The following is a 230,686-nucleotide window of genomic DNA, read 5'->3' as shown; positions in this document are numbered from 1 at the left end:
CGCCTAGTTGGTGATCAAACATGTAATTTAGAGCCGCTAGGCAAATTAGGTTTTCAAATAGAGGTACAAAAATGAGCCAAGAATTTAACGTTGCAATATTAGGTGCTACTGGTGCGGTTGGTGAAACTATTCTTGAAGTGTTACAAGAAAGAAAATTTCCAGTGGGCGAGATTTACCTATTAGCCAGTGAGCGTAGCGAAGGAAAAAGCTACCGAGTTAATGGCAAATCTATTCTAGTAGAAAACGTAGAGACTTTCGATTGGAGCCAAGTACATATTGCGCTTTTCTCTGCTGGCTCAGAACTTTCAGAAAAGTGGGCACCTATTGCCGCAGATGAAGGGGTTGTAGTGATAGATAATACTTCTCAGTTTAGATACGACTACGATATCCCACTTGTTGTTCCTGAGGTTAATCCGGAAGCTATCGCTGATTTTCGTAATCGCAATATTATTGCCAACCCAAATTGCTCAACCATTCAAATGTTAGTAGCACTTAAGCCTATTCATGATGAGGTAGGAATTGAACGTATTAATGTCTCTACTTATCAATCGGTATCTGGAGCAGGAAAGGCCGGCATTGATGAGTTGGCAGGGCAAACAGCAAAACTACTCAATGGTACGCCTGCTGAACCAGAAGCTTTTAATCATCAAATAGCGTTTAACTGTATTCCGCAAATCGATTCATTTATGGAAAATGGCTACACTAAAGAAGAGATGAAGATGGTGTGGGAAACGCAAAAAATCTTTAATGATGCTTCAATTATGGTTAATCCTACTTGTGTACGGGTACCCGTATTTTATGGGCACGCTGAAGCAATACATATAGAAACTAGAGTTCCTATTGATGCAGAACAGGTTGTGCAACTGCTAGAAAATGTTGATGGTATTAATGTCTTTAAAGGACAAGATTTTCCGACCCAAGTTGGTGATGCAGGCGGAAAAGATCAAGTGATGGTTGGCCGTATTCGAAATGATATTAGTCACCACAGTGGTATAAACCTTTGGGTAGTCGCGGATAATGTTCGCAAAGGTGCCGCAACAAATGCGGTACAAATAGCTGAGTTACTTATTCGAGATTATTTTTAATCTCGATTAATGGCTGAAAAACTTCAGTCATTGAAACAGAGCCTAACTGACCATTAAGGCTCTGTTTCAATAGTCATATTATCTGTCGAGAGCATCGTTTTTTACGAGTATTGATTTTTAGAGCATGAGTTTTTACAAACATTAGTATTTGTGAGTACTATGTTTACAAGTACTTATTGTGATGAACATTAATTGTTGGAAATATTCGTTGTCGTGAACGAAAGTGTCGAGAAAACCAGTTCTTTCTGTGGATTCCAAGACAAAAGTGGCAATTATAATGATATTTGCGTTTTTTTTAGCTTGAGTCCTATAGTTTTCTTGCTTATATCCGATATATTTAGAAGTACTTTCTTTTAAAGGTATAGAGTAGTGGTCTGTTAACGCTCTTTCTATACTAAAAATAAATTTTAACGCACAAAAGACGAGCCTTATATGCATCCAATTCTAAAGCGCCTTGTTACGCCTTTAGCGTTACTTCTGACTGTTTCTTCTCATTTTGTTGTTGCAGAATCTATTCGTATTGTTGGACCTAATGGTGAGGTGCAACCACCTACACCTTCCTCTTCGCAACCTGTGTCTAGTTCAAACCGGACCCAAGTTTTTTCGCCAGTGAGTAATTCTGACCTTTATGGGCCTACTGCCGAAAATGAAACGCTGTGGTCTATCGCGTCACGACTTAGACCGTCAAATCAATTGTCAGTGCAACAAACAGTATTGGCGATTTACAAACTAAATCCGCAAGCATTTGATCAGCAAAATATCCATGAACTGATTCCCGGGAGTGAATTAAAAGTGCCATCTGTTGAGCAAATTCGAGCAGAAAGCACTGATGAAGCGGTCAGGATCATGCAAGCTCATCAAAATGCACTTGCAAAAGTAGCTGAAACACCAAATCAAACAATACCAGCTGCCAAACCTACAGAAGCTGTACAAAAACCGATCGACGTTTCTCAATCAACGGCGGAAAACAATGGTACAGATAATCAACAAGCCAGTCTTAGTCAAGATGAAGATAATAAGCCAACGGCTATTACTGCTCCTGATACTAATGTTGATAAATTAAAACAAGATTTAACAGCATCGGAAAGCGAGCTGGCGGCGTTAGAAGAAAAGAATCATAGCTTGAGACTTATGCTCTCTAATGTTCAATCAGAAGTAGGAAGCCTTAAAGATGAATTGGGTGATGAAGAACGTATTCGTAATGAAGTAGAAAAACTGCTCGAAGAAGAACGGTTAAAAGCGCTGCAAGCTGCGCAGATAGAGCCAAGCCAATTAGATATGTTATTAGCCAATACTTGGTTTGTGGTATTGCTTGGATTAATTCCCGGTTTATTATTTGTATTAATCATCGTGTTAATTCTAACACGCAAAGGTGCTCCTGCTGAAGCGCAAGAAACAGCTGAACTACAAAGTCCAGAAGTCATCTCTTTAGTGGACGATGATGAAGATGTGCCAGAGATCAATTTAGATGAAGATATTGACGAAGATGTTGCAATAGATGACGACCTATTTGGTGAGTTATCTGATGATAATATCTTTGATGTTGAAGGTGAATCGGAAGTGTCGTCGGAAGACGATATATTTTCCAACCTAGATGACAGTGATCTAGATTTTAATCTCGATGATGGAGAAACTGACCCATTCGCAGATATTAGCGAAGATGGTGATTTCTCGGCTGAACTTGACGAACCAGAAATCGAGAGCATAGAACAAAGTGCCAATGGTATTAGTGTAGATGGCGATGAAAAAGCACTCAGTCTTGCTGAAATGGAACGTGCTCTAGACGATGAGACAGAAGAGTCTGATGATGAATTTGATAGTGAATTTGACTTGTCTGATGAAAGTGGGATGTCTCAAGATGATCTTGATGAGTTATTAGCTGGCGAGGTTAATGAGTCGGAAGAATTAGACAGTGGTGAGTTAGATCAGTCAGTACTGGATGACCTGTTCAACAGCGTTAAAGAAGAAAGTGTTGCAGCGATAGAAAATGACCCAAGTTTGGACGATTTTGATTTATCTGATGATGGCGATGATAGCTCAAGTGAGCAGTCTACTACAGAGGATATTGACGATCTTTTAGCGGAATTTCAATCTGCAAGTGTAGCCGATAGTGAAGAGATCGATACTGAGTCGGTTGATGATTTAATTGCACAGAATAGTACTGAATTGTTAGACGATTTAATCATTGAACATTCGGATGATGACAATGATGAACCAAAGCTTGCAGAAGATAGTACAGAGCTATTGGATGACTTTTTACAGTCGCAGCAATCAGAGCAAGCCGATACAGATGATGTACCAACGTTAGCTGAAAATAGTACAGAATTATTAGATGAACTCTTAGAGTCATCACCCGATTCAGACACGACTGATTCTATAGGAGAAGACAATACCGCGCTATTAGATGAATTTTTATCTGACGATGAGCAATCTGATGAGATTGAAATAGATGAAAATAGCACAGCATTGCTCGATGAATTGCTACAAGGTGAGGGGCAAGATGCTAGTGATGATTCTAACTCCGACGGAGTAAGTCTGGAGCAAGACTCTGATGTAGAGCTCAGCCCAGAAATTGATACTCTTTCTGATGTCGATGATAGTAGCTTGGAAGTGAATAGTAGTGTAGGCAGTGATGAGGTAGACAGCGCAACCGAAGCTCCTACTGCTTCTGAGCCTGACAGTACCACTGAACCTGATAGTACCACTGAACCTGACAGTGCCATTGAAACAGATAGTGCCGACGAACTGGATAATACCGACCAAACGGAGAGTATTGATCAATCCAATAGTTTCGATGAATCCGTTGATTTTGATGAATTAAATAGTTCAGCAGAAATAGACAGTCCTGACGAAATAGAAAATGTCGATCAAGCAGACAGCGCCGATGAAGTAGATAGTCTCGATGAAGAAAAAAGTAATAGCGAAACTGAAAATAACGAGAATGAGCAGTTAGCAGATGAAGTATCAATCCAAGATGATAATTTTGACTTCTCTCCTCATATTGATGGTTCTGAACACGCAGAAAAAATACAAGAAATAGAAGATGTTGATCGCTATCTTTCTGACGTAGAGGCGAGCGATATTAGCGACATTGAACCTGTCAACCAACAAGACAATAGTTCAACTGATGCTTCAGAACCTGTATTGCCAGAAGACGTTACCCCCGCTACCAATGAGTTTGGTACACCTCAAGACGCGGATTGGGAGTTGGAGTCAGACTTGCAATCAGATACTGACATTGCTACTGAATCCGCATTAGACCCTGTTGCCGAATCGTTATTTGATGATCTAGAGCCAATTGAATTAGATGATGATGAGCTGGGTGAATATGATGAAAGTAGCGCGCTGGCAGATAGTCTAGAGGAAGCAACGAGCGAAGGAACCGTTCAGTCAGAACTGGAGCTAGAACCGGATTTTGATACGCTAGAGCCAATTGAGTTAGATGATGATGAACTAGGCGAATACGATGAAAACAGCGCGTTAGCAGATAGCATAGAAGAATCTAATTTAGATGAATCGGCCAACCTTGCTGAACTGTTAAATGAGAACGATTCTGGAGTAAAAATAGCTGAACAACCTTTAGACGACAAGACTATAGATAGTGCAGGTCTAGATTTAGACGCGATGCTAGATGTAGGTGAAGATTGGAACGGCTTTGAGTTGTCACCGGAGCAACAAGCTGAAATAGCGGCGGAAGTACCAGAAGATGAGCGAGACATTTGGCAAACTCAACCAGAAGAACCTGTAGCAGATGAAGAGGATTGGAGTGATCAATCAGAAGCAATCGCTGATACCGTCGAGACTAAAAATCAATACATGAGTGTTGATGAATTGATGATACAGGCTGATAGCGCTGATGATAATGAAATTGATCCAGATGCAGAAGAACTTAAACTCGATGTTGGGTTGAACGAATTTCCAGATGTGATCGGTAATGTGCAGCAGTTTGATGTCGACACTAATGCGGAAGCTGCTGGCAAACTTGATTTAGCGAAAATCTATATTGAAATGAATGACAGCGAAGGAGCAACAAGGTTGCTTGAAGAAGCGCTTATTTATGGCGATGAAGAGATAAAACTGCAAGCCAAAGGGCTTTTGGACAAATTAAAATAAGGTAATTAATAAGCATGCGTATTGCTTTATGTGTTGAATACAACGGCACGAATTATTCTGGTTGGCAAAGACAAAAACATGTTAACAGTGTCCAGCAGGAACTAGAGAAGTCATTATCAATTGTTGCTGCTCATCCTATCGAGGTACAGTGCGCTGGGCGAACTGATGCAGGCGTACATGGGACTGGGCAAGTAGTACATTTTGATACCAATGCCGCCAGAAAAATGGCAGCGTGGACTATGGGCGCCAATGCCAATATGCCCAAAGACATTTCTGTTCGCTGGGCAAAGGAAGTCTCTGATGACTTCCATGCTCGCTTTAGTGCCACTGCTCGCCGTTATCGATATATCATTTATAATCATGCTTTGCGCCCTGGTATTTTTTCCTCTGGTGTTAGTCATTATCACGGAGAGCTGGATGCAGAGAAAATGCATCAAGCTGGCCAATATTTACTAGGTGAAAATGACTTTAGTTCTTTTAGGGCCGCCCATTGTCAATCCAGAAGCCCTTGGCGTAACATTATGCATGTCAATGTGTCTAGGCTGGGTGACTATGTGATTATTGATGTGAAAGCGAACGCTTTTGTTCACCATATGGTAAGAAATATTACTGGTAGCTTAATTGTGGTTGGCCGTGGTGAACAGCCACCAGAATGGATTGAGTGGCTATTAAAAGAAAAAAACCGTGCACTCGCAGGGGCAACAGCCAAAGCCGATGGCCTATATTTAGTCGATGTGGATTATCCTAAAGAGTATGGTTTACCAAGAGTGCCGATTGGACCACTTTTTTTACCTGATGGATTTATATAAAAAACACACTTACTTTAAAATAAGTGTATGTAGATAACGGTTAAAAAATTGGAACGATTTATTTATGCTGAGTTCTAATTTTTGTATATAGCGGTGTATTTTTGCTAACCTGTAAATTATGACGATTGGATTATAATTGTTGAACGATTGGAAAATACGATTGTTGGCTACAGAAATAGGGTTATAGAGTATAAAGAAAAAGGTTAATAGACTATAGAGAAATAGGTACAACCAGTTTTTTGTCTACAGAACTATAAATCTATGTTTTAATCTGTGCGCAATTGTATTGAATTCTAACTGCTTCGCCATTTGGCGAGGGAAATAAAATAAAAGGTCTTCCATGAGTTGGCTTGAAAAAATATTAACAAAAAGTAATATCGTAACTTCTCGCAAAGCATCTATCCCTGAAGGTGTATGGACTAAGTGTACCTCTTGCGAACAAGTCCTTTATCATGCGGAATTAGAACGCAATTTGGAAGTATGTCCTAAATGCGACCATCATATGCGTATGAAGGCTCGTCGTCGTTTAGAGACCTTCTTAGACGAAAGCAATCGCGTAGAGTTAGCGAACGATTTAGAACCACAAGATAAGTTAAAGTTTAAAGATTCTAAGCGATATAAAGATCGTCTTTCTGCTGCACAAAAAAACAGTGGTGAGAAAGATGCATTAGTCGTAATGCAAGGTGAAGTATTCGGTGTTCCGGTTGTTGCGTGTGCATTTGAATTTACCTTCATGGGCGGTTCAATGGGCTCTGTTGTTGGTGCTCGTTTCGTCAAAGCAGTCGAAGCTGCAATAGAAGCAAATTGTGGTCTTGTTTGTTTCTCTGCTAGTGGTGGCGCTAGAATGCAAGAGGCGTTAATGTCTCTAATGCAAATGGCCAAAACCAGCGCTGCATTAGAAAAACTATCTTGTAAGGGATTGCCATTTATTTCTGTAATGACCGATCCTACTATGGGCGGTGTTTCAGCCAGTTTAGCAATGTTAGGTGACGTTAATATTGGCGAACCAAGAGCCTTAATTGGTTTTGCTGGTCGTCGAGTAATCGAACAAACTGTTCGAGAAGATTTACCTGAAGGATTTCAGCGTAGCGAATTCCTGTTGGAGCATGGTGCGCTAGACATGATCGTTGATCGTAGAGAGATGCGACAACGTGTTGCTAGTCTTATTGCAAAAATGACTAATCATGGCTCACCACTAGTGGTTTCGGTTGATGAAGCACCAGAACAACCATCAGAAACGCAAGAATCTGAATATAAAGTACCAGTACCTGAAGAAAAAGAGTAAAGTACTCATCAACCTAGATGTTTTATCGTGATTGAAGTTAATGAGTCAAAGTAATATACCGCAAGCCACGTCGTCTTTACCGATGTGGCTTGATTATTTAGAAAATATTCATACTAGCGCAATCGACCTTGGATTAGAGCGCGTTCAGATCGTGGCTGATAAAGCCGATCTCATTAAACCTGCCCAAAAAATCATCACTGTTGCTGGAACGAATGGCAAAGGGTCGACGTGCGCTATTTTAGAAGCAATACTGTTAGATGCGGGTTATTCTGTTGGTGTTTATAACTCTCCCCACTTAATTCGTTACAATGAGCGAGTTAGAATCAACGGTAAAATACTTAGTGATAGTGAGCATAGCCAAGCATTCGCCTTTGTAGAGCAGCAGAGAGCCAATACCAGCTTAAGTTTTTTTGAGTTTGGTACATTAGCAGCATTGCAATTGTTTAAGCAACACAAGGTTGATGTGGTTGTACTGGAAGTAGGTTTAGGTGGCCGTTTAGATGCAACGAATGTGGTCGACCATGATGTCAGTGTTATTACCAGTCTTGCTATCGATCATGTGGATTGGCTAGGCGATGATATTAATGTTATTGCCCAAGAAAAAGCCGGCATATTCCGTTCAGGAAAGCCTGCAATTTGCGGCCAACCCGATGCCCCAAGCACAGTAGCGGCTTATGCTGATGAGATAGGCGCACAACTGCACCAAGTTGGCATACAATTTCATTTCAAAGAACATGCACAGAGTTGGGATTGGTTTAACGGTGCTTTTGATCTAACTGATTTGCCTAAGCCGAATCTGCCATTACCGAATGCCGCTACAGCCATTATGGCGTTGAGTGTTGCCAATTTAGACATTAGCGATGTAAATATTGTTAACGGTCTACAAAAGGCAAAACTTTCAGGGCGAATGCAAACGGTTAAAGTCTCCCAAACGCATCCACTCATTATTTTAGATGTTGCACATAATCCACATTCTGCCCAGTATTTAGTGAATCAACTGGAGCTAAAATATACAAATAAGAAAATTCATTGTGTTTTAGGTATGCTTCACGATAAAGATATAAAAAAGACAATAGAAGTTTTTATTCCGATTGTGAAGCAGTGGTATCCATGTTCTTTAGATGGACCACGTGCAGCGAACGCTAATGAACTTGTTGGTCATATACCAACGGTTAGTAACCAATATTCGTCTCCTACATTGGGTTATAAAGACGCGTTAATGAAAGCCGATAAAGATGACGTCATATTAGTTGTCGGCTCATTTCGAACCGTTGCGGAAGTATTAATCTATTTACAGTTACAAAGGAGCACCAATGGCAAGTAAATTTCAAAGCCGTTTGGTCGGAACGATTCTACTGGTGGCTATCGGTGTTATTGTTTTACCTGATGTTTTAGATGGTAAAAAACAGCATTATAAAGAAGAGTTAGCTCCTATTCCTATAAAACCAAATATTGAAACAGAAGTTGAATCGTTCGAGGTATTACAACCCGTAGCGGTGCAAACTGCTTTGCCTGATAGTCCGGTGAGCGTAGAACAAGAAACCAGCGCAGCAGATGATCAAGAGATTGCGGTGGTCGTTAACAATATTGAAAATAGTAACAACTACGAAGAGAGTGCTTGGATTATTCAATTAATGGCACTTAAAAATGCTGATAATGCCAAAACACTGGTAGAAGATTTGCAAAAACGGGGCTATCAAGCGCATATTAAGCAAGAAAAAGAGTTCACTCGTGTCATTATTGGCCCTGATATATCGAAGAGTAAGTTAGAAAAACAAATCAATGAACTTCAAAAAGTTACTGGCTCTAAAGGTCAATTGATGAAATTTAACCCTCTAAACCCATAAGAAAACGTTTGCGTCTCGTATTTTTCTGTTAAAATGCGCGCCAAACAAAAAGATGTAATATAAATGAATTGGATTGATTATTTTATTATAGGTGTGATTGGGCTTTCAGCCGTCATTAGCTTAATTAGAGGCTTTGTGAAAGAAGCACTGTCGTTAGTAATTTGGTTCGGTGCGTTTTTTATCGCAAGTCAGTATTACGAGAAGCTTGCTGTTTATTTTACCAAGATAGAAGATGACCTGTTTCGGCAAGGTGCGGCGATTGCTGCACTTTTTGTTGCAACGTTAGTGGTTGGAGCGATCGTCAACTTCGTTATTGCTCAGTTAGTACAAAAAACAGGGTTGTCTGGAACCGATAGAATTCTTGGTGTGGTGTTTGGTTCACTAAGAGGTGTCTTGATTGTTGCAGCAGTTTTGTTTTTTATGGATGCATTTAGTGCACTTCCAAATTCAGCGTGGTGGAAATCGTCGACTTTAATACCTGAGTTTAGCCGTATTATTGAGCCATTTTTCAGCCATTTAAAAGAAACATCGAGTTTTTTAACTGGCACGATTTAGTGCCATTTATAGAGAAAATTGAGGGTTAGCACATGTGTGGTATTGTTGGGATCGTGGGTACAACTCCTGTAAATCAGTCAATTTATGATGCATTGACTGTCTTACAGCATCGTGGCCAAGATGCAGCTGGTATTGTTACCATAGAAAGCAATCGTTTTCGTTTGCGTAAAGCAAACGGTTTAGTTAGAGATGTGTTTGAAGCTAAGCATATGCAACGCCTTCAGGGTAATGTTGGTATCGGTCATGTTCGATACCCAACGGCAGGGAGTTCTAGTGCGTCAGAAGCTCAACCGTTTTATGTAAACTCTCCATTTGGTATTACGTTAGCGCATAACGGCAATTTAACTAATGCAGCGGAAGTTCGCGAGAAGTTGTTTGAAAAAGACCGCCGTCATATCAATACGACCTCAGATTCTGAGGTGCTATTAAATGTGCTTGCACATGAAATCGACACAGTTAGAGGTAATGTTACTTCTGAAGATGTATTTCGTGCAGTGACCAATGTACACAGAACCATTAAAGGCGCTTATGCTGTCGCCGCTATGATTATTGGTCATGGTATGATTGCTTTTCGCGACCCACATGGTATCCGTCCATTATGTTTAGGTAAGAAAGAACTCGATGGCAAAACAGAATACATGGTTGCCTCCGAATCCGTTGCGCTTGACGCAATTGGATTCGATTTTGTAAGGGATGTTGCACCAGGCGAAGGCATTTATATTACCTTTGAAGGGCAATTGTTCACTCAACAATGTGCCGACAATCCTCAAGTTCATCCGTGTATCTTTGAGTATGTATACTTTGCACGTCCAGATTCGTTTATTGACAAAATTTCTGTTTATAGCGCACGTGTTGAAATGGGTAAAAAACTTGGTGAAAAAATTCAAAGAGAGTGGTCTGATCTTGAATTTGACGTCGTAATACCGATTCCAGAAACATCATGTGATATCGCCCTGCAAATCGCTCAAATAATGGATAAACCGTATCGTCAAGGCTTTGTTAAGAATCGATATGTTGGCCGTACTTTCATTATGCCAGGTCAAACTCAGCGTAGAAAGTCTGTTCGTCGTAAACTTAACGCGATTCGTTCTGAGTTTAAAGGTAAGAATGTATTATTAGTGGATGACTCAATTGTACGAGGAACCACATCAGAGCAGATTATAGAAATGGCAAGAGAAGCAGGTGCTAAGAATGTTTATATGGTTTCTGCAGCTCCTGAAATTCGTTTCCCTAATGTGTATGGCATTGATATGCCAAGTGCCAATGAGTTGATTGCTCATGGGCGTGATGCAGATGAAATAGCTAAACTAATTGGTGCTGATGCCCTGATCTTCCAAACTCTAGAAGATCTAGTTGCTGCAGTCGGCATGGGTAATGTTGATATTAAACAGTTCGAAACATCGGTTTTTAATGGTGAGTATGTGACTGGCGATATTGACCAACGTTATTTGGATTTTTTAGACACGCTAAGAAACGATGACAACAAGCTACAAAAAGATATCCAGCAAGATTTAGCAAGCTTAGAGCTCTACAATGAAGGCGTTTAACTTACTGGAGTTGTTAGTAAGTTAGTCCATATACCTTGCTTAATGTAAAAAAATAATCGCCCACATAATGCTAATGTGGGCGATTATTTTACAAGATACCAGATCAAAAATTGTCATGTTTATCGTGATAATGACTCACAAAATCAATAAGTAAGCGGACTTTTTCTGGTTGATGATCTTTGTGATTGTATAGCATATAAATATCCCGTGGGTTGGCACTCCACTCACTAAGAACGCGAACTAATGTACCTCTTTCAAAATATTCTTGTAGCATGATATCTGGCATCAAAGTGATTCCTAAACCTCTATCTGCCGCTCGCCTAACCACATTGAGTGCATTGGCTTGAAAGCGAGCTTTGTCGGTGTTGATAGCTGTTTCGCCATTTTTATTTGATAATTGCCATTTAACTAAAGGTTGCCCTTTCAATAATGAATGTTTCGCTAAATCGTTAGGGTGGTTCAATGGAGCCTGATTTTTTTGTAAATAGTTTGGGCTGGCAACGAGAATATCTTTTACTGAATCTATTTTCCGAGCAATTAAACTAGAGTCGCGTTGTGGACCAACACGAAAGATAACATCCCACTCGGTAGGATCAATTTGCTCAGAGGTATTACTCATCGCTAGATCGATATTGATTTCAGGAAATTTAGCCATGAAGTCGCTCAACATGGGCAAAATAACTCGCTTAGTGAGATTGGAAGGCGCAGATATGCGTAATTTCCCAGCGGCGCCTCGACAGTCATCGGTGATATCTTCGGTTGTTGCGGTCAATTGCTTAAGAAGAGGTGAGCATTCGTTATAAAAACGTTCACCAGCTTCTGTTAGAGATAGTTTTCTAGCGTGCCGATTTAACAACCTAAGGTTAAGAGCGTCTTCCAGAGCCTGAATACGGCGAGTAATTGTCGCGACAGGAATTAACGTTTTTCTGTACGTAGCAGTGTAGCTGCCGTTTTCGACAACAAGTCGGAATAGATTAAGATCATCAAATTTCATTAGTCGGACATGCCCCTATGTTCATACCAGTTTAATCTATACTGATATTTGTATTACATATTTGCTTTACGTCAATATGTGGGAGGTTTTTTAATAATTAGTCCTACAAAATGGCAGATGTTGTATAAACCAGGAATAGCAACTACCTTTTATTGGGGGGCAATAAACAATAATAAAACGATACCCTAATTAATTGAGCGAGGTTCATACGATGAATAGTCATGCTGATTGTACTCTTAAAAAGCAGCAGAGAGGCTTAAATAGTCGGACAATAATGTTAGTTGATGATGATCCAATATTTCGTCGCTTTACATCCGTACTATTAGAAAAACAAGGGTATTCAGTTATTGAAGCTGAGCATGGTTTGGATGGGTTGCAAAAGTTGCGAAAAAGCATCCCTGATTTAATAATCAGTGATATTTCTATGCCAATTCTTAATGGTATAGAATTTGCCGAGGAAGTGTGTTCGCAATATCCGAATGTCCCCATGATAGTTGTATCTGCATCGAATGAAATGTCGGATGTTGCACGAGTGCTTAGGTTTGGAATTAAAGACTTTTTAACGAAACCCATTTCGGTTCCTACTCACCTCTTGTCGGCAATATCAAGCATTCTCGACCAACCATGCACTCAAACTAGTAGGCGCAGAGATTTTTCTAGCCAGTGGTTTCGAATCGGTGAGCATGGAAATGTGCCCGAGGATAAAGAACTGTATTGGCATTTGGATTATTTGAAAGATAACCCAGAAGCAGCAAGACAACTTTTAACGGCTCTGTTACCTTGCCGAGATACCAACCAAGGTGGCTGGGTTTGTAGTTATAACTTACTGCAAGCTTCTGATAAAATGCCGCTAATCTTTGATTATACTTGGTTAATGAACGGTCAATTTGCTTTTTATTTAGTGGATTCAACCACGGCGAAAGATTCCAGCACGGGCGTTGCGTGCTCACTACTTATTCGAGCACTGTTTAATGATGGGTTAATAAGAAAGACGTTAAATAAACCGAGTCTTGTCGGTTTTGTTAATCATTTGCATCACGGACTCGAATGTTTAGATGGTAATGCAAGCGTAGCGGCATTGTTTGGGATTGTTGATACATCAGATAGGTCGGTCAGTATCGTTCCTGCTGGTTTAGAAGCCATTTGGACACAAGGTCACGATACAATACATATTGATGCTAACCATTTTTTGGGCAGTGAGAGCTTAGATGACATTTTGCCAACCAGTTTGAATATGACGTCATGTGCCAAACTTAACATTGCGAATATTGGTGTGAGCTATTTCAATTTAGACATTAAAAGAAAGTAAGCAAAATGACCGAACGTGAAGAATACGTCGATTTAACAAGTGAATAAGTCGATTTATTGCACACTATTATGCGTTTGAACGTTTGCTTGCTTTTCCTTTGTTGCTCATAGGCAAGAAAATCACTAACATAATGAGGAAGTGTGCCCATTCTTCGGAGTGGGCATTTGTTTTTCTGTATTGTCGGTGACCAGTATTGCGTTTTACACACTATTAATTGTCTGTATGAGTTAATTATAGATTGCAGTGATACGACATAAGTCAACCACAACAAAATTTGAATTATTATGACTACTGAAACGATTTCATTAATTAAAGCAAGTATCAAAACCATTGTTGACTATCCAAAGCCGGGTATTTTGTTCCGTGATGTAACTAGCCTTATGGAAGATGCCGATGCTTATCAAGCAACAATTCAATTGCTCGTAGAAAAATATAAAGATATGGGCTTCAACAAAATAGTGGGCACGGAAGCGCGTGGTTTTCTTTTTGGTGCGCCCTTAGCATTAGAGCTTGGTGTGGGATTTGTACCAGTAAGAAAGCCGGGCAAACTGCCTAGAGCGACTATTGCGCAGTCTTACGAGCTAGAATATGGTACCGATATATTAGAAATTCATACTGATGCGATTGTCGCAGGCGACAAGGTCTTAGTTGTTGATGATTTATTAGCAACAGGTGGTACGATTGAAGCGACAACCAAGTTAATTCGTAAGCTTGGAGGCACTGTTGATCATGCTGCATTTGTTATAAATCTACCAGAAATTGGCGGTGATAAACGTCTTGAAGAACTCGGTATTGATGTATACAGTATTTGCGAATTCGAAGGACATTAAGCTGTTCATTGATATTCTCCCAGTAAGCAGCCTTTTAGTTTTGACCTATACCACGTCAATTTACGTTGGAAATATTGAATGAGTTACTTAGCTTTAGCACGTAAATGGCGCCCTTCACAGTTTGATCAAGTGGTAGGGCAGTCTCATGTTTTAACGGCATTAGAAAATGCATTAGCTCAGAACAAACTTCATCACGCCTACTTATTTAGCGGTACTCGTGGTGTAGGAAAAACGTCAATTGGACGTTTGTTTGCTAAAGGGCTTAACTGCGAAATAGGGATTACTGCAAAACCTTGTGGGCAGTGCGGCACATGTAAAGAAATAGATGAAGGTCGGTTTGTCGATTTATTAGAAATAGACGCTGCTTCACGCACTAAAGTTGAAGATACACGAGAATTATTGGATAACGTCCAATACAAACCTGCTCGAGGCCGATTTAAAGTTTATTTAATCGATGAAGTTCATATGCTGTCACGGCATAGTTTCAATGCGCTTTTAAAAACACTAGAAGAACCGCCAGAATATGTAAAATTCTTACTCGCGACCACTGATCCACAAAAACTCCCTGTTACGATACTTTCGCGTTGTCTGCAGTTTCATCTAAAGCCTATTAATGCCGATACTATTCATGAGCAGTTGAATACTATTTTAAAAAAAGAGCAGGTAGCAACCGAGCATCGTGCGTTAGGTCTGATTTCTCATGCGGCTGATGGTAGTATGCGAGATGCGTTAAGTTTAGCCGACCAAGCTATAGCGTTAGGTAATGGAACGGTTTCAACCGAAACTGTTTCAGTCATGTTAGGCACAATGGATACCGATCAAGCCATTCAACTGTTAGAAGCGATGGCCAGTAAGCAAGTAGAAAACGCAATGGCTTTGGTTCAACGTTTGGCGGAAAATGGTATAGAGTGGGATGGTTTATTACAAGAATTGGCCAGTCAACTGCATCGTATCGCGATGTATCAAGCCTTACCTAGCACATTAGATCAGTCAAAACCTGATGCTGAAAAAATCAAATATATTGGCAAAAATTTAACGCCTCAAGATGTGCAGTTGTATTATCAAATTGCTTTAAAAGGTCGACAAGATCTCCCATATGCACCAACGGCTCGTATGGGATTAGAAATGACAGTGTTGCGGATGATGGCTTTTCATCCTACAAAAGAAAATGTTGCAACTGCTATTCAATTACCCACTAGTCAGCCAGAGTCTGCCGATTTATTAGCTAAACAGAGCCATGTAACGAAACCTAATCAACAAGCTAGCACAAACATGCCGTTAACCGAAAGGGTAAGTCCTGTTGCAAGTTCGCCCGTAACCGCGAGATCTTCAAGCTCATCCTCTCTCATCAGTTCAGCACAAACGAACAATAGGCACAAAGCTCAACTTAATGAGCAACCTCCAATGCCGTTGGAGCACGATTATCCTTCTGCACCAGATGAGTATGATGCGAATGATTATGTACCAGCAGAAATGCAACAAGTTGTTGAACCGAATGTTGCTGGGCAAGTAAGACCGCAAGGTTATGATAAGCGGCAAGCTAGTTCAGTACAGCAAGAAAGTGCGCCTAATCATTCATCGCCACAGACGAGTAAATCCCCGCTTGTTGGGTTGAGACATCAATTGCGTTCTAAAAGAGCAAGTACTTCTAGTACTAAATCTGCGACGGAGAATAATGGAAAAAAGCCTAAAGCGACGTCAAACACAAGTGCAATTGAGCGGGTAACTCAACAGCATGCAAAGAGCGCGACGTCGCCTGTGCCATCAAAAAAAGTAGAAAAAAACAATAATGCTGAAATGGTCACCACTCAAGGTGCCGATAATCACAGCGCTGTTGAGCAAGGTTTTGTTGAGAGTAATAACGAACCTTATCAATGGAAGTCGACCGCGCCACATAGTGCTACTGAAGAAAAAAGTGAGCTGACTCCCACACAAATAAAGCGAGCACTTGAGCACACAAAGACGCCGGAAATGATGGAGCAATTAGTGCGAGAGTCGGTTGCTAGAGACGAATGGTCCGCTTTAATTCAACAACTGGATGTGTCGAAATTGGTTGAACAATTGGCACTCAACTCTTTTTATGAAAAGCGCGGTTCTACGATTGTGTTACATGTCAGACCAAGTCATGCTCATCTTAATAAAGATCGTGCTCAAAGTGAGTTATTGCAAGCCTTAAATTCACTACTCGGAGAAGAGTGTAGCTTGACCGTAGAACAAAGTGATAAAGGGCAAACGCCACTTGAGATTCGAGAAGCGATTTACCAAGAAAAATTAACAGTTGCGCATCAAATATTGCAGCAAGATAAGAATGTTCAGTTCATACAAACGCGCTTTTCAGCAGAAATTGATTTAGACAGTGTCAGGCCTATTTAAAGGGTTGAAGATAATTTTTTCGACCCCATATTTAGTGTAATAAATTACTATTAATTAACTTAACCAGAGAGATTGAAAATGTTTGGTGGTAAAGGCGGAATGGGCAATTTAATGAAGCAAGCCCAGCAAATGCAAGATCGCATGCAAAAGCTTCAAGAAGAAATTGCTAACATGGAAATTACCGGTGAATCTGGTGCTGGCCTTGTTAAAGTGACTATTACTGGTTCTCATAGCGTTCGTCGTGTAGATATTGATGAAAGCTTAATGGAAGATGACAAAGAGATGTTAGAAGATTTGATCGCTGCTGCATTCAATGATGCTGCTCGTCGAGTTGAAGAAACGCAAAAAGAAAAAATGGGTTCAGTGACCGGTGGGATGCAATTGCCGCCGGGTATGAAAATGCCATTTTAAACTGAAGTAGCGAATTATGCGTACCAGTCACATGCTGGAACAATTAATGGAGGCCTTACGATGCTTACCTGGGGTTGGTCCCAAATCAGCACAGCGTATGGCCTTTCATTTATTACAGCGAGATAGAAAAGGCGGTTTGCAGCTTGCAGATGCGCTATCTAAAGCGATGACAGAAATTGGTCATTGTAACGAATGTCGCACGTTTACCGAACATGAAACGTGTCATATTTGTACTAACCCTAAACGACAAGAAAATGGTCAGCTTTGTGTGGTCGAAAGCCCTGCTGATATAGCTGCGGTGGAAGCGACTGGTCAATACTCAGGCCGTTACTTTGTACTCATGGGTCATTTATCGCCCTTAGATGGGATAGGTCCTAGTGATATTGGCTTGGATACGCTAGATTATCGCTTGCAGCAAGACAATATTAAGGAAGTGATTTTAGCAACTAACCCTACAGTAGAAGGCGAAGCGACGGCACATTACATTGCAGATATCTGTCATGTTCATGAGGTTAACGTAAGCCGTATTGCACATGGCGTGCCTGTTGGTGGAGAGCTGGAATTGGTCGATGGTACAACGTTATCTCATTCATTGCTTGGTCGACAAAAATTGTGATTTAGGAAATAGCAAGTAAGGTTACAGAATGTAGCCTTTTTGTTTATTTGGACTACAGTTAATTAATTCATTGCATAGTAGTTACAATATAAGATAGCTAATTACAGTTAGGTAAGACGTTCGAGTTCTTCGATATTTGACAAAGCTTGTTGTCGAGTGTCCCCACAAATTGACGAGCATGCTTTAAAATCATGGCATACTTTTGGTCGTTGATCCGAACCAAATAACTTGCACAAATTATCATCATCCAGTTGAATACAACGCACATTAGCGGGTTTTCCCGATTCCATGCCAGGAATTGATGATGAAATACTCGGTGCGATACAACATGCCCCACAACCTAATCGACATTGCATAGATTAATTATTCTCGAATCAATAAACAGGACAGGATACTAACAAAAGTCCTACAATCGTTCAGTAACTATTTTTATACTTTACCCACCTGGCGCTTGCACTTTAGTGGTTAGATAGGTATAAATCTCCCCCCATATTTAGATTAAGTAGGCGTCAATGACCATGCCATTTTGGAAAGAAAAAACCTTAGCAGAAATGACAGAAACTGAGTGGGAATCTCTTTGTGATGGTTGTGGTAAGTGTTGCCTGCATAAACTAATGGATGAAGATACAGAGGCTGTTTATTATACCAATGTGGCGTGTAGTTGGTTGAATAGCAAAACGTGCGGTTGTAAAGATTACCCTAATCGTTTTGAATCCGGTGAAGAATGCTTGAAACTGAGCCGAGATAAAATCTCCGAATTCCATTGGCTTCCAGAAACATGTTCGTACCGACTTCTTTCAGAAAACAAACCGTTACCAGAGTGGCATCCTTTGATCACTGGCTCTAAATCCGCCATGCACGCTGCAGGTGAAAGCGTTCGAGGTAAGGTTGTATATGAAATCGATGTGGTAAATTGGGAAGACCACATCCTAAATCATCCAAATCGAGACGCCATAGAAATCAGTCGTAATGAGCCGTGATTTTTATAGGTTAGTGCTTTAATGTTTGGCAAGATTGCCTTTTAATTAAAGTGCAGGGAACGATAATTTTGCTGGTCTCCATTACCTTCTTTTCTAATGAATTAATCAGCAACCGAGCGGATTCTTCGCCAATTTTATAAGGTGATTGCTTTATAACGGTGATTGGTACTTTAAAATGTTCGACCATAGGGATCTCATCAAAGCCGACCACACTCACTTCGTTAGGTATGGATATATTATTTTTGTCTAAGTCTTTCAGTAGATCCGTTGTTATGGCGAGATGTTGAGTAAAAAATGCGGTAGGCGCTGCTTGAGACTGCATAATCGCACTAGGGGAGTGAGCAAAGCCTTGTTCTCTACTCCAAAAGTGAATCAGTTTTTCATCAACTGGAATTCCGTACTGCTTTAACGCCGATACATAACCTTGATACCTTTCATTTCTTGAATGATATTGGTCGAATTTTTGCGTTAAAAAGCAGATTCTGTGATGGCCGAGTTGTATTAAATACTCGGTAGCTTTAAACGCGGCGTCTTTATAGTCAGAGAGAACGATGTTGGTTTCAAATTGATCATATTCAAGCTGAAATTGTACTAATGGAAACTTATTTTGTACGTACTGCTCGATAAGATGCATGTTTTTACCGGTAGAAGTAATGATAATACCATCGACACACAGTTGTTTTAACGTGGCTAGAGATTGCGCCTCTATTTCTGGATTGAAGTCCGTGTTGTATATCAATACGTTGTAACCATATTTTTTACAATAATCATCGATACCTCTTATAACCTTGCTGGTATTAAAACCAGTAATGTCTCGAACAATTACCCCAATACTTTTAGTTTTGTCGGTTTTTAAGCTGCGAGCGATAGGATTGGGAATGTAATTGAGCTCCTCAATTGCGGTTTTAATTCTCGCTTTGGTCTCTTTTGACATGTGACTAAATCGACCATTAAGATACTGAGATACGGTACTTTTAGATATACCGGCTTTAGTAGCCACATCAATGATTGTTACTTTTCTCATATAATTTTTACTTTGGATGGTATCTTAAGGTTCGAATACAACATCTTAACCGAAAGGTTTAGTCTGACTCAAGCGAAGCTCTTGCTTGTATTGAATTTCTTGGATGTGTTTTTAGGTAAATAAGCAGTCAGTCATTGCGTGAGGCACAATTAAACTGTCGATAGGTCGTTCGACAACAATTGCCACCCACTATTTGGTAGTCGTTATGGGCGACTAGTGGTTTACCGCCATCTGTTTGCTTCGGTTTATATTCCCTAATCAATAACGTTTAATGGTGTGTAGTTTAAAGCTATAGAATTTATGACAGTATTATAAAACGGCTAGAAGAACAGCACCAACAGATAAGGCACCTTTTACAAATTGCCCGGCAGAATAACTGCTATCTTCTTTTTCTTCACTTTCGCCCGGATGGTTGAGGCCCAATGCTCCGTGCGCAAAGGATTCCACACTGCTCGGCTTAGATTCCTCAGTTTGTTTTGATTCTTTATCTATTTGCTGAAGTGCTGAAAGTAGTGCCTTACCTTCATTGGATAACGTTACTTTGTTTTGCTCAGCTTTAACCTGAGTGAGCGGTTGCTTGGTATCTATTGACTGTAGTTCAGCAGCCATTGTTTTTGTTTGACTGACTGGTACAGTTGAAGCGTTGGCGTTCCCTACTGGCGTCATAATTGGCCTCAATATATTGGTTTAGTATTTATGTATCGACATTGACGGCAAATAGTTTAGAACTATTTGCCGCTTTATTGTTGATAACAAATTAAGCAATAAACAGACCAACTCTTAAGTAATAAGGTTCAGTGGGCAATAACATGAATTTTGTTAGCTATTTTTACGATAAATTCTAATCATAAAATCAGCTTCGCAAGTAAATAAATTATTATTAATCAGTTTGTTACGAGTTATTTCGGTCGCTTTCCAAGCGAATGGTGTCATTTGTAATAAGTCTAACGCGGAGTCGCTATCTAGCTTCATTGGGTAACTAAGTCTTTCTTCATATTCTAGTGAGAAATTTTCTACAGTTTCAATTTCTTCATCATGCAGTCGAACTTGATCGTAAATGAGTTCTCTTAGTTGGTACAGATGTCGTTTAGCGGGTGTAACCGTTACCAGTAAGCCATTATTTTTTATGCACCGATTGATTTCATCAGGGCTACATGGTGCGTAAATACGCAAAATGAGATCGAGAGAGTGGTTTAAGAACGGTAGGTGCTGACTAGATGCAACTGAAAAGTGGCAATGGCGGTATTTTTTTGCCGCATAACGTACAGCGACTTTTGAAATATCTAGTCCATATATTACAGATTGAACATTAGCCAATTTGAACTGTGTTGCCAGCTGATTGGTATAATACCCCTCTCCACAACCAATATCGAGTGCATGCCATGGTGGCTCAGTTTTGAGTTGGTCATGACACAGTGTGGTTACTCTATCTTTTAAGGGAGCGTAATGCTCTCCATCTAAGAAGCGTCTTCTGGCCTGCATCATTTCAGCATTGTCACCAGGATTTTTGGAGCGCTTTTTATTGGCTGGAATTAAATTGACATAACCTTCTTTGGCTATATCAAATTGGTGGTTGTTAACACAACGAAATGAGTGCGACTGTTGATTGAGAGGTTCTAAGCAGAGAGGGCATTGATAAAGCATGAGTCACTTAAATGATAAAAATAATGCCTAATTGTAACGTTATGTAGGATCTATTTCGAGTGCATAACGGATCTATCGACTGTATTTGATACGATGAAAATATGCGTATAAATGTGCAAAGAGTTCTGCTGACATACAGATTCGCTCTTTGCACTTGCTTAGTGTTTATATTTACAACACACTGATTTCAGTTGAGATCTGGTACGTTTCATTCGGCTGAAGTGTTTTACCTGTCTCTAGACTAGTTGCATGGTAGGTGGATTCTACGCATAGCATAGTTTTGTACCCATCTTCTGCCATATCACCCATGGCTTTTGCCCCATCTATCCAAGGGTTCCAAATAACCGCAGCATTGTCACCATTATTTTTGATCATAATTGTTCGATCATTTTGAGGATCGCTAATGTGAATGGTACTTTCAGGCTGCGTATAAACGCGGTCAACAGTATCGGTTAGTTGAAGCTCGGCTCCGCCCTGGCATACTTTACCGTTTTGTAAGCTGTCAGAATAAACTGGTCCCATTCCTGTCGTAATAGACTCACCTATATCAGCAATGTTGAAATAAGAATGTAATGCACCAGAAAACTGCCACGCTTTATTATCGGTGTTACTTACTTCTAAGGTCACTTTTAGTTGTTCGGTTATTTCAATATACAGGCGAGCTTGGAAAGTATATGGCCAAATAGCCAATGTTTGTTGGTTTTCTTCAAGAGTGAGACAGATAATGACGCCACTTTCAGTTTCTCTATGCTCTGCTAAGCTCCATTGACTAATTCTGGCAAAGCCATGTGCTGGTGCTGCAATACGACCAAACCAAGGCCAACATACTGGTATTCCGCCGCGAATAGCCGATTTAGTATCAAAACCTGTTTCTTCACTTAACCATAGGACATCTTTGTGACCGGATGGGGTAAATGAAACCACATGGCCACCGTGCAGAGAGATATCTGCTGTCGCTTTTGGGTGGGAAACTCTAAGAATTTTGATGCCATTTTTTTCTACAACGGTAATGTGATCCGACAAAGGACCGACAACAGGAAGATATTTTTCCATAACGAAAACTCCTAAAAATCAAAATCAAAATCAAAAACAAAAAAGGCGACACATTGGCCGCCTTTTTACGTTTACGCTTTCAAAGAAAGCCTTAAACTAATGCTTACTTAGAGATGTGAGCAATTAGGTCAAGAACTTTGTTTGAATAACCGATTTCGTTATCGTACCAAGATACAACTTTAACGAATTTATCAGTTAGGGCAACACCCGCTGCAGCATCAAATACTGAAGTTTGAGTTTCGCCGATGAAGTCTTGAGAAACAACTGCGTCTTCAGTGTAACCTAGAACACCTTTAAGCTCGCCTTCAGATGCTTCTTTCATTGCAGCACAGATAGCTTCGTAAGATGCAGCTGTTTTAAGGTTAACAGTAAGGTCAACAACAGAAACGTTTGCAGTTGGAACGCGGAAAGCCATGCCAGTTAGAAGACCGTTTAGTTCAGGAAGAACAACGCCTACTGCTTTAGCTGCACCAGTTGATGATGGGATGATGTTTTGAGAAGCACCACGGCCACCACGCCAGTCTTTAGCTGAAGGACCATCTACAGTTTTTTGAGTTGCTGTAGTAGCGTGAACAGTTGTCATTAGACCAGATTCGATACCGAATTTGTCGTTAAGAACTTTAGCTACAGGTGCTAGACAGTTAGTAGTACAAGAAGCATTAGAAACGATATCTTGACCAGCGTAAGTGCTGTCATTTACGCCCATAACAAACATTGGAGTCGCATCTTTAGAAGGGCCAGTAAGAACAACTTTCTTAGCGCCTGCTGTGATGTGCTTACGTGCAGTTTCGTCAGTTAGGAAAAGACCTGTTGCTTCAGCAACAACGTCAACATCGATTGCATCCCATTTTAGATCTTCTGGGTTACGCTCAGCAGTTACACGTACTGTTTTACCATTTACAATAAGGTTGCCATCTTTAACTTCAACTGTACCGTTGAAACGACCGTGAGTTGAATCGTATTTCAACATGTAAGCCATGTAATCTACGTCGATTAAGTCATTGATACCAACAACTTCGATGTCAGAACGTTCTACAGATGCACGAAATACAAAACGACCGATACGGCCAAAACCATTAATACCTACTTTGATAGTCATTATTAGTTGCTCCACAACTTTTTTGATGAATTATAAACTGGTAGTAAAATTACAGAATACCGTAATTATCTGCAACAGATAATCGTTCTTATCTTGTTTAAAGTCAAAAAAAAGCACCGCTTTTTCTTACTTAGTTTCACAAGTGGCGATATTTTGTCTAATTTGCCAGTTTTTGTTACTTACGAACTGTTGCCAAAGTGTTAAACACTGGCTACAGTTCAACGAACAAGTATTTGAGTATACAATTATGTGCTACAACGCAATAAATTAACAACTTATTGTTAAGAAATCGAATAATAATATGTAGCTTAAGACAGGAAATAAGTTAATAAATATGAGTAAAGAAGCCAATATTACAGACCAAGAGTGGCGTAAGTCATTGACTGATGAAGAGTTTCGTGTCTGTCGTCAGCAGGAGACTGAAGCCCCATTTTCTGGGAAATTATTACATAATCATCAATCTGGAGAATATTACTGTACTTGTTGCCATTCTCCATTGTTTCACTCTGATAATAAATACGACTCAGGATGTGGTTGGCCAAGTTTTGATTCGGCGATTAATGATTCTGCTGTTCGTTATTTAGAAGATACCAGTCATGGTATGAAAAGAATTGAAATTCGTTGTGCTAACTGCGATAGCCATTTAGGGCATGTGTTTCCAGATGGGCCCCCAACAACAGGTGACAGATATTGCGTTAATTCAGTGTCATTAACTTTCAGTAAATCAGATAAAAAGAGTGATTAATTAGAGCGTTGGTGTTTTTTTGTTTCATATCTGCGCTGTTTCATTACTATGTATTTGGGCGATAATTTATAACTATGTAATGTAGCTATTTAAATACATTAGCATGTAATGAGTGCCTCTCATCTGTAGTTACTTGCTTATTTTTGATATCAGAGAATCGTTGTAGCTATCGTTTTTTATTGCCTTAATAATTTGTTCTGCGGTTTTTTCAAATTGTGCTTTTTGTTGTTCGGAAAAATCGTATAGAACATTTAGTCGTGTCTCTGATGTGGTTGCTACCCCAAATTCTTTACTCACTAATACCCAGACATAAGCACGTTGTTTTTGTTGCAGTTTGTGGTTAACACTGGCTAATCCTTCTAAGATATCGATATTAAGCGTAGCTTCTTTGCTGAGTTCTAAGGCGTGGTTCAATAACACTAACGTTTTGTCTAGATCTCGACTAATGTAGTACGTGGCTAATGCATACTGCATTTCTGCGGTTTCAAGGGCTTTACTTCCCTCTAGACTTAAAAATTTTCGCATGGCACTGCCTTGACCTTGAGTCCATAGAAAGTACAGCGCTTCTGGTGAGTCGTGCGTTGATAATTCGTTTAGTAGTCGTTTTTCCTCGTCAATGGAATGTAATAAAGCTTTAAAGCGTTGCTCTTTTTTATTTCCAGCTTTACTGGGTTCAATCTGAGCCGCAAGTTCTAGGCATTGATGATAGTCGCTAACAAGATTAAATTCTTTAATGATATTGTTGTCGGTAGGGGATTCAAGGGTATCTTTGCGATGCCAAATGAGGTTGGTTCTGATGACTCGGCATTGTCCATCGTCTAAATTAAGCTGATCACAACGTAACGCAGGATTACTAGCACACAGTTCGTTGGTGTTCATGCGGTTGTCAAAACACCCTAGCAAAAGTAGATTAGACGATAGTAATATAATGATTATTTTTATATTCATATTTAATGCTTGTGATCAGATCCAACTATTTAGTGGGTCTAGATTGACTATTAAAAAACTCTAGCTAACTTGATGTCTAGCTCAAAGTCAAGAAAAGGAAATAAATGCTGTGAACAAAGAAGAGTTACTAAATGCTATTACACCTGAAGCATATCAAAGATTACAATATGCTGTCGAAACAGGCAAATGGCCGGAAGGACAAACTCTCACCAAAGCTCAGAGGGATTCCTGTATGCAGGCAGTGATGCTTTATCAGGCAAAATACAACACCGATCCTCAGCATATGTCGGTTGCGGCTGGTGGTGAAATTAAACTTAAATCGAAAACTGAGTTTAAAAAAGATTTTTCGACTGATGCAGAGGATATTATCCGTACCAAGCTAAATGATTAATTTACCTTTATGTACGGATTTAGTTTCCTGCTATGAAAACAACGCTGTTAACCACAAGCTTACAAACGGTTAACAGCAAACTACATCCAATAAACCTTGCGGCTAACCATTGTTGGCTATAAACCATTAACCGTTGCTGTGTTTAACTAAATGCTCATTTCGTCTCGAAGTACTTGTTGCATTTGTTGTTTTATTTGTTCATAACTTAATTTTTGACTTAATAAATAGTGTAACTTTGCCAATGCCGCTTCTGCGGTCATATCGTAGCCACTAATCACTCCTGATTCCGCTAATGCACAGCCTGTAGCGTAGCCACCCATATTCACTTTGCCTGCAAGGCATTGAGTTAAATTAACCACAATAACACCGCGATCTGATGCTTCTTTCAAGTGAGCAAGTAATTGTGGGTTTTGCGGTGCGTTGCCAACACCAAAAGTGAGTAAGATCATCGCATTTACTGGTTGTCGTAAGGTATTTCTGATGACTTCATGTGAAATTCCGGGATACATGGTGATCACGCCAATTGGCTGCGGTGTGATTTCATGCACTTTAAAATTACCACTGGGTTTTTTATCGACCACAATGCTGCGATTTACTTGGATATTTATTCCTGCTTCAAGTAAGGCAGGAAAGTTAGGGGATGTGAACGCATTAAATCCGTCAGCGTGTGACTTGGTACTTCGGTTACCACGCATTAGCTGGTTATTAAAGAACAACGTAACTTCATTGATCGGATAGTTTGCGGCGATATGAAGCGCATTTAACAAGTTCGCCTGCCCATCGGATCGCATCTCAGCAAGCGGAATTTGCGAACCGGTTACGATGACCGGTTTGGCTAGGTTTTCAAACATGAAAGACAGCGCCGACGCGGTGAACGCCATCGTATCTGTACCATGTAGAATAACGAATCCATCATACTTGTCGTAGTTGCGTTTTATATCGTCAGCGATGTATTGCCAGTCCTTTGGTGACATATCAGAAGAATCAATTAATGGATCGTATTCATGAATCGTATAACTTGGCATTTCTTCACGGTGAAACTCTGGCATAGCAGCCAGCTGTTTTTCCATAAAACCAGCGATAGGAATATAGCCATTATTTGACTTCTGCATGCCTATTGTGCCGCCAGTGTATGCGATATAGATATGTTTTTTCATTTTGTTGTTCTGATTTGTCGATATGAGTAGACGAGGATTATAGGCTTTCGCTAGTTAAATAAAAATAGGTGTACGAAGCACCTAGTTAAATTAGTCGATTTTTATGCCTATTTGTATTGGCCGCGTTAGCTAATACATTGAAAACTAATGCATCAAAAACTAAAGCGGCAAATAATTAAGCGCGTGCGCGTTATTACTCGACTTGACAGGTTAAACAGAGTGAATAATAACCTTTAGGATCATTAAAAGTACTGAGTAACGTACTATCGGCGAGTAGCTGATTGGTAACTGGTTGAAATGCTTTTGGAATGAAGCTAGAAATATTCAGTCCAAACGATGCATTAAGACCTTCTGATAATTGCTGTAAAAATTGTTCAGCGGGAGACAGAGGCTCTTCTACCCAATATAGGTTATATTCTTCGATCTCCGCCAGCTCTGCGGCGCTTGTGATGGCGTCATCAAAATCACCTAGCTGGTCAACCAATCCTGCATTTAATGCATCTAAACCAGTCCAAACTCGACCTTGCGCAACTCGATCAACTTGTTCTATTGGCATACCACGACTTTCAGCCACTAAACTAATAAAGCGTTGATATCCATTTTCAATACCTAGTTGGAAGGCTTCACTGGCTTGTTTAGGGATACCACGGGTAATTCCAATACCAGAGAAAGGCGTAGTACCTACACCATCACTGTAGATACCAAGGTTATTTAGCCCTTTCTCAAAAGTAGTAATCACGCTAAAAATACCAATTGACCCAGTTAAAGTAGTCGGCTGAGCGATGATTCTATCCGCGCCCATAGAAATCCAATAACCGCCAGATGCAGCTAAGCTCGACATTGATACCACAACCGGTTTACCTGCCGCTTGGATCGCTTCTACTTCATTACGAATAACCTCCGAAGCGAAAGCACTACCGCCAGGACTGTCCACGCGAAGTACAACCGCTTTTACGCTGTTATCGTTTCGTGCTTGTCGAAGTAAGCTAGAAATAGTGTCTCCACCTACCGTGCCTCTTGGTTGTACTCCATCCATAATGGCACCACTAGCAACAATAACCGCAATGTCGTTGTTGGTACTTTGGTAAGTTGGGATCACCGTATGTCGGTAATTGTAATAGTCGATAGCTTTATAACTGTCTTTCCCTTCTTGGCCAAAAATATCGGCCATTTCTTGACGCACTTGTTGTCGAGTAGCCAAACTATCAACAAGGCCAAGCTTTTGAGCAAGTTTAGCCAAATCACCATTGACGGCTTTTAAGTTGGTAAGAAATTCATCCATAGAAGGATTGATTGCGTTAACGTTAATTTGTCGATTACTTGCCACATCATCAACGTATCCTTGCCACAGTTGAGTTAACCATGCTGATGCTGATGCTTTGGCTTCATCGGACATATTATCTCTAATGAAAGGCTCAATGGCAGATTTATAGGTACCCACTCTAAATACATGCGTATTCACGTCTAGGTTTTCGAGTAATGTTTTGTAATACAGAGGAAAAGTGCCATAACCACGCAGCATTACCGCGCCATCGGGTGCCATGTATATTTTGTCTGCGTAACTGGCTAGATAATATTGGCTTTGATTGTAAAAGCTGCTGACGGCATAAACCGGCTTACCGGTCTCTTTGAAGGTATCAATCGCTTTTGCAATATAGCGAAGTTTGGTGAGATTCACCTCTGGCATATCTTTTAAACTAAGGATCAATCCGGATATTTGATCGTCTTCCGCGGCATAGCGAATAGTGTCAACAATATCAAACAGTACATTTTCTTTAGGCAGATCTTGTCCCAAAACCGATCCTGTTACTGAATCCATCGGGTTTATGTACTTTCTTTGCTCAACTATTGGACCGGAAAGATTAACAATTAACGCAGAAGCTTCATTGACTATTGGTGGTGCGGTAATCTCGGTTGATTGGTTATAGCCTAGATAAAGCAGCCCAATAACTACAAAGAAAAACAAATTAAAGATAGCGAGGCGGATAAAGTTGATTAACTTCCAGCTCCATTTAAATAGCGTGCCGATAATTTTAAACAGTTTTTTCATGTCTTCCTCACAAGTGCATTAAACACAAGCTTACAAAGATGTAAATTAGTTGGCTAATCCTACGTCATATTAAAAAGAAATACATCTTACATTGATCAATGTTGCACAAATGTAAACACTTGTTTGATTTTTGTTTTAAGAGTGAATACTCTGATTTCACCATAATAAAAAGCGGTCCAACCAGTCGTTATACTCAAGATGAGTAATAAAAAATGACCACCAAATGTTGGAACTGCCACAAAATACAAGTGAAGCAATTATGTATCCAAACTTATTACAGCCTCTTGATTTAGGTTTTACTCAACTGAAAAATCGCGTCCTGATGGGATCAATGCATACAGGTCTAGAAGAACATAAAGAAGGGTTAGGGCGTTTGGCTGCATTTTATGCAGAAAGAGCAAAAGGACAAGTTGGGTTGATTGTAACTGGTGGGTTTTCACCAAACCTGCGTGGGCGGTTACACCCATTTAGCGCGGAATTTAGCAAGCCTAAGCATGCCAGAGCGCACCAAGTTGTGACTAAAGCGGTGCATGATCATGGTGGTAAAATCGCATTGCAAATATTGCATGCGGGACGGTATGCAATGCATCCATTTTCGCAAAGTGCTTCAGCAATGAAGGCACCTATTTCAAAATTTGCACCAAGTGAAATGAATCAGCGACAAATAAAGAAAACCATTGATGCTTTTGCAAATAGTGCCCAACTCGCGCAATTAGCTGGTTATGATGGTGTTGAGGTTATGGGATCGGAAGGCTACTTGATTAACCAGTTTATTTGTAAGCGAACCAATATGCGTTATGACGATTGGGGAGGCACTTATAAAAAACGTATGCGGTTTCCGTTAGAAATTGTTAAAGCGATTCGTAAGGCAGTAGGGGAGGAGTTCATTATTATCTTTCGTCTGTCATTACTTGATTTAGTCGAAGAAGGCAGCACATTCGAAGATGTTATTTTGTTGGCTAAAGCATTAGAAAACGCAGGTGTTACTATTATTAATAGTGGTATAGGTTGGCATGAGGCTCGTATTCCAACGATTTCTACTCAAGTGCCTCGAGCGGGTTTTACTTGGGTAACGGAACAACTAAAACCACACCTTAAAGTACCCGTAGTAACGTGTAATAGAATAAACACACCAGAAGATGCTGAACGTGTTTTGTCTGCTGGTCATGCTGATATGGTATCGATGGCACGTCCGTTTTTAGCCGACCCACAGTTTGTGTTAAAAACCCAGAAAGATAAATCGAAATCTATTAATACATGCATTGGTTGCAATCAAGCTTGTTTAGATAACATATTTAAAGCCAAACGGGCCAGTTGTTTAGTCAACCCAAGAGCGTGTTATGAAACTGAATTGGTTATTTTGCCTGCAACTGAAGTGAAGAAAGTAGCGGTTATTGGTGCTGGTCCAGCGGGCTTATCCGCGGCCACTATTGCGGCTGAACGTGGACATCATGTTGATCTCTTTGAAAAATCAGATCGAATTGGAGGTCAATTTAGATTAGCGATGCAGATTCCTGGTAAGGAAGAATTCCGCGAAACCATTCGTTATTTTGCCAACCGTATTGATGAAACCGGTGTGAACCTTAAATTAGATACGGCGGCAAAATTTGAAGATTTATCGACTTATGATGTAGTAATTATGGCATCTGGTGTCGAACCCAGAATGCCTGACATTCCCGGAATAGAGAATCAAAATAAAGTGGTGGACTACCAAACCTTAATTCGAGAAAAAACACCGGTAGGCAATAAAGTGGCGGTTGTTGGCGCGGGTGGTATTGGTATCGATATTGCCACTATGCTGACTGAGCCAGAAGGGCATGATCTAAATGATTGGCTGCATAGTTGGGGTGTGGATACGGAATTGAGCCACCCAGGAGGATTGTACCCTCATCCAGAATTAATAAGTGAGCGTAAAGTATGGTTGATGCAGCGCCGAAATAGCCGAGTTGGAAAAGGGCCGGGGAAAACAACGGGCTGGATCCACAGAAGAACATTAGAAAAAAGGGGGGTGGCTTTGCTTGGAGGTGTTCGTTATCTAAATATTGATGACGATGGACTCATGATAGAACAGCAAGCAAAGACAACTCAACAAGCCAAGTTTGATCAACAAGGACCGCTAGAGCAACGACTTGATGCAGATAAAATTATTATTTGTGCCGGCCAAGAATCGGTCCGTCCGTTTGAGGAAAAATGGCCACAATTACAAGGAAAACTGTATGTTATTGGGGGCGCGGATAAAGCGGGTGAACTTGATGCAGTTAGAGCGATACGACAAGGGCTAGAGGTTGCTATGAAACTGTAAACCTGATTATTGTATTAAAACGCTCATAATTGTTGTTATTGATAATCATTCGCGCCTGTTGTATGGTTAATTTCTATCTATATATTGCTAATAAATAAGCTTGAAGAGGCCCACATGGATGCATTGGAGTTGTTATTAAATCGTCGTTCTATTGCTAAATTATCTTCACCCGCACCTGAAGGTGCGGCATTAGAGAATATAATAAAGGCAGGATTACGAGCTCCTGATCATGGTGGATTAACACCATGGCGTTTTGTTATTGCTGAAGGGAATGGATTAAAAAAATTAGCCAATATACTGGTTAATGCGGCTCAGATTGAAAAGAGTGATCCGGCGGTAGTGGAAAAGCTAACCAACGCACCTTTTCGTGCACCAATGGTGATTACTGTCATCGCTAATGTTAAAGAACACCAAAAAGTTCCCGCATTTGAGCAGCACTTATCCGCAGGTTGTGCAGTGCAAGCAATGCAGTTAGCCGCTGTGGCGCAAGGGTTTCAAGGGTTTTGGCGCTCAGGGCCGTGGATGTTTCATCCAGAAGTTCATAAAGCGTTTGGTCTAAGCGGTGATGATAAAATCGTTGGTTTCTTATATTTGGGTACACCAGGATGTACGCCAATGAGTGCTCCTAAACGTGATTTAAGCCAATATGTTGAGTATCTATAAACACAGAGCTCGCTACGGTTAAAATCAATAGTTTTGTATTGAAGCAATTTAAAAACGATCACTAGAAACTGTATAAATTTACAGTATTTCTTGCAATGTAAGGGCTAGATTGGATAATCTAGCCCTTATTTTTTATATAAACGGATAACAACATATGGCGCGACTTTTTATTGCGGAGAAACCGAGTTTGGGACGAGCAATTGCAACCGCCCTGCCTAATCCACAAAAAAAAGAGCTCGGTTATATTCGTTGTGGCAATGGCGATATTGTTACATGGTGCATTGGCCATCTACTTGAACAAGTTGAACCGGATGTTTACGACCCAAAATATAAAAAATGGAACCTAGACGATTTACCTATTGTCCCACAGCAGTGGCAGTTAAGACCACGAAAAGCCGCTAGTAAGCAGTTAACCGTTATTCGTAAGTTACTTAAAGAGTGTGACCAAATTATCCATGCCGGTGATCCTGATAGAGAGGGACAGTTGTTGGTGGATGAAGTTATCGATTACTTAAAAGTCACGGCTAAGCGAAAAGCGACAGTGCAACGTTTACTGATCAGTGATTTAAACCTTCCTGCAGTAAAAAGAGCGTTAAGCCAAATGCGCACCAACAAAGAGTTTATTCCTTTGTCAGTTTCTGCTTTAGCTCGATCGAGGGCAGACTGGTTGTATGGGATGAATATGTCGCGTGCTTACACTTTATTAGGACAGAAAGCAGGTTATCAAGGCGTGTTATCTGTTGGGCGAGTACAGACCCCAGTACTTGGTTTGGTGGTACGTCGAGATGAAGAGATCGAAAATTTTGTTGCTAAAGACTATTTCACCTTACATGCGTTAATTCCTTATCAAGATGGTTTATCGTCCATTGATATTCGTGCTCGTTGGAAGCCAAGCGAGGCTTGTCAACCATGGCAAGATGATGAAGGGCGAGTATTAAATCGTAAGTTAGTAGAAAATGTCGCTAATCGAATCAAAAATCAGCCGGCGATCGTCGCTGAATCAGAGCAAAAGCAAACCAAACAATCCGCCCCGTTGCCTTATTCATTATCAGCGTTACAAATTGATGCGTCTAAGCGATACGGCTTAAGTGCACAAGATGTGTTGGATATCTGCCAGTCATTATATGAAAAGCATAAATTAATTACTTATCCGCGGTCTGATAATCGATACTTACCCAACGAACACTATGCGCAAGCAGGCTCAGTGATTGCGGCTATAGAAACTAACGCTCAAGATCTGAGTAAAGCCGTTAATGATGCGAACTTATCTATTCGCTCTAAAGCTTGGAATGATAAAAAGGTCGAGGCTCATCACGCAATAATCCCGACGCCGAAGAAAGTTCCTAGCCATGCTTTATCTGCAAATGAAGTGAAAATCTATCAACAAATCGCAAGACAATATTTAATGCAGTTTTATCCGTCAGCGGTTTATGCTGAAGCAAAGTTAGTTTTTGATATTGCGGGAGGTTGCTTTATTGCCAAAGGACGAAAATTGATTGAGCCAGGGTGGAAGGCATTAATGGGAAAAGACAATAGTGATGAAACCGCTTTTGATATGGTGCCTCCTTTAGCGAAAAATAGTCAGCTTGTTTGTCGAGAAGGTGAAGTAAAAGATCGCAAAACTGAACCACCTAAACACTTCACAGAAGCGACTTTATTACAGGCTATGACCGGAATAGGCCGTTTTGTTGAAGATAAACAACTTAAAAAAATACTCAAAGAAACCGATGGTCTTGGAACAGAGGCAACGAGGGCAGGTATTCTCGATACTCTATTTAAACGCAAATTACTTACACGACAAGGGAAATCGATTTTAAGTAGTCAAGCAGGGAAGGGCCTGATTCATGCTCTACCAAATGAATCGACTTTCCCTGATATGACAGCACATTGGGAACATCAGTTACAAGGAATGGTAGAGCGAAATCAAGCTTACCAACCTTTTATGTCTGGTTTACAGCAAAAATTATCAGTTTTAATGCAAGGTGTTAAAACTAATCCAGTTCCCGATGCACTTAAAAATTTACCACAGGTAGAACGAGCTAGAACTAGGCGTAAAAGTAAGTTCACTCGTAAAAAGCGTTAATTACCAAGGTAAACGTGTTCCGTCATAATTAATAAACTCGCCAGAGTTTTCTGCCTGCAATGAATCGATGACCTTTATCATCCCTTGGGTGGACTGTTCAGTTGAAATGCTAGCATTAGGTCCGCCCATTTCGGTACGAACCCAACCAGGGTGGAGTGCCACCGTAATAATTCCTTCTGAAGAAAGGTCATTGCTTAAGCTTTTAACCACTGAATTTAATGCGGCTTTAGATGAGCGATAGATGTATCCTCCTCCTGATGTATTCTCGGTCATACTTCCGACTTTGGATGAAATACAAATGATCTTTTTATGCTCTGCTTGTTGCAGTCGTGGGTAAAGCGCTTCCACTAATTTAAGTGGTGCGATGGAATTAATTTCAAATACTTTTCGCCATTCCTCTACATTTGTGTTGCCAAATTCTGTTCCTTTTGGCCCATAATATCCGGCATTATTGACCAGAACATCGATAGGAGGAAAACGCTCTGCTAGTACATTGAGATGTTGATAGTCAGTAACATCAAGTTGATGGCAATGAAGAGATTGCTTTTCCTCCATGAGTGCAAGTAACTCTTGCGCATTGTTGCCATCGCGAAAAGTGGTATGAACCTGCCAACCAAGTTGTAAATAATTTTTCGTTAGTGCTAAACCAATACCTCGGTTTGCGCCAGTAATCAGAATAGTTGCCATTAGATAACTCCAAACTGTGCGGTAAAAAAATCACACTACAACGTGATTTTGTGCGTTGAAAATAGGATTCATAACAGAAAATATGGAGGCAAACTTTTTAAATTCAACGATAGCATAAACGAACATGATTAAATGCTATCATCTGACGTTCAGTCTATCTGTTGCTATTGGCTTAAGTAACTAATTAGTTTAATCCGCTGTAGTACGGATTTAGAGCCAAAAGATAATGTCTCGCTACAAAGATTTTTTAACAACAAAGACTACCTTTAAAAAGTTATATCGTGTTTAACAAACGATATAGCTTTTGATAACAGAGAGTTGCCTATGAATGATGATCAAATTTGCCCGTTTTGTAAAAAAGGCAATAATTGTATGGTGAGTGACCCAAGTGCATGTTGGTGTAACGTAACAATGATACCTGTACAATTGCAGCAATTAGTTCCATTAGAGTTACAACGGAAGTCCTGCATATGTGCAAATTGTGTCGCGTCTTATATTGAGGACCCCGTGACTTTCGAGCAACAATATTTGAATAACCAATAGATAGCAAAAATCCCACTGCATGCAGTGGGATTTTTAAAATGTGGCGGAGAGATAGAGATTCGAACTCTAGGACGGTCGCCCGTCGCCTGATTTCAAGTCAGGTGCTTTCGGCCACTCAGCCATCTCTCCGTGTGGTACGAATAATATAGAGGTTAGTTTTGCTTGTAAACCCCTGATAATGTTGTTTGATGTATTTTTATCCAACCGAGTGTCAATTTTATTAACTTCTCGCGTTTGTCAGCGTCAACTTAATCAAATTAGCGCAAATATTGTTCAAATCAATATCAATGTTAATTAAAAATCGTTATAGAAACGTTTTAATTCTGACAAACCAAGCATCAATATAGATAATTTGGTCTTAGAATCTTTGTCCCGCTGGTAATTATTATCATAAACTTTATAGTTACCATATTGATCGACCACTGTCGTATAGTCATCGGTAATAAGAGCAATGTTGCGTCGATTGCCCGCTAATATCCATTTTCGCGATGATTTATTTAGCAGACTTTGACCACTGCTGTAATCTTGAGGGTTGGAGGACACACCAAATAGATCTTGCAACAGAGTAACAGATAGGTCGAAATGACTAGTTTTGTAGGTGAATCTTTGAGGGGGCTTAGTTGGCCAATGAATGACTAAAGGCACATTAAGTTGATAGCGACTGTAATTACTATCGGCTCCCCAACTGTTGGTTTTTGTCTCGTTAAACTCTATACCGTGATTTGAGGTGATAATTACAATGGTATTGTCCGATAACTGTTGTTGTTCAAGCGTCTCAAATACACTCGCTAATAAATGATCGGTTTTTTTCGCTGCTAGAGAATACGCGGCTTGCAGTTTTTGTTCTGGACTACCTTCAGAGGTATTGTGGTCATACTCTTCATAGTTACTTAGAGTGGACAACTCAACATAACTAAACCAAGGTGTCTTCGCTTGTTTTTGCAACCAAGCAGACCAATTTAAGAGCGTTATTGCGTCGCTACTGTTGTCTACATAATCATTGTCTGCATTCCCAGTGTTCTCATCACCATTGTCCGCATGATCATTGCTTGCGTACTGGATCTGTTGGCCTGTAGATTTAAAGATAAATTCTCTAGAACGCTCACTACCTTCTCTGGTGTTATCGTCAACTGCTTTGTCGTGGCTAAATAAACCAAACGAGTATTTACGTTTGGTCATTTCATCCAATAGTACCGGTGGTAATTGTTGAGAAATAATACTTTTTTGATAGTTAGTTGGTATGCCATAAAATAATCCAAAAATACTACCAGCATCATTATTTGAGCTGTAGTGATCGGCAAACATTAAATTATTACTAGCATATTCACTTAGTTGTGGCATAAGTTCGGGCGTAACAAAGTCGCCTCGTAAACTTTCTACCATGATCATAACTACATTATAATTTTTGGCTTTACTATCATACGTTAATGGTTCTACAGGATAGCGGATTAATTCCGTTAACTTCTCGTTTTCTTCTAAGCGTTTATTATATTCTTCAGTATCGATTAGCCCATGTTTTTGCATAAACGTTCGTGCTGTCATCGGATACGACAATGGAAAATTAGCTTTTTGCGCTGTAATAGGTTTATAAAAAGTAATATCCGCCCAAATATAAACCAGATGACTTGATACAAAACAGACAAAAAATAAGGTCGTGATAGAGCGACCAATTCGTTTATGTTTGAGTTTTCTATGTTTACGCCAAATCCATTCAGACTGAGCAAGTTGCAGTAAAAATATAATAGGCAGAACAATAAACAGTTGTTGTAGCTCCGTCGCAATATTACTTTGGTCTTTTTCTAATAATAGTTCCCATACCGCAGGATTGAGATGTAAATGGACTTGCTGGTATGCTTGAGTATCAAGCAATAACAAGGTCAAACCAACAGTAGCAAAACAGACGGCAATAAATCGAAATAGTTTTCTTGATGGAATAATGAAAGATAGTGGAAATAAGATCAGTAGGTACAGAGCGAAAATTAAAAAACTGAAATGACCTACCCAAGAGCCAACTAAATAAAGTTGGCCAAATAGAGTGTCAGGCCAAGGAGACTGGCTTATATAACGCGTACCTATCAACATAGAAGCAATTATGTTGAAAAAAGCAAACCAGTGGCCCCAACTAACTAATTGGGATACTCGTTCGCCATATGTTTTTCCACTATCTACCATGTATTTTTCGTTCTTATTGTATTAATGAATTGTTTTAATGAGCTTTGCCTTCTTCCACAGAGGAAAGCAGCGCTTGCGCAAATTTTTCTGCTATGGCCTTACGTTGAGACGCAGGGACATTAGTATTTAAAACATTAGTTGCAATATTACCTGCAAGCATAAGTGAAAGCTCTGAGCTTGCGTTATGTTTGTCTAAAACTGCCGCGATTTCGGTAAGAATAATTTCTATTTGGTCATCGCTGTATTTTGATGTGATCGGCATAGTAACTCTAATAATGATAGTAAAAGCGGCTTATGATAACCTACTCTTCATCACAACTGAAATCGAAACAATAATTTATTCACTATGAGCCTAAATATATCAAATGTCATCCTGCATCAGCTTGCAAAAAACGATCAGGATGAGTTGACGGTCAAATACCGCACCGAATCGCTTGAAAACAATACCTTTACTCAAGATCTGGTTTCAGAACTTCATCGTGTTTTTAATGCAAAAGCAGGAAAAGGCTTTGGCACTTTTCAATCAGACAGCAATTTTAAGCACTGGTTGCAACAATTACGTCAAGGAAACGAAAATTTTTACGATTTTTCTCAAAATTGCGCTGAACGACTCAAAGGGGAGCTAATAAAGTACCCTTTTGCCGATGAAGGCATTTTGGTTTTGGCGGAGTATCAATCGCTGGCGACGGAGTATTTGTTTGTTGCTTTGTTGCCATCCAACCAGAGTTTGAAGGTAACGGAAGGGCTTAATATTGATGCTACCGATTATCTCGATATTAACAAAATGGATATTGCAGCCAGAATCGATTTATCGACTTTTGAAACTAATTCTGAGTCAAATCGGTATTTATCGTATATCAAAGGAAGAGTTGGACGAAAAGTCGCAGATTTTTTCTTAGATTTTCTGCAAGCAGAAGTTGGGCTAGATGTAAAACAACAGAATTTAGTCTTGATGCAGGCGGTGGATGATTATTGTACTGATGTACAGTTGGATAAGGAAGAAACCACCAACTATAAAAAACAAGTCTTTGATTATTGCAGTGATCAAATTAAAGCCAATGAAGAGCTAGAAGTAAAAGAGCTCTCAGGTGAATTGCCTGTCAGTACAGATGGAACCAGTTTTCTTGATTACACCCAAGATCGAGGCTATCAGTTGGAAGAAACTTTCCCAGCGGATCGCACTACAGTAAGAAAGCTAACCAAATATGTTGGTGCTGGTGGCGGGCTCTCTATTAACTTTGATAGTCTACTTTTAGGCGAACGCGTGTTTTATGATCCAGAAACGGATACGTTGACTATTAAAGGCATTCCGCCAAACCTCAAAGACCAACTAACGCGTAAAAACAACACATAAAAAATGAACAACAATAGGTAGTTAACTTGAACATCGTTCTGGTCAATGTGAGTCGCATGAACTTGGGACAATTTCAGCCAATTTGGCTATAGAAATGAAGCATCGAGTAAGGTATTTTCATATTGATAGAAAAAAAACTTGTTTTTTTATGTGCAAATAATTAATGATGACGAATAACTAACGAATTAACACGGAGTGTAGAATAATGATGAGAGTAGGTTTAGTTGGCTGGCGTGGTATGGTCGGCTCTGTATTAATGCAGCGTATGGTAGAAGAGAAAGATTTCGATCATATTGAACCTGTGTTTTATAGTACATCTCAAATTGGTATACCGGCTCCAAATTTAGGAAAAGAAGCGGGTTTACTGCAAGATGCGTTCGATATAGACAGCTTAAAACAGCTCGACGCAATTATTACATGCCAAGGTGGCGGCTACACAGAAAAAGTTTTTCCAGCTTTACGTCAAGCCGGTTGGAAAGGTTATTGGATAGACGCTGCATCAACACTTCGAATGAAAGATGATGCCATTATTGCATTAGACCCTGTTAACCTTAAACAAATTCAACAAGGTATTGCTAAAGGAACCAATACTTTTGTTGGTGGTAACTGTACCGTTAGTTTGATGTTAATGGGTTTAGGTGGCTTGTATGAAAAAGGCATGATCGAGTGGATGAGTGCCATGACTTACCAAGCTGCATCAGGTGCTGGTGCGAAAAATATGCGTGAACTGATCTCACAAATGGGTGTTATCAACGATTCAGTGTCTTCTGAGTTAGCTAACCCATCCAGTTCGATTTTAGATATCGATCGCAAAGTTGCAGAGACCATTCGCTGTTCTTCTTTCCCAACCGATCAATTTGGTGTGCCTTTAGCTGGCTCATTAATTCCATGGATTGATGTTAAACGTGATAACGGCCAAAGCAAAGAAGAGTGGAAAGCCACTGTTGAGACCAATAAAATTTTAGGCTTGCAAGACAGTCCAGTCCCAATTGATGGTACTTGTGTACGAATTGGTGCTATGCGTTGTCATTCACAAGCATTGACCATTAAGTTGAAACAAGATGTACCAATGGATGAGATAGAAGACATTATCGCATCGCATAATGATTGGGTAAAAGTGATTCCAAATGAGCGTGATATTACTGCAGAGCAATTAAGCCCAGCACAAGTAACAGGTACATTATCTGTTCCTGTTGGTCGCCTGCGCAAAATGACGATGGGTAACGATTTCTTAAACGCATTTACCGTTGGTGATCAGCTATTATGGGGTGCTGCAGAACCACTTCGTAGAACGTTACGTATTATTCTAGAATCAAAGTAATTTGTAGAATAATCATCGTTAGCAAAATTATATTTATCCTGATAATAAAGGGTTAAATTTAGAAAAAACGCACACTAATTATAGTGTGCGTTTTTTTTATAGCCTCAGTGAAAGGAAAATTGTTTATTACTTTATTGCTCTACATGTACTCGGTTATCCGGATCGGCCAATTCACTGCCACAATGCTTACAGAACATGGCATCAGAATCATGGCCGTTCTTCATACAATTAGGGCACTTAACTAAGGTTTTGTGCGAATTCATTTCCTGATGTAACTCTGCGGTAATAATGCCAGTAGGTACCGCTAAAATAGAGTAGCCTAGCAGCATAGTGATAGCGGCAATCGCCTTACCTAACTCAGTTTGAGGAACTAAATCGCCATAACCTACGGTTGTGATGGTTACGATTGCCCAATAGATGCTTTGAGGCATACTGGTAAAGCCATGTTCGGGACCTTCAATGACAAACAACAACGCGCCAAAGATGGTAACTAAAACAGCAACTGCGCTGAAAAAAATGAATATTTTTCTGCGTGACATAAGCAGTGACTTGAGCAGTATATTCGAATCTTGTAAGTATCTTACTAACTTTAGTATTCGAAAAATTCGCAACACTCGAATTAATCGAATGACACTCAAAAATGAAGCGGATGGAAAAAGGATGGCTAAGTAAGTTGGTAAAATGGCAAGAAAATCAATGATTCCGTAAAAGCTTTTTGCGTAAGCTACTGGCTTGGGTGAACACCAAAGTCGCACTAAATACTCTAATGTAAATAGACAGGTTAAGCCATACTCCAGTAAATTAAAGGTACCTGCCCATTCTTTGCTTATTGCCGCCACTGAATCAAGCAACAGCACTAATAAGGAGAGTAAGATCGCGATAATCAAGCAGATATCAAAAATTTTCCCCGCCAAGGTGTGCGTACCAAAAATGACTACATAAGTTTTGTGCTTCAGTGTTTCTGCTTTCGAATGATGATGTTCCACTATGACTTCCAATAATCGTCTTTATATCTTAATACTACAATACCAGACAAGATAATGTACGCCTAAGCTTAGTCTCTTGACTCTATGCTAGCCTGATAAGAGGTTATTCGTCATTTTGAAAGTAAAACACATAAATTTATTACTAATCAATTTCATTACCAATAATTAAAAGCCAGGTGATGCAAAGACTGTCATATGAATGAGAATTATTGTAGACAAAAGCACGTTTTAGTAAAAAAAAGGCGCAGATGGTGGTGATGTAAATCACAGCTTATATACTATTTTAGTAGCACGTATTTGATGTACTTCTGTTCGAATGTTGTACAAAAAGTGAAAGGTTCTAATAATCTGTGGTTTTTTGTCATAATTAATCAATTTATTTCGCTATAATTAGGAATTTAAATTGCATTTATTTTTATTTAAAAACAATAGCTTAGGGTTTTTACTGAAATTTAATAACCATAAATAGGTAATTAAATTCTCAGAACTGATCTGAGTCAATTTCTTTCGAGGCTCGAAATATTATAATCAACCCCGAAAGCTATTTACTAAGTTTGTAGAGTCTTTTCTTTTGAGTACTTAGTGTTGTGCTACAAAATGTGTGTTTATCCCAGTGAGAAAAGCACATTGAATTGAATGCACTATCGAATTGAAAGCGCTTCAATAGTCTTAATAAAGAGTTTTTTAATATTTTTTATTTTATGGAGATTTATTATGCCTGTAACCAATTTAGCCGAACTAGATGCTTTAGTTGCACGAGTGAAAGCTGCACAAGAAGAGTTTGCTACTTTTTCTCAAGAACAAGTAGACAAAATTTTTCGTGCGGCTTCTCTTGCTGCTAACCAAGCACGTATACCTCTTGCTCAGCAAGCGGTTGCGGAGTCTGGCATGGGTATTATTGAAGACAAAGTAATTAAAAACCACTTTGCTTCTGAGTTTATTTATAACAAATACAAAGATGAAAAAACTTGTGGCATCTTAGATGAAGATGACAGCATGGGCACAATGACTATCGCAGAACCTGTAGGAATTATCTGTGGTATTGTTCCAACAACCAACCCCACATCAACGGCTATCTTCAAATCTTTAATCTCATTGAAGACTCGTAACGGTATTATCTTCTCGCCACATCCACGTGCGAAAAATTCGACTAATGACGCGGCTAAAGTTGTTTTAGATGCGGCAATTGAAGCTGGCGCACCAAAAGATATTATTGGTTGGATTGATCAACCTTCGGTTGAGCTTTCTAATGCACTTATGAAACATGATGGTATTGCGCTTATCCTTGCGACTGGTGGTCCAGGTATGGTTAAAGCCGCGTATTCTTCAGGTAAACCAGCTATTGGTGTTGGCGCTGGTAACGTTCCTGTTGTTATTGATGATACAGCCGATGTTAAGCGTGCCGTTGCTTCAATCCTGATGTCTAAGACGTTTGATAACGGTGTAGTTTGTGCTTCTGAGCAAGCTGTGATTGTTATGGACGAAGTTTATGACGAAGTTAAATCACGTTTTGCTACTCACAAAGGTCATGTATTAAGCAAAGCTGATGCAGATAAAGTGCGTAAAGTTCTGTTAATTGATGGCGGGCTAAACGCTAAAATCGTAGGGCAACCGGCTACTGCAATCGCCGAAATGGCAGGTGTTAAAGTGCCAGCAGATACTAAAATTCTTGTTGGTGAAGGTTTGGGTGAAGTGTCTTATGATGATGAATTTGCTCATGAGAAATTATCTCCAACACTGGGTATGTTCCGTGCGTCTTCATTTGAAAATGCAGTAGAACAAGCAGTGACTATGGTAGAAATCGGTGGTATCGGTCATACATCGGGTCTTTACACTAACCAAGATGTAAACGCAGATCGTATTCGTTATTTTGGTGACAAGTTAAAAACAGCTCGTATTCTTGTTAACATTCCAACGACTCACGGTGGTATTGGTGACCTGTATAACTTTAACGTAGCACCTTCTCTAACGCTAGGTTGTGGTTCATGGGGTGGTAACTCTATATCTGAAAACGTAGGACCTAAACACTTAATCAACAAGAAAACTGTTGCTAAGAGAGCTGAAAACATGTTGTGGCATAAATTACCTAAATCAATCTATTTCCGCCGTGGTAGTCTTCCAATCGCTCTTGGTGACTTAGAAGGTAAGAAACGCGCATTTTTAGTTACTGACCGCTTCTTATTTAACAATGGCTATGCAGATGAAATTGTTAGCCTGTTAAAAGCGCAAGGTATGGAAGTACAAACTTTCTTCGACGTAGAAGCGGATCCAACGCTATCTGTTGTTGAAAAAGGTGCAGCTCAAATGCAAAGCTATCAACCAGATGTTATTTTGGCGCTTGGTGGTGGTTCTCCAATGGATGCGGCTAAGATCATGTGGGTAATGTATGAGCACCCAGAAACGCATTTCGAAGAACTAGCAATGCGCTTTATGGATATTCGTAAACGTATTTACAAGTTCCCTAAAATGGGTCAAAAAGCCGAACTTGTTTGTATCACTACCACTTCAGGTACTGGTTCAGAAGTGACACCATTTGCTGTTGTTACCGACGACAAAACAGGTGCTAAGTATCCACTAGCCGATTATGAGTTAACTCCTCAAATGGCGATTGTTGATGCCAACCTAGTAATGAATATGCCTAAGTCTCTAACTGCATTTGGTGGTTACGATGCCGTGACTCACGCATTAGAAGCGTATGTTTCTGTTCTTGCAAACGAATATTCTGATGGCCAAGCTCTTCAAGCGCTTAAAATGCTTAAAGAATATCTACCATCAAGCTATGCGAATGGAGCAAATGATCCAATCGCTCGTGAAAAAGTACACAATGCAGCAACTATTGCTGGTGTAGCGTTTGCTAACGCATTCTTAGGTGTTTGTCACTCAATGGCACATAAAATAGGTAACGCGTTCCACTTACCTCACGGTCTTGCTAATGCACTGCTTATCTCGAACACCGTTCGTTATAATGCAAATGATAACCCTACTAAGCAAACTGCTTTCTCACAATACGACCGTCCACAAGCTCGTCGTCGTTATGCTGAAGTTGCAGATCACTTGGGTCTTTCTCAAGCTGGCGACCGTACCGCTCAGAAAATCGAGCGTTTACTTACTTGGTTAGAAGAGTTGAAAGTTGCGTTGGATATCCCTCTATCTATCAAAGAAGCAGGGGTTGCTGAAGCAGATTTTGTCGCACAACTTGACGCGATTTCTGTTGATGCATTCGATGACCAATGTACTGGTGCAAACCCTCGTTACCCATTAATTTCTGAGCTTAAAGATGTGTTATTGGCTTCTTTCCACGGTAAACCTTATGTTGAAGGTGAAACCTTTGAAGGTACTACTGTTATCAAGAAAAAAGACGACCAAAAACCAGCTGCTAAAACAGAAAAGAAAAAGTAAGTTTGTTGATTGCAAAAAGTGATGAGTAAGAGTTTTCGCTAGCACGTAATTCTTTCTCTTCTAAGGCAGAAAACCCTTTGATATATCAAAGGGTTTTTTTTATATACGTGATAATCAATAATCGGTTTCAATTACATTTCAGCAGCCATCACGCGGCCATTAAAGTATTCATTACACACAATATATTCTGTACTTCGTATTAATTCATCCTGAATTATCGCCCAGTGTTCGCCGTTATTATGTTCCACAGTATGGGCTACACCGGGAATAACGCCTCCCACACGAATGTTAAAAGGCGCTAATTCTTTTGCCCAGCTTTTGGTAAACCCAGAAACCATAGAACTTGCGCTCTCAAATCCCAATTCATTATTTTCAAATGGAAAGGTGATCATGTTAATAATTAATTTTTTCTTTGACGAGTCACGCATATGCTCAGCACAGGCTTGACCAAAACTAAAGATAGGTGCCGCTAGCAGGCAAAGTTGGCTAGAAAAGTCGTTAGCTGTATCTTCACTGGTTAACATCGGAAGCGGGGTACTTGGCCAATAGTTTATTAATATGTCAATGCTGATATTGCGGTTATTGACTAAATCAGAGAAGAGTGAACGAATGGTTTGATCACTGTAATCAGCAATAGGGTAAGCAAGAACGTTATCATTAGTGATTGTTTTGAGCGGAATGGGGTCGGTATCTATAGCAATAACGTGTGCGCCTAAACGACTAAAATGAGAGATTAAAGTTTTGCCTAATTTAGTGCCGGCAGACGTTATTAATATAACAGAACCTTTTATATCCATTTTATCCTCTAATTATTGCCTCGTTACGATAAGTGCTACGTAATCAATAGTGGGTAATAAATAGCAATTAAATTGTGAAAAACATCATGAAATGCATAATTGTGCCTGACTAAATGTTTAAGCTTAGGTTTACCTCACATTGTTAAGTCATTATGAAGGGTTAAGTCATTAAGAACGATTGAGTCGTGAAGAATGGTTTGGTTAACAAGTACAGTTGGGTCAATAACAAAGGTGAATTAAGAAAAAAAGGGTGAACAAAACGATTCTATTAAGTAAAAGTCTCAGTAGGTGTAAGTAAAAATACAGTATGGTGTAGCCGTTAAGCCGACGTATGGATTTGACTTTCTCTTCGATTGACCACCAAGTGCTGATATAAGTCATTAGTTGCTATCGCTGCCTTTTTTGAGGCAACAAGCGAGTGTTGAGCGTGAATAGAAAGGTTATTGTACACCTCTTCTCCAAGATCGCAGGTATGTTCCGTCATGTACGCGAGTGCGTCGGGGTTAAGTTCATGTTGCAGTTTTGCACTAGTAATGCCACCTTGGTGAAAATTGTTGGCAATATGTGCGCTTTTTGCGTAGCTATCTTGGTTTGATCGTAACAACTGTTTTACTGGTATCTGGAATTGGTTGTGTAGTTCTTGTTCTGAAATAGTTTGAGTTGATAATTGATCGAGTGGAGTATTATCACGAACATCATCCGAAAACATAGCAACTAACAGAGCAAAATCGGCGCGTCTTTTTTCGCTTACCGCTTTACAAATAGTTTCACCCATTTGTAGTTGGTTAATCGAACCAAATGAGAATGTCTCAGAATTATCTATTGCGTTTAATTGCATGTTTGCTCCTTGCTCGTTGCTTTTTTATCGGCAATTGAGCGAGAAGCTTTAGGGTTTATTTATCAATGATTAACTTATTATGCACTGGTCTTTTTCAACTGAGAAAGCATAAATATGGCAGCGGAGCAAACGACAACAGAAGGGCCTGCCGGCGTATCATAAAACCAAGAGAGACTGATTCCGAGTAATACAGAAGCACAGCCAATAATGGATGAAAGCATGATCATTCTTTCTGGTGAATGGGAGAATTTCCTAGCGGTGGCGGAAGGAATAATAAGCAATGAGGTGATGATTAGTGCACCGACAAACTTCATCCCGACAGCAATCACAGTTCCAACCAACAACATTAAAATTAATCTCATTAAATCAATATTAACCCCCTCAACAGCGGCCAGTTCCTCACTTATTGTTGTTGATAACAGTGGCTGCCAGAAGTAATAAAGGATGATAGAAATAATCACAACACCAATATAGATGAAGTAAATATCCGAAACAGAAACAGACAATAAATCCCCAAAAAGGTAACTCATTAAATCTATTCTGACATCGTCTAAAAAGCTGACCGCAACAAGACCTAAAGAGAGCGAACTATGGGCGAGAATACCGAGTAAGGTATCGGTACCCACCAATTGTTTTTTTTGCAAACTCACTAATATGATGGCGATAGCTAAGCAGCAAACGATAAGCGCTAAGTAGATATTGATATTGAGTATGATGCCTAATGCTAATCCCAATAACGAAGCATGTGCCAATGTGTCGCCAAAATAAGCCATTCGTCGCCAAACAACAAATGAGCCTAATGGTCCTGCAATAAGAGCAATGCCTAGTCCGGCAAATATAGCGGGTAATAAGAACTCAAGCATGATTATGCTTTACCTCTTGTTGTTCAGAGCAACAATCTTGCTGACTGGTTGGATAACCAGACAAATCGTGTTTATCTTGATGGGAGTGATGATAAACCGCTAACGAATGTTTTGCTTGTTGGCCGAAAAGCTCGACATAAGAAGGGTGAGTACTAATAGACTCGGGTTCTCCTGAACAACAAATATGATGATTAATACAAACTACTTTATCTGTTTTTGCCATGACTAAATGCAGATCATGCGAAATCATTAAGACAGCACAACCAAATCGATGACGTATGGTTTCAACCAAGTTATATAATTCTATTTGACCTTGCACATCTACGCCTTGTGCTGGCTCGTCTAACACTAGCAATTCTGGACGACGCAATAAGGCTCTTGCAAGCAGGACACGTTGGTTCTCACCACCAGATAAACGATGCATATCATTGGTGGCTAAGTGTGTCGCTCCAACCAGTTGCAACGCTTCGGTACGTTGTTGTTGGTTGTATTTACCGGCCAGTTTTAAGAAACGATCAACGTGTAATGGTAGTGTTTCATTTAGTTTTAGTTTTTGTGGGACATATCCAACCGTCAACTTTTTTTTCTTTTTAATTTCACCTTTATCCGGCGTGACTAGGTTCAAAATCGTTTTAATTAACGTCGACTTTCCTGCGCCATTAGGGCCAATTATGGTGGTTATTTCGTTGGAATAAATATCTAGACTGATATTCTTTAAGACGTCGCGGTTATCGAATCGAACACAAATGTCTTTCATGCTCACAAGCAAGGACATGAACAAATCTCATTTACAAGTTAAGTTGTTATAATATAACATCCACTGTGAAATTAAAACCAACTTTATGTGAAGTGAAAATGAAAAGCCTTAGTAAAATTGGCTTGTGTGTAGTGGCATTGCTGTCTCTACCCACTCAAGCCATGACGATCTTAACCAGTATCAAGCCATTACAGTTGATTGTAACGGAAATTACCGACAGTGTTTCAACGCCAGAGTTATTATTAAGTTCTACTGCCTCGCCACACGATTATGCCTTAAAACCGTCGGATTTAAGCAAAATTAAAAATGCCGATTTAGTGGTTTGGTTTGGACCAGATTTGGAACCTTTTTTAACCAAAGTGATTGGTGAATCAGAAAAAGCATTGTGGTTATCCAAAAGCGATATAACGCTACGTTCGTATAGTAAAGCGGGCCATGATGGTCATAATCATGGTAATTTTGATCCACACATTTGGCTTGGACCAATTCAAGCGGAGCAAACGGCTAAGGCTATTGCAGCCAAACTAATAAAGTTGGATAAAGAGAATGCCGCTGTCTATCAAGCCAACTTAGAACGCTTTGTTAGTAATTTAAGTCAAACAGAACAGCAGATTAAAACATTGCTCTCTCCTCACCTAACTAATGGCTACTACGTATTTCATGATGCATATGAATATTTTGAATCGTACTTCGACCTCAATAATCTTGGTCATTTTACCCTGTCACCTGATAGAAAACCTGGTGCTAAGACCTTAATTCAAATTCGTAGTGCGCTAAGAAAAGGCGAAGTTAAATGTGTTTTTTCTGAACCACAATTTGAACCCGCTATCATCGAAACGGTAACCAGAGGGAGTGACGTTTATATTGGTGTTTTAGATCCGCTTGCGACAGATGTTGAACTAAAGAAGGGCGGCTATTTTCAGTTTCTTACTCATTTAGCAAACGATTATGTTGAATGCCTTTCTTATGGTAATGAATAATCGTCACCATTGTGCAGAAGCGTTGGTTCTTGTGAGCTCGATGTAACCATAATACATGCGGTACATCGGCAGTAGACATGAGAGCAATTGGTTTAAATTTGTTATTCGTAATCAGACTCGGTTATCAACAACAAGCCAATAAAAAGCGCTGTACTCACAGCGCTTTCATATAACTTTTTACTTAACAGATTAGAACGTTAGCAAGTGACAACTTACATGCGTTCTAGAGTGTTTATTCCTAATAAAGATAAACCCTGTTTGATGGTTTTCGCCGTTAACGATGCAAGTTTTAAGCGACTTTGCTTAATCGCTTCATTCTCGGTCACTAGAATTGGACAAGCTTCATAGAAACTAGAAAACTGACCCGCTAGCTCGAATAAGTAACTACACATAATATGCGGTTGGCCTTCACGAGCAACCGACTGAACCGCTTCTTCAAATTGAAGCAACTTGGTGATGAGCGCTTTTTCTTTGTCTTCAGAAACAATAATGTCACCAGCAATGTTATCCATTGAAATGTCTGCTTTGGCAAAAATAGACGCAACACGAGTATAAGCATATTGCATATACGGTGCGGTGTTGCCTTCAAATGCAAGCATGTTATCCCAATCGAAAATATAATCGGTAGTACGGTGTTTAGAAAGGTCAGCATATTTTACTGCAGCCATGGCGACAGTAGAGGCGATGCTTTCTTTCTCTGCGTCACCTAATTCTGGATTTTTACTTTCAATCAGTTTTTGGGCACGAACTTGTGCTTCATCTAACAGATCAGCTAAACGAACGGTACCACCTGCGCGAGTTTTAAACGGACGACCATCTTTACCTAGCATCATGCCGAACGCATGGTGTTCCAGTGTGACATTTTCTGGGACGTAGCCTGCTTTACGAACGATGGTCCAAGCTTGCATCAGGTGTTGATGTTGACGCGAATCAATAAAATACAGAACACGATCGGCGTTAAGTGTTTCATAGCGATATTTAGCACATGCTATATCAGTCGTCGTGTATAAGAAGCCACCGTCTCGTTTTTGGATTATGACGCCCATTGCTTCGCCATCTTTGTTTTTATATTCATCCAAGAACACAACTTGAGCACCGTCATCTTCAACGGCTAAACCTTGTTGTTTTAGATCAGTCACAATAGCCGGTAGCATGTCGTTGTACATGCTTTCACCCATCACATCTTCACGGGTAAGTGATACGTTTAAACGGTCATAGTTGCGTTGATTTTGTAACATGGTGATATCAACTAACTTTTTCCACATTTCTGCGCAATATTGATCGCCACTTTGCAGCTTTACCACATAACCACGAGCGCGTTTAGCAAAGTCTTCGTCTTCATCGTACAGTTTTTTCGATTCGCGATAGAAACCTTCTAAATCAGACAGCTCCATCGACACTTCACCTGTCTCTTGCTGAATTCTTTCTAGGTTAGCGATGAGCATACCGAATTGTGTACCCCAATCACCAATGTGATTGGCGCGAATAACTTTGTGACCTAAAAATTCTAAGGTGCGAACAACCGCGTCGCCGATGATGGTTGAACGTAAATGTCCAACATGCATCTCTTTTGCTACGTTTGGTGCTGAGTAGTCTGCCACGATAGTTTGTTGTGGTTGGGTTGCTACGCCCAATCTTAGATCGGCTAATGCGGCTTCTGCTTGGCTTGCTAGGAACTGTTCGCTCAAAAATATATTTATAAAACCCGGGCCAGCAATTTCAGTTTTACTGGCGATGCCATCTAGCTCTAGAACATCAATCACTTTTTGAGCAAATTCTCGCGGATTCATCCCTAGTTTCTTAGCTACGCCCATTACGCCGTTGGCTTGATAGTCGCCAAACTGAGGTTTTGCCGATTGGCGTACTGCTGCTGGGCTGCCTTGAGGTGCGCCAGCGGCGGTAAGAGCCTGAGATACTTTGTCGTTAATAAGTGCTTGGATATTCACACGAGCTTCCTTCAATTCTTAGAATTGTGCAGTAATACGGTTTTATTGTTGATTTGGGTAAATGGCAAACGTATTACATAAATGTTTATAAAATGGCGGTAATAATACCAACTTAATACAGAGGCTAACAGAGCAACAAAAACAAATATTAATACTTTTTTGTCGGTTATTGATAATATCAGCGCCAATTGGTTGAAATGAGTGTATATAAAATGGATAACAGCTTAACTGAATTAGGGTTAACTCCCGAACAAATGCTTGCAGAGGTCGCACCATTTGTTGATAAAATACACGTGTTAGCTGGCGAAATAGGGCTAGACTTAGTTGATTTACAAGCTGACCATATAGCGCTGCGGATTAATCAACATTCATTAGCCGAACAGGCTCATCAAGCTTGGCTTGACTATGGTGAGGTGATTTCTAGCGCGCAGATTAATGGACGACCGATCATTGTTTATCAGTTGACATCGCCTATCGTGATTGGTTGTTGGCAGATCGAATGCTTAGAATTACCTTATCCTGCTGCTGGCAAAGTGTACCCACAACAAGGTTGGGAGCATATAGAATTTGTGATTCCGTCTAACGCGACAACCGCAGAAGATTTTTTACAAGAGCTCATGAATAAGTTCCCGCTTATGAATAAGCGTTGGCATGCTTTAGAACAGCAGGGGGTAAAAACTAAGCTTTCTAGCCCTAAAGGTGAAGGGGAACGACTAGCCAATCCTACGGTAGCGTTTAAAAAATCGGGAGTGTGTATAAAATTGCATCCACACTCACTGAAAAATGTGGTTTTATCTGAATCCGAATAAGATATTTTAATGATAAATCTAGACGCGAACCAGTGACGTGTTCGCGCTAGATATTTAGATTCGCTTATCCTTCCAAACCTTGGCTTGCTTGTTTATTTTGGATTAATTCGATCATGTATCCGTCAGGGTCTTTAACAAAAGCAATTTGAGTTGTGCCACCTTTTACCGGACCGGGTTCACGTGTCACGTTACCGCCTACCGCTTTAATAGCATCACAGGTAACGTAGATATCATCTACGCCAATTGCGATATGACCAAATGCATTGCCTAAGTCATATTCTGTCGTGCCCCAGTTGTAGGTTAGCTCAATCACTGCACCAGTAGATTCATCGCCATATCCAACAAAGGCAAGCGTATATTTATATTCGCTATTTTCATTTCTTCTAAGCAGTTTCATGCCCATTACATTGGTATAAAACTCTATCGAGCGGTCTAGATCACCAACTCGTAACATCGTGTGTAATACGCGACCATTTGACATTGTTCTTCTCCATTATTTTTTTAGACTATTTTGTTTATCTAGTTTGCTTGCTTATTTATATTACGATTCTACTTTTGCAGAATATTCGCATAAGTCTTCAATTATACAGCTGCCACAACGTGGTTTACGAGCAACACAAGTATAACGACCATGCAATATTAGCCAGTGGTGTACATCCAGTTTAAATTCTTTTGGAACCACTTTTAACAGTTTTTTTTCAACGTCATCTACGGTTTTACCCATAGCAAATTTAGAGCGGTTAGACACACGATAAATATGAGTGTCTACCGCAATAGTTGGCCAGCCAAAAGCGGTATTCAAGACTACATTGGCGGTTTTTCTACCGACACCGGGCAGAGCCTCTAATGCTTCACGATTTTCTGGAACTTCACCGTCATGTTGTTCGAGTAACATCCGACAAGTTTTAATAACATTCTCGGCTTTAGAATTAAATAACCCTATTGTTTTTATATACTGTTTTACACCATCGACACCTAGTTCTAATATCGCCTGGGGAGTATTGGCGACAGGGTACAGTTTGTCAGTGGCCTTATTCACACTCACGTCCGTCGCTTGTGCTGATAGTAGTACCGCGATGAGTAGTTCAAAAGGTGAGTTCCAGTGTAATTCTGTTTCTGGATGCGGGTTGTTTTCGCGCAATCGTTTAAGGATCTCAATTCGCTTGGTATTATTCATTGGTTACCTAAAGATACTTTCAATGTTGTACTCAATCAGTTTGTTACTCTGACTCTTTCAATTACTGGTTTTTCAGTTTTTGGTTTGCGCGCCGCAATTTGTGAATCGATAATATTCTTAAATGCAATGATAAAACCAACACCAATAAATGCGCCAGGAGGCAGTAAAGCCAGTAGGAAGTTACTGTCTACCTGAAATAGCTCTATACGCATTGAAGCTGCCCAGCTACCCAGTAATAAATCTGCGCCATCAAATAAGGTACCATTACCCAATACTTCGCGAAGCGACCCTAGGATGACAAGAACAGATGCCATGCCAAACCCCATTGATAAACCATCTATTATGGCAGGAATTGGTTTGTTTTTAGCTGCATAAGCTTCGGCTCTACCAATAATAATGCAGTTGGTCACGATAAGTGGAATAAAAATACCTAATGATAAGTACAAACCATAAGCGTAGGCATTCATTAATAATTGTACACACGTCACCAATGCAGCAATGATCATTACAAAGACAGGTAAACGGATTTCTTTCGGTACATAATCCCTGACTAATGAAACCGTCAAATTGGAACTGACGAGGACAAGAGTGGTTGCTATGCCTAAGCCTAGCGCATTGGTCACGGTAGAAGAGACAGCTAGTAATGGACATAGCCCTAGTAATTGAACTAGAACCGGGTTATTCGCCCATAACCCATTTTGAACCAATGTTTTGGTATTACTCATGATTCTCTCCACAGTCTATTGGTTGGGAGTATAGCGCGTCTTTATTGTTGTTATAAAAAATTACGCTATTTTTTACCGCTTTGACTACTGCGCGTGGTGTTATCGTTGCGCCAGTGAATTGATCAAATTGACCGCCATCTTTTTTTACTTTCCAGCTGTCGAGATTTTCTCCTGTCACTTTCTGTCCGGTAAAACTGTCTATCCAATTGGTAATACGGGTATCAATTTTGTCACCCAATCCGGGGGTTTCGTTGTGATTAAGTACGCGTGTTCCAGTCACGGTTCCCGCATAGTCGATGCCAACAATAATTTTGATTTTTCCACTGTATCCATCTGGTGCGATAGCTTCAAGAGCAATGGCACTTGGCTTACCTTGTAGGGTTGCGACGTAAGCAGGAAGTGGATCAGTACTGCCTAGTTGATCGGATTGATTGACAATACATGCGGAGAACAACTCATTATCATGCAATTGTACGGGAATGACTTGATTTAAAATTGAGCGCAATTGTTCTTGTTCTTGTTTCAATATTGTATCTTGAGTGAAATAGTGGGTGAGTGCGACTAACCCGGTACAGGCGCAAGCAAAAACCGCTAATGTTGCCCCGTTATTTCTTATCGCGGTTAACATATGTTGTCCTTAATGCCCATAGGTTCTTGGTTTAGTGTAATAATCAATTAGAGGGACGGTCATGTTGGCAATCAAAACCGCAAAGGCAACCCCATCAGGAAAACCACCCCAAGTTCTTATTGCATAAACTAGCAGCCCAATAAGGCAACCGAACACTAAGCGTCCCTTTACTGTTGTTGAAGCCGTAACCGGATCGGTTGCGATAAAGAATGCACCGAGCATAGTTGCGCCAGAAAAAAGATTCAGCAAAGGGCTGCCAAAATCAGCTGGCGAAAACACATAACAAAGGCTACTGATAGTAATAAGACCGATTAAAAAGCCAGCAGGAATGTACCACTGTATCACTCGTAACTTTATCAGTAACAGGCCACCGCACAGATAAGCAAAATTAACCCATTCCCATCCAACACCTGCAATAATTGAAAAAGGTGCATGAGACATGAATTCTTGGCTCGGTATATTCAGTGTGACCGATGTCTTAAATGCATCTAATGGTGTTGCCATCGTAATGCCGTCAACTCCCATTCTTATTTGTTGTAACGAAAATCCGTCATCATCAAAGCCAGTAAAAATAAGTTTCCAAGCATCGTATAAGCCAATATCTGCTTGGCTGATCGAGTGCGGTGCTATCCAACTGGTCATTTGTAAAGGAAAAGAGATCAGAAGAACGACGTATGCAACCATCGCTGGATTAAATAAGTTTTGCCCTAGACCACCGTACAACTGTTTCGCCACTACAATAGCGAAGAATAAGCCGATAACCATCATCCACCATGGTGAAAGTGGTGGAATTGCTACGGCTAATAACCAAGCTGAGACGATAGCACTGTAATCTCGCAATGCGCTTAATGGAGAGCGTTTTCGAAACAGCATCACAAGGCTTTCCATTGCAACCGCTGCTACTATGGCGAGTAACATCTGAATGAGCGTTCCCCAACCAAAAAAGACGCTTTGCATGACCAGACCTGGAATTGCCGCAATGGCAACCCACTTCATCAAATCTTTAGTGCTCTTTCGATTGTGAGCATGAGGGGAGCTGGCAATAAAAAAGGCCACTACTCTTTCTCCTTAATGTTAGTGCTGTTTGCTGCTGCGGCTTTTTTTGCTTTGGCGCGCGCAATGGCAGCAGCGACAGCGGCTTTCTTTTTATCTTGTGCTGAATCGGTACTTTGTTGTTGGTCAGATACCGCGTTAGAAGACTCGGTTGATGACTCGGTTGAGCTATTGGCGTCGGTATCGGCATCAGCTTGTTTTGCTTGAGCCAATTTTTTTGCTTTGGCGCGCGCAATGGCAGCAGCGACAGCGGCTTTCTTTTTATCTTGCACTGAATCGGTACTTTGTTGTTGGTCAGATACCGCGTTAGAAGATTCGGTTGATGACTCGGTTGGGCTATCGGCGTCGGTATCGGTATCAGCTTGTTTTGCTTGAGCTAATTTTTTTGCTTTGGCGCGCGCAATGGCAGCAGCGACAGCGGCTTTCTTTTTATCTTGTACTGAATCGGTACTTTGTTGTTGGTCAGATACCGCGTTAGAAGATTCGGTTGATGACTCGGTTGGGCTATCGGCATCGGTATCGGTATCAGCTTGTTTTGCTTGAGCTGATTTTTTTGCTTTGGCGCGCGCAATGGCAGCAGCGACAGCGGCTTTCTTTTTATCTTGCGCTGAATCGGTGCTTTGCGCGGTATTATCTAAGGATTCTTTTTCGCTATCGGCAGAACTTTGGTTAGCTTTCTTCGCTTTACGTTCTCTTGCTAGGCGTTTACGTTCTTCGCGTAGCTTCATCATTTCTGAATTGTCTGGGGTGGCTTGGCTTGTTTGACTGGCGGCTGCTTGCCTCGCTTTGGCTTTGGCAATCGCGGCAGCGACGGCAGGCTTCACCGCAGGAGCGTCAGTTGATGAAGTTTTCTGCGCTTTAACTCTGGTGATAGCAGCCGCTACCGCATCATTAGAGTTATTATCAGGTTTTGCCATCTCTTTGCGTCGGTTTTCAGCAGCTTGTTTAAAGCGGTTTTCTCGTTCCGCTTTGTCTCTTTCTAAGCGGGCCTTACGCTCTTCAAAACGTAATTTTGCCCGTTCGGCTGCTTCGGCTTCTTCTGTGTTAATACGTATTTCTGCTTTAGCTTGACGATAGTAATGGACAAGTGGGATCTCACTTGGGCAGACATACGCACAAGCTCCGCACTCAATGCAGTCGGCTAAATGAAGCTCTTCGCATTTATCGAAATTTTTATCTTTTGCGTACCAAAATAGCTGTTGTGGTAATAAAGAGGCAGGGCAAACTTCGGCGCATTGGCCACAACGAATACAGGCAATTTCATTTTGTTTATGGGCAATTTCTTTCTTAGTCGGAGCCAGTAAGCAGTTAGTGGTTTTAGTTATAGGCACATCTGTAGAGGGTAAGGTGAAACCCATCATTGGGCCACCCATTATAATTCTAGGTAGTTTTTTGTCTGGTTGACAATGAAATTCATTTAATAGTGCTTGTACCGGTGTACCTAGTCTCGCGTTGACATTTTGCGGTTGCTTAAATGCATTTCCGGTTAGAGTAACGATTCTTTCGATTAGAGGTTTACCATCAATAACGGCTTTTTTGATGGCATGCACGGTACCGATATTTTGAACTAATATTCCAATATCAGCAGGAATACCTTTCTGTGGCACCTCTTTATTCGTCAATATCTTAATTAACTGCTTTTCGCCTCCAGAAGGGTACTTGGTTGGGATAGCTCGAATTAGGAGATCAACGTTGAGCGCCGCCACTTCTAACGCCTTGATCGCTTCAGGTTTATTATCTTCTACGGCAATGATGATAAGTTCAGGGTTTAGCATGTGCTTGAGCACATCAATACCTTGAACTATTTCGTCTGCGTGTTCTCGCATCAACATATCATCGGCAGTAATATAAGGTTCGCATTCCGCTGCGTTGATGATAAGGATTTCTGTTTTGGCAATACCTGATTGTATCTTACGCCCAGTTGGAAAACCGGCGCCACCAAGCCCTGAAATACCAGCTTGACGAATGGTGTTTATTAATTTTTCTGGCGAGAGATTTTGAAAATCAGGATGTGGATTTAGCGATATCCATGCATCTTCATTGTCTGGTTTTAAAACAATGCAGGTTTCAGTTAGGCCTGATGGATGAGCGGTTTGTCTTGGTTCTATCGCAATAATTTTGCCCGATGTTGGCGCATGGACAGGTAGCATAAAACTCGCGGTAAATTTAGTCAGCGGTTGGCCTTTTAATACTTTGTCGCCAACCTTGACCAATAGGTCGCCAGGTCGCCCAATATGCTGTTTAACCGGTAGGACCAATTCTTCCGGTAAGCTAGCATTGACTATATCGGTTTGCGTTGATTGTATTTTATTCTCAGGTGGATGAATTCCTCCGGGAAAACTCCAGAGTGCACCATGGCGAATTTGTTCAACTAGCGATACCATCTTTTTCCTTTAACCTATTGATTTCGATTTTTCTGTAACATCAACGACTGGTATGGAGTCGAGTTTCCATTTCCAGGTAGCAGTAGTGGTTTCGATTGGAATCATTTCAATACAATCGGTTGGGCATGGTGCAACACATAAATCACAACCTGTACATTCACTTTTAATCACAGTATGCAGTGCTTTGGTTCCACCTACTATGGCGTCAACTGGGCATGCTTGAATGCACTTAGTGCATCCAATACACATATCTTCATGAATAAAGGCGACCTTTTTGATTGGTTCTGCGCCGTCCTGAGGTTCAAGATCAGGTTCTACCCCCATAAGCTCGGCTATTTTTTCTATAGCGGCTTGTCCTCCAGGAGTACATTTATTAATACTGTCTCCATTGGCGACAGCTTCTGCATAAGGACGACAACCAGGATAGCCACACTGCCCACATTGCGTTTGTGGTAATACAGCATCAATTTGTTCGACAATTGGATCCGCTTCTACTTTAAAGCGAATAGATGCAAAACCGAGAAATGCACCAAAGATTCCAGCAAGTACAGCAATAGCAACTATAGCGATAAGGATGGAAGTCATTACAATTTCACCAAACCAGTAAAGCCCATAAACGCCAACGACATTAATCCAGCGGTGATCATAGCGATAGATGCCCCTCTAAATGGACTAGGAACATCTGCTGCCGCGATTCTTTCTCGCATAGAGGCGAAAAGAATTAAAACAAGAGAAAAACCGACCGCTGCGCCGAACCCATAAATAATGGATTCTATGAAATTGTGGTTCTCGTTGATGTTAAGCAATGCTACACCGAGCACCGCGCAGTTTGTTGTTATTAGAGGCAAAAATATTCCTAGCAACCGATAAAGGGTAGGACTAGTTTTATGCACTAACATTTCGGTAAATTGTACCACAAACGCGATGACCAATATAAAGCTCATCGTTCTCAAGTATTCTATTCCCAATGGTGAAAGTATATAAGTTTCAACCAAATAGGCGCAGACAGAGGCGAGTGTTAAAACAAACGTCGTGGCTAGGCCCATGCCAATCGCTGTTTCCAGCTTCTTGGACACACCCATAAATGGGCACAAACCCAGAAATTTAACCAGCACAAAGTTGTTCACTAGCACAGTGCCGACTAGTAGTAGTAAGTAGTCAGTCATGATGATACGTATTAGGAGATCGTGAATTTTATATTATCTCGTTTTGAGTCACTAATAACAACCGAGAATCTTAAGGGTTTTTAATCAAATGCGTGATTTTTTGTCTTGTAGTGTTTTTTTTACCAATTACGGTGACTGCTAATGCAAAAAAAGCCACATTAGCTAAGCTAAGTGGCTTTTTTTGTCTAATTTGGCTCCCCCTGCAAGACTTGAACTTGCGACATACGGATTAACAGTCCGCCGTTCTACCAACTGAACTAAGGGGGAATAGTTTGAGCACCGAATATTAGCGATGCCAATGAAAACTGTCAACCACAGAATTAAAATCTTTATCAAAAAAAAACAATGATTTTTCTTGATTTTTCTATAAGCCTTATCAATAAAAGGCTAGGCTTACTTATCCACTAAATTTGTGGATAAGTCTGTTAATTAAAATGGGATAAAAAAATAGCAGTAAGATTGAGTTGGCTAAAATAATACTAAATTTCCCCATAACTTTTTGAAATATAAGTTTTTTTATCAAATATTATTTGATTTTTTATTTTTAGCAGAAGTTATTAATAGGTCGTTAAAGCAGCGAATTGATACTAAATTGGGGACAACAAGTGGATGAAATAAATGAAAGGTAATGAGTTAATTCGTGAAAGGGGAGCGATATTATCAAAAATAATTGCTTTGATCTACTGCCAAGAGAGTATTTATTCTATTTTTTATAAGATTGTTTACCAATAACCTATTTAGCTAACTAATAGAACAAAATCCTAGCTTGGGGTACCTAAATTTAGCTAATTAGCCATCGCGTTGTTACCTTAAAATCGTTATCTTAGCGAAAAGAGAGATCGAACACATCATGAGTGCTACGATTATCAGCGTCATTTAAGCAAAATATAAGAACCTAGAATATGAGCAAACAATATAACCTTGTCTCCGATTATCAGCCGGCAGGAGATCAGCCAACTGCAATACAGAAATTACTGGATGGATTAGATAATGGCTTAGCCCACCAAACCTTACTTGGTGTAACAGGTTCAGGAAAAACTTTTACTTTAGCAAATGTTATTGCTCAGTCTAAGCGTCCGACTATTCTGCTTGCTCCTAATAAGACACTTGCCGCGCAACTCTATGGTGAGATGAAAGCTTTTTTCCCTAATAATGCGGTTGAATATTTTGTTTCCTATTATGATTATTATCAGCCTGAAGCTTATGTCCCAACTACCGATACTTTTATCGAAAAAGATTCATCGGTTAACAAGCATATTGAACAGATGCGGCTTTCGGCAACCAAAGCACTATTAGAGCGAAAAGACGCCATTATTGTTTCATCAGTATCGGCTATCTATGGCTTAGGAGATCCTGATTCCTATCTGAAAATGATGTTGCATGTGACCAGAGGTGACCATATTGGCCAAAGAGACATTATTCGCCGGCTTGCTGAACTTCAATATACTCGAAATGATGTTACGTTTGAGCGTGGTCAGTTTAGAGTCCGTGGTGAAGTGATTGATGTATTTCCTGCTGAATCGGATCAAGAAGCGGTTCGTATTGAAATGTTTGATGATGAAATAGAGTGCTTAAGCATTTTTGATCCACTAACCGGTGCGGTTAGCCAGAAAGACTTACCTCGCTTTACTATTTATCCCAAAACCCACTATGTTACTCCGAGAGAAAAGATTCTTGAGGCTATAGAACAAATAAAAGTGGAATTAAAGCAACGTACCGCTTATTTATTAGAAAATAATAAATTGCTTGAAGAACAACGAATTTCCCAAAGAACACAGTTTGATTTGGAAATGATGAATGAGCTTGGTTTTTGTTCTGGTATAGAAAATTATTCACGGTATTTAAGTGGTCGTGCAGAGGGTGAGCCACCTCCGACATTATTTGATTACCTACCGAAAGACGGCTTGCTTGTCATTGATGAATCTCACGTTACCGTTCCTCAGATAGGCGCAATGTTTAAAGGCGATCGCTCGCGAAAAGAAACCTTAGTTGAATTTGGCTTTCGTTTGCCTTCTGCGCTAGACAACAGACCCTTGAAATTTGATGAGTTTGAAGCATTGGCCCCGCAAACGATTTTTGTTTCAGCTACACCTGGAAATTATGAATTAGAGAAATCGGCTGACGATATCGCCGATCAAGTCGTTCGTCCCACCGGTTTATTAGATCCAAATATTGAAGTGCGGCCTGTTGCTACTCAAGTCGATGATTTATTGTCTGAAATTCGAATAAGAAGTAACAAAGATGAGCGTGTTCTTGTCACCACTTTGACGAAAAGAATGGCTGAGGATTTAACTGAGTACCTTAGCGAGCATGATGTGAAGGTGCGTTACTTACATTCTGATATTGATACGGTAGAACGTGTAGAAATAATTCGTGATTTACGCTTAGGTGAATTTGACGTTTTAGTTGGAATCAACTTATTGCGAGAAGGCCTTGATATGCCGGAAGTGTCTTTGGTTGCTATTTTAGACGCTGATAAAGAAGGCTTTTTACGATCAGAACGTTCATTAATTCAAACAATTGGTCGAGCGGCGAGGAATTTAGAGGGTAAGGCTATTCTATATGGCGACCGAATTACTAAATCTATGCAAAAAGCGATAGATGAAACAGAAAGAAGAAGAGGTAAACAGCAACAATATAATGCTGAGAATAATATCGTGCCTCAGGCGCTGAAGAAAAATATCAAAGATATTATGGAAATTGGTGATATCGCTAAAACCCGCAATCAAAGGGCATCAAAACAAGTCCCATTATCTAAAGTTGCCGAACCGTCTAAGAATTATCAAGTTCTCACTCCTCAGCAATTGGAGAAAGAAATAATTAAATTAGAAACAGAAATGTTCCAGCATGCACAAAATTTGGAATTTGAGCTTGCGGCGGAAAAGAGAGATCAAATCGAGTCACTAAGAAAGCAATTTATCGCTAATAGCTGATTTACTTTTTATTTAGTGGAGTCGTTAGTTTTACAAATTAACGTGAGCCCATTGGTTGTTTATGGTTGGCTCATAGAGATGAAAATTAGATAAAAAAATAGCCAACTGGAATCACTCCGGTTGGCTTCACTTTGTGGAAACTTTATCCACTAACAACGTCAGTTGGCTAGGGACCCAATAGGGTCTCTTTTTATTTAGCAGTAATCATGCCAACTTAAAAATCCTTTCATATCGTAATTTAGTATTGATGAAGTAAATATATTTTTTATTTTAAATTGCATTTTGCATATCAGAATGCAATTATTTCTTATATTGCAACATGATTGACAGCTGACTATGAAGTCGATTGATGTGAAAATGCCAGTTCAGCCAAAATAATTTAGAATATAACGTATCAGCCAAAGGCGACTTCATGAATAAATTAGATCTGACTCCCAAGACAAAATACATATTGATGGTTGAAGATACAGCTTCAGTTGCAGCTTTATATAAGTCTTTTCTAACGCCACTAGGAGTAGAAGTAAAGATAGTCGGCACGGGAAAAGAAGCTCTAGAAATGTTAACCGAGCGCATACCAGACTTAATCTTATTAGACCTAAGGTTACCCGATATGACAGGAATGGATGTGCTTCATACTGTCAGTCATTTATATCCGGCAGTACCTATCATTTTTATGACGGCACATGGCTCGATTGATATCGCGGTTGATGCGATGCGACATGGTGCACAGGACTTTCTTATCAAGCCTTGTGAGGCCGATAGGTTAAGAGTGACAGTAAACAATGCTATTCGCAAAGCCGAAAAAACGAAGAGTATCGGTAATGAAGAAATGGCAAGTGTGCGCAGTCGAAACAACTACCAAGGGTTTATCGGCAGCAGCCAGATGATGCTTTCTGTTTATAAAACCATAGATTCAGCCGCGACCAGTAAAGCCAGTATTTTTATTACTGGCGAAAGTGGCACAGGAAAGGAAGTCTGTGCAGAGGCGATACATGCTGCAAGTAAGCGAAGAGATAAGCCATTTATAGCAATCAACTGTGCTGCAATTCCTAAAGATTTGATTGAAAGTGAACTATTTGGTCATGTGAAGGGCGCATTTACTGGGGCTGCAACTGAGCGCCAAGGCGCGGCTGAAATGGCTAACGGTGGCACTTTATTTTTAGATGAATTGTGTGAAATGGATCTAGACCTGCAAACCAAGCTTCTGCGTTTCATCCAAACCGGTACGTTTCAAAAAGTTGGATCTTCTAAAATGAAAAGCGTTGATGTACGTTTTGTTTGCGCAACTAACCGTGACCCATGGAAAGAAGTTCAACAAGGCCGTTTTAGAGAAGACCTGTATTATCGCTTGTACGTTATACCATTGCATCTGCCACCGCTTAGAGATCGAGGTGAAGATGTTGTTGAGATCGCTTATTCATTATTGGGCTATATTTCGCTAGAGGAAGAAAAGTCATTTATGCGTTTTTCACCTGATGTGATTGCAAGATTTATTTCTTACGAATGGCCGGGAAATGTTCGTCAGTTACAAAATGTGATTAGAAATGCAGTGGTTCTCAACCATGGAAAAGAAATTGAATTAAGTATGTTACCACCGCCACTTAACCAAGTGAGCACAGAAATTGCTTACGACAAAGCAAACGAACAAAATTCAGTAGATAGTTTAGACTTAACAGTTAACTCTGACCAATCATTGTCAGACGTTAAATTAATCTCTCCAGATGAAGTCGTACCGCTTTGGTTGGCAGAAAAGCAAGTCATTGAACAGGCGATTAAAGCGTTTAATGGCAATATACCCAAAGCCTCGAATGCATTAGAAGTAAGTCCATCTACTATTTATAGAAAACGCCAAACGTGGAAATGACGTTGGATGTTGATTTCTAGAGTTGAATAAGTCATAGCTAGGAGAACAAAAACAGTGATTACATATCTGAATTCAGAAAAAATAAATAATTTATGTAATGAAATTGGCCATGACTACTTGCCGACCTTACTCGATATTTTTTTAAGTGAGTTACGTGAATATCAGCTTGTTATTAATAGTGGTGAGGATTTACAGCGAAATTTAAGCGATATTAGCCACGCATTAAAAAGCAGCGCAGCCAGTTTTGGCGCGGATGATTTATGTGATGTAGCAAAACAGATTGATGCAATATCAAAAACTGGCCAGCCAGTATCAACCGAGTACTACCAAAATTTGATATTGACTAGTTTACAAGCAACCATCACTGCGTACGAAGGGCTGTTAAGTTAGTAAAATTTAACTCTCTAACATGCGACTGATGTTGCTTACTGAGGTTCTAAATCGTCAGAATTATTGAAGCTGTAACAATATTGCTTCCGTTAGCTTGTCTCTATCATGCCGCCACTCTCTATTTGGTGATGCTAGATCAGCGGTGACGCATTGCCAATTTTTTTCTAATTCAGGGTGAGGTTGTTCTCCTAACACGATGTCGATTTTACGCCCTCGACATGCCCGTTGACACCACTGTAATTTTTGTTCTAGTGTCATTTTCCCCGCAGGCCCCATTTCTGCTGACAAATTTTCAATAAAAATCACCTTAGCTTGTTTGTTTTTGAAAATAGCCTGACCGATTTCTGGAAGAAGAAGTGGTGGCATTATACTTGTTAAGAAACTTCCAGGCCCAAGAATGATACAATCCGCAGTATCAATAGCGAGTAACGCTTCTTGAGTCGCAGGTACTTCTGGTTCCAAATCGAGACGCTGTAATTCAGTTTGCATTTCGTCAACGTTAGTTTCGCCTACTACCCATTGACCACTTAATGATAGAGCTCTCAAGTCAGATGGGTGTTCAGACATCGGGACAATATTGACATCCACTTTCAACATGTTCCTAATTAAACGTATTGCCTCTAAAGGTCGAACCGACAAGTTATCTAACGCTACTAACATTAAATTACCTAAATTGTGTCCGTTGAGTTCTCCAGCACCTTTAAATCGATATTCAAACATCATTGATTCAACAGATGGGTCGGTAATTAACTGATTGATACAATTTCTGGTATCTCCCCATGCGATGCCACCTTGACAAGATCGCACACGCCCTGTCGATCCGCCATTGTCAGTGGTTGTAACGATTCCTGTTGCATTATCACCAAAGTCTTTAAGCGCAGCGAGCATTCGGCCTAAACCATGTCCACCACCAATTGCGACCACTTTTTTGTTTTTATATACATTCATCAAATATTATTCTTATATTAATTGCTAGACACTTATTTTTTATAGCCAAACTTACTAATAATCGCACATTACCGTTACATAAATTGTGTACCTATGTCGATATTTTACTAACTACACCTTAAGTAGTATATCTTGAATAAAGTGTGCTTAGTGACAAAAAAAATGTGATTATCGGTAGAATTATAAATGGGAATTAAGTATTTTAATGGACAGCAGTTAATCAAACGTAATGATTAGCAGCCATAACTCCGAGCCTTTATTGCTAAGTTTAGTTTTTAATTCGTTTGAGATGTTTTGTTGAACAATTAACTTTTAATAAGCGATCAAGGCCAGTGGCATATTGCCACAAGGGTTCACTTAGAAATGAGTCAGCCTCCCGTGTTTGGAAAGGTGTTCCGTGGCGATACAATTCGAAGATAAATTTAAGCGCAAGTTTTATTACTTGCGCCTTTCTGTTACAGATGTCTGTAACTTCAAATGTACCTATTGTTTGCCTGATGGTTATAAACCATCTGGGCTAAAAAACTCGTCTTTTTTATCTATAGCTGAAATAAAACGAATCGTTAGTGCATTTGCCAATAGTGGTACTTCTAAAGTGCGTATTACTGGCGGAGAGCCAAGTCTACGTCGTGATTTTAATGAAATTATTCAAGTGGTTGCTGATACTCCAGGAATAGAGAAGGTTGCAACCACAACCAATGGTTATCGAATGGAATCACAAGTTGAAAACTGGCAAAAGGCGGGTTTAACGCATATCAATGTTAGTTTAGATAGTCTTGATCCAAGAATGTTCTACCAGATAACCGGTGAAAATAAATTTTCGAAAGTGATATCCGGTATTGATAGGGCGTTTGAAGTGGGATATCAACAAGTCAAAGTCAATGTTGTCTTGATGAAAGACCTTAATAGCGGTGAATTGCCAGCCTTTCTTAATTGGATCAAAGATAGACCGATTCAACTACGTTTTATTGAACTTATGCAAACGGGTGAGATGGATTCATTCTTTAGCAAGTACCACAAGTCAGGCGTGAGTATACAAAATAAACTAATAGCAGAAGGCTGGGTCAGTAAGGTAAGAGAAGCAAATGACGGTCCTGCTAAGGTGTTTATTCATCCTGATTATCAGGGCGAAATTGGCTTAATTATGCCTTACGAAAAACATTTCTGCGAAAGCTGTAATCGATTAAGAGTGTCTGCCTTGGGTAAATTACACCTTTGTCTTTTTGGTGATCAAGGTGTTGAGCTTAGAGACCTGTTACAACAAGATGAGCAAGCTGACGCGTTAATGGAGCGTATTCAAACGCAACTTCAAAGTAAATCCGTAAGCCACTTCTTACAAGATGGCAACACGGGAATGACACCACACCTCGCTTCAATTGGCGGATAAAAATCGAACATAGGTGAAAAAATGGGACACGCAGTTAGTGAATTTAAACCTGCAAATATCGCCGTTTTAACGGTTTCTGATACTCGAACTGAAGACAATGATACCTCTGGCCAATATTATGCCGATCAACTTAAAGATGCAGGCCATAATCTTGCGGAGAAAAAAATAGTTATTGATGATAAATATAAAATTCGTGCCATTGTTTCTCAATGGATCGCGGATGAAAATGTACAGGTGGTACTTATTACCGGCGGTACAGGTTTTACTTCAAGAGATAACACCCCGGAAGCATTATTGCCTCTTTTTGACAAGCAAGTTGAAGGTTTTGGTGAGTTATTTCGTTATGTGTCTTATCAAGAGATAGGGACCTCCACCATTCAATCTAGAGCGGTAGCCGGATTTGCTAACCATACTGTGATATTTGCAACGCCTGGTTCGACAGGAGCGTGTAAAACAGCCTGGACTAAAATTATTAAACAACAGCTAGATGCAAGTCATCGTCCCTGTAACTTCATGCCTCATTTAGCGGTTTAAATTCTATTCGGTTAAGGACCGTCAAATACTATGCAAAAATTTACACATATTAGTGCTTCTGGTGAAGCTAACATGGTAGACGTGTCGGCGAAAGCCGAGACAGTACGCGAAGCAAGAGCGGAAGCTTTTATTCATATGGCGCCTGAAACTTTGCAATTAATTGTGTCTGGCCGTCATCACAAAGGTGATGTGTTTGCCACCGCTCGTATTGCTGGTATTCAAGCGGCAAAGAAGACATGGGACTTGATACCGCTTTGTCATCCATTGCTTTTGTCTAAAGTAGAAGTTCACTTGCATGCTGTTGAGGAAGATAATCTGGTTCGAGTTGAATCACTGTGTAAATTAGCGGGTAAGACAGGCGTGGAAATGGAAGCATTGACTGCCGCATCCGTCGCAGCGTTAACGATTTACGATATGTGCAAAGCAGTGCAAAAAGATATGGTAATAGGTCAAATTCGTTTACTAGAAAAAACCGGTGGTAAATCGGGTCATTTCAAAGTAGAACAATGACCTCGCAGTAGAACGATTACGTCAAGGTGAAATAATGATAAAAGTGCTATTTTTTGCTCAAATTAGAGAAATTGTTGCTGTTGATGAACTGCAAATCGAAGCCAAATACTCAACTGCAGAACAGCTTAGAGCGGATTTATGTAAAAAAGGCGACAAATGGGCACTTGCATTGGATGCAGGAAAGCTATTGGTCGCGATTAACCAGACGATTTGTGCTTTAGACAGCGAAATAAAAGAGGGTGATGAAGTCGCTTTCTTCCCGCCAGTGACTGGGGGTTAATATGAACTACTCTGTTTCAGTGATTACCGAAGATTTTTCTGTTGCTGATGAATATGCTCAATTAGCTGAAGGCACATCGGCAGGAGCCGTTGCCATGTTTTCCGGAAAAGTCAGAGACATGAATCTTGGTAATAGTGTGATAGGGCTTACGCTTGAACATTACCCAGGAATGACAGAAAAATCACTCAATGATATTTGTGATCAAGCATTTCAGCGCTGGCCATTATTAAACATTCGCGTAATACACCGATTTGGCGAATTGGATATTGGTGATCAAATTGTTTTTGTTGGCGTAACGAGTGCGCATAGAGAAGCCGCGTTTAATGCGTGTGAATTCATTATGGATTTTTTAAAAACAAAAGCGCCTTTTTGGAAAAAAGAGCGGACCAGTGAAAAAAATCGTTGGATAGAAGCAAAAGAATCCGATCAAAATGCTGCATCTCGATGGGAGAAATAACCTCGTCTGTCTGTTTTTATACCAATCTGTTTATTTTATACACTTTTTTTAAATCCTCGCTAATCCCATTATTTTCTATAAAAAAACCAAATCGACTAATCGCTTGGTTTTTTTACGTTTTTACTCTAAACGTGTAAAATTTAATTTACATTATAAAAAATAAAATAATTATGATGACTAAAATATAAACAGCAGATTAATAATGTGTTTTCTTTATTAAATATCTTGTGATATTTGAATAAATACGCAGAAAGTAAATCCGTTTTCACCTATAACTTTATGTTAAATAATTTATTGATTGCTAGTGTCCCATTATTTTTGAATATTTATAGCTATTATTCCGCATAAATAGTAAGTGTTTGATAGTTAGTGATGTAAGTACGTTTTTGAAGCAACTTATCAGAAAAATTGATGTAATCGAGAAAATAAAGCGTTAGTTCTCACGTTTTATGGATAATAATTTTTATTATTGCTACCTTATTCCGCAATCTTTTTTAGGGCTTTGGGATTTTTACAGTAACTAGTTGACCCAAATTGCCGATCGTTCGAGTCCCCTAATTAAGACGTCATGGATGCAAAATAAAATTATTTGGAGTTAATTGCATGTTTAAAAATAAAATTACACAAGCCCTTTTACTGGGTGCTAGCTTAACTGTTGCCGCGACTTCTTTTTCATCGCTTGCAGCTAACGTTCCTGAAGGAACTAAACTTGCTAAGAGCCAAGAGCTAGTTCGTGGTAACGGCACTGAAGTGGCGTCGATTGACCCACATAAAACAGAAGGTGTGCCAGAATCTCACGTTATTCGTGATCTTCTAGAAGGTCTTGTGAACCAAGATGCAGATGGCAATACAATTCCTGGTGTTGCTGAATCATGGGAAACTGAAGACAACAAAACGTTTATTTTCCATTTACGTAACAATGCAAAATGGTCTAATGGCGATCCAGTAACAGCGGAAGATTTTGTCTATAGCTTTAAGCGTGCTGTTGATCCAGCGACTGCGTCTCCATACTCTTGGTATTTAGAAATGACCAATATGGTGAATGCAGCAGAAATTATTGCTGGCGAAGCTGATAAAGAAACACTTGGTGTAAAAGCGATTGACCCGTATACGTTGGAAGTAAAACTAACAACTGCTGTACCTTATTTTGTAATGATGATGGGCCACACTACGGTGAAACCTGTCCATAAAGCGACAGTAGAAAAATTTGGTGACCAGTGGACCAAACCAGAAAACTTTGTTGGTAACGGTGCGTTCGTTATGAGCAAGTGGGTTGTGAACGAACGTATTGAAATGGTTCCGAACGAAAATTACTGGGACAATGCTCATACAGTGTTAACCAAAGTCACGTATCTTCCTATCGAAAACCAAGTTGCGGAAATGAACCGTTTTCTTTCTGGTGAGATTAACGTTACCAATGAATTACCAAACGAGCACTTTAAGCGTTTACAGAAAGATCACCCAGAATCAGTGTCTATTCAAGGTAACTTGTGTTCGTATTATTATGGCTTTAACAACGTAAAAGCGCCGTTTGACGATGTTCGTGTTCGTAAAGCATTATCCTATGCTATTGATCGTGACGTTATTACTAAGTTCTTACTCGGCCAAGGTCAAAAACCTGCTTATTTCCTAACGCCTGAAATTATTGCTGGCTTTAACCCTGAGCTTCCAGCTTACGGTAAAATGACTCAAGCAGAACGTAACGAAGAAGCAAAACGTCTTCTTGCTGAGGCGGGTTTCACAGATAACAATCCACTTGAGTTTACGCTTCTGTATAACACGTCTGAAAACCATAAGAAAATTGCAGCAGCAATTCAATCTATGTGGAAAAAATCTTTAGGTGTTAAAGTTGAATTAGAAAACCAAGAGTGGAAAACGTACTTAGATACGCGTCGTCAAGGTGACTTTGATGTAACTCGTGCAGGTTGGTGTGGCGATTACAATGAAGCATCAACGTTCCTTTCTTTGATGCAAAGTAACAACAGCTCTAACGATCCTAAGTACAATAGCGCAGCTTATGATGAAACAATGCAAAAAGCACTGCTTTCAACAAATGATAGTGAGCGCAATGCATTGTACGCTGAAGCGGAAGTGTTACTGGCAAAAGACATGCCTATCGCACCTATCTATCAATATGTGAAGGCACGTTTAGTTAGCCCGAATGTTGGTGGTTTCCCAGTAAATAATGCTGAAGATAAAATTTACTCGAAAGATCTTTATATCAAAGAGTAAGCCCTCTATATAAAAATAATAATTATTGGACACTGCATGTGAAGCCACATGCAGCGTCTTTTTGTTTACTACTATAAATATTGTCACAGACTAAAAAGAGTGAGTTTATGTTTAAATTCATCGCAAAAAGAGTGTTTGAAGCAATTCCAACCTTATTGGTATTGATTACAATCTCTTTTTTTCTCATGCGCTTTGCTCCCGGTAACCCGTTCTCTACAGAACGTCCATTACCGCCGGAAGTAATGGCAAATATTAATGCTAAGTACGGCTTAGATAAGCCTGTATTTGAACAATACACCACGTATTTGACCAACGTATTACAAGGTGATTTTGGACCGTCATTCAAGTATAAAGACTTTACAGTTAATGAACTGGTAGCCGGTGCATTACCTGTATCAGCTAAAGTTGGTTTTGCTGCCTTTCTTTTCACTCTAGTTATGGGTGTGAGCGTAGGTACCATTGCTGCACTGCGGCAAAATACTTGGGTAGATTATATGATCATGTCCACGGCCATGATTGGGGTTGTCATGCCGTCCTTTGTGTTAGCTCCCGCACTTATTTATTTGTTTTCAATAAATTTAGGTTGGTTTCCTGCGGGTGGGTGGCTAGATGGGTCATTCCAATATATGTTTTTGCCAGTCATAGGTATGTCACTGCTCTATGTAGCCACATTTGCCCGTATTACTCGAGGCAGTATGATTGAGACATTAAATAGTAACTTTATCCGTACCGCTCGTGCAAAAGGCTTGAGCTATCGATACATCGTTATTAAGCATGCCTTAAAGCCAGCTATGTTACCGGTTGTTTCTTATATGGGACCTGCTTTTGTTGGTATTATTACCGGTTCGGTTGTTATTGAAACCATTTTTGGTTTGCCAGGTATCGGTAAGCTATTTGTCAATGCTGCATTTAACCGAGATTATTCGCTAGTAATGGGAGTCACTATTTTAATCGGCTTCTTATTTATCTTATTCAACACTGTTGTTGATATTTTGCTTGCGGCTATTGATCCGAAGATTCGTTATTAATTAGGTACGGATATTATGTTAACGAAAAAAGAAAACCTTGATGCGATCGAAAAGTTCTCTGAAAATTTAGAAATTGAAGGTCGCAGTTTATGGAAAGACGCACGGATTCGCTTTATGCGCAATAGAGCAGCCATGGTGAGTCTCGCTATTCTAACCGTAATGATTTTAGCGGTAATATTTTTACCTATGATCGCTGAGTTTACTTATGACGATACCGATTGGTATGCGTTGCATCAGCCACCTTCCGCTGCTCATCTTTTTGGCACGGATAGTTTGGGTCGTGACCTTTATGTTCGAACTCTAATTGGTGGTCGAATATCGCTAATGGTTGGAGTGCTTGGAGCGTTTGTAGCTGTACTTATTGGTACATTATATGGGGCGACATCTGGTTATATCGGGGGCAGAACTGACCGCGTTATGATGCGTATTCTTGAAATATTGTACGCCGTTCCATTTATGTTTTTGGTGATTGTATTGGTAACGTTCTTTGGTCGCAATATCGTACTTATATTTGTTGCCATTGGTGCGATTGCTTGGCTTGATATGGCGCGAATTGTACGTGGTCAGACACTAAGTTTGCGTAGTAAAGAGTTTATTGAAGCAGCGCACGTTAGTGGGGTGAGTAATTGGAAAATTATCACCCGTCATATTGTTCCTAATGTTCTTGGTATTGTTGCTGTTTATTCAACACTATTAATCCCAAGCATGATTTTAACCGAATCATTTCTATCTTTCTTAGGTCTTGGTGTTCAAGAGCCAATGACAAGTTGGGGCGCATTGTTGCAAGAAGGTTCCCAAACCATGGAAGTGGCGATTTGGCAGTTAGTATTCCCAGCCTGCTTTATGGTTGTGACTCTTTTCTGCTTTAACTATGTTGGCGACGGTCTTCGTGACGCGTTGGATCCTAAAGACAGATAAGCATAGCGCTTAAAAATATACTGGAAAGAAAAATGAGTTTATTAGATGTCAAAGACCTGCGTGTCGAATTTACCACTCAAGATGGTATTGTTACCGCAGTTAATGATTTAAATTTCACTTTAGAACAAGGTGAGACCTTAGGTATTGTGGGTGAATCTGGTTCAGGTAAATCTCAAACTGTGTTTGCCATTATGGGTTTACTGGCGAAAAACGGCATTATCAAAGGTAAAGCGGAATTTGAAGGAAAAGATATTCTTAATCTGCCAGAAGTCGAACTGAATAAAGTTCGTGCTGAACAGATCGCAATGATCTTCCAAGATCCCATGACTTCACTAAACCCGTATATGAAAGTTAGCGACCAGCTAATGGAAGTATTAATGCTGCATAAAGGCATGGGCAAGGCAGAAGCATTCGAAGAATCGGTTCGTATGTTAGAAGCGGTTAAAATTCCTGAAGCGCGTAAACGTATTACCATGTATCCACATGAGTTTTCTGGAGGTATGCGTCAGCGCGTAATGATAGCGATGGCACTGCTGTGTCGTCCTAAGCTACTCATTGCCGATGAACCAACTACCGCATTAGATGTTACAGTTCAGGCGCAAATCATGGACCTGCTTAATGAACTCAAAAAAGAGTTCAACACCGCTATTATTATGATTACGCATGATTTGGGTGTTGTGGCTGGTTCATGTGACAAAGTGTTAGTGATGTATGCTGGTCGAACTATGGAATATGGTTCAGTTGATGAAATATTTTACAAACCAAGTCATCCATACACCGAAGGATTACTGAGAGCGATTCCCCGTTTAGATACAGAAGGCGAGGTGTTACCGACTATTCCTGGCAATCCGCCAAACTTACTTCGACTACCTCCTGGCTGCCCGTATCAAGAGCGTTGCCACCGTGTAACCGAGCGTTGTATGACCGAAGCACCTAAATTGCTGCCATTTGGTCATGATCGTCAACGTGCCTGTTTTTCTGAATGGGAGACTTGGGAAAAATGAGTAACCAAACGAATACAGAGAAAAAATTACTGCTAGATGTCAATAATCTAAAAGTTCATTTCAGCATTGCTTCTAAATCAGCGTGGCCATGGTCTAAACCGTCAAATCTAAAAGCGGTAGATGGTGTTAATGTTCGCCTATATGAAGGTGAAACGTTGGGCGTGGTGGGTGAATCGGGTTGTGGTAAATCGACATTCGCACGTGCAATTATCGGCCTTGTTGAAGCAACCGATGGTGAGGTATTGTGGCTAGGTCAAGACTTGACCAAAATGCAAGATGTTCAACGTCGTGAAACACGTAAAGATATTCAAATGATTTTCCAAGATCCGTTGGCATCATTGAATCCACGTATGAATATTGGCGATATCATTGCTGAGCCCTTGCAAACTTTCTATCCTAAACTGACTAAACAAGAAGTAAAACTTCGCGTGAAAGAAATGATGGATAAAGTGGGGCTGTTACCAAACTTAGTCAACCGGTATCCACATGAGTTTTCTGGCGGTCAGTGTCAGCGTATAGGTATCGCACGTGCGCTTATTCTTAAGCCTAAGATGATTATCTGTGATGAGCCTGTATCGGCTTTGGATGTTTCCATCCAAGCGCAAGTTGTTAACTTATTAAAAGAGCTACAACAAGAATTAGGGTTAAGTCTAGTCTTTATTGCTCACGATTTGTCGGTAGTAAAACACATTTCTGATCGTGTCTTGGTGATGTATTTAGGTAATGCAGTTGAGCTTGCTGAAGGAAAAGAGTTATTTGCTGCGCCAAAACACCCTTATACTAAAGCGTTAATGTCAGCGGTGCCTATCCCTGATCCAAAGTTAGAACGTGAGAAAGTCATTCAAATGCTTGAAGGTGATCTTCCATCACCTATTAGTCCGCCATCTGGTTGTGTTTTTCGCACACGTTGCCCAATAGCAACGGACGAATGCGCCAAACAAAAACCACAGCTTAAAGGGACAGACCAGCATGCTGTGTCGTGTATCCATGTAAGCTAAGTTGCGAATATAATATCGGTGATTTAGTCAGTTACAAACTCAAACGCAGCGTTTCATCGCTGCGTTTTTTTATGTGTGGAGATAAATGTTTTAAGGACAGGCACCACTTTCAGTCGTTTTTTATCGGGACAGGCACCGATTCAGGATGCTATTTTTTGTGGCAGGCTCCCGTTTAAAGTACTTTTCTTGTAGAAGTGTTATAGGGACAGTCGCCTAAATAGTAGAGTAAAAAAAAGACCAACTCCGAAGAATTGGTCTTTTAATATATGGTGGAGGGGGACGGATTCGAACCATCGAAGGCGGAGCCGGCAGATTTACAGTCTGCTCCCTTTGGCCACTCGGGAACCCCTCCAGGGTGTTTTAGATTTTTTAAAATCTACGGTTACTCCCAAATGTAACCTTAAAGCTAGTTGACCTTCATAGGTCAATTACAAAATCCGTCGTTTAGCGAAATTTGTAGTATAAATATGGTGGAGGGGGACGGATTCGAACCATCGAAGGCGGAGCCGGCAGATTTACAGTCTGCTCCCTTTGGCCACTCGGGAACCCCTCCAGGGTGTTTTAGATTTTTTACAATCTACGGTTACTCCCAAATGTAACCTTAAAATTAGTTGACCGTAAACAGGTCAATTACAAAATTCGCCGCTTAGCGAAATTTATAATATAAATATGGTGGAGGGGGACGGATTCGAACCATCGAAGGCGGAGCCGGCAGATTTACAGTCTGCTCCCTTTGGCCACTCGGGAACCCCTCCAGGGTATTTTAGGTACTAAATAATCTCTTTTAGTGCCTTGGTTAGTCCCAATACTAACCGTTTGGTATTAAAAGCAAAGTAAAATAAGATTTCTCTATTTTGGCCTTAATACCGCCTCTAACCGAGGAGCTGCATAATAGCAAACTCGTTAAAGCTGTAAAGTATTTTATTAGATTTTTAGTTCGATTGATGCCTTTTTCAACAAAGATGCTAGAAAATCGACATTCTGTGCTTTTTTGTAGCGTATATATGGTTGTGTTTTAAGTGAGTTGTTTTACTTCAAGCACATATAATACGGGTTTCTTTGTTAACATTTACATTACTTTACGTTGCTATGATAAATTACTTGCTAGAATCAAACTTTACGACGTCTATGAGTTATGTACATGAAAAATATCAAACTAGTGGCCTTTATTGTTTCATTTATTGTCTCGACCACGACTGCCAGTTATGCGGCAGGGCCTGAACGCTCTTCTAAACCTAAGAGTATATTAGTGGTTACCGAACAAGTTGCGACTCATCAAATCGCGCAAACGTTAACGTTAGTTGGTAAGTTAGAAGCAGAAGAATCGGTAGTTATCTCCTCAGAGGTTTCTGGGAAAATCGATGCGATTAATGTCAAAGCTAACCAAAAAGTAAGACAAGGTGATCTGCTTGTTCAGTTGAATGAGGATAAAGCTAAAGCGGCCATTTCAGAGGCCAGTGCTTATTTGCGAGATGAAAAAAGAAAACTCACCGAATATCAACGACTAGCCAAAAAAGGCGCGATTACTCAAACCGAAATAGACGCTCAAAAAGCGAGTGTAGATATCGCCAACGCTCGTTTAGATGCCGTTTACGCACAATTGAAAGATTTACATATTTCAGCTCCTTTCGCAGGCACTATCGGCTTTATCGATTTCAGCCGCGGAAAAATGGTTAACTCAGGTACCGAATTGCTTACGTTGGATAACTTATCCAGTATGCGCTTAGATCTTCAGGTTCCAGAACGTTTTCTTTCCATGTTATCTAACGGGATGATTGTTGATGCAACTAGTAGTGCATGGCAAGGCGTAACTTTTGAAGGTGAAGTTACCGGCATTGATACCCGCATTAACAGTGAAACGTTGAATCTTCGTGTTCGTATTAAATTTGACAATGCAAATAATCAATTGAAACCTGGCATGCTTATGTCAGCGACAATTGAGTTCCCAGCAATTGATGCACCAATTATCCCAGTTCAAGCGCTGCAATATTCAGGTACCAAGCGTTACGTTTACGTTGTCGACTCGGAAAATAAAGCCAAGAAAACCGAAGTTGTTCTTGGTGCTCGTATTGAAAATGAAGTGGTTATCACTAAAGGCTTACAGATAGGTGAACGTATCGTTGTTCAAGGTATCGTTAACATGCGAGATGGTTCTTTAGTTGAAGAACAAGCAACTAGAGCGGCCAAAGGCAGCATAGACAAAAGTAATAAAGAAAAAGACAGCACGGAAGAAGATAAAACAGCAAAGGAAGCTAAATAATGTGGTTATCTGATGTTTCGGTTAAAAGACCTGTAGCAGCGGTGGTACTTAGCTTGCTACTGGTGGTGTTTGGTATTGTATCGTTTGACCGGCTGGCAGTAAGAGAAATGCCAGACGTTGAAAATCCGGTTGTTTCCGTCACAACGCGTTATGAGGGAGCATCGGCCACTATTATTGAGAGCCAAATTACCTCTGTTATTGAGGATCAATTATCCGGTATTAGCGGTATAGATGAAATTACGTCCACTACGCGAAATAGCTCTTCACGTATAACCATTACTTTTAATCTGGGTTACGACTTAGATAGCGGTGTGAGTGATGTTCGAGATGCAGTAGCACGAGCACAAAGTCGTTTACCTGATGAAGCTGATGAACCATTGGTTTACAAAAACAATGGCAGTGGAGAAGCGTCGGTTTATATTAATTTAAGTTCTACTGAAATGGATAGAACCCAACTTACCGATTATATTGAACGAGCACTGATTGATAGGTTTAGTTTAATTACCGGCGTAAGCTCTGTTGATATTACCGGTGGTTTGTACAAAGTTATGTACGTAAAGCTTAAACCTGATCTTATGGCTGGGCGTGGGGTTACTGTTTCGGACATCACTTCTGCACTTCGAGAAGAAAACTTAGAAAGTCCTGGTGGTGAAGTGAGAAACGACGCCGTTGTGATGTCAGTAAGAACGGCAAGAAGTTACACACAAACCAGTGATTTTGAATACTTAGTGGTTAGGCGCGCAAGCGATGGAACGCCGATCTATTTAAAGGATATTGCTGATGTGTTCATTGGTGCTGAGAATGAAAACTCGACCTTTAAAAGTGACGGTATAGTCAACGTTAGTATGGGGATTGTGCCGCAATCGGATGCTAACCCGCTAGAGGTAGCGCAATTAGTACATAAACAAGTAGAAGATATACAAAAGTTTTTACCAGATGGAACTCGATTAGCGATAGATTACGACTCTACCGTGTTTATCGATAGATCGATCTCAGAAGTTTACAATACACTGTTTATTACCGGTGGATTGGTTATTCTGGTGTTATATATATTCATCGGTCAAGCACGTGCCACATTAATTCCAGCCATTACCGTTCCAGTCTCCCTTATTTCTGCGTTTATTTCGGCTTATTTCTTTGGTTTTTCTATTAACCTTATCACCTTAATGGCACTGATTCTGTCTATTGGTTTAGTGGTGGATGATGCCATTGTAGTGGTTGAGAACATCTTTCATCATATCGAACAAGGCGAATCCCCGTTGGTTGCGGCATTTAAAGGGACTCGTGAAGTAGGTTTTGCGGTTGTCGCCACGACATTAGTGTTAGTGATGGTGTTTTTGCCTATTTCCTTTATGGATGGCATGGTTGGGTTATTGTTTACCGAGTTCTCGGTACTGTTGTCGATGTCGGTGATTTTTTCTTCTTTAATTGCATTGACACTCACGCCAGTTCTAGCCAGTAAGTTTTTAAAAAATCAGGGGAAGCCGAATGGTTTTAACCGATTGGTAGAGTGGTTGTTTACGAAATTAGAAAATGGCTACAAATTTTTACTGCGCAAAGCGATGAGAATTAGATTGGTTGCTCCGATAATTATTCTTGGTTGCATTGGAGGCAGCTATTATTTAATGGACAATATTCCTCAACAGCTTGCGCCACAAGAAGATAGAGGGGTGCTGTTTGCGTTTGTGCGTGGTGCTGACGCCACGAGTTACAATCGTATGGCGGCAAATATGGATCTTGTTGAGGAAAAATTAATCCCGTTATTAGGGAAAGGTGTATTGAAATCATTTAGTATTCAAACCCCTGCTTTTGGTGGTAATGCTGGTGATGAAACGGGCTTTGTTATTATGATTTTAGAAGATTGGAATGTAAGAGAAGAATCTTCTAGTGAAGCGTTAGCTATTATTCGTAAAGCTCTTTCTGGTATTCCTGATGCGAGAGTTTTCCCTTTTGTGCCTGGTTTTAGAGGCGGGTCTAGTGAACCAGTGAAGTTTGTTTTGGGTGGTTCAGAATATGCCGAATTACAGAAATGGGCTGAGCTGTTGAAAAATGCTGCCGAAGAAAGTCCGATGATGGAAGGGGCTGAAATAAATTATTCGGAAAAAACGCCAGAGTTAGTAATTACTGTAGATAAACAGCGAGCAGCTGAACTTGACATTAAGGTGACGGATATCTCTGATACATTGGAAATAATGTTAGGAGGGAAAAGTGAGACTACTTTTGTTGAGAGAGGCGAAGAGTATGATGTTTACTTGCGTGGAGACGAGAATAGTTTTAATAACGCCAACGATCTGAGTCAGATATACATGCGTACAGATTCTGGAGAATTGGTGACGTTAGATGCGGTTACCAAAATTGAGGAGATAGCCTCAGCCACGCGTCTTTCTCACTATAACAAGAAGAAAGCAGTGACGGTTTCTGCAAACTTAGTGGAAGGTTACACATTGGGTGACGCATTAGATTTTCTTGATGCCAAAGCGATAGAGCTTATCCCGGGTGATATTTCTGTCGACTATTCTGGTGAATCTAAAGATTATAAAGAGAACCAAGCAGGAGTATTAATTGTCTTTGCTTTAGCTCTACTAGTTGCCTATTTAGTTTTGGCGGCTCAGTTTGAGAGTTTCATTAACCCATTGGTGGTTATGTTTACTGTCCCTATGGGGGTTTTTGGCGGGTTTTTAGGTCTTTTCATCATGCAGCAAGGACTTAATATTTACAGCCAAATAGGTATGATCATGCTTATTGGTATGGTGACCAAAAATGGCATCTTAATCGTTGAGTTTGCCAACCAGTTGCGAGATAAGGGCATCGAATTTGAAAAAGCGATCATTGATGCTTCGGCTCGACGCTTGCGCCCAATTTTAATGACAGCGTTTACAACATTAGCTGGTTCTATTCCGCTTATTATTTCAACAGGCGCAGGATATGAAAGTCGTATTGCTGTAGGTACGGTTATTTTCTTTGGTATGGCGTTTGCCACATTAGTGACATTGTTTGTTATTCCTGCCATGTATCGATTGATTTCTGCTTCCACACAATCTCCAGGACATGTTGAAGATGTGCTAAATAAGCAACTTTCAATGGAAACATTGACGAGAAAAAATCACGGTTAGAGATCAAGCACGTTGGTGGTGTTTCTATTCGCATCAGTAGTAGGAACACTCGCCATTCGCTTGCTGTTATCTTTCTCGTTACAATGTTCTAAATAAAATTATTTTTTGAAAAATAGTTTTTATAGGAAAAATTTTCCTCTAAAGAGAAAAGCAGACAATGAACTTAGATAAAACCGACAAAACGTTATTATCGATGCTACAGGAAGATAGTACGATCTCTTTAAATGAACTGGCAGAAGCGGTTAACTTAACGACGACTCCTTGCTGGAAACGGTTAAAACGACTAGAAGAAAAAGGAGTGATTAGTAAGCGTGTTGCGTTACTCAATCCAGAGAAGTTAGGGCTGCTTTTTACCGCATTTGTGCTGATAAAAACGGCTAATCATTCACATGAATGGTACAACCATTTTGTTGAAACGGTCGCACCATTTCCTGAAATCATGGAGTTTTATCGTATGGCTGGTGAATACGACTACATGATGAAAGTACAAGTCGAAGATATGAAACGCTTCGACCAGTTTTATAAAAAATTGGTCAATAGCGTAGAAGGCATATCTAATGTTACGTCGACTTTCGCGATGGAACCTCTTAAATATACCACCGCATTGCCGTTACCAAGCTAATTATTTGTTCACCATGATGTCGAGTATTTGAGTGTCAGTTTGCTTCATTGAACCATTAACTAGAGCAGAAAGGTTCTTAATAGATTCCTCTACATCGTTTGCAACGATGCCATCGTTGCCACTCACTCTTACACCATCAATAGCCATTAACGCCGCTTTAACAGCGGCGCCAGCGGATGAAGATACTTTCATCGCGCAGCTCGGTTTCGCCCCATCACAGATAATGCCAGAAACATCACCGATCATGTTTGAGATAGCGTAACCAATTTGTACGAAATTTCCGCCTAAGAGCCAAGTCATACCTGACACTGCCCCCATTCCAGCCGTTGTTGTTGCACACAGCGCCGACAGTTTATCTTGTTGGCTTTTGATATAGATAGCCATTAAGTTAGCTAACATTAATGAGCGAATAGTTTGTTCCCTGCTTGCCTTTAAAAACTGGGCGGTAACATAGACAGGCATTGAAGCCGCGATCCCTTGATTACCCGATCCTGAGTTGCTCATCGCTGCAAACATTGCACCGTCCATTCTAGCGTCAGCGGCGGAAGAGGTACGAGTCAATACTTCAGTTAACAGACCTCCAGAAAGCAATCCTCTCTCTACGTTGCGTTGAAACGTCGCCCCGATTTGTAAGCCATAATCATTGGTTAATCCCTCAACCGATAATTTATCATTCAATGTACCGGCGGCTTCAATAAACTCGATATCGCTCAGCGGTGCGTGGGTAGCAAAATCAAAAATATCTTTCGCATTGGCATACTCAAAGGGATTGATTGATTTTTGATGACTTTGGTCATGATCGATATTGAGCGAAGGAACGTAAATAGAGATACCATTTTCTTCTACAGAAACGACATTAGTATGGCCATCGGCGATCGTCACTGAAACGGTCTTATTGCCATCATAAGCGGTGACTTTGGAATATAAAATATTATCTACATCGGCCACGTCAACAGTAACCGAACCGTTATCGAGCAACGTTTTTGCAGCTTGGACATCAGCCAAAGTTACATCTTCAAGGACTTCTAAACCAGCATTTGGGTTGCCTGCAATCGCACCGATTGCCGCCGCTATTGGTAGACCAACCATCCCCGTACCGGGCACACCGACGCCTATACCGTTTTTCATTACATTGGGTGAGACTTTTGCCGATATTTTTATAGGCTGTCCCGATAATTTTTGTCGAGCGATTGAAGCCGCTAAAGCTATCGCTATCGGTTCCGTACAACCTAAAGCAGGTGTAACTTCTTGTTGTACGATCTTTATAAAATCATTCCATAAATGCTTGTTCATAACGGTCCCTATTCTAAATCAATCAAGTATGTGTATAGAATAAGGATAAGGCTTTTGTGAGAGTAATAATTTGCTTTGTCGTATAAAAATAACGACAAAAGTGGAATTATTTTCTATTTTTATTTTAATTAAGAGATTATTTTTATCTATGTAGTCCATATAATAAAAATAAGATAAAAATATTGAGATAGTAAGGAAACAGAGCAATCGAAAAAAGTGAATGCTCTGTCGGTTCTAATGGTCGTCAAGTGATTAAAAAGCGCTACTCATTAATGAGTTTATTTAGTAAATCTCATTACGCCTTCTTGTATTGCAGAAGCAACTAAATGGCCTTGTTGGTTATATATTTCTCCACGAACTAACCCACGAGCATTACTCGCAGTTGGACTTTCAATGGCATACAGTAACCAATCATCCATTTTAAACGGTCGATGAAACCACATGGAATGATCAATGGTTGCTACTTGAAAATTTGGTGTCATTAGCGTGGTTTTATGTGGATGCATTGCTGTAACAAGAAATCCCCAATCAGAAGCGTAGGCGAGTAAATACTGATGAATAAGTTGGTCATCTGGTACGCTACCGTTGGCCTTGATCCATAAGTATTGTTTTGGCTCTGCCCGAACCGGCTTAAGAGGATTGATTACTGTTACAGGCCGCACTTCAATTGGCTTTTCACCACAAAAAATTTGTTTAATTTTCTCTGGTAAAAAGTCGGCAATTTGGCTAGCTAGTTCTGATTCTGAAGCATAGTTTTCAGGGCCAAGAATATCTGGCATGCTATTTTGATGTTCAAAGCCTTCTGCGTCACCATGATACGATGCGGTTAGATAAAAAATAGGCCTTCCGTTCTGTACTGCTTTTACTCGTCTGGTACTTAAGCTTTTTCCATCTCTCAAATTTTCCACATCATAAATAATGGGTTTTTCTGGGTTGCCGGGTAGTAAAAAGTAACTGTGGAATGAATGGACTTTTCTGTCACTCGGCACGGTATATCTGGCAGCAGATAAGGCCTGTCCTATCACCTGACCACCGTAGACTTGTGGTAAACCTAAGTGTTCACTTTGACCTCTAAAAAGTCCTTGTTCTAATCGTTCTAACTGTAACAGCTGCAGAAGTTCATTTAGCGGCTTACTCATATCATCTCCGTCAATGTTTTGTTAATTATATGCAATTAACAGGATTTTATTCTAAGTTATTCTTATACTTACTCGCAACTAGATAACGAAAAGAGACAAATGTTATGAAAAAAATAATAATGCTGATGGTGGCCGTTATAATGGCATCTACCGTTCTTGGTTGTACTACCACAGACTCTGTAGAGAAAGCGATAGATCAAAAAGGCGTTATGATGAGCGCCATCAAAGGCAATATTGCTTACCGAGAAAGAATAGCACTACCCCCAACAGCGATCATTACTGTTACGTTAGAAGATGTGTCTAAGATGGATGCGGCAGCCAAAAAAATTGCCGAGCAAACTTTTACGTCCGATGGAGAACAAGTGCCATTCGATTTTGAATTGAGTTATGACGCTAATATGATAGAACTGAATCACCGTTACAGCGTGAGAGCAACGATCCATGTTGACGGTAAATTGCGCTTTACCACCGATACGGTTAATTCAGTGATAACTGATGATAACCGTACCCAGCAATTAAATTTACAGTTGGTTTCTGTTAAATAACAATTTAATTGTTATTTGAAACACTGCAATCAATGGCAGCGTTAAAGTTGCCATTTAAATTTTCTTAAATTGACTCTTCCTGTTTCACTCACAACAACGCCTTCTTTAACAAGGCGAATTTTTTGTCTGTTAAAATTTTCACCGGTCAATGATATTTTTCCTGCGCTGTTGATAACTCGAAACCAAGGCAAAGTGGAATCTTTAGGTAAGTTTGCTAATGCTTTACCTACGTGCCTTGCATAGCCGGGATAGCCCGCCATCTTGGCTATGTCACCATAAGTCGATACTTTTCCATGTGGAATTTGGTGAATAACCACAAAGATTTGTGCCAAAAATTGATTCATACTGTTTAAATCTAGTCTTGCTATAGGAAATAGGTTTTCATGTGTGAAGTTATTCTATTTGATTTAGGAAGAGTTGTCGTGGATTTGGGGCCGTCTCCGATACCGAAGAGTTGGTTAAGTAAGCATAATTATGCACAAGTAGAACCGTGGTTAAGTTCGCAGGTTGGACGGCAGTTCGAGAAAGGGCAGATAACAGCATTTGAGTTTGTTACTCAACTTAAGCAGCAGTTTATGTTAAGCCAGAGCAATGAAGAGATCATAGACGCTTTTATTCAATGGCCTATCGGTATATACCCTAATTTAATTAATGTCTTAATCCAGCTACGGGAAAATTATCATTTGGCGGTATTGAGTAATACCAATGAGCTTCACTTTCCTCGGTTGATAGAAGAGTTCGCAATAGCGGAGTATTTCGATACCATCTTTGTTTCCCACCACATGCATAAAGCAAAGCCGGATATCGAAGCATTTGAGTATGTTTTACAAGTACTTGATGTTAGTGCAGATAACGTCTTGTTTTTAGATGATAATCAACAAAATATTCAAGCAGCGAAGTCGTTAGGCATTAACAGTGTTCAGGTTTGTGGTGAAATTGAAGTACTTGAAGTACTTCAAGTGCTTAAAGAGAAAAACTTGTGGTGATCCATTTATCCCACTGAGCGTTGCCGTGCAATAAATGAACACTTAACAAATAAAGGTAATAATTCAGATACAGATGACTTGCAAAGCATTATTAGATAGTCGATAATCCTCCGCACTCGTTGGCCAATGTGTTAACGAAACAAAATCTATGGAGGCCCTGGTCCTCCCGCAACAATACCTTGTTTAATTGGTCAGGTCCGGAAGGAAGCAGCCAGGGCGAGCGACTTGTGTGCCGGGATGTGGCTGGGGCTTCCACCCATCTTGTTGTTGAAACCGTAAGATGTCCAAAGAAACCATAACCTGTCCTTTTAAAACCCAAAAAGTGTCCTATCCTTATTTTAGTTGTTTATTTACAACGAATGGGGACCTCAATGTATATTCGTAAGTTAAGAGTAGTCCGAAATGTTTCAGAAAGCATAGTCCCAGCAACAGAGTTAACTAATGTGTAAAACATGCACATTGCTTATCAAGCAACTACCGATGAATCCTCAGTAGTTGAGAAATCTATAACAATTCCAGAACGACTTGTTTCGTAGGTTATTTCTTCTCCTTTCTAATTTAGCTCTGCTTTCTATGGCGGTTTTTACTTATCATCATTGTCTAAATGTCGGTAATGCGATAAACCTAAACGTACTACTGATTTAGTTTGAGTGAATGTATCTGTATGCGAGTGAAAATTACTTCTTGATACCTGCAGAGTTACAAAAAGAATTTTTATGGAATCAGGGTGATACTATCCAGTGGATTGATAACAGCGATGGCAGTTGGACTTTAAAAAAGTTGAGCAAACTTGACGCTTTAAAACTGAAGGTATTTGAAGATCCTAAAGTAAAAGCAGAATATGACGGAATAGAAAATTGCCCTAGTGATGAACTGAGAGGAGAAGAAAGTGAACTGCAGGAATGGTTGGGTGCCAAGCCTGTTGGAAAAGAGATCATCTAAGAAGCTTTTGCCCCATTTCATGCTGGCGAGATCTCTGACCGATAAATTTCGTCCCTCGACTTATAGGTATTGTCTGAACGAATTGAGAAGGGGTTGTGCGCGGAATCTCTCATTTTCTTCCAGCCATTAATATTGCTAGCGTGCAGCTGTACTAGCATAATCATGCAAACTGACTTGAGGTCAGAACGGAAAAACAGACAAAAGCGTCTACCGTCATGGTGATGCGTGGATTGGCTGTACTCTTAAGTGGGGGTAGCTGCTTCGAGCGTCTTATTAGACTGAGCATAGTATTTTAAGTGAGCCAATCTCATATATAATACTGCTTGAGCGCTAACTATAAAGTATATTGCAATGTGGTTTTATGAACTTGATTAGTGTGCTATTCACATTATTATGTTCTTGTGGTTAGGTAATATAAGAAAAGTGAACTGTAATGAAAAGCAAAGAAGAAAAAATAATAACTGTGGAAAGTATTAGAGGTTTTGCCTGCCTCATGGTATTAATGTCTCATTTAAGTTTGACTTTTTTCCCATTCCTACATTCGTTTGGAATTGAAGGAACTTCCTCAAATAACCCAATTCAGGTTTTTATACATGAATCTCCATTTGGCTTTTTTTTCTCAGGAACATCAGCAGTTTTTATATTTTTTGTGTTGAGTGGCTACATACTGACAAAAGTTGGGCTAAGGAATAATGATAGTAAATATATATTAATAATGAGCTTGAAGAGATACCCTAGGCTAATGATTCCAGCACTAGTTTCATGTATTCTATGTTGGCTATCATTTATAATTTTTGACCTAAATAATCCACTGATACCTTGGATTAGTAATTATTCATCAAGTGTGAAACCGAATATATTAGATGCACTATACAATGGCGCTGTTGAAGTATTTTTCACCACAGGGGAAAGTGCTTACAATCCTGTACTTTGGACTATGAAAGTAGAATTAATAGGGTCATTTTTAGTTTTCTTTCTTTGTTATACGAGCTTGAAAAAAACGTTACCTTATATGTCTTTAGTTTTCTTTTTTGTTATTCTGTCATGTGTGTTGTTTAAGTTTATACCATTGTTATTTGGCTTAGGTTTATTCTCTTTTCTGGTTGGCTATTTATATTGTTTATATGGAAGAGAGATCTCTTCTAAGTTGGCTATAGTGTTAATGGTACTAGGCCTATACTTAGCAGGTGTACATAATAACAGTACATCATACGAATTAATTCACTCATACTTAAGTTCGCACACATATATATTATGTAATTTTTTATCAGGATTTTTTATTGTATACGCAATTTTGTTTAACAAAAAATTTAGTACATTATTTTCTAGTAAGTTGGGGCTTTTTCTAGGGAAGTTGTCATTCTCAGTTTATCTAATTCATCTCTCAGTGCTATCCACTTTTGGTGTTTTTGCTTTTAGCTCAATATTAAGTATGACTGAAAATTATACGGTATCCGCATTAGTTACAAGTGCACTGACAGTAATATTAGTTTACTTTTTATCCATTTACTTCGAAAGATTCGTCGACCAAAAAGGTATGATAATTTCAAACGCTTTTTCTAAGTATATAGTTAATAAGTTTAGTCGACCTTGAGTTAATATGCATAAATACACAAAGATAAGATTATTTGGCAAGAGATGATACTCACTTTTGAGTATTTTCTGTCACGCCCTTTTTGCGGGTAATCATGAACAAAACTACGGTAATTTCAGTGGCACGATCTACCAGTAAGTAATTACGTTAACGCAGAATGGCGGAGAAGTGTTTCTGTGGTTGACGGGGTAATGCATACAGTTCGAAAATTACTGCATAAAGTCGATCAATCTCGACAATTAACTAATGGCAGGTTATGTCCATTTTCGAGCACGGACGGCATCACCTAGTGTGGGGCCGTTCTGCTGTTTGGGATGTAAAAAAACTCTCTGATGGGTAGATTTTGTCCGAAGCTTCAAACACATTTGTCCAAAAGTGTGTTTTAGCGGGTTCTCTATATGTGTGGCGTTACATTTAGTGCCAATATGTAAGTCAATTTCTTTCACAATAGATGTTAGCGTAGAACTTAAAAAAGAAAAAGGACACCTTATGGTGTCAGCGACAAAGGCATTGTAACGTCTGATAATGCTAAAGGTAAGACGGGGTTACGCTTGAGGATAACTAAATTGGCAGTGTCCAATATGGTGAAAATTTTTAGGCTAATGAACTTAAACATGACAAGATTTAAAACTCTATTCTTAAGTACTCTCTCTATCCAATTGAATTGTAACGATTTTAAAATAACTGTCTTTTTGGTCAGGTTTTTGCTTAACTTTGTTTTAACATTTAGATAATGAGCTCACCACAATAAGGCGGTGAAGTTCATCCTTGCAAAGGAACATGCATGACCCTACCTATTATAGATATTTCTCCCTTACAGTCCGACGACCGTGAAGATTGGCAACCTGTTATTAAACAAATAGATGCCGCGTGTCGAGATCTTGGTTTCTTTTATGTGGTAGGGCATGGTATTCCTCAAGAGCAATTTGATCATATTGAATATACCGCTGACCAATTTTTTGGATTGCCAGTAAAAGAAAAACAAAAAATATCTATCGAAAATAGTAAAAATCATAGAGGGTGGGGGAGACTTGCTGCTGAAAAGCTAGACCCAAATGGACAAGCAGATTGCAAAGAAACGTTTGATATGGCGCTTGACCTTTCACCCTTTCATTCTCAGGTAAAACGTTGTCCTAAGCTGTATGGTCCAAATCAATATCCTGAACTTTCAGGTTTTGTCCAATCTGTTAATCAGCATTATACCTTGACGTTAGATGTGGGCATGAGAGTACTTAAAGCAATGGCCTTAGCACTTCACGAACCAGAAGACTTCTTTACGAAGTACTTTCGACTTTCAGTTTCGGTATTGAGACTATTGCACTATCCGAGTCAGAGTCAAGTCACAAACGGGGCAGGGGCACATACTGACTATGGATGTATTACATTACTTTACCAAGATAATAGTGGTGGATTACAGCTACTAAATAAACAAAACCAGTGGATTGATGCACCACCTGTACCCGGTAGTTTTGTCGTAAATATTGGAGATCTAATGCAACGTTGGACCAACGACATCTATCGGTCGACTCAACATCGAGTTTCAAACCCTATATCCGGAAAATCAAGGTTTTCTATGCCATTTTTTGTTGAACCAGACTTTGATACGCCAGTTGAAACGTTAACTTCTTGTATAGAGCAAAAATCAGGTGAAGGTGGTTACCCATCGATTACTGCTGGTGAATGGATTATCTCCTGTTTTGAGGGAACCTATGAATATTTACGTGAGCCTGAAAATGATTAGTGTGATTATAAAATAAATAGTCATATTTTAAGTGTTATTGCTGTTGAGGTGACTGATACCTTGATATGGTTTTAGGGACAGGCACTTTATGAAGCAAATTACATTTTGCTAATAAAGTGAACTATAAGGTGTGTGTCCTTATTAAATTTCTTATTAAATTAAGATGCCTGTCCTGATTAGATGTCAGCTTAAGAGCTTGATATGAGAAGCTATATCTTGAATCATTTCTTGACCTGAGTCTCCTCGCTGTTTTACTAAGCTAATGAACAGTGCATCCGTTATTACGTTTTGTGCGGTACGCGCAATCATTGACGATGCTCGATGTTGCAGTTCATCTGCAATAGTGTCTAAACAAATGTCGGCAAGGCTACGTAGTTCACTAGGAATGGGAGAGGTTAAAGCAATTACCTGCACACCTCTTTCTTTAGCCGCTTCTACTGCGGCATTTATCTCTTTGGTTTCCCCCATAAAAGAAATGACAATTTGTACATCGTTTGCAGAAAGAGTCCGTGCAATACCAATTTGAACATGACTATCAAATTCCGATGTTACCGCTATGCCTAGTTTTAGTAATTTATAAGCAAGGTCTTTTCCAGTTAAAGCAGACCCTCCCATCCCCACAATATGAACGCGTTGAGCTTTATTTATTAAATCTACTACGAGATCAAATTCTCCGTTAGCTAGAGCATTACTCGTTTGAAAAATAGCTTCAGATTTTGCTTTGATGAGTTTTTGAAGCATAGTGGAGGTTGAGTCACTGGTGGAAATATTAGTATGCAGAGGCGTATGTTGTATGGCACTTTTTCTACTTAACTCCTCTATTAAGCTTCGTTTAAACTGGCTAAATCCATCAAAACCAAGTTTTTGGCTAAATTTTATAATGCTCGATTGGCTAACATTAATTTGTTTGGCGAGTTCTTGACTGGTCAATGGAATTACCTTGCTTGGATCAGTAACTATCCAATCGGCAATTTTTTTTCCGTTAGGTGATAATTTCTCTCGACTAAGTAAAACCTTATGTGTGACCGACATCACGTTTCTCTCTATATTCTCACGGTAACTATTCCATTTGAGTAGCTCATTATTCAGTTCACCTGTTCTTGTAGGGTAGACATACTTTAATTTACTCTCTAATAAAATACTCCTAGTAATTAAATTATTCCATTATTTTGTATTTTTGGAATAATTTATAGTGTGATTTTGATCACTATTTGTGTGCACTTTATGCCATAAGGTTGGTGTCAAATATTATGTTAGGGGAACAACATGAAGCTAAATATCGACCATTTAGTCACCGAAATGCGTAACTCATCTAGTGAAAAAATTGATACTTTATCGACGATTGATATGTTGAAGGTGATAAACAATGAAGATAAAACCATAGCACATGCAGTCGAAGCAACCTTGAATGAAATTGCGATAGTAGTTGATGCAATTAAAGCTGCTTTTGAAAAGAATGGTCGTCTTATTTATTTAGGGGCGGGAACATCTGGTCGATTGGGTATTCTAGATGCTAGTGAATGCCCGCCAACTTATGGTACTCCTGCTACTCAAGTTGTTGGTCTTATTGCCGGTGGGCATAAAGCAATTTTTCAAGCAGTAGAAAATGCTGAAGATTCGCCAATTCTTGCGGTAGATGATTTAAAAAACCTCAGTGTTAATCAAAATGATGTTGTGGTGGGAATCGCCTCAAGTGGACGCACGCCTTATGTTTTAGGGGGGATGGAGTATGCAAAAACGCAGGGTGCATTTGTTGCCTCTATTGTGTGTAACCCCCAATGTCCAATGATCGACGCAGCAGACGTTGCAATTGTTCCGGTTGTTGGTCCAGAAGTTGTTACTGGTTCATCCAGAATGAAAGCAGGGACAGCACAAAAAATGGTGCTGAATATGCTAACTACAGGAGCAATGATTCGTTCAGGGAAAGTGTTTGGCAATTTGATGGTTGATGTCGAAGCAACCAATGCAAAGTTGGTTCAGCGCCAAGTGAATATTGTGGTAGACGCAACCGAATGCACTGAAGCAGAGGCAGAGCAAGCACTCCAAGCATGTGGACGTCATTGTAAGACAGCCATTTTAATGTTGCTAGCCAGTTTAACAGCTGATCAAGCATCAAAGCTATTAATTGAAAAAGATGGATTCATTCGTGCTGCATTAAACAGTGATGCAGCTAAAAAATAGTTGTTAAGGACATTACTATGGCGAAAATTAACAAAAGCATAATTAGCGATATTCTCACCGCTGTTGGTGGACATTCAAATATTGTTAAAGCGGGTAATTGCATGACGCGATTACGTTTAACTCTCACTGATTTTGATAAAGTTGATAAAGCAACATTGAATGCGATGCCCTCGGTAATGGGTATTGTAGAGTCAGATGAACAACTACAAATTGTTATGGGGCCGGGCAAAGCTCAACAAGCCTCTGAGTTAATGAATGAACTATTAAGTGATAGTACGCTGGAAGTTTCTGCGCCATCACAAGATCTAGAAGCAATAGCGAAACAGAAAAAATCTCAAGTTAAGAGTAAACAAACAAGTTCGGTACAACGTTTTTTAAGTAAGTTTGCTACCATATTTACGCCGCTTATTCCTGGCTTTATCGCTGCTGGTCTACTACTTGGATTGGCTACTCTGATAGAGCAAACCATGATTGTAGGGCAAGATCCAAGCGAGTTCATGGTTAGCTTAGTTGCCTACATGAAAATATTTGGTAAAGGGTTGTTTGCATTTTTAAGTATCTTAATTGGCTATAATGCTCAACAAGCCTTCGGTGGCTCTGGAGTTAATGGGGCGATACTCGCATCGCTATTTGTGTTGGGCTACGATGCTAATGCTACTTCTGGTATCTATTCGGGTATGAGTGATTTCTTCGGCTTTGCTATTGACCCCCGTGGTAACATTATTGGTGTATTACTTGCGGCAATAATTGGAGCGAAAGTCGAACGTCTGGTACGTCAATATATGCCTGATGATCTCGACATGATACTGACTTCAGTAGTAACACTACTTATTATGGGAGCCATCACTTTCATCGTTATTATGCCTGTTGGTGGTGTGTTGTTCAAAGGTATGTCTTGGTTATTCCTAAACTTAAATGATAATCCTTTAGGTGCTGCAGTGTTGGCTGGACTATTCCTCATTTCAGTTGTATTTGGTATTCATCAAGGCTTTGTTCCTGTGTATTTTGCTTTGATGGAAACACAAGGGTTTAATTCTTTATTCCCTATATTAGCAATGGCAGGAGCGGGGCAGGTTGGTGCGTCTCTAGCGCTTTATTGGAAATCAGAAAAATCATCAATACTACGCACCCAAATTCGCGGCGCTATTATTCCTGGGATTCTTGGTATAGGTGAGCCTTTGATTTACGGAGTTACCTTACCTCGGGTTAAACCATTTGTTACCGCTTGTATTGGCGGGGCAGCGGGCGGTTTCTTTATTGGTTTGATTTCTTTACTTGGTTTTCCCGTTGGTTTAAATACGGTGTTTGGTCCTTCAGGAATAGTGGCTATACCTCTAATGACTTCTCATGAAGGTATTTTCTTAGGCATGGCTGTCTTCATTTGCGGATTGATCATTTCTTATATTGTAGGTTTTTTTGCAACTTTAGTCTTTGGTACCAAAGATATCGACTTGAGTTAAGATTATAATTATTCGATAGTAAATTTAAGCGAAAGCGTCAAGATACGTATCTTTAAAGAAAGAAGATGTATTCAGTATAAATAAAAACCCACAGCGCAATACTGTGGGTTTGTTCTGTAAAGATTACGACTCTTTTTAATATTATTAAACTGTTTTGCTTACAATTTACCAACCGTAGCCCAAACCGCGGCTAACATATCATGGCCAAATGCTGCACTTCGCTCTGGTGACCATCCATAAAGTTCATCGGCATGACTGATATGATCCTTAAATGGCATTTCGACAGTGTAAGATAAGCATTTGAATTGTTCTGCCACCCATTTTGACCCCACAGTTAAGTTTGCTTTGCCTGGTTCATCTTTGTCGTAACCGACTGAATCTTGGAATTCAGGTGTTATGGTGAGCAAGGATTGTTTAAAGTGATTTTCTAACTGCGCTATTCGAGTATCGTAAGAAGGAATACCTTCACTACCTGCAACAAAATTGTATGGAATGGCTTCATCTCCGTGGATATCAAGGAACATATCAACACCTGATTCCAGCATGCGCTCTCTTACAAGATAAACTTCGGGGCTGCGTTCCATCGAAGGAGTCTGCCATTCCCTATTTAGGTTTACGCCAATGCCATTGGTTCGTAAGTGCCCGCGAATACTACCATCTGGGTTCATATTAGGTACAACATAAATCATTACTTTATCGAGTAATGAACGACCAACTGTATCGGTTTCATCAAGTAATCTCTGTAAAAGCCCCTCGATAAACCATTCTGCCATGGTTTCCCCTGGATGCTGGCGGCCAATTATCCAAATATTTTTCTTTTCAGCACTGGGTTCCCCGATGGTTAACAAGCTAATATCATTATTATCTAGTGTCTGTCCCAATGTTTCTAATTTGCACGAAGGATGTATTTGCGCACTGTGCAAAAGGTCTTGATGCCTATCGTATGAATAGGGTGCGAAATAAGCAAAGTACACTGAATCTTGTTCAGGAATGAGCTCAAATGTCAGTGAATTGCCATCAAATTTAGCCGGAATACGAATCCACTCCTCGCGATCATAAGACGCGACAATATCGTAATCCTCCCAGCCTTCAGGATAAGCCGAAGTGGCTAGATCACTAATAGTGAAATGGTGTGGTTTGTTAGCCTCGGTTTCTAAGCGAAAGTGAAACCATTGTGAAATGTCGGTTTGGTTATCTGCAGGAATAGTCAGTTGAATATTTTGTGGTGAATCTGCTGAAACCACGTGAATGTTGCCGCTTTCGAAGTTACTGAAAATTTTCATTGTCATTAATATCTTGTGGTTGAGTAAGTATAAGACTATCACACTTTTTTATTGATGAACTATTCGCAAGCTTTTTCCCATCGGTTATGTACATGTTGAATTGGTATTGCGAGAGCGGTTAGAAAAATCACTTTAATTTGGAGTGTTATTTATTTTGTGAATGAATGCGTACCACAGTGGAAGATAAACAAATAAATTAGTATATTGAGGGCCTTGTCACTATTGAGTTTATTGTTAGTATAAAGTGCAAAATAAAACTAATAAAAAGTCTAGCTTAGCCGATATAGAGTAATGCTTAGCATTATTGGTAATGTTTAAAGTAGAACTTAACTCGGTTTATATTACCGAATGCTTGCGACTGGGAGTAGCGCATGAATTTTTTATCACAACTGAAAGTAAAAACCCGCTTAGCTATTGGCTTTGGCATATTAGTATTTTTAATGGTGTTGTTAACTATATTGGGTATTCAAAAAGTTAATTTCATTGATGCTACATTGTCAGAAGTGACCGATGTCAATTCAGTGAAACAACGATATGCAATTAACTACCGAGGTAGTGTTCATGATAGAGCGATTGCCATTCGAGATATAGCTATTGCGCGCAACCCGCAAGAGATAAATGAATTAGAGAGAGAAATTTATCGCTTGGAGCAATTCTATACTCAGTCAGAACAGTTAATGCAAAAGATGCTCAATAATAATATTTATTTTTCAGAACAAGAACTGACAATTCTCAACAAAATTAATCAAGTAAAACAATCTACTCAACCTTTGATTGAAAGGATTATAGAGCAAAAAAAACAACAACATCTGATGGTTGAAACCGTTCTTGACCAAGCTCGTCCTGCTTTTATATCGTGGCTTAATAGCATCAACGAATTTATTGATTATCAAGAAATGTTAAATCAACAGTTAACTCCAGAAGCTAGAGCGATGGCAGGGGGATTCCAAAACTTAATGCTTGTTTTGAGTTCGATAGCGTTGGTTATTTCCGTTATTGTTGGCGTTATAATTGAAAAGAGCTTCCGTCGAACCCTTGGTGGTGAACCTCACGAAGCGCAGCAAGCTATTCAAATTATGGCTAATGGAGATTTAACTCGTCAATATGCTGATCGTTCACCAGGCAGTATTTTGGATTCTTTATCAGCAATGTCGACTAAGTTGGTCAATATTGTAAACAATATTTGTGGAGCCTCGAATCAGTTAGCTCAACAGGTGGATAAAGTGTCGTCTGGCTCTAGCCAAGTACTAAATACTGCAAAGCATCAAGCCTCGTTAACACAAGAAATGGTGCTTAAATTAGAAGGGATGAGGGCAAGTATTGCAGAGATAGAGCATATTGTTAATTTGTCGGAGCAGAATTCTGTAGCAACCTCAGAGCATTCTGTAACAGGACGAGAGTTAATTATGTCTGTAGTCGATCAGATGGAAGATGTAACCGCAGCGGTAAATGGTACGGTGTCTCAGGTTAAGGAGCTCGAAGCGAAAACTGCTGATATTGGTGGAATCGTCAATATGATCAGTGAAATCTCAGATCAGACTAATTTACTCGCGTTAAATGCGGCAATTGAGGCGGCTCGTGCTGGTGAAACTGGCCGTGGTTTTGCTGTTGTAGCCGATGAAGTTCGTAATTTAGCCCAAAGAACTGGAGCAGCAACAACCCAAATTGAAACTTTGTTGAAAGAAGTGCAAACTCAAACAGTGGTAAGTGTTTCTGCAATGGAAAATACTCAGCCAAAGGTCGCGCAATGTAAACAAAATACTTCAGACGCAAGCGATATTCTTGTTGGTATAGAGCAACAAGCGCAAGATACATTAAATGGGGTTAGAGATATTGTTGCGGCAACGCATGAGCAAGTTACGGTTGTAAGTGAAGTTGTTACAGCAATGAATTCCATATCAGATATGTCTGATGAATCAATTCAGTTGAGTGAGAATAACGAACTTGCAGCAAAAGAATTAGATCGATTGTCCAGTCATTTAAAACAAGAAGTATCTTACTTTAAAATTTGATCTTAACTAAACCTAAAATAGCCAAAGCAAATACATTCTCGTTAAGATAGAAAGTCTATTAAAACCAGAATTTATTTGCTTATTTTGCTGTGTTCTTATTGGGACAGGCACTTTATGGAAGGTATTAATTCAACGCCAACATATTATTGCAGACAATTTGTACTTTATTAAGATGCCTGTCCCAATAAGGTAAAGCACAAAAGGAGCCTGTCTTATAAGGTACCTCTTTTAAAATAAAGAACTAATTGGCGGTAAAGGTGATGTCGCCGTAATAGGCAGTGACGGTTTGATGGCTATTATCGGTATCCGTCATAATGGCGGTGACGTCGATATAACGGTAGGCTTTTTCATTCTTTTCGGCGCTGCCTTTGTCACCGAAATTAGTTATTAGATCCTGATATACGTTGCGCTTTTCAGTATACCAATGCTTCGGTGTGGCGTTTTTACCTCGTACAGCAAGCATTTTTGCATTATCTACATAAGCATTATTCCATTGGGTTTGCTGTGTTTGGTTGGAAGACCAGACGTAGTTTAAGGCTTGAGTTTTCCATACTGTCCAGCCACCATCTATAATTAGGTAAATTCTTGCAGCGTAATCATCGCCTTGTTTTGTTTGCTCATCTAGACCGGTTAATTTATTTTCAATACGCCAAGACCAGTTAATATAAGGCGTTTGAAAAAGATCTATTCGCTTTTCTAACGCTAATCCAGAAGCACTATCAACACTTGTTGCTTTAAGTACGGTACGCGTTTGCTCTTTAACGAGTTGATAATCTGTATTTCCACTGAAAGACTTCGATTGCCAATCGGATAAATCACGATTGGAAAATTCGGTAACGTTGTTTTCGGTGGTTTCAGCTTGTAAATTTGACAAGCTAAAAAGTGTGATCATAGCCGTCAGCGTGAAGTTTTTTTTCATTTTTTGAGTATGCCGAGACTAGATTTCTTTCATCGCAGACACTACAGAAGGGTCGTTAATCAGATTAAAAAGCATGCTCTTGGCCGAGGCTCTTTGTGCATCAGACAGTACTTTATTTGGATTTTCTCTGCATTGGGTAAGGATATTTTTGATGAACTTGCTATTAGTACCAGATAGCTCATAAACAAATCGAAGTGTATCGAGCAATTCCGTTTGGGATAAGCTGTAAACTGCCATTTCGCACTCTAATTTGTCCATCGCAAGAAGGTTATCGACGACTATTTTTCGTTCTGCTTTAAATTTTTCACTGGCTTCATAGCTATTGATTAGGGCTTGGACTCGTTCTGCTATAGCGACTGGTACTTCCATTGTTGTTGTTTTATATGTCATTTGGTGTCCTTGTGGATTTTGCTGATATTGCCTGCGCTATTGCTGCATACTTTATACTGAGTGTATTAGAGTTAACATTTTATGGCTAGGTTTGATGTTTGTATTGTAGCAGTCTTATTGCAACAGGTGAGCCTTGTGGACAACTTTTTTTCGACAGACGATTAGAACGGTGAGTAAAATTACGCTGTAGAAAGAGAGACTGCCACCACTTGAAGATGATGAATCAACAGTACTGATACTATCGCTATTATCATTGTCTACGCTGTTATAATAATATTGATCTCTGTCCTCACTTGTTACTGTGTAATTTGGGGCTTCATTTCCTTGTAACACACTGGTTATCCAACTTTCATAATCGGTAACTTCAGTAAAAACCGATGTGTCATCACTTGATGCGTTATAGCATCCTGTCCATCCATAGCTGGTTATGCCCACTTGAACGTAGTTGCTGTTTGAATCTGAATCGCTTGTGGTTGAGTTAGCATCCCAGTATAAAGGCCCCCCAGAATCACCCGAGCAGGTTGAATTTCTTACATTGGTGGTGCTGTCGTAGCGTCCAGACATACAAAGCTGAGAATCATTTAGGTTATCAAAATCGCAGTAGTCTTCAGATTGATATTCTAGTGTCGTTTGCAATAGTGTTTCTTCGTCACCGGTTTCGGTTAACCCGTGTCCAACTGCAATAAATTCTGTTCCATCAACACGATAGTCTATTGCATTAGTTTGCGATGCACGCGTGGCATAATCGCTTGAGTTAATGTTCATTTCTTCTGCTAGTTTTATTATCGCGATATCGTTGGGCCAAGAGGTACTATCGTCAGATGACGAGTCAATATAACCGCTGTGTACATAGAATTCAGACGCTCTAATTACGTCAACAGTGCCATCTAGAAACTCACTTTCATCTTCCATTTGAGGGACGACAGATGTGTAAATAAGATAATCTTCATTTAAATTACCTTCACCATCATATAAGCAGTGAGCGGCGGTAAGAACATGCTGACTATCAAGAATCGACGCGCCACAATACAGTGAATAAATACCTGAGTAATCCACAGCATCGTAATAGAGTGTCGCAATTGATGGCCAATCTCCATTGCTACCGGTACTGGTGGTTTCGCCATTGTATATTAAAGAAGAAATATTAGAGGATGCTAAAGCTACTTGATTGACATTACACCAAACAAGCACGGCAGTAGTTACAATAAACAATGTGCGCATATAATCTTGATTAACTCACCTGAATAAAATTATGACTCTTCATCATAGAATGAAATTGTGAAGTAAATTTGGAGAAAATTCCCAATGGACTTTTGCTAAGCGTATTGGTTGTTATCAAACTATCGACGATTGAGAGATAGAAGAAAGACCTAATCTGACGGATAAGAGGAGCTCTGAGTCACAGCTATGGTGGCCAGTTCTTCATCGGCACAGGATATGGTGATGCTTTTAAAGTTAGCCAAAGGCGTTTCTAATTGATAATGCACCTTAGTCGGTGAAATAACTTGTATTGAGGCTTGGTTGTGAGAACGTTCTGTCGTCAGGCTTAGGCGCAAGTTCGGTGGCATGGCTCTGTCGGTAATCCCCTCAGTCCAGTTCACTTGATAGGCAGGAGAAGGAAGATCAACTTCTCCCGTGATGCTTAATTGATAACGATTGTTTACGTTAGTAGATGGAGTAATTATGGCACTCCAGTCCCTACTGGCATAAACCGAACACTGCGTTTTTTCCTGAAGTGAAGGCGTAGTCGTTGTTGGCGCCGCGATCGGGTTACTTTGCTCGACGCTATTTTTACTTGAAATATTTTGGCAACCCATAAGGCAGAAAGTTAAAAATGTGATTGGTGTATAGTTCATTCTATTCGCCTTAGATCTGAAATTAAACAAGCGTGCGTAGCAATTACATACTGCTGTACAAGTAAAAATATCAGCGTTAATGATGATATCGTCCAAATAAGAGACTCAATACCGTTACTATCATAACAATTAGTAATGATAGTAACTAATACTTATAGCAATTCATAACCCAAGCAATCTATAACTCGACCAGTTAATAATAACAGCTAGTTGCTTTGTTTTATGTCTAATTTTGTTATGGTATGGCATTACTCATGGATATACCTCATACGAGGTCATTTAAAGGAAAATTGATGGATTCATTACCGTTAGACAACTCTGTGGTGGAGGTAGAGTGGCTCAAAACACATATAGATCACCCAGATTTAGTCGTGCTGGATGCAAGTTGGTTTATGCCAGGCATACAGCGAGATGCGAAAGCCGAATGGCAGACAGTGCGTATCCCAAATGCGTTGTTTTTTGATTTTGATACTCTGATATGTGATTTAGATTCTGATTTACCACATATGTTGCCTTCTGAAGACCATTTTTCTCAACAAGTCGCTAAAATGGGCATCAATAATAACCATAAGGTTGTTGTTTATGACTCACATGGCTTATTTTCTGCACCGCGTGTTTGGTGGATGTTTAAAGTGATGGGCCATGAACATGTTGCTGTTTTAAATGGTGGGCTACCTGCATGGGTAACAAACTCTGGTGTTGTAGAAAATGGACCAACTAAAACGCGCTTACCAAGTACCTACCAAGCGAAATTTTGCTCAAATTGGATAGTTGATAGTGACACTTTACTTGGACAAATAGAGGATTCAAATATAGCCATCTTAGATGCTCGAGCGCCTGAGCGTTTTAATGGGCAACAGATAGAACCAAGGCCAAATGTAAGAAGAGGGCGTATACCTAATTCGAAAAATTTACCGTTCGTTGAACTAGTTGAAGATGGATACCTGAAACCTGCCGCACAATTGAAGACGAAATTTGATCAAGTTTGTACTTCAGAACAATCGTTAAGTTTTTCATGTGGTTCTGGTGTCACGGCGTGTATTTTGGCATTGGCGGCAACTCAATGTGGAAAAAGCAATCTTGCTGTTTATGACGGCTCGTGGACAGAGTGGGGAGCTCGCCACGATTTACCTATTATTTAACTCAATGTTTTTGCTTAAATAAACGTTATAAGGCTCTGGTTAACATTTAACCAGAGCCTTAAGTCAAATAGACTGCTTATCCTTCAAATAAGTAGGAATAATCTGCGTATCCTTGTTGCGCTAATTGTTCTGCAGGAACAAAACGAAGAGAGGCTGAATTCATACAGTAGCGTAATCCTGTTGGCGCTGGACCATCCTCAAATACGTGGCCAAGGTGCGAATCACCAAAACGACTGCGCACTTCTGTTCGTGGGTAAAAGAGTTTGTAATCTGTCGTTGTGACAACGTAATCTTCAGACAATGGCTTGGTAAAACTTGGCCATCCAGTACCAGATTTATATTTATCAGTAGAGGAAAATAGCGGTTCACCTGTCACTATATCAACATAAATACCTTCTGCTTTATTGTCCCAATATTCATTGTGAAAAGGACGCTCAGTTTCGTCATTTTGAGTGACGGCATATTGTAAAGACGTTAGGTTTTTACGAATTTCACTATCGCTCGGCTTGCTGTATTGCTTAATGCCAACTTTTTGCGTCTTAGCATCGATCATTTGGCGTAAAGTCACTGGGTTTTTGGTTCGATCTTCGCCAAATAGTGCATCTAAGTATTGATCACGACCCGACGCATGACGGTAATAGCCATAACGAATGTTGCTCTTTTTGTAATAATCTTGGTGATACTCTTCTGCTGGGAAGAACTTAGTATATTCAATTAGCTCAGTTGCGATTGGTTGTGGGTAAATGTTGGCTTCATCCACCTCTTGAATAAACTGCTCGGCTATTGCTTTCTGTTCTTGAGTATGGAAGAAAATAGCAGGACGATATTGAGGGCCTCTATCAACGAATGAGCCTTTATTATCGGTTGGATCCATGTGTCTAAATAGATAATCAATTATTTGTTCATAGCTCAATACATCGCCGTCATAAGTCACTTGAACGACTTCAATATGACCTGATGTGCCAGATGAGACTTGTTGATAAGTTGGATTATCAAGTTCACCACCAGCATAACCAGAAACAACGTCAACTACGCCATCCAGTTTTTCAAAATCAGATTCAGTACACCAGAAGCAACCGCCTGCGAGTGTGGCGACTTGGCTATTTTTTGGCATAGTATGGGTATTTTCTGCCTTAGCAGAATGTTCTGGCATGATACTCAATACCAATACTGGTAATAGCACGGCAAAAGAGAGTAACCATTTCGATAATCGCTTCATGTCTTTCCCTTTAAAAGGTTAATAAATTTGTGTAGTTATATAGACAGGAACAACAGTAAAAAACTTTCAATTTTTTTTAAATAGAGGTATGTGCAGAGATAATACGTCATAGCGATAAGTAAATAGAGGATATGGTTACATACTGGTCACGCTTGGTTGTGATTTATTGCTAAGGACTTTGTTAGTTGATGACGATGGTTTTTTTTAGTCAAATAGAACATAGAAGGACAGCCATCCCTATTAAAACAGAGATGGCTCGATTGAATTACAGCTTGCTATATTCGATGGCAATTTGAGCGCCTAAACGGGCGTTATTTAATACCAATTGAATATTAGAATCTAAGCTGTTTCCACCGGTTAACTCGCATACACGAGCCAATAAAAATGGAGTAGACTCTTTACCAAAAATACCTTGTTGATCGGCTTCTTTAAGTGCGGTTTCAATCGCTTGATTAATAGTGTCGGTAGGCATGGCGTATTCAACAGGGATTGGATTCGCAATAACTGCACCACCATTTAAGTCCATCTCCCATTTGGCTTTTAACGCTGCCGCAATTTGGTTAGCGGTATCGAGACGATAATCAATACCATGTTCACTTTCGCGAGTATAGAAGGCAGGTAAACTGTCGGTTTGATAGCCGATAATAGGAACACCTTGAGTCTCTAAATATTCACGAGTTAGAGATAAATCAAGTATTGATTTTGCCCCGGCACAGACAACAGCAACGTCAGTATTAGCCAACTCTTGTAGATCAGCAGAGATATCCATAGTTTCTTGTGCGCCACGGTGTACGCCACCAATTCCACCCGTAGCAAAGATTTTTATGCCAGCCATCGCAGCAAGAATCATTGTGGCCGCAACAGTAGTCGCTCCATCTTTTTGGCTAGCGACGATAAATGGGATATCTCGGCGACTTACTTTAGCAACCTCTGATCCTGCTTTACCTAAGTAATTGATTTGTTCTTCAGTTAAGCCTACTTTTAAACGTCCTTCAATAATCGCAATAGTAGCCGGAACCGCGCCCTGCTCACGAATGGTATTTTCTACTAACAGTGCCGTTTCAACATTTCTAGGGAAAGGCATACCGTGAGAAATAATGGTGGATTCGAGAGCAACAACAGGTTGATTGTTTGCTAATGCTTGGGCAACTTCTGGTTGAATATCTAGGTATTTCTCTAACATGTGATGGTTTCCTTTAATAAGCGTTTAACCGCTTTTTCAGACATGGTTGAATTAATCGTATTATCGGCAGTAAGTGCTAATCGTGCGGCACCTAGAGCAAATTCGACAGTGTCGGACCACTGCCATTGTTTTAAGTGACCGTGCGCTAGTCCTGCCATTAAAGCATCTCCCGCACCGGTAACATTGTTAACTTGTGTTTGTGCTGGAGAGATAAAGTTCGCGCCCTGATGATTACTTGAATACGCGCCTTTACTGCCAAGGCTAATTAAAAGCTGCTTTATTCCTTTGTTATGTAATATATCGGTGATCTTTTCTAAATCAGATGGTTGTTGCATCGTGACTCCAGAAAGTAATTCAGCTTCTATCAAATTAGGTTTAAGAGTGTGCACTCTATCTAAAAAAGGCAGTAATTTAGGGGCTTTTACCGATGACACCGGATCGACAAAAATGGCAGTGTCGCTATGTATATCAAATAAGTAATCTAGCGCGTCTGGGCTTATATTTGCATCAAGAACAATGGTTGAAGCACGGTTGATAACCCCTTCTCTCTGGCGAAGTTGATCGGAACTCAGGTTGTCAATTAACTTCATGTCATTGAGAGCCAGTTGCATTTCTCCATCGCTATCATGAATGGATAAATAACTGCTAGACGTCGCTCCGGCAATGGTTAGGCAGTTATCAACGTTGACGCCTGCTTCTCTGCAAGCGTTTTTTAACTGCTCTCCCCAGACATCATCGCCCATCACACCAATAAATTGGACAGAGCTACCTAAGCGACTAAGGTTGTCGGCAATATTGCGAGCAACGCCACCTGCACTGCTAATTAATTCACCAGGATTAGAATCGCCTTGAATTAAGTTGGATGTTGAGCGACCGCATAAGTCCATATTGGCGCCGCCTATTACAACGGCATACTGATCGGGGCTAATAATATATCCTTTGCCCTGAATAAACCCTTTTTTGGTTAAATTCATTATATGCCCAGCGACGGCACTTCGGCTTAGCCCCAATTTAGTCGCAAGATCTTGCTGAGCGATCATAGGTTCATTGCGTAAAATATCGAGTATTTGTTGTTCTCTTTTTGTCATAAACATATGTCCGTCATGCAAACTTAAGTTTGTATAATAGCGCTAGTTTTGGATGTATGTAAAGAAAAACGCAAACGTTTGGCATTGATCACGAAATGCTATGTAACAGATTTTTTCTTTGCACAAAGGAGATGTCATTTATTCGGGTTTGAGATCTATGCTATATCGCTGAGATGAAGAACTGAATAAGGCTTGTAATGAAGGGAGTCAAAATAAGTGGAGAATTTCTACTCGTTTACTTGGTTAGTGAAACGAGTAGAAATAGGAGAATAAAGCGCTTTTTTACGGTTTTTATCTGATAAAAATCAGCAGAAAAAATCTGTTTACGCTGTGACAGAAGAAGCAGCATTAGATGACAAATAGCTTTCTAATATTGCACTTTCTTCTTGGCTAAACTCAAGGCCCAGTTTACTTCTACGCCACAAGATATCGTCGACTGACACCGCCCATTCATGTTCAACCAAGTAATCCACTTCAGCCTGATATAAGCCATGTCCGAAATGACGTCCGAGTGACGTTATATCGCTCTTCTCGGCTAATATTGTTAACGCAATAGTACCGTAGGCTTTTACATAGCGTTGTGCAACTTTGTCTTCTAACCAAGGGTATTGAGCACGTAAAATAGAGGTCAGTTTCTCTCTACTGGTAAAATCTCCGCCAGGTAACGTGGCGTTTTTGGTCCATGCTGGGTCCATGTCTGGGAAAAATGGTTCAAGTTTATCAACTGCCGCTTGGCCTAATTTTCTATAAGTGGTGAGCTTGCCTCCGAAAATAGACAGTAGCGGGGCATTTGGCAGAGTTTCATCAAGCTCAATTGTATAATCTCTCGTTACAGCTTGAGCATCAGATGATTCATCTTCACATAGAGGGCGAACACCAGACCAAGTTGAAATAACATCATCAGGAGAAACTTGTTTAACAAAATGTTGGTTAACAATATCGCACAGATAATTGATTTCATCTTGATCAATTTCGACTTTAGATGGGTCGCCAGTATATTCGACATCGGTGGTACCGATGACAGAATAATCATCAAGATAAGGCAGGACAAACACAATGCGATTATCTTGGTTTTGCAATATAAACGCGTGGTGTTCTGGGTACATTTTCGGCACGATAACATGGCTTCCTTTTACTAAACGGATGCCACGAGGTGAAGCCATTTTTAATTGCTTATCGAAGAATTTATCTACCCAAGGGCCTGCTGCGTTAACTAAGGCTTTGGTTTTAACTTGACTTACTTCGCCAGTTAAGGTGTTTTCTATGTCGACGATCCAACCATCCGCTTGGCGTTGAGCACCAATACATTTAGAGCGAGTATGAATTTCTGCACCTTTTTGTTCGGCTAATTTGGCATTAATCACCACTAAACGAGCATCGTCAACTGCGCAATCTGAGTATTCAAAGCCTTTTTTCATTTCTGGCTTTAACGGTCCTTTAGCAGAGAACTTTAAGCCATGGCTCGCAGGTAATGACACTCTTTTACCAATGTTATCATACAGAAAAAGACCAATACGAATCATCCATGCAGGACGAAGATGAGGACGATGAGGGAGCTGAAAACGCAAAGGAGAAACTAAATGAGGAGCGTTTTTTAGTAAGACTTCTCGTTCGGCTAAGGCTTCACTGACAAGACGAAATTCGTAATGTTCTAAATATCGTAAACCACCGTGGATCAACTTACTGCTGGCTGAAGAGGTAGCAGAAGCGAGATCGTTCATTTCATACAATGCAACATTTAAACCTCTACCGGCAGCATCACTTGCTACAGCGGCTCCATTAATACCACCACCAATAACGATTAGATCATGAGTTTTTTCAATTTTCAACATTACCTAGACTCCAAAATGTTCGAACGAGCAATTATGGTCGTATAAGAACATAAAGTCGCAATAAAATCGACCATTAAATGATAAAATTATGTTAAATTTTGTTGTGGTTAACACTTTTACTCACTATTAATCCATGCGAAACATAAGGTTAAAGGGTTGTAGAAGCCAGGTTTGCTGGGGTGATAAGCACAAATTGTTAAATTTGTGTTTTTGTTTAAATGGTTTTGTTCGAACGAACTTAATTGGTGTGGTGGTAAAAACTAAACGATTGTAGTGAATGATAATGCCGTCGCGTAAGAGGGGGATTGAATCGTTATTGGTGAAAGGATCCGCAGTTGGACAATGCAACTGCGGGTACAGAGTGTTATCAGTAGGTGATGATTTAACCAACAAGCTGGCCATAAGGAAGATAAATAAGATTACATATTACAAGCATCACTTGACTCAGTAGGGTAATGATCATACCGAATTTTCTTTTTGCCATGTTCTCTTTTAAAATGCCTGTGCCGTGTAAAGTACGTCCGACAAGAAGTAATAATCCTGCTATATGGATTAGATAGATTGAACCGTCATTGAATTCTAGCAACATCATTAAAATAAGTGAAATAGGGATGGTTTCTATTGCATTACCATGTGCTGAACGGGCAATTTGGAGGGCTTTTACTCCGCCATCTGCGTAGGCAACTTGGCCACTTCTACGTTGTTTGATTACTTCAAATGTTAACCATATTATTAACAACATAAGAAGTGATGCATACAAAGCCGTAATCATTATTAACTCCACTATTTAACCATTGAATAGGAGGCTAGAATAAACGAGTTTGTTTATCATTTCCCTTTTATTTTTGTTTTTCCGATTTTCCTTTTGTTATATTCCTTCTCTATAATGTTTGGGTGCGAGATTAAATGTTTTATGGAATTGATTAGAAAATTCGTATTGGGATGCATAGCCAAGTTCGATTGAAATAACTGAGATACGTTTTTTTGTGGATCTTAACAATCGACAAGCTTGGTCCATTCTTTTTCGGATAAGGTAGTCTTTCGGAGATACACCAAGCTGTTTTTTGAAGGCTTTCCTAAATTTTTCATATCCCCAACCTTTATCTGCGCAGTACTGTTTTAAGTCGAATCGAATGGCATAGAGCCGATCAAAATCAGCGATACTTTCCGCGATCATATCATTTGGAACAGCACTCTCATCTTGGAATGTAAGTAAATGTCTAATGATGTTAAGGAAAATCAAATAAGCATCAAAGACCTCCTCTTGATTGGCGTTTTGTAATCGATCCATTAAAGATTCAATATGTTGTTGGGCATCGGGATAAGAGACATTGTTGTAAACGGCGATATGTTTATTGATTAAGCCCATATTACATAAATGTTCATATAACTCACTATTACAGTCCAAATAATACTCTTGCCAATCACTTGCGGGTTTGACCACCGTGGTGTGTTTCATTTTAGGTCTACGTTGAAAAACACATCCGGCACTGAGCGGGAAGTGTTTGCCTTTTTCATCGGTATAACTTCCTTCACCTTTAATGACATAAACCAGAGAATAGAATGGAAATTCGACGTTGATGTGTTCTGTTTCTATCCCCGGTTTATGGATGTATCCGCAACCAATCCAGTTTTGAGATACCCCTAATGTACGAGAGTAATTGAGTGGAGCGTTAACGCCGGAACACTGTTTTGCTAGTTGTTCGCTTGCAAATAAATTTTCTTTTGCCTGAAATTTATGCTGGTTTTTCTCAATCATTATTCTATCCAAATAAAATGTATCATTTCCATTTAGCATATTATATATACCAGAACTGGTATTTAGTTTTGTGACTGTCCCAATATAATTGGCTTTATATTGAGGTTAAGGAGCAAGAATAATGAGCCAATCAATTAAGCCAAGACTGTCTATTGAAAGTAGCTTCCATACTAATAATAACGTGTGTTCGGTAAACCGAACGTATGCAAAAAATTGTTCGAATAGAGTAAGCGAGAGTTTTACCAATAAGCATATCAAATTGACCAAGAAACATATCAATCCACAATTGATACTGAATCGCGATCGAATGTTGGTTGAATTTGGAATTAAGTTGGCAATGTTAACCAAAGGGATATATGCAAGATTGGTTGAGCGTGGTTTAGAGGCTTATTTGCTTATTATTCCATTAATACTGTTGTTTTTGGCTCTTTAGATTTTATTTAAGGGTTGGTCCCCTTTGAGGATGCTTAGTTAGCATCCTCTTTTTTATCTGCTAATTAACCGCTATTTTTCGATAGTTGTTTTCATGGCTATTATCTGTATGGCACTTATCTGTGTAGCAAATGTTTACGTGGGAATTATTTACGCGACAGCTGCTTTTGCGAAAGAAATACCAGGGCGATACCACCTAGAATACAAGCCGTTGATAGAATAATATTCATAGATAACGGTTCTGATACGATAAACAACCCTCCAACTAAAGCGATTGCAGGTACCGATAATTGCACAATAGACGCAGACAATACCGTTAATCCTCGTAGAGCACTGTACCAAATGACATAACCTAAAGCTGAAGTTACTGCACCCGATATGACGGCTAACCACATGCCGGTTTGGTTGATGGATTCAAGATCAATTAACCAAGGTAAACAAATAACAGACAGTGCAGCACTGCCCATAAAACCTTGAGTGGTGGAGCGTAAAGGTTCGCCAGAACGTTTACCTTGTAAGGTAAATATTGCCCAACTTAGGCCAGAGATTCCCATCAATAATGCTGAAAATAAATCAGGTCGAGTAGCTGATGGTAGCAGTAAAATAAGAAATCCAGTGACAGCAACGGCGATTCCTACCCATTCAAAAAAGGTTAAGCGATTCCCTTTGACAATATGGAAAGTGAGCATACTTAATTGCACAATACCGAATAAGATAAGTGCGCCCGTGCCCGTGCCTAGTTTGATATAAGCGAATGAAAACAACAGCGCATAAATGAAGAGAGATATTGATGAGGTCAGGAATGATTTTTTATCGCTGATCAGCTTTGTTTCACTGGGTTTTTTAGCGATCAGCCAAATAGCTATTAAAGTAATGGCACCCGAAACTATACGTATAATAGTAAATGAACCTGCATCAATCTGCCCTTCAAGTAGTGCGATACGACATAAGATAGAATTTGCCGCAAAGGCACACATTGCGATTATGGTATAAATAATGGTTGTCACGTTGAGTACTTTATAAATAGGAAGTAACGCAATACTACGTGTTTTGAGATGTCTATCTAGTTTAAGGTGTTCCAATATATATGATTTAGATATATGCAGTCGGTATTACGTACTGTTTATGGCTGCATTTGACCAATGTTGTTACTCCTTTCTAATATAGCGATACTTTTCATAACGGTTATATTTCTAGTTATAGCGGCACTTCCAATATGACGAGTTAGTCAATGATTTTCACAGGTAAACCAACCTCTCTTTTTTGAAAACTCACCTCTACTAATACGCTCAGTAATTGACCATCTCCACAAAAATTTTTTGTCATCGGGTCTATAGTGACTACTGCTAACAGGTAAAAAACCTGAAATTAAAGTCAATAAAAACAAAGACTAATATGGGAATGAGAAGTATTCTTGATGGTTTTCGTTTTTAATTGTACGCGACAACACCTTAACTAAAAAAGTAGTGACACCTCTATCATTTTACTCGACTGAAATAGATAGCATTTTTACTTGATAGATAAAAATAGCACTTTTATTCAACTGATTAAGATAGCGTTTTTACCCAACTCAATAAGGTAGTACAGAATGAGCAACTCATTAAAGGATATGACTCTACCACCTGATCTTACGGTTAAAAAAGGATCGGGTCCGGTTCGCACTAAGTTTCCCATCTATTCTAACTCTTTACCCCCTTGCAATCATGCCTGTCCAACGGGTAGTAACATTCAAAAATGGTTATCACTGGCTCAAGAAGAGCGTTATGAAGAAGCGTTTCAGGAATTAGTGTTAAATAATCCACTTCCAGCGATTCATGGTCGAGTCTGTTATCACCCATGTGAAACCGCCTGTAACAGAACGTATGTCGATCAATCTGTGAGTATTCACGCGGTAGAGCGTTATCTTGGGGATCTAGCCATTGAGCAAAAGTGGCCGATTCGATTTGAGGCAAAACCAACCGGAAAAAGAGTATTGGTAGTGGGTGCTGGGCCTAGTGGGTTAGCGACCGCATACCATTTAAAGCGATTTGGCCATGATGTAGAAATCCAAGAAGCGGGGCCGATGGCGGGCGGTATGATGCATTTTGGTATTCCAGCCTATCGATTACCTAGAGAAATATTGAATCAGGAAATTAATCGAATCCAAGCGATGGGAATTAACATTGCTCTGAACAGTAAAGTGGACGATTTGTTAGCAGCCAAGGTGAAAGGTCAGTTTGATGCGGTTTTTCTTGCGATTGGTGCGCATGTTGGTAGGGGAATTGATATACCAAGTGATGATCCAGGCATCGCAATTGATGCTGTTACCTATTTACGCAATATAGAAATGGGCGAACCACCTCAGTTAGGACGGCGGGTAGCAGTGTATGGTGGAGGCAATACTGCAATGGACGCGGCTCGAACCGCTAAGCGTTTAGGTGCAGAAGTAATGATTATTTATCGTCGCAATAGAGAACTAATGCCTGCACACGATTTTGAATGTGTGGAAGCGATGGAAGAAGGGATTAAATTCCACTGGTTGAGAACCATTAACAATATAGATGGTTGTAAATTTACCTTAGAAAAAATGCAAATAGTAGATGGCCGTCCGAGTCCAACAGGGCAATATGAGATGATTGAAGCCGATTCTCTGATTCTAGCGTTAGGGCAAAATATAGATACAAAAATCACGCGTAATATTCCAGGTGTAGAACATAAAGCAGACGGAACATTGATGGTGAATGATCAAATGATGACCGGCTATCCTGGGTTATTTGCTGGTGGCGATATGGTGCCGAGTGACAGAACGGTCACTATTGCGGTTGGCCATGGTAAAAAAGCCGCTGCACATATCAATGGCTTCTTAACTGGACGAGCGTTTTCTAAGGCATCAACCAGTCCATTGATCAAATTTGACCAATTGCATCTTTGGTATAAAACCGATGCAGATCAAAAAGAACAACCTGCGGTAGCACCGGATATTCGAACTCGTTCATTTAACGAGGTAGTAGGTGGACTGACAGAAGCCGAAGCATTATTTGAGTCACAGCGTTGTTACTCCTGTGGTAACTGTTTTGAATGTGATGGCTGTTTAGGTGCTTGCCCTTATGGAGCAATAAGCTCCAATGGTCAGGGAAAAGGCTATTCGATTGATTACAATAAGTGCACGGGTTGCGAAGCCTGCTACACACAATGTCCATGTCATGCGATTGAAATGGTCGCGGCTGAAGTGAAGTAGGGAGTAACCGTATGAATGATAAAAATTTAGTAATGCATACTTGCGATGGTAACGAAGCCGCTGCACATGTTGCATACCGTGTCAGTGAAGTTTGTGCGATTTATCCCATCACTCCATCATCGACAATGGCAGAATTTGCCGATCAGTGGGCGGCAGAGGATAGGCGAAATATTTGGGGTAATATTCCTCTCATTGCAGAAATGCAAAGTGAAGGTGGTGCGGCAGGTACGGTACATGGTGCGCTTCAAAGTGGCGCCTTAACCACAACGTTTACCGCGTCCCAAGGGTTAATGTTGATGTTGCCTAATATGTACAAAATCGCAGGAGAGTTAACCGCCTGTGTATTCCATGTCGCTGCTCGTTCATTAGCCGCGCAAGGGCTATCAATATTTGGCGATCATCAAGATATTATGGCTGCCAGAGGAACAGGGTTTGCTTTACTTGCGGCATCATCGGTACAAGAAGCACATGATATGGCACTTATCGCTCACACTGCTACGTTGTCGGCGAGAGTGCCTTTTATCCATTTCTTTGATGGATTTCGTACCTCCCATGAAGTCAATAAAATCAACCTGATTGCTGATGAAGTTGTAAGAGAAATGATTTCCGATGAACTAGTTCGTGCGCATCGAAATAGAGGGTTAAGTCCTGATACACCTTTTATTCGTGGTACGGCACAAAACCCCGATGTGTATTTTCAAGCACGAGAAACCGTCAATCCATTTTATGCCGCAACGCCTGCTATCGTACAACAATGCATGGATAAGTTTGGCGAATTAACTGGACGTCACTATAAATTATTGGAGCTATATGGTTCGCAAGATGCCGAACACGTGGTTATTGCTATGGGGTCTGGAGTAGAAACACTCAAAGAAACCGTCGATTATCTAGTAGCAAGAGGCCAAAAGGTCGCGGTATTGCAAGTACGACTGTATCGTCCTTTATCAACTCAACACCTATTAGCAGAGTTGCCTGACTCAGTGAAGGTTATTACTGTGCTGGATCGAACCAAAGAGCCAAGCGCAACGGCGGATCCACTGTATCAAGATATTATCACTGCCTTAATGGAACAAGTAGACAACTTAGCGGGAATGCCTAAGGTATTAGCGGGTCGATATGGCTTATCTAGTAAGGAATTTACTCCTGCAATGGCAAAAGCGGTATTCGATAATCCTCAACGTGAACAAAAAAATCACTTTACGGTCGGTATTGTTGACGATGTTGGTTTTTCTAATCTTCAAGTCGACCACAGCTTTGACATAGAGCCGAGTGAAGTGGTTCGAGCCATGTTTTATGGATTAGGATCGGACGGAACCGTAGGTGCGAATAAGAATACCATTAAGATTATTGGTGATGATCCAGATTATTTTGCGCAAGGATATTTTGTCTATGATTCTAAAAAATCAGGATCACAAACTGAATCTCATTTGAGGTTTGGTCACCATGAAATTAACAGCCCATATTTGATTCAATCAGCCAACTTTATTGCTTGCCATCAACAAACCTTTGTTGAAAAAACCGATATGTTGGCTAAGGCAGCAGAAAATTCGACTTTCTTACTAAACTCATCTGTTGACAAAGAAAAGGTATGGGATTCGTTGCCCGCTAGAATGCAACAACAACTTATTAATAATAAGATGAAATTCTATGTCATTGATGGGTATAAAGTTGCGCGCCAAACCGGAATGGGCAACCGAACTAATACCATCATGCAAACCTGCTTTTTTGCTTTATCTGGTGTTTTGGAAAAACAGCAAGCGATTGAAAAAATCAAGAAAGCGATTGAGAAAACATATGCTAAGAAAGGGCCAGAATTAGTTAAGAAAAACTTCTTAGCGGTTGATCAGGCGTTGGCTAATTTGCACCGAATTGATGTTCCCGACAAAGTCAGCGCAACAGAATCTGAAATTACATTTGTCTCTGATAAAGCTCCTGATTTTGTGAAACACGTAACGGCGAAAATGATGGCAGGAGAAGGGGATTTAATTCCTGTGTCACAATTGCCAAATGACGGGACGTACCCTTCTGGTACCACTCAGTGGGAGAAACGGAATATCGCGCAAAAAATTCCAATTTGGCAAGCCGATCAGTGTATTCAATGTGGTAACTGCAGCATAGTCTGCCCACATGCCGCTATTCGCGCCAAATTTTATGATAAATCGATGCTTGAGCAAGCACCAGAAGGGTTTAAATCTGCTCATATTAGCGCAAGAGGTTTCCCTGAAATTCGCTATACCTTGCAAGTATATGCCGAAGATTGCACCGGATGTGGCTTATGTGTTGATGCTTGTCCTGCCATTACTGAGCAAAATAAAGAGAGCGAAGTAGAAGCAGAATTGCAACCACGCAAAGCGATTAATATGCAACTAAAAGCACCTTACATGGAACAGGAAGTGGCAAGTTTGTCCTTCTTTGAGAAAATTGCTTACAACGATCGTTCCAGAGTGGATTTCTCCCATGTTCGAGGGGTGCAGTTCTTGCAACCTTTATTTGAGTTCTCCGGTGCTTGTTCTGGTTGTGGTGAAACGCCTTATCTTAAGTTAATGTCTCAACTGTTTGGTGACCGGTTAATGGTAGCGAATGCAACAGGGTGTTCCTCCATTTATGGTGGTAACTTGCCGACGACACCTTGGTCGGTTAACGACAATGGTCGAGGTCCTGCTTGGTCTAATTCATTATTTGAAGATAATGCAGAATTTGGCTTTGGTTTTAGATTGGCAGCGGTTAAGCAGTATGAATTGGCTGAACAACTGTTGATTGAAAACCGACAACACTTGGACCCACTGTTAGTGGACCAATTACTTAACGCTACTCAGCTGACCGAGTCTGATATTCAAGCGCAAATCAAGCGAGTTAATACTCTCAAAAGTGAGCTGCAACAAGTTAATTCAGAATCGGCGCGCAATCTTATTTCTGTCGCCGAGCAGTTGGTGCGTCGATCCATTTGGATTGTGGGCGGAGATGGTTGGGCTTACGATATTGGCTCTGGAGGGCTTGACCATGTATTGGCAAGCGGTACGGACGTTAACGTACTGGTTATGGATACCGAAGTATATTCCAATACGGGTGGACAGATGTCGAAATCGACCCCTCTAGGGGCCGTTGCGAAATTTGCTGCCGCCGGAAAACAAGCCACCAAGAAAGATATCGCAATGCAAGCGATAGCTTATAATAATGTGTACGTGGCGCGTGTCGCACTTGGTGGTGATCCGCAACAAACTTTGTTAGCAATGCGTGAAGCAGAGTCGTATCGTGGTCCATCCATTGTGATCGCATACAGTCACTGTATCGCTCATGGTATTAATATGGAAGATGGATTACGCCAGCAACAACTTGCGGTTCAATCCGGACACTGGCCTTTATTCCGTTATAACCCAGCATTGAGAGACGTGGATATCAATCCATTTTCATTAGATTCTTTACGACCTACAAGGTCGCTCAAAGAATACCGAATGAATGAGGCAAGATACCAAGTATTGCAGCGAAGTGACCCTGAAATGGCAGATAGAATCACTGAACAAGCGCAAGAAGTGGCGCAAAGGAAGTGGCAATTATATGAGGAGCTTGCTACTCGACGTTCAGGTAGCGTAGCTCCGCACGTAGAGCTCGCCACAAATAAGTGATGAGCCAATTATGCCGAGCTAAATTATTTATTACTAAGGGCCGTAAGGCCCTTTTTTCTAACCTGTTACCGCAATAATGCCTTAAAGTTGATTGGTTGTGTTTTGGTGTTCTTACAATCAAAGCCTTTAAAAAATACCAATTTTAAGTGCAAAAACGTAAACCAGTTCAGGTAGGATCGCTGCGTAAACTGCCAACCAATATAAAGTAAAGATGATAATAACTGATTTTAATAGAGCCGATAAATTAGGGTTCATTACGCTACCTTGCTAACGATGTCATGCACTATAAAAGCAGTATTCGTGCCATACGTTAACTGCTTGATTGTTATTGAAAATCATCCCGTTACATGAAGTTATATTGTCAAATAGACAACAGTTGTAGTCTAATTGACACTTCATGCTTGTCAATTAGACATTTTATACTATAAGTAACCCAATTATATTTTATTATAAGTAATTGAATTTTATATATTAAATTATATTTCTATTGAGTGGTTTTTATTGGCACATATACTGCTGTTACAGCTTAGATGTTTTAAATAGTAAGGTTGTAGCTTGTTAAATATTACCGATAACAGTAAAGAACAGAAAATCACACCATTATTTAGACTGGGTTTTCGTCCATTTTTCCTTTTTGGCTCCATTTACGCCATCTTCTCCATCATCATTTGGGTTAGTGCCTTTCAACATGGCCAACCAGAAGCACTTAATGTTCCCGCTCTATGGTGGCATGTGCATGAAATGTTGTTCGGTTTTGCCATGGCAATAGTGGCGGGTTTCGTTTTAACAGCAGTGCAAACTTGGACTGGAATAAACGGCACGAAAAGTACTCGTTTAGGCATAGTGGTTGCTCTTTGGGCGTTACCCCGAGTGTTATTTTGGACTGAGACACCGTTGTGGGTTATTTCGATAATAGAGGCGATCTTTCTTGCTACCGTGACGTATGAAGTTGGTTTTAGAGTCGTAAAATCAAAAGGATGGAAGAACTTATTTTTCGTTCCGTTGTTTGTTTTGGCTCTTATTGCCAACTTTGCTAGTTATGCCACCATTAAAGGATTACCTCCATTTACAGCCTTAGCCGTGTGGCAAGCCATGTTATGGTGGTTTATATTGCTTTTATCGGTAATGGGCGGGCGAGTGATTCCTTTTTTTACCGCGCGTAAATTTGGTTTTGAAAAAGCACAGCCAAAATTGTGGTTAGATATTGGTGCTAACCTTCCATTGGTGATGTTATTTGTTTTGAGTTTTTTCCCAATAGTAAATCAACAACTTTCACAAGCATTCATGCTTATTGGAGCTTTGTTTCAAACTATTCGATTTGCTCGTTGGAAGCCATGGAGAACGTTAAGTGAGCCGCTTGTCTGGTCTTTGCATGCTGCTTATATCTGTATCCCTATTGGTCTACTGGCCAGCGGGTTAAGTGATGGATTCTTCGAGCATAGTATGATTCATTTGTTTGCAATTGGTGCGCTTGCAGGTTTGATATTGGCGATGATTTGTCGAGTGAGTATGGGGCACACCGGTCGAGCAATATATCAAGGACCTAGAATGTGGCCAGCGTTTTTAGCGTTATTCGTTGCTGGTTTAATACGAAGTTTTGGCGTCGCGCTATCACCAGAACATTTATTATTATTAGTTAATATTACTGCTGTGTTGTGGACGTTTGCCTTTTCAATGTTCGTTTACTATTTTGCTGTTATGTTAATGACACCTCGTGTTGATGGTCATCCAGGGTAAAATACACCGAAGCAATAATAAAAGTACAGTGAATAAATAATTACTCCATCTAGCAAGGTGTTTTGTTATTTAAGCTAGTGATTTTGATAACTTTATGCGAGTCTTACTGTAATAGGTTTCTTGTTGCCAATTTTGGTTGTAGCCATAAAAATTGGTTAGTTTAGGAAGGGCTCAGTTTGCTAGTTAAGTATAAACATACCTTGTTAGGGATTATTGCCATTTTACTTTGGGCATGCTTGGTTGGTTTAACCCGAAGTGTTGCTGAACAGTTCGGTGCTGTTGGTGGTGCGGCTTTAATTTACACTGTGGCTTCAGTATTGCTTTATTTTACCATTGGTATTCCCAAGTTTCGTTTGTTGGGATGGAAAAACATTGTTATTGCTGGTGGGCTATTTGCTGCTTATGAGGTGTGTTTTTCCTTGGCATTAGGGTTTGCCAATGACCGACATCAAACCATTGAAATGGCGGTGATAAATTATCTTTGGCCTTCATTAACCGTATTATTGGCGGTTTTTGTTAGTAACAAGAAAGTAAGCTGGCTAATTTATCCAAGTATTTTACTTTCTTTTGTTGGTGTGGTTTGGAGCTTAACGGGAGACGAAGGGCTTTCTATTAGTCAATTTACCGCCAATGTAGCAACCAATCCGCTTGCTTATACATTGGCATTGGCAGGCGCTTTTATCTGGGCAATATATTGCAATGTGACCAAGAAGCTATCGAATGGCTACAACGGTATTACTCTGTTTTTTATCTTTACTAGCATCGTGCTTTGGGTTCATTATTTTTCTTCAGATCAACCACCATTGATTTTTACTCTTGAATCCTCACTTAACCTACTTGTTACCGCTATTGTGATGGGGAGCGGGTATGCGCTGTGGAATATTGCTATTATCGGCGGCAACATGCTGTTTTTAGCTACGCTGTCTTACTTCACGCCAATTTTATCAACCGTCTTTTCAATCATTATTTTAGGGATCGCTATCACTGCTACTTTTTGGCAAGGCGTTGTTTTGGTGACAATTGGTTCTTTTATGTGTTGGTGGGTAACCAAGGAAAACAATTAGTCAATCAAAGACTGACTAATACAGATAAGGTTATTTGTGTCAGGGAATAGTTCCGCATCAGCCGGATTGTAAGACTAACCACGACCAATATTACTTCCTTGTACCTTGGTCGTATCTGTTGTTGATAAAAATATTCTTCGCTTGTAGAAAAATCGTATGTTGGTAGATAAAATTTATCTTGGTAGAAAGTAGTACGCACCATGGAATAGAAGGAGTTATTCCATGGATAATGTATATATTCCCGCCGTTATGCCTATCGCGATAATTAACACAATAATAGCTCGACGGTTTGATTTTAATGTTACCGTAATATTGTTTTCTGCTTGATAGCCAGTAATCATTGCTTTCACTAGTGGCTTGTTACGTAATTTATAAACAATAATGGCAAAAATATGTAAGCCAACAAGAATAAACAGGCCGTCAATCAAATTTTCATGGATAAAAACACAGACGTCGAAGATGTCATCATTAAGCCAAACGGTTGAACCCGGAAGAGGATCGAGATAACCCGCTAAAGCCAGTCCGGTTAAGCACTGAAGTAATAATGCTAAGATCATAACCAGAGCCATGTAGCCGCCAGCTGGATTGTGACCAGGTTTCTCTACATAATTCCCTTTAAAGTACTCTATTACAGCCAATGGAGAACGTATAAAAGTGGAGAAACGGCTGGTGTCGCTGCCAACTGCTCCCCAACATAGTCGCCAAATTAATAGAGTAAACAGAGATAAACCTAAGTAAACATGAGGGCCTTCTCCAGTGATACCAGTATAAGCGAGTCCAGAAAAGAGTAGCGCTTGGATCCAGTGATAGAGCCTTGTTGGTAAATCCCACACTTTCATCTTATATTCCTTATATAGGTAAATTTAAGTAAATTATACTTGGAAAGCTGTCTTATGCTTTGACAATTGTATAACATTTCAAATGCTATCTAATGGTCTGAAAACTATACATTAGCTTGAAAATTGTCTAATGTTATTAACATAAAGGTAAAACGTACAGTTTCCTTACACATATTTACACAAACCGCAGAATTGTGTCACTATGTATAAATAATAAACAGCTTATTGTTCCTGTTTTTACTTGAAGCGCAGCAGTGTTGGTTGGCACTTTTTCATCTCAGTATTGCACTTTTGCTGAGAGGTTAGTTTGCTAGTTTGCAGATACAAGTGATAATGGACCAGTCAGCAACATGGAGGAAGTCAATGTGAAGAAACAATTATTAAGCCTTATCATGCTCGTTTCTGTCTCAGCGAGTGCTGCAAATTTTGATACTGAAATTGCTGCTCGTCAAGATGCTTATAATGGAATTCAAGACAACGTAAAAGCCGCTGGTGGTATGTTAAAAAGCGGTGAATTTGATTATACAAAATTGGAAATGTTGGGTGAAACATTATCCATGCACTCATCTAGCCTAAAAACATTATTTCCAGAAGGTAGTCAAGAAGGCAGTAATGCTAAGAAAGCCGTTTGGACCAATATGGATGATTTTACTGAGCGACTAAATAAACTCGACCAAGGCTTCCAAGATTTTTATGCTGGAGCTAAAGCACAAGATCAAGCCATGTTGGTGGCAGGATTTAAAGATGCAACCAGTACCTGCAAAGGTTGCCATCGTAAATATCGTAATAAAAAATAGTTATATTAGCCCGTTGATTGATTAAATAAGCCGTCAATACCAATTAAATAGTGTATTGACGGCTTATTTGTTTATGGATTAAATGTTAAAAAATCAGTTTCGATAAACTAAAGCAAGGAACAACATGAGTACGATTCTTGAGTGTATTCGCACCGTTGGTAGAGGGGAGAGAGGTAGAAAACCGCTGACTTTCGACCAAGCATATCAGGTGATGGATGAATATTTAGATGGCCAAATTGGTGATGACCAGATGGCAATGTTGATGATGCTAATTAGAGTCCAGAATGAAACCCATGATGAAATTGCTGGTTTCGTAAAAGCTTTTCAAACTAAGATGCCAGATGTGGGTGCCGATATTGATTGGCCTTGCTACGCAGGTAAAAGAGCCAGTGCTGGCAAGCCTTGGCACATTATAGCGGCAAAAATATTGGCTGATAATGGTTATAAAGTGTTGCTACACGGATATTTAGAAGAAAGTTCAACTCGAGAGCATGCCAAAACGTATTTGCATCAACTTGATATTCCTCAGGCTAAAGATGCAGAACACGCAAAAATGTTACTTGCACAACATAATATTGCTTACCTTTCTTTAGAGAATTTTGCGCCACAAGCGGTAGTTATGCTTAATTGGAAAAACCGATATGGCTTAAGAACGCCAATGAATACAGTGGTAAGAGCACTGAACCCAGGCAAGGCTAAATACGGTATCCGTGGAAGTTTTCACCCGGGGTACCAACAATTACACGCAGAAGTAGAACAAAGTGTCGGGTTAAGTAAACACGCTGTTATTTCTTTTAAAGGACAGTCTGGTGAATCTGAATACAACCCTAAAGTGAGTCAAACGGTCTGGAAGAGCGATAGTGATGGTGTGAGTTCGCATTACTGGCCAGAAAGTATGTTGTCTGATATCCCGGTTACGGATCATCCCTTGCTCGATACACCACATAGTGAGAGCAACTTGCTCGCTAATACTGTGGTAGCGACCTTGTCCGCTGTTTTGTTTGCCGAAATCAATGTAAGAGATGAAGCTTATGACAAGGCGTACAACATGTGGTCAGCTTGGGCTGAAATAAAGTAAATCTTACAATGGCTTGGGTGTTTGTTGCTATTACTGCTGTTAGTTAGCTCCTTGTTGTTATTAGAGCTTAAGCCATAGTTAGATTTAATTTAAAGTTGCTAACCAAAATACAAGTAGAGAAAAGTTAGCGAATAAAAAAGGCTAGGATTAGTTTCTGTATTAGCTTGTTATAGGGCGGTTGAATGAATTTGCCACTATTAAACTGCCCTCTTTGTAAGACTGTCTTAGCGTGACTCATGGTCTTAAAACCCTCGATACCATGATAATGTCCCATTCCTGAATCACCTATTCCTCCAAACGGAGCATCTTCCGCAGCAACGTGAAAGACGGTGTCATTGATACATACTCCACCGGAATGAGTTTTTTGTAGTACTTGAGTCTGGGTATTTTTATCGTAGCTCATCAAATAGAGTGCCAATGGTCTTGGGTGACTATTCACGTAGTCAATAGCCTCTGATAATGATTGATAGCTAATGATGGGTAATATTGGTCCAAACACTTCCTGTTGCATAATATGCATATCATCATTTACATTGACTAGTATTTGAGTAGGCCACTTTTTATTAAGGTAGCTTTGGGATTGACTGATGATATCCGTACTGTCCTTGTTGTCCAAAGTAGTTAGAATTTCACCTGTATCGCATTCACCCATTGTATCTGCTGAATATACCTTCGCTCCTTTATCCACTGCATCTTGTAATAATGTACTTAGCCGTTGTGCTTGTTTCATATTGATTATCTGGCTGTAGTCATCATTATTGGCGAAATCTGGGTACAGAATTTGAAATTTATTTTGGTAAGCTTGGATAAATTGCTCCATTTTATCCAATGGACAAAGTACGTAATCTGGCGATACACAAATTTGTCCGGCATTTAAACACTTACCATAAATAATCCTTTCGACGGCGGTTTCTATCGATATATCATCGGCAACAATAACGGGTGATTTACCGCCCAATTCTAAGGTAACTGGGGTGAGATTATTCGCAGCTGCTCGCATTACGTGCTTGCCTACCGTCGTTGAACCAGTAAAAAATAGGTGATCAAAATCAAGCGCGGTAAATGAAGTTGCCACATCAACGTCGCCTTCAACAATCGCAACATGATTGGTTGAAAATACTGAGCCAATTAATGAACTCAATACCTTATTAGTGGCTGGCGTGAATTCAGAAACCTTGATCATAGAGCGATTACCCGCTGCAATCGAAGTGACCAGTGGGCTTAACGCTAACATGATCGGAAAATTCCATGGTGCAATAATACCGATAACCCCTTTGGGCTGATATTCAACCCTGATTTTTGCTGGAGTAAGTAGCAAACCTGCTTTACGTTTGCTTGATTTCATCCATTTTTTGAGGTTTTTTATTGTGTAATTTATCTGGCTGATCACCGGGAAAATATCACCAATTAAGCTGTCAGTCTTAGAACGATGACCAAAATCTTCACTCATTGCTTGGACTAACTCAGCTTTATGTTTAAGGACAGCGCATTTTAACGCTTTTAATTGCTGCAACCTTTGTTGCAAAGAAGGCAAAGGATATTGGTTAAAATGGTTTTTTTGCTGTGTAAATAGATGAATAAGTTGCTTGTTACGGGTATTTGCTATCTCTTTTGAAGATGGAGGCATACGTATTCTCTTTAGCGCTGGAAGTGAGTGATATGTGAACAGGCAACTGGGTTTAACATGAGGACACTAAAAAGGGCTAACTGAGCTAGCCCTACGTTGAAGATTAGTTTTTCTTAGTTGCCGCTTTCCAAAAACGACCACGACAGCGTTTCAGCTGTGCTTTGCGTGTTTTCCTAATCATAACTTCCCTCGTGTTAATTATAATGGAACTTATCTATTTGAAGGTACGTCAAGTCACGTTTTATAAGATATTATCAACAAGATTACATAAGTAAAGAGATTCTAATCACATTAAGATGTTTATTTGACACTGAATAGAATGTTGACGTTGTGTTTTACCGTGAATCGATCTTGTTTCATTAATTGGTCAGTATTAAATACTCATCCCGTTCAATAGTTGCACGAAAATCACTCAAAATATCGAATGTAATGCCCTATTTTTTGCGCTAAAAAGTAGCGGATTTTAGCCATTATTTTGGCCTTTTTTTATTGAAATATTCTACCTACCCAACTACCACTTTAGGATTATAACATTTTGATAACATTGGTGCGTGGTGCACTAATAACATGCGCACAAAAAATCTGAGTTTATTAAAATGTAGATTAATTGACTGATATTAAACAAAAAAATGCACTTGGCATGCTCCTTGATATGTCTAGATTAGAAGCAACAAAATTTAGCACGATTTTCACCAAGATAAATCGATAAACAAAATCATGATATTCGGATGGATTACCAAGTAAAAATACGCAGTGTTTTCCGAACCCAATATAAGCAAGTAGTGAAATGGAGATTTCAAATGTACAACAAATCAGCAATTAGAAAAGCAGTCGGTATTGCAACAGGGATAGCATTGTCGGCATCTTGTATGGTGAGCAGCGCCTGGGCAGAAGTAGGAGAACCTGAAATTGATGAGCTTAAATTTGGTTTTATTAAGCTTACCGACATGGCTCCTTTAGCGGTTGCTTATGAAAAAGGTTTTTTCGAAGATGAAGGGTTGTATGTCACGCTTGAAGCTCAAGCAAATTGGAAAGTGCTGTTAGACCGAGTTATTGATGGTGAACTGGATGGTGCCCATATGTTGGCAGGTCAACCGTTAGGAGCAACCATTGGTATTGGTACTCAAGCAGAAGTTATTACCGCATTTAGTATGGATTTGAATGGTAATGCGATAACAGTATCGAATGATACTTGGGAGCAGATGAAGCCTTATTTAGAAATGCAACCCGATGGAAAACCAGTACATCCTATTAAAGCGGATGCGCTAAAACCGGTAGTAACCAGTTATCAGGATGAAGGAAAGCCTTTTAACATGGGAATGGTATTCCCGGTTTCAACTCATAACTATGAGTTACGTTATTGGTTAGCGGCGGGAGGCATTCATCCTGGCTATTATGCGCCTGAATCGGGGGATAATAGCGGCCAATTAGATGCCGATGTAATGTTATCTGTTACGCCACCACCGCAAATGCCAGCAACGATGGAGGCAGGTACTATACAAGGTTATTGCGTGGGCGAACCATGGAACCAACAAGCTGTATTCAAAAACATTGGTGTTCCGGTTGTTACCGATTATGAAATTTGGAAAAACAACCCAGAAAAAGTGTTCGGTGTATCGAAAACATGGGCGGAAAAATATCCTAATACGCACATTCGTGTAGTAAAAGCATTGATTCGCGCGGCGGCTTGGTTAGATGAGAATGATAATGCCAACCGTGATGAAGCAGTAGAAATGCTGGCTAGAAGTGAGTATGTCGGAGCGGATGTAGAAGTTATTGCAAATAGTATGACTGGAACATTTGAATATGAGAAAGGCGATAAACGCGCTGTACCTGATTTCAACGTATTTTTCCGTTATAACGCAACTTTTCCTTATTACAGTGATGCGATTTGGTATTTAACTCAAATGCGTCGTTGGGGACAAATCCCTGAAGAAAAATCTGACCAATGGTATATGGATATCGCTAAAGAAGTTTATCGCCCAGATGTGTATCAAGATGCAGCAGAAGCGCTTATTGAAGACGGTGTTTTAGAAGCGAAAGACTTTCCAAAGTTTGATTCTGAAGATGGCTTTAGGGCACCACAAACTCACTTTATTGATGATGTAGTGTACGACGGAAGCAAACCAAACGATTACTTACAGAAGTTCTCAATTGGTCTTAAAGGCGCAGATAAAGTCTAACTTTAATTGCAATTTAAATTTAGATGAATTTTAGGCTAAGGAGTCGTTATGTCTAGCAATGTTATTTCTATCTTGCCCAGTAAAAAGTTAATGGCAAATCATTCAAAGTTGGTTGTGTATCCTATATTGGGTTTTATTCTGTTCTTGCTAGTTTGGCATATGTCGGCGAAACAAGTGCAAACGTCATTAGGAGCGCTTCCTGGCCCTGTACAGACGTACACGCAATTCGTGAATCTTATTGATGAACATTTTGCTGAACGAGAAAAAGGCGTGGCGTTTATTGAACGACAAGAGGTTCGTAACGCCGCTAAACTGGCTAAGAACCCCGATGCTAAAGTGAAAATTAGGCCATATACGGGTAAACCGACATTTTTTGACCAGATAGTAACTAGCTTAATTACGGTATCGGCAGGATTCATATTAGCTTCTGTCATAGCGATTCCACTTGGTATTGTGCTTGGGTTAAACCAAGGGCTTTACCAAGCCTTTAATCCAGTGATTCAGCTATTAAAGCCTGTTTCTCCTTTAGCATGGCTCCCTATTGTGACCATGGTGGTTAGTGCCACTTATGTGAGCGCAGACCCTATGGTTCCTAAATCTTTTGTTACTTCGTTATTAACGGTTGCATTATGTAGTTTATGGCCAACGCTTATTAATACTGCGGTAGGGGTAACTAGCGTTGATAAAGACTTAATTAACGTAAGCAAAGTACTTAGGTTATCTTGGTGGCAACATATTCGTACTATTGTTCTACCTTCTGCTATTCCGATGATTTTTACTGGTTTACGTCTTTCACTAGGAATTGCATGGATGGTGCTTATTGCGGCAGAAATGTTGGCGCAAAATCCTGGACTTGGAAAATTCGTTTGGGATGAGTTTCAAAACGGTAGCTCTGCATCATTAGGAAGAATTATGGTTGCGGTAATAACCATTGGCTTTATTGGCTTGCTGTTAGATAGAGGCATGCTAACTATACAGAAAAAACTTTCGTGGGATAAAACCCAAGAGCTCAGATAACTGGGAAAAGGAATGTAATTATGTCGAATGTATTTTTAGAATTAACCCAGTTAGGAATGAGATTCCCAACGCCTAAAGGTGAATTTGTTGCCTTAAAAGATGTCAATTTAGATATTAAGCAAGGGGAGTTTATTTCGTTAATTGGCCATTCAGGTTGTGGTAAGTCGACGGTACTAAACTTGGTCGCTGGTTTGCTTAATGCCACCGATGGCGGTGTGATTTTAGATGGTCGAGAAGTGGATGGTCCAGGACCTGAAAGGGCGGTTGTGTTTCAACATCATTCGTTATTGCCATGGCTGACCGTGTATCAAAACGTTGAATTAGCGGTAAAACAAGTGGCAAAAGGAAAATCAAAAGCGTGGATTAAACAACAAGTAGAACATTACTTAGAATTGATTCAAATGCAGCATGCTTCTGATAAAAAGCCTTCTGAAATTTCCGGTGGTATGAAACAGCGTGTGGGAATCGCAAGGGCGCTAGCGCTTAAACCTAAAGTGCTTTTAATGGATGAACCCTTTGGCGCACTTGATGCGTTGACCCGTGCCCATCTACAAGATTCGTTGATGAAAATTCAAGCTGAGTTAAACAATACCGTAATTATGATCACCCATGATGTGGATGAAGCGGTATTATTGTCTGATAAGATTGTAATGATGACTAATGGTCCCGCTGCAACTATAGGTGAAGTGTTAGATATTGAGCTTGCACGACCCCGTAATCGCGTTGAGTTAGCGGATAATCCAACCTATCAAAAATATCGTCAGTCGGTACTTCGTTTCTTATATGAAAAGCAAGTTAAAGTGGAGCCTCTACCAACGTCATCGGCGTCAGCCAATAAAACACAGCCAGAAGCAAAAACCGCTTAATGCGAATAGAATTCCTGTCATCTTTTGCCCTCGAAAGAGGGCTTTTTTATGTGGGAACTAAGCGTTCTACTACCAGCAGTTTATTACCATAGAAAAAGTAAAAAGAGTACACTTTGTACTCTTTTTACTTTTATTAGTTACAACTAATTAGCTTATTGCAAATCAGCTTACCGTTAATCTGATTACCACCAAGCTTCAAACATCGCACCAATACTTACTGTATCAGTTGTTGTATCTGCAGATTTTTCACCAACGGTTCCGTAGAAACGTAGCATTGGACGACTCCATGGCAGACCACCAAGAGAGATGTTTTGAGAAAGCGTTAGTTTCCAGGCATCACTTGTATCGCCTTCATCAGGGTCAACCATAGCATAGCCAGCTTCTAGCCACGTAGAATGGATATCATCCCAACGATATTGAGGACGAACAATCAGATTGTACTCATTTTGTTCGGTTATATCATCACCAGATTGGTTGTAGAAACCAGCCAAGTAATCAATGTTCCAGTTATCAGCGGGGCTAAATCCACCGTCGTAAGTAACATAAAGAGTTTGGTAATCTGAACCATTTACCCCTAGAACCGAATTAGAAGCACCGTCACCATAACGAATGTGTAGGCTTGATGAAGAAAACTTAATTTGAGTACCGACTAAAAAAGCGGTCGCATCCTCAGCGTCTCCACCTGCGATGTTGCTATCTTTATCAGAGGTAAAACCGAAGTGTGCATAGGCATCAATGGCGGCAAAACCAGCATCAATATCTTTTACTTTACTGGTAATGGCATATTTGCCATTATCATTACCAAGAGATCCTTCGTTATCATCTACGCCACCGACAAAAGCGAGGTCAAAACTTGCACCACCTAAGTCCATATTTTTAAACCCACCACCTTGACCATCTTCAATCGTCACGTAGTAGTCATTTAGACCTTGTTGTAAACGAGCGTGAAAATCGCGACCGGCCCATACATACATATCCGGTTGAGATTCAAAGATATTAGAGGCGCCAGCATAGAATCTTTTCAAATTAACGCCACCAGCAGAGCCCCAATCGTCATTTGACCAGTGTTCAACCATTACGGCTAGATCCCATACTGCATCATTTTCTGCTGTGTATTTTTTTGCAATACCAAATTCACCACCGTTTGCTTCGTTACCCAAGCGACCAACAGTTTTGCCAGTACTACCAATGTCTACATAGCGAGAATCACCAGCTTGATAAACTGCACCGTAACGAGCATAACCAAAGAATCTTACCGCGTTAGTTTGGTCTGCCATTAGTTTTTGTAAATCGGCAATCTGAGCTTCCATAGTAACTGGATTCTCTGATGCCATTTCTTCTGCTACTGTACCAAATGTAGTAAGCGAGGATGCCACTGCTAGGGCAAGAGATAAAACCTTAAAGTTTTTCATTATCAGTCCTTAAAATTTGTAGGTTTTTTTTGTTATTTCAGTAGCGAGTTTATGGAATGAAACATGTGAAAAGCTCTTGTTAGGTCACACACTTTGTTGCAGTGTTAGGGATGAAACAAAATACTATTGATGGAGTTGTTAGTAATTAGCGGATACGCTGTAAAAATCATATATTTGCATAACTATTAGTGAATAATATGAATGTTTGTAATCGCTTTCATTTCATGAGATATATTCGTTTATGTCACATAAATAATGTCAATATATTATCTGGCAATACTAATTTTTTTGAAAGCTTTCATTATTGTGAAAAATTAGCTTGGTTTTCATTGTTGTATATTAAATTTATAATCTAATCATTGCTTTTTAATAATAATCATTTTTATTTTCTGTTTGTTTTAAGTGTGTTTGTTTTGTGGTGTAATTTGGTGATAAAAAATAAACTCTGATTTGTTTTTTTGGATTTTTTACTTTCCCTATATTTTTGTATGGCAAGTTTTCTGTTATTTATTTCCAGTTGATTTTCTTGTTAGATTGTCTGCTTACTTGCATTTTTTTATGAAACAATAACTAATATTAAATGGTGCGTTTTAGGTTTTTAAATTTTAAATTGTATAAAAACAGCAACTTGTATTTCTTTTATTTTTAAAGTATTGAGTTTTAGATTTCATAGAGAATAAAAAGTCAGATGGCGTGATATAACTCACTCTTTGTTTTGAATATTAAATTTATGATTGTTATCCCAGCGTTCTTTTATTTCATTCTATATATGTTAATAACTTGATGGTTTTAATTTAATTAGTGGTTAATCTGTTAGTTATATCTGATGTTTGTAGTTTTGCGGTGGGGTGTGGTATTAATAATCCTATGTTTTATTTTTATTTGATATTGTTCTATTAAACGACATGTCTACTTGTGTTTTTTAGGGTGCTTAGGCACCCTTTTTATTTTTAAATCTTTAGGTTTTCTTTATTTTTCATTGGTTTCTTGTTCTCTTTATTTGTACGAAGAGTTCGAGGTTTTCTACATGTTGAGTTTTATCATGAAACCACAATCCATGAAACAGTTTCACAGCGCTAGTGTTTCCTGTTGGTGTTTTCAAGTTTTTTGAATTTAGCTTCTTGACCTTAATTTCAATGTGAGCAAGTTCACGAATTACTATTTTGATTACTCTATTATTCGCTGCATGAAAGCGGTTTCGAATATGAATTTATTGGTCACGCTAAAGTGCGCAACAAGCAGTTGATAGTGTAAAGCTAACTGATTTTATTACTCCATCTATTTCCACAAAAAGCAACTGAAAGGGGGCAAAAGTAATGACGACGATTAAAGATGTATCAGAGCATGCTGGCGTCTCACAAGCAACAGTGTCCCGAGTTGTGAATGGTTCTTGTCGAGTGAGTCACGACAAAAAACTTTTAGTAGAAAAAGCAATTAAAGCATTGGGCTATCGGCCTAATTCTATTGCTAAAGCATTAGCGTCAAGTCGAACAGGTAGTATTGGTGTGGTTGTACCTGAGTTGTCGGCGTTTTACTCAAGAATGCTACAAGCTATAGAAGATCAACTGCGCCGTTTGGGCTATCACCTAGTGGTGACTTCAGGCTCAAATGATGAGCAAGGCCAACTAGAAGCGATCGACTTTTTATTAAGTCGTCGAGTCGATGCGGTCATTTTACATACTCAGCATGTTTCAGACGATTACTTGATCAATTTAGATAATGAAGGGATCAATTTAGTTTTGATGAATCGCTTTATTCCTGAACTTGCCACCAGTTGTATCGAATTAGATAACGAGTTAGGAGCCAATATTGCGACTAAGTATTTAATTGATATGGGACATACAGAAATTGCTTGTATTACTGGGCCGCTTTCTAAATCTGATGCTAGAGGTCGTCTGCAAGGTTACCGTGATGCACTGGAAAATGCTGGGTTGGAGTATTGCGAATCACGCGTAGTGGAAGCAGGATTCACTGAAGAAACTGGCGCAAGTGCTATGTACAAACTTCTAAACCGTGATTGCCGTTTTAGTGCGGTTTTTGCAGCTAATGACCATATGGCCTTTGGCGCATTTGAAGAAATGAAAAAAGCCAATTTATTGGTTCCACAAGATGTATCACTGGTTGGATTCGACAATATTTTATTTGCTCGATACCTTACTCCAGGGTTGACCACCATAGATTTCCCTATTGAACGAATGAGTACTGAAGCGGTGCAACTTATCCTTCAGAAACTTATTAAGAAGAAAACTAAAGTAGATTTTAAACTTTCGCCTGCTCTTGTTATTCGAGACTCGGTGAAGAAACTCGCAACTCATTTATAATAATGAAGGACTATAAGATGAACCTGAAGACTCTTACCTTATCCAGTGCCGTAGCGCTAGGTCTTGCTGCTACTGCAAATGCGGCTGATACGTCAATTCGATTTGACGGCTTTCCAGATTTTGATAGTAGCTTAAAAGTAATTTTGCCTGACTTTGAAAAAGAATCTGGCATTAAAGTTGACTATTTGATGAATAATCATGGTGATCACCATACTAAGCTAACCACCAACTTGGCAACGGGTTCTGGTGCTGGTGATGTTATTGTTGTTGACGTTGAAAAAATTGGTCCTTTTGTTGCTTCTGGTGGTTTAGTAAATTTATCAGAGCAGTATGGCGCTGATAAATATGCGGAGCGATTTGCACCGTATGCATGGACTCAAGGTAAAGGTGGTGACGGTAATGTTTATGGTATTCCGGTTGATTTAGGTCCTGGTGTAATGTACTACCGCACGGATATTCTTGATAAAGAAGGCGTTAAACAAGCAGCAGTAATCAAGGATTGGGACTCTTATATTGAATACGGTAAACAACTAAAACAAGATGGTGTTTATCTTATTGCTTCTGCTGCTGATGTTGCTCAAGCGATCATCTTTACTACCGTACCTGAAGGTGAAGGGCTCTATTTTGATAAAGATGGTAAGCCAGTTGTAACGTCAGAGCGTTTTGTTCATGCATTCGAAGTCGCCAAGCAGATTCGCGATGAGGGCTTAGATGCACGTATTACCGCATGGTCTAACGAATGGTATGAAGGATTTCGTAACGGTACTTTTGCCACTCAACTTTCTGGTGCTTGGTTATTAGGTCACCTGCAAAATTGGATTGCCCCTGAAACCGCTGGCAAATGGGGTGTATCAAACCTTCCTGATGGCATTTATGGCAGCTGGGGTGGGTCTTTCCTTTCAATTCCTAAGCAATCGACTAAGCAAGACGAAGCATGGAAGTTGATCGAATATATGACAACGAATCGCGATGTTCAGCTTAAACACTTTGAAACTATTTCAGCATTTCCTGCTAACACCACAACTTATGATGATGCATTGTTTGACCAAGAAGTTGAGTTCTTAGGTGGTCAAAAAGCGCGTCAATTGTTCGCTGAAGTGGCAAAAAACATCAAACCAGTTCAACCAGGTCGAGGTGACCACGTAGCCAAGTCTATCATCATGGAAAATGCGTTGATGGAAGTATTAGATGAAGGCAAAGATATCAAAACAGCGCTTAGCGAAGCCGAGCGTCTAATTTTACGTCGTACACGTAACCTTAAGTAATATATTTAAGTAAACTATCGAGGTGCCTGTCCCATTAGGACAGCGCCTCATTCTAGTGAGGTCGTTATTATGAGTCAGGCAATGAAGGATACAGGGTTGTCGAATCAGGAGGAACTTTCTGAGAAGAAAGGGTTTCTTTCATGGTTAAATATGAAAGCGCTTACACCGTATGGATTCCTTCTACCTTTTTTAGTTATTTTTTCTGTTTTTGGCATTTTTCCGCTACTTTTTTCAGTCTACTTGTCTTTCCATACATGGAACCCAGTAGAAGGTTTAGCTGCAATGGATTTTGTAGGTTTGGAAAACTACAGCATTGCATTAACAGACCCTTGGCTTTGGCGTTCGCTAAAGAATACTTTTTGGTTAGCGATTACTTCTGGTGTTGCTCAACACTTTGTGGCTATTCCTGTTGCTTATATTTTGGTGTCGCTTGGTGACAGACTTCGTCATTGGTTAACTTCGGCGTATTTCTTGCCTTACATTACCTCTACCGTTGCTGCCTCACTTATCTTTTTCAATATGTACTCACCTAATTCTGGGGTGATTAACCAAGCGTTAATGGGGTTGGCTGACAGCTCATTATTTGGTTGGGCGTTTGCTTGGATTAATGACTATCAGCCTATTCGATGGTTGGATGATGCGTCGTTTATCAAGCCTTCGATTGCTATCGTGGTCTTTTGGAAATACACCGGTTTTAACATTGTGCTATATACCACTGGCCTGATGACTATTCCGAAAGATATTTTAGAAGCAGCGAGAATGGATGGTGCCAATGCACTACATCGTTTCTGGCATGTTTCCTTACCAATGATTCGTCCATTCGTGTTCTTTGCTGTCACTATGACCATTATCGGTAACTTACAACTGTTTGAAGAACCATTTGTATTAACCAAAGGTCTTGGTGGTACGGGACAGGCGGGTTTAACCATCTCTATGTATCTATATAAAGTGGGTTGGGAGTGGCTAGAAATGGGGACAGCGTCTGCTATTTCATGGTTGTTATTCGCACTTATTGCATTCTTTACAACGATTCAATTTGTATTCTTTGGTAAAAAAGGCTTGGGGGAACAATAAGATGAATTTATCTGCACTAAAGCCAAGTTCTGATGTGTCAGAACTGATTACAAAAATTTTATTGGCTGCTTTAGCCGCAATTCTAATCGTATCAGCGTTGATTACCGTGTTCCCATTTTTATGGTCAGCATTACTATCAACAAGAGATCGTTCAGAAATATTCGGAACTGGCATCAGTTTGATGATGGGTGATAGCTTAACGGTTAACTATGAAAAATTGCTGGAAATTATGCCTTTTTGGCAAGCGATGTTTAACAGTATTTATGTGGCTTTTTTAGGTACCACTATCTCATTACTGTTTTGTAGTATGGGCGGTTACGCATTCGCTGTATTTAAATTTAAGGGCAAAAATGTGCTGTTTGGCATGTTAGTAGGGTCAATGATGATACCGCCTGTGTTGAGCCTGATACCTTACTTCATGATCGTTAAATTCTTAGGCTTAATGGATAACCATATGGCGGTATGGCTACCGTTCACAACAACACCATTTGGTATCTTCTTGATGCGTCAACACGTTATTGCATCGATTCCTAAAGAACTTTTAGAAGCGTCGAAGTTAGATGGAGCGGGTGAATTTAGAACTTATTGGAGTGTGGTGTTGCCATTGATGAAATCGGCATTAGCGACTTTAGCTATTGTTCAATTCGTGTTTTTCTGGAACTCATTTATGCAGCCTTTAGTTGTTCTAACCACTCCAGAAAACTACGTGATCACTCAGGCGCTAAGAAGTGTTCAAGGCATACCAAATACGCCATGGGGTGCGGTAATGCTTGGGACTACTATTTCTATATTACCGTTGATCACTGCCTACCTGTTTGCCTCCAAGCAGATGATAAGCGGATTAACCTCAGGTGCGGTGAAAGGCTAAAACGGTCTATAAGTGGTGAGACTTGATCAATTAGATAAGCTCTTATTAATTAACAGAACATGACGATTATTTAATGCGGCGTAAATGGAATGAGTAGTGTTGCTTAACATTTACGAGCGGAGACAAAATTATGGCGAATGTAGTATTTAAAAATGTTAAAAAATCCTTCGGTGATGTCGAAGTAGTGAAGCAGTTTGATTTTGAAGTTCAAGATGGCGAATTTGTCGTGTTTCTTGGACCATCAGGGTGTGGTAAGTCTACCACTCTGCGTATGCTCGCGGGTTTAGAGAGTATTACCGCAGGTGAGATTTACGTTGGCGGCAAGCTAATGAACAAAATTGATGCAAAAGACCGAGATTTGGCAATGGTGTTCCAAAGCTATGCGCTTTACCCTCATATGACGGTATATGAAAATATCGCATTTGCTCTGAAGTTAAAAGGCATGGCAAAAGCGGATATTGATGTTGAAGTTCGAAAAGCCACCAAAATGCTAGAGCTTGATCCATTACTTGATCGTAAACCCAAAGAGTTGTCTGGTGGACAACGTCAAAGGGTGGCAATGGGTCGAGCGATGGTAAGAACGCCGAAAGTGTTTCTGTTCGATGAGCCTTTATCCAACCTAGATGCCAAATTACGTGGCACTATGCGTGAAGAGATAAAACAGCTTCACCGTGAACTAAAAACCACCACTATCTATGTTACTCATGATCAAATCGAAGCCATGACATTAGCGGATCGCATTGTCATCTTAAAAGACGGTTATGTTGAGCAAGTAGGGACGCCTACGGATGTATTCAAACGTCCTGCTAACAAGTTCGTTGCTCAATTTATCGGTAACCCATCAATGAATATGCTTGATGCAAAACTGGTTGATACTAATGGCGATTGGGCGATTGAATTGGGTGATATTTCTATTCCATTACCTGAACGTTTTAAAGCTCACGCTAGTAAAAATTTAGCTTTACATTTAGGTATTCGTCCAACTGATCTGCATTTACGCAGCGAACAAGTAGACCATGACAGAGTATTACCTGTGCCGGTAGCAATTAAAGACAAAGAGCTATTGGGTGCCAGTATTTTGTTGAAAACCGTTGTGGCGAATCAACAAATGATGGTTGAAACGCAAGCAGCAGAAGTGGATGTATCAAGCGCTACTTTGTATATCGACCTCGATGCCATACATTTGTTTGATGCTTTGAGTGGTAAGTCGCTAGCGGTTTAACCAGATAGATAGAATTTAGATTAAGGTTTATTTGTGCTGTTGTTTAGGGCAGCACCTAAGGATTTAAGATGAAATTTGGCTTTTTTGATGATAAGCAAAAAGAGTATGTTGCAACCACTCCAGTCACTCCAATTAAGTGGAGTAACTATGTCGGTACACTTGATTTTGGTGGAATCGTTGATAGTAATGGTGGAGTACTGTTATGCAAGGGAGACCCTGCATTAAATCGTATCACAAAATATATAGCGCAAATGCCCAATTCGGATTTCAAAGGCTCAACCCTATATTTAAAAGTGCGTAACAAAGCTGGACATATAGAGATATTTTCACCATTTTTTACGCCGACTCTTAAGCCATTAGATAAGTTTGAAAATCATACTGGACTTTCATACAGCAAATTTGTTGCTGAAGCGTTTGGTGTGCGTAGCGAAGTTACGTTTTTTGTGCCGAAACATGATCAGGTGCTTTTACAAGATATTAAAATCACCAATATATCAGACCAAGAATTACATGTTGATGTTGTTCCTGTGTATGAATTTACCCATTTTGATGCTTTAAAACAGTTACTCAATGCTGACTGGGTTCCACAAACAATGACATTAAATGCGCATACTGAGCAGTCAGGGCACATTGTGTTAGAACAATATGCGTTTATGAAACGCGATTATGCGGTCAACCTTATGACAGCCGATAGAATTGCTACTTCGTTTGATGGTGATCGTCAACAATTTTTAGGTGATTTTGGTTATGGAAGCTGGGCGGCTCCGATGGCGCTAAACAATCCAGAACTAGGCAATTCTGAATGTATGCGCGGAGATAATATTGGTGCATTGAACTTACGCTTAGGTTGGTTAGATAAGGGGGCAACCGAGAGAACCGTCGTTCAATTGACTCAACAAGAGAGCTTTGCTCAAGCTCAGCCATTAATGGCTAAATATCGCGATCATAATAATGTTGATCAAGCTTTCACTGAACTTGGGCAAGATTGGGATAATTATTTGGACACACTGCAAGTCGACACGCCAGATGATTCGATGAACTCAATGCTTAATGTGCATAATCCACGTCAATGTCACACCACTAAGAATTGGTCTCGTTATTTGTCTTTGTATCAGCTTGGTTATGGCGCACGCGGTATCGGATTTCGTGATTCCTCACAAGATACTCTAGGTGTGATTGCACATATGCCAGAAGAAGCACGAGAACTAATGGAACGCCTTTTATCAGTGCAAAAGCGTGATGGTTCTGCTATGCACCAGTTTTTCCCATCAACAATGGAAGCCAATGAAGGTGATTCTAGGGAAGAAGAAGATCGTCCTAACTATTACGGCGATGATCATTTATGGATCATTTTTGCTGTCACACAGTATGTGAAAGAGACGGGCAATCATCAGTTTTTAGATAAAATCATTCCGTTTTATGAAAAAGGCAGCGATGAGCTACCATTAGAACACGCCAGTGTTTGGCAGCATCTATGCCGTTCAATTGAGTTTACTCGCAGCAATACCGGACCACACGGATTACCATTACTTGGTTTTGCTGATTGGAATGATACGGTTAATTTGCCAACCGGCGCTGAATCCTTGATGGTGGCAAACATGTACGGTAAAGCGCTACTGGATATGCTGGATCTATGTAAGTTACGTCAAGACAGTCAATTAACTGAACAGTTTTCCGCTCAATACAAACATATGCAAGCTATTGTCAACCAACATGGTTGGGACGGGGAATGGTATGTTCGCTATTATGATGAAAGCGGTCATCCCATTGGTTCAGAGCAAAATGAACAAGGTAAAATTTATACTAATGGCCAGAGTTGGCCGGTTATATCAGGTTTTGCAACCAAGCAACGAGCAACACAAGCATTGGATTCAGTGAATAATAAACTGAATACTGACAATGGCATTAAATTATCTACACCTGGTTATAACGGCTTCGAACCTCGATTGGGTGGAGTATCCACTTACCCGCCTGGAGCGAAAGAGAACGGCGGTATATTTTTGCATTCAAACCCATGGGTGATGATAGCAGAAGCAAAAATGGGTAACGGTGAGCGTGCTTATCAATATTACCGCCAGATTAATCCAGCGTCGAAAAACGATCAGCTTGATACCTTTGAGTCGGAACCATATTGTTACCCACAAAATATATTGGGCGACGAACATAAACAATTTGGTCTGGGTAGAAATGCATGGTTATCTGGTACTTCGGCTTGGACGTATGTTGCTGGCACACAATGGATTTTGGGTGTTAGACCAGAAATTGACGGCTTAGTTGTTGATCCTTGCATTCCTGCTAATTGGCCTGAATTTAGCGTAAAACGTAAATTCCGCGGTGCGATTTATCATATTCATGTTGCTAACCCTAATTCAGTTTGTAAGGGAGTAAAAAGCATGTTGGTCAATGGTGAGTCGATAGAAGGTAATAAGGCGCCTATCTTTACTACTGGTGAGCATAAAGTTGAAGTAGTACTGGGCTAAATCCGATAGAGCACTGAGTTTGCAAGGTTGATTTATACATACATAGAAGATAACCGGTGCTCTGTCTAAATAGAATTTACATTAGGTTTTGATGATGAGAAATACAATTCCGTATACGAGTTTTTCTGGAGTCTCAGAACAGATATGCGCACAAGGTAATGCGGTTGAATTTATTCAACCTTGGTATTCCCCTATTTCAACTACGCCGAGCAATACCGGAATGGCGATTGGTGGCATTGGTAGTACATTTACGTTAACGCCTTTGGGTAATACACCAAGTTTTTCTTTTATTCCAGGTATTTACATCGATAACAATGATAACCAATTCAATCTTAATGATTTTTTTGTATCTGTTGCCGATGAAATCAGTACAGAGCATTTAGTGATAGCGGATTTTGCTAAGTTGAGTCAGTTTATCCATTTTTACCCCGCTTTGTTCCAAGGTAGAACACTGGATTTAACCAGTTCGGATACGGCGCTAACAGCCATTAAAAATGCAGCTAATTCGGGTGGTTTTTATGCAGATAACGCGGAATATTTCACTAAATGGAGAATAGAGTTTACTAGCAAGACTCAAGCTGCAATTAAACAAGATGCCCGTTCAATAGATACTCAACTCTTAGTTATGCTAGATTTCTTTAATGGCCATGTAATAAATAAAACGGCTAAAAGTAAATCACTCACGGCTGACTCAAATCTGAAAAGTATCGAGGCAATTGCCGCTACAGATATTGAGTACCAAGCACTTTATCCGATAGCCGAATATCGATATTCGGCATTTGAAGAGATTAGCATTCAAAGAAAAGTGGTTTCACCTATAGTACGTGGCGATAAAAAATTATGCTCATTACCTATGCATTGGAACGAATTTGAAGTAACGAATTTAACCAAGCAAGTTAAAACCGTCACTATAGTTCAATCTTTAAAAAATTTGATAGGGTCGACGTATGCAAAACAACGCCCTGGCGTTCAAGATTCTGCTTGCGTATTGACACAAAACCCAATTAAACAGTCGCATAGCAATTATACCGCTCAAATTACCGATGATGGTTTCTTTTCTGGTGTATTGCTCGCTACCGAATCTCCTTATCAATCGGATATTGAGGGAGAAGTCTTGTTTGGCGTTCAAGTCGACTCTTCGTTGGTAAGTTCGCAAAATATTACCGTTTCAACTAAACCAACCGTTTACAGCGTTAATGAGCAAGATGCAGTGATCGATGCACTTAACAGTGGTCGTGTTAACAGTGCATTTGATACCGGAATTTATAGCGGCAGAGAAGCAATGTCTGCTTTGGTGGTGGTGCAGTTAGAACTTCAACCTAATCAAAGTTTAAACGTTAGATTTGTCCAAGTTATGGACCACAGCAAAATTTTGCTGCAAGACTGGCAAAGTGAAAAAGCTTACGCGCAATTTTACTCTCAAGACAATCGTGCAGTGACTATCTTGCAAGACAACCTGGCTGATTTAGACTCAATAGAGCAACAAATTATCGCTCAGCAACAGCGCTATTTTGAGCAGGCTAAACAAGCAATCGGCGACAACAGGTCTGCTGTCAATTTTTCAACCATGGCAATGAATACGTTGTCTTTCTTAGCTGAATCAACCGTTTGGGATATTGAAGATAAATTTCTAGTTAAAGAGTGTGTTGACTATCCTTTCTTTAACTCACTTGACGTCTATTTTTATGGTTCATTTTCATTATTGTATTTACTGCCTGAATTAGATGGTTGTGTGATGAAAGCGTTTTCAGAGGCAATACTGGCACAAGACCCAACTAAACGTCGTTTTTGGGAATACGAAGATAAACCGAATGCAGAATTAATTGATAGTAAATATCAAGGGGTAAGAGCAATTCGAGGGGCGGTTATTCATGATCTTGGTAGTCCTTTTGACATTAAGCCAGACGCTTATACTTGGCACAATGTAAAGGAATGGAAAGATCTTGCACCAAAATATGTGTTGATGGTTTATCGTCACTATAAGCAAACTGGTGACCTCTCAGTAGTGGAGTCATGCTGGCAAGCAGTAAAAGAAAGCGTCGATTACCTAGTGGATCTTATTGAAGAAGGGGACGCGTTACCACTGACCCGAGGCACTGATGACACCTTTGATAACTTAGCATCGCATGGTATTTCTGTTTATTGTGCCAGCTTGTGGGTCGCAGGTTTGCATGCAGCTAGTGAATTAGCAAAGTTGATGGATGAGACTAATTTAGCCGACGGCTATAGTGAACGGGCTAATGCTTCACTTATGGTTCTCGAACGAGGCTTATGGGATGAAGAAAAAGGTTATTTCCATTTCTATGTAACGCCAGTGCAGGCGAAACATTTGACTGGACAAAATTATCAACCTCTTACATCAATTGGCTTATTGTTAACAGGTAATACGATCGTTGACAAAGAGATTGTAAATGATTATTTAGATCAAGTTCCGCAAACAGATGGTCAGAGTAAAGTCGAAGCTCGTCGTGCTGCTAAAAAACAGCTTTTACAACTTGCACCAAAAGCATTTACGGACGCTTACGGTGCGATTATTGATATGGATTCTGACAACAGTTTTGGCGATGCGTTGTTAGCTGATAGTTATCTTAAATTATTAGGCATGAACGGCCTATTTAGTGAGAAAAAAGTAAGTCGTGCACTAGATTATGTCTACCAAACTAACTTTAAAGTAAATAGTCCAAAACTTGGCGTGGCGAATATGACATTGGCAAATGGTTTGCCGCATGAAGCATTTCAAGCTCAAGATGTATGGATTGGCGTTCAGTTTAGTGTCGCTTCAGCGTTACGGCTTGCAGGGAAAAATGACCAAGCAATAGAATTGATGGATACGGTATATGACGCTCTTTATCACCAGTCAAAAATCCCTTTTGCAGCTCCAGAAGGGTTTAACTGTTCAGTTATTGTTTCCGTTCAAGCATTGTGTGATCAATTTGATATTGATGAAGACATGGCTAAAAAATGGCATGCTAGATTAATCGAAACCGAGTGTTTGCTAAACGACTGTAGAGTGAATCCATATATTTCTGATGATATCAGTGTGTTTTCTAATCAAGTAGACACGGTCATCGATGGTAAGTTTATTGCTAAACTTCATGTGTGGTTACAAAACACAGGTTTGAAATATACCGCAGGCCGTTATTTTAGACCTGGAATGATATTTTCTTATTTGCCTGAGGCGCTGTAACCATTATTTTAAAGTGGAAAATTTTGTTCTTGTGTTAATAAAAAGACCACCGATGAAGGTGGTCTTTTTGTCGATTATTTGTTTAGTTTCTGGGTAGATTGCCGCACGATTAAATTGATCGGGGGCAAGCGACTAGAATGTCTTTCACCACTTAAAAAGTTTAATATTGAGTGCGCTGAAACGGTACCAATCGCTTCTATTGGTTGGCGTAATGTGGTTAATCCAGGCGTAAAATATTCAGACGTTGGTAAATCGTCAAAACCGATAACGGATATATCATCAGGTACTCTTAGACCATTATCATGAATGGCTTTAATCACGCCATAGGCACTGAGATCATTGGCGGCAAAAATAGCGGTAACTTTGGCTTTTTCATCATTCAATAGTTGTACTGTTTGTTGATAAGCGACAGCTGAACTAAAATCGCCTTGCTTTATTAACCTTTGGTTTGGTCTTAACCCTGCTTCTTTTAAGGCTCTTTTATAACCTTCGAACCTATGTAATGAGTCAGGTTGACTTGCGAGCCCTTTAATGTGACCAATATTTGTATGCCCCAACTGAAGTAGGTGTAAAGTAGCCATATACCCCGCTAATTCGTTGTCGATATTAATGCAACGGATTCTGTTTGCCTTTACTTCATAACCAACCGCAATTACCGGTATTTTCTCTGAAAAATCAATTAATTGCTTGTTAGTTAAGTTGCCGGTTACGACTATAAGTCCATCAATATTCTGTTGCGCTAAACTGGTTAAGGCATGAGTCTCTATTTTTTTATCCCAGTGACCAGAGGCAATAGTCAACTGATACCCCTGAGCGATAAGAACTTTCTCCATATCATTCAGTATTTGACTGGTAAAGGGACTGTCCGGATGTTGGACTAAAGCCCCGATTGTCATTGTGCGACGATTTCCAGTTTGAGCTTGTTGGTAAACTGGTTTGTAATCTAGAGTATTAATTGCATTTTCAATTTTTTGACTTTTATCATCAGAAACGTAAGTTGTTCTATTTAAAAAACGAGAAACCGTTGCTGGAGAAACTCCCGCTAGTTTAGCTACATCATATACCGTAGCGGTTTCTTTTTTCTTTCGCATAATTTAATAGCCTGAATAGTCGTTAGATGGACTAGTAGTTAAAAGGACAGTTAGTTAAAAGGACAGTCATCAATTTGTTATCTGGCTTTTATATTATCACAAGTGAGTGATTTTTTAATAAAAATAATTAACTGTTGTTTTTATTAATTATTAATATTGTTATGAAAGGTGTTGTTTTATCTTCTTTATATAGAAATGATTCATAAATTGGATGGGTTCTATTTTTAGTGTAAATGTATAAATTTATCTTTCTATAAAATGCAAATGAAGGATGTTGATTTTAAGTTGTTGTTTTTAATTTTTATTTGTCGTTTTTTGTATTGGTTTATCTGTCTGGTACTTATTGTTTTTATTTAGGTCGATAGTTTTTTTTACGATAATGGAGATTATATATTTAGATGATGAATTCATGGATCTATAATTTAGTGAGTAAGTAAGAAGGAAATAATTTTCTCTTGTATAAATAATTAACATTAGATTGGTTCTATTAATATCAATAATGATTTTCTTTCATGGTTTAGGTTAGGTGTTATCAAAGAGTAGACGAATAAAGTAGCTTGAATAAACAATCATTCTAGCCCATTGATTACTCATCCCAATTAATATCCTCCGTCGTTCCCCAATATAAATAGAAACCAAAGTCGTTATCTATTTTTTGAAATATCGATCAGTTTAATCGTTTGTCTATGGCGAAAAGACGCTACATTAGACAAAAGAGAAACCACATGATTTGAGTGTCAAACTTTAACGTTGGCTTTTAATTTATAATTAAATACAGATAGTTCTGATGTATATAATTATTTGTACAAGTACTGAATTTTAAAGGCTTTCAAGGGATTGACGGTCACTTCTATACCTATTAATAGTTAGTTTTAATCAAACAAATTGGTGGTATCTATTTGTAATATCAGCAAATTAGACAACAATATAGATAAAAGAAATATTATTTATTGATAGTCAAGATACACGTCAATGAATAGTTAGTAACATAACAGGTTTAAGGAGCTTCACCATGGAAACATTGAAAGTTAAAGACTATATGGTTCATCAAGCGGTTAAGTTTAGCCCAGAAATGTCTCTTTCTGCTGCCTTAGATAAGGTTATGAAGTCGCAGCATCTCGGCGGACCTGTTGTCGACTCAGATGGTCATGTTATTGGATTTTTATCAGAACAAGATTTGTTGAGTAATTTGATGAAGGTTGCTTATACAAGTCAAGAGACACATATTGTTGGTGACTGCATGTATAAAGAAGTGCTTTCTGTTAGTCCAGAATTGGGCATATTTGAATTGGCGGATATGATGAAAGTAGGCAAGCCAAAAGTATACCCAGTGGTTAGTAATGGTAAGTTGTTAGGCATTATTACGCGACGAGATGTACTTAAGGCAATAGGTAAAGCACTACAAACTAGTTTTAAAAATCAATTGTAATCATCATGCTGTAATGCAAAAGAAGGTGTTTAGGTGCCTTCTTTGGGTTGGTTTCTTGATTTGAGGACATACACCAAATATTCTTTTTTAGAGAAGCGGAAATAAATAGTATTAAAGGACACACACCATAAAACGCAAAATATAGAAATGAGTTTAAAATAAATGGTGTTGTTACAATCTACATGTAGATGAATAAATAAGTTGATGTTGGAGAGAAAGTCTGTGGTTATTTACATTCCCAAATAGTAAGAAGACTAACCAGTCTTAAACTGGCGTAGGGAGGGGAGATACTATTTTCACTAAGATTTTATTCGAGTTTATATAAGTGAATTTTAGTTCGATCAAATGCCGTTTTTGCTAGGATCAGGCTATTCGCAGAGCCTATGGCTGTTGCTCGTTTTTGTTCCAATCGAGAACAGACATGTAACCAGTTTTGTTGGTTGATATTCAATCGTTGTAGGATCGGGGGCAAGGTTTCACCCATCGATGCTCTGTTCTCTCGGAATTGCCTTGCTGTCCAGTCAACTAATTCTAGATAATCGAGTAATTTGAAAGGCAGACCACTGTGCATTTTGTTGTCTGATTGACCAATGAATGGATGCAAGCACGGTGGGGTAAACTCATCACTGTTGAGTGTCTCTAACCTCAATTTAATGGACGTGTATTCTGACGCCTCAATTGTTTTTGCTACACCAGAACGAATCGGATTTAAGTCAACATACGTCATTGCGGCCGCGAGGGCGTTTTCATCCAACAAAGCCTGACTTTTGAATCGACTTTCCCAAAAGTGCCCAGTGCATTGGTCTTCTTGATTCGCCTTACAGGCAATGTCGTAGTTGAGCTCTTTCATAAACCAACTTAACGACCATAATCGTGTACGCCATACCTCAATGATTTCGTGACACTTTTTTTGCTCTGCTTGGCTGGTTAGCTGATGGTTCAGCCAATGTTGAATTAAATCGGGCAGTTTATGTTGAAACTGCCACCGTTGAACTACGCCTAACTGAGACAGTGCGTTAGCTTTATCGCGATTAATATGTACCACTAAATGATAGTGATTATGCATTACGGCATAGGCACAAATATCGATGCAATAAGTATAAGTCAGCGCTTGTATTTTATGCTCAACCCACTCTCGTCGATGCTCATAGTTGATATTGGAGGCGGTATCAAAACCGCATAAAAAACTGTGCCTGACACATCTAGAGACACAGTGATAATAGGCTGTTGCTTCCAAAGAAATGAGTTGTTTTCGTGCCGTCGTCATGGTGATCCTTATGTGTTTTGTACCACGATAACAAGATGAGTAATGAAAGACAGTTGAGTGTGTAGAAATTGAACAAGCTTGACAGAAAACCAGTCGTTTTCTCAGACTATTTGGTGTGTGTCCTTGTATTTGCTTGTATTTGAGTATCTGCTAACCAGTGGGTGTTTGAAATGGGGCCAATCCCGTTTTTGAACTGTTACTTTTGGTGTGTGTCCTTGTTTGCGGCAATGATGACTGCGCAACTAAACTGATGTGTATCATGGAACACTACTTTTTTAATGGTTTTTATACCTGAGTTAAAAGAAGTTTGATCTATCACTACAAAAACAAGGGTCGAATTATCACATAATGAGGATAGATGGATTGGTAGTCACCAATCTTAATTTTGTCACCTCTAAGATGGAAATATAGCCACATTATGCGACAGTATTTGAAGTATCTTATTCCTTTAGTTATCCCTTTATTCATTCTAGTATTACCTTTGTCTGCTTTCCCATTTGAAGGTATGACACTTATACAACAGCGTGTTATTGCCATATTTTTACTCGCTGCTCTATGTTGGGTATTCGAGCCAATTCCTATTTATGCGACATCGGTTGTGATTATTGTTCTAGAACTGTTGATGCTCTCTGATAAAGGTATTATTTTTTTCAGGCTTGCAGAAGGAACAGCCGAATTTGGAGAGTTGCTTAGCTACAAAGATATAATGGCAACATTTGCTAGTCCGATTATTATGTTGTTTTTAGGTGGTTTTTTTCTTGCAATGGCTGCTACCAAATATCGTCTAGATGTAAATCTTGCTCGGGTATTACTCAAGCCATTTGGTTCGGATCCTAAGTTTGTCATGCTTGGTTTAATGTTGATCACTGGCATTTTCTCTATGTTCATGTCCAATACGGCGACAACAGCAATGATGCTATCTATTTTGACACCTGTACTTGCGGTATTTGGGCGAGGTGATCCTGGGCGTATTGCTTTCGCACTTTGTATTCCAGTAGCCGCTAACATTGGTGGCATAGGTACTCCCATCGGTACTCCACCTAATGCTATTGCACTTAAATATTTGGTTGGTGATAACCTAATTACTTTTGGTGAATGGATGACATTCGGAGTACCGTTTGTGGTGATTATGATGGCGATTGCTTGGGTTCTGATCAACAAGCTATATGGGGCTAACCAAAAAGCGATTAATCTGAATATTAAAGGTAAATTCCTAAAGACACCTAAAGCCATAACAGTCTATATTACCTTTGGGTTAACGATTTTATTATGGCTCATGGGCTCTATTCACGGCATGAACTCTTACACTGTTGCTTTAATTCCTGTCGCAATTTTCTCCATCACTGGCATTATCAATAAAGAGGATCTTAAGAAAATATCTTGGGATGTGTTGTGGCTAGTTTCTGGTGGTATCGCGCTTGGTTTGGCGCTAGATAAAACAGGGTTAGCTAGGCTAATGGTACATAGTATTCCCTTTGATGCTTACTCTCCTTATATCGTTTTGTTTGGTGCGGCTTTCTTGTGCTTGACTATGGCAAACTTTATGTCTCATACCGCTACTGCTAACTTACTTATGCCCATTATGGCAGCTTTAGGTGCTTCTATGACATCTCTTGCTCCTTTAGGGGGTGAAATGACGTTAATCTTAGTGGTTACATTCGCTGCTTCTTTGGGTATGTCTTTACCTATAAGTACACCACCAAATGCACTGGCTCATGCTACGGGTAATGTTGAAAGTAGTCAGATGGCAAAAGTAGGCGTGATTATGGGAGTTATTGGTGTTTTAGGTAGCTTTCTCTTGGTTTGGATATTAAACGTCGTTGGTTTTATCGGATAATTTATGAATGAAAACAAACTCAATCGTTTGGTTCGATGTTACTTTAGCCAAGCCGAAAGAAGGTTAACGGTTACGGCGGGAGAGTCAATTATATTGCAAGGTTCGACTAATGAAAGGCTTTACTATGTGTGGCAAGGGGAGATAGAAGGGTATATTTTTGACCAAGAAACAGAACATCAGATCAAAGTTTTTAATGGAACAGCAGGCAGTTTTTTAGGCGTACACAGCTTTTTTTCTGAAACCCTAGTGGCATCGTCGACAGTGTTAGCTAAAACTGACGTCGATTTAGCTTGGATCGATACCAACACAGTCGCAGTGGAAGCGGAATATTATGGTCCTTTAACCGCTCAATTTACTCCAGTGATTGTTAATGAGTTATCGCGACGCCAGATGAGAGCGATGCGTGAATCGATCGCAAAAGAAGAGGCGTTACAAAAGCTTTATACCGCTGAACAGATGACCACGTTAGGTCAGTTAGCTGCTGGGATTGCTCATGAGCTCAACAATGCAGTTGGAGTGCTTAATAGTAAAACTGAAAGAATGCAATCGGTTATTATTCAGTTATTAGGAGAGTGTCATCCAGAAGCGGATGTTTTTTTACAACAAGGGTTAATTCAAGGACAGATTGCTAGTTCTAGTGACATACGTCAACGAACAAAGGAAATTCAGCAGCAATTTTCTATATCTAAACCGCTGGCTAAATCTATTGCGCGGGCGTTACCTCGCGGAGAAGTGCCACAAAAGTGGCTAGATAATCCAATCCAAGCCGCTCGTTTTTGGGAAATAGGCCGTGATTTGCATGATATGCGTTTAGCAGCCAAACATTCTGTCGGTATTGTTAAGTCGGTTAAACAACTTGGACGTACCGATATCGATACTGATGAATGGCTAGATATTAATGAATCAATAAACAAAGCGCTTGCGTTACTACAAAGTGATTTGAGGAGAGTAACAGTACATTTGAGCCCTGCCAATCTCCCTCAATTCAAAGGGTCATCAACTGAATTAGTGCAGGTGTGGACCAATATAATAAAAAATGCATGTGACGCCATGGAAAATACACCTGAACCGATGATAGATATTGCGACTCGTTGCGTTAATCAACGTATTTTAATCACGATATCGAATAACGGCCCGGAAATGAATGAGTCGACAAGGCGACAGATTTTTCAACCTAATTTTACGACAAAAAAAGGTGGATTATCCTTTGGTTTAGGGCTTGGGCTTTCGATTGTAAGTAGAATTGTTAGTGGCTATAACGGAAGTATTGCGGTTAAAAGCAGTACAGAAAAAACCATTTTTAGAATCAAATTACCTGTCGAGGAATAATATGGACAAGTTAAACCTGATATGTGTAGACGACCAGCGTGAAGTATTAAGCGCAGTATTACAAGACCTTGCTCCATTAGGTACTTGGTTAAACATAGAAGACTGCGAATCAGCTGATGAAGCATTAGAATTGATGGATGAATTTGATTCTGATGGTGAATTTGTCGCTTTGGTTATCTCTGATCATGTGATGCCAGGCAAAACAGGGGTCGAGCTGTTAACGGAAATATCACAAGACCAGCGATTTTCCACCACGAAGAAAATTTTGTTAACCGGGCAAGCCACACATCAAGATACGATTACTGCTATTAATTTAGCAAGAATTGAGAGTTATTTTGAAAAACCTTGGAGTGCAGATGTTTTACGGGAACGTGCGAGAACACTCATTACTGAATTTATTTTTGACCAAGGACTTGATTATACAGATTACCAAGGTGACCTTGACCAGAATGTAGTTTTGGCCCGTTTAAGATAATTTTTGTGTATGCCAAAAACTAAAGCTTGACCTTGGAGTTTACTCCAAGGTTTATGCTTGTGGTATCCATTCAATACCATTTGTTTCAAATGGAATAACGGAGATACCATGGTTAGCAAAAATAAAGATTGTCAAGCAACGACAACGCCGATAATAAATAATATTCACAAGGTTTCTAACCCAATAATTACAGCTGTTAAAGTTGTTCCTAGTGAAACTGATAATTGTTGCACCAATAGTAGTGATGCGTGTTGTGATAGCATTAATGATTCATGTTGCTCTAGTGAACAAAGTAGCAATTGTAGTGTAAAAGATACGGCAAAGACGTCGGATTTCACCAATATAGAGTCACTGTATACGCAAAGTTGGAAAGTGGAAGGAATGGACTGTCCTGCCTGTGCTCGACAAATAGAAAAAGCAGTGATCAGTCTTAGTGGCGTAGTTGAAGTAAAAGTACTTTTTGCTACGGAAAAGTTAGTAGTGAAATACGATAGAACGTCTGTACTTGAACAAGTAGAGGCAGTTGTAAACGACAACGGTTTTATATTACATGATAATAGCGATTATCAGGCTGCTTCCAAAGAGCTTGGCACTCAGTCGCTTCTCAAACAGAATATTACGGTGATTTCCCTTGCGGTCGCTATGGCGTTTTCCTTCGCTGTACAAAGCGTCTTTCCACAATTTAGTCATTGGTCATTCGTAGCCATTTGTCTTTTAGGTCTTATTCCTATTGCTAAAAAATCCTTAGCGTTAGCCAAATCAGGTTCGCCATTTTCGATTGAAACCTTGATGAGTTGCGCTGCAATTGGTGCTTTATATCTTGGTGAAAGTGCCGAAGCTGCAATGGTGCTGTTGCTATTTTTATTAGGTGAAAAATTAGAAGGGTATGCTTCTTCTCGCGCTAGAAGTGGTGTCCAGTCGCTGATGTCGTTAGTTCCCGAACAAGCGATCAAAATTATTGATAATGAAAGAATTGAAGTTTCAGTAAGCTCATTGGTTCCTGGCGATATGATTGAAGTTTCTCCGGGCTCTCGCTTACCTGCAGATGGTGTGATTCAATTTAGTGCCAGTTTTGATGAGAGTGCTTTAACAGGTGAATCACTCCCCGTAGAACATTTTGCAGGTGATCAAGTCATGGCAGGTTCAGTTGTTGTGGATAAAGTGGTTCGTTTGAATGTGACTTCTCAACAAGGTGAAAATGCGATTGACCGTATCTTGCATTTAATTGAAGAAGCAGAATCTCACAAAGCACCACTAGAACGATTTTTAGATAAATTTAGCCGCTGGTACACGCCGGCAATGATGTTGTTGGCTCTTCTCGTGATCATCACCCCTCCGTTAATTTTTTCTCAGCCATGGGATACATGGATATATAGAGGACTGGCTCTGCTATTAATTGCCTGCCCTTGTGCTTTGGTTATCTCAACACCTGCAGCTATTACCTCAGGTTTAGCGGTTGCTGCAAAAAGAGGCGCATTAATCAAAGGTGGAGCGGCACTTGAACAATTAGGTCGAATAAAAACCATTGCTTTTGACAAAACGGGTACCTTAACCAAAGGCGAACCAAATGTAACAGACGTGCTGCCGTATGCTGATATTAATCGTGATGAACTTCTTCAAATATCAGCGTCAATAGAAGTAGGCTCAACTCATCCTCTTGCTCGTTCTTTAGTAAAATATGCAGAGAGTCAAAAGTTGAATTTATTCGATGCGCATGACAAAAGTGCGATTGCTGGTGTTGGGGTGAGCGGAGTTATTGATAGAGTGTCTTATCAGATAGTGGCGCCAAGTAAGGTGACACTGTCTCTTTCTCCTTTTGTTCAGCAACAAATTGAGTCTTTGGAGCAAGCTGGAAAAACGGCGGTTGTCGTGGTCAGAACAGACTTAACACCAATAAGCGAAATAATAGGGCTTATTGCATGGCAAGATACGTTACGTGATGATGCTAAAGAGGGGATTGCTAAGTTACATCAATTAGGAATTCGTACTTTAATGCTCACTGGTGATAATGCTCGAAGTGCCAAAGCTATCGCTGACCTAATTGGTGTTGAATTCAAAGCAGGTTTGTTACCTCAGGATAAAGTTAAACAGATCCAGAAGTTAGCGAAGGAAGATCATGTTGCGATGATTGGAGATGGAATAAATGACGCACCAGCAATGAAAGCCGCATCTATTGGTATAGCAATGGGCAGTGGAACCGATGTTGCTCTGGAAGCTGCAGACTCAGCATTGACGCACAACAGACTGACAGATATTGCAGATATTATTATTTTGTCTCAGGCCACACTTACAAACATTCGGCAGAATATAGCGTTAGCACTAGGTCTAAAACTGGTGTTTTTAATTACTAGTCTTTTAGGGCTCACTGGCTTATGGATGGCAGTATTAGCCGATAGTGGTGCGACATTTTTGGTTACAGTAAATGCATTAAGGTTACTGCGTTCTTAATGCATTTGCTAAGATTAAATATGCAGTAACATACCGTTTATTGATTAAACTTAACAATTAAATGAGATCTAGATCCCATTAATATGTAACGCTTGGTTTGTAATTGTTTATATGTGTGACTTTAATCACTAACTTTATAGTGTTTGTCCGCTACAGTTTAAGGGTAAACGTTGTGTATATTCTGGGTTAGAAAAATGCTAACGCCAATTAAAGGAGCAATTTATGTCCCAACCTGTATTTCATCTTGGTATTACTGCGGCCGATCTTAAGGGCGCAACTGTTGCGATTATTCCCGGTGACCCTGATCGTGTGCCTAAAATCGCAGCTGAAATGGAAAATGCAATCCAATTAGCAAGTCATCGTGAATATAATGTATACCTAGCTGAATTGGATGGTAGCCCTGTTGTGGTGTGTTCAACTGGTATTGGTGGCCCTTCTACATCTATTGCGGTAGAAGAGTTAGCCCAGTGTGGCGTGCGTACATTTTTGCGTGTCGGAACGACTGGAGCTATTCAATCTGATGTAAATGTTGGTGATATGATTGTTTCTACCGGTTCTGTTCGTTTAGATGGTGCCAGTACTCATTTTGCTCCACTAGAGTTTCCTGCCGTAGCTAACTTCGAAGTGGCAACGGCAATGAAAGAAGCGGTAGAAGAGTCTGGTGCAAAAGTACACATGGGCGTTACCGCATCGAGTGATACTTTTTATCCGGGCCAAGAACGTTACGATACGTTTTCAGGTCGAGTGGTCAAGCGTTTCCAAGGTTCAATGCAAGAATGGCAAGATATGGGGGTACTCAACTTTGAAATGGAATCAGCAACGTTATTTACTATGTGTGCCAGTTCTGGTTTAAAAGCAGGTTGTGTCGCTGGTGTTATTATTAATCGAACTCAAAAAGAAATCCCAGACCATGTAACGCTAAAAGAGACAGAAACACGCTCTATTCAAGTGGTGATTTCTGCTGCACGTAAGATGTTATAACGTTGAGTTTTCTGTAAAGATTACTTGCGTACATGATAGGAATATCGCATCGAGACCAAGGATAAGCCTTAGTCTCAATGCGATTAAGTACTATAAATATTATTAAGTACTATAAATATTATTAAGCACGATAAATGTGTGTAGATTCAATTGTGATATTGAATGACATTACTTTCTAGACTTCTTCGTGACCACCAGCATCGCTGAACCAATTGGCTAAATGTGTTTTTAAATCTTTTAATTCGTCTGGGCCAATCAACGCCAACCCTAAATCTTCTGCACGAGTGATATCATTGTGTCTAAGAGGGCGGAAACTGACAAGCATTGCTCTTGCTTGAATTCCACCAAGCAAATCTCGCAACGATTCTAATTTGTATAAAGTGTCGTCACCATCATCGCGCATACCTTTGGTTTTACATTCAATAATATGCAGTTTATTGTTTACTACTGTAGCAACATCGAGTTCATTTCTTACTTCACGCTCGCCTAATTGGCGATATACCTGAACATTTAATGAATGGTCTTGAATGGTAGGGAGTTCGTCTTGAATTTGTTTTACAGTACTGTGAACCAACGTTTCTAACCATTCGCCATTTGAAAAACGTCTAGCATCCTCACTGGCAAACGTTAATACGCCATTTTTATACGTGGCTAGATCTGTATCAACGAGATCTGATAGCAGCATGTTAACCTCACGGTAACCTTGCTGTTTTTCAGTTAATGCTACATCTAACTTTTGTTCTTTTCGACACGTAGTAGCAAGGTAATTTAACGTAGCAAGACCTGGGCCTAATTCTAAAGCGTTGCCAGCCCACCGTTTGCCGAGTTGATAAAGCTGTTGATCTAGATTCTCTGATATTTCTACTTCATTGAATTCTGCTCTAGCACCAAAAACGGTTAAGTAATCTGAGATTGTAATGTGGTCTTGTAGTTGAGCATCTTTATACTCTTCAGGATAAATCCAACATATTTTGTCACTATTTGGTTCTACAACAAAAATCTCCCAGTCATTACGTCGAAACATTTCATACACGGTTAGTAGTCGATGTCTTAATCCACAACTGGCATTAAGTTTAATAATAGATCCTCGTTGAAGTAGATTCTCTTCTAGTTGATGGACCGCCTTGATTATAAGCGGAGTATCAACAATTGAAGGAATTTCAAAGAACTCAGCTTTAATGTCACGCTTATCTAGTACGTATTTTAGGCGTTGGAAAATAGCATGTTGGCTCTTATCACCAATGAATATGATATGTTCGCAAATCGCCCTTTTATCAAAAAGAGGCGTAATTAAGCGAATAGGATCTTTGTCAATTATTCCGACATGAATAGCCATCTAACATCCTTACAAATTTATAAGTAACGGCCTGCATAAACATGAGAGTGAAAAGATTCGCTGGCCTAATATATAACATATGGGATTAACTCGTTAAAAAACAAGGGCGAGACTTGAAGATTTCACCCTCATCTCATTTTCAAATTGCCTTAAAAAATGAGGTGACGAAATCGGTTTTAATATTGTGATTTAATGGGGTATAACGCATACTAAAAAAAATAATTGGTATGAATGGAGTAAAGAATGGCTGAAGAAACCATTTTTAGCAAAATTATCCGCAAAGAAATTCCGGCAGATATTGTTTTTCAAGATGAGCTAGTGACTGCGTTTAGAGATATCAGTCCGCGAGCGCCTAGTCATATTCTTATTATTCCTAATAAGTTAATTCCAACAGTTAACGATATCGAGCACGAAGATGAGTTAACTTTAGGGCGAATGTTTACTGTGGCGAAAAAAATAGCAAAAGACGAAGGAATCGATGAAGATGGATATCGTCTTATTATGAACTGTAATGCTCATGGTGGACAAGAAGTCTATCATATTCACATGCACTTGGTTGGCGGTCATCCATTAGGGCCTCTTCTAATTGGTTAAGTTATTGTTTAATTTAAGCTCATGTATCTAAGTAAGCCTATGCTAAATAAAATGTTTCGATTAGTAAGAGTTGCGGGGTTATCTGCAGTCGTTACGGCTTGTTCTTCTCTTTCTATGGGGAATCTATTTAGCCACTACAGTGTGCAAAATCAACAGGTTTATTCGGCACTGCTTTCTGGACAGTACCAACAAGCAGTTGATAATTTACCCGATTCTATTGCTGGTGATATTCTGGATAATATGGAAAAGGGGCGAGTTAATTTACTTGCTCAAGATTACCCACAAAGCAAGTCTTTTCTCGAGAGCAGTGAATATGCAATTCGAACTCAACAAGAACAAGCGGTTGTTTCTTTGAGTGAAACAGCGTCAAGTGTCGGTTCTTTAGCTGCTAATGATAACGTAACTTCTTACTATCCAGCAGACTATGAAGTTGGCTTTCTACATCTGTATTTGGCGCTAAATTATTTACAAGAAAATTCTTTAGAAGGGGCATTAGTCGAAGTCCGTAAAGCGAATCAGGTGCAAGAGCAAGCGAAGAAAACCAGAGAGGCGGATTTGGCAGCAGCGCAACAGCAAATGAAAGATGATGGTTTGAGCCCGAACCTTGGTTCTATTTTGTCTCAATATCCTGATGCTGGAGAGCAATTACAAGCAGTGCAAAATGGCTATTTACTGTTTATTTCCGCCTTACTTTATGAAACAGCAGGTGAGCTAAATAATGCCTATGTTGACTATAAACGAGCCTTAGCAGTGATGGCTGATAATCGTGAAATTATCACCAGTACTGTGCGAGTAGCTAGAAAACTTGGGATGAGTGATGACTTGGTCCAGTTAGCGGCTCAATATGGTGAGCTTGTTTCTACGCAAAACAAAGCACAGAAACAAAGTACTGGCAGAATTATTGTCATTGATGAGCAAGGAGTTGTTTCAGCTAGACAAGGTTGGAAGCAATCTTTGCCAATTTATACCAGTGGTAACTGGTCTTATTTTAGCCTTTCTTTACCTTATTATCCAAAGCAGGCTAGTCAGTCGTTTGCTACGCTTAAGATAAACGGTCAACCAGTACGTGAATCTCAGCTGGTCGATGTTAATTTAATGGCGCAACAGGATTTGACTGAGAGAATGCCGACTCTTCTGTTTCGTCAGGCACTAAGAGTTGTGGCAAAGGAACAAGTCCGCAGAGAAGCAGCGAAAGCAGATGATGTTGGTAACTTACTAGTTAATGTATGGAACGTGTTAACCGAGCAACCTGATACACGCAGCTGGCAAACGTTACCTGCTGCAGTTTATAGTAGTCAAGAACAATTAAAACCGGGTGAATATGAATTGGAGTTTGGTAAAAATACTTATAAAGTAGAGTTATTCGAAGGCAAAACCGTATTGGTTTGGATCTCAAGACAAGGGACAAACGCAACGGTTTGGCATAAGCAACTAGGGAGTTTGTAATGAAGAAGTTAGCAGTAGTGCTAATCATGGCTATGGCCTTAATTGGTTGCTCTAAAAATTCTGCGGGATTGAGCATTGATGGTCAGTCACAAAACGTTATGTTTGGTGATGCCGTTCTTGGTGGTCGGTTACTTGTCGATAACATCGCAACGAAAGATGCGGAAGGGCATGCACGAGGTATTGTTACCTTAACCAGCCAATATACAGGTGATCAGTATATTCAATATCGTTTTTATTGGTACGATGATGATGGGTTAGAAGTCAATACTAAACAAGCGGCTTGGAAGCAAAAAATTGTCAGAGGCTTTGAGACGCTCTCTATTTCTGAAGTATCGATTAATCCAAATGGTAAACAATTCCGTGTTCAAATACGTGAAGCAAATAAGTAAGGGTAAAAAATGAATAAAGGTGTTATAGCGCTACTTGGGCTGGCGGTTATTTTAGGTGGTTGTTCAAATAAAGTAAGTTATGGTGACGCACAAGAAGCGGAAACAACAACCATTGATTTTGGCTCAACTGATTTGCAGAAAATTGCCGGAGAAATGGTAGATAGCATGTTGATGTCGGGGTCGGTGGCTGCAATTACACAAAATGATCGTCCAATCGTATTCGTCGAACGTATTAACAACAAGACTAGCGAACATATTGATACAGAGTCTATTACCGATTCAGTCAGTACTAAAATGCTTAATTCAGGCAAGTTCCGCTTCGTTGATATGGAGCGTGTTGAGTCAGTTCGTACACAATTGAACTTTCAAAACAATGATGAGTTAGTTGATCAAAGTAGTGCCATTCAGTTTGGTAAAATGGTTGGTGCTCAGTATATGTTATACGGTAATTTAGCTAGTATTGTAAAACAGTCGGGCAATGATAAAGATGTGTACTACAAAATGACCATGCGTTTAATGGATTTAGAAACAGGGTTAATTGAATGGGCTGACGAGACTGAAATTCGTAAAAATGAATCTAAAAGCTTACTCGGATTCTAATTGAGTTACATAATATTTGCGTTTCAAAGCTGTTTTCAGCGATAAATAGCATATCTTCTGTAAAGAATAATCTATTGACGAGCAGCTTATAAAAAACAGTTTGTTGGCAATAGATGCATAGCTAATAAAAAACAGATAGCGTACGGACGTCTGTTGATAAGAGGGCGCTTGGTGAAAATGACATGGAATGAAGCTAAATCGCTTGATGAATCGTTATCTTCACTAGAGCGCTTTTTTGATCTTCCTCCTAAAATAGCGGAAATATTAACAGGAGGGTTAACAAATCGATGTTGGAAAATCACTTCACACCACAACGTACCATATGTTTGGCGCTCGGTTTCTAATCAGTTGTTTTACTTTTCTGTTTCTCGACAGAAAGAGCACCAGGTATTACAAGCGCTTAAAGAGTGTCATTTTGCTCCTGATCCCATTTACCTAAGTGATCAAGGTTTATTGGTTGAGTGGATAGAGGGCAGTGTCGGCGAAAAGTCTTTGACAGAATCACAACTTATTCGAGCACTTTGTACTATTCATGACGTAACACTCGATGATAAATCATTGCCGTTGTTCTCATTTACCGCGAAAGTCGATGGTTATTGGCATAAGCTTAATCCCAAGTTAAAAACCGCTAATCGGGAGAAAATATACAATCAGTTCAGAACATTACCTGCAATAGCCACTGTTGATCCTGTCTTGTGTCATTTTGATTTAGCTGGTTACAACATTGTCACTACAAAACAAGGTCTTAAAATCATTGATTGGGAATATGCTGCGGTAGGTGACCCGCGCATGGATCTAGCCATGGCCATCGAACTGTCCGATCTCAATATAACCACTAGCGTTGCTAGTTATTGTCAAAGAAGACAAATTGGAGCAGTAGACGATTGGATAGATGGCGTAGACCTGTGGATACCGAGAAACAAAATGATGGCGATGCTTTGGTATTTAATTGGCTATCAGCTTTGGCAAGATGTAAACTATTTAAACCAAGCAATGAAAATTGAAACGTCGTTATAGATAATTGATTTACCCTTTGATTTTAGTGGTTTTTTATATAAAAAATGACTAAACTTAATATCATTCGTAGTAGATCTATCATCGAACCGACAAGGAAAGGGGGAGTACAATGATTATTTATTTACACGGTTTTGATTCGACAAGTCCCGGCAATCACGAGAAAGTACTTCAACTCCAATTTATTGATGAAGATGTTCGTTTTATTAGTTACAGTACGCGTCATCCTAAACATGACATGGCACATCTGTTAAAAGAAGTACATAAAGCGATAGAGCAGGCAGATGATCCTCACCCAATTATCTGTGGTGTTGGGCTCGGTGGATATTGGTCTGAACGAATCGGATTTTTATGTGGAATTAAACAAGTTATTTTTAACCCGAATCTCCATCCTGCTAGCAATATGGCTGGGAAAATAGACCGTCCTGAAGAATATGATGATATTGCGACTAAATGCGTCGAAAAATACCGTATAAAAAATAAAAATCGTTGTTTGGTTATTCTTTCTAAATCAGATGAATTACTAAATAGTGAAGCAACGGCAGACGCCTTAAAAGATTATTACGATATTATTTGGGATGAAACTCAAGAGCATAAATTTAAAAAAATCTCCCAACATTTACAAGCAATTAAAGCCTTTAAACAATCTTAGGTAATAATCGTTATTATATAAATAATATTATAAAAATAGCCTCTAATATGAGGCTGTTTTTATATGTGCAATTAGATTTTATTAAGTAGTACAATAATATTAAATATCGTAGCTACAATTTAATATGAATTCGATCTAGTAGCCATTACTTAAATGCGCACCTATCATCATTTTTAATTTATTAGAGCCTGTCCCTTTAGTTGAGAGCCTGTCCCTTTAGTTGTTAAGCCCAAATCATTACTTTTGGTGCCTGTCCCTTTTACTAGTGTCTGACCTTTTATTTTTCCTTTAAAGCTTAGCGTTTGTACTTGTTACATCATAATTGGTGCCTGTCCCGTTAACATGTAAATTCTTAAAATTTTTAGCGCAGGTGTTATTTAATTAAGATGCGAATTTTGTTGTTACAATTGAGTGTTTTATGTTAACTAAAACAGGTGAAAATGTGATCTAATGCAAAAAAATCTTGCGGTCAATTATGACCGATATATAATGCAGCTATTATTTTTTCTTGATGTATATCAATAAAAATAAGTCAAATAAAAGAGTGAGCATAAAATATAGAAGCTTACCGAATATTCATCATACAAATAAAACCAACCCAACGTGGACGGCATACAGAATCCCATAACTTGAATATATTCAGGTTATTTATATTTTTAATTTACAGGAGTGCTTACATGACTCGAATTATTGTTGTCGGCGGTGGTGCTGGCGGGTTGGAGTTAGCGACCAAACTTGGAAACAAACTTGGACGCAAGAATAAAGCTGAAATAATGCTAGTAGATAGAAAAGGTAGCCATTTATGGAAACCTTTGTTGCACGAAGTGGCGACGGGATCACTTGATGAAGGTGTCGATGCCATTAGTTATCGCGCCCATGCAAAGAATCATTATTTTGATTTTCGTCTAGGTAGTTTGGAAAATATTGATCGTGAACGTAAAGTCATTACGTTAGCGGATCTAAAAGATGAGAATGGTGAAATTCTTATCCCTCAGCGAGAACTGGAGTACGACATATTGGTGATGGCTATTGGGTCAACATCTAATGACTTTAATACGCCAGGAGTGAGAGAGAATTGCATATTCTTAGATAGTCCTGAGCAAGCTCACCGCTTCCGTACTCAAATGAACAACGAGTTCTTAAGATTGCATGCAAAGGGTGAAGGTACGGTTGATATTGCTATTGTCGGGGCAGGAGCAACAGGTGTTGAGTTATCTGCTGAGTTGCATAATGCTATCAAAGAATTGAGAACGTATGGATTCGGTGATTTAGATTCAAGTCGATTGAATGTAAATTTAGTTGAAGCCGGCGAACGTATTTTACCAGCGTTACCACCAAGAATCTCATCTTCTGCTCATCAAGAGTTGACTAAGCTTGGTGTTACAGTAAGAACTGCAACAATGGTGACTAAAGCAGAAGCTGATGGGCTGACCACGAAAGATGGTGAAAAAATTCATGCACATATTATGGTTTGGGCTGCTGGAATCAAAGCGCCAGATTTTATTAAAGATATCGCAGGTTTAGAAACTAACCGCATCAATCAACTCGTGGTGACAGATACTTTGCAAACGACGCGCGACGAAAATATTTTTGCTATCGGTGACCTAGCGCAATGTACTCAGGCTGATGGTTCTTTTGTTCCACCAAGAGCACAAGCTGCTCATCAAATGGCTAGCCAAGTGTATTCGAATATTATGGCTAAGTTGAATGGTAAAACGCTTAAGCCTTATGTTTATAAGGATCATGGCTCTTTGGTTTCATTAAGTCGTTTTTCTACTGTTGGTAGTTTAATGGGTAATTTAACTAAAGGTTCGATGATGATAGAAGGGCGTATTGCTCGTGTCGTATATATTTCTTTATATCGTATGCATCAAATGGCTCTGCATGGTATGGTCAAAACGGCATTGATGATGTTGGTTGGTCGGATTAATAGAGTACTTAGACCCAATCTTAAACTTCATTAATGAAGTAATGATTATTAAGCCATGCTTAAAGCGTGGCTTTTTTTGCACTCTAAAGAGGTTATTTTTGATCAGAAAGAGAGAGTAGTAAGCCAGAATTATTTGTTTATACAAATACAAATGGTTTTAGTCAGGAATCACAGAAAAAACCAAGCCATCCTTTGCCATATTATGGTGAATAAAACGGTTTCTTGACAGACCTTCCTTATAAGCGCCACAACTTAATGCAACGTTATGACTAGCGATGTTATCCGGATGACACACTATCTCTAGTCGGGTTAATTGTAGCCTTTCAAAACTGAACGTGATTAATGCATCCAGTGCCTCTTTGGCAAAGCCATTTCGCTGGTAATCATCAGCAATCCAATAACCTAACGTAGCGGAGTTGGATATCAGATGAATCTCTGTGATTGCTACCATGCCGACAAATAAGTGGTTTTCTCGAGCAAATACACCAAAACCATAGGATAAACCTTTACTCCAATTTAGACGATTGGCTCGAATAAACTCTTGCGCATCATATTCGTTAAATTGGCAATGACACCAGTCCATCCATTGATGTAAAGAGATTGAGTGAGAAATGCGTTTGGATAAGATATAACTGTCTTGCTGGCGTAGTATTTTTAAATGCAACCGCTTGGTTAATATTTCAGTATCTGGTGTCATTATCGAGTTATCTTTGAATAAATGAAAGCGCCTTTTTGGCACTTTCATTTATAGATCTATTGCACTTTTCGTACTTGAACAATAATACCTAGCAATGGATGATCTAGGTAATGGGTCTCACTGCTTCTCATACGTCGTTTTTGTTTCATTCGATAGCTTTTAAGAAATTTTTCTTGTTGAACGATAGGCGTTATCTGTTTCATTTCACCAAATTGTACCGTATCGTCTGTTTCTGGCGAACTAACAACAATATCTTGTTCTAGGCTTTCAACCACTACATCTCTGGTTCCTGGTGCTTTTAAATCCAAAGTGGTTTCCAGAAAAAGATAATGTTGAACGTAGACTTGAAGCTCACCATCTAACTCATACAATGGGCTATCGATAGTTAGTTCATTAAACTCACCAAGGTCGCTATTTGATACATTGCGCTTCTCACTTCCATCGGTATTGAAGGAAGTAGAGTAATCTTTACCTGCTCGGATATGGAATTTGGGTGCATAGGCTTTACCTTGATCACCTTGACGCCATACTTTGTGCATTAGCACTTGGTAGCCTGCGTGTTTGTTTAGCCTAGTAACTTGGTTTGACAATTGGTAACTGTTACGAACTGAGACACCTTTGCTTTGTTTGTATGCAGTATCTTCAAAAGAGCCAACGTTAGAAAAGTCAATAGGCGGTAAATGGTTTGGCCATGATTCACTTTGTTGTTCTGGGTCGACTAATCGTTTGAAAATAATCAGCTCTATATCAAACTGCCGCGCTGCCGCAGGTAAAGAGATCAATAAGAGCAATATAGTGACCAGTTTTTTCATTTTGACTCCACAAAATTGGTTCGGTTACGTGAGCATATCTTTCTTGTACGTTTGATATTATAACTATCAAGCGCTTTTAGGCATTCTATTTTGTTGAAATTGTTCAAGCAAATCAGATATAAAGCGAATTCTTTCACGCTTATCCGTTAAAGGGACTGCAAATTTTAGTTTTGTCGGTCCTTCCATACTATATTTTTGTGAGTGTCCTTGTAACAGTTTAACTAAAAACATTGGGTTAATGTCAGCATTAGGGTAAAACTCAATATAGCCACCTTTATCATGTGCTTCGATCTTTTTAATATTAATAGCGGCAGCGTTAAGTTTCACTTCGTTAACAGATAGTAGATTCTTAGCAGCGTCCGGTAAAGAACCAAAACGGTCAATAAGCTCGACTTTCATCTCCATCAGTTGATTATGATCTTTCACGCTGGCAATTCGTTTGTACATGGACAAGCGAGTGTTTACATCCATAATATAATCGTTAGGAAGTAATGCTGGTAACCTTAATTCTACTTCAGTTTGTTCTTTCAATAAGTCATCTAATGAAGGTTCTTTGCCTTCTTTTAATGCTTCTACGGCTTGTTCTAACATTTCCATGTATAGAGTAAAGCCGACAGATTGTATCTGGCCACTCTGTTCATCACCCAGAAGTTCGCCTGCGCCGCGTATTTCAAGATCATGAGTCGCAAGGGTGAAGCCTGCTCCGAGATCTTCCAATGAGGCAATAGCATCAAGACGCTTTATGGCATCTTTGGACATGGCTTTCGGATGAGGGGTGAGTAAGTAAGCGTAAGCTTGATGGTGTGACCGACCAACACGACCACGTAATTGATGAAGCTGTGCTAGACCAAGTTTATCGGCTCTATCCATTATGATGGTATTTGCCGTTGGTACATCAATACCGGTTTCAATAATGGTTGTACAGACTAGCAAATTAAAGCGTTGATGGTAGAAGTCGTTCATTATACGTTCAAGTTCGCGTTCACGCATTTGTCCGTGAGCGGTGACGATTCTGGCCTCTGGTATTAATTTAGCCAGATCTTCTGCCACTTTATCAATTGTTTCTACTTGATTATGTAAGAAGTAAACTTGTCCTCCGCGCATAATTTCACGTAATACCGCTTCGCGTGTAACACTATCTTCGCTTTGTCGTACAAACGTTTTAATCGCTAAGCGGCGTGCGGGTGGCGTTGCAATAATCGACAGATCTCGCATGCCGCTCATTGCCATATTGAGGGTACGAGGAATAGGGGTTGCCGTTAAGGTTAAAATATCAACGTCGGCACGCATCGCTTTTACTTTTTCTTTTTGTCGAACTCCAAACCGATGCTCTTCATCGACAATAAGCAAGCCTAAATCTTTAAAAGTGATGCTATCTTGCAGAAGTTTGTGGGTGCCGATCAGAATATCAACTTTTCCATCTGCAGCATCACTAAGAATTTGTTTTTGTTCTTTAGCGGACTTAAAGCGAGAAAGTACTTCGACTCGAATAGGCAAATTCGCAAATCTATCACGGAAGTTTTCAAAATGTTGCTGTGCTAACAATGTAGTCGGGACAAGCACGGCAACTTGTTTTTCATTATCTGTGCAAACAAAAGCAGCACGCATAGCGACTTCTGTTTTACCAAAACCAACATCGCCGCAAACTAATCTATCCATTGCTTTTGGTTGGCACATATCTGACATTACAGCGTTAATAGCGGTTGCTTGGTCTTCTGTCTCTTCAAATGGGAATGTTGAGGTGAACGTCGCATATTGCCCTCGGTCTAGCTTAAACTTATAACCGGGTTTGAGTTCTCTTTTTGCATAGACGTCCAATAGTTCCGCTGCTACATCACGAACTTTTTCTGCCGCTCGTCGACGAGCCTTGGCCCACGTTTCACTGCCGAGTTTGCTAATTGGTGCGCTATCTTCTGCGCCACCAGAATAGCGACTAATGAGATTTAAAGACGCGACAGGTACATATAATTTGGCGTCATTGAGATATTCTAACGTGACATATTCGGTTTTTAATCCACCAGCCTCTAGCGTTTGTAAGCCAATATAGCGACCAATACCATGATCAATATGTACAACAGGCTGCCCTTCTTTTAGTTCGGCTAAGTGGCGAACAACAGTATCACTGTTGACGGTTTTGCGATCTTTACGGCGTCGTTGAATGACTCTGTCACCTAATAGGTCACTTTCGCAAATAAAAGCAAAGTTGGGAGCGTTATGCACAAAACCATGTTCGGTTAGACCAATGACCATTGTGTACTTTTGATCACTGCTAAGGGCTTCAGTTAGTGACCCCATTTCAATTGGTCTGAGCTTAATTCTTTGCAACAGTTCTAAAAGTGCTTCTCTGCGTCCTTCTGACTCAACAGAAAAAACGATTTGGCCATCATAGCTTTCACTAAATTGTCGCAGAGCAGCTAAAGGTTCTTTATTTTGTTGTTTAGCGTGCAGCTCTGGTAATGATTCAATGTCAGAGTTAGTTCTTCCTGCTCGAGTTTGAATTTTTTCTATCGAAAGTTGTGCGACTGGTTTTTGTTTGAAGTGAGAATAAAGCTCGTCTTTTTTTAACCATAAGTCTCGTGGTTCGAGTAGTGGACGTAATGGATCTATTTTTCTTTGTTCATATCGGTAGTCTACGTCAGCCAAAAACGTATCGATAGCCCCTTCAATATCGCCAACATTAATAAGTAATGTTTGCTCAGAAATATAGTCAAATAACGTTTCTGTATGATCGAAAAACAGAGGTTGCCAATATTCAATACCGGCAGGCCACGTGCCTTTAGTTACTTGCATGTAAATGGACTCAGGCTCGCGTCTGGCTTCAAACTTCTGTCTCCAGCGCCCTCTAAACTCTTCAATCGCTTGTTTAGATGTCGGAAATTCGTGTGCTGGTAATAAACGAATATTATCTATGGTTTCAATTGTACGTTGTGTTTCAGGATCAAAAGTACGGATGGTATCAATTTCATCATCAAAGAAGTCGATTCTATACGGATCGTTACTGCCCATTGGGAAAAGATCGATGATTGAGCCTCGGTTAGCATATTCACCGGGACCGAATACTTGGTCGACATTTCGATAACCTGATTTTTCAAGTTGAATACGGAGTTTGTCTAACGAATAAAGATCACCAGTTTTGACCATTAATGTGTGTTGCATTAGGAAATCTCGTGGAGATTGCCTTTGAAGTAATGTACTTACCGGAACAATAGTGATGCCGTTTGACTGGGTGGGCAGTTGGAAAAGTTTTGCTATACGTTCGGATATAATCTCTTGGTGAGGAGAGAAATTATCATAAGGCAACGTTTCCCAATCAGGGAAAAGACTTACTTGTGAAGGGTAAAATTGCTCTAATTCAGCCAGTAACTTTAATGCTAGTTGCGGATCAGGGACAATCAGCAATGTGTGGCCATTATGCTGCTGAGCCATTTCTGATATAGCTAAAGGTAGAGAGCCACCTATTAGGTTGCCTAGATACTTTTTGTCTCCTGCTTTACTCGGGGAGACAATGGAAAATAGTGATTTATTATTCGACATGGTTATTTATTTTGGCGGTCTATTGAACGTTGACGTAATAGTTTCTGTTGTTGATACAGAGCTGCTTTTATTAGTAGATCTTGGTCTATATCTCGAAGTCGTTGATAGGTTAAAGTGATTTGGTAACCTTGTTCTAGTTCTTCACACTCGATAACTTTAGCATAGCAATATATTGCAGCAGGAGGATGATCTAAGAAAAGTTTTACTCTTACCAATGAAGCCGTCGCTAAGGTTGTATTACTTTTATAGCTAAACTGGCTGGCACCAAAACTGCTGGTGTAGCAACGAAATTCTTCTTTATCTTGCTGCGCAAGCATAAACGTAAGCAGTAAATTTAGCTTGCCATTTTGATGATCAAGCAATTGAACAACATGTTTGAAGTCACTATTTTTTAATTCGTTCATGGCGCTTTCAGTCAAACTGTCCAGTTGACTAAATTCACTAGCAACAATAAACGGTGCAGGAACTTCCGAAATAAACTCATTTTGGCTAGGCAAAATAAAACCGCTTTCCAAAGGTTCGACATTCGCTGTCAGTTTATGGTGGACTGTGAAAAATTCTTGATGATCCATGCCTTGATTCCTTTTTGGTAACCTTTTGATTATCGTCATGTCTGGCAACATAGCAAGGAATGCTAACCATTCATTACAGAATTTTTTACTTTTTGTTTATTTCTATCACTTTGTACTCTATTTCTAGCACTTTCCGCTATAAACTGAGACAAATAATCGTTACATTAATCTCATTCTCAATACTTGGTGTGTTATCCATGTTTCATCCTGTCTCAGTATTTATCGGTTTGCGTTACCTTAGGGGTCGGTCGGGGGATCGTTTTAGTCGCTTTGTCTCTATTATGTCTACTGTCGGTATTACGATTGGTGTTATGTCTCTGGTTACTGTTCTTTCGGTAATGAATGGATTTGAATCACAGCTTAAAAGCCGTATTTTAGGTGTTCTTCCACAAGCGGTTGTTCATCAAGATAAGGAAAAAACGCAGTATAGTTCTTCTCCACCGGAGTTTTTGTCAGCAATTTCACAAGTACAACATATCGCACCGTTAGTTCGGAGTGAGGCGGTCATTCAAAGTCCCGCTCAACTGTCTGCTGGTATATTGCTTGGAATTATGCCACTAGATAATGATCCAATTGCAAATTATCTAATGGGTGGAAAACTAGAGAATTTACAAGCTGGCGACTATAAAATCTTTTTAGGGCATACGCTAGCAAGGAACATGAAAGTATCCATCGGTGATAAAGTGCGCCTGATGGTGACCAGTGCTAGCCAGTTCACTCCTTTAGGACGGATTCCTAGTCAACGTAATTTTACCGTAGCAGGGATGTTTAATACTGGTTCTGATGTTGATAGTCAGTTAATAATTGGGCATATCGAAGATGTTGGACGCTTGATGAAATATAACTCGGAGACTATGTCTGGATGGCGGTTGTTTTTTGATGACCCGTTTATTGTGTCTGAGTTATCGACAACTTCACTTCCTGATGGCTGGTTTTGGAGTGATTGGAGAGAGCAAAGAGGTGAGCTTTTTCAAGCAGTAAGAATGGAAAAAAATATGATGGGATTGATGCTTGGATTAATTATTGGTGTGGCTGCATTTAATATTATATCCGCTCTGATTATGGTAGTGATGGAAAAGCAATCTGAAGTGGCAATTTTGAAAACTCAAGGTATGACAAACAAGCAAATTTTAGCTGTGTTTATGGTGCAAGGTGCGAGTAGTGGTGTAATAGGGGCATTAGTTGGTGGTGGATTAGGTATGTTACTGGCAAGTAATTTGAACTCTATTCTTAGTACTGCGGGTGTCACGTTATTTTCGACCGGTGCCCAATTACCTATTAGTATAGAACCAATTCAAATAGTCATTGTTCTTATATCGGCAATTTTATTGAGTTTATTGGCAACGCTTTACCCTTCTTATAAGGCGTCGTCAGTTAAGCCCGCAGAAGCGTTACGGTATGAGTAGTAGTGAATAAGAACAAATTACAAACAGCGCTATGCATGATCTATTCATAACGCTGTTTGGTTTTTTTACCCTGTAGCCGACAGTTAATGTGCAACGGCCAATTTAGATTTACGCACGTTGATCATAATGGCAAGACATAATGCTCCAATACAAGCAAATGAAATAATAGTGGTGCCAAAGGTGATTCCTACCGCCAAAGCAAGCCATATGAGTCGTTCTAGTGTTGACAGATAATCGGCAAAGTAACCTTCGATACTACCAGCAAATGCAACGACTAATGCTATGGTGTAAATGGTTGCGAGTGCGAAGTCTGGTATTTGGCTACTATCGAAAATCAAGCCAGAAAACGCCATCATCAATGGAATCAAGAAGAAGCCTTGTGCCAGTTTGAATGCTTGAACGGCTGACTTCATTGGTGAAGCCTTAGCTATCCCAGCTCCTGCGAATGCGGCTAATGCGATAGGAGGGGTGACGTTAGATGTTTGGGATAACCAAAATACAATCATATGCGCTGCCAATAAGCCAACACCAAAATCAAGTAGAGTAGGGACTGCCATTATTGACAATACAATGTAAGCCGCAGTAACGGGTAACCCCATGCCTAATATTACTGCAGCTAAGGCTATTAACGCCAAAGCAGCAAATAAATGACCGCCAGAAAGAGCAATAAGGAATTGGGTAAATTGTAGTCCGATACCAGTTTGCCCGACCACACCTACCACGATACCCGCCGTTCCACACGCTAGTGATATTGGTAATGCTAATAAAGCACCTTCTTTCATTCCTTCAAAGAATAATGCCAAATTTATGCGGCTATGTTTTCTGCACAGTGATGCTAATAAAATGGCAGCACAGCCTGAAATACCAACTAGTACTGGTGAATAACTCATTAATAATAATGCGGTGATTAATACTAATGGAACAAGAAAGTGCCACCCTCGCTCAAGAACGACCTTAATCTGTTCTACACTGTCCATGCCTTTTAAGCCAAGTTTACAAGCCATAATATGCACGTAGAGTAGAGTACAAGCGAAGTAAAGAATGGCTGGCATGATTGATACCAACAGTATTTCGCTGTATGGAATCCCAGTGAACTGCGCCATAACAAATGCACCAGCGCCCATTACAGGCGGCATTATTTGCCCTCCAGTCGATGCTGCTGCTTCTATACCTGCGGCTTGCTCTGGTTTGTAGCCTAGCTTTTTCATCATTGGAATGGTGAGCGAGCCAGTTGTGACTGTATTAGCAATAGCCGAGCCAGATATTGAGCCTAATGCTGCCGATGAAATGACACTGGCTTTAGCTGGGCCGCCTCTATATTTTCCGGCAATAGAAAATGCACTATCAATAAAGAACTTTCCCGCTCCTGTTACTTGCAAAAAAGCACCGAATAACACAAAGATAAAGACCACCCCAGCGGCAATCGCTAGCGGTGCACCATAGACTCCATTAGTCGAATAAATATGGAAACGAATAATATCTTCTAACGGAAACCCGTTGCTCGCGATTTGATCTGGTAAATAATTACCAAACATAGCGTAGGCGAGAAAGATTAACGCAATTGCTACCATAATTAGCCCAACGGTACGCCGAGTGGCTTCTAACAGTAGTACGATAATGATGCATCCGGCTAATTTGTCATAACCGATGATCCCGTCTAGTAAAAAGGTAATGTCATCGTAGTCAAAGGATGCAATACGCCATGTGGCCCAAAATGCGAGAACGCAACAGGTTAAGTCGATAATTCGACCAATTAAATATAGTAAAGGACTATATTGTTTGGATACGATTGGGTGAGAGAGAAACACTAGAATAATCACCCAGCTAAGGTGTATGGGACGAAATATTGGTGCAGATATATCAGCAGTTATTCCCTGCCAAATCTGAAATACAGACAAGGCGATAGCCGCAATAGCGGCTATTTTTATGGATGATTCGACCAGAAACTGCTGAATGGATAAAGCTTGTCGCATAAAATACTCCACTCTTTTTATACTTATTTTAAACCAGATGTTAGACCTATAGTGTATCTACTCAGTCATATTTCATGCTAATAAGTGGATAGTCATATAGGTCGGGTATCGGTTTATTTCGACTGTTCGTCGAAATATTTTTGTGCACCAGCATGAATCGGTACACCGCTAAGCTTATGCATGTTTTCTAGCGTTGTATACTGCGTTACTTTGATAGCTTGGCGTATTTGATCTATATTTTCGAACATAGATTTGGTCATTTTATAGATCAGGTCTTCATCAGTGTTTTTGTTTACAACTAATACGTTCCATACTGCTGGAGTATTAAATTTAGGAACATTATTGTAGCTATTAGCAGGGATTTCTAACGGTTGGAAAGATGGGATCTCTTTAGCTATTGCCGCAAGTTGATCTGGTGTAAAAGAGATCATTTTAATATCACGAGTGAGTGCCAATTCTGTCACCGCACCCACACCTAAACTACCAACAATAACTCCAGCATCAATTTGTCCATTGGCTAATGCAGAGGTCGTAGCCGTGTAGTTTAAACTTTGAGATTTTAAGTCACTTTCATCGATGCCTAAAACAGATAAAATACCGATAGCACTGGTTCGAGTACCTGAGCCTGGCGCACCCAGTGATACTTTTTTACCTTTTAGATCTTCAATATTGGTAATGTCTGAATCAGCGGGCACCATGAAGTGCACTACGTTTGGATATAATGCAGAGATAACAGCAACATCCATTTTGCGTGGGAAAGGCTTAATACCTTGGTGGGCTTTTTCCACTACGCTACCCATCGCGATCCCTGCTAACTGTTTAGATGTGGCAACTTTTATGCTGTTTTCTACGGAACCTGCGGTAACTTCCGCTCTCATATTGAAATCAGGAAGAGTTTCGCCCCAAACTTTGGCTAATGTCCCTCCTAATGGATAGTAAGTGCCGCTTTGACTGCCAGTACCAATTGTATAATTTTCAGCAAAAGCAGAGAACGAGAGTATTCCTGAAGCGACAAGCGTTAGAAGCTTTTTATTAATTGCCATCATGTTACATTTCCTTTTGTATCAATAACGAATGATTGAGAGCAGAGAATAGACTGGATTCAACCATTTAACTTATAACACTTTAGTCTATATACCAGCATTTACATAGGTGCAAGTTTTGTGTATTCAAGCGTCTTTATATATCAAAACGCCTCGCAGAATATCTATAATTGGTCAGTCTATCCGTGCTATCATTATTTATAACACTTTGTTTTAACTTGGTCATATATGGCTGCTCTAGATGTGAATTACCTATTAAAATGCGAATCAATTAGTAAGATATACCGAGAAGGCGCGATGGAGACTGAAGTTTTAAAAGGCGTCAGTTTTTCAATGCAGCACGCTGAGCTTGTTTCTATTATTGGTACATCGGGTTCCGGAAAAAGTACTCTATTGCATATTTTAGGTGCGCTTGACGATGCAACTCGAGGTACGGTTGAATTCTTAGGACAAAATTTGGCTAGCCTCAGTGCGAATAAACAAGCAAAAGTCAGAAATCAACATATTGGTTTTGTTTATCAATTTCATCATCTTCTCGCTGATTTTTCAGCTCTGGAAAATGTAGCTATGCCGTTATTAATTGCTGGCGAATCAGCAAATATAGCCAAACAGCAAGCTGCCGAGCTACTGGCTAAAGTAGGCTTGTCACATCGCGTTGAACACAGACCATCTGAACTTTCTGGCGGAGAAAGGCAACGAGTAGCAATCGCTCGAGCCTTAGTTAACAAGCCAAACTTAGTACTAGCGGATGAACCAACTGGTAATTTAGACCACGCTACTGCTCTATCAATTTATGATTTAATGCGTCAGTTAAACCGTGAATCAGGGACTGCTTTTTTAGTGGTTACGCATGATGGCGAATTGGCCGGAAAAATGGATAAACAGCTTCATATGAAAGATGGTTTGTTAACCAATACTGCTCAGACTATGAATACATCGGAGGTTTGATTTGTTTTCTTCCCTCTCTTTCTTGATTGGTCGTCGTTTTAGTGGTGGTAAGCAGCGCAACAAAATGGTGTCATTTATTTCGATTTCTTCCACTCTTGGTATTGCTGTTGGCGTTGCTGTTATTATTATCGGCCTTTCAGCAATGAATGGATTTGAGAGAGAACTGAATAATCGCGTCTTGTCCGTTGTGCCTCATGGTGAATTTGAAGGCGTGAATGGCCATATCGATCAATGGCAACGAGTGATGCAACAGGCACTTTCGCACGACAATGTTACCGGTTCTGCTCCTTACGTTCGATTTACTGCTCTTGCTGAACGTGGGCAAAATATTAAAGCAATAGAAGTAAGAGGGATTGAACCTGCGTTAGAACCAACCGTGTCTAGTTTAGTGGAATTTATACCGACAAAAACATGGCAAAATTTTCAGGCAGGCCAAAGACAAGTAATTTTAGGTAAAGGCGTTGCTGATAACTTGGGACTTACGCAAGGCGATTCGATAACATTGTTGATTCCTTCGTCAACTGCTTCAGTTAATAAAGTACAAGCGCCGAAAAGAGTCAGGGTTAGTGTTGCAGGGTTACTAACACTCGGCGGACAGATTGATCATTCTTTAGCCTTAGTTCCTTTAAAAGACGCGCAAGAGTATGCCAAGTTAGGTACATCGGTTACTGGCGTTGCTATAAAAACAAATGATGTTTTTAATGCACCTTTATATGTTAGGCAAATAGGTAATCAATTAGATAGCTATGTGTACTTAAAGAGCTGGAAGCAAAAATACGGTTTTCTTTATCGAGATATCCAATTAGTTCGTACTATCATGTACTTAGTTATGGTGCTTGTTATTGGGGTTGCTTGCTTTAATATTGTCTCGACCTTGATGATGGCAGTGAAAGATAGAGCGTCAGAAATAGCAATACTGCGTACAATGGGAGCAACAGACGGTTTAATTCGACGTATATTTATTTGGTTAGGCGTATTATCAGGGGTTCTAGGTAGTATTCTCGGTAGTCTTGTTGGAGTGATGGTTGCTTTAAATTTAACCGCGTTAATTACCGGATTAGAGCGCTTAATCGGACATGAGTTCTTATCTGGCGATATCTATTTTGTCGATTTTCTTCCTTCTCAAGTGAGTAGCTTCGATGTTTCAATAGTATCTGGTACCGCCATTGTATTGAGTTTATTAGCGACATGGTACCCTGCAACCAAAGCGAGTCAAATGAATCCTGCCCGAGTACTAAGCTCAAAGTAATAATGAATCAATGCAACGATAAATCATAACCAATGAAGTGATAAAAAAGAGAAGTGACCTTCGGTCAGCTTCTCTTTTTTATATTCAAGTTACTCTTTTTTATCAAACGTTCGTAAAGTGTCTCGCATGAATTGGTTTTTTAGCTACAGCGAAACGTATAAACGGTTATCTTATCTGTCTCTGCTGCCAACTTCTCACAACTGAATAACGCCATAAACCACGTATACCGAAATAACCAATGGTAGCAGCAATCGCACCGCAAATGAGGCAACCTAACAGAAACGGTGGTCCTATGGTGCTCATTTGATTGATTAAAAAGTCCCAAGAGAGTTCAAAGTGAAAACCTTGCCGAGGGACATGCATAATACGGGCACCTACCTTATAACAGCCATAAAACATAATAGGCATAGTAATAGGGTTACTTATCCAAACTAAAGCAACGGCTAATGGGAGATTGACACCTAACAAGATAGCCATTCCAGCTGACATGATCATTTGGCTTGGTAATGGGACAAAAGCAATAAATAGCCCTAGAGCAAACGCCCCCGACGCTGAACGTCTATTTAGGCACCATAAGTTGGGATTATAAAGCACATTGCCGAATATCTTTAACGCCTTTTGGCGTTTGATCACTTCGGGATTTGGCATGAAGCGCTGTATGAACTTTCTTGGCATTGCGACAATGACTCTCTTTAGCTATCACTGGAATATTGTTGTTTTTATTGTGACCACACTGACTTTTCAATACTGGCCATCTCCTCCAGTTATTCACAGTGTTGTCCTACTATTAGTGCTTGTTATAGCAAGTTATCAAACATCGCAGCTGTACTGGTCGCGAGGTCTTTTATTCGCACTAATTTTTGTTTCTATACATAGTTACTATTTTCAGCTGAAGATAGACACTGCTTTCCGTGTTGATAATGATACTACCATAGTTGCACGAGTTGACAGCTTTTTTAGAAAAATAACTCGTGGTAACGAATACATAGTTAGATTTGAATCAATTAATGGAGAGAAAATACCTTTCTTTAGCCAGCCCTCGGTAAAGATAGTTACCCCTGAATCTTTGCAAATGTTATTCGGCGAACGGTGGAAGCTTCAAGTAAAGATTAAGCCAGTATATGGTCGCCTCAACGAAGCTGGCTTTGACCAAGAACGGCATTTTATCAGTCTAGGGTTACATGCAAAAGGACAGGTTTTAGGTCAAGGTTCAGCAACACGTTGGCAACTATCTTCTTCATGGCGATTAAAATTGTATCAAAAAGTACGTCAACATATTAAAGGCACAACGAATCACGCGATATTGTTGGCGCTAAGCTTTGGTGACCGCAGCCTGTTAACAACAGAACATTGGCAACAGCTTAAAAATAGTGGATTGACTCACCTAGTGGCTATATCTGGTTTACACATCGGTATTGCTTTTATTTTAGGCTGGAAAATTGGCATTATAGCTCGTCTTGTCGTGCCTCATTGGTTAAGTGCTCCTCTGGTTTTTGCGTTAGTGACGGCAAGCAGCTATGCATGGTTGGCTGGTTTTAGCTTACCGACATTACGTGCGTTATACATGTGTGGTTTATTTGGTTTTTTTTCTTATTTCCGATTAAAAATTAGTGCAATAAGTGTTTTGTTATTGGTCATGGCTATTTTACTGTTGCTAGATCCTTTTTCTGCGCTTTCAGCGAGTTTTTGGCTCTCTTTTTTGTCCGTTGGTGCCATTTATATTTTATCAACATTTCGCTCTTTATATCAGATGAACTTGTTAAAAAAAGCGATAATCATGCAACTGCTTCTCACCGCAATTATGTTACCTACAAGCGCATTGATTTTTAATGGGTTTAGCCTCAGTTCTTGCTTATATAACTGGATTTTTATCCCTTGGTTTAGTTTGCTCGTTGTCCCATGTATTTTCGTTGCACTTGGATGTTCTCTAGTGCTGCCATTTGCTGCTGCCAATATATGGCAATTGGTTGATTTACTATTGATTCCTGTAAGCTGGAGTATTTCATTGGCCAATATGAGCTGGATAAATATTGGTTATCAGTACGCCTTGTTATTTTCAGCATTAATAGTATTTAGTCTAATGAAGCCTTTGCTTACTGGAGTATCCTCAGTTTTATTAGGTCTAACGTTAACGTTTATTGTCTTAAGTCTAGGGTTAAAATCTGAGTCGGAGTGGCAATTATCTATACTCGATGTTGGACATGGTTTAGCTATCTTGGTTAAAAAGAATCGGTCCTATTTACTCTATGATACTGGAAATAAATGGGAAAATGGTAGTATTGCAGAATCGGTCATTGAGCCAGTTTTAAGATATCGTGGCGTGAATAGATTAGATATGTTTGTTCTAAGTCATACTGATTCGGACCACGCTGGTGGAAAAGACTATATTGAGCAGGTGTTTAACCCTAGTTTAAAACTAAGTAGTCAAGCTATTAGTGGTTACCTTCCTTGTGTCGATGGACAAATATGGAATTGGCAAGGACTGACGATTTCTGCACTATGGCCACCTCGAATAGTTGAACGAGCGTATAACCCACATTCTTGTGTTATTAAAATTTCTGATGGTGTTTCTAGTATTCTGCTTACTGGGGATGTAGAGACTATCGGTGAGTTGCTGTTGGCACAAACTCCTTCCAGAATAAAATCAGATATTATGATCGTTCCACACCATGGCAGTAAAACTTCTTCAACTGCACTATTTCTAGATGCGATAAACCCAAAACTAGCGGTTGCTTCAGTTTCTAAAGGAAATCAATGGAATTTGCCGCACCATAAGATCTTGGAAAGATACGAGAATAGAGAGATTATTTGGTTAGATACAGGAAGTGAAGGTCAAATAACCATCGATTTAAATGATTCGGGTTGGCAAATAACAACGGAAAGGCAAGCACAATCATTGCATTGGTATAGGCAGAAACTCCGTAAAAGAGTAGAATGACAAGTTAATTACCCTAATAAAATAATGTGTTCCTATGTCTGAAAATCATGATGAGACAACCTTACAAACATTCAAACGTTTGTGGGTGTATATTCGAAACTATAAAGCTGGTCTTATCGTTGCTGTTTTTGCGTTAGCTATAAATGCGATAGCTGATACTTATATGATCTCGTTGCTCAAACCACTTTTAGATGAGGGATTTGGTAGCGCAGAATCTGATTTTCTTAAAGTACTGCCCTTAATCATTCTGGGTACTATGGTTGTGCGAGGACTAAGTGGTTTTGTTTCTGATTATTGCTTGAGTTGGGTGTCTGGCAATGTCGTTATGACTATTCGCCGTAAATTATTTAATCACTTTATGCATATGCCTGTCGCCTTTTTCGATCGTGAATCGACAGGTGCTTTATTGTCACGCATTACCTATGATTCTGAACAAGTTTCCGCTGCAACTAGTAAAGCACTAGTGAGTATCGTTCGAGAAGGTGTGAGTATTATTGGTTTATTATTTTTGATGTTTTGGAATAGTTGGCAATTGTCGATTGTACTATTGGCCGTTGCACCGCTAGTTGCTTTTGCTATTAGCATAGTATCTAAGCGTTTTCGTAAAATCTCTAAGAACATGCAATCGGCTATGGGCGTAGTTTCCACTTCTTCTGAACAGATGCTCAAAGGTCATAAAGTAGTATTAAGTTATGGTGGACAAGAGATCGAAAAAAATCGCTTTGATAAAGTCAGTAATTCTATGCGTCAGCAGAGTATGAAGCTGGTCGCTGCACAAGCAATGGCTAATCCTATTATTCAGCTTATCGCTTCGATTGCCATTGTGGTTGTACTTTACCTAGCTAGCATTGATTCGATTAGAAGCGAACTTACTCCAGGTACTTTTGGTGTGGTGTTCTCGGCAATGTTTGGCATGATGAGACCACTTAAAGCTTTAACTAATGTTACCTCGCAATTTCAACGAGGTATGGCGGCTAGTCAAACCTTGTTTGCTCTTATGGACCTAGAACCAGAACTTAATACAGGAACTCGTCGAGTAACACGCGCAGAAGGCAATGTTTCGATTAAAAATGTGTCATTTACTTATCAAGGTAAAGAAAAACCCGCTTTAGATGGTATAACCTTTGATATGCCAAAAGGAAAAACGATTGCTCTTGTTGGGCGTTCGGGTTCAGGTAAAAGTACAATCGCTAATTTGTTTACTCGCTTTTATGATGTAGATGATGGCGTGATTTCACTCGATGGCCATAATATTCAAGAGTACACACTTGGTAATTTGCGTTCTCAATTTGCTCTCGTATCGCAAAATGTGCACCTATTCAATGATACGATTGCCAACAATATAGCCTACGCAGCAGAGAATGATTACAGCCGAGCGCAAATAGAAAAAGCCGCAGAGCAGGCACATGCGATGGAATTTATTAATAGAATGCCAGATGGTTTGGATACGGTTATTGGTGAAAACGGCGCGAGTTTGTCCGGTGGACAACGTCAACGTATAGCAATTGCACGCGCTTTGCTGCGCGATGCGCCTATTTTAATCTTAGATGAAGCAACATCTGCATTAGATACTGAGTCTGAAAAAGCTATTCAAGCTGCATTAGAAGAATTACAGAAAGATAAAACAGTATTGGTTATTGCCCACCGTTTATCGACAATTGAACAAGCCGATCAAATTCTTGTCGTCGATGAAGGTAAAATAATTGAACGAGGTTCACACGCAGAACTCATTGAGAATGATGGGGCGTACGCGCAATTGCATCGTATCCAGTTTGGTGGTTGAGGATGGTGGAAAAAATTTGGTTTGAAAATCATTTTTTAGGTGTACTGTTATGGCCGATTTTGTGGCCTCTAAGTTACTTGTTTAAATGGATTGCCAATTCTAGGCGAGATAAATTCCTTCAAAAGCAAACCAATAGTTATCGTGCACCTGTTCCAGTTGTTGTTGTTGGTAATATTACTGCAGGTGGAAATGGTAAAACTCCAGTTGTTATATGGTTGGTTGAGACGTTATTGCAAGCAGGTTTACGGCCTGCTGTTGTATCAAGAGGGTATGGAGGCAAGACGCAACGATATCCATTACTTGTGGATGAAGATATATCGACTACAGAAAGTGGTGATGAAGCTAATCTGATTTTTCAAAGGACTGGTGTACCCGTCGTGGTTGACCCTATCCGTGCCAACGCGGTAAAAAAAGCACTCAATTACGATATAGACCTTATTATTACTGACGATGGATTACAACATTACGCTTTGGATAGAGATATCGAGATAGTGGTGGTAGACGGTTACCGCCGTTTTGGTAATCAATGCTACATGCCACTTGGCCCTTTAAGAGAAGGGCTAGATAGACTAAACAGTGTCGATTTTATTATTAACAACGGTGGCTCCGCTCAACATGGCGAATTGTCTATGGCCTTAACTCCCGGTTTAGCCGTAAACTTAGTCACGGGAGAACAGCGTGCCGTGAGTTCTTTGTATAAGCTTGTCGCCATTGCTGCTATCGGTAATCCTCGTCGTTTTTTTAATACACTTGATTCATTGGGAGCGCAAGTAATAAAACAACAAAGTTTTATTGATCATCAGGATTTTAAACAATCTGAATTAGATGAATTGGGGCGTTTGGGTAGTCATTTAATTATGACTGAAAAAGATGCGGTAAAATGTTCTTCGTATGCAAAAAATAATTGGTGGTACCTTCCTGTTACTGCTAGCTTTAGTCATCACGAAGAAAAAAATATAATTGATAAAATATTAAAAGTTAGGGAAGAATATGGATCACCGTCTGCTTGAGATTGTCGCTTGTCCTATTTGTAAAGGTAAGCTTATATTTGATGCTGAAAAACAAGAATTAATCTGTAAATTTGATCGCTTAGCTTATCCGATTAAAGAGGGTATACCTGTTTTATTGGAATCAGAGGCTCGTATCATGGAAGTGGAAGAGGCGAGATAATGTCATTTACTGTTATCATTCCTGCTCGTTATCAATCTAGTCGTTTACCTGGCAAACCACTAGCTGATATAGGCGGTAAACCTATGATTCAATGGGTTTATGAGCAAGCTTTAAAGTCTGGTGCCGAGCGAGTTATTATTGCAACAGATGATGAACGAGTTGAGGCTAAGGCGCGAGAGTTTGGTGCCCAGGTGTGTATGACATCCCCGACACACGAGTCTGGTACTGAGCGTTTGGCTGAAGTCATAGATAAAATGAATATTGAGAAAGATCATATTATTGTTAATGTTCAAGGTGATGAACCACTTATTCCTCCAGCTATCATTAGTCAGGTTGCTGATAATTTAGCCAGTAATAATGCTGCTCCAATGGCTACGTTAGCGGTAGAAATAGAGCATGAAGAGGAAGTGTTTAATCCCAATGCTGTTAAGGTAGTGACAGACGCTGATGGTTTTGCTCTCTATTTTAGCCGTGCTTCAATCCCTTGGGACAGAGATAACTTTTCAGCAGAAAACAAACGCATCCTTCAACCATTATTAAGACATGTTGGTATTTATGCGTATCGGGCTGGGTTTATAGATACTTACATTAATTGGCAACCGAGTGTATTAGAAAAAATTGAATGCTTAGAGCAGCTCCGCGTTCTTTGGTATGGCGAAAAAATCCATGTGGCCGTAGCAAAAGAGAACCCAGTTGCTGGTGTTGATACACCAGAGGATTTAGAACAGGTTAGACGTATTGTGGCTAAATCTTGATTGTGTGTTTGGTGCTTATGTTGGTTGTGGCACCAATTTTGAGCACAATATTATGTTGAAAAAACAATAATGTTCTAACAAAAATTAAGTAGGTGTACTATGAATGATATACACAAAACAATTCTGCGATGCACTGTTGTGAGTCTATGTAGTGTGCCTGTTTTTATTAGCCTGGACGCGCTATCCGCTCCCTCACCTTGGTCTGTTGGTGTTGGTGCTGCTTATTCCCCAAAGGTGTATAAAGGTACGCCGAGCAATAGAACGGTTATTCCTATTATAGGATATGAAGGTGAGCACTTTTTCTTTCGAGGGTTTAGTACTGGCTATCGTTTTAACCCTAGAAGGTCTGTCCACAACTTTACCATCCGAGCGATTTATGATCCTAGAACATTTATACCAAGCGATTCTAGTGATACTAATATGAAGTTGTTGGATGAACGTCGCGATACTGTATTGGCTGGAGCAAGTTATCAGTATTCGACTCCACTTGGTGTGCTTGAAGCTGGAGGGGGCGTCGATATTTTAGGAGTCCATAATGGATTTTATGGCGAAGTTAGCTGGAAATTGCCTATTAGGTTTAAACTAGGTGGGATCACTCCTGTTATTGGTTACTCATATAACGATAATAAGCTTAACCAACACTTATATGGTGTCTCTCAGTCTGAATCAGAGAGAACCAGTAATAATATCAGTGAATTTGATATCAATGGCAGTGGCCAATTTTTTGTGGGGCTTTCTGGGTATGTTTCATTAACTCGAAATCTGTTTGTGAGAGGTGGTATCAGATACACTAACCTAGAAGACGATATCGAAGACAGTCCTCTATTAGATTCTACCGTTTCAACCAGTGCTAATATTGGTATCGCTTATCGCTTTTAGTTACACCTTGCTACAAATAAGAAAGGAGACTTTATGTCTCCTTTCTTATTGCCAGTCTTGTTGCTAATTAAATGGTGTTTAGCGTAGCTTAAAGCAGTATTTAAGCATTGAATATTTGAGTGAATTCTGTGGCTGATAAGTGATACTGACGAGGACAGTTACGCCACGTTGTCAACATTCTACGGTATTTGTCTAGCATAGGCATTTGAGCATTAAAGTGATGTTCACTCTTATCAAATTGAGGGTAAAGCCCCTCAGAATCGACTAAGAATCGTACATAATTAACCAATTGATGCTCGCTTGCAATATCAAAGCCTAAGAACTGTAAGCGACGTTGGTCAACGTTACTTCTGTCTGCTTCGCTCAACATTTTATTGGACTCTTGCATAGCGTGATACATTTCCATGATGTTAATGACTTCACGGCACTCTTCTTCGGTAATGTTACCAAAATGTTTATCTAGCTCACGCATTTGCAATCCATAACCTCTTTCTACAATTGTCTGTAATCGGTTATATTTTGCTTCATTTTCTGGTCTAAGCTTTGACATAAGGTAATATTGATTTGAAAGAATTAGACGTTGAGCGTTGGTCATTTCCATTGTAAAAACCTCTGGGCTAAATTAAAAACTGTTATTGTATTAAGATTACCAGTATTTAACTGTTCGGCAACCTCTTCTCGATGTTATTGTCGCAAATGTTACAGTACTTGTCGTAAAGACAAGCAATAGCGATTTATTTTTTTATTTGTTGATAAATATAATGCTTATCAGAAAATAATCTTAACCATTCAGGTCGATAGACAGATAGTATAGCTGCCGTCATACCATTAAGTAATCCTTCAGGAAAGGCTAATAAAGGAAGAAGAACTAGGTAATTATCCTTTATTATGACCCAGTCATATTGATGAGTGAAATATTGCAGCAGAGTGTTCAAAACGAGGTGGACGCTACCTGTAATCGCACCATTCAAAAATCCTGCGATAAAGATAAATATGAATATATTTTTTGGTAAGTAATGAAAACTTACTATAAAGATAGAATAGCTAATAAGAATAGGTAGCAGTGATGAAAATAGTAAGTATTGCCCACTATTTAGAGGTTGAATTTGTCCAGTAATGATCAAGCCAATAATAACAGGAACAGTCAGTATAAAAGCGACCCTAGGGCCAAAAATGAGTGTGATAACTGTCAAGCCCAGAAAATGAACATTTAAACCTTCAATAACACCAGCCTGAGCGGACCAAAGTAAAAATAAGCCCAAAAGTGTTAAAAAAGTGAAGTGTTGAAACGGTGTATCACCAATGAGTTTGGGTAAAAAAAATTTTTTAAAATCATTTAGGCAATAATAGGCGATACATATAATCGTAACGAACGAAACAATTTGTATACCACTCATTATCGCCTCCTGTTCTGTACTTGGCTTAAACGCTGATACAAGAAAAACTGCCGACTCAGGCGGGAAGTTTTGTTAGTATTTTACGTTGTCGACATACTGTTCAAGTATCGCAACCATTTTATCCATAGTTTCTCGGCTTGGCGGGTTTACGCCTTCAAGTGGATAGTTATAGCCTAATGCTTCCCATTTATGCGCGCCTAACTTGTGATACGGCAATAATTCTACTTTTTCTATGTTGTCCATATCTTTAATAAATTCGCCTAGTAAATGTGCCGATTCTTCGTCATCTGTGTAACCAGGAACGATGACGTAACGGATCCATGTTGTTTGACCGATTTTTTGCAGATAACGCGCGAAATCTAAGGTTCGTCTATTTGATACACCTACAAAATCATGATGAATTTCATCTTTCATATGTTTGATATCTAACATTACCAAATCAGATGCTGCTAATACTTCATCAATAACCTCGGTATGCTTGCGGATGTAGCCGTTGGTATCTAAGCAGGTATGCATACCTTCCGCTTGCGCAGCGCGGAAAAAATCACGTACAAACTCAGGTTGCAACATTGCTTCCCCACCAGAACACGTAACACCACCGCCAGAGGCCTTCATAAAATGACGGTAAGATTTTGCTTCATTGATTATTTCTTCAACGGATACTTCTTTCCCGCCGTGCGTGTCCCATGTGTCACGATTGTGACAATACATGCAACGCATTAAACAGCCTTGCAGAAATACAATAAACCGGATACCTGGACCGTCTACGGTACCGCATGATTCGAAAGAGTGGATACGACCTGTTGTTGACATAAATTCTTCTCGACAAGTTTCTATACACGTTATTTTATTACACTTATAGCTTATAACCTAGTGTAACTTGTCTTGTCTGCCAATATTAACGATTAAAAAACCGCGTAAAAATACGATTGATTTTCATTGCGAATAATTAGTGAGGATTGTTTTTAAATAATAGAATTCTCAGTTGGATTTATATAGTGAGTCTCGGCTACTATTAAAAGATTGTTGCCGGGGAGAAATATAGACATGGATGTTTTTTTATTATCACAGAGAAGCAAAATTTGGTTGGTGTTGGGCGTTCTTGTTGCTGGATTTGTTGCAGTTGCCGGCTTTACCATGTCCAATTTAAAGCAAATGGGTGCTCAATATCAATTGAGTAATGAAGTGACCAAAGGTTCCGCTACCATAGAACAAACGGAAATTGACGTATTAAAATTGGTAAATGGTTTATCGTCGATGAATTCTAATCAGGTTGAAACTGTCAAACGTGCATTAAACAACATAGAACGGCAAGCAGAACAAGATAAACGTTATTTAGACACTGTTGGTTTAGGCGCTCAAGCTGATGAATTTCTTGCATTGATAGAACGATATAAAAATTCTATGCAACCGTGGATTGAGATAAAGAGTGAACTTGGTTTTAATGCAGATGATGGTAATTTATTAAAAATTAAACAATTAGCAGGCGTAATAGAAAAAAAGATCGCCGAAACCGGGATGGTGACCTTAACTTCCGATTTCCAAGTTATGATCAAGGCTCAACAAAATTACCTTCTTAGTCCTAGCGACCAGAATTTGAAGTTATTTAATCGTGCTAAGGCAGGTTTTATTAATGTGTCTAATACTTACGCAATGCTGGAATTATATGAGCAAGAGCTGCAAGAATTTACTGATATTTTCGAACGTATTTCACTCCTATCAGAACAATTAATTACACTTGAAAGTGACTTGTATTCTAATCAAAAAGCGGTGCTTACAACCGTTGATCAGATAACTCAACAATTGAGTGCGATTAGTGAACGCTATCAACAATCTGCACAAGAGAAAGCTGATTCTTCATTTTGGGCGATTTTAACTGCGTTCATAATTCTAATAATGATTACTGTGGCTATTTTTGCCACTTTGAGCCTATCTATTACACGCTCTTTAGCGGCAACCAACAAAGCATTAAGTTCGATGTCGAAAGGGGATTTATCGATTAGGATGAATGAAACGTCTAACAGGAAAGATGAGTTTAACCAGTTAGCGCATGCCATTAACCAAACATGTGCGAATTTGGCTGAATTAGTAAAAGAAGTGCAGGGCAGTAGCAAAGCACTCTCTAGTAACGCGGAAAAACTCAATCAAGGTATTGATAAGGTGGTTTCGAGTCAAGAGGATGCGATGGAACAGACGCAAATATTAGCGTCCGAGACAGAAGAAGTAAGTGTTACCACTCAGCAAGTCTCTAGTAGTTTGGAGTTGGTTTCTAAAGTGAGTAAGTCATCGGTACAATCAGCCGAAGATGGAGGGAAAATAATTACTTCTGCCATTGAATCGATAGAAGAAATTGGCACTGTATTAACTCATGCTGCTTCACATATTCGGCAACTTGAAAAAGCATCAAATAAAATTGACTCTGTGATGGATATTATCAATAGCATCGCTGAACAGACCAATTTATTGGCGTTAAATGCGGCTATTGAAGCTGCTCGCGCTGGTGAACAAGGTAGAGGCTTTGCAGTGGTAGCGGATGAAGTAAGAAGTTTGGCAGTTAGAACCGTTCAAGCGGTTGCAGAAATCTCTACCACTATTGAGACATTAAAAACAGAAAGTTCAGAAGTAATTCAGTACATTGCTAAATCTGAACAGTCTATGGATATTGGACGGGAACGAAGTAATGAGGCGGTTGAAGCCCTACTTGATATAACTGCTAAAGCGGAAGAAGCCAGTAATCAAACTGACTTGATTTTTGCATCAATTCGTGACGTTGCCACTACGAGCCAATCGATGGCAGCTGGTATGTCACACATTTCGAGCTCAATGGCGTCTATCGCTCAAAGTAATATTGAACTTAAACAAACAAGTCAACTGGTCGACCAAAGGTCGACGACTCTTAACCAAGAATGTCAGAAGTTTACTTTATAATCACTGAACTATTTAAGATTTTGATATAGATGAAACTAAACTTACAGACAATATCAAAAGACAATTTGTACTTTGATATTGTCAATTGATATTAAAGCCTGCAAGCTGTTTTATCCAAACTGCAACTTTACTGGGATTGGTTGTGGGCCAGTTAATAAATGAGTCAGCCAAGGCAATCAGTTAAACAAGTGAAAAGTTAATCGGTCATATAAGCAACAAAAAAGCCTCACATAATAGTGAGGCTTTTAGCTATATAGGCCGCTTTATACTGTGGCCTACACTTTACGTGCTACTGAATTATAGAGATTCAGTGAACGTACGTGCGATTACGTCAGCTTGTTGCTCTGCAGTAAGAGAGTTAAAGCGCACCGCATAACCAGATACACGAATTGTTAACTGAGGATACTTCTCAGGATGCTTAACAGCGTCTTGTAGCGTTTCGCGGTTAAGAACGTTAACGTTAAGGTGTTGACCACCTTCAATACCTGTTTCATGGTGGAAATAACCATCCATAAGGCCGGCAAGGTTCGCTTTTTGAGCGCTATCATCTTTACCTAATGCATTAGGTACGATAGAGAACGTGTAAGAAATACCATCTTTTGCGTCAGCAAACGGTAGTTTACCTACTGATGTTAAAGAAGCTACCGCCCCTTTTTCATCACGTCCGTGCATTGGGTTAGCACCTGGAGCAAATGGAGCACCAGCACGGCGACCGTCTGGAGTATTACCTGTTTTCTTACCATATACCACGTTTGAAGTGATCGTAAGGATAGATTGCGTTGGAACAGCATCACGGTAAGTTTTCAGTTTACGGATTTTACCCATAAATACTGACACAAGTTCACAAGCGATATCATCTACACGAGGATCGTTGTTACCGAATTTAGGATAGTCACCTTCGATTTCAAAGTCTACAGCAATACCGTCTTCGTCACGAACAGGCTTAACGGTTGCGTATTTGATTGCAGACAGTGAGTCAGCAGCAACAGATAGACCAGCAATACCACAAGCCATAGTGCGGTACACATCGCGGTCATGTAGAGCCATTAGTGACGCTTCGTAGCTGTATTTATCATGCATGTAATGAATGCTGTTTAGAGCTGTCACGTATTGTTTAGCGAGCCAGTCCATGAAATGGTCCATCTTGTCCCAAAGTTCATCATAAGAAAGAACTTCAGAAGTGATTTTTTCCATTGTAGGGCCAACTTGAGCTTTAGATTTTTCATCAACACCACCGTTGATAGTATAAAGCATTGTTTTAGCAAGGTTAGCACGAGCACCGAAGAACTGCATTTGCTTACCAACAACCATTGGCGATACACAGCAAGCGATAGCGTAATCATCAGATTCCATATCTGGGCGCATTAAATCATCGTTTTCGTATTGAATAGAAGATGTATCAATAGACACTTTCGCACAGAAACGTTTAAATCCGTCAGGTAGTTGCTCAGACCAAAGAACCGTAATGTTTGGCTCTGGGCTTGGGCCCATGGTGTACAAGCTGTTTAGGAAACGGAAGTTAGTACGTGAAACCAGTGTACGTCCGTCAAGACCCATACCACCCATTGATTCTGTTGCCCAGATAGGGTCACCAGAGAACAATTCATCGTATTCAGGCGTACGTAGGAAACGAACCATACGTAGCTTCATTACGAAATGGTCAATCATTTCTTGAGCTTGAGCTTCTGTGATTTTGCCAGCAGCGATATCGCGCTCGATGAAAATGTCTAGGAAAGTCGATGTACGACCAAGAGACATTGCGGCACCATTTTGAGATTTAACTGCAGCTAGGTAGCCGAAGTAAGTCCACTGTACAGCTTCTTGAGCCGTTGTTGCTGGGCCTGAAATATCACAGCCATATTTGGCTGCCATTTGTTTGATTTGACCCAAAGCGCGATGTTGCTCTGCAATTTCTTCACGAAGTTGCATAGTCGCAGTAAGGTCTTCACCGTTTTCAAATTTTTCTTGTAGAGAAGTAAACTGAGCCAGCTTATCTTTCATCAAGAAATCGATACCGTAAAGCGCAATACGACGATAATCACCGATGATACGACCACGGCCATAGGCATCTGGTAAACCAGTTAAAACGCCAGATTTGCGACATGCTAAGATATCAGGAGTATAAATATCGAAAACACCCGCATTATGAGTTTTACGATATTCTTTATAGATTTTGCTAACCATAGGATCAAGTTCACGATCGTATGCTTTCGCAGAACCTTCAACCATGCGAATACCACCATTAGGAATGATAGCGCGTTTTAATGGAGCGTCAGTTTGTAGACCAACGATGGTTTCTAAATCTTTATTGATATAGCCAGCATCGTGTGCAGTGATGGTAGAAATAACAGAAGTGTCGAAATCAACAGGAGCGTGAGTGCTGTTTTCTTGTTTAATGCCTTCCATTACTTTATTCCAAAGCGTGTTCGTTGCTTCAGTACCTTCAGAAACTAGGAAAGATTCGTCACCTTCATAAGGTGTATAGTTTTTTTGAATGAAATCACGAACGTTAACTTCGTTTTTCCAATCTCCGTCAGTAAAACCTTCCCAAGCTTTAGCAAATTGCTCTGCCATGATATACCTACCTTTTTCGTAGAAAAATTACGTACTGTTTTCACTTGGTTAAAGCTAGTGCAGAAGCACGCAGTACACTCTTTAATTAATAACAATATGTATGCTCAATGTTTCATCATTAAACCATAGATATTGTCACCAAAATTGCCAATTAATTTCTTCCTTCAAATTATATTGTAAAATTTCAAAAAAATATACAATAAAAAATGGGTAACAAGGTAGCTACCCATTTTTTCTCAATTATAAGAAGCCGGGAATGCCGTATTTGCCTTCAAACATACCAACCGCAAGCATAGCGATTAGACAGATAACGAGGACACCAGCAGGAATGACTAGCTTATCAATTACGGATAGTTTTTGAGCACGTTCTTTATTGCCAATCAAACCGTTATTATCTAATAACATAGTCAGAGCCCACGCCAGTACTGGGTTTACGACTGCAGAAGCGAAGATACAAATCCCAGCAGAGTGTGAATCTTTTGTGTCTTTAACCATCTGCATACCAGCTTCTAACAGCGGTAAAAATACACCAACTAATAGCGCGACACGCATAACAGGAGGCCATACTGCAACATCCATAGGGAAACCTAAGATTGCAATAATCATTACTAACAACCCTAGTAAAATGGCGCCTCCAGGTATAGGACGTTTTGCTATAGCGGCAGGGATCATGTACGTGCCCCATGACGAAGTAATATTTCCTCCACCAACAGCGGTACCGACCATTTGACGGATAGAACACATAGTCATTGTGTCATCCACATCCATCAATACGCGCTGAGTTCGTCTAGGGTAGTTGAGTTCTTGGAAGATACGGTGCCCTAAGAAATCTGGTGACCACATTGCTACAGCTAAAATGGCAAACGGCAAAGAAGCAATAAAATGTTGTAAATTTGGTAAACCCAACATCCAACCTTGTTCTGTACTGCCCCACCAATAGGCTGGATTTAGGTTAGGGAGGCCAGTTTGAGTTTCAAAAGTAAGATCGAATCCGGCACCAAAAATTAGAGCAATCAGCAGACCTGTGACCGCACAGGCAGGAATTGCTAACCAGCGTTTATTAATTTTAGCCAGAAAAGCATAAAGGACAACATTGACCGCCAAAACAATTAAACCTATGTACCCCATGCTTCCTTTGGCTATTTCTGCTGACTCGAGGCCAACTGCCCAAGACTGGATTTGAGCTATTTGACTCATTGTTCCAGTAAAGCCAAGGTAAACGAGTAAACCACCAGCAACTCCTTCACTGGTTAAATTGACGAGTTTGGAACCGCCTTTGAAGTAACTTAATAGTAAGCCAAAGACACCGAGCAAAATAGCAAGTGCTAGTGGATGTGCACCAGCTAAAGCAATAGTACCAATAAGGGGAATCATTGGGCCATGGTTACCGGCAAGGTTAGCACGTGGATTAATGAAGCCAGAAGCAAGGACACAAAAAAGTAGAGCAGGAATGAGCATTTCAACTCGAGCAACCTCGATAGCGAACTCTTTTCCTAAAGAGATATGATCCCATGCTTGAGTTAAGCCATCAGCCCAAGACATCATTACAGCAGAGTACATGGCGATAATGCCAATAGTGCCGGCAAGCGCAGGTACAAGATCTTCAAGTTCGAAACGAAAATCGCGACCGGGTAAGTTCAACCCATAGCGACGTGGATTCATAATCTGAAGTTCGTGATCTAGGTATTCAGAGCGACTAGAGAACTCAGAAGCAGGGCGGTGCAGTTCTGAATAACTCTGCCCTTCTATTTCTGAGTGGTCTTTATTAACTACGTCTGACATAGATTCCTCATATATTTTTAGTTAATTGTTAAAATTATTAATTAGCTTGTCAGCAATTATGCTTTTGCTGTACCTATTGTTCATTCATGTAACACAAAGTTAGTGTGCTTAAAGAATATGTCAAAAAATAGAGATATGGGGGTAAATTTACCTCACTATTTGAGTGTGGAGTGTATCAAGCTACCTATTTTGGGTGGTTGATCTCGATCATTTATTGAAAATTAGTGAAAAAAAACTACATAAATAATAAATTTCATTCGCTCGGTGGTGGCTTTTGTTGTGAAACTTAGTCTGCCGTTGGCTGTGAATATTATTTTTAAAAGTATCAATGACGACTTAAAAAGTGGCGAGAGCATAGAAAATAACGATTTTAAACCGGCTTTTAACGAGAGTTTATTTTTTATTATTCTGTTTTATTTGTCTTTAGTGATGTGAACGTCTAGAAATTTCTTTTTTATTAATACTAAAAGTTGATAATATTCAATCACACAGTGTGAATTAACTTTATCTTTACAAGGTGTTGCCGTTTTGTTTAGGTTAAAATTGCTGTTTTATGCGCATTCAATTGGTTTTATAGCCTGCAAATGAATAAAAATTCAGCACTATTGCTTGTGTATGGCTTTCATATCAGTTAATAATTTGTTGCATGTTATCAGTTTGAATGCTAATTTGTATCGATTAAAGAGGTCGGATAACCTCAGTATTTGCACAGGGAGTAGTGGCGCATGCATGATGTTCCAGCGCTGAACATAAAAGATGTACACAAAACATTTGGCCAGAATGAAGTACTTAAAGGTATTTCACTTGAAGCACACAAAGGTGACGTAATTTCGATTATTGGCTCATCTGGCTCTGGCAAGAGTACCTTCCTCCGTTGCATCAACCTATTAGAGACACCTACCGCAGGCAAAATTTGGGTTAATGGCGAACTTATTGAAATGAAAAATAATCGCCAAGGTGAGTCTGTTCCTGTCAGTGAAAAACAAGTACAACGTATTCGTTCACGTTTAGCGATGGTTTTCCAAGGTTTTAATTTGTGGTCTCACTTAACTGTTCTAGAAAATGTAATCGAAGCCCCTATTCACGTGCTAGGTGTTCCTCGTGCAGAAGCAATAGAAAAAGGCAAAGCCTTGTTAGATAAAGTTGGCTTATTAGAAAGAGAGGGCTACTACCCTGGTCATCTTTCTGGTGGTCAACAACAACGCGCTGCCATTGCTAGAGCACTAGCGGTTGACCCAGAAGTTATGCTGTTTGATGAACCTACATCAGCTCTCGACCCGGAATTGGTTGGAGAGGTGTTAGGGGTTATGCGTGATCTTGCTGACGAAGGGCGAACTATGTTGGTAGTTACCCACGAAATGGCCTTTGCGCGTGATGTTTCAAATCATGTGATGTTTCTTCATCAAGGTGTAGTAGAAGAGGAAGGTAATCCTAAGGATTTATTTACTAGTCCAAGTTCCGCTAGGCTTAAACAGTTTATATCTTCAATCTATTAAAATGATCATCTATCGATAAAAATTTTTCGATGCGTTGTTGCACATAAATCAGGTACGGCACCGCTTTGAACAAATAGCTAAAATTTTCTAAAGTTAAAAGGTTTTTTAATCGGTTATTACACTAAACAATAACTCAAAAACGAAACCGACACGCATATACACAGGAGTATGGAAATGAAAAAGTGGTTATTAGCGGCAACATTGGCAGCTACAGCGTTAACAGCAACGGCCCAAGCAAAGGATTGGAAAGTGGTACGTTTTGGTATTGAAGGGGCATATCCTCCTTTTAGTAAAACAGAAGCGGATGGTTCACTAAGTGGCTTTGATGTGGACATGGCCAACGCGCTTTGTACTGAAATGGCGGTAGAATGTAAAATCGTACCGCAGGATTGGGATGGCATTATTCCTTCTCTACTTGCACGTAAATACGATGCGATAATCGCTGCTATGTCTATAACGGAAGAGCGTAAGCAGAAAGTTGATTTTACTGGTAAATACGCTGTTATTCCAAATAAATTTATTGCTAAAAAAGGCGCAGGACTTGATTTTTCTAACCTTGACGGTGTGAAGATTGGCGTACAGCGTGCAACCACTCATGACAAATATATAACGGATAACTACAAAGATGTAGAGATCGTTCGTTATGGTTCTTTCGATGAAGCTTACCTTGACCTAAATAATGGCCGTATTGCAGCTGTATTAGGCGATGCGTCAGCACTTGAAGAAGGAGTGCTCAACCAAAAAGGTGGTGAGGCATACGAATTTGTTGGTCCTTCACTTACTGACCCTAAATGGTTTGGTGATGGAATGGGTATAGCGGTACGTAAGCAAAATAAAGATTTAACTGCTAAGCTAGATGCTGCAATTATTGCATTGCGTGAAAAAGGTATTTATCAAGAAATTCAAGCTAAATACTTTAACTACGATGTTTACGGTGACTAATACGCGAGTGTGACTAATTAGCTGCCGTAGTTAATTAGTCTAGAGAGGTGGCAGAAATGTCACCTTGCTTTTCTTGAATGTGGCTATTCAACAGATAATTTCATCGCTTAAACTTATGTCGTTTTGGATGTTTAAGTTTGCATGGAGTCCCATGTTGAATAGTTATAAATTCAGTCAATCATATTACTGAGTAATGGACTACTTACCATGTTCGACTTACAAGGGTACGAAGCTTCTATATTAAGTGGTGCACTGCTCACCATTGAAGTGGCAGTTTTATCGTTAGTATTAGCTATGATTCTCGGAATGGCGGGTGCATTGGCTAAAATGGCACCTTATCGCTTTGCTCGTTCTATTGCCACCTTATATACCACCGTTATTCGCGGTATTCCCGATCTCGTTTTAATGATGTTGATTTTTTTCGGTGGCCAAATTTTACTTAATAATAGTTTATATGCGGTCAATGAATGGTTAAATGAGTGGATGACTTCATCCGATCCTAGCCATGAATGGACAGCATACCTACCGGATTACATTGATGTAAGCCCTTTTGTAGCTGGTGTATTAACGATAGGCTTTATTTTTGGCGCATACATGGCTGAAACCTTTCGTGGTGCAATGATGGCCGTTGATAAAGGCGAGCTAGAAGCGGCTAAAGCGTATGGAATGAGTGGTCCAATGGCTTTTAAGCGAATTTTATTACCGCAAATGATTCGTCATGCTTTACCCGGCTTTGGTAACAATTGGTTAGTGTTATTAAAAACAACAGCATTGGTTTCAATTATTGGTTTAGAAGATATGGTTAGAGTGGGTTCGCTTGCTGCGGGTTCAACTAAGATGCCATTTACGTTTTATATGACGATTGCCATCATTTTCTTGATTTTCACTAGTATTTCCACTGGATTACTTAAACTAGCGGAACGTAAGTTCAGCATACATACGAGGTAGTCATGGATTTTTCATTAATTATTGAAAGTTTACCGATATATTTTGAAGGATTATGGACAACCGTTTGGTTGGTTTCTATCTCTTTGATTTTGGGGTTATGTATTGCAATTCCTTTAGCTATTTGCAGGAACAGCCATAATCCTTTATTGCGCTTTCCTGCTTGGGCTTATATTTATTTCTTCCGAGGTACCCCGTTGTTGGTGCAGTTATACCTAATTTATTATGGTATGGATCAGTTTATGGCTGTCAAAGATACCTTATGGGAAAACGCTTGGTTCTGTGCACTAGTGTCTTTTGTATTAAACACGTCTGCTTATAGTTCTGAAATAATACGCGGATCGATCAATGGGCTGCCAAAAGGCGAAGTGGAAGCAGCAAAAGCTTACGGTATGAGTACATGGAAAACTTACAAACGTATTGTTTTGCCTAGTGCTTTACGTCGTTCGCTGCCTGCTTACAGTAATGAAGCGATATTTATGCTACATGGCTCTGCGGTGGCGGGGATTGTTACTATCCTTGATTTGACAGGTGCTGCTCGCTTGGTGAATTCGCGTTATTACGCGCCTTTTGAGTCTTTTCTCACCGCAGGATTATTCTATATGTGTGTGACGTTTTGTATTCTTTGGATGTTCAAAAAAGCAGAGAAAAAATATTTGGCTTATATGAGACCGCTAAGCTGAGGTTTTTATCTAATCAATTTGGCTCATCATCTTAACCAAAAAAGCCCTAACGAATGAAACTGTTAGGGCTTTTTTATAGGTTTTGCTCAGAGATTAACGATTATTCGAATGTCGACCAAATAGGAGCGTGATCAGATGGTTTTTCAATGCCGCGTAACTCATAGTCGATACCTGATTCGATGCATCTTTCTGCTAATTTTGCAGTGGCGAGTACCACGTCAATTCGTAGGCCTCGGTTGTCATCAAAGCCACGTGAACGATAATCAAACCAAGAGAATAGGTTATCCACGTCAGGATGAAGATTCCTAAAGGTATCTTCAAAACCCCAGTCTAGTAAAGTACTTAGCCACTCACGTTCTTCTGGTTGGAATGAACATTTACCCGTTTTCAACCAACGCTTGCGGTTTACTTCACCAATACCAATGTCTAAATCGATTGGGCTAATATTAATGTCGCCCATTACTATAATATTATCTTCGCTAGTATGATTTTGGTTAAGGTAGTCCATTAAATCTTTATAAAACTGACGTTTATATGGATATTTGGTTTCGTGTTCTACATTATCACCTTGTGGAAAATAGCCATTTAAAATGGTGGTTTTTTCGCCGTTTTCATCGGAAAATGTTGCCATAATCATACGTTTTTGATGGTCTTCATTATCGCTAGGAAAGCCATACTGTACGGATATTGGTTCTTGTTTACACATCATCGCAACACCGTAATGGGCTTTTTGGCCATGAAAGTAAACTTTGTAGCCCATTGCTTCAACGGCCTCTATAGGGAAAGCATCGTTGTGTACCTTAATTTCTTGTAGGCCAATAACATCGGGTTGATGCTTATCAATAATAGCCTGCAGTTGATGAAGTCGAGCTCGTAATCCATTGATATTAAAACTAATTACTTTCATGTTGTTATGTTATCCTTTTGCATCTATTTTGCTGATCTTTTTATTTCAAGTAAACCGAGTGGGCTAAATGAGTGTTGTTAAAATGAGTACCGTATTTTCACTCATGCTACTTTTCTTTCATGGCTCTGTTGACCTCAAGATATTAGCATTTTTAAGGCGCAAGTTGTGGCAGAATTTATTCGTTAAGGTGAATGGAAAAATAACTCACTTCTTAGGTAAACTTATTGTCGAAAATGCCGATAAAGTAAAAATAGTACAATAAATAGTAAATAATAATAATCAAAGGATTTTGTCATGCGGTCATTGTCGGTTCAATGGAAAATTTCGCTGTTATCAGGGTTATGTCTGATTGTTACTTCCATTTCTCTTATCGGTTTCTCTATCTATAGTGGTTTGGAAAATCAAAAAACGATCAAATCATTTAGCAGTGACTCTGTTATATCCAAATCAGAACAACTACTCCAAGCTCAGTCAGAGCAAAATGCAACGGAAGCAATTAATTATCTGCAAGAAGCCTTACATAGGGCTGAAATGTTAGCCAATATGTCGCTCTTCTTACAACAAAATGCGGAAGACAATTTTACTGCTAGTGAAGATTTACGTACGTCACTGCAAAATATGTTACGTCAATCAGTAGAAAGTTTCGCTAGTATAGAAAGCGCCTATTTGGTATTTGAAAAAGATGCACTTGATGGGGAAGATAGCAACTACCACGGTGCTGAATATGTTGGCTCTAATGAAGTGGGGCGTTTCGCGGCACAATGGCATCAATCTGGCTCAGGCGAAGCTGCTGTTCCTAGTGTGCTTTCAGAAACTACTCTATCTGATGCCAACAACGTACAGAAGTTTGTTTGTCCACTAACAAGTCGACAAACATGTCTATCATCACCGGTGATTACCGACCATCTAGGTAACACTATTTTTACCTCATCGATAGCTTATCCATTAATCAGAGATGATGAGGTGGTTGGCGTTTTAGGCTTAGAGCTTAATTTGGCTAATCTTCAAGATATTGCAATTCAAACTGATGCTAAATTATTTTCGGGCAACGGTCATGTCTCTATTGTAAGTGAAAATGGGATGCTAGTAGCGAGTGACGAAGCTTCAAAAAGCATAGGTGAAGTAGCAGCCGTAGAGAGTTTGGCAGCCGATCAATTAGATCAATTTTTGCGTTCGGGAGCCGCTCAAACGATTTGGAGTAGTGATGGTAATTGGCTTATTGTTTTTGCTCCAGTTAAAGTGGCAAATCAGAATTGGGGCGTGTTGATAGAAATTCCAGCACAAAGTGTGTTGGAAGACGCCAATCTTTTAGATAAAGCCATTGTTGAACGCATGGATAAAAGCGTGCGGTCCGAGATGATTGTTGGTTTCTTGTTTGTTGTTATCGGTCTAGCAATTATTGCGGTAAGTTCAAAGGCATTAGTTACACCAATTAAACAGATGGTTGATAGGTTGAATGATATCGCGTCTGGAGAAGGCGATCTAACTCAACGCATTGAAGTGAAAAATGGAGATGAAATAGGTCAGCTCGCACAGGGTTTTAATTCTTTTTTGACTAAACTTCAGAGCACCATTTCTCAGGTTGTTGCAACGAGTGAACAAGTGGCTAGTACGGCCAAAGACGCTCAAGTTTCTGTATCCGATACCCGTCAAAGCAGCGATTCATTATTTAAAGAAGTCGATTTAGTTGCGACAGCTTCAGAAGAACTAACCTTGACCGGTGAACAAGTGTTCCAAAATGCTGAAGTTGCTGTAGACGCAGCGACTAAAGCTAGTTTAGCCGCTACATCAGGTCAACAAGTGATACAACGGTCTTCTGATGAAATGGCCAAACTAGTAAATAGAATGCAGTTAGCGGTTCCTGTAGTGGAGGAACTAGCTGAAAACAATGCCAGTATCACCGACATTTTAGGGGTCATTGAAGCCATTTCGGAACAGACTAACCTCTTAGCGCTTAATGCCGCGATAGAAGCCGCCAGAGCTGGCGAGCAAGGGAGAGGCTTTGCAGTGGTGGCAGACGAAGTTCGTAATCTAGCCAGCAGAACGTATTCCTCGGTGGCTGAGATCAAGTTAGTGATTGATAAAGTGCAAACGGGTACACATGATGTGGTGTCTGCTATTCAGGAAGGTAATGAACTTGCTAGCCATACATCGTCGGAAGTGAATAGGGCCGCAGAGCAACTTTGTACTATATTTGAGGCAATTTCTGAAATTAATGACATGAACAATCAGATTGCTCGAGCAGCGAAAGAGCAGCAGATTGTTTCTGGTGAGGTCAATCACAATGTGTCGAATATCCGAGAGTTGAGTAGTCAAATCTTAGCTCTTGCCGAAGCATCTGAATCGGTAGGAATCCAAATTGCTGGGCTAGCTGCCGAGCAACAAAGCTTGGTGAGTCAATTTAAGGTTTAAGTCTGAGATCTATTAAACAAAAAGGTTGCTCATAATGAGCAACCTTTGTCAGTACTAACTGCTTAGTTAACCGATTAGAGTAGAACTTATCGATTAGAGTTTGTAGATTAAAGTTTATCAGTTAGCTCGATAGCTTGGCCAATATAGTTCGCTGGTGTCATTTTTTTAAGGCGAACTTTTTCTTCTTCAGGTAAGTCAAGTCCATCAATAAATGCACGCATTGCGTCACCATCAACACGTTTACCTCGTGTTAATTCTTTCAGTTTTTCATACGGTTTTTCGATGGCATATCTACGCATAACCGTTTGAATCGGTTCAGCTAAAACTTCCCAGTTTTTATCAAGTTCAGCAAGCAGTGCTTCGCGATTTACTTCTAGCTTGCTAATCCCTTTTAAGGTTGAAGTATAGGCAATAATTGCATAGCCACAACCCACACCAAGGTTTCTCAGCACAGTAGAATCGGTTAAATCACGCTGCCAACGTGAGATAGGCAATTTTTGCGCTAAATGGGTAAATACAGCATTAGCTAAACCTAAGTTACCTTCTGAATTTTCGAAGTCGATAGGGTTTACTTTATGTGGCATGGTTGATGAGCCAATCTCACCAGCAATGGTTTTTTGTTTAAAGTGACCTAAAGCAATATATCCCCATATATCGCGATCAAAATCGATAAGTATGGTATTGAAACGAGCGATGGCATCAAATAACTCGGCAATATAATCGTGAGGTTCTATTTGAGTGGTGTATGGGTTCCATGTGACGCCAAGAGATTGAGTGACAAACGTCTCGCTGAATTCATGCCAATCTACGTCAGGATAAGCGGAAAGATGGGCGTTGTAGTTTCCTACTGCACCATTGATTTTTGCTAATATCTCAACGTTTTCAATTTGCTTATATTGGCGTTCCATACGATAAGCTACGTTGGCCATTTCTTTACCTAACGTAGATGGAGAAGCCGGTTGACCGTGAGTACGCGATAATAATGGGATGTCACGATACTCTACTGCTAGCGCTTTAATTGCGTCAATAATGCGCCCAATTTCAGGCAAAATTATCGTTTCACGCGCTTCTTTTAGCATCAATGCGTGCGAGGTGTTATTAATATCTTCTGAAGTGCAAGCAAAATGAATAAATTCATTTACAGCATGCAGTTCAGGAACTTCGGCCACTTTTTCTTTTAGAAAATATTCAACAGCTTTAACATCATGGTTAGTGGTGCTCTCAATGTCTTTGATTCGTTGAGCATCGGCTTCATTGAAATTCTCTGCTAACTGATCAAGAAATGCATTTGCTTGATCACTAAAAGCAGGCACTTCAACAATAGCTTGTGTCGCTGAAAGCTTCTGTAACCAACGGATTTCAACGATGGTTCTATACTTTAGTAGACCGTATTCGCTGAAGATACTGCGTAACGCAATCGTTTTACTTCCGTATCGTCCGTCTACGGGTGAAACAGCAGTCAATGCTGACAGTTCCATGGTGATTCTCCTGAATATAGTGGGGTTAATGGCTAACTTTTATTGTGTGTTCAAATTAATATTGACGGTTTAAACTAATATCTTGTGTCAAAACTAATATTGTCTGGTAAAACTAATACTGTATTAAAGGGTTACTGCATATGGTTTTGGTATTGTGATTATCGGTTTTATAATCTTGCCAATAGAATTTGTGCTTGTTCGACCATTTTTTTACGACCAAATACCATGTGACGTCGCTTTCCTCCAACCTGTCTCCAAAGGACAGTGCTACGTATTCCGGATAGTAGTAGCGCGCGAACTTTGTGTTGATTACTGGTTTGTTGCAGTACAGATGGTGTGCCCGTAACTTGAATTCTAGGGCCTATTGGACTTATTACTTCGAGATAGACACTGGCTATGTTGCTTATCATTTGCTCATCAAAAAGATCATAGTGATTGGCTTGGCGCTCGATCATTTGTAGTCTTTCACCTAATTGACTCATTGCGTCACTTTTTTGGTTTAATTTACGCTCAAGCGCCATCAAACTGATAATGTAGCGAGTCACTTCACTTCCCATTGGTGTACTATCAATGCCTTTAACCATACATTTTAGGCCAATTTTGAGATCAGATTCGTGGCCGAAAACATCTAATGTATTAGCGGGAGAAGTATTAATTATGGCTTTTATAGAAGCTTTAAAGGCATCAGAGTCGCAATAACCATCTTTTGCCACTTGTTGAACAAGTGCTACAGCTTGGCAGATGCCTGCAAAAGCAATGGTACGATCATAGAGTGTATTTGCCACTTAAAGCTCCTATTTAAATCTGATTGTTGTTAAATTCGTTGTTCAATAATACCGCCACCTAGGCAGATATCATCTTTGTAAAATACAGCTGATTGACCAGGCGTAACAGCGACTTGCGGATCATCAAACACTACTTTGATATTATCTTGGTCAATAGGCGTTATTGTACACGGAATATCTTTTTGACGATAACGAGTTTTTACCGTGCAATTCATTGGCTCTGTTATTACTTCGCGGTCAACCCAATGAAGTTGAGATGCGATTAAGCCATTTGACTTTAGTAGAGGATGATCTGAACCCTGAACAGCAATTAATACATTGCGTTCTAAATCTTTGTCTGCAACATACCATGGGTCTTCATTACCACCACCGCCTTTTTGTCCACCGATGTGTAACCCTTTACGTTGGCCGAGGGTATGGTACATCAACCCTTGATGCTCGCCAATTTCTTTGCCTTCAGGGGTTTGTATTTTTCCGGGTTGAGCAGGTAGGTATCGACCTAAAAACTCAGTGAACTTTCGTTCACCAATAAAGCATATGCCAGTAGAATCTTTTTTCTCAGCTGTAACCAAGCCTTGCTGTTCTGCAATGCGTCTTACTTCTGGTTTTTCCAGTTCACCAACAGGAAATAGACTACGGCTAATTTGTTCATGGCTCAGGGTGTATAAAAAATAACTCTGATCTTTATTATTATCGATACCGCGCAGCATTTGTGGCTTTTTTATTCTATCTTGCGCATTGGGTGACTGTTCAGGGAAAGTACGTCGTACATAGTGTCCCATTGCAATGTAATCTGCTTCTAGAACTTCGTCGGCAAATTCTAAAAATGCTTTGAACTTGATTTCTTTATTACAAAGAATATCGGGGTTGGGTGTTCTGCCCGCTTTGTATTCTGCTAAAAAATATTCGAACACATTATCCCAATATTCTGCGGCAAAATTAATGGTATGAAGGTAGATACCGAGTTTATCACACACCGCTTGTGCATCAGCGAGGTCTTCTGCTGCTGTGCAATACTCCTCATCATCATCTTCTTCCCAGTTCTTCATAAACAGTCCTTCGACTTGGTAGCCCTGTTGTTGCAGAAGATAAGCGGAAACAGAAGAGTCGACACCGCCGGACATTCCGACAATGACCTTTTTTTTGCTGTTTTCAGACATGGCTTTGTTCTCAGGCATTGTTAATTCCAAACTTGGTTAATTGCAGATACACAGTGCTGGTTGTGCATATTATTCATTTCAGATAGACCGTTATTTCATTCTTAATTCAGCGATTTTTCTAATCTTCAAGACTGCGAATCATCGCTCCAATCACACGGGCGGTGATTCTACCAGAAACAATTTAAAGGATACAGTTTAGCGATAAGGTTCACAGATTTGCTGGCAAATTAGATAAATTCTGGCATAGTTTAGTCCGATTATTTAGAGAGATAACTACATGACCGATCAAAATGAGTTTATGGATCAAACCGTACTAATAGAAACAATTGAGAACCAATTAGCGGATGGCGACCCAATTAAAGTGAAAGAAACCTTGATGCGTTTAATGATGACTGGAACATCTCAGCAAGATGCAAAAGAGATGATGGCGTGCGCTTTAGCTATTGAAGTGTTTGATGTGATGAAAAATGGGGCAAAATTTGATCAAAAACGTTATGCCCAACATTTAGATTTACTGCCAGACCTTGGTTTTATGGAAGGCGAGTAAGTTACATTTTTATATGGCGAAATTCACCAGGTGCTAAATCTTGTAAAGTCTGTTGCCCCATAGCATAACGAATCAGCCTTAACGTTGGGAAACCGATATTTGCAGTCATTCGTCTTACTTGTCGATTGCGACCTTCAATAATGGTGATCGCTAACCATGTAGTGGGTATGGCTGCTCGAAATCTAACCGGAGGTATGCGCGACCAGACATTTGGTTCTGCGATTATTTCAACTTGAGCAGGTAAAGTTAAACCATCTTTAAGTTCAACGCCATGTCGGAGTTTATCTAAGTCTTGCTCACTAGGTCGTCCTTCAACTTGAACCCAATAGGTTTTTGGTGATTTAGAGCTAGGTTGAGTCAATTTTGCTTGTAGTTCACCATCATTGGTTAATATCATAAGCCCTTCACTGTCTCGGTCTAATCGACCTGCCGCATACACATTTTTGACAGAAATAAAATCGGCTAATGTCTGTCTTTTGATAGCGTCACCTGACTTTTCATCGGTAAATTGACTTAACGTGTCGTACGGTTTATTAAATAGAAGTACGATGCGATCTTCTGCAGACACGCTCGATTTAACTTTGCGTTTTTTGACTCTATTTTTGCTCGAAGAATTAGCACGTCGGTGTTTAAAATTAGTCGGTTTAGATTTGTCTGATTTAGACCAACTTGCACCCGTAGAGCGTGATGACATGTTAACTACCTTACATTTATGTAAACAAAGTGTTTGTAAAAGTTTGAATGTTAGCAAAATTAGGCTATCATTTTTGCGCCTAAAATATGGAATGCTGCACAATATGATAGACTAACTCGCCGAGATTGTTTAATTATAAAAATACAGCTGTTTAAGGGATGGACAAGAATTCAACTTAGACCATAAGAACATCAAGCATGTTTGGATATTCTGGATGTAATGGGAATACTAAACGTGTTAATCAAATACGGGCTTACTTCTCATCCAACTAGCCTCAGAAAATATAGGGAAATTTCATGCCTACAGAAAAACCGACCATCATTTATACCATTACTGATGAAGCTCCAGCACTAGCCACTCACTCATTGCTGCCTATTATTCGTGCATTTACCGCGTCTTCTGGTATCGACGTTGACACACGCGATATTTCACTCGCGGGGCGTATTATTGCTAATTTCCCTGAGTATTTAGCTGAAGAGCAACGCATTGGTGATGCTCTGACAGAATTAGGTGACTTAGCAAAGACACCAGAAGCGAATATCATCAAATTGCCCAATATTTCCGCATCGATACCGCAATTACAAGCTGCTATTAAAGAACTTCAGCAAAAAGGTTATGCGTTACCAGATTATCCTGAAGAGGCGATAACCGATGAACAGAAAGCTATCCAAGATGCGTACGGTAGAATTAAAGGTAGTGCAGTAAACCCAGTGCTACGAGAGGGTAACTCAGACCGTAGAGCACCGACGTCAGTTAAAAACTACGCTAAGAAAAACCCACATTCAATGGGTGAGTGGTCGGCTGATTCTAAATCTCACGTTGCAAGTATGGATGCGAATGACTTTTTTGGTAGTGAAACATCCGTCACTATTGATGGTGCAACGGAAGTAAGCATTCAACTTGTTAAAGCAAACGGTGAAACGCAAGTATTAAAAGATAAGCTAGCTTTACTTGATAAAGAAATTATTGATGCGTCAGTTTTAAATAAAAAAGCCTTGGTCGAGTTCTTTGAAACAGAAACCGCTAAAGCAAAACAAGAAGATGTTTTACTTTCACTGCATTTAAAAGCAACGATGATGAAAGTGTCTGACCCGGTCATTTTTGGTTATGCGGTTAAAGCTTATTACAAAACAGTCTTTGACCAATATGGCGATCTTTTTGACGAAATCGGCGTTGATGTGAACAATGGTATTGGTGATGTTTATGTCAAGATCCAAGCTTTACCAGAAGAGAAACAAGCTGAAATAAAAGCAGCACTACAAAGTGTTTATGCTGTGCAACCGCCATTAGCCATGGTTGACTCTGATCGCGGAATCACCAATTTACACGTGCCAAGTGATGTGATTGTGGATGCTTCTATGCCTGCAATGATCAGGTCTTCAGGGAAAATGTGGGGACCAGACGGTCAACTTAAAGACACCAAAGCGATGATCCCTGATCGTTGTTATGCCGGTGTTTATCAAGCAGTTATCGATTTCTGTAAAGTGAATGGTGCGTTTGACCCTACAACAATGGGCAGCGTGCCGAATGTAGGCTTAATGGCACAAAAAGCAGAAGAATATGGCTCTCATGATAAGACGTTTGTGATTCAGGATGCTGGAACCGTTAACGTCGTTGATGCGTCGGGTAGTGTACTGATGCAACAAACCGTGGAGCAAGGCGATATCTTCCGTATGTGTCAAGTAAAAGACGCACCGATCAAAGATTGGGTTAAGCTTGCTGTATCGCGAGCACGTGCAACCAATGTGCCTGCTGTATTTTGGTTAGATTCCGCTCGTGCACATGATGCTGAATTGATTAAAAAAGTGAATGCTTATCTTCCTGAACACGACACTGCAGGTTTAGACATTAAGATCTTGTCGCCAGTTGAAGCAACAGAGTTTTCTTTAACCCGTATTAAACAAGGGTTAGATACTATTTCTGTTACAGGTAATGTTTTGCGTGACTACCTTACCGATTTATTCCCAATTCTTGAGCTAGGAACTTCAGCTAAGATGCTATCTGTTGTACCGTTAATGAACGGTGGTGGTTTGTTCGAAACAGGTGCGGGTGGTTCAGCTCCTAAACATGTTCAGCAAGTAGAAAAAGAGAACCATTTACGTTGGGACTCTTTAGGTGAATTTTTAGCACTAGCGGCATCTTTAGAGCATTTAAGTGTAGTAACAGGCAATGCTAAAGCTAAAGTTCTTGCTGATACGTTAGATAAAGCGACAGGTAAATTTTTAGATACCAATAAGTCACCATCTCGTCGTGTTGGAGAGTTGGATAACCGAGGAAGTCATTATTACTTAGCCACTTATTGGGCTGAGGCTCTGGCTGAGCAATCTGTAGATGCGGAACTTGCTGAGCAATTTGCACCGATAGCAAAAACGCTGTTAGGCAATGAAGAAGCGATTGTTAATGAGTTAAATTCTGCTCAAGGTGTGAAAGGAGACTTAGGAGGTTATTACTTCCCAGTTGATGACTTGGTGTCAAAATTGATGCGCCCAAGTGACACTTTTAATCAAGTAATAGACAGTTTATTATAAATTGATTGGTTCTAAACTAACGTGTTTCACTTGTTAGAAGCTTAGGCAATAAGAAAGAAAAGTAAAAACCCGCACAAAGCGGGTTTTTTGTTTATTGTGTAACGTAAGATTTGTACTAGGCTCTGTTATTTTTAATACGTTCTAATGTTGCTCAACACGATTTAGAACTATTTTGCGCTTTGGCCTTCAACTGGAATGATAGAACTGGCGTGAGAACCTTTTGGTCCATCTTCGACTTCGTAGGACACTTGCTGACCTGCTTTTAATGTACGATAACCGTCCATTTGAATGGTTGAATAATGAGCAAAAATATCACCATCTTCATCCTCTGGGCAGATAAATCCAAATCCTTTGGCGTTATTAAACCACTTAACTGTACCTGTAGCCATGTTTTACATCCCTCATGCATTGTGTGACTTAAGTTGTTTCATGTGATGAGTTTCTCGATCACTTGAACTTGAGTGCTTTGTAAGTGTTTTTCAGTATCTAGTAGTACATAATTTAATCAATGAGTAACTACAGTCAACACTCCCAAGCCACAAAAAAATAAAATATTGTCTGTAAATCATTTTTGAGATCTAAAAAATGCCAGGTTTGTGATCCGTTTTCCAAACTTTTAATCGATAGGTTGATGGTTATATTTTGTACAGTTAAGTGAGGAAAGTGAAAAGATGGTAAAGTTTTATTTGCAGGTACACCGATGGTGAATTAGTCTCTAAGTTAAAGAAAGGTAATTTTTAACACTTTTCAACGACTCGATAAAATAATGAACAAAAAATTTGAATGGATAACTCCAGATTCAGACCTACTGGAGAAAGAACAAACTAAGGTCAAGGAACCATCTTTGTACCATGTTGTTTTGAACAATGACGATTATACACCGATGGATTTTGTCATAGATATTTTGGCTAGATTTTTTTCCATGGATATGGAGAAAGCAACTCAGATAATGCTTCAAGTACATTACGAAGGTAAGGCTATTTGTGGTACTTATTCTGCTGAAATTGCGGAGACTAAGGTGGCGCAAGTCACTATGTACTCGAGGGAAAACGAGCATCCACTATTATGTACGATGGAAAAGGCTTAGTTTTATAGCGACTCATCAAATGTAGATTTGCTCATTGCGAGAGGTACTTATGCTTAACAAAGAATTAGAAACAAGTCTTAACGGGGCCTTTGCCCGTGCTAGAGACAAGCATCATGAATTTATGACAGTTGAACACCTGTTACTTGCGTTACTGGATAATCAAGCTGCTAGAGACACTCTCATCGCTTGTCAGGCAGATATTGATGTTTTGAAAGATGAGTTAGATACCTTTATTGATCAGACTACGCCGCTTATCCCTGAAAATGACGAGACAAGAGAGACTCAACCAACATTGAGCTTTCAACGTGTGTTACAAAGAGCGGTGTTTCATGTTCAATCTTCTGGACGAAATGAAGTATCAGGTGCCAATGTATTGGTTGCTATATTTAGTGAGCAAGAATCACATGCTGCTTATTTGCTCAAAAAACATGACGTAAGCCGATTAGATATCGTCAACTATATATCACATGGAATAACCAAAGGTTCTAGTCAAGAGGGGGACGACTCTGCAAGCAATGTCTTTGGTAACGAAACAAAAGAAGAGATTCCTGCTGATGAGAAGTTAGAGGCTTTTGCCACTAATCTAAACAATGTGGCTAAACAGGGCGATATTGATCCATTAATTGGACGTGATAAAGAACTTGAAAGGACGGTTCAAGTGCTATGCCGTCGTCGCAAGAATAACCCGCTGCTGGTAGGTGAAGCTGGCGTAGGTAAAACAGCGATCGCAGAGGGGCTTGCTTGGCGCATTGTTGAAGGTCAGGTTCCTGATGTTATAAAAGACAGTGTGATTTACTCGCTTGATATTGGCTCACTTCTAGCAGGGACTAAATATCGAGGTGATTTTGAAAAACGCCTCAAAGGTATTTTGAAACAATTAGAGCAAGAAAAAGACGCGATTTTATTTATTGATGAGATCCACACAATTATCGGTGCAGGTGCTGCATCAGGTGGTCAAGTTGATGCGGCAAATCTGATTAAACCACTGTTAAGTAGCGGTAAATTGCGTTGTATTGGTTCAACGACGTATCAGGAATACAGTAATATTTTTGAGAAAGAACGAGCACTGTCTAGACGGTTCCAAAAAATAGATGTGATCGAGCCTTCTTTGGATGATACAACCAAAATTCTTATTGGGTTAAAACCTAAATATGAAGCGCACCATGAAGTAAGGTACACCAATAAAGCGCTGAGAGCGGCCGTTGAACTATCTGCTAAGTACATTAACGAGCGTCATTTACCAGATAAAGCCATTGATGTCATAGATGAAGCAGGGGCTCGAAGTCGTTTAGCTCCAGCGAGCCGCCGTAAAAAAACGGTCAGTGTTGCCGATATTGAGTCAATGGTTGCTAAGATGGCTCGCATTCCAGAAAAATCGGTCTCTTCATCAGATAAAGATACACTTCAAGAGCTTGAAAAACGGATGAAGATGTTGGTATTTGGTCAAGATGCTGCTATTGGCGTACTGAGCGAAGCTATTAAGTTAACTCGTGCTGGACTGGGAGAAGACAACAAGCCAGTTGGTTCTTTCTTGTTTGCTGGACCTACTGGTGTAGGTAAAACCGAAGTAACATTGCAGTTAGCTAAATTGCTTGGGATAGAGTTACTACGCTTTGATATGTCTGAGTATGGCGAACGCCATTCTGTTAGCCGCTTGATTGGTGCGCCTCCGGGTTATGTTGGTTATGACCAAGGTGGTTTGTTAACCGATGCAGTGATTAAGCACCCTCATGCAGTCGTGCTGCTTGATGAAATAGAAAAAGCGCATCCAGATATTTTTAATCTATTATTACAAGTAATGGATAATGGTACGCTAACGGATAACAATGGACGAAAAGCCGATTTTCGTAATGTTATTCTTGTCATGACAACCAATGCTGGTGTTTCCGAGACCGAGAAAAAATCAATGGGGCTAATTCAACAGGATAATAGCACCGATGCGATGGCTGAAATTAAGAAAGTCTTTACACCCGAGTTTAGAAATCGTCTAGACAGTATTATTTGGTTTAATAGCTTAGATGAACAAGTTATCCACCAAGTAGTCGATAAGTTTATTGTTGAACTACAAGCCTTGTTAGACGCTCGAGGAGTGTCATTAGAAGTATCAGAAGAGGCACGACACTGGTTAGCAAGCAAAGGTTACGATAAAACGATGGGCGCACGCCCAATGGGACGAGTTATACAAGATAAATTGAAAAAGCCGCTAGCTAATGAACTGTTATTTGGTTCTCTCGTTAATGGTGGTACTGTAAAAGTAGACATTGCTAAAGATGAGTTAGCTTTTCATTATCTGAATGCCCAACAAGAGCCAGTTCATTAATGTTTGTACTCAACTGACTTATTATTTACGTAACCTACTAACAGAAAAAACGGAGCTTTGGGCTCCGTTTTTTTATTATTGCGTAATCGCTGAGTGATTAACGAGCACGGAAGACAATGCGACCTTTGGATAGATCGTATGGAGTCATCTCTACAGTTACTTTATCGCCAGTTAGAATACGGATATAGTTTTTACGCATTTTACCAGAGATATGAGCTGTCACAACGTGACCGTTTTCAAGCTCAACACGGAACATAGTGTTAGGCAGAGTATCAAGAACAGTGCCTTGCATTTCAATTACGTCTTCTTTAGCCATTTAATCCTCTTTAGAAATAAGGCAAATTATTAACGACTCATTGGGTCATTAATTGGATATATTAAAGTTGGGCAGTATTCTACCCTTGCCATCGTTGATTTACTAGCCTTTGATGACGATGAAAACGCACTTTATAGTTCATTGCTGGGCATTCGTCTATCTGGTAGCCCAAATAAAGCCATTGTTTGTTGGTCTGAGTGCAATACTCAATTTGCTTTAGTATCCCAACAGTACCAAGGGATAAAGAGTAATTAGGGTCAAAGAATGTATAGAAAGCACTCGCACTTTGCGGTAAATCATCGGTGATCGCTATTGCGATAAGATTCTTTTCATCGTAGATATGTAAATAACGTGTATTGAGCCAATCAGAGCTAGAAAATTGATAAAACTCATCTTTTTTCGGTGGGTACATACTGCCGTTTCTGTGGCGCTCGTTAATATAGCGACTATACAATTCAAACCATTCTTCATCCATTTGGTCTTTCATTTGCCATGTTAGCTTCTTTGCTTTGTTGCTAAGCCTTTTTTGGCTGCGAGATAAGGATAGGTCAGCAATAGAGATTCGAATCGCTTGGCAAGCATTACAGTGGTCACAATAAGGTGTGTAAATGGTATCGCCACTTCTTCTAAAACCATTTGCAAGTAACATTTCATAATAAGATGGGCCACGACATTTTTCGTCTAATGCGATGGCTACTCGTTCCACTCTTCCATTTATGTAATTGCAAGGGTTTTGGCCTGATAAGCCAATTTGAATTTTTAGTTCTTGATCCGACATGAGACGGGTTCCTTGTAAGGGCTTACTTTTTGGTGTCGCTTAGTTATCTTATGTGTGCTGAACGGTTATTTAATGCAAGGTTAGGTTATGGAATTGGATTATGTTTTGACGAAATTTATTTTTACAAAAACAGCGCTCATAGTATGTTGGATATTGTTGATGGAATATCGAGCCACTGAGGTTGATAGCAGACATCATCCACTTTTTGTGTTCTCAGTGAAGTAAGCTTGGCTAAAAATTCGTCACGATCCAGCTCTACTGCTCCTAAAGATTTAGTATGCGGATTAAGAACTTGGCAGTCGATAAGCTCTCCACCAAACGAGTGAAAATGTTCACAAAATGCCCATAAAGCAATTTTTGACGCATTAGTTTTGCTGCTAAACATTGATTCGCCACAAAACATTTTCCCGACTTGTATTCCATATAAACCACCAACCAGTTCTCTGTCTTGCCAAACTTCTACAGAATGACAATGACCAAGGGACGCCAATCGTGAATAAGCACGCTGCATATCAGGGTTTAACCACATCTCCTCGTCACTTCTGAGATTGGCACATAACTGAATAACTCTGTCAGTATTAACATTAATACTGACAGTATAATTGGATTTTCGATAAAACTTTTTCAGGCTTTTAGAGGGCTTGAAATTTGCGGGGATAAAAACTGCTCGTGGGGTGGGACTCCACCATAATATCGGTTCATTAGAACTGTACCATGGAAATATACCGTGTTTATATGCCTCAATTAACCGCTCAACTTTAAGATCGCCACCCAAAGCAAGTAACCCATTAGGTTCATTCAAGGCTTCGCTAATTGGTGGGAAAGTAAAGGAATCAGTATCCAGTTCTGGCAAATAAATGGTCATCGAATTGCTTCTATATCCTAACGTCTATTTTAATCTTTTATATAATAGTTACTTAACTACCATAAATGAATGCGTCTTTATTTTCACTAGCCATAGTAAAAAAAATTCTATAATCTGCTATTACGAAGAATCTATTGACAAATAATTGAATGGAATCCCTTACGTTACAGCCTATTCATCGGGTAAATGGTGAAATTAATCTCCCTGGCTCTAAAAGTGTATCAAATAGAGCATTATTGTTGGCCGCTCTTGCTAATGGTACAACACGTTTAACCAATCTTCTTGATAGTGACGATATTCGTCATATGTTAAATGCGTTAACTCAGTTAGGTGTTCAGTATTCACTTTCAGATGATAAAACGGTTTGTGAAGTACAAGGCCTTGGAAGACCATTTCATAGTTCGGGTGAGTTAGAACTATTTCTAGGAAATGCAGGCACCGCAATGCGTCCACTCGCCGCTGCTCTATGTTTGGGTGAAGGGGATTATGTCCTAACGGGTGAGCCTCGAATGAAAGAAAGGCCGATTGGTCATCTCGTTAAAGCCCTTCGAAGCGCTGGGGCGCAAGTTGAGTATTTGGAGAATGAAAATTATCCGCCACTTAAAATTCAAGGTACAGGCTTAAAAAGTGGTTCAGTATCAATTGATGGCTCTATTTCAAGTCAGTTTTTAACTGCATTTTTAATGTCTGCCCCATTAGCTGATGGTGAAATTACCATTAATATCGAAGGCGATTTAGTTTCGAAACCCTATATCGATATTACGCTACATATAATGAAACAGTTTGGTATTGAGGTTGTCAATAATAAGTACCGACAATTTGTGGTACCTGCTGGACAATCATATCAGTCTCCAGGTGACTTTTTAGTCGAAGGTGACGCCTCTTCTGCTTCTTATTTTTTAGCAGCCGCAGCGATAAAAGGTGGCGAGATTAAAGTGACTGGAATTGGTAAAAATAGTATCCAAGGCGACATTCAGTTTGCTGACGCACTAGAAAGCATGGGTGCAGAAATCGAGTGGGGCGATGATTACGTTATTTCTCGGGTTGGAGAACTGAACGCAATTGATATGGATTTCAATCATATTCCAGATGCGGCTATGACCATTGCAACAACCGCATTATTTGCGAAAGGAACGACGGCAATTAGGAACGTGTACAATTGGCGAGTTAAAGAAACTGACCGTTTGTCAGCCATGTCAACCGAGTTGCGTAAATTAGGCGCGCAAGTTGAAGAGGGTGATGACTATATTATTATTACTCCTACAAGTACTATAAAGCATGCAGAAATAGATACTTATGATGATCACAGAATAGCCATGTGTTTTTCTTTGGTCGCCTTGAGTAATACACCAGTGACCATTAACGACCCTGGTTGTACTTCTAAAACGTTCCCTGATTACTTTGACAAGTTACAAGCGTTAAGTCAGTTATAACGGATGGTAACGTTGTTGTTGCTTTAATATTTGCAGTCATTGTTGATAATAAATGTCGTCAACAATGACTTGTTGCCCTGATTGAATTTATTTAAGCGTGAATTCTTTCGACAGTTTATGTGCTAAGAATTTAAACATATTAAATACTGCTGTTGTGTTTTCTGTCGGTAGACCTTGTTGGTCGAGAAAATAATTGCCTTTGAAAATTAGCACGCCGTCTTTTTCTTCGACTGAGTCCGCGCGCATACCTTTTATATAATCTTGATGTTCCTGGATAATTTGATTGGCAATTAGTAGAAGGTCAAAGGCAGCAATGGGTTTTAATTCGCTCATGAAAACTCCTAATGTTGAAATGAATTGTTGCATAGTTTATGCCTCAAAAAAACAAAATCAATGCTAATGTTTATGTTAATCAAGTAAAAAAACGCGATAAATTGTGAGCTAAGACATAGATTTTCGTCGTCCCTAAGGCATTAAATTGAGAGGCCATTAGTATGTGCGACGTCTTGTTTAGAGTGCGGTTCAATTGCTTATAAGTCGACCAACTAGATATAAAATGAAAAAAAATTGTTGATCTTCTGCCGCTCTCGCTCAATAGTAAAAGTAGTAAAATTAACATTGTTACAGGTTTTAATAGCGAAATTTGTCGTTATTAATTGAATATAGCCATCGTAATGATTGAGGATGTCAGAATCAATTATGGGTAAGTCACTTGTTATAGTGGAGTCACCAGCCAAGGCGAAAACCATCAATAAATACCTTGGAAAAGACTTCATCGTTAAGTCTAGTGTTGGTCATGTTAGAGACCTTCCTACGGCGGGTCAAAGTAATGGCCAAAAAGCGGCGGCGATTTCAACTAAAGGTATGAGCCCAGAAGAAAAAGCTCGTATTAAAAAAGAGAAAGAGCGCAAATCACTGATCAAAAAAATGGGGATTGACCCGTTTAATAACTGGGAAGCGAACTATCAAGTGCTTCCCGGTAAAGAAAAGGTGGTAGCTGAACTACAAAAATTAGCCAAAGATGCTGATACTGTCTATCTCGCAACCGATTTGGACCGCGAAGGAGAGGCTATCGCTTGGCACCTTCGTGAGATCATCGGTGGCGATGAACAGCGATACAAACGAGTTGTTTTTAACGAAATAACTAAAAACGCGATTCAACAGGCTTTTGAAACACCTGGTGAATTAAGTATGGATGGTGTAAATGCTCAGCAGGCACGTCGTTTTATGGACCGTGTGGTTGGTTTTATGGTGTCCCCTCTACTTTGGAAAAAGGTAGCACGTGGACTTTCTGCCGGTCGAGTTCAATCGGTTGCCGTAAAGTTATTAGTTGAGCGAGAACGTGAGATTAATGCGTTTATTCCTGAAGAGTTTTGGGATGTGCACGCTGACACTAAAACAAAGGATAAAACCGATTTTCGTTTAGTCGTCGCTCAAAAAGATGGTTTAAATTTCAAACCCACTTCTGAAGTAGAAACCAAATCGGCTCTAGATATTTTACATAGTGCTGAGTATGAAGTGTGTAAGCGAGAAGATCGTCCAACACAAAGTAAACCGTCTGCTCCATATATTACATCTACTTTGCAGCAAGCGGCCAGTACACGTTTAGGTTATGGTGTTAAAAAGACTATGATGCTTGCGCAACGTTTGTACGAAGCCGGATATATTACCTATATGCGTACCGACTCTACCAACTTAAGTGCGGAAGCGGTAGAGACGCTTCGAGGTTATATTTCGACAGAATTTGGCGATGCTTACTTACCAGAAGCTGCTATTCGTTATGGAAGTAAAGCAGGGGCTCAAGAAGCGCATGAAGCGATACGCCCATCTAGTGTTGAAGTTAAAGCTGATGATCTACAAGGGATGGAAGCAGATGCCGTTAAGCTGTACACGCTTATTTGGAATCAGTTTGTCGCCTGTCAAATGACACCGGCTAAATATGACTCAACCACGGTGAGTGTAAAAGCCGCAGATTTCACTTTAAAAGCCAAAGGTAGAATACTTAAATTTGATGGTTGGACTCGTGTTCAACGACCAATGGGTAAGAATGAAGACCAAATTTTACCAGCGGTTCAAGTTGGCGATAAATTGGCGTTACAGTCGTTAGATCCAAAGCAACATTTTACCAAACCACCTGCTCGATTTACTGAAGCGGCTTTGGTTAAAGAGCTTGAAAAACGAGGTATTGGACGACCATCCACCTATGCGTCAATCATCTCTACTATCCAAGATCGCGGCTATGTCAAAGTTGATCAACGTCGATTTTATGCAGAGAAAATGGGTGAGATTGTTACCGACCGGCTAGACGGTAGTTTTGATGATTTAATGAACTACGACTTTACGGCTAGAATGGAACAAAAATTAGACCAAGTTGCTGAAGGTCAAGTGAATTGGAAAGGTGTGTTGGATAACTTCTTTAGTGACTTTTCTAGTCATTTGGAAAAAGCCGAGCTGGATGAACAAGATGGCGGTATGAAACCGAATCATATTGTTGAAACTGACATCGAGTGTCCAACCTGTGGCCGTAAAATGGGGATTAGGACCGCTTCTACAGGTGTTTTCTTAGGTTGTTCTGGCTATGCATTGCCACCAAAAGAACGTTGTAAAACAACGATTAACTTAGGTGACGAAGAAGGCATCATTAACGTTTTAGAAGAAGATGTTGAAACGGCTGCGTTACGTGCCAAGAAACGTTGTCCAATTTGTGAAACGGCTATGGATGCCTACCTTATTGACGACAAACGTAAGCTGCATGTATGTGGTAACAATCCTAATTGCGAAGGTTATCTTGTTGAGAAAGGTGAGTTCAAGCTAAAAGGCTATGATGGACCAGTTGTTGAGTGTGATAAGTGCTCGGCCGATATGGTGCTGAAAAATGGCCGCTTTGGTAAGTATATGGGTTGCACCAACGAAGAGTGCAAAAATACACGTAAAATTCTTCGAAATGGTGAAGTTGCACCACCTAAAGAAGACCCAGTACATTTACCTGAATTACCGTGTGAAAACTCTGATGCGTATTTTGTGTTACGCGACGGTGCTTCAGGTTTATTCATGGCCGCGAGTAATTTTCCTAAATCACGAGAAACAAGAGCGCCATTAGTTAAAGAGTTGGTTCGTTTTAAAGATCGAATTTCACCTAAATTTCAATATTTAACGACTGCACCAGAAACCGATCCTGATGGACGTCCTACGGTCATTCGCTTTAGTCGTAAAACTAAAGAGAACTATGTTCGCTCTGAAATTGATGGTAAACCATCTGGTTGGACAGCACTTTATGTCGATGGGAAATGGGAAATTACAGATAAACGCAAGAAAGCTAAGTAAGTTTTTTGAATGAGTAGCGAAGCTTCATACCACTAATAGAAGTTTATTAGCAAACGATTATGTTCATTGAAAATAAGCGACCATTTGGTCGCTTATTTTTCTGCTAATATAACAGCTGCTTAAATGCTTACTTACATTTTAGTGGTAATACGTGAAGCAAAAACACTCTTAAGACCTAGATATGTGGTAAGCTTTGTTTATCTATCCATCGTACTGTTAACACAAAAACTGTAGTTAAATTTATGTCAGAAACGTTGTTATTTCATAAAACTTATAAACACCCAACGAGTGATGAATGGGTTGTTTTTGTGCATGGCGCAGGCGGCAGCTCTTCGATATGGTTTAAGCAAATCAAAGCGTATAAACAACATTTTAATTTATTGTTAATCGATTTGAGAGGTCATGGAAAATCACACGATTTTATAAAAGGTTTTATTGCTAAAAAATATACGTTCAAAGATGTGACCTTGGATATCTTAAAAGTGTTAGATCACTTAAAAATACAATCAGCACATTTTGTCGGAATGTCTCTAGGTACCATTATTGTTAGAAACTTAGCTGAACTAGCGTCGGATAGAGTTCATACAATGGTTTTAGGTGGTGCAATAACACGTTTTAACATGCGATCTCAGATATTGGTTAAGTTGGGTGACCTCAGTAAGAACCTTGTGCCTTACATGTGGTTATATGGACTTTTTGCTTATATAGTTATGCCTCAGAGAAGCCAAAAAGAGTCTCGACACCTTTTTATCCGAGAAGCAAAAAAACTGTGTCAAAATGAATTCAAGCGTTGGTTTAAACTCGCAGCAGATGTAAATCCTATGATGCGCTATTTTCGTGACAAAGAGTTGTCCATTCCTACTCTTTATTTAATGGGTGATAAAGATTATATGTTTATTACACCAGTGAGAGAGATGGTCGCGAGGCATAAAGACAGCGTACTGTATGAAATCAGTGATTGTGGGCATGTCTGCAATGTGGAAAAACCTGATGAATTCAATCAAACGTCAATCGATTTTATTCAAAATAGTACACGTAATTAGATTGGAATATCTGCCCCCATCTAATTACGCGAGTCTCTACTGAGTTACTTTGCTTTATTCTATTATTTGCTATGTAGCTTGTTCGCCCGCGCATCGCCAGCACAGTGCAAATTGCCCCTCATTTTGTTCGCCACACTTTTCACATTGCCAATCAACTAGGTCGTGCTGTTGGTCTTCATATTCGTTGATCAACACACGTGCTTGCTGCAGTTTATCCAAATCAATCAACCATACATAAGGATCGGTATCATTGGTTAAGGGTAATTCTCCTTTTAAGCTGAATAACCCTTCATCACGCACTTCGGCTTGAATATTCTGTTGTTTCATGAGCCCACATATTATATGCGCCTCAGTAGGGTTCGATGCACTAAATATTTTCATAATTTAAGCCGCATTATTCGGACGTAGTCTACCCATTATCCATTTTGCTATCACAGGAAATAAGCCTAATAAAACAAATGATGCGAGAACGCTTGGTGAAACAATCCCTGATAAACTATCAATGTTTGCTAGTTGAGTACCGGCATTTAGGAAAACGATCGTTCCAGGAAGCATTCCTAATTGGCTTACAATATAGTAACGAGCTATCGAAATAGGTGTTAGTCCCATTAGTAAGTTAATTAGAAAGAACGGGAATACAGGTATGAGTCGCAATGAGAAAAGGTAAAAAGCCCCATCTCGCTCTACACCTTTATTCATTGTTTCTAACTTGGAGCCAAATTTACCTTGTACCCAATCACGAAGTAAAAAGCGACTACTTAAAAATGCTAATGTTGCTCCAATAGTACTAGCGAATGAAACTAAGAATAAGCTAGTAACAAAACCAAATAACGCGGCACCTAATAAGGTAACGACCGCTGCTCCAGGAATAGAAAAGGCAGTAATGGCAACGTAAGTAATAAAATAAATAACTGCCGCTACAGCGAAATTATTTTCAATGTATTCAGCAAGTATCGATTGCTGTTGCTTTGCATTCTCTAAGGTAAAATATTGACCAAATTGTGTACCGAGAAAAATCATAGTTGCGATAAGAATAAGGCCGATAATAAGTTTTTTGTTCATTAATAAATAATCCAATTTAAGTGCATTACTTATTATGACAGGGGAGAGGATAAAAAACTTTCAAAAAAATTATAATAAATCGTTATTTAAAATGACCTTAAAAACCAAAACAACCGCTGACATTCTGTTGTCAGCGGTTGTTTTGATTATGCGTGCATAGATATTTTTACGATTTTAGTTGTTCAATAAGCTCACTTCTTCTTTCCAATGGAACAACGGACCAATGCGTTCCATTTAGTGCACCTTCAAGTGCCCATAACAGCTCTATATTTAATGTATCACTATGTGAGCTTTGGATAGCCTTAAATGCTTGTAAAGAGCCCGCTTGACGTAAATCCTCAACTGATGAGATGCCAGCTTTTTTAAGTAAACGTTCAGTGCCTAAACGCAAATTAGGCAAATCTTTTAACCTAGCCGGCTTTACTTGAGTGCTTGATTGTTTTTCTTTACGCGCTGCATCAAGTGCAATATTCGCTATGTGCAGTATATCGTCGGTATTGCCCCATAAATCTTCTGGAAGTTGAAAATACTTTGTAACAACTGGGAACCCTCGTTTTTTATAAACGTAAGGTTGATATGCTTGTTGAGTAAACCGTTGGTTAAGCGCTTCACAGCATCGAATGTGCAGCGCGTTTTTAACCACAAGGGCAAACATGGTGTCGTCTACAAACACTCCAAATCCACCAAACATGGAGCGAGACTTCACCTTACCAAAGGTAGCAAATAGTTCTAACGAATTTTTAAGTACGGGTTTATCCATTTCTTCGAATCTCAGGCTAAAAAATTGCATCAACCAATCCAGAACCGAGAAATTAACAAATATAGATGAGCTTTCCAAAAATATTCATTAAGCAGTTTTCGGCAACTCCGCTACCTTTTCATATTTCACTAAAGTTAGCGAGTACAAACTAAGGCCGGAAGCTTTGCGTCCCATTTTTTCAAATGGTTTGCCCTGATCGTGATGTAATTAAATATAGGTAAACTTTGAACAAAGATCACTGATATTAACTGTATCTGTGATAAATATCACAGTAATTTTGCATGTTTATGCATATTAATTTTGTTTTTATGCAACAAATGCTAAATAAAAAAGTGAACAATACTAATTTGATTTAGTCAGATTTTTAACACTTTTACGAATAATTAACTCTGGGTGCATTTCAAATATACGTCTTTCATGTTCTTTATCATTAATGCGACTAAGTAAAATTTCAAAAGCTGTTTTACCAACACGACGCTTAGGTTGATGAATGGTCGTCAAAGGCGGTGAAAAATATTCAGCTAAATCAATATTATCGTATCCAATAATAGAAATATCTTCAGGAATACGGATGCCTTTTTGTTGTAATCTACTCATCATGCCAAGAGCCATAGTGTCATTAAAGCAAAAAATTGCTGTCGGTTTGGTTTCCATAGCAAGAATTTTATCAGCGACTTCGAGCGCAGTATCACATTCAAAATTACCTTCAAACACATTAGCTTGATTGAACGGAATATTATGTTCATTTAACGCTCTTTTATAACCGTCCAGACGTTCAATGCATAATGTTTTGTCTAAATGACCGCTCAAACAAGCTATATGAGTGTGACCGTTTTCAATAAGATATTTTGTTGCTAAATAACCGCCTTCTTCTGAGTTATCAATGATCTTATCTTTTGATTCATCAGAAAACGATTCGCCTTGTCCCCAGTCCATGAAGACTTTTGGAATGTCTGAGTGTGCATTAAGCATATCTTGTAGTTCTTTGGTTAGGTCAGAACACATCACGAATATGCCATCGACTCTTTTTTCCGCCAGCATACGAATATAGTCACGCTGTTTTTCATAAATACCGCCAGTGTTACATAGAATTAAGGTGTATCCTTGACGATAACAGTAGCTTTCTACTCCATTAATTACTTCTGCAAGAAAGGGATTAGTGGATTGCGTAACCAGCATGCCAATGGTTCTGGTTGAATTACACTTCAAGCTACGAGCAACAGCGCTAGGTGCATAGTTTAGTTCTTTAACCGCATCGTTGACTCTTTGCTGTGTCGCTTCTGCGACAAAACGAGTCTTATTGATCACATGAGATACGGTTGTAGTAGAAACACCTGCAATTCGTGCGACATCTTTTATCGTTGCCATTTAGACCATCCTAATTAAAGAGAGCTGACTGTATGAACTGATAATGAGAATAGGTCAGCAAAATTGTGCGAATAACACAAAAAACCGCTATATGGTATAGCGGTTATCAATAAATCTAATATAGCCCTAATTTTATAGACAAACAGGTTACTGTACAATCATTGAAATAGAGTATTGCCGCCTGATACGCAAATTTTTATTCTGGACTGGAAACATCCAGTTGAATTTCTTCTGCCGTTAGTAATGAATCACGGATATAGAGCCACCATAATCCCAAACGTTCAGACCAGTAGCGCTCGGTTTGTTCAAGATAGCCCGCACTTGGCGTGAACTTTGTCCAAGGTTGTTTGATCTCTGACTGTGCTAAAAAATTAGTCGGCGCAGGAATAGGTTTTAGCCCTGCCGATTGAAATTCGGTTACGGCTCTTTCCATATGGCTAGCAGATGTCACCAAGACCAACTGTTTTTGTCCAACAAAAGCGGCTGCTTGACGCGCTTCTTCCCACGTATCCTTTGCTGTTTCTAATAAAATAATGTCGGGCTTAGCTATACCTAGTGCTAACGCGACTTTAGCCATCATTTTCGCATGACTAAACTCCGTTCCACCAGCATAACCTGATAAAATTAATTTTGTGCCAGGATACATACGTAAAATACGAATGCCTTCAGTTAACCGCATGAGTGATGTTCTACTTAGCTCAGATGTAGGTGGAAGTTGATCATCGACAACATGACCATTACCCAATACCATAACGTAATCGACCGCTTCGTCAGTCGGTAGAAATGCGGTGTATTTTCTTTCTAAAGGCATTAACAAATGACTTGAGATAGGTTGAAAAGAAACACAAAAAATTCCGGTTAATGAGACGAAAACAAACAACACCCCAATCTTATGTTTTTGGGTAAACATGACAAACAACAAACCAATAAACCCGATAATTAACAGAGCGGGTAAAGGCATTGCTAGCGAAGATATTACTTTTTTCAGTTCAAACATACGCAATTAGTCCGAAAAACCATCACTTAGAAGTAAAAAAAGCAGCATACCCCTTTATTCATATTATTCCTATGACAGAATAGGCCGATCAGTAAAAAATGATGTTTCTATCATAAAATGGAAAAGTATAATTCGTGCAAGAAGACAGAAATTTTGATGATATCGCGCATAAGTTTGCCGAGAATATTTATGGCTCAGAGAAAGGTGAAATTCGCCAGACTGTAGTTTGGCAAGATCTTATGCAAGCCTTGCAAATGTTCTCTACTGACAGGCCTTTACATATATTAGATGCAGGAGGTGGTTTAGCGCAAATATCTCAACGACTTGCATCGTTTGGACATAATGTATCGCTTTGCGATATTTCATCTGAAATGTTGCAATTAGCTGAGAAGGAGATCACTAGTAACGATCTACTCGAACGGTATTCATTTATTCACTCTCCAGTGCAAAATATAGCGCAAAAGCTTAATCAGCCGGTTGATATATTGTTGTTCCATGCGGTAATGGAATGGCTTGTCGACCCTAAACACGCCCTAGAAACCGTTTTAGAGCAAGTGAAGCCAGGTGGGATCGCTTCGGTAATGTTTTATAACCATCATGGCTTAGTTTTTAAAAATGTGGTTTGTGGCAATATTCCACACGTATTGGCAGGGATGCCGCATAAAAAACGCTTTAAGTTGCAACCACAAAATGGATTGCTGCCAGAAGAGGTTTACCAATGGATTGAAACTGCAGGATTCAAGATCTGTGGCAAGTCTGGTATCCGTTCATTCCACGATTATATAGGGAATCAACAATACATGGGTGATTACCAATCTGATGATTTGTTAGCATTAGAACAAAAATTATGTCGACAAGAACCTTATTTGTCACTTGGTCGATACATCCATGTATGGGCAAAAAACATGAATGATAGGAAAAATAATGAGTGATACAACTCAAATGCTTTCTCAGCAACCTATTGATGAAGTCGTTGGTTGGGTTGAAAAACACGACTTCTCGTTAAACTTATCGAGTGAGAAGCTAGCGTTTCTTATCTCAATTGCGGTGCTTAGTAGTAGCAAATTTGATGAGGAGTTAGGAGAAGGAGAACTACACGATGCGTTTAACATCGTGAGTAAGCAATTTAGTAATACTGAACATGGCGCGAGTATTAAGTCTAATAGCCAATTTAAAGCTAACAATGCAATTAACGATTTAGTTAAACAACGACTGATTAGTCGCTTTACCAGTGAAAGCTTGGATGGAGCAAGTATTTACCGTTTATCTTCGTTGGCAATAGGAATTACAGAATATTACTTACGTCATAATCAATTTTCAGAGCTAAAACTGTCCATTCAACTGGCAATGGTGTCAGATGAAATGACCAAGGCTGTAAGCGCAGCTCAAGAAGGGGGCGATGAAATTCATTGGCAAAAGAAAGTCTATGGTGTACTTAAGTATTCAGTTGGCGAAATTTTTGATCAGATCGATCTCACCCAAAGAGTTATGGATGAACAGCAACAAGAAGTGAAACAGCAAATCGCTCAACTACTTAATAAAAATTGGCGAGAAGCGATCAACAATTGTGAAGTGTTGTTATCAGAAACATCCAATAATCTTCGAGATCTGCAAGATACCTTGCAGGCTGCAGGTGATGAACTTCAAACACAAATAATTGATATTCAACAAGAATTAAGTAATGACAATGTGTTTGAGTTTATCGATGATGCACTTTATTCACTACAAGTTAAGTTAGACAGAGTGGTCAGGTGGGGTCAGCAAGCAATCGATTTATGGATAGGCTATGACAGACATGTACATAAATTTATCCGTACTGCTATAGATATGGATGAAAATAGAGCCTTCAGCCAAAGGTTACGTCAATCAATAAAAACGTACTTCGATGTACCATGGATGCTGACCTACGCTAATGAGGAAAAATTAACCGATCTAAGAGACGAGGCGATGGCTCTCAGAGATGAAGAGGTGATTGGTGTTTTACCAATGGAGGTAAAATATGAACAACTTCAGCAGGTCAGTGATGAACTGTCCCAACAAGTAGCCGAAATGTTATCTCGCCATAAAAAACATGGACATTCGATAGATTTAGGCGCGGTTCTAAAAAAATATCTTTTACAACATCCAACAACGCAACATTTTGATTTAGCCAGAATTGTTATCGATCAAGCGGTTAGACTCGGCTTTTCTGAGTCAGATTTTCACGCCATTCAACCAGATTGGCAAGCGATCAACGATTTCGGTGCAAAGGTACAAGCAAATGTCATTAATAAATACTGAACAATATTTGCCAGAGAAACTGGTTAAAGTAATAGCAAATCCACTCTTCCCCGCGCTCGATAGCATGCTTAGAGCAGGCAAACATATCGCAACCGAAGATATGGATAATCACGCATTACTGTGTGATTTTGAAACAGAATTAGCGATGTTTTATCTAAGGTACAACACCGAATTAGTTAAAGCCCCAGAAGGGTTCTTCTATTTACGCCCACGTTCTACCGCATTGATTGGGCGAAGTGTGTTGTCAGAATTGGATATGTTAGTAGGAAAGGTGCTCTGCTTTTTATATTTAAGCCCAGAACGATTAGCTCACGAAGGTATATTTACTAACCAAGAGCTATATGAAGAATTGCTTGCTTTAGCGGATGAGAAAAAGTTGCTGCGAGTTGTGACTCACCGGGCCACGGGTTCGGATTTAGATAAAGATAAATTATTTGAAAAGGTTAAAACTTCTCTTCGTCGACTTAAAAGACTTGGCATGGTGCTTTCAATTGGTGAAGAAGGCAAGTTTCGAATCAGTGAATCCGTGTTCCGCTTTGGTGCTGATGTACGAACTGGCGAGGAACTTAAACAAGCTCAACTGAGGCTTATTCGTGATGGTGAAGCAGTGACCGAACAAGAAACAAAGCAATACACAATAGAACTATTAGAGGGTGAAGCATGATTGAACGTGGTAAATATCAATCATTGACAATGATTAACTGGAACGGATTTTTTGCACGTACCTTCGATATCGATGAATTAGTCACTACTTTATCTGGCGGAAATGGTGCGGGTAAATCAACGACCATGGCCGCTTTTATTACGGCGTTAATTCCTGACCAAAGTTTACTTCATTTTAGAAATACCACCGAAGCTGGTAGCTCACAAGCATCGAGAGATAAAGGTTTATTTGGCAAATTGCAGCCCGGAGTCTGTTACGCTGCGCTCGATGTTGTTAACTCGAAAAAACAGCGTTTGCTGTTTGGTGTTCGCTTACAACAAATAGCTGGTCGAGATAAAAAAGTCGACATTAAACCGTTTTTAATTCAAGGGTTGGCGAGTCATATTAAACCTACCGATGTTTTGATGGAAGCGTTAGCCAATAATAACGCACGAGTTAAAACTATTAATGAAGTTAAACAATCCATTGCGGACCAATCTACACATAAATACGAAGGTGCGGTTGTTAGAGTGTTTAATTCTGTGGCTGATTATCACACTCAAATGTTCGATTTTGGCGTTTTACCCAAAAAATTAAGAAACACCAGTGATCGATCTAAGTATTATAGATTGATTGAAGCATCTTTATATGGCGGTATATCAAGTGCGATTACTCGGTCTTTAAGAGATTACTTGCTGCCTCAAAATGGTGGAGTTAAAAAAGCATTCCAAGATATGGAATCGGCATTACGCGAGAACAGGATCACATTAGAGGCGATAAAGTCTACTCAAGCGGATAGAGACCTTTTCAAACATCTAATTACAGAATCGACGAATTATGTCTCTTCTGACTATATGCGACACACCAATGATCGAAAACAACGCCTAGATCTTGCATTATCTTTAAGGCATGAACTGAATTCTACTCGTCATCAGTTGGTTCAGCAGCAGGATTTGTATCGCTCGACCAAAGAGACACTTGAGCAATTAAATGAGCAAGAATTTGACGTTGAACAGGATTATCAATCGGCATCCGATCATCTCCAATTGATTCATGGAGCGATGAAGCAACAAGAAAAAATTGCACGTTATCTTGATGATTTAGAAGCGCTAAGTGAACGATTAGAAGAGCAGATAATTGTTGTTGAAGACTCTCAGAATACGGTAATAGAGCTTGAGAAAAAGACCACGTCTGCTGAGCAAGAAGTTGATAGTTTACAAATGCAGTTGGCTGATTACCAACAAGCTCTAGATGTCCAGCAAACTCGATCGTTACAATATCAACAAGCGGTTACTGTACTAGAGAAAGCACGAGATGTGCTACAAAATCAAAATTTACAAGCAGCAGATGTACCGCAACTTTTATCCGACTTTAAGCAGCAAGAAGAGCAGCAGACTCAACAATTACTGTCGCTGAAGCATAAATTGGATATGTTTTCTGCCGCAGTGGCACAGTTTGATACGGGGTTAGCCTTAGTAAAAAGTGTCTCTGATGACGTTGATAGAAACAACGCCTATTTCAAAGCAAAACAAGCAATAGAGCAGTTAGAAGCATCGGAATCATTGATTGCTAATCAGAATCAATTAAACGCACAGTTACAAGAATCGAGATCAAACCTCGCCAAACAGAAGCAAGTGACCGACCTTTGCCAGCAGTATAATCGCGATTATGGCTCGCTGGTGATCAATAGTAATGATATAGCCGAACAGTACGATCAGAATCAATTGCGTGTTGATTCGTTAGAAGAACAGATTGAAATAAATAGAGATGAACGGCTAAAAACCATTCAGCAGGCGAAACACTACAAAGAAACATTGCTTCAACTAGAATCAAGAGCGCCTGTTTGGTTAGAAGCCAATAGCGCACTGGAAATACTCAGAGAAAAGACCGATCAGCCGTTGTCCAGTCGCCAATCCGTTATGGCAGAGATGCAGGCAATACTACAACAAGAAAAATCCAAGTTATCTGAAAAAGAAAGCTTACTTGCTCGAAGAGAGGCACTTGATAAAGAAATCGATCAATTGGCTTCTTTTGGCGGTGCTAATGATACTCGCTTAAAAGGCATTGCAGATACACTGGGTGGCGTATTACTTAGCGAAATATATGACGATATTACTTTAGAAGATGCCCCTTATTTCAGCGCGATGTATGGACCGTCGCGTAGCGCGGTTGTCGTGAGCGATTTGACCGATATTAAAGATAAACTGGAATTATTAACCGACTGTCCCGAAGATGTCTACATTATTGAAGGCGATGTTGATGCGTTTGATGATAGTACGTTTAATGTTGATGAATTAGATGGTGCAGTTTGTGTTCAGTATAGTGAACGCCAGATCCGCTATTCTCGATTGCCGGTAAACCCATTGTTTGGTCGAGCGGCTCGGGAACAACGCTTAGAACAATTAAGAAGTCATCGTGATGAAGTGATTGAATCTCATGCCAAAGCCGCGTTTGATTCGCAAAAATTACAACGGTTATACCAGAGCTTTAGTCATTTTGTATCTCACTTTATGGAGTCAGCATTTCAAACGGATCCAGAGCGTGAACTACAACAGGTCAAGCAGAATTATGCACAGTGCCAAACTAACCTCGAACAGATTGAATCGAGCTTAGCTCAATTAAAAGCACAGCTTAATAGTTGCAAGCAAGCGTTAAATCTACTGGACAAAATAGCATCGATGATAGGCTATTTAAATGATGAGTCGTATGTTGAAAAACATCGTGACTTAGAGCTAAAATTGAGTGAGATCGCCAATGCTAAACGTTATGTTGAACAACATAAACAATCAATTAATAAACTAACAGATTATTTATCTGCATTACAAAACGATCCTGCTGAACATCAATCTGTGGAGAAAGATTACCAGCAGATTGACCAAAATTTGCAAACCTTAAAACGTCAACAATACGCACTGGAAGATTTGAAAGAGCGTACGGGCTATTTTGCTTATAAAGATTCTGCATCTATGTTAGACCAGAGCAGTGAACTCAGTGAACAGCTAAAACAAAAACTGGTACAAGCAGAATCGCAGCGCGGTGTGAATCGATTGGCGCTTAAGCAAGCTCAACGTGAGTTTAATCAATATAACCAAGTGTTAGCTTCATTAAAGAGTACTTATCAAGCAAAAACAGAAACCATTCAAGAATTCCAAGACGAATTAACCGAATATGGTGTGAATGGTGATGAAGCAACGTTACAAAGAGCAGAGGAACGAAAAGCCCACTTGCTTGAGCAAGTGCACAGTATAAGAAACAATAAAGCTGAGCAGCAAAGAATTATCACATCGACAGAACTCGAAATCAAAACACTGTCAAAATCGATTAAGCGAGTTTCAAAGCAATACAAAGAGACCCGATATGTTGCTGTGTTAGCCAAATCGAATTGGTGTGAAGTGATTCGCTTAGCTAAGCAACACGACGTTGAGCGCCGATTATATCGAAGAGAACTGGCGTATTTAACTGGCGACGAGCTGCGCTCAATGTCAGATAAATCTTTAGGCGCATTAAGACTTGCTGTAGCAGATAATGCCGATTTGCGTGATGCGTTACGCTTATCGGAAGAAAATGCCTACCCAGAAAGAAAAGTCTTATTCTATATCGCTGTATACCAATATTTAAAGCAGCGTATCCGTCAAGATATTATTCGTACTGATGATCCAGTAGAAGCAATTGAAGAGATGGAAGTCGAGCTGGCCCGCTTGAGTGAGGAGCTTTCTTTACGGGAGAATCGATTGGCGATCAGTTCCGATTCGGTTGCGTCGATTATCAATAAAACTATTCAACGAGAACAGAATCGTATCCGTATGCTCAACCAAGGTTTATCCAATATTAACTTTGGCCAAGTGAAAGGGGTACGCTTGAATGTGAAAATACGTCAAAGTCATGAGGTTTTACTTGATGGACTAGCGAATAAACAGCAGCAGCATCGAGATTTATTTGAAAGTTCCAAACATACTTTTTCAGAAGCAATGGCGAAGTTATTCCAACGGGTAAATCCACATATTGATATGGGACAACGTTCGCCACAGATTTTGGGTGAAGAGTTACTTGATTATCGTAACTATTTGGAACTAAGTGTTGAAGTAAATAGAGGTTCTGACGGCTGGCTACAAGCTGAGTCTGGAGCATTATCGACTGGCGAAGCGATTGGTACAGGTCAATCAATATTGTTGATGGTTGTGCAAAGTTGGGAAGAAGAATCTCGTCGTCTAAGAAGTAAAGACATCGTGCCTTGTCGATTATTATTTTTAGATGAAGCCGCTCGTTTGGATAGTAAATCTATCAACACGCTATTTGAATTATGTCACCGACTCGATATGCAGTTACTTATTGCTGCACCAGAGAATATTAGCCCAGAACAGGGGACTACTTACAAATTAGTTCGTAAAGTGATTGATAATAGAGAACATGTTCATGTGGTTGGTTTGAAAGGCTTTGACCGAAAAGTAGCAGAAATGGCTGAAAGTGTAGAGTTGGTAAATTAACACAACGTCAATATGTTGCTTGAGGGTGTTATTTGTAGTGACAGGGCTCGACACGTAAAAAAGCAGATTAGCTTGTAAAGTTAATCTGCTTTTATTTTTGTCTATTTCTTCATCATTTTAGCCAGATCAGCAAACGGATTATGTGTGGCACTTTCATGTTCATCTTGCCCTGGAGTAATGTCGGTACCGTATTGGTCGTGGTCGGTATATTTGGAATGTTCGTGATCATGGCAATAAATACATAATAATTCCCAATTGCTGCCGTCATTTGGATTATTCGTATGATCATGGTCTTTGTGGTGAACAGTCAGTTCTCTTAGATTTGAATAGACAAATTCTCGTGCGCAGTTTCCACATACCCAAGGGTACATCTTCAACGCTCGATCTCGGTAATCACTCTCTTTTCTCGCGTATGCGGCACTGCTGCCGTAGAAATCTGAACCCATGTTAACTCCCGTCGTTTTTACCACTAAGCTATATTAATTAGCCTATCATAATAGAAAAACCCTAAAAGCAAAAAGCGTATTTTAGTTTGACATGTTAATATGAAATAAGTGTCCCAATAGGTGAAAATATATCATGACAGCAACACGTTACCTTAATCAACTTAATCAGCAATATCTTATCCTTCATAAAGAAAAAGAAGACTTTTTTTGGCAAACGTATATGGGATTAAGTGATGACCACGCAGGATCGACTGCGGCACAAACGAAATGGACGCAATTTTTAAGCGATCCGACTAAGATTATCGAAATAAAGCAGCAGCTAATTGCAGCTGAGTCGCTCCAAGATGAAGATGAAAAGCGCGAAACCAAAACCGGATTAACAGGGTGGTTATCCATGTTTCAATCCCACGCCATTGAAGGCAGTGAAGCGCAAAATCTCAAAACACAGCTGATTCAATTTGAATCAGCTGTGTTTGAAAAAAAGCAAAATCATTTAATGCATTATGTCGATGAAAATGGTCAGAAAGTGGAAGGGTCTCTACCCACATTGGCTGCAGTTATTCGTACCAGTAGTGATGAAGCCGTTAGACTTTCGGCACACAACGCGCTACTGGATTTAGAGCAATGGCTATTAGAAAATGGATTCTTGCAGTTGGTTAAATTAAGAAATCAGTTTGCTCAGTCACTTGGTTATGACACATTTTTTGATTATTCAATCGAGAAAACAGAGCAAATGAATACTAACGAGTTGTTCACTATTTTAGATGACTTTGAAACTCAAACTCAGCAAAGTCATTTAACTAGTTTACAAGCATTAGCTAACGAGCAAGGAGAGCAGGCATTAAGCGCACATAATTTTGTTTTTTCATTCGCCGGTGATGCAATGAGAGATTTAGACCCATATGTTCCATTCTCAAAGTCGTTACGACGTTGGGTTGAATCGTTTGGCCGTTTAAATATTGACTATTCGGCGGCTGAATTGACCCTCGATCTGCTTGACAGAAAAGGAAAGTACCCAAATGGTTTCTGTCACGGCCCAGTACCATCGTATTATAACCAAGGTGACTGGGTTGCCGCTAAAGTTAACTTTACAAGTAATGCTAAACCTGACCAAATTGGTAGTGGATATGCAGGTATTAACACGCTGTTTCATGAAGGAGGCCATGCGGCACATTTTGCTAATGTAAAAATGAATTCACCGTGTTTTTCGCAAGAATTTGCTCCCACTTCTATGGCGTACGCAGAAACCCAATCAATGTTCTGTGACAGTCTTTTAAATGATGCAGATTGGCTTAAACGATATGCGGTTAACGCCAATGGCGAATCAGTGCCAGAAGAAATCATTAAAGCAATGGTCGATAGTAAACAACCTTTTAAAGCCTATGAAGAGCGCAGTATTTTAGTGGTGCCTTATTTTGAGCGAGCTTTATATCAGCTTAAAGATGACCAATTAACCGCGGAGAACGTTACTGAATTAGCTCGTCGCTGTGAACAGAAAATTCTGGGTTTATCTTGTAGTCCAAGACCTTTGTTAGCCATTCCTCATTTACTGTCTGATGAATCAGCTTGTTCGTATCAAGGGTATCTTTTAGCTCACATGGCAGTTTATCAAACCAGAGCGTATTTTATGCGTAAATTTGGTTATTTGACCGATAACCCGGAAATTGGCCCCTTGCTTGCGAAGCATTACTGGCATGCAGGCAATAGTGTTTGTCATAATCAGTCAATACAAGCACTCACTGGCGAAGGGTTTAACGCTAAATACTTAGCCGAAGAATGTAATTTGAGTACAGAGCAGGCTTGGCAAATGGAGTTAGACAAAATCAAAGCATTAGCCGACAGAACCAGAGCAGCCGTACAACCATTAAATGCATCGATTAAAATTGTGGATGGAAGTCAGATTATCGCTTCTAACTCCGATTCAGATAACGATATGTGTCGTGATTTTGAACAATATCTAGACAAGAGATACGCAGTTAATTAACTTTGTATGGATCATGTATAGGATGAGCAAAGGGTAGTGTTACCCTTTGCTTGTTAACACATTGATAACCTTTCAAGCCGTTATCACCTTTATTAGCCGTTTTTATCTTGCAGTATAAATGTTATGTAGCCGAGTGCGTGAAATAGATTAACAATGAGCTAATGCGTCCAACACATTATCAAACTTAAACGTAAACCCAGTTGTTAGTAATTTTTCTGCACTGATTCGCTTGGTATTAACGCTGTTAGTCTCCGGCATGGTAATAGGTTCGGCGTAATGCTGTAACGCTTGTTGGTAAAACTGATACTTGGTGACGGTATTAGGAGTGCTCACATTAACGATTTGATTATTAATATGAGTTAAGCTGTATTCAATCGCGTTTACCACATCGTCTAAATGCACCATATTGACTGGTGCGACATTGCTAATACTGGATAATTTCGCGACGAATCTCGCTGGATGCCTATTGGGACCAAATAATCCAGAACAACGCAGAATCACGTAGTCTATTTTGGACTCGAGCACCGATTGTTCAGCCGTTAACATTATTCGGCTTTTATTCGAATAGTCATCGTTATCTACGGCTAATTCAAGTGACGCATCGGCTTCTATCATGGTTGCACATGTATCTGGATAAACCGATGTCGAACTGACCATAATAATCTTGTTTACTTTTGCCTTTCGGCAACAGTCGACCAGAGTCTTCCAATTATTGGCATAATCTTGGCCACCGCCTTGTCGAAAGCCGGGTGGAAAAGCCCCGATAACCGTGTCGATGTCGCGGTCAATAAGATCTTGTACAATGTGCGTCGTGTAATCTGGATCATTTTGTCCATTTAAGGGCGCATGGTGACCTTGCAGTGATAACTGGAAACAAGGAATGGAGTGGGCTCGTAGTTCTTCTAGTGTGGCTGCCGATCGACGAGTCGCATAAACAAACTGCTTGTTGGCTAGTAATTGTGTGGCAAGCGGTTGGCCTAACCAACCGGCTCCAATAATGGCGATATTGCCAATGTTGCTATGATTGATAACCGTTTCCTCTTTTATGCAGATAAAACGCGTAATATTTTATCTGCATGCTCTGCGACTTCAATACCTTCACTGGTTAAATAACCTCCGTCGGGCAAAGTACATAAATTTTTAGCATATAGGCTCTGCACAGCCGTTTGCAATTCTTGTGCTGCATCATTGTGAACCTTAATACCCGTCGCCGCACTACTAAGATCAAATTGTAGCAATAAATTGAGTTCTGCCATCTTTTCTTGAGTATATTTCATTTTTAGAGTCCTTGAGGTGTAGTTCTAGTCTCAGATTAAATGGGATTGACTATCGGAACAAGAATCGATGCCGAGAACTGTTAGCTATGAACAAAATGGTTATTATTAGTACAATTTATTGTGGGCTAAAGTAACAAGTAAAATAAACAAATCAATTGACTATGTCCGTCTTTATCCGTTCTTCTGATTGCTTTTTTAAATCAATTGGTAATAAAAATTAGCGTCTTTATATTTAATTCGAACGGTTGTTTATCCACAATATCTGTGGATAAAATGTGAGACGCTAATGAAAATAAGCGAATCAAAGATCGCAAGTATTTTTTATTGAAATTTTACTAATACTCTACCTTCAGGCGTCACGGTCTTTTTTATGCTCATTTGCAGCGAAATTGTTACTGAGATAGACATCATCACGAAAATAGCGATTAAAATAATAAGTTGATATTTTATCGCTATCATGGGATTGACTCCGCCTAAAATTTGCCCTGTCATCATACCGGGTAACGTCACTAAGCCAGTAGCCGTCATTGAAGCCAGTATAGGTGCAAACGCTTTTTGCATCGCTGTTCTTATAAAAGGTAACGTAGCGTATTTGGGACTCGCGCCTAATGAAATAGACGCTTCATATTCTGATTTTCTGTGCTCGAACGCACCGTATAAATTTTGTAATGCAACAATATTGCTGCTTAAGGTATTACCTAGCAACATTCCAGCAAGCGGGATCACGTACTGAGCGCTGTAAAGTGGAACCGGTTGAATAACCATAACCACCAGTAAATATAACAGTGGCGCTAAACCAACCACCAAGCCGAAAAGAACAGGCAAAAAAAGCCGTCGCATAGGGAGCTTTGCTTTGCCAATAATAGCGCTGCTACCCACGGTGACCATTACGATAATCCAAAGTAAATTAAGCAATAGGTTATTGGTCTGAAAGACCAATTCTAAATACAAGCCAACTAAAATCAATTGGACTGCCATTCTTACCATCGAAATTGCCATATCTTTGGCTAATGCTGTCTGATAATGAACATTAATAGCAAAGGGAATGATCAAGGTGAGAGAGAATAAGGCTAATTGGGACCAGGAAATATCTAAAGCCATTAACGTCATCACTTCTGTGATTGCAAATAGATAATCAGCATAACGTATTTTGTGCAAATTAAAAGTTTCAGCCGATCAGCTCGGCCGAATAGCGTTAATTGACGGTGCTATGTTTAAGTTTTGTTAATAACGCTAATCGCTTATAACCTCAAATAGCTTTAATTATTGTTGAGACTATAGAGATTTATTAGCTTTAAGCGGATTTTTTATCATCGATCCAATGACAAATGTGAAAAATAAGGTAAAGTATCGGTCATTGAAAGTAGGTCATACAAGATCTCATTCCATAATAAAAACGTGTATAGGAAATGACATGATTCGAGTTATTGGTCATAAAAACCCAGATAGTGATAGCATTTGTAGTGCATTAGTTGCCACCGAGTTACTTAAAGCTCGTGGTTTAGAAGCAAAACCAGGTCGTCAAGGTGAGCTTAACCGTGAAACTAAATACATTTTAGAGCAAGCTGGAGTGGAAGCTCCTGAAATGTGCACTAGCGTTGCTGGTGAAAAAGTATGGTTAGTTGATTACACTGACGTATCTCAAGCTCCTGATGACATCAATGATGCTGAAATTGTTGGTATTGTCGATCACCATCGTCTAGGTGATGTGATGACGATTAATCCATTAGAAGCGTGGATTTGGCCAGTAGGGTGTACTTGTACCATTTTATTCAATTTATTGAAGATGGAAGAAGTTAACATCACTCGTGAAATGGCAACCTTAATGATGTCTGCTATTTTATCGGATACAGTTGGTTTCGCATCTCCAACTTGTACACCAAAAGATAAAGAAGCCGTTGAAGAACTAACTAAATTTGCTCAAGTGACCGATTTAGATTCGTTTATTAAGAACCTATTAATCGCTAAGACTGATATCCAAGGGCTTAATGCTGCTCAATTGGTAGAGAAAGATCTGAAAGCGTACCCGTTTATGGACCGTGATGTAGTTGTAGGCCAAATTGAACTCGCAACATTAGAGCAAGTAGACGGAATGATTGAAGCACTAGAAGCGGATCTTCAACGTCGTTGTGATGAAGAAGGCTTAGCCTTTGCTGCGGTTATGCTAACGGATATTACTTCTGCGACCACGCGTTTACTGTATAAAGGTGAGTTTGGTGAGAAGTTAGTGCAGCATGAGAAAAATGGCATGTTAATGATGGAAAATACGTTAAGCCGTAAGAAACAAGGCTGGCCTTGGCTTCAAAACGAATTGGCGTAAGCACCGAGGTATATATGGTTGATAAGCTCGACAATAATGCAATAAATAATCTTGATGCGGAACAGCGTCTAAAATATTGCATAAAAGAGATAGCAACGAATCGCCAAGTTTGGATACTAACAGATGAACACGGTTGCGTAATGCTCAATACCGAAGATGAAGACTGTGTTCCTGTTTGGCCTAGCCAAGCGTTCGCTGCTGAATGGAGTACGGGCGAATGGGAAAACTGCGTTGCAGAAAGTATCTCGGTGGCCAAGTGGCATAGTCGTTGGACTCATGGTTTAGCCGACGATGAACTTGCCATTGTTGTCTTTCCGAATATTGACCAAGAAGGTGTGGTGTTATTTCCTGATGAGTTTGATTTTGAACTCAAAAAGCAGACACAAAAAATACATAAAAGCTAAGAGTTTATCGGCTAGTAATGGTTCAGATTAGTAATTGTGCAGTACTAAAGCGGTGATTGAATATCACCGCTTTTTTTTAGCCTTTGTTATAGTTTGGTGCTTTGTAGAAGTGATTTTCAACTAATTTTTGCGTAATTGCATGTTTAGGGCTGGTTAGTATTTGATTGGTTTCGCCATACTCCACCACTTCACCTTCATGCATTACCATCACTTTGTCAGTAATGTGTTTAACAATACCAATATGCTGCGAAGAATAAACAAACGAAACCCCCATCTCATCCTGTAAATCTAAAAACAAGTTGATAATTTGCGATCGCATGGCCATATCTAAGCCATTAAGCGCTTCGTCTGCCACGATAATTGATGGTTGTAATATAAGCGCTCTAGCCAAACATATACGCTGTTTTTGTCCTGTTGCGAGCATTTGCGGATAGAAATAGGCATGTTCAGGTAATAAACCGACCCGAACTAACGTATCTTTTACTCTCTGCATTCTGGCACTAGCCGTCATCTCGGTGTTTCTTCGCAATGGGCCTTCCAATATGCGACCAATTTGTATTCTCTGATTGAGAGAACTATTAGGATCTTGGAAAATCATGCGAATTAATTTACAGCGAGTTGAATAATCTTTGTGCTCTAGTTTTTCACCATTAACTTTAATTTCACCACTTGATGGTTCGCACACTCCCGCTAACATTTTCGCCAGTGTTGATTTTCCCGAACCATTTTGACCAATAAGACCAATGGTTTGTCCCGCTTCAAGTGTGAAGCTCAAAGGCTTTACTGCGTGGTTGATTTTTTTTCTAAATAA

At 39.7% G+C, this 230,686-nt stretch carries 194 protein-coding genes, 5 tRNA genes, 1 other RNA gene and 2 riboswitches (2 of these 202 cut by a window edge); of the genes, 112 read left to right on the top strand and 88 right to left on the bottom strand.

Translation table 11 applies throughout. The features are described 5' to 3' along the window. The 9 genes from R3X26_RS01995 to purF all read left to right on the top strand — a co-directional run. Positions 1-75, top strand: partial view of a 4-phosphoerythronate dehydrogenase gene (locus R3X26_RS01995; RefSeq protein ID WP_317715434.1) — the final stretch only. Its footprint begins 1,059 nt before the window's first position; only the last 75 of its 1,134 coding nucleotides appear in the window; its start codon lies beyond the left edge, outside the window; it ends in the stop codon at positions 73-75. After that, on the top strand, positions 72-1,085 hold the full coding sequence (locus R3X26_RS01990; protein WP_317715433.1) for an aspartate-semialdehyde dehydrogenase: 1,014 nt from the start codon (positions 72-74) through the stop codon (positions 1,083-1,085). The genes R3X26_RS01995 and R3X26_RS01990 overlap by 4 nt, the downstream gene beginning before the upstream one ends. Before the next feature lie 432 nt (positions 1,086-1,517). After that, the gene (locus tag R3X26_RS01985; RefSeq protein ID WP_317715432.1) at positions 1,518-5,198 is read left to right on the top strand and encodes a FimV/HubP family polar landmark protein; all 3,681 of its coding nucleotides are present in this window, start codon (positions 1,518-1,520) and stop codon (positions 5,196-5,198) included. Between the two features lie 14 nt (positions 5,199-5,212). Then, positions 5,213-6,007 (top strand): tRNA pseudouridine(38-40) synthase TruA, encoded by a 795-nt coding sequence (truA, locus tag R3X26_RS01980; protein ID WP_317715431.1) that lies wholly within the window; start codon positions 5,213-5,215, stop codon positions 6,005-6,007. 340 nt (positions 6,008-6,347) lie between these two features. Then, on the top strand, positions 6,348-7,292 hold the full coding sequence (gene accD, locus R3X26_RS01975; protein ID WP_317715430.1) for an acetyl-CoA carboxylase, carboxyltransferase subunit beta: 945 nt from the start codon (positions 6,348-6,350) through the stop codon (positions 7,290-7,292). A 40-nt stretch (positions 7,293-7,332) separates the two neighbouring features. After that, positions 7,333-8,616, top strand: coding sequence for a bifunctional tetrahydrofolate synthase/dihydrofolate synthase (folC, locus tag R3X26_RS01970; protein WP_317715429.1), 1,284 nt, complete (start codon positions 7,333-7,335; stop codon positions 8,614-8,616). Continuing rightward, positions 8,606-9,139 carry an SPOR domain-containing protein gene (locus R3X26_RS01965; protein ID WP_317715428.1) on the top strand — a complete coding sequence of 178 codons (534 nt, stop codon included), beginning with the start codon at positions 8,606-8,608 and terminating at the stop codon, positions 9,137-9,139. The genes folC and R3X26_RS01965 overlap by 11 nt, the downstream gene beginning before the upstream one ends. A gap of 63 nt (positions 9,140-9,202) precedes the next feature. Next, positions 9,203-9,694: a CvpA family protein gene (locus R3X26_RS01960; protein ID WP_317715427.1), complete on the top strand. Its 492-nt coding sequence runs from the start codon at positions 9,203-9,205 to the stop codon at positions 9,692-9,694. A 32-nt stretch (positions 9,695-9,726) separates the two neighbouring features. Next, positions 9,727-11,241 carry an amidophosphoribosyltransferase gene (gene purF / locus R3X26_RS01955; protein ID WP_317715426.1) on the top strand — a complete coding sequence of 505 codons (1,515 nt, stop codon included), beginning with the start codon at positions 9,727-9,729 and terminating at the stop codon, positions 11,239-11,241. Positions 11,242-11,344: 103 nt separating this feature from the next. Here the strand turns inward: purF and R3X26_RS01950 are convergent, their stop codons facing one another. Beyond that, on the bottom strand, positions 11,345-12,235 hold the full coding sequence (locus R3X26_RS01950; protein WP_317715425.1) for a LysR family transcriptional regulator: 891 nt from the start codon (positions 12,233-12,235) through the stop codon (positions 11,345-11,347). Positions 12,236-12,446: 211 nt separating this feature from the next. Here R3X26_RS01950 and R3X26_RS01945 point away from each other — a divergent pair, with 211 nt between their 5' ends. The 5 genes from R3X26_RS01945 to recR all read left to right on the top strand — a co-directional run bounded on the left by R3X26_RS01945 (position 12,447) and on the right by recR (position 17,774). Beyond that, complete coding sequence (locus tag R3X26_RS01945; RefSeq protein ID WP_317715424.1) at positions 12,447-13,544, top strand: response regulator; 1,098 nt, start codon at positions 12,447-12,449, stop codon at positions 13,542-13,544. A gap of 284 nt (positions 13,545-13,828) precedes the next feature. Further along, positions 13,829-14,374, top strand: a complete 546-nt coding sequence (gene apt, locus R3X26_RS01940) for an adenine phosphoribosyltransferase (protein WP_317715423.1) — start codon at positions 13,829-13,831, stop codon at positions 14,372-14,374. Between the two features lie 78 nt (positions 14,375-14,452). Beyond that, a complete protein-coding gene (gene dnaX / locus R3X26_RS01935) occupies positions 14,453-16,747 on the top strand; it encodes a DNA polymerase III subunit gamma/tau (RefSeq protein WP_317715422.1) in 2,295 nt (764 codons plus the stop codon). Between the two features lie 78 nt (positions 16,748-16,825). Next, positions 16,826-17,158, top strand: a complete 333-nt coding sequence (locus R3X26_RS01930; RefSeq protein WP_272133858.1) for a YbaB/EbfC family nucleoid-associated protein — start codon at positions 16,826-16,828, stop codon at positions 17,156-17,158. 16 nt (positions 17,159-17,174) lie between these two features. Next, on the top strand, positions 17,175-17,774 hold the full coding sequence (gene recR, locus R3X26_RS01925; RefSeq protein ID WP_317715421.1) for a recombination mediator RecR: 600 nt from the start codon (positions 17,175-17,177) through the stop codon (positions 17,772-17,774). Between the two features lie 107 nt (positions 17,775-17,881). Here the strand turns inward: recR and R3X26_RS01920 are convergent, their stop codons facing one another. Beyond that, complete coding sequence (locus tag R3X26_RS01920) at positions 17,882-18,130, bottom strand: YkgJ family cysteine cluster protein (RefSeq protein WP_317715420.1); 249 nt, start codon at positions 18,128-18,130, stop codon at positions 17,882-17,884. 156 nt (positions 18,131-18,286) lie between these two features. Between R3X26_RS01920 and R3X26_RS01915 the strand changes: the two genes are divergently transcribed. Beyond that, on the top strand, positions 18,287-18,754 hold the full coding sequence (locus tag R3X26_RS01915; RefSeq protein WP_317715419.1) for a YcgN family cysteine cluster protein: 468 nt from the start codon (positions 18,287-18,289) through the stop codon (positions 18,752-18,754). A gap of 10 nt (positions 18,755-18,764) precedes the next feature. Here R3X26_RS01915 and R3X26_RS01910 read toward each other — a convergent pair whose 3' ends face one another. The 5 genes from R3X26_RS01910 to gap all read right to left on the bottom strand — a co-directional run bounded on the left by R3X26_RS01910 (position 18,765) and on the right by gap (position 23,574). Then, complete coding sequence (locus tag R3X26_RS01910; RefSeq protein WP_317715418.1) at positions 18,765-19,778, bottom strand: LacI family DNA-binding transcriptional regulator; 1,014 nt, start codon at positions 19,776-19,778, stop codon at positions 18,765-18,767. 309 nt (positions 19,779-20,087) lie between these two features. After that, positions 20,088-20,444, bottom strand: coding sequence for a hypothetical protein (locus R3X26_RS01905; protein ID WP_317715417.1), 357 nt, complete (start codon positions 20,442-20,444; stop codon positions 20,088-20,090). Between the two features lie 153 nt (positions 20,445-20,597). Then, on the bottom strand, positions 20,598-21,422 hold the full coding sequence (gene rlmA, locus R3X26_RS01900) for a 23S rRNA (guanine(745)-N(1))-methyltransferase (protein WP_317715416.1): 825 nt from the start codon (positions 21,420-21,422) through the stop codon (positions 20,598-20,600). Positions 21,423-21,593: 171 nt separating this feature from the next. After that, the gene (locus R3X26_RS01895) at positions 21,594-22,475 is read right to left on the bottom strand and encodes a D-hexose-6-phosphate mutarotase (RefSeq protein ID WP_317715415.1); all 882 of its coding nucleotides are present in this window, start codon (positions 22,473-22,475) and stop codon (positions 21,594-21,596) included. A 103-nt stretch (positions 22,476-22,578) separates the two neighbouring features. After that, a complete protein-coding gene (gap, locus tag R3X26_RS01890) occupies positions 22,579-23,574 on the bottom strand; it encodes a type I glyceraldehyde-3-phosphate dehydrogenase (RefSeq protein WP_317715414.1) in 996 nt (331 codons plus the stop codon). Positions 23,575-23,908: 334 nt separating this feature from the next. Here gap and msrB (R3X26_RS01885) point away from each other — a divergent pair, with 334 nt between their 5' ends. Continuing rightward, complete coding sequence (gene msrB / locus R3X26_RS01885) at positions 23,909-24,319, top strand: peptide-methionine (R)-S-oxide reductase MsrB (protein WP_317715413.1); 411 nt, start codon at positions 23,909-23,911, stop codon at positions 24,317-24,319. Between the two features lie 129 nt (positions 24,320-24,448). Here the strand turns inward: msrB (R3X26_RS01885) and R3X26_RS01880 are convergent, their stop codons facing one another. After that, entirely contained in the window at positions 24,449-25,267 is an 819-nt protein-coding gene (locus R3X26_RS01880) for a DUF2989 domain-containing protein (protein ID WP_317715412.1), read from the bottom strand. Positions 25,268-25,376: 109 nt separating this feature from the next. Between R3X26_RS01880 and R3X26_RS01875 the strand changes: the two genes are divergently transcribed. Continuing rightward, positions 25,377-25,658, top strand: a complete 282-nt coding sequence (locus tag R3X26_RS01875; protein ID WP_317715411.1) for a YeaC family protein — start codon at positions 25,377-25,379, stop codon at positions 25,656-25,658. A 146-nt stretch (positions 25,659-25,804) separates the two neighbouring features. On the opposite strand, the gene ansA is transcribed toward R3X26_RS01875, so the two are convergent. Beyond that, positions 25,805-26,815: an asparaginase gene (ansA, locus tag R3X26_RS01870; protein WP_317715410.1), complete on the bottom strand. Its 1,011-nt coding sequence runs from the start codon at positions 26,813-26,815 to the stop codon at positions 25,805-25,807. Positions 26,816-27,008: 193 nt separating this feature from the next. Then, the gene (gene sppA / locus R3X26_RS01865) at positions 27,009-28,865 is read right to left on the bottom strand and encodes a signal peptide peptidase SppA (RefSeq protein ID WP_317715409.1); all 1,857 of its coding nucleotides are present in this window, start codon (positions 28,863-28,865) and stop codon (positions 27,009-27,011) included. A gap of 259 nt (positions 28,866-29,124) precedes the next feature. Between sppA and R3X26_RS01860 the strand changes: the two genes are divergently transcribed. The 3 genes from R3X26_RS01860 (at position 29,125) to R3X26_RS01850 (ending at position 33,913) form a co-directional block, all read left to right on the top strand. Then, positions 29,125-31,167, top strand: a complete 2,043-nt coding sequence (locus R3X26_RS01860) for an NADPH-dependent 2,4-dienoyl-CoA reductase (RefSeq protein ID WP_317715542.1) — start codon at positions 29,125-29,127, stop codon at positions 31,165-31,167. A 114-nt stretch (positions 31,168-31,281) separates the two neighbouring features. Beyond that, a complete protein-coding gene (locus tag R3X26_RS01855; RefSeq protein ID WP_317715408.1) occupies positions 31,282-31,830 on the top strand; it encodes an NAD(P)H nitroreductase in 549 nt (182 codons plus the stop codon). A gap of 154 nt (positions 31,831-31,984) precedes the next feature. Then, positions 31,985-33,913 carry a DNA topoisomerase III gene (locus R3X26_RS01850; protein WP_317715407.1) on the top strand — a complete coding sequence of 643 codons (1,929 nt, stop codon included), beginning with the start codon at positions 31,985-31,987 and terminating at the stop codon, positions 33,911-33,913. Here R3X26_RS01850 and R3X26_RS01845 read toward each other — a convergent pair whose 3' ends face one another. Continuing rightward, positions 33,914-34,600 carry an SDR family oxidoreductase gene (locus R3X26_RS01845; RefSeq protein ID WP_317715406.1) on the bottom strand — a complete coding sequence of 229 codons (687 nt, stop codon included), beginning with the start codon at positions 34,598-34,600 and terminating at the stop codon, positions 33,914-33,916. 324 nt (positions 34,601-34,924) lie between these two features. On the opposite strand from R3X26_RS01845, the gene R3X26_RS01840 reads away from it, so the two are divergent. Further along, positions 34,925-35,143, top strand: coding sequence for a cysteine-rich CWC family protein (locus R3X26_RS01840; RefSeq protein WP_317715405.1), 219 nt, complete (start codon positions 34,925-34,927; stop codon positions 35,141-35,143). 41 nt (positions 35,144-35,184) lie between these two features. On the opposite strand, the gene R3X26_RS01835 is transcribed toward R3X26_RS01840, so the two are convergent. The 3 genes from R3X26_RS01835 to R3X26_RS01825 form a co-directional block, all read right to left on the bottom strand. Further along, positions 35,185-35,272 (bottom strand) — tRNA-Ser (locus tag R3X26_RS01835). Between the two features lie 165 nt (positions 35,273-35,437). Next, entirely contained in the window at positions 35,438-37,315 is a 1,878-nt protein-coding gene (locus R3X26_RS01830) for a DUF3413 domain-containing protein (protein ID WP_317715404.1), read from the bottom strand. 34 nt (positions 37,316-37,349) lie between these two features. Then, positions 37,350-37,577 carry a YejL family protein gene (locus R3X26_RS01825; RefSeq protein ID WP_317715403.1) on the bottom strand — a complete coding sequence of 76 codons (228 nt, stop codon included), beginning with the start codon at positions 37,575-37,577 and terminating at the stop codon, positions 37,350-37,352. Between the two features lie 84 nt (positions 37,578-37,661). Here R3X26_RS01825 and yejK point away from each other — a divergent pair, with 84 nt between their 5' ends. Both yejK and asd read left to right on the top strand, forming a co-directional pair. After that, entirely contained in the window at positions 37,662-38,669 is a 1,008-nt protein-coding gene (gene yejK, locus R3X26_RS01820) for a nucleoid-associated protein YejK (RefSeq protein ID WP_317715402.1), read from the top strand. 208 nt (positions 38,670-38,877) lie between these two features. Beyond that, complete coding sequence (asd, locus tag R3X26_RS01815; RefSeq protein ID WP_317715541.1) at positions 38,878-39,990, top strand: aspartate-semialdehyde dehydrogenase; 1,113 nt, start codon at positions 38,878-38,880, stop codon at positions 39,988-39,990. Between the two features lie 131 nt (positions 39,991-40,121). Here asd and R3X26_RS01810 read toward each other — a convergent pair whose 3' ends face one another. Continuing rightward, positions 40,122-40,976, bottom strand: a complete 855-nt coding sequence (locus R3X26_RS01810; protein ID WP_317715401.1) for an ion transporter — start codon at positions 40,974-40,976, stop codon at positions 40,122-40,124. Positions 40,977-41,690: 714 nt separating this feature from the next. Here R3X26_RS01810 and adhE point away from each other — a divergent pair. Next, the gene (gene adhE / locus R3X26_RS01805; RefSeq protein ID WP_317715400.1) at positions 41,691-44,375 is read left to right on the top strand and encodes a bifunctional acetaldehyde-CoA/alcohol dehydrogenase; all 2,685 of its coding nucleotides are present in this window, start codon (positions 41,691-41,693) and stop codon (positions 44,373-44,375) included. 131 nt (positions 44,376-44,506) lie between these two features. Here adhE and R3X26_RS01800 read toward each other — a convergent pair whose 3' ends face one another. From R3X26_RS01800 to znuC, 4 genes are all read right to left on the bottom strand, one after another. Further along, a complete protein-coding gene (locus R3X26_RS01800) occupies positions 44,507-45,172 on the bottom strand; it encodes an SDR family oxidoreductase (RefSeq protein WP_317715399.1) in 666 nt (221 codons plus the stop codon). Between the two features lie 319 nt (positions 45,173-45,491). Further along, positions 45,492-46,010 carry a VC2046/SO_2500 family protein gene (locus R3X26_RS01795; RefSeq protein ID WP_317715398.1) on the bottom strand — a complete coding sequence of 173 codons (519 nt, stop codon included), beginning with the start codon at positions 46,008-46,010 and terminating at the stop codon, positions 45,492-45,494. A 77-nt stretch (positions 46,011-46,087) separates the two neighbouring features. Next, positions 46,088-46,873: a zinc ABC transporter permease subunit ZnuB gene (znuB, locus tag R3X26_RS01790; RefSeq protein ID WP_317715397.1), complete on the bottom strand. Its 786-nt coding sequence runs from the start codon at positions 46,871-46,873 to the stop codon at positions 46,088-46,090. Further along, positions 46,866-47,648: a zinc ABC transporter ATP-binding protein ZnuC gene (gene znuC / locus R3X26_RS01785; protein WP_317715396.1), complete on the bottom strand. Its 783-nt coding sequence runs from the start codon at positions 47,646-47,648 to the stop codon at positions 46,866-46,868. Before znuC ends, znuB begins: the two co-directional genes overlap by 8 nt. Before the next feature lie 80 nt (positions 47,649-47,728). Between znuC and R3X26_RS01780 the strand changes: the two genes are divergently transcribed. Beyond that, positions 47,729-48,610 (top strand): zinc ABC transporter substrate-binding protein, encoded by an 882-nt coding sequence (locus tag R3X26_RS01780; RefSeq protein WP_317715395.1) that lies wholly within the window; start codon positions 47,729-47,731, stop codon positions 48,608-48,610. A gap of 212 nt (positions 48,611-48,822) precedes the next feature. On the opposite strand, the gene argS is transcribed toward R3X26_RS01780, so the two are convergent. Continuing rightward, the gene (gene argS / locus R3X26_RS01775) at positions 48,823-50,556 is read right to left on the bottom strand and encodes an arginine--tRNA ligase (protein WP_317715394.1); all 1,734 of its coding nucleotides are present in this window, start codon (positions 50,554-50,556) and stop codon (positions 48,823-48,825) included. Between the two features lie 212 nt (positions 50,557-50,768). Here argS and R3X26_RS01770 point away from each other — a divergent pair, with 212 nt between their 5' ends. Further along, a complete protein-coding gene (locus tag R3X26_RS01770) occupies positions 50,769-51,365 on the top strand; it encodes a VOC family protein (protein ID WP_317715393.1) in 597 nt (198 codons plus the stop codon). Between the two features lie 64 nt (positions 51,366-51,429). Here the strand turns inward: R3X26_RS01770 and gloA are convergent, their stop codons facing one another. The 9 genes from gloA to R3X26_RS01725 form a co-directional block, all read right to left on the bottom strand. Next, positions 51,430-51,846: a lactoylglutathione lyase gene (gene gloA, locus R3X26_RS01765; RefSeq protein ID WP_317715392.1), complete on the bottom strand. Its 417-nt coding sequence runs from the start codon at positions 51,844-51,846 to the stop codon at positions 51,430-51,432. A 60-nt stretch (positions 51,847-51,906) separates the two neighbouring features. Then, a complete protein-coding gene (gene nth / locus R3X26_RS01760) occupies positions 51,907-52,542 on the bottom strand; it encodes an endonuclease III (RefSeq protein ID WP_317715391.1) in 636 nt (211 codons plus the stop codon). 35 nt (positions 52,543-52,577) lie between these two features. Beyond that, on the bottom strand, positions 52,578-53,267 hold the full coding sequence (locus R3X26_RS01755; RefSeq protein ID WP_317715390.1) for an electron transport complex subunit E: 690 nt from the start codon (positions 53,265-53,267) through the stop codon (positions 52,578-52,580). Continuing rightward, positions 53,260-53,895 carry an electron transport complex subunit RsxG gene (gene rsxG / locus R3X26_RS01750; protein ID WP_317715389.1) on the bottom strand — a complete coding sequence of 212 codons (636 nt, stop codon included), beginning with the start codon at positions 53,893-53,895 and terminating at the stop codon, positions 53,260-53,262. The genes R3X26_RS01755 and rsxG overlap by 8 nt, the downstream gene beginning before the upstream one ends. A gap of 9 nt (positions 53,896-53,904) precedes the next feature. Then, complete coding sequence (gene rsxD / locus R3X26_RS01745; protein ID WP_317715388.1) at positions 53,905-54,951, bottom strand: electron transport complex subunit RsxD; 1,047 nt, start codon at positions 54,949-54,951, stop codon at positions 53,905-53,907. Beyond that, a complete protein-coding gene (gene rsxC / locus R3X26_RS01740; protein WP_317715387.1) occupies positions 54,951-57,332 on the bottom strand; it encodes an electron transport complex subunit RsxC in 2,382 nt (793 codons plus the stop codon). The genes rsxD and rsxC overlap by 1 nt, the downstream gene beginning before the upstream one ends. Before the next feature lie 9 nt (positions 57,333-57,341). Then, a complete protein-coding gene (gene rsxB / locus R3X26_RS01735) occupies positions 57,342-57,917 on the bottom strand; it encodes an electron transport complex subunit RsxB (protein WP_317715386.1) in 576 nt (191 codons plus the stop codon). Then, the gene (gene rsxA / locus R3X26_RS01730) at positions 57,917-58,498 is read right to left on the bottom strand and encodes an electron transport complex subunit RsxA (protein WP_317715385.1); all 582 of its coding nucleotides are present in this window, start codon (positions 58,496-58,498) and stop codon (positions 57,917-57,919) included. Before rsxA ends, rsxB begins: the two co-directional genes overlap by 1 nt. A gap of 191 nt (positions 58,499-58,689) precedes the next feature. Continuing rightward, positions 58,690-58,765, bottom strand: a tRNA-Asn gene (locus tag R3X26_RS01725). A gap of 635 nt (positions 58,766-59,400) precedes the next feature. Here R3X26_RS01725 and uvrB point away from each other — a divergent pair. The 3 genes from uvrB to R3X26_RS01710 all read left to right on the top strand — a co-directional run bounded on the left by uvrB (position 59,401) and on the right by R3X26_RS01710 (position 63,685). Beyond that, on the top strand, positions 59,401-61,431 hold the full coding sequence (gene uvrB, locus R3X26_RS01720; protein WP_317715384.1) for an excinuclease ABC subunit UvrB: 2,031 nt from the start codon (positions 59,401-59,403) through the stop codon (positions 61,429-61,431). A 412-nt stretch (positions 61,432-61,843) separates the two neighbouring features. Then, complete coding sequence (gene luxO, locus R3X26_RS01715) at positions 61,844-63,295, top strand: quorum-sensing sigma-54 dependent transcriptional regulator LuxO (protein ID WP_317715383.1); 1,452 nt, start codon at positions 61,844-61,846, stop codon at positions 63,293-63,295. 54 nt (positions 63,296-63,349) lie between these two features. Then, positions 63,350-63,685 (top strand): Hpt domain-containing protein, encoded by a 336-nt coding sequence (locus R3X26_RS01710; RefSeq protein WP_317715382.1) that lies wholly within the window; start codon positions 63,350-63,352, stop codon positions 63,683-63,685. Positions 63,686-63,745: 60 nt separating this feature from the next. Here R3X26_RS01710 and R3X26_RS01705 read toward each other — a convergent pair whose 3' ends face one another. Then, the gene (locus R3X26_RS01705) at positions 63,746-64,633 is read right to left on the bottom strand and encodes a YvcK family protein (protein ID WP_317715381.1); all 888 of its coding nucleotides are present in this window, start codon (positions 64,631-64,633) and stop codon (positions 63,746-63,748) included. A 234-nt stretch (positions 64,634-64,867) separates the two neighbouring features. After that, a riboswitch (molybdenum cofactor riboswitch) is annotated at positions 64,868-65,042 on the top strand. On the opposite strand from R3X26_RS01705, the gene moaA reads away from it, so the two are divergent. The 10 genes from moaA (at position 65,031) to oppF (ending at position 73,981) form a co-directional block, all read left to right on the top strand. Continuing rightward, complete coding sequence (gene moaA / locus R3X26_RS01700) at positions 65,031-66,020, top strand: GTP 3',8-cyclase MoaA (RefSeq protein WP_317715380.1); 990 nt, start codon at positions 65,031-65,033, stop codon at positions 66,018-66,020. Its footprint overlaps the riboswitch before it by 12 nt. Before the next feature lie 21 nt (positions 66,021-66,041). Continuing rightward, complete coding sequence (moaB, locus tag R3X26_RS01695; protein WP_317715379.1) at positions 66,042-66,554, top strand: molybdenum cofactor biosynthesis protein B; 513 nt, start codon at positions 66,042-66,044, stop codon at positions 66,552-66,554. Positions 66,555-66,584: 30 nt separating this feature from the next. Next, a complete protein-coding gene (moaC, locus tag R3X26_RS01690; protein ID WP_317715378.1) occupies positions 66,585-67,064 on the top strand; it encodes a cyclic pyranopterin monophosphate synthase MoaC in 480 nt (159 codons plus the stop codon). Between the two features lie 34 nt (positions 67,065-67,098). Further along, complete coding sequence (moaD, locus tag R3X26_RS01685; RefSeq protein ID WP_317715377.1) at positions 67,099-67,344, top strand: molybdopterin synthase sulfur carrier subunit; 246 nt, start codon at positions 67,099-67,101, stop codon at positions 67,342-67,344. Position 67,345: 1 nt separating this feature from the next. Beyond that, positions 67,346-67,801: a molybdopterin synthase catalytic subunit MoaE gene (gene moaE, locus R3X26_RS01680; protein ID WP_317715376.1), complete on the top strand. Its 456-nt coding sequence runs from the start codon at positions 67,346-67,348 to the stop codon at positions 67,799-67,801. A 603-nt stretch (positions 67,802-68,404) separates the two neighbouring features. Further along, positions 68,405-70,033, top strand: a complete 1,629-nt coding sequence (locus tag R3X26_RS01675; RefSeq protein WP_317715375.1) for an ABC transporter substrate-binding protein — start codon at positions 68,405-68,407, stop codon at positions 70,031-70,033. A gap of 107 nt (positions 70,034-70,140) precedes the next feature. Next, positions 70,141-71,061 carry an oligopeptide ABC transporter permease OppB gene (oppB, locus tag R3X26_RS01670; RefSeq protein ID WP_317715374.1) on the top strand — a complete coding sequence of 307 codons (921 nt, stop codon included), beginning with the start codon at positions 70,141-70,143 and terminating at the stop codon, positions 71,059-71,061. Positions 71,062-71,076: 15 nt separating this feature from the next. Beyond that, positions 71,077-71,979 (top strand): oligopeptide ABC transporter permease OppC, encoded by a 903-nt coding sequence (gene oppC / locus R3X26_RS01665; protein WP_317715373.1) that lies wholly within the window; start codon positions 71,077-71,079, stop codon positions 71,977-71,979. A gap of 32 nt (positions 71,980-72,011) precedes the next feature. Further along, the gene (locus R3X26_RS01660; protein WP_317715372.1) at positions 72,012-72,983 is read left to right on the top strand and encodes an ABC transporter ATP-binding protein; all 972 of its coding nucleotides are present in this window, start codon (positions 72,012-72,014) and stop codon (positions 72,981-72,983) included. After that, complete coding sequence (gene oppF / locus R3X26_RS01655; protein WP_317715371.1) at positions 72,980-73,981, top strand: murein tripeptide/oligopeptide ABC transporter ATP binding protein OppF; 1,002 nt, start codon at positions 72,980-72,982, stop codon at positions 73,979-73,981. Before R3X26_RS01660 ends, oppF begins: the two co-directional genes overlap by 4 nt. Before the next feature lie 267 nt (positions 73,982-74,248). Here oppF and R3X26_RS01650 read toward each other — a convergent pair. From R3X26_RS01650 to R3X26_RS01640, 3 genes are all read right to left on the bottom strand, one after another. After that, positions 74,249-74,333 (bottom strand) — tRNA-Tyr (locus tag R3X26_RS01650). Between the two features lie 116 nt (positions 74,334-74,449). Beyond that, positions 74,450-74,534 (bottom strand) — tRNA-Tyr (locus R3X26_RS01645). 117 nt (positions 74,535-74,651) lie between these two features. Further along, positions 74,652-74,736 (bottom strand) — tRNA-Tyr (locus R3X26_RS01640). Positions 74,737-75,122: 386 nt separating this feature from the next. Between R3X26_RS01640 and R3X26_RS01635 the strand changes: the two genes are divergently transcribed. The 3 genes from R3X26_RS01635 to R3X26_RS01625 all read left to right on the top strand — a co-directional run bounded on the left by R3X26_RS01635 (position 75,123) and on the right by R3X26_RS01625 (position 79,976). After that, positions 75,123-76,241, top strand: coding sequence for an efflux RND transporter periplasmic adaptor subunit (locus R3X26_RS01635; RefSeq protein WP_317715370.1), 1,119 nt, complete (start codon positions 75,123-75,125; stop codon positions 76,239-76,241). After that, on the top strand, positions 76,241-79,354 hold the full coding sequence (locus R3X26_RS01630; protein ID WP_317715369.1) for a multidrug efflux RND transporter permease subunit: 3,114 nt from the start codon (positions 76,241-76,243) through the stop codon (positions 79,352-79,354). The genes R3X26_RS01635 and R3X26_RS01630 overlap by 1 nt, the downstream gene beginning before the upstream one ends. Before the next feature lie 157 nt (positions 79,355-79,511). Next, on the top strand, positions 79,512-79,976 hold the full coding sequence (locus R3X26_RS01625; protein WP_317715368.1) for an Lrp/AsnC family transcriptional regulator: 465 nt from the start codon (positions 79,512-79,514) through the stop codon (positions 79,974-79,976). Here R3X26_RS01625 and R3X26_RS01620 read toward each other — a convergent pair whose 3' ends face one another. Both R3X26_RS01620 and tesB read right to left on the bottom strand, forming a co-directional pair. Next, positions 79,977-81,269, bottom strand: coding sequence for a serine dehydratase subunit alpha family protein (locus tag R3X26_RS01620; RefSeq protein ID WP_317715367.1), 1,293 nt, complete (start codon positions 81,267-81,269; stop codon positions 79,977-79,979). 278 nt (positions 81,270-81,547) lie between these two features. Then, a complete protein-coding gene (gene tesB, locus R3X26_RS01615; protein WP_317715366.1) occupies positions 81,548-82,408 on the bottom strand; it encodes an acyl-CoA thioesterase II in 861 nt (286 codons plus the stop codon). A gap of 104 nt (positions 82,409-82,512) precedes the next feature. Here tesB and R3X26_RS01610 point away from each other — a divergent pair, with 104 nt between their 5' ends. Further along, positions 82,513-82,953 (top strand): YbaY family lipoprotein, encoded by a 441-nt coding sequence (locus R3X26_RS01610; RefSeq protein WP_317715365.1) that lies wholly within the window; start codon positions 82,513-82,515, stop codon positions 82,951-82,953. A 41-nt stretch (positions 82,954-82,994) separates the two neighbouring features. Here the strand turns inward: R3X26_RS01610 and R3X26_RS01605 are convergent, their stop codons facing one another. Further along, the gene (locus R3X26_RS01605) at positions 82,995-83,297 is read right to left on the bottom strand and encodes an MGMT family protein (protein ID WP_317715364.1); all 303 of its coding nucleotides are present in this window, start codon (positions 83,295-83,297) and stop codon (positions 82,995-82,997) included. 39 nt (positions 83,298-83,336) lie between these two features. Here R3X26_RS01605 and R3X26_RS01600 point away from each other — a divergent pair, with 39 nt between their 5' ends. From R3X26_RS01600 to R3X26_RS01580, 5 genes are all read left to right on the top strand, one after another. Further along, complete coding sequence (locus tag R3X26_RS01600; protein WP_317715363.1) at positions 83,337-83,939, top strand: HAD family phosphatase; 603 nt, start codon at positions 83,337-83,339, stop codon at positions 83,937-83,939. Between the two features lie 155 nt (positions 83,940-84,094). After that, an RNA gene (gene ffs, locus R3X26_RS01595) (signal recognition particle sRNA small type) lies at positions 84,095-84,191 on the top strand. Positions 84,192-84,593: 402 nt separating this feature from the next. Beyond that, complete coding sequence (locus tag R3X26_RS01590) at positions 84,594-84,881, top strand: hypothetical protein (protein ID WP_317715362.1); 288 nt, start codon at positions 84,594-84,596, stop codon at positions 84,879-84,881. Between the two features lie 433 nt (positions 84,882-85,314). Next, the gene (locus R3X26_RS01585) at positions 85,315-86,475 is read left to right on the top strand and encodes an acyltransferase (RefSeq protein WP_317715361.1); all 1,161 of its coding nucleotides are present in this window, start codon (positions 85,315-85,317) and stop codon (positions 86,473-86,475) included. Between the two features lie 784 nt (positions 86,476-87,259). Further along, positions 87,260-88,216 (top strand): isopenicillin N synthase family dioxygenase, encoded by a 957-nt coding sequence (locus R3X26_RS01580; RefSeq protein WP_317715360.1) that lies wholly within the window; start codon positions 87,260-87,262, stop codon positions 88,214-88,216. A gap of 183 nt (positions 88,217-88,399) precedes the next feature. Here the strand turns inward: R3X26_RS01580 and R3X26_RS01575 are convergent, their stop codons facing one another. Then, positions 88,400-89,248, bottom strand: a complete 849-nt coding sequence (locus R3X26_RS01575; RefSeq protein ID WP_317715359.1) for a MurR/RpiR family transcriptional regulator — start codon at positions 89,246-89,248, stop codon at positions 88,400-88,402. A gap of 234 nt (positions 89,249-89,482) precedes the next feature. On the opposite strand from R3X26_RS01575, the gene murQ reads away from it, so the two are divergent. Both murQ and murP read left to right on the top strand, forming a co-directional pair. After that, entirely contained in the window at positions 89,483-90,397 is a 915-nt protein-coding gene (murQ, locus tag R3X26_RS01570) for an N-acetylmuramic acid 6-phosphate etherase (RefSeq protein WP_317715358.1), read from the top strand. Between the two features lie 17 nt (positions 90,398-90,414). Then, on the top strand, positions 90,415-91,857 hold the full coding sequence (gene murP / locus R3X26_RS01565; protein WP_317715357.1) for a PTS N-acetylmuramic acid transporter subunit IIBC: 1,443 nt from the start codon (positions 90,415-90,417) through the stop codon (positions 91,855-91,857). 158 nt (positions 91,858-92,015) lie between these two features. Here the strand turns inward: murP and R3X26_RS01560 are convergent, their stop codons facing one another. After that, entirely contained in the window at positions 92,016-93,140 is a 1,125-nt protein-coding gene (locus R3X26_RS01560) for a M14-type cytosolic carboxypeptidase (RefSeq protein WP_317715540.1), read from the bottom strand. 371 nt (positions 93,141-93,511) lie between these two features. Here R3X26_RS01560 and R3X26_RS01555 point away from each other — a divergent pair, with 371 nt between their 5' ends. After that, positions 93,512-95,152, top strand: coding sequence for a methyl-accepting chemotaxis protein (locus R3X26_RS01555; protein WP_317715356.1), 1,641 nt, complete (start codon positions 93,512-93,514; stop codon positions 95,150-95,152). Between the two features lie 241 nt (positions 95,153-95,393). On the opposite strand, the gene R3X26_RS01550 is transcribed toward R3X26_RS01555, so the two are convergent. The 4 genes from R3X26_RS01550 to R3X26_RS01535 form a co-directional block, all read right to left on the bottom strand. Further along, positions 95,394-96,071: a DUF3047 domain-containing protein gene (locus R3X26_RS01550; RefSeq protein WP_317715355.1), complete on the bottom strand. Its 678-nt coding sequence runs from the start codon at positions 96,069-96,071 to the stop codon at positions 95,394-95,396. A gap of 18 nt (positions 96,072-96,089) precedes the next feature. Beyond that, the gene (locus R3X26_RS01545; RefSeq protein WP_317715354.1) at positions 96,090-96,461 is read right to left on the bottom strand and encodes a hypothetical protein; all 372 of its coding nucleotides are present in this window, start codon (positions 96,459-96,461) and stop codon (positions 96,090-96,092) included. Positions 96,462-96,575: 114 nt separating this feature from the next. Beyond that, complete coding sequence (locus R3X26_RS01540; RefSeq protein WP_317715353.1) at positions 96,576-97,682, bottom strand: S1 family peptidase; 1,107 nt, start codon at positions 97,680-97,682, stop codon at positions 96,576-96,578. A 149-nt stretch (positions 97,683-97,831) separates the two neighbouring features. Further along, on the bottom strand, positions 97,832-98,317 hold the full coding sequence (locus R3X26_RS01535; protein WP_317715352.1) for a hypothetical protein: 486 nt from the start codon (positions 98,315-98,317) through the stop codon (positions 97,832-97,834). Between the two features lie 293 nt (positions 98,318-98,610). On the opposite strand from R3X26_RS01535, the gene sseA reads away from it, so the two are divergent. Beyond that, positions 98,611-99,459: a 3-mercaptopyruvate sulfurtransferase gene (sseA, locus tag R3X26_RS01530; RefSeq protein ID WP_317715351.1), complete on the top strand. Its 849-nt coding sequence runs from the start codon at positions 98,611-98,613 to the stop codon at positions 99,457-99,459. A gap of 76 nt (positions 99,460-99,535) precedes the next feature. Here sseA and msrB (R3X26_RS01525) read toward each other — a convergent pair whose 3' ends face one another. From msrB (R3X26_RS01525) to R3X26_RS01500, 6 genes are all read right to left on the bottom strand, one after another. Next, complete coding sequence (gene msrB / locus R3X26_RS01525) at positions 99,536-100,678, bottom strand: peptide-methionine (R)-S-oxide reductase MsrB (protein WP_317715350.1); 1,143 nt, start codon at positions 100,676-100,678, stop codon at positions 99,536-99,538. A gap of 265 nt (positions 100,679-100,943) precedes the next feature. Next, a complete protein-coding gene (locus R3X26_RS01520; RefSeq protein ID WP_317715349.1) occupies positions 100,944-101,861 on the bottom strand; it encodes a pseudouridine-5'-phosphate glycosidase in 918 nt (305 codons plus the stop codon). Beyond that, positions 101,855-102,949 carry a PfkB family carbohydrate kinase gene (locus R3X26_RS01515; RefSeq protein ID WP_317715348.1) on the bottom strand — a complete coding sequence of 365 codons (1,095 nt, stop codon included), beginning with the start codon at positions 102,947-102,949 and terminating at the stop codon, positions 101,855-101,857. The genes R3X26_RS01520 and R3X26_RS01515 overlap by 7 nt, the downstream gene beginning before the upstream one ends. Before the next feature lie 323 nt (positions 102,950-103,272). Beyond that, on the bottom strand, positions 103,273-104,781 hold the full coding sequence (gene glpD, locus R3X26_RS01510; RefSeq protein ID WP_317715347.1) for a glycerol-3-phosphate dehydrogenase: 1,509 nt from the start codon (positions 104,779-104,781) through the stop codon (positions 103,273-103,275). Positions 104,782-105,163: 382 nt separating this feature from the next. Beyond that, positions 105,164-105,553, bottom strand: coding sequence for an MAPEG family protein (locus R3X26_RS01505; protein ID WP_317715346.1), 390 nt, complete (start codon positions 105,551-105,553; stop codon positions 105,164-105,166). Between the two features lie 96 nt (positions 105,554-105,649). Further along, complete coding sequence (locus R3X26_RS01500; RefSeq protein ID WP_317715345.1) at positions 105,650-106,540, bottom strand: AraC family transcriptional regulator; 891 nt, start codon at positions 106,538-106,540, stop codon at positions 105,650-105,652. Positions 106,541-106,661: 121 nt separating this feature from the next. Here R3X26_RS01500 and R3X26_RS01495 point away from each other — a divergent pair, with 121 nt between their 5' ends. Further along, the gene (locus R3X26_RS01495; protein ID WP_317715344.1) at positions 106,662-106,973 is read left to right on the top strand and encodes a hypothetical protein; all 312 of its coding nucleotides are present in this window, start codon (positions 106,662-106,664) and stop codon (positions 106,971-106,973) included. A 145-nt stretch (positions 106,974-107,118) separates the two neighbouring features. Here the strand turns inward: R3X26_RS01495 and R3X26_RS01490 are convergent, their stop codons facing one another. Further along, positions 107,119-107,979, bottom strand: coding sequence for a DMT family transporter (locus tag R3X26_RS01490; protein ID WP_317715343.1), 861 nt, complete (start codon positions 107,977-107,979; stop codon positions 107,119-107,121). A 581-nt stretch (positions 107,980-108,560) separates the two neighbouring features. Here R3X26_RS01490 and R3X26_RS01485 point away from each other — a divergent pair. Together R3X26_RS01485 and nifJ are read left to right on the top strand one after the other, a co-directional pair. Continuing rightward, positions 108,561-110,189 carry an NAD(P)-binding protein gene (locus R3X26_RS01485; protein WP_317715342.1) on the top strand — a complete coding sequence of 543 codons (1,629 nt, stop codon included), beginning with the start codon at positions 108,561-108,563 and terminating at the stop codon, positions 110,187-110,189. Between the two features lie 11 nt (positions 110,190-110,200). Then, the gene (gene nifJ, locus R3X26_RS01480) at positions 110,201-113,812 is read left to right on the top strand and encodes a pyruvate:ferredoxin (flavodoxin) oxidoreductase (protein ID WP_317715341.1); all 3,612 of its coding nucleotides are present in this window, start codon (positions 110,201-110,203) and stop codon (positions 113,810-113,812) included. 126 nt (positions 113,813-113,938) lie between these two features. Here the strand turns inward: nifJ and R3X26_RS01475 are convergent, their stop codons facing one another. Then, positions 113,939-114,067 (bottom strand): hypothetical protein, encoded by a 129-nt coding sequence (locus R3X26_RS01475; protein ID WP_317715340.1) that lies wholly within the window; start codon positions 114,065-114,067, stop codon positions 113,939-113,941. A gap of 300 nt (positions 114,068-114,367) precedes the next feature. Between R3X26_RS01475 and R3X26_RS01470 the strand changes: the two genes are divergently transcribed. Then, positions 114,368-115,549: an NnrS family protein gene (locus R3X26_RS01470; protein ID WP_317715339.1), complete on the top strand. Its 1,182-nt coding sequence runs from the start codon at positions 114,368-114,370 to the stop codon at positions 115,547-115,549. Between the two features lie 176 nt (positions 115,550-115,725). Then, positions 115,726-116,613, top strand: a complete 888-nt coding sequence (yddG, locus tag R3X26_RS01465; RefSeq protein WP_317715338.1) for an aromatic amino acid DMT transporter YddG — start codon at positions 115,726-115,728, stop codon at positions 116,611-116,613. Positions 116,614-116,828: 215 nt separating this feature from the next. Here the strand turns inward: yddG and R3X26_RS01460 are convergent, their stop codons facing one another. Further along, positions 116,829-117,452 carry a cytochrome b/b6 domain-containing protein gene (locus tag R3X26_RS01460; RefSeq protein ID WP_317715337.1) on the bottom strand — a complete coding sequence of 208 codons (624 nt, stop codon included), beginning with the start codon at positions 117,450-117,452 and terminating at the stop codon, positions 116,829-116,831. A gap of 365 nt (positions 117,453-117,817) precedes the next feature. Between R3X26_RS01460 and R3X26_RS01455 the strand changes: the two genes are divergently transcribed. Both R3X26_RS01455 and R3X26_RS01450 read left to right on the top strand, forming a co-directional pair. Next, complete coding sequence (locus R3X26_RS01455) at positions 117,818-118,249, top strand: cytochrome c (protein ID WP_317715336.1); 432 nt, start codon at positions 117,818-117,820, stop codon at positions 118,247-118,249. Between the two features lie 124 nt (positions 118,250-118,373). Beyond that, positions 118,374-119,327, top strand: a complete 954-nt coding sequence (locus R3X26_RS01450; RefSeq protein ID WP_317715335.1) for a glycosyl transferase family protein — start codon at positions 118,374-118,376, stop codon at positions 119,325-119,327. Between the two features lie 124 nt (positions 119,328-119,451). Here the strand turns inward: R3X26_RS01450 and R3X26_RS01445 are convergent, their stop codons facing one another. After that, positions 119,452-120,954: a coniferyl aldehyde dehydrogenase gene (locus tag R3X26_RS01445; RefSeq protein WP_317715334.1), complete on the bottom strand. Its 1,503-nt coding sequence runs from the start codon at positions 120,952-120,954 to the stop codon at positions 119,452-119,454. Between the two features lie 869 nt (positions 120,955-121,823). Here R3X26_RS01445 and R3X26_RS01440 point away from each other — a divergent pair. The 3 genes from R3X26_RS01440 to R3X26_RS01430 are packed head-to-tail and all read left to right on the top strand — an operon-like array spanning position 121,824 to position 125,020. Further along, complete coding sequence (locus tag R3X26_RS01440; protein ID WP_317715539.1) at positions 121,824-123,137, top strand: CmpA/NrtA family ABC transporter substrate-binding protein; 1,314 nt, start codon at positions 121,824-121,826, stop codon at positions 123,135-123,137. Between the two features lie 48 nt (positions 123,138-123,185). After that, on the top strand, positions 123,186-124,154 hold the full coding sequence (locus R3X26_RS01435) for an ABC transporter permease (protein WP_317715333.1): 969 nt from the start codon (positions 123,186-123,188) through the stop codon (positions 124,152-124,154). A gap of 20 nt (positions 124,155-124,174) precedes the next feature. Beyond that, entirely contained in the window at positions 124,175-125,020 is an 846-nt protein-coding gene (locus R3X26_RS01430; RefSeq protein WP_317715332.1) for an ABC transporter ATP-binding protein, read from the top strand. A 182-nt stretch (positions 125,021-125,202) separates the two neighbouring features. On the opposite strand, the gene R3X26_RS01425 is transcribed toward R3X26_RS01430, so the two are convergent. Continuing rightward, complete coding sequence (locus R3X26_RS01425; protein ID WP_317715331.1) at positions 125,203-126,432, bottom strand: carbohydrate porin; 1,230 nt, start codon at positions 126,430-126,432, stop codon at positions 125,203-125,205. Between the two features lie 1,316 nt (positions 126,433-127,748). Between R3X26_RS01425 and R3X26_RS01420 the strand changes: the two genes are divergently transcribed. The 7 genes from R3X26_RS01420 to R3X26_RS01390 all read left to right on the top strand — a co-directional run bounded on the left by R3X26_RS01420 (position 127,749) and on the right by R3X26_RS01390 (position 138,849). Beyond that, a complete protein-coding gene (locus tag R3X26_RS01420) occupies positions 127,749-128,753 on the top strand; it encodes a LacI family DNA-binding transcriptional regulator (protein WP_317715330.1) in 1,005 nt (334 codons plus the stop codon). Positions 128,754-128,770: 17 nt separating this feature from the next. Further along, positions 128,771-130,018 (top strand): ABC transporter substrate-binding protein, encoded by a 1,248-nt coding sequence (locus tag R3X26_RS01415; protein ID WP_317715329.1) that lies wholly within the window; start codon positions 128,771-128,773, stop codon positions 130,016-130,018. Between the two features lie 150 nt (positions 130,019-130,168). Beyond that, on the top strand, positions 130,169-131,092 hold the full coding sequence (locus R3X26_RS01410; RefSeq protein WP_411572377.1) for a carbohydrate ABC transporter permease: 924 nt from the start codon (positions 130,169-130,171) through the stop codon (positions 131,090-131,092). Between the two features lies 1 nt (position 131,093). Further along, positions 131,094-131,960 carry a carbohydrate ABC transporter permease gene (locus R3X26_RS01405; RefSeq protein WP_317715327.1) on the top strand — a complete coding sequence of 289 codons (867 nt, stop codon included), beginning with the start codon at positions 131,094-131,096 and terminating at the stop codon, positions 131,958-131,960. Positions 131,961-132,090: 130 nt separating this feature from the next. After that, positions 132,091-133,182, top strand: coding sequence for a sn-glycerol-3-phosphate ABC transporter ATP-binding protein UgpC (locus R3X26_RS01400; RefSeq protein ID WP_317715326.1), 1,092 nt, complete (start codon positions 132,091-132,093; stop codon positions 133,180-133,182). A 68-nt stretch (positions 133,183-133,250) separates the two neighbouring features. Beyond that, on the top strand, positions 133,251-135,662 hold the full coding sequence (locus R3X26_RS01395; protein ID WP_317715325.1) for a GH36-type glycosyl hydrolase domain-containing protein: 2,412 nt from the start codon (positions 133,251-133,253) through the stop codon (positions 135,660-135,662). Between the two features lie 94 nt (positions 135,663-135,756). After that, the gene (locus R3X26_RS01390; protein WP_317715538.1) at positions 135,757-138,849 is read left to right on the top strand and encodes a GH116 family glycosyl hydrolase; all 3,093 of its coding nucleotides are present in this window, start codon (positions 135,757-135,759) and stop codon (positions 138,847-138,849) included. A gap of 74 nt (positions 138,850-138,923) precedes the next feature. On the opposite strand, the gene R3X26_RS01385 is transcribed toward R3X26_RS01390, so the two are convergent. Continuing rightward, positions 138,924-139,940 (bottom strand): LacI family DNA-binding transcriptional regulator, encoded by a 1,017-nt coding sequence (locus tag R3X26_RS01385; protein WP_317715324.1) that lies wholly within the window; start codon positions 139,938-139,940, stop codon positions 138,924-138,926. 1,012 nt (positions 139,941-140,952) lie between these two features. Between R3X26_RS01385 and R3X26_RS01380 the strand changes: the two genes are divergently transcribed. Beyond that, on the top strand, positions 140,953-141,369 hold the full coding sequence (locus R3X26_RS01380; RefSeq protein WP_317715323.1) for a CBS domain-containing protein: 417 nt from the start codon (positions 140,953-140,955) through the stop codon (positions 141,367-141,369). A 307-nt stretch (positions 141,370-141,676) separates the two neighbouring features. Here the strand turns inward: R3X26_RS01380 and R3X26_RS01375 are convergent, their stop codons facing one another. Next, positions 141,677-142,636: a transposase gene (locus R3X26_RS01375; RefSeq protein WP_317715322.1), complete on the bottom strand. Its 960-nt coding sequence runs from the start codon at positions 142,634-142,636 to the stop codon at positions 141,677-141,679. Between the two features lie 418 nt (positions 142,637-143,054). Here R3X26_RS01375 and R3X26_RS01370 point away from each other — a divergent pair, with 418 nt between their 5' ends. The 5 genes from R3X26_RS01370 (at position 143,055) to udp (ending at position 149,706) form a co-directional block, all read left to right on the top strand. Continuing rightward, the gene (locus R3X26_RS01370) at positions 143,055-144,473 is read left to right on the top strand and encodes an SLC13 family permease (RefSeq protein WP_317715321.1); all 1,419 of its coding nucleotides are present in this window, start codon (positions 143,055-143,057) and stop codon (positions 144,471-144,473) included. A 3-nt stretch (positions 144,474-144,476) separates the two neighbouring features. Continuing rightward, complete coding sequence (locus R3X26_RS01365; RefSeq protein WP_317715320.1) at positions 144,477-145,802, top strand: ATP-binding protein; 1,326 nt, start codon at positions 144,477-144,479, stop codon at positions 145,800-145,802. 1 nt (position 145,803) lies between these two features. Next, a complete protein-coding gene (locus R3X26_RS01360) occupies positions 145,804-146,277 on the top strand; it encodes a response regulator (protein ID WP_317715319.1) in 474 nt (157 codons plus the stop codon). A gap of 108 nt (positions 146,278-146,385) precedes the next feature. Beyond that, positions 146,386-148,725, top strand: coding sequence for a zinc/cadmium/mercury/lead-transporting ATPase (locus tag R3X26_RS01355; protein WP_317715318.1), 2,340 nt, complete (start codon positions 146,386-146,388; stop codon positions 148,723-148,725). 222 nt (positions 148,726-148,947) lie between these two features. Continuing rightward, the gene (udp, locus tag R3X26_RS01350; RefSeq protein WP_317715317.1) at positions 148,948-149,706 is read left to right on the top strand and encodes a uridine phosphorylase; all 759 of its coding nucleotides are present in this window, start codon (positions 148,948-148,950) and stop codon (positions 149,704-149,706) included. Between the two features lie 175 nt (positions 149,707-149,881). Here the strand turns inward: udp and R3X26_RS01345 are convergent, their stop codons facing one another. Then, the gene (locus tag R3X26_RS01345; protein ID WP_317715316.1) at positions 149,882-151,042 is read right to left on the bottom strand and encodes a DUF1887 family protein; all 1,161 of its coding nucleotides are present in this window, start codon (positions 151,040-151,042) and stop codon (positions 149,882-149,884) included. Positions 151,043-151,285: 243 nt separating this feature from the next. Here R3X26_RS01345 and hinT point away from each other — a divergent pair, with 243 nt between their 5' ends. From hinT to R3X26_RS01310, 7 genes are all read left to right on the top strand, one after another. Then, the gene (gene hinT, locus R3X26_RS01340) at positions 151,286-151,636 is read left to right on the top strand and encodes a purine nucleoside phosphoramidase (protein ID WP_317715315.1); all 351 of its coding nucleotides are present in this window, start codon (positions 151,286-151,288) and stop codon (positions 151,634-151,636) included. Between the two features lie 51 nt (positions 151,637-151,687). Continuing rightward, positions 151,688-153,082 carry a hypothetical protein gene (locus R3X26_RS01335; RefSeq protein WP_317715314.1) on the top strand — a complete coding sequence of 465 codons (1,395 nt, stop codon included), beginning with the start codon at positions 151,688-151,690 and terminating at the stop codon, positions 153,080-153,082. After that, positions 153,082-153,471 (top strand): YcfL family protein, encoded by a 390-nt coding sequence (locus R3X26_RS01330; RefSeq protein ID WP_317715313.1) that lies wholly within the window; start codon positions 153,082-153,084, stop codon positions 153,469-153,471. Before R3X26_RS01335 ends, R3X26_RS01330 begins: the two co-directional genes overlap by 1 nt. A gap of 9 nt (positions 153,472-153,480) precedes the next feature. After that, entirely contained in the window at positions 153,481-154,071 is a 591-nt protein-coding gene (lpoB, locus tag R3X26_RS01325) for a penicillin-binding protein activator LpoB (protein WP_317715312.1), read from the top strand. Positions 154,072-154,248: 177 nt separating this feature from the next. After that, positions 154,249-155,088, top strand: coding sequence for a phosphotransferase (locus R3X26_RS01320; protein WP_317715311.1), 840 nt, complete (start codon positions 154,249-154,251; stop codon positions 155,086-155,088). Positions 155,089-155,197: 109 nt separating this feature from the next. Next, positions 155,198-155,737: an alpha/beta hydrolase YcfP gene (gene ycfP / locus R3X26_RS01315; protein WP_317715310.1), complete on the top strand. Its 540-nt coding sequence runs from the start codon at positions 155,198-155,200 to the stop codon at positions 155,735-155,737. Between the two features lie 677 nt (positions 155,738-156,414). After that, positions 156,415-157,701 carry an NAD(P)/FAD-dependent oxidoreductase gene (locus R3X26_RS01310; protein ID WP_317715309.1) on the top strand — a complete coding sequence of 429 codons (1,287 nt, stop codon included), beginning with the start codon at positions 156,415-156,417 and terminating at the stop codon, positions 157,699-157,701. Positions 157,702-157,824: 123 nt separating this feature from the next. Here the strand turns inward: R3X26_RS01310 and R3X26_RS01305 are convergent, their stop codons facing one another. From R3X26_RS01305 to R3X26_RS01290, 4 genes are all read right to left on the bottom strand, one after another. Beyond that, positions 157,825-158,364 (bottom strand): GNAT family protein, encoded by a 540-nt coding sequence (locus tag R3X26_RS01305; protein WP_317715537.1) that lies wholly within the window; start codon positions 158,362-158,364, stop codon positions 157,825-157,827. A gap of 56 nt (positions 158,365-158,420) precedes the next feature. Beyond that, on the bottom strand, positions 158,421-159,176 hold the full coding sequence (locus R3X26_RS01300) for a peptidoglycan binding protein CsiV (protein WP_317715308.1): 756 nt from the start codon (positions 159,174-159,176) through the stop codon (positions 158,421-158,423). A 66-nt stretch (positions 159,177-159,242) separates the two neighbouring features. Continuing rightward, positions 159,243-162,710, bottom strand: coding sequence for a transcription-repair coupling factor (mfd, locus tag R3X26_RS01295; protein WP_317715307.1), 3,468 nt, complete (start codon positions 162,708-162,710; stop codon positions 159,243-159,245). Positions 162,711-162,712: 2 nt separating this feature from the next. Then, a complete protein-coding gene (locus tag R3X26_RS01290; RefSeq protein WP_317715306.1) occupies positions 162,713-163,282 on the bottom strand; it encodes a PilZ domain-containing protein in 570 nt (189 codons plus the stop codon). Positions 163,283-163,479: 197 nt separating this feature from the next. Between R3X26_RS01290 and lolC the strand changes: the two genes are divergently transcribed. Continuing rightward, on the top strand, positions 163,480-164,688 hold the full coding sequence (gene lolC / locus R3X26_RS01285; protein ID WP_317715305.1) for a lipoprotein-releasing ABC transporter permease subunit LolC: 1,209 nt from the start codon (positions 163,480-163,482) through the stop codon (positions 164,686-164,688). Between the two features lie 83 nt (positions 164,689-164,771). Here lolC and R3X26_RS01280 read toward each other — a convergent pair whose 3' ends face one another. Further along, on the bottom strand, positions 164,772-166,661 hold the full coding sequence (locus R3X26_RS01280) for a TRAP transporter fused permease subunit (protein ID WP_317715304.1): 1,890 nt from the start codon (positions 166,659-166,661) through the stop codon (positions 164,772-164,774). A 113-nt stretch (positions 166,662-166,774) separates the two neighbouring features. Beyond that, complete coding sequence (locus R3X26_RS01275) at positions 166,775-167,704, bottom strand: TAXI family TRAP transporter solute-binding subunit (RefSeq protein ID WP_317715536.1); 930 nt, start codon at positions 167,702-167,704, stop codon at positions 166,775-166,777. Positions 167,705-167,932: 228 nt separating this feature from the next. Here R3X26_RS01275 and lolD point away from each other — a divergent pair, with 228 nt between their 5' ends. After that, a complete protein-coding gene (gene lolD, locus R3X26_RS01270; RefSeq protein ID WP_411572373.1) occupies positions 167,933-168,652 on the top strand; it encodes a lipoprotein-releasing ABC transporter ATP-binding protein LolD in 720 nt (239 codons plus the stop codon). 1 nt (position 168,653) lies between these two features. Next, positions 168,654-169,901 (top strand): lipoprotein-releasing ABC transporter permease subunit LolE, encoded by a 1,248-nt coding sequence (lolE, locus tag R3X26_RS01265; RefSeq protein ID WP_317715303.1) that lies wholly within the window; start codon positions 168,654-168,656, stop codon positions 169,899-169,901. 165 nt (positions 169,902-170,066) lie between these two features. Here lolE and R3X26_RS01260 read toward each other — a convergent pair whose 3' ends face one another. After that, positions 170,067-170,576: a DUF2062 domain-containing protein gene (locus R3X26_RS01260; RefSeq protein ID WP_317715302.1), complete on the bottom strand. Its 510-nt coding sequence runs from the start codon at positions 170,574-170,576 to the stop codon at positions 170,067-170,069. On the opposite strand from R3X26_RS01260, the gene R3X26_RS01255 reads away from it, so the two are divergent. The 6 genes from R3X26_RS01255 (at position 170,560) to R3X26_RS01230 (ending at position 177,426) form a co-directional block, all read left to right on the top strand. After that, positions 170,560-172,839, top strand: coding sequence for a DNA internalization-related competence protein ComEC/Rec2 (locus R3X26_RS01255; protein ID WP_317715301.1), 2,280 nt, complete (start codon positions 170,560-170,562; stop codon positions 172,837-172,839). The two genes, R3X26_RS01260 and R3X26_RS01255, sit on opposite strands and share 17 nt — an antisense overlap. Before the next feature lie 34 nt (positions 172,840-172,873). Then, positions 172,874-174,622, top strand: a complete 1,749-nt coding sequence (gene msbA / locus R3X26_RS01250) for a lipid A ABC transporter ATP-binding protein/permease MsbA (protein WP_317715300.1) — start codon at positions 172,874-172,876, stop codon at positions 174,620-174,622. A 2-nt stretch (positions 174,623-174,624) separates the two neighbouring features. Next, a complete protein-coding gene (gene lpxK, locus R3X26_RS01245; protein ID WP_317715299.1) occupies positions 174,625-175,632 on the top strand; it encodes a tetraacyldisaccharide 4'-kinase in 1,008 nt (335 codons plus the stop codon). Continuing rightward, a complete protein-coding gene (locus R3X26_RS01240) occupies positions 175,613-175,792 on the top strand; it encodes a Trm112 family protein (protein ID WP_317715298.1) in 180 nt (59 codons plus the stop codon). Before lpxK ends, R3X26_RS01240 begins: the two co-directional genes overlap by 20 nt. Then, complete coding sequence (kdsB, locus tag R3X26_RS01235) at positions 175,792-176,547, top strand: 3-deoxy-manno-octulosonate cytidylyltransferase (RefSeq protein WP_317715297.1); 756 nt, start codon at positions 175,792-175,794, stop codon at positions 176,545-176,547. The genes R3X26_RS01240 and kdsB overlap by 1 nt, the downstream gene beginning before the upstream one ends. 99 nt (positions 176,548-176,646) lie before the next feature. Next, a complete protein-coding gene (locus R3X26_RS01230; protein ID WP_317715296.1) occupies positions 176,647-177,426 on the top strand; it encodes a MipA/OmpV family protein in 780 nt (259 codons plus the stop codon). A 100-nt stretch (positions 177,427-177,526) separates the two neighbouring features. Here the strand turns inward: R3X26_RS01230 and R3X26_RS01225 are convergent, their stop codons facing one another. The 3 genes from R3X26_RS01225 to pflA form a co-directional block, all read right to left on the bottom strand. After that, positions 177,527-178,027, bottom strand: a complete 501-nt coding sequence (locus R3X26_RS01225) for a YfbU family protein (protein ID WP_317715295.1) — start codon at positions 178,025-178,027, stop codon at positions 177,527-177,529. Positions 178,028-178,160: 133 nt separating this feature from the next. Then, a complete protein-coding gene (locus tag R3X26_RS01220) occupies positions 178,161-178,823 on the bottom strand; it encodes an energy-coupling factor ABC transporter permease (protein WP_317715294.1) in 663 nt (220 codons plus the stop codon). A gap of 72 nt (positions 178,824-178,895) precedes the next feature. Then, the gene (gene pflA, locus R3X26_RS01215; RefSeq protein ID WP_317715293.1) at positions 178,896-179,636 is read right to left on the bottom strand and encodes a pyruvate formate lyase 1-activating protein; all 741 of its coding nucleotides are present in this window, start codon (positions 179,634-179,636) and stop codon (positions 178,896-178,898) included. A 234-nt stretch (positions 179,637-179,870) separates the two neighbouring features. Between pflA and R3X26_RS01210 the strand changes: the two genes are divergently transcribed. Then, positions 179,871-181,751 carry a methyl-accepting chemotaxis protein gene (locus R3X26_RS01210; protein ID WP_317715292.1) on the top strand — a complete coding sequence of 627 codons (1,881 nt, stop codon included), beginning with the start codon at positions 179,871-179,873 and terminating at the stop codon, positions 181,749-181,751. A gap of 297 nt (positions 181,752-182,048) precedes the next feature. On the opposite strand, the gene pflB is transcribed toward R3X26_RS01210, so the two are convergent. Then, positions 182,049-184,325, bottom strand: a complete 2,277-nt coding sequence (gene pflB, locus R3X26_RS01205; RefSeq protein WP_317715291.1) for a formate C-acetyltransferase — start codon at positions 184,323-184,325, stop codon at positions 182,049-182,051. A 240-nt stretch (positions 184,326-184,565) separates the two neighbouring features. Further along, entirely contained in the window at positions 184,566-186,107 is a 1,542-nt protein-coding gene (locus tag R3X26_RS01200) for a DUF3360 family protein (protein ID WP_317715290.1), read from the bottom strand. 725 nt (positions 186,108-186,832) lie between these two features. Here R3X26_RS01200 and R3X26_RS01195 point away from each other — a divergent pair. From R3X26_RS01195 to R3X26_RS01180, 4 genes are all read left to right on the top strand, one after another. Then, positions 186,833-187,603: an ABC transporter ATP-binding protein gene (locus R3X26_RS01195; RefSeq protein ID WP_317715289.1), complete on the top strand. Its 771-nt coding sequence runs from the start codon at positions 186,833-186,835 to the stop codon at positions 187,601-187,603. Between the two features lie 174 nt (positions 187,604-187,777). Beyond that, complete coding sequence (locus tag R3X26_RS01190; RefSeq protein WP_317715288.1) at positions 187,778-188,545, top strand: ABC transporter substrate-binding protein; 768 nt, start codon at positions 187,778-187,780, stop codon at positions 188,543-188,545. Positions 188,546-188,752: 207 nt separating this feature from the next. Further along, positions 188,753-189,493, top strand: coding sequence for an ABC transporter permease (locus R3X26_RS01185; RefSeq protein WP_317715287.1), 741 nt, complete (start codon positions 188,753-188,755; stop codon positions 189,491-189,493). Between the two features lie 2 nt (positions 189,494-189,495). Then, positions 189,496-190,173 (top strand): ABC transporter permease, encoded by a 678-nt coding sequence (locus R3X26_RS01180; RefSeq protein ID WP_317715286.1) that lies wholly within the window; start codon positions 189,496-189,498, stop codon positions 190,171-190,173. A gap of 100 nt (positions 190,174-190,273) precedes the next feature. Here the strand turns inward: R3X26_RS01180 and xthA are convergent, their stop codons facing one another. After that, positions 190,274-191,080 (bottom strand): exodeoxyribonuclease III, encoded by an 807-nt coding sequence (gene xthA, locus R3X26_RS01175; protein WP_317715285.1) that lies wholly within the window; start codon positions 191,078-191,080, stop codon positions 190,274-190,276. A 67-nt stretch (positions 191,081-191,147) separates the two neighbouring features. Between xthA and R3X26_RS01170 the strand changes: the two genes are divergently transcribed. Both R3X26_RS01170 and R3X26_RS01165 read left to right on the top strand, forming a co-directional pair. Then, entirely contained in the window at positions 191,148-191,342 is a 195-nt protein-coding gene (locus tag R3X26_RS01170) for a hypothetical protein (RefSeq protein ID WP_317715284.1), read from the top strand. A 32-nt stretch (positions 191,343-191,374) separates the two neighbouring features. Further along, the gene (locus tag R3X26_RS01165; protein ID WP_317715283.1) at positions 191,375-193,492 is read left to right on the top strand and encodes a methyl-accepting chemotaxis protein; all 2,118 of its coding nucleotides are present in this window, start codon (positions 191,375-191,377) and stop codon (positions 193,490-193,492) included. A 107-nt stretch (positions 193,493-193,599) separates the two neighbouring features. Here the strand turns inward: R3X26_RS01165 and purB are convergent, their stop codons facing one another. From purB to mnmA, 3 genes are all read right to left on the bottom strand, one after another. Beyond that, the gene (purB, locus tag R3X26_RS01160; protein WP_317715282.1) at positions 193,600-194,970 is read right to left on the bottom strand and encodes an adenylosuccinate lyase; all 1,371 of its coding nucleotides are present in this window, start codon (positions 194,968-194,970) and stop codon (positions 193,600-193,602) included. A 167-nt stretch (positions 194,971-195,137) separates the two neighbouring features. After that, positions 195,138-195,755: a high frequency lysogenization protein HflD gene (gene hflD, locus R3X26_RS01155; RefSeq protein ID WP_317715281.1), complete on the bottom strand. Its 618-nt coding sequence runs from the start codon at positions 195,753-195,755 to the stop codon at positions 195,138-195,140. 29 nt (positions 195,756-195,784) lie between these two features. Beyond that, entirely contained in the window at positions 195,785-196,915 is a 1,131-nt protein-coding gene (gene mnmA, locus R3X26_RS01150; RefSeq protein ID WP_317715534.1) for a tRNA 2-thiouridine(34) synthase MnmA, read from the bottom strand. A 277-nt stretch (positions 196,916-197,192) separates the two neighbouring features. On the opposite strand from mnmA, the gene R3X26_RS01145 reads away from it, so the two are divergent. Further along, positions 197,193-197,462 (top strand): hypothetical protein, encoded by a 270-nt coding sequence (locus R3X26_RS01145; RefSeq protein WP_317715280.1) that lies wholly within the window; start codon positions 197,193-197,195, stop codon positions 197,460-197,462. A gap of 1 nt (position 197,463) precedes the next feature. On the opposite strand, the gene R3X26_RS01140 is transcribed toward R3X26_RS01145, so the two are convergent. Continuing rightward, positions 197,464-198,156 (bottom strand): pseudouridine synthase, encoded by a 693-nt coding sequence (locus R3X26_RS01140; protein WP_317715279.1) that lies wholly within the window; start codon positions 198,154-198,156, stop codon positions 197,464-197,466. 296 nt (positions 198,157-198,452) lie between these two features. On the opposite strand from R3X26_RS01140, the gene R3X26_RS01135 reads away from it, so the two are divergent. Beyond that, the gene (locus tag R3X26_RS01135) at positions 198,453-200,684 is read left to right on the top strand and encodes an NADP-dependent isocitrate dehydrogenase (protein ID WP_317715278.1); all 2,232 of its coding nucleotides are present in this window, start codon (positions 198,453-198,455) and stop codon (positions 200,682-200,684) included. 167 nt (positions 200,685-200,851) lie between these two features. On the opposite strand, the gene cspD is transcribed toward R3X26_RS01135, so the two are convergent. Then, complete coding sequence (gene cspD, locus R3X26_RS01130; protein ID WP_317715277.1) at positions 200,852-201,073, bottom strand: cold shock domain-containing protein CspD; 222 nt, start codon at positions 201,071-201,073, stop codon at positions 200,852-200,854. A 377-nt stretch (positions 201,074-201,450) separates the two neighbouring features. On the opposite strand from cspD, the gene clpS reads away from it, so the two are divergent. Continuing rightward, positions 201,451-201,771: an ATP-dependent Clp protease adapter ClpS gene (gene clpS, locus R3X26_RS01125; RefSeq protein ID WP_317715276.1), complete on the top strand. Its 321-nt coding sequence runs from the start codon at positions 201,451-201,453 to the stop codon at positions 201,769-201,771. Between the two features lie 49 nt (positions 201,772-201,820). Further along, positions 201,821-204,091: an ATP-dependent Clp protease ATP-binding subunit ClpA gene (gene clpA, locus R3X26_RS01120; protein ID WP_317715275.1), complete on the top strand. Its 2,271-nt coding sequence runs from the start codon at positions 201,821-201,823 to the stop codon at positions 204,089-204,091. Positions 204,092-204,188: 97 nt separating this feature from the next. Here the strand turns inward: clpA and infA are convergent, their stop codons facing one another. The 3 genes from infA to aat form a co-directional block, all read right to left on the bottom strand. Next, positions 204,189-204,407 (bottom strand): translation initiation factor IF-1, encoded by a 219-nt coding sequence (gene infA, locus R3X26_RS01115; protein WP_001040192.1) that lies wholly within the window; start codon positions 204,405-204,407, stop codon positions 204,189-204,191. A gap of 79 nt (positions 204,408-204,486) precedes the next feature. Then, positions 204,487-205,185 (bottom strand): arginyltransferase, encoded by a 699-nt coding sequence (locus tag R3X26_RS01110; protein WP_317715274.1) that lies wholly within the window; start codon positions 205,183-205,185, stop codon positions 204,487-204,489. Between the two features lie 136 nt (positions 205,186-205,321). Continuing rightward, positions 205,322-206,050: a leucyl/phenylalanyl-tRNA--protein transferase gene (gene aat, locus R3X26_RS01105; protein WP_317715273.1), complete on the bottom strand. Its 729-nt coding sequence runs from the start codon at positions 206,048-206,050 to the stop codon at positions 205,322-205,324. Positions 206,051-206,199: 149 nt separating this feature from the next. Between aat and aroA the strand changes: the two genes are divergently transcribed. Beyond that, positions 206,200-207,483, top strand: coding sequence for a 3-phosphoshikimate 1-carboxyvinyltransferase (gene aroA / locus R3X26_RS01100; RefSeq protein ID WP_317715272.1), 1,284 nt, complete (start codon positions 206,200-206,202; stop codon positions 207,481-207,483). A gap of 87 nt (positions 207,484-207,570) precedes the next feature. Here aroA and R3X26_RS01095 read toward each other — a convergent pair whose 3' ends face one another. Beyond that, positions 207,571-207,816, bottom strand: coding sequence for a YciN family protein (locus R3X26_RS01095; protein ID WP_317715271.1), 246 nt, complete (start codon positions 207,814-207,816; stop codon positions 207,571-207,573). A 366-nt stretch (positions 207,817-208,182) separates the two neighbouring features. Between R3X26_RS01095 and topA the strand changes: the two genes are divergently transcribed. Then, entirely contained in the window at positions 208,183-210,807 is a 2,625-nt protein-coding gene (gene topA / locus R3X26_RS01090; RefSeq protein WP_317715533.1) for a type I DNA topoisomerase, read from the top strand. Between the two features lie 242 nt (positions 210,808-211,049). Continuing rightward, positions 211,050-211,850, top strand: coding sequence for an alpha/beta hydrolase (locus R3X26_RS01085; RefSeq protein ID WP_317715270.1), 801 nt, complete (start codon positions 211,050-211,052; stop codon positions 211,848-211,850). 69 nt (positions 211,851-211,919) lie between these two features. On the opposite strand, the gene R3X26_RS01080 is transcribed toward R3X26_RS01085, so the two are convergent. From R3X26_RS01080 to elyC, 5 genes are all read right to left on the bottom strand, one after another. Continuing rightward, positions 211,920-212,231, bottom strand: a complete 312-nt coding sequence (locus tag R3X26_RS01080) for a putative signal transducing protein (RefSeq protein ID WP_317715269.1) — start codon at positions 212,229-212,231, stop codon at positions 211,920-211,922. A gap of 3 nt (positions 212,232-212,234) precedes the next feature. Continuing rightward, positions 212,235-212,912 (bottom strand): TVP38/TMEM64 family protein, encoded by a 678-nt coding sequence (locus R3X26_RS01075; RefSeq protein ID WP_317715268.1) that lies wholly within the window; start codon positions 212,910-212,912, stop codon positions 212,235-212,237. Positions 212,913-213,078: 166 nt separating this feature from the next. Further along, positions 213,079-213,672 carry a TfoX/Sxy family DNA transformation protein gene (locus R3X26_RS01070; RefSeq protein WP_317715532.1) on the bottom strand — a complete coding sequence of 198 codons (594 nt, stop codon included), beginning with the start codon at positions 213,670-213,672 and terminating at the stop codon, positions 213,079-213,081. A gap of 97 nt (positions 213,673-213,769) precedes the next feature. Beyond that, a riboswitch (cyclic di-GMP riboswitch) is annotated at positions 213,770-213,874 on the bottom strand. Between the two features lie 140 nt (positions 213,875-214,014). Continuing rightward, complete coding sequence (locus R3X26_RS01065) at positions 214,015-215,040, bottom strand: substrate-binding domain-containing protein (RefSeq protein WP_317715267.1); 1,026 nt, start codon at positions 215,038-215,040, stop codon at positions 214,015-214,017. A gap of 196 nt (positions 215,041-215,236) precedes the next feature. Then, positions 215,237-216,037 carry an envelope biogenesis factor ElyC gene (gene elyC, locus R3X26_RS01060; protein ID WP_317715266.1) on the bottom strand — a complete coding sequence of 267 codons (801 nt, stop codon included), beginning with the start codon at positions 216,035-216,037 and terminating at the stop codon, positions 215,237-215,239. 134 nt (positions 216,038-216,171) lie between these two features. Between elyC and cmoM the strand changes: the two genes are divergently transcribed. From cmoM to mukB, 4 genes are read left to right on the top strand one after another with little or no spacing between them, the layout of a single operon-like run. After that, positions 216,172-216,969, top strand: a complete 798-nt coding sequence (gene cmoM, locus R3X26_RS01055; protein ID WP_317715265.1) for a tRNA uridine 5-oxyacetic acid(34) methyltransferase CmoM — start codon at positions 216,172-216,174, stop codon at positions 216,967-216,969. After that, positions 216,962-218,317, top strand: a complete 1,356-nt coding sequence (mukF, locus tag R3X26_RS01050) for a chromosome partition protein MukF (RefSeq protein ID WP_317715264.1) — start codon at positions 216,962-216,964, stop codon at positions 218,315-218,317. Before cmoM ends, mukF begins: the two co-directional genes overlap by 8 nt. Further along, positions 218,298-218,981, top strand: coding sequence for a chromosome partition protein MukE (gene mukE, locus R3X26_RS01045; RefSeq protein WP_317715263.1), 684 nt, complete (start codon positions 218,298-218,300; stop codon positions 218,979-218,981). Before mukF ends, mukE begins: the two co-directional genes overlap by 20 nt. After that, on the top strand, positions 218,978-223,444 hold the full coding sequence (mukB, locus tag R3X26_RS01040) for a chromosome partition protein MukB (protein WP_317715262.1): 4,467 nt from the start codon (positions 218,978-218,980) through the stop codon (positions 223,442-223,444). Before mukE ends, mukB begins: the two co-directional genes overlap by 4 nt. Before the next feature lie 101 nt (positions 223,445-223,545). On the opposite strand, the gene R3X26_RS01035 is transcribed toward mukB, so the two are convergent. Continuing rightward, positions 223,546-223,890 (bottom strand): YajD family HNH nuclease, encoded by a 345-nt coding sequence (locus R3X26_RS01035; RefSeq protein WP_317715261.1) that lies wholly within the window; start codon positions 223,888-223,890, stop codon positions 223,546-223,548. Between the two features lie 133 nt (positions 223,891-224,023). On the opposite strand from R3X26_RS01035, the gene R3X26_RS01030 reads away from it, so the two are divergent. Beyond that, positions 224,024-225,874, top strand: coding sequence for a M3 family metallopeptidase (locus R3X26_RS01030; RefSeq protein WP_317715260.1), 1,851 nt, complete (start codon positions 224,024-224,026; stop codon positions 225,872-225,874). A gap of 147 nt (positions 225,875-226,021) precedes the next feature. Here the strand turns inward: R3X26_RS01030 and R3X26_RS01025 are convergent, their stop codons facing one another. The 3 genes from R3X26_RS01025 to R3X26_RS01015 form a co-directional block, all read right to left on the bottom strand. Then, the gene (locus R3X26_RS01025; protein WP_317715531.1) at positions 226,022-226,870 is read right to left on the bottom strand and encodes an NAD-dependent epimerase/dehydratase family protein; all 849 of its coding nucleotides are present in this window, start codon (positions 226,868-226,870) and stop codon (positions 226,022-226,024) included. Positions 226,871-226,917: 47 nt separating this feature from the next. Further along, positions 226,918-227,151, bottom strand: coding sequence for a TIGR02647 family protein (locus tag R3X26_RS01020; protein WP_317715259.1), 234 nt, complete (start codon positions 227,149-227,151; stop codon positions 226,918-226,920). A 321-nt stretch (positions 227,152-227,472) separates the two neighbouring features. Continuing rightward, complete coding sequence (locus tag R3X26_RS01015; RefSeq protein ID WP_317715530.1) at positions 227,473-228,252, bottom strand: ABC transporter permease; 780 nt, start codon at positions 228,250-228,252, stop codon at positions 227,473-227,475. Positions 228,253-228,565: 313 nt separating this feature from the next. Here R3X26_RS01015 and R3X26_RS01010 point away from each other — a divergent pair, with 313 nt between their 5' ends. Both R3X26_RS01010 and R3X26_RS01005 read left to right on the top strand, forming a co-directional pair. Further along, entirely contained in the window at positions 228,566-229,471 is a 906-nt protein-coding gene (locus R3X26_RS01010; RefSeq protein WP_317715258.1) for a manganese-dependent inorganic pyrophosphatase, read from the top strand. A gap of 14 nt (positions 229,472-229,485) precedes the next feature. Then, on the top strand, positions 229,486-229,875 hold the full coding sequence (locus R3X26_RS01005; protein WP_317715257.1) for a DUF2750 domain-containing protein: 390 nt from the start codon (positions 229,486-229,488) through the stop codon (positions 229,873-229,875). A 76-nt stretch (positions 229,876-229,951) separates the two neighbouring features. Here the strand turns inward: R3X26_RS01005 and R3X26_RS01000 are convergent, their stop codons facing one another. Beyond that, positions 229,952-230,686: the 3' portion of an ATP-binding cassette domain-containing protein gene (locus tag R3X26_RS01000; protein WP_317715256.1), read on the bottom strand. 60 nt of this gene lie beyond the right edge of the window; the window shows 735 of its 795 coding nt (coding positions 61-795); its start codon lies beyond the right edge, outside the window; the stop codon is at positions 229,952-229,954.

It is taken from the genome of Vibrio sp. TH_r3 (assembly GCF_033101115.1).
GTDB lineage: Bacteria > Pseudomonadota > Gammaproteobacteria > Enterobacterales > Vibrionaceae > Vibrio.
This window is presented reverse-complemented; position numbering and strand designations above follow the sequence as displayed.

Excerpts from the sequence above, each read along its gene's own strand:
- R3X26_RS01990 (WP_317715433.1), top strand. The coding sequence starts at position 72 with ATGAGCCAAGAATTTAACGTTGCAATATTAGGTGCTACTGGTGCGGTT.
- R3X26_RS01985 (WP_317715432.1), top strand. The coding sequence starts at position 1,518 with ATGCATCCAATTCTAAAGCGCCTTGTTACGCCTTTAGCGTTACTTCTG.
- truA (WP_317715431.1), top strand. The coding sequence starts at position 5,213 with ATGCGTATTGCTTTATGTGTTGAATACAACGGCACGAATTATTCTGGT.
- accD (WP_317715430.1), top strand. The coding sequence starts at position 6,348 with ATGAGTTGGCTTGAAAAAATATTAACAAAAAGTAATATCGTAACTTCT.
- folC (WP_317715429.1), top strand. The coding sequence starts at position 7,333 with ATGAGTCAAAGTAATATACCGCAAGCCACGTCGTCTTTACCGATGTGG.
- R3X26_RS01965 (WP_317715428.1), top strand. The coding sequence starts at position 8,606 with ATGGCAAGTAAATTTCAAAGCCGTTTGGTCGGAACGATTCTACTGGTG.
- R3X26_RS01960 (WP_317715427.1), top strand. The coding sequence starts at position 9,203 with ATGAATTGGATTGATTATTTTATTATAGGTGTGATTGGGCTTTCAGCC.
- purF (WP_317715426.1), top strand. The coding sequence starts at position 9,727 with ATGTGTGGTATTGTTGGGATCGTGGGTACAACTCCTGTAAATCAGTCA.
- R3X26_RS01950 (WP_317715425.1), bottom strand. The coding sequence starts at position 12,235 with ATGAAATTTGATGATCTTAATCTATTCCGACTTGTTGTCGAAAACGGC.
- R3X26_RS01945 (WP_317715424.1), top strand. The coding sequence starts at position 12,447 with ATGAATAGTCATGCTGATTGTACTCTTAAAAAGCAGCAGAGAGGCTTA.
- apt (WP_317715423.1), top strand. The coding sequence starts at position 13,829 with ATGACTACTGAAACGATTTCATTAATTAAAGCAAGTATCAAAACCATT.
- dnaX (WP_317715422.1), top strand. The coding sequence starts at position 14,453 with ATGAGTTACTTAGCTTTAGCACGTAAATGGCGCCCTTCACAGTTTGAT.
- R3X26_RS01930 (WP_272133858.1), top strand. The coding sequence starts at position 16,826 with ATGTTTGGTGGTAAAGGCGGAATGGGCAATTTAATGAAGCAAGCCCAG.
- recR (WP_317715421.1), top strand. The coding sequence starts at position 17,175 with ATGCGTACCAGTCACATGCTGGAACAATTAATGGAGGCCTTACGATGC.
- R3X26_RS01920 (WP_317715420.1), bottom strand. The coding sequence starts at position 18,130 with ATGCAATGTCGATTAGGTTGTGGGGCATGTTGTATCGCACCGAGTATT.
- R3X26_RS01915 (WP_317715419.1), top strand. The coding sequence starts at position 18,287 with ATGACCATGCCATTTTGGAAAGAAAAAACCTTAGCAGAAATGACAGAA.
- R3X26_RS01910 (WP_317715418.1), bottom strand. The coding sequence starts at position 19,778 with ATGAGAAAAGTAACAATCATTGATGTGGCTACTAAAGCCGGTATATCT.
- R3X26_RS01905 (WP_317715417.1), bottom strand. The coding sequence starts at position 20,444 with ATGACGCCAGTAGGGAACGCCAACGCTTCAACTGTACCAGTCAGTCAA.
- rlmA (WP_317715416.1), bottom strand. The coding sequence starts at position 21,422 with ATGCTTTATCAATGCCCTCTCTGCTTAGAACCTCTCAATCAACAGTCG.
- R3X26_RS01895 (WP_317715415.1), bottom strand. The coding sequence starts at position 22,475 with ATGGAAAAATATCTTCCTGTTGTCGGTCCTTTGTCGGATCACATTACC.
- gap (WP_317715414.1), bottom strand. The coding sequence starts at position 23,574 with ATGACTATCAAAGTAGGTATTAATGGTTTTGGCCGTATCGGTCGTTTT.
- msrB (WP_317715413.1), top strand. The coding sequence starts at position 23,909 with ATGAGTAAAGAAGCCAATATTACAGACCAAGAGTGGCGTAAGTCATTG.
- R3X26_RS01880 (WP_317715412.1), bottom strand. The coding sequence starts at position 25,267 with ATGAATATAAAAATAATCATTATATTACTATCGTCTAATCTACTTTTG.
- ansA (WP_317715410.1), bottom strand. The coding sequence starts at position 26,815 with ATGAAAAAACATATCTATATCGCATACACTGGCGGCACAATAGGCATG.
- sppA (WP_317715409.1), bottom strand. The coding sequence starts at position 28,865 with ATGAAAAAACTGTTTAAAATTATCGGCACGCTATTTAAATGGAGCTGG.
- R3X26_RS01860 (WP_317715542.1), top strand. The coding sequence starts at position 29,125 with ATGTATCCAAACTTATTACAGCCTCTTGATTTAGGTTTTACTCAACTG.
- R3X26_RS01855 (WP_317715408.1), top strand. The coding sequence starts at position 31,282 with ATGGATGCATTGGAGTTGTTATTAAATCGTCGTTCTATTGCTAAATTA.
- R3X26_RS01850 (WP_317715407.1), top strand. The coding sequence starts at position 31,985 with ATGGCGCGACTTTTTATTGCGGAGAAACCGAGTTTGGGACGAGCAATT.
- R3X26_RS01845 (WP_317715406.1), bottom strand. The coding sequence starts at position 34,600 with ATGGCAACTATTCTGATTACTGGCGCAAACCGAGGTATTGGTTTAGCA.
- R3X26_RS01840 (WP_317715405.1), top strand. The coding sequence starts at position 34,925 with ATGAATGATGATCAAATTTGCCCGTTTTGTAAAAAAGGCAATAATTGT.
- R3X26_RS01830 (WP_317715404.1), bottom strand. The coding sequence starts at position 37,315 with ATGGTAGATAGTGGAAAAACATATGGCGAACGAGTATCCCAATTAGTT.
- R3X26_RS01825 (WP_317715403.1), bottom strand. The coding sequence starts at position 37,577 with ATGCCGATCACATCAAAATACAGCGATGACCAAATAGAAATTATTCTT.
- yejK (WP_317715402.1), top strand. The coding sequence starts at position 37,662 with ATGAGCCTAAATATATCAAATGTCATCCTGCATCAGCTTGCAAAAAAC.
- asd (WP_317715541.1), top strand. The coding sequence starts at position 38,878 with ATGAGAGTAGGTTTAGTTGGCTGGCGTGGTATGGTCGGCTCTGTATTA.
- adhE (WP_317715400.1), top strand. The coding sequence starts at position 41,691 with ATGCCTGTAACCAATTTAGCCGAACTAGATGCTTTAGTTGCACGAGTG.
- R3X26_RS01800 (WP_317715399.1), bottom strand. The coding sequence starts at position 45,172 with ATGGATATAAAAGGTTCTGTTATATTAATAACGTCTGCCGGCACTAAA.
- R3X26_RS01795 (WP_317715398.1), bottom strand. The coding sequence starts at position 46,010 with ATGCAATTAAACGCAATAGATAATTCTGAGACATTCTCATTTGGTTCG.
- znuB (WP_317715397.1), bottom strand. The coding sequence starts at position 46,873 with ATGCTTGAGTTCTTATTACCCGCTATATTTGCCGGACTAGGCATTGCT.
- znuC (WP_317715396.1), bottom strand. The coding sequence starts at position 47,648 with ATGTCCTTGCTTGTGAGCATGAAAGACATTTGTGTTCGATTCGATAAC.
- R3X26_RS01780 (WP_317715395.1), top strand. The coding sequence starts at position 47,729 with ATGAAAAGCCTTAGTAAAATTGGCTTGTGTGTAGTGGCATTGCTGTCT.
- R3X26_RS01770 (WP_317715393.1), top strand. The coding sequence starts at position 50,769 with ATGGATAACAGCTTAACTGAATTAGGGTTAACTCCCGAACAAATGCTT.
- gloA (WP_317715392.1), bottom strand. The coding sequence starts at position 51,846 with ATGTCAAATGGTCGCGTATTACACACGATGTTACGAGTTGGTGATCTA.
- nth (WP_317715391.1), bottom strand. The coding sequence starts at position 52,542 with ATGAATAATACCAAGCGAATTGAGATCCTTAAACGATTGCGCGAAAAC.
- R3X26_RS01755 (WP_317715390.1), bottom strand. The coding sequence starts at position 53,267 with ATGAGTAATACCAAAACATTGGTTCAAAATGGGTTATGGGCGAATAAC.
- rsxG (WP_317715389.1), bottom strand. The coding sequence starts at position 53,895 with ATGTTAACCGCGATAAGAAATAACGGGGCAACATTAGCGGTTTTTGCT.
- rsxC (WP_317715387.1), bottom strand. The coding sequence starts at position 57,332 with ATGGTATCGCTAGTTGAACAAATTCGCCATGGTGCACTCTGGAGTTTT.
- rsxB (WP_317715386.1), bottom strand. The coding sequence starts at position 57,917 with ATGACTTCCATCCTTATCGCTATAGTTGCTATTGCTGTACTTGCTGGA.
- rsxA (WP_317715385.1), bottom strand. The coding sequence starts at position 58,498 with ATGACTGACTACTTACTACTACTAGTCGGCACTGTGCTAGTGAACAAC.
- uvrB (WP_317715384.1), top strand. The coding sequence starts at position 59,401 with ATGAGCAAACAATATAACCTTGTCTCCGATTATCAGCCGGCAGGAGAT.
- luxO (WP_317715383.1), top strand. The coding sequence starts at position 61,844 with ATGAATAAATTAGATCTGACTCCCAAGACAAAATACATATTGATGGTT.
- R3X26_RS01705 (WP_317715381.1), bottom strand. The coding sequence starts at position 64,633 with ATGAATGTATATAAAAACAAAAAAGTGGTCGCAATTGGTGGTGGACAT.
- moaB (WP_317715379.1), top strand. The coding sequence starts at position 66,042 with ATGGGACACGCAGTTAGTGAATTTAAACCTGCAAATATCGCCGTTTTA.
- moaC (WP_317715378.1), top strand. The coding sequence starts at position 66,585 with ATGCAAAAATTTACACATATTAGTGCTTCTGGTGAAGCTAACATGGTA.
- moaD (WP_317715377.1), top strand. The coding sequence starts at position 67,099 with ATGATAAAAGTGCTATTTTTTGCTCAAATTAGAGAAATTGTTGCTGTT.
- moaE (WP_317715376.1), top strand. The coding sequence starts at position 67,346 with ATGAACTACTCTGTTTCAGTGATTACCGAAGATTTTTCTGTTGCTGAT.
- R3X26_RS01675 (WP_317715375.1), top strand. The coding sequence starts at position 68,405 with ATGTTTAAAAATAAAATTACACAAGCCCTTTTACTGGGTGCTAGCTTA.
- oppB (WP_317715374.1), top strand. The coding sequence starts at position 70,141 with ATGTTTAAATTCATCGCAAAAAGAGTGTTTGAAGCAATTCCAACCTTA.
- oppC (WP_317715373.1), top strand. The coding sequence starts at position 71,077 with ATGTTAACGAAAAAAGAAAACCTTGATGCGATCGAAAAGTTCTCTGAA.
- R3X26_RS01660 (WP_317715372.1), top strand. The coding sequence starts at position 72,012 with ATGAGTTTATTAGATGTCAAAGACCTGCGTGTCGAATTTACCACTCAA.
- oppF (WP_317715371.1), top strand. The coding sequence starts at position 72,980 with ATGAGTAACCAAACGAATACAGAGAAAAAATTACTGCTAGATGTCAAT.
- R3X26_RS01635 (WP_317715370.1), top strand. The coding sequence starts at position 75,123 with ATGAAAAATATCAAACTAGTGGCCTTTATTGTTTCATTTATTGTCTCG.
- R3X26_RS01630 (WP_317715369.1), top strand. The coding sequence starts at position 76,241 with ATGTGGTTATCTGATGTTTCGGTTAAAAGACCTGTAGCAGCGGTGGTA.
- R3X26_RS01625 (WP_317715368.1), top strand. The coding sequence starts at position 79,512 with ATGAACTTAGATAAAACCGACAAAACGTTATTATCGATGCTACAGGAA.
- R3X26_RS01620 (WP_317715367.1), bottom strand. The coding sequence starts at position 81,269 with ATGAACAAGCATTTATGGAATGATTTTATAAAGATCGTACAACAAGAA.
- tesB (WP_317715366.1), bottom strand. The coding sequence starts at position 82,408 with ATGAGTAAGCCGCTAAATGAACTTCTGCAGCTGTTACAGTTAGAACGA.
- R3X26_RS01610 (WP_317715365.1), top strand. The coding sequence starts at position 82,513 with ATGAAAAAAATAATAATGCTGATGGTGGCCGTTATAATGGCATCTACC.
- R3X26_RS01605 (WP_317715364.1), bottom strand. The coding sequence starts at position 83,297 with ATGAATCAATTTTTGGCACAAATCTTTGTGGTTATTCACCAAATTCCA.
- R3X26_RS01600 (WP_317715363.1), top strand. The coding sequence starts at position 83,337 with ATGTGTGAAGTTATTCTATTTGATTTAGGAAGAGTTGTCGTGGATTTG.
- R3X26_RS01590 (WP_317715362.1), top strand. The coding sequence starts at position 84,594 with ATGTATCTGTATGCGAGTGAAAATTACTTCTTGATACCTGCAGAGTTA.
- R3X26_RS01585 (WP_317715361.1), top strand. The coding sequence starts at position 85,315 with ATGAAAAGCAAAGAAGAAAAAATAATAACTGTGGAAAGTATTAGAGGT.
- R3X26_RS01580 (WP_317715360.1), top strand. The coding sequence starts at position 87,260 with ATGACCCTACCTATTATAGATATTTCTCCCTTACAGTCCGACGACCGT.
- R3X26_RS01575 (WP_317715359.1), bottom strand. The coding sequence starts at position 89,248 with ATGTCGGTCACACATAAGGTTTTACTTAGTCGAGAGAAATTATCACCT.
- murQ (WP_317715358.1), top strand. The coding sequence starts at position 89,483 with ATGAAGCTAAATATCGACCATTTAGTCACCGAAATGCGTAACTCATCT.
- murP (WP_317715357.1), top strand. The coding sequence starts at position 90,415 with ATGGCGAAAATTAACAAAAGCATAATTAGCGATATTCTCACCGCTGTT.
- R3X26_RS01560 (WP_317715540.1), bottom strand. The coding sequence starts at position 93,140 with ATGAAAATTTTCAGTAACTTCGAAAGCGGCAACATTCACGTGGTTTCA.
- R3X26_RS01555 (WP_317715356.1), top strand. The coding sequence starts at position 93,512 with ATGAATTTTTTATCACAACTGAAAGTAAAAACCCGCTTAGCTATTGGC.
- R3X26_RS01550 (WP_317715355.1), bottom strand. The coding sequence starts at position 96,071 with ATGAAAAAAAACTTCACGCTGACGGCTATGATCACACTTTTTAGCTTG.
- R3X26_RS01545 (WP_317715354.1), bottom strand. The coding sequence starts at position 96,461 with ATGACATATAAAACAACAACAATGGAAGTACCAGTCGCTATAGCAGAA.
- R3X26_RS01540 (WP_317715353.1), bottom strand. The coding sequence starts at position 97,682 with ATGCGCACATTGTTTATTGTAACTACTGCCGTGCTTGTTTGGTGTAAT.
- R3X26_RS01535 (WP_317715352.1), bottom strand. The coding sequence starts at position 98,317 with ATGAACTATACACCAATCACATTTTTAACTTTCTGCCTTATGGGTTGC.
- sseA (WP_317715351.1), top strand. The coding sequence starts at position 98,611 with ATGGATTCATTACCGTTAGACAACTCTGTGGTGGAGGTAGAGTGGCTC.
- msrB (WP_317715350.1), bottom strand. The coding sequence starts at position 100,678 with ATGAAGCGATTATCGAAATGGTTACTCTCTTTTGCCGTGCTATTACCA.
- R3X26_RS01520 (WP_317715349.1), bottom strand. The coding sequence starts at position 101,861 with ATGTTAGAGAAATACCTAGATATTCAACCAGAAGTTGCCCAAGCATTA.
- R3X26_RS01515 (WP_317715348.1), bottom strand. The coding sequence starts at position 102,949 with ATGACAAAAAGAGAACAACAAATACTCGATATTTTACGCAATGAACCT.
- glpD (WP_317715347.1), bottom strand. The coding sequence starts at position 104,781 with ATGTTGAAAATTGAAAAAACTCATGATCTAATCGTTATTGGTGGTGGT.
- R3X26_RS01505 (WP_317715346.1), bottom strand. The coding sequence starts at position 105,553 with ATGATTACGGCTTTGTATGCATCACTTCTTATGTTGTTAATAATATGG.
- R3X26_RS01500 (WP_317715345.1), bottom strand. The coding sequence starts at position 106,540 with ATGATTGAGAAAAACCAGCATAAATTTCAGGCAAAAGAAAATTTATTT.
- R3X26_RS01495 (WP_317715344.1), top strand. The coding sequence starts at position 106,662 with ATGAGCCAATCAATTAAGCCAAGACTGTCTATTGAAAGTAGCTTCCAT.
- R3X26_RS01485 (WP_317715342.1), top strand. The coding sequence starts at position 108,561 with ATGAGCAACTCATTAAAGGATATGACTCTACCACCTGATCTTACGGTT.
- nifJ (WP_317715341.1), top strand. The coding sequence starts at position 110,201 with ATGAATGATAAAAATTTAGTAATGCATACTTGCGATGGTAACGAAGCC.
- R3X26_RS01475 (WP_317715340.1), bottom strand. The coding sequence starts at position 114,067 with ATGAACCCTAATTTATCGGCTCTATTAAAATCAGTTATTATCATCTTT.
- R3X26_RS01460 (WP_317715337.1), bottom strand. The coding sequence starts at position 117,452 with ATGAAAGTGTGGGATTTACCAACAAGGCTCTATCACTGGATCCAAGCG.
- R3X26_RS01450 (WP_317715335.1), top strand. The coding sequence starts at position 118,374 with ATGAGTACGATTCTTGAGTGTATTCGCACCGTTGGTAGAGGGGAGAGA.
- R3X26_RS01445 (WP_317715334.1), bottom strand. The coding sequence starts at position 120,954 with ATGCCTCCATCTTCAAAAGAGATAGCAAATACCCGTAACAAGCAACTT.
- R3X26_RS01440 (WP_317715539.1), top strand. The coding sequence starts at position 121,824 with ATGGTGAGCAGCGCCTGGGCAGAAGTAGGAGAACCTGAAATTGATGAG.
- R3X26_RS01435 (WP_317715333.1), top strand. The coding sequence starts at position 123,186 with ATGTCTAGCAATGTTATTTCTATCTTGCCCAGTAAAAAGTTAATGGCA.
- R3X26_RS01430 (WP_317715332.1), top strand. The coding sequence starts at position 124,175 with ATGTCGAATGTATTTTTAGAATTAACCCAGTTAGGAATGAGATTCCCA.
- R3X26_RS01425 (WP_317715331.1), bottom strand. The coding sequence starts at position 126,432 with ATGAAAAACTTTAAGGTTTTATCTCTTGCCCTAGCAGTGGCATCCTCG.
- R3X26_RS01420 (WP_317715330.1), top strand. The coding sequence starts at position 127,749 with ATGACGACGATTAAAGATGTATCAGAGCATGCTGGCGTCTCACAAGCA.
- R3X26_RS01415 (WP_317715329.1), top strand. The coding sequence starts at position 128,771 with ATGAACCTGAAGACTCTTACCTTATCCAGTGCCGTAGCGCTAGGTCTT.
- R3X26_RS01410 (WP_411572377.1), top strand. The coding sequence starts at position 130,169 with ATGAAAGCGCTTACACCGTATGGATTCCTTCTACCTTTTTTAGTTATT.
- R3X26_RS01405 (WP_317715327.1), top strand. The coding sequence starts at position 131,094 with ATGAATTTATCTGCACTAAAGCCAAGTTCTGATGTGTCAGAACTGATT.
- R3X26_RS01400 (WP_317715326.1), top strand. The coding sequence starts at position 132,091 with ATGGCGAATGTAGTATTTAAAAATGTTAAAAAATCCTTCGGTGATGTC.
- R3X26_RS01395 (WP_317715325.1), top strand. The coding sequence starts at position 133,251 with ATGAAATTTGGCTTTTTTGATGATAAGCAAAAAGAGTATGTTGCAACC.
- R3X26_RS01390 (WP_317715538.1), top strand. The coding sequence starts at position 135,757 with ATGAGAAATACAATTCCGTATACGAGTTTTTCTGGAGTCTCAGAACAG.
- R3X26_RS01385 (WP_317715324.1), bottom strand. The coding sequence starts at position 139,940 with ATGCGAAAGAAAAAAGAAACCGCTACGGTATATGATGTAGCTAAACTA.
- R3X26_RS01380 (WP_317715323.1), top strand. The coding sequence starts at position 140,953 with ATGGAAACATTGAAAGTTAAAGACTATATGGTTCATCAAGCGGTTAAG.
- R3X26_RS01375 (WP_317715322.1), bottom strand. The coding sequence starts at position 142,636 with ATGACGACGGCACGAAAACAACTCATTTCTTTGGAAGCAACAGCCTAT.
- R3X26_RS01370 (WP_317715321.1), top strand. The coding sequence starts at position 143,055 with ATGCGACAGTATTTGAAGTATCTTATTCCTTTAGTTATCCCTTTATTC.
- R3X26_RS01365 (WP_317715320.1), top strand. The coding sequence starts at position 144,477 with ATGAATGAAAACAAACTCAATCGTTTGGTTCGATGTTACTTTAGCCAA.
- R3X26_RS01360 (WP_317715319.1), top strand. The coding sequence starts at position 145,804 with ATGGACAAGTTAAACCTGATATGTGTAGACGACCAGCGTGAAGTATTA.
- R3X26_RS01355 (WP_317715318.1), top strand. The coding sequence starts at position 146,386 with ATGGTTAGCAAAAATAAAGATTGTCAAGCAACGACAACGCCGATAATA.
- udp (WP_317715317.1), top strand. The coding sequence starts at position 148,948 with ATGTCCCAACCTGTATTTCATCTTGGTATTACTGCGGCCGATCTTAAG.
- R3X26_RS01345 (WP_317715316.1), bottom strand. The coding sequence starts at position 151,042 with ATGGCTATTCATGTCGGAATAATTGACAAAGATCCTATTCGCTTAATT.
- hinT (WP_317715315.1), top strand. The coding sequence starts at position 151,286 with ATGGCTGAAGAAACCATTTTTAGCAAAATTATCCGCAAAGAAATTCCG.
- R3X26_RS01335 (WP_317715314.1), top strand. The coding sequence starts at position 151,688 with ATGTTTCGATTAGTAAGAGTTGCGGGGTTATCTGCAGTCGTTACGGCT.
- R3X26_RS01330 (WP_317715313.1), top strand. The coding sequence starts at position 153,082 with ATGAAGAAGTTAGCAGTAGTGCTAATCATGGCTATGGCCTTAATTGGT.
- lpoB (WP_317715312.1), top strand. The coding sequence starts at position 153,481 with ATGAATAAAGGTGTTATAGCGCTACTTGGGCTGGCGGTTATTTTAGGT.
- R3X26_RS01320 (WP_317715311.1), top strand. The coding sequence starts at position 154,249 with ATGACATGGAATGAAGCTAAATCGCTTGATGAATCGTTATCTTCACTA.
- ycfP (WP_317715310.1), top strand. The coding sequence starts at position 155,198 with ATGATTATTTATTTACACGGTTTTGATTCGACAAGTCCCGGCAATCAC.
- R3X26_RS01310 (WP_317715309.1), top strand. The coding sequence starts at position 156,415 with ATGACTCGAATTATTGTTGTCGGCGGTGGTGCTGGCGGGTTGGAGTTA.
- R3X26_RS01305 (WP_317715537.1), bottom strand. The coding sequence starts at position 158,364 with ATGACACCAGATACTGAAATATTAACCAAGCGGTTGCATTTAAAAATA.
- R3X26_RS01300 (WP_317715308.1), bottom strand. The coding sequence starts at position 159,176 with ATGAAAAAACTGGTCACTATATTGCTCTTATTGATCTCTTTACCTGCG.
- mfd (WP_317715307.1), bottom strand. The coding sequence starts at position 162,710 with ATGTCGAATAATAAATCACTATTTTCCATTGTCTCCCCGAGTAAAGCA.
- R3X26_RS01290 (WP_317715306.1), bottom strand. The coding sequence starts at position 163,282 with ATGGATCATCAAGAATTTTTCACAGTCCACCATAAACTGACAGCGAAT.
- lolC (WP_317715305.1), top strand. The coding sequence starts at position 163,480 with ATGTTTCATCCTGTCTCAGTATTTATCGGTTTGCGTTACCTTAGGGGT.
- R3X26_RS01280 (WP_317715304.1), bottom strand. The coding sequence starts at position 166,661 with ATGCGACAAGCTTTATCCATTCAGCAGTTTCTGGTCGAATCATCCATA.
- R3X26_RS01275 (WP_317715536.1), bottom strand. The coding sequence starts at position 167,704 with ATGGCAATTAATAAAAAGCTTCTAACGCTTGTCGCTTCAGGAATACTC.
- lolD (WP_411572373.1), top strand. The coding sequence starts at position 167,933 with ATGGCTGCTCTAGATGTGAATTACCTATTAAAATGCGAATCAATTAGT.
- R3X26_RS01255 (WP_317715301.1), top strand. The coding sequence starts at position 170,560 with ATGAACTTTCTTGGCATTGCGACAATGACTCTCTTTAGCTATCACTGG.
- R3X26_RS01260 (WP_317715302.1), bottom strand. The coding sequence starts at position 170,576 with ATGCCAAGAAAGTTCATACAGCGCTTCATGCCAAATCCCGAAGTGATC.
- msbA (WP_317715300.1), top strand. The coding sequence starts at position 172,874 with ATGTCTGAAAATCATGATGAGACAACCTTACAAACATTCAAACGTTTG.
- lpxK (WP_317715299.1), top strand. The coding sequence starts at position 174,625 with ATGGTGGAAAAAATTTGGTTTGAAAATCATTTTTTAGGTGTACTGTTA.
- R3X26_RS01240 (WP_317715298.1), top strand. The coding sequence starts at position 175,613 with ATGGATCACCGTCTGCTTGAGATTGTCGCTTGTCCTATTTGTAAAGGT.
- kdsB (WP_317715297.1), top strand. The coding sequence starts at position 175,792 with ATGTCATTTACTGTTATCATTCCTGCTCGTTATCAATCTAGTCGTTTA.
- R3X26_RS01230 (WP_317715296.1), top strand. The coding sequence starts at position 176,647 with ATGAATGATATACACAAAACAATTCTGCGATGCACTGTTGTGAGTCTA.
- R3X26_RS01225 (WP_317715295.1), bottom strand. The coding sequence starts at position 178,027 with ATGGAAATGACCAACGCTCAACGTCTAATTCTTTCAAATCAATATTAC.
- R3X26_RS01220 (WP_317715294.1), bottom strand. The coding sequence starts at position 178,823 with ATGAGTGGTATACAAATTGTTTCGTTCGTTACGATTATATGTATCGCC.
- pflA (WP_317715293.1), bottom strand. The coding sequence starts at position 179,636 with ATGTCAACAACAGGTCGTATCCACTCTTTCGAATCATGCGGTACCGTA.
- R3X26_RS01210 (WP_317715292.1), top strand. The coding sequence starts at position 179,871 with ATGGATGTTTTTTTATTATCACAGAGAAGCAAAATTTGGTTGGTGTTG.
- pflB (WP_317715291.1), bottom strand. The coding sequence starts at position 184,325 with ATGGCAGAGCAATTTGCTAAAGCTTGGGAAGGTTTTACTGACGGAGAT.
- R3X26_RS01200 (WP_317715290.1), bottom strand. The coding sequence starts at position 186,107 with ATGTCAGACGTAGTTAATAAAGACCACTCAGAAATAGAAGGGCAGAGT.
- R3X26_RS01195 (WP_317715289.1), top strand. The coding sequence starts at position 186,833 with ATGCATGATGTTCCAGCGCTGAACATAAAAGATGTACACAAAACATTT.
- R3X26_RS01190 (WP_317715288.1), top strand. The coding sequence starts at position 187,778 with ATGAAAAAGTGGTTATTAGCGGCAACATTGGCAGCTACAGCGTTAACA.
- R3X26_RS01185 (WP_317715287.1), top strand. The coding sequence starts at position 188,753 with ATGTTCGACTTACAAGGGTACGAAGCTTCTATATTAAGTGGTGCACTG.
- R3X26_RS01180 (WP_317715286.1), top strand. The coding sequence starts at position 189,496 with ATGGATTTTTCATTAATTATTGAAAGTTTACCGATATATTTTGAAGGA.
- xthA (WP_317715285.1), bottom strand. The coding sequence starts at position 191,080 with ATGAAAGTAATTAGTTTTAATATCAATGGATTACGAGCTCGACTTCAT.
- R3X26_RS01170 (WP_317715284.1), top strand. The coding sequence starts at position 191,148 with ATGAGTGTTGTTAAAATGAGTACCGTATTTTCACTCATGCTACTTTTC.
- R3X26_RS01165 (WP_317715283.1), top strand. The coding sequence starts at position 191,375 with ATGCGGTCATTGTCGGTTCAATGGAAAATTTCGCTGTTATCAGGGTTA.
- purB (WP_317715282.1), bottom strand. The coding sequence starts at position 194,970 with ATGGAACTGTCAGCATTGACTGCTGTTTCACCCGTAGACGGACGATAC.
- mnmA (WP_317715534.1), bottom strand. The coding sequence starts at position 196,915 with ATGTCTGAAAACAGCAAAAAAAAGGTCATTGTCGGAATGTCCGGCGGT.
- R3X26_RS01145 (WP_317715280.1), top strand. The coding sequence starts at position 197,193 with ATGACCGATCAAAATGAGTTTATGGATCAAACCGTACTAATAGAAACA.
- R3X26_RS01140 (WP_317715279.1), bottom strand. The coding sequence starts at position 198,156 with ATGTCATCACGCTCTACGGGTGCAAGTTGGTCTAAATCAGACAAATCT.
- R3X26_RS01135 (WP_317715278.1), top strand. The coding sequence starts at position 198,453 with ATGCCTACAGAAAAACCGACCATCATTTATACCATTACTGATGAAGCT.
- cspD (WP_317715277.1), bottom strand. The coding sequence starts at position 201,073 with ATGGCTACAGGTACAGTTAAGTGGTTTAATAACGCCAAAGGATTTGGA.
- clpS (WP_317715276.1), top strand. The coding sequence starts at position 201,451 with ATGAACAAAAAATTTGAATGGATAACTCCAGATTCAGACCTACTGGAG.
- clpA (WP_317715275.1), top strand. The coding sequence starts at position 201,821 with ATGCTTAACAAAGAATTAGAAACAAGTCTTAACGGGGCCTTTGCCCGT.
- infA (WP_001040192.1), bottom strand. The coding sequence starts at position 204,407 with ATGGCTAAAGAAGACGTAATTGAAATGCAAGGCACTGTTCTTGATACT.
- R3X26_RS01110 (WP_317715274.1), bottom strand. The coding sequence starts at position 205,185 with ATGTCGGATCAAGAACTAAAAATTCAAATTGGCTTATCAGGCCAAAAC.
- aat (WP_317715273.1), bottom strand. The coding sequence starts at position 206,050 with ATGACCATTTATTTGCCAGAACTGGATACTGATTCCTTTACTTTCCCA.
- aroA (WP_317715272.1), top strand. The coding sequence starts at position 206,200 with ATGGAATCCCTTACGTTACAGCCTATTCATCGGGTAAATGGTGAAATT.
- R3X26_RS01095 (WP_317715271.1), bottom strand. The coding sequence starts at position 207,816 with ATGAGCGAATTAAAACCCATTGCTGCCTTTGACCTTCTACTAATTGCC.
- topA (WP_317715533.1), top strand. The coding sequence starts at position 208,183 with ATGGGTAAGTCACTTGTTATAGTGGAGTCACCAGCCAAGGCGAAAACC.
- R3X26_RS01085 (WP_317715270.1), top strand. The coding sequence starts at position 211,050 with ATGTCAGAAACGTTGTTATTTCATAAAACTTATAAACACCCAACGAGT.
- R3X26_RS01080 (WP_317715269.1), bottom strand. The coding sequence starts at position 212,231 with ATGAAAATATTTAGTGCATCGAACCCTACTGAGGCGCATATAATATGT.
- R3X26_RS01075 (WP_317715268.1), bottom strand. The coding sequence starts at position 212,912 with ATGAACAAAAAACTTATTATCGGCCTTATTCTTATCGCAACTATGATT.
- R3X26_RS01070 (WP_317715532.1), bottom strand. The coding sequence starts at position 213,672 with ATGGATAAACCCGTACTTAAAAATTCGTTAGAACTATTTGCTACCTTT.
- R3X26_RS01065 (WP_317715267.1), bottom strand. The coding sequence starts at position 215,040 with ATGGCAACGATAAAAGATGTCGCACGAATTGCAGGTGTTTCTACTACA.
- elyC (WP_317715266.1), bottom strand. The coding sequence starts at position 216,037 with ATGTTTGAACTGAAAAAAGTAATATCTTCGCTAGCAATGCCTTTACCC.
- mukF (WP_317715264.1), top strand. The coding sequence starts at position 216,962 with ATGAGTGATACAACTCAAATGCTTTCTCAGCAACCTATTGATGAAGTC.
- mukE (WP_317715263.1), top strand. The coding sequence starts at position 218,298 with ATGTCATTAATAAATACTGAACAATATTTGCCAGAGAAACTGGTTAAA.
- mukB (WP_317715262.1), top strand. The coding sequence starts at position 218,978 with ATGATTGAACGTGGTAAATATCAATCATTGACAATGATTAACTGGAAC.
- R3X26_RS01035 (WP_317715261.1), bottom strand. The coding sequence starts at position 223,890 with ATGGGTTCAGATTTCTACGGCAGCAGTGCCGCATACGCGAGAAAAGAG.
- R3X26_RS01030 (WP_317715260.1), top strand. The coding sequence starts at position 224,024 with ATGACAGCAACACGTTACCTTAATCAACTTAATCAGCAATATCTTATC.
- R3X26_RS01020 (WP_317715259.1), bottom strand. The coding sequence starts at position 227,151 with ATGAAATATACTCAAGAAAAGATGGCAGAACTCAATTTATTGCTACAA.
- R3X26_RS01015 (WP_317715530.1), bottom strand. The coding sequence starts at position 228,252 with ATGGCTTTAGATATTTCCTGGTCCCAATTAGCCTTATTCTCTCTCACC.
- R3X26_RS01010 (WP_317715258.1), top strand. The coding sequence starts at position 228,566 with ATGATTCGAGTTATTGGTCATAAAAACCCAGATAGTGATAGCATTTGT.
- R3X26_RS01005 (WP_317715257.1), top strand. The coding sequence starts at position 229,486 with ATGGTTGATAAGCTCGACAATAATGCAATAAATAATCTTGATGCGGAA.